The following is a 229,300-nucleotide window of genomic DNA, read 5'->3' on the forward strand; positions in this document are numbered from 1 at the left end:
CTGACCACCGATGAAAACATCGTCGACATCGACTTTCAGGTGGTCTGGAACATCAAGAACGCGCGCGATTTCAAATTCTCGCTGCGCGATCCCGAAGCCTCCGTGCGTGCGATTTCCGAATCCGCGATGCGCGAAGTTATCGCCCAGTCCGAACTCGCGCCGATCCTCAACCGGGACCGTGGTGCCGTTGCAGATCGGGTGAAAGAGTTGATCCAAACCACGCTTGATAACCGCAAGACCGGCATCAACGTGCTGCGTGTCAACGTGAACAAGGTCGACCCGCCCAGCCAGACCGTGCAGGTCACCGATGCCAATGGCAACACGACCACACAATCGGTCGTCGACGCTTTCCGCGACGTGCAAGCGGCCGAGCAGGAGCGTGACCGGGTAGAGCGTCAGGCCGATGCCTATGCCAACCGCCGCACCGCCGAAGCCCGCGGTGAATCCGCGCAGCTTTTGGAAGCCTCCGAAGGCTATCGCGCCCGTGTGGTGAACGACGCTGTGGGTGAAGCCAGCCGTTTTGAGGCCGTCTTGGAAGAATACCGCAACGCGCCCGACGTGACGCGCAAGCGTCTGTACCTTGAGACCATGGAAAAGGTGCTGGGCGACGTGGATAAAATCATCCTCGAAAACGGCAGCGGCCAAGGCGGGCAGGGCGTCGTTCCCTATCTGCCACTCAATGAATTGCGGCGCGGCGGAGGGTCGAACTGATGCGGAAAACAAGTCTTATCATTCCCATCTTGGTGATCGCCATCGTGGGTGTCCTTTCGGCTGTCTTCGTCGTGGACGAGCGCGAAAAAGCGCTGGTGCTGCGTTTTGGCCAGATCAAACAGGTTCGCAACGAGCCGGGCATCGGCTTCAAAGTGCCCTTCTTGGATGAGGTCGTGCGCTACGAAGACCGCATTCTGTCGCTGGAAACCCCGGTGATCGAAGTTACCCCCGCCGATGACCGTCGTCTGGAAATCGATGCCTTCGTGCTCTACCGGATCGACGACATGGTCCAGTACCGCCAAGCTTTGGGTGCGGGCGGTGAACGTCAGGCCGAAAGCGAAATGGGCGGCATCATGGAAAGCCAGATCCGTGCCGTTTTGGGTTCGCAAGGCGTGACCTCCAACACGATCCTGTCGCCCGAGCGGTCGGACCTGATGGAGCAAATTCGTGTCCGCGCAGATGCCCGTGCACAGGCGCTTGGCCTCAAGGTCGTTGATGTGCGTCTGCGTCAGACCAACCTGCCAGAGCAGAACTTTGATGCGACCCTGCAGCGGATGATCGCCGAACGTGAGCGTGAAGCCACCGATGAACGCGCCCGTGGCCGCGAGGCCGCGCAGCGTGTGATCGCCCTTGCTGACCGGACCTATGAAGAGATCTTGTCGGAGGCGCGTCGGGACGCACGGATCATCGAAGGTGAGGCGGACGCTCAGCGAAACAAAATCTTCGCGCAGTCTTATGGTCAGGATCAGGAGTTCTTTGAATTCTACCGGTCGTTGACCGCCTATGAGCAGGCCCTGCGGGGCGAGAACTCGACCATGGTGATGTCGCCGGACAGCGAGTTCTTCAACTACCTGCGCTCGGACCGCAATCCTTCGACCACTGTCGATGCGAACGCACCGCCGCAGACAGCGGCCGAGGCACAGGTCCAGACGCCAGCCGAGGCACCGCAAACCGATGCGCCGGCGGCGGAACCTGCGCCAGCGGACGATAGCGCTGCTGCCGACGACACGCAGGAGGAGGCCGCCCCTGCGGCCCCCGCCACGCCTGAGCCTGTAGCGCCTGCACCTGTCGCGCCGGACGCGGAGGCCGACCAGCCAGCCGCGCTCGACGAATGAGCCTTGTTCTACTGGCTCTAGGGTCGGTGCTGATATTCGAGGGGCTGGTGTACGCACTGGCCCCTTCGTTTTTGGAGCAGATGCTGGAAATGCTCCGCCGCATCCCTGAGGCGGCGCTGCGCCAACTCGGCGCACTGGTGGTGGTCGCCGGATTGATACTTGTCTGGCTGGCGTTTCAATTGGGCGTCTAAAGGCCGGATCAGGGGCCGAAGGACGTTCGGTTTCGCCGCCATTCTGCCAAGGCACAGAGGCCCGAGCCATAAATCAACAGCCGCGTGCCCGTTGAAATGCACGTGATCGGCCCCATCTTTGCTGTTGCAGCGCGTCCTTTCGGAATGCACTCTGCCCACGTTGGCAACAACAGGAACAATCAGGAGACGATGAATGCAGGCCAAGGCGGTTTCCCTGTCCAAAACAGCACAACACACCCAATGGATGCGAGCGATGGCAATGGGGGTGATGGCGCTGACCCTCTTGATCCTGCAAGCCAGCATGGCGCTGGCCAAACCTGAAAGCCTCGCCCCGCTCGCGGAAAAGATCAGCCCCTCGGTGGTGAATATCACCACATCGACCACGGTTGAGGGCCGCACCGGGCCGCAGGGCATCGTTCCCGAAGGCTCGCCTTTCGAAGACTTCTTTCGCGAGTTCCAGGACCGCAACAACGACGGCGAGGGCAACCGCCCGCGCCGTTCCTCGGCGCTTGGCTCGGGCTTTGTGATTTCCGAAGATGGCTATGTGGTGACCAACAACCACGTGATCGAAAGTGCCGATGAGATCACGATCGAATTTTTCTCGGGCGAGGAACTGGTCGCCAAGGTGATCGGCACCGACCCCAAGACCGACATTGCGCTGCTGAAGGTCGAAGCCAGCCAGCCGTTGCCCTTCGTCTCTTTCGGCGACAGCAATGCCGCGCGTGTCGGGGACTGGGTGATCGCCATGGGCAACCCGCTGGGGCAGGGCTTTTCGGTCTCTGCGGGTATCGTCTCGGCCCGCAACCGGGCGCTCTCGGGCACCTATGACGACTACATTCAGACTGATGCTGCGATCAACCGGGGCAACTCGGGCGGGCCGCTGTTCAATATGGATGGCGAGGTGATCGGCGTGAACACCGCGATCCTGTCGCCCAATGGCGGCTCCATCGGGATCGGCTTTTCGATGGCCTCGAATGTGGTCACCCGCGTGATCGACCAGTTGCAGGAATTCGGTGAGACCCGCCGCGGCTGGCTGGGTGTGCGCATTCAGGACGTGACCGACGATGTAGCCGACGCTATGGGCCTCAAGAAAGCCGTTGGGGCCTTGATCACAGACGTGCCGGAAGGCCCGGCGAGGAAGCAGGGCTCAAGACCGGTGACGTGATCAAATCGTTCGATGGCGTCGAAGTCGTCGATACCCGCGGTCTGGTGCGTCAGGTGGGCAACAGCCCCGTGGGCGCGACGGTCCGCGTGACCGTGCTGCGCGATGGCAAGACCCAGACCATCAAAGTTGTGCTGGGCCGCCGCGAAGATGCGGATGGCGCGGTTCCTGCGGCAATGGACGAAAACGCCGATGACGGCACCGAGGCAGAGCCGCAGTCGACCATGCTGATGGGCCTGACCCTGATGCCGTTGACCGACGATCTGCGCGCCGAACTGGGGGCCGATGACGATATGAGCGGTCTTGCCGTGACGGATGTGGATCAAACGTCGGAGGCCTTTGAGAAGGGCCTGCGCATGGGTGACATCATCACCGAAGCGGGGCAGGAACAGGTGACGAGCATCGCTGATCTGGAAGCGCGGATCACTGCAGCGAAAGAGGCTGGCCGCAAGTCTCTGCTGCTGCTGGTGCGCCGTGGCGGCGACCCGCGATTTGTCGCGCTGTCGCTGGCGGAGTGATCCGCTACCGTGGTTTGGAAAGGGCGCCTCCGGGCGCCCTTTTTCGTTGGGGGATCAGCCGCCCTGCCGGGGCACCGCGACAAGCCCAAGCGCACGGGCGGTGGTAAGCGACAGCACCTCGCTGTTCGGGCCCTGTTTGGCCTGATAGCGCCGCACGGCGAGCCGTGTCGCCCTGTCCATCTCACCGGTGATCGGCCCGGCGTAAAACCCGCGTGCCTGCAGCGCCCGTTGCAGGGTGCTGTTGAACTCTGGCGTCAGCACATCCGGGCAGGGGGTCTCGAACCAGTTGTCTATCCGTGCGCGCACGATCTCTTGGCGGGTCTCTGTCTTGTAGACGGGCGGTTTGGCGATGCTGCCATCGGCGTTCATTTTGGCCGGGGTGACTTCGACCTGTTCGGTCACCGTCTCGATTACCGCGGGGCTGACCGTGCGGCCCCAGCAACTTCCCTCCGGCGCGCCTGCGGGGCCGTTGCGGGTGGCTTCCAGCACCCCCGGCTCAGGGCGCGGGGTGGCCGGTGCCGCCGTCTCGCAGCCCGCGATACCGGCGACGAGCAGCAGCAAGGCCGCGCGCTGCAATTTGGACCGGAGGGGAGGGGGCTGTGTCATGCCGGAATCGCGGGGCTCGCCTGTTGTTTGCGCGCAGACTAGCGGGATGCGCGGACCTTGCCCACCGCAATGTCATCGGCGGGGGCATGCGTGGGCGAACTCATGAAAAGGGGGCTGGAACCGGCTGCCATAGCCCGCTAAACAAGGCCGAACTTTTAGGACGAAAGGGCATCATCATGGCCAAAATCACCTATGTCGAACATTCCGGCACCGAACATGTGGTCGAGGTGGCCAATGGTCTCACGGTCATGGAAGGCGCGCGGGACAATAACATTCCCGGCATCGAAGCCGACTGTGGCGGGGCCTGCGCTTGTTCCACCTGCCACGTCTATGTCGATCCGGCGTGGACAGAGAAACTGACCCCGATGGACGACATGGAAGAAGACATGCTCGACTTCGCCTTCGAGCCTGACCCCGCGCGGTCGCGTCTGACCTGCCAGATCAAGGTTACCGATGCGCTGGACGGTCTGCGCGTGCAGATGCCGGAAAAGCAAATCTGATGCGGGCGGTCGGCGCGGCATTGCTTGCGCTGATCGCAACCAGCGCCGCGGCGGAGACGATCACCGCCGCGCGCTATATCTCGCCCACCGGGCGCTACGCCCATGGCATTCTCGGCGACGCGCTGGAATGGGGCGGGCTACAGGTGTCTTTGGCGGACGGAAGCGCGCGGCGTTTCAATCTGCCCCGCGACCATGTTTTCGAAGATATCGCCCCGCGGCTGGTCGATGTAACGGGCGATGGCGCGCCCGAAGTGCTTGTGATTGAGACCGACGTGAACCGCGGTGCGGCGTTGGCGATCTACGGCCCCGAGGGCAAGATTGCTGAGACCCCGCATATCGGCCAAAGCAACCGCTGGCTTGCCCCCATAGGCGCCGCTGATCTCGACGGTGACGGCGCGGTTGAGATCGCCTATGTCGACCGCCCGCATCTGGCGCGGGTGCTGCGGGTCTGGCGTTTTGCGGATGGGGACCTGAGCGAGGTGGCTCAGATGCCGGGGCTGACCAACCATCGAATCGGAGAGTCCTTCATCTCGGGCGGTCTGCGCGATTGCGGTGCCGGGCCAGAGATGGTGCTGGCGGATGCCGATTGGCAGCGCGTGGTCGGGGTGACCCTGAAGGACGGGCAGCTTGCGCGTCGCGACATCGGCCCCTTCGCGGGGGCCGACAGCTTTGCCGCGGCACTTACCTGTGAGTGAGGGTGCTGGGGCGGCCTAAGCCGCCGCCTGTTAGCTCAGCGCGCGCCAGCCGATGTCGCGGCGGCAGAAGCCTTCTGGCCAATTGATCCCGTCGACCATCGCATAGGCACGCTCTTGCGCCTCGGCCAATGTATCCCCGCGCGCGGTGACGTTCAGCACGCGGCCGCCGTTTGCCAAGATCGCCCCGTCTTGCGCCACGGTGCCCGCGTGGAACACCATATTGGCGCTGTCTTCGGGCAGGTCTTTCAGCCCCTTGATCTCACTGCCCTTTTCATAGGCGCCGGGATAGCCATTCGCCGCCATCACCACGGTCAGCGCGTGGTCTTCGGCCCAGTTGACCTGCATCTCGGCCAAAGACCCCTTGGCCGTGGCCTGCATCAGATCAAAAGCCTGCGCACCAAGGCGCATCATCAGCACTTGGCATTCAGGATCGCCAAAGCGCACGTTGTATTCCACCAGACGCGGCTGGCCGTCTTTGATCATCAACCCGGCATAAAGCACGCCTTGATAGGGCATCCCGCGTTTCGCCATCTCGGCCATGCAGGGGCGGATGATTTCATTTAGCGCGCGTTCGGCGATCGCGTCGCTCAGAACCGGGGCGGGGAGTAGGCGCCCATGCCGCCAGTATTGGGGCCGGTGTCGCCGTCGCCGACGCGCTTGTGGTCTTGGGCCGTGCCGATGGGCAGCACGGTCTCCCCATCGCAGAGCACGAAGAAGGACGCCTCTTCGCCCTCCATGAACTCTTCGATCACGACTTCCGTGCCCGCGTCGCCAAAGGCACCGTCAAACATCTCATTTACGGCGGCGAGGGCTTCGGCATCCGTCATGGCAATGATGACACCCTTGCCCGCCGCCAGACCGTCAGCCTTGATGACGATCGGCGCGCCTTGCTTTTCCACATAGGCGCGGGCGCTGGCGGCGTCGGTGAAATGGCCATAGACCGCCGTGGGCGCATCGCAGGCGTCGCAGATTTCCTTGGTGAAGGCTTTGGAGGCTTCCAGCGCAGCCGCCGCTTTGGAGGGGCCGAACACATCAAAACCCGCCGTGCGCAGGTCATCGCCCACGCCTGCCGCCAAGGGCGCTTCGGGGCCGATGATGACGAAGTCGATGTTGTTGCCCTCGCAAAAGGCCACCACTGCCGCGCCGTCCATGATGTCCAGTTTTGCGCATTGCGCGATGGCCGCGATGCCCGCATTGCCCGGCGCCACGATCAGCTTGTCGCATTTGGGGTTCTGCATGACCGCCCAAGCAAGTGAATGTTCGCGGCCACCGCTGCCGAGGATCAGGATATTCATGCCGCGCACTCCCTTGGACTTCGTTGCTCCGCGTTCTAAGCTGGGGTGCCCACAGACACAAGGTGCCCAGATGGATCTGTTCGACGACCCCGCCCCCGGTGCAAACAGCCCCGAATTTACCGTCACCGAGCTTTCTGGTGCGATCAAGCGGGTGATTGAGGGTGAGTTTGCCCATATACGGATTCGGGGTGAGGTGGGCCGCGTGAGCCGCCCGCGTTCGGGGCATGTCTATCTTGACCTCAAGGACGACCGTTCGGTGATCTCCGGCGTGATCTGGAAAGGCGTCACCGCGCGGCTCGAGACCCAGCCCGAAGAGGGGATGGAGGTGATCGCCACCGGACGGATCACCACCTTTGGCGGCCAATCGAAATACCAGATCGTCATCGAGGATATCAAACCGGCGGGCATGGGCGCGCTGATGGCGCTCTTGGAGAAACGCAAAGCGGCGTTGGCGGCGGAGGGGCTTTTTGCCCCCGAACGCAAACGCCCGCTGCCCTACCTGCCTGAGATCATCGGCGTCGTGACCTCGCCCTCGGGGGCTGTGATCCGTGATATCCTACACCGGCTGCGCGACCGTTTCCCGCGCAAAGTGCTGGTCTGGCCCGTCGCCGTACAGGGCGCGAAATGCGCGCCCGAGGTGGTGCGCGCCATTGAAGGGTTCAACCGGCTGACCCCAGGTGGCGCATTGCCCCGGCCTGAGCTGCTGATTGTCGCGCGGGGCGGTGGCTCGGTCGAAGACCTTTGGGGCTTTAACGAGGAAAGCGTCGCGCGTGCGGCGGCAGCCTCGGAGATCCCGCTGATCTCTGCCGTGGGGCATGAGACAGACACGACGCTGATCGACTTCGTTTCTGACAAACGCGCGCCGACGCCGACCGCAGCGGCGGAATTGGCGGTGCCCGTGCGGCATGAACTGGCAGCATGGCTCGAAGGGCAGGGCGCAAGGATGCGTCAGGCGCTGAGCCAAGGGCTGACCCGGCGCGGCCAGCGGATGCGGGATCTGGCGCGGGCCTTGCCGCGTGCCGAGACTTTGACTGAAGGTGCGTGGCAGCGGTTCGACCGCGCAAGCGAAAAACTAGGACCCGCGCTGATCGCAGGCGTCCAAGGCCGCCGCGTGAAACTGGCCGATATGTCCGGTGCCCTGCGTCCCGGCACCCTGCGCCGCCAGTTGGAGGCTGATCGTCAGCGGCTGGCCCAGCTATCGGCAAGGCTCGACCCCGCATGGCAACGCAACTTGGCAGGGCAGCGTGAACGGCTCGGGACAAGGATCGACCGGTTTCACCCCGAGGTGTTGCAGCGGCAGATCCTGCGTCGTCGTGAACGGCTGCTCGACCGTACGCAGACTTTCCGCCCAGAGGTGCTGCTCCGCGACCTTTCCCGCCAAGACCAGCGATTGAATGAGGTGCTCGCCCGGTTGGCGCGCGCAGGCCGCGCGGATCAAGACCGCCGTCGCCGCCAGATCGACGCTTTGGGCCGCACCCTTGGCACGCTTGGCTACCGCGAAACGCTCGCCCGCGGTTTCGCCGTGGTGCGTGGCGATGGCGATGTGGTGACCAGCGCCGAGGCCGCAAAGAACGCCGCCCGGTTGGAGATCGAATTTGCGGATGGTCGGCTGGCTGTCAAAGGCGAAAGCTAAGGCCGGTCAGACCCCGACTTCGGGCCCGAGACAGAGTAGAGGGTCATTCTGCTCCTGCGCCTCGTAAAGCTCGGTCTGGGTTGGGTCATTCTCGAACCGGGCGACCAGCCCGGATGGGCTTTCGGTGAAGCTCCAGCATTGCGGGGTGGGGTCGTCTTCGTAGACGAAACAGATCAGCCCCTCGGCCTCATACCAGCGCCCCTCCTTGCAGCGGCCATCAAGAAAGGACCACTGCACGCGGCGATCCTCGTGATAGACCTCGGCCCCATAGGGCGCGCCGGACTGGCCGTAGTAGAGCGTTTTGCCCTGCGTATAAGCCTCGAACTCCGCCGCTGACATCTCGGCCAAGGCGGGCAGGGGCAGGAGGGCGCAGATCAGGGCGAGGGTATGTCTCATCCCAACAGCCTGCCAGAAGCCCACGCCCCGCGCCAGTGGGATCAGCCGCGGTGCCACCGCGCCACGCGGCGGTCCATCACCCGACGCCAGAGCGGTGGCACAAGGGCGATCACCGCCATGATGGGCAGGGAATAGGGCAGTTTCGGCATCTCTTCGGTCACTTCCAGCGCCGGAAAGGCGCGTGCGGGGCGCATGTGGTGGTCCGAATGGCGCGGCGCGTTCAGCATCATGGCCGCGGAATACCATTTCGGGGCGTTCCAGCTGTGTTGCGGGCCGATCGGCTCGAACCGGCCATCGGGGCGTTGCTGCCGCCGCAAGCCATAATGCTGCACATAGTCCGACAGCAGCAGTTGCATCTGTGCATAGGCGGCAAGGCCAAGATAGGCCAACAGCCCGGAAATGTCGCTCAAAAGTAGCGCGGTGAGCAGGGCCAGTGCTGCACCGCCGAGGTAGATTGCATAGGGGTGCAGCCCCTTCGCCCCCGTCTTGCGCGCCCGCTGCGCGTTGTCGGCCTGCCACCCGGCGCGAAACTCCCCCAGCTTGCGCTGAGAAGAAACCGCCAGAACCCCATGCCCTTGGGCGCGGAATTGGGATCGGCGGGGGTGGCGGCGGCGGGATGATGCACCCGCAGATGGGCCGAGACGTGATGCCCGTGCAGCAAAGAGATATAGACCGCCGTGCCGATCCGTCGGGGCAGGCGGCGGGATGCGTGGATCAACTCATGTGCGTTGGAATTGCTGATCTGACCCAGAAACAGACCGAGGGCGGCAAAGATCAGCGCACGGTCCAGCCCCTCAAGATGCGGCGCGCCGCCAATCGCCCAGACCCCGAGCGGCAGCAGCATGAAATGCACGGCAGCCAATGTCAGCGTCAGCCCCCGACCGGACCTGTCGGAAAGGGTCAGCGCACGGCCCAATCGGTCCATAAAGGAGACATGGACCGTGATCGACAAAAGCGCCAGCACAGGCCAGACCCCGCCCCAGAGGGCGGCGGCGGCGATCAGCACCGCTGGCGTCAAACTGGCGATCATATACCACAGCACGTGTTTTCCCTTACTCATGACCCGCCTTGCGGCGCATCCGCCCATTCTGCCTGCCGCACGGCCCGCGCACAACGCAAACACCCGCGCGATTGTCGCTTTTTGATCGCCGGGCTGCGCCTTGATTTGCTACGACTGCTGAAAGCAAGGCGGGGGAAGCGACATGGCGCTGGATGATCACGGTAAAGCGGCGGGGCAGGAACCGCAAAAGGGCGTCTGGAAATCCGGCAAGGGCAAGGGGCGGCATCACCCCAAGGGTCGGCAGGTGCAGGACGCGGCTTGGGAGGACGTTCGCGTGCTGTTGGGCGACCGCCCGCGCCGCCGCGATCTGCTGATCGAGTACCTGCATCTGATCCAAGACCGCTATGAACATCTCTCTGCCGCGCATCTGCGCGCCTTGGCCGAAGAGATGCGCCTGTCGATGGCCGAAGTCTATGAGGTCGCCAGTTTCTACGCGCATTTCGACGTGGTAAAAGAGGGCGAGACACCACCGCCCGCGCTGACCATCCGTGTCTGCGATTCGCTGTCTTGTGAACTTGCCGGGGCGCAGGCGTTGAAATCGGCGCTGGAAGTGGGGCTGGACCCTGCCGAGGTCCGCGTGCTGCGCGCGCCTTGCATGGGGCGCTGCGACACCGCGCCGGTGCTGGAGCTGGGGCACAATCATATTGACCACGCGACGCCCGAAAAGGTTCAGGCGGCGATTGCAACACAAGACACGCATGCCCAATTGCCGGACTATGAGCCTTATCAAAGCTACCAGAATACAGGTGGTTACGAGGCGCTGTTGAACCTGCGCGCGGGCGGTGATTGGGAAGCGGTTCAAGAACAACTGCTAGAAGCCGGACTGCGCGGGCTTGGCGGGGCTGGTTTCCCTTCGGGCAAGAAATGGGGATTCGTGCGGGCCAATCCGGGTCCGCGATATCTGGCGGTGAATGGTGACGAGGGCGAGCCGGGCACCTTTAAGGACCGCTGGTATCTTGAGCGTACACCACATCTTTTCCTCGAAGGTATGTTGATCGCCGCATGGGCGGTCGAGGCTGAAAAAGTCTTTCTCTACATGCGTGACGAATACCCGGCGGTGCTGGAAATTCTGCGGCGCGAGATTGCGGCGCTGGAGAATGCAGGCGTAATCGCCCCCGGTTTTGTGGATGTGCGTCGTGGCGCGGGCGCCTATATCTGTGGCGAAGAAAGCGCGATGATCGAAAGCATCGAAGGCAAGCGCGGCCTGCCGCGCCACCGCCCGCCTTACGTGGCGCAGGTGGGGGTCTTTGGCCGTCCGACATTGGTGCATAACGTGGAAACACTGCATTGGATCGCCCGCATCTGCCGCGAAGGGCCGCAGTTGCTGAACGCGACCGAAAAGAATGGTCGAAAGGGGCTGCGCAGCTACTCGGTCTCGGGGCGGGTGGCGGAGCCGGGGATGTATGTGCTGCCTGCGGGGTCGACCATCACCGATATCATCGCGGCGGCGGGGGGCATGGCCGAGGGGCATGTGCTGAAGGCGTACCAGCCGGGCGGGCCGTCCTCTGGCCTGTTGCCTGCTTCGATGGATGACGTGCCGCTCGATTTCGACACGCTGCAACCGCATGGGTCGTTTATTGGCTCGGCGGCGGTGGTTGTCCTCTCGGAACATGACAGCGCCCGCGCGGCCGCGCTCAACATGCTGCGGTTTTTCGAGGATGAAAGCTGTGGCCAATGCACGCCCTGCCGGGTGGGCTGCGAAAAGGCGGTCAAGCTGATGCAAGAAGACCGCTGGGATCAAGGGCTGCTGGAGGAGTTGTCGACCGCGATGGTTGATGCCTCAATCTGCGGGTTGGGGCAGGCGGCGCCGAACCCGATCCGGCTGGTGATGAAGCATTTTTCTGACGAAATCTAACCGCGGCCCCTCTCGGTTGCCTTGATCTGCCCTAGGCGCCCTTCCATCTGCGCGGGCAAGCCTATAGATCAAGACGAAACTGCATGGGAGACGCCGATGGCCTTCTTCACGAAGCTCAAGGACCGCTTGTTCAAATCCTCGTCCAAGATCGACGAGGGGCTAGAGGCGATAGTCAGCGATGGCGGCGAAACGGAGGCCGAAGCGGCCCCCGTGGATGCGGTGATGGACCAGCCCGGCGCGGCGTCGGATGTGATGCCCGATGGGCAGGACGACAGCGGCCCGATGTTGGCAGCTGAGCAGGAGGAGGAAACCCCCGAACCCGCTCCAATGCCAGAACCAACGCCCGAGCCGACGCCCGAGCCCGTCACCATTCCCGAGTCCACCCCTCAGCCCGCGCCAGCGGTGCCATCTGAGCCCGCAGACCCGGAGCCCACGCCCGAACCCGAGCAGGTGCCGCCAGCGGTCGATCCAGTCCCCGCTCCGGCCCCCGACCCCGCTCCGGCCCCCGACCCCGCTCCGGCCCCCGACGAAGTGCCGCCCGCCGTGGATCTGCGCCAAGCGATGACCCCGGTCGCGCCTGCGTTGGACGAAACCGAGGCCGCCCCGGCCAAGCCGGGCCTGTTGGGACGTCTGATGGGCCGCAGCGCAGCGCAGCCAGTTGTGCGCCGCGCGCTGGATGACGAGATGCTCGAACAGCTCGAAGAGTTGTTGATCAGCGCCGATATGGGCGTCGATACGGCCTTGCGGGTCACCGCCAACATGGCCGAAGGGCGCTTTGGCAAGAAACTGTCAGTGGCAGAGATCAAACAACTGCTCGCCAGCGAAGTCAGCCGCATCATGGAGCCTGTGGCGCGGCCCCTGCCGATCTACTCCAAGACCCCGCAGGTGGTGCTGGTGGTCGGCGTGAACGGCTCGGGCAAAACGACGACCATCGGCAAGTTGGCCTCGCAATTTCGTGCGGCGGGCAAGAAGGTCGTGATCGCCGCCGGTGACACTTTCCGCGCCGCCGCGGTGGAGCAATTGCAGGTCTGGGGTGAACGCGCAGGGGTGCCTGTGCTGACCGCAGCGCAGGGCAGCGACCCCGCCAGCCTTGCCTTCGACGCCATGGGCCGCGCGCAGGAGGAAGGCGCCGATTTGCTGCTGATCGACACCGCAGGCCGTTTGCAAAACCGGGGCGACCTGATGGAGGAATTGGCCAAGATCGTCCGCGTCATCCGCAAGAAGGATGAGACCGCGCCGCATAACACCCTATTGGTGCTGGACGCGACGACCGGGCAGAACGCACTGAACCAAGTGAAGGTTTTTCAAGAGATTTCCGACGTCAGCGGTCTGGTTATGACCAAACTCGACGGCACCGCAAAGGGGGCGTTCTGGTGGCGCTGGCGGATCGTTTCGGTCTGCCGATCCATGCGGTGGGTGTGGGCGAGCAGATTGACGATCTGTCCCCGTTTGATCCCGATGAATTTGCCGCCGCATTGGTTGGTACGGATGCCTAGCGACGCCTTGGTCGCCCTGCGCGGCGGCTCTGATTACTCGTGGGTGCCGAGCTTTCGCTCGATCCAGCGCAATACAGTCAGAACGCTGACCACAATCCCTGCCGTAAGACAGGCGAGCAAAATCTGCCCCGCGCCGCAAGCAAGACCAATGGCACCGGCCAACCACATCGACGCGCCGGTGGTGATGTTGCGCACTTCGCCGTTGGAGGTGAAAATGATCCCCGCGGCAAGGAAGGCGACGCCCGCCGTGACCGCTTCGATCAAACGCAGCGGATCAAAGCGCATCTGGTCGCCCTCTCCGAACTCCAGACTGCCCAGCTCTTGCCCGATGATGATGAACAGGCAGGCCGCGATGGCCACCATGATATGGGTGCGCAGCCCCGCGGGCTTGTCTCGGCGCTCGCGCTCAAACCCCACAACACCCGCCAGAAACGCTGCCATTAGCAGCCGCGCGGCAGCGACAGTGACGGGCACTTTGGAAAAACTGTTGGTCAGGTCGGCGAGCAGGCTTTCAAACATGGAATTTCCGTTGGTGATAAAGGTTTTGAGGAATAAACCTCTCGCCGCTGTGGTGGTTCCGCGATGACCGAATGGATCCTGTCGATCGAAGGCACGCCCGCGGGCCATACCGCGGCGCTTTGGTTGGCGCTTTCGGCGGCCTTTTTGCATGCGGTCTTTGGCGCGCTGCAAAAGGGGCGGCATGATCCGTGGCTCACGCGCGGGGCGATTGATGTCTCCTATGGTGTGATGGCCGCGCCCTTTGCGCTGTTCGTCGTGCCATGGCCCGAGCCGCATATGTGGCTGATCTTCCTCGGCGCCTTCGTGATCCATGTGATCTATAAACTGTTACAGGCTTGGGCCTATACCAAGGGTGCTTATACGGTGGTCTACCCGGTGGTGCGCGGCACGGGGCCGCTGTTTGCCGTGGTCGGCGCCTATCTGATCTTTGGCGAGCGCTTCAACGCGGTGCAGTGGCTCGGCGTGGCCGTGCTGCTGAGCGGTATCTTCGGGCTGGCGGTTTACAACCTGCGCAATCTGGTCGCGGCGCGCGATACGTTGCACGCGGCCTTGGGGCTTGCGGTGCTGACGGGCTTGTTCGTGGCGCTTTACACCACATATGACGCCTATGGCATTCGCGCCACGGCGGACCCGTTCACCTTTCTCGCGTGGTTTTTCATGATCGACGGGTTGGTGATGCCGGTGATTGCATGGCGGCGCTGGCACCGGATGGAGAACCCACCCGAGGTCGCGCCGCTGATGCTGCGCGGCGTGATCGGCGGGTTTATCGCTTTTGCGAGCTTTGGGTCGGTCATGCTGGCCACGCGGCTTGATAAGGTGGGCGAGGCGGCAGTGCTGCGCGAGACATCGACCGTCTTTGCCGCGCTGATCGGCGTGCTGGTGCTGAAAGAAACCGTCGGCCCGCGCCGCATTGCGCTGATGGCGTTGATCGCGGCCGGGGCGGTGATTGTTGAAATGGGCGGCTGAAGGAACAGGCATGTCAGAACCAAGAGAGATCAACCCAATGCTGCGTGCAGGCTTGGAATATGGGCCGGTGTTGGCCTTCCTCGTCGCCTATCTGTGGCTGAAGGATAATACCTATACCTTCGGCGGCACGGAGTACGATGGCTTCATCGTCGTCACCGCGATGTTCGTGCCTTTGCTGGTGCTGTCGACCGGCGCGCTCTGGGCGCTGACGGGCAAGCTGAGCCGGATGCAGGTCGCCACCGTGGTGCTGGTGGTGATCTTTGGCGGGCTGTCGGTCTGGCTGAACGACGACCGCTTTTTCAAGATGAAACCGACGTTGATCTATGTGCTCTTTGGCGGCCTTTTGGCGGTTGGCCTGCTGCGCGGGCAGTCCTATCTGAAATACGTCATGGAAGAGATGATGCCCCTGCGCGATGAGGGCTGGATGCTGCTGACCAAGCGGCTGATGTTTTTCTTCTTTGGCCTCGCGTTGGCGAATGAGCTGATCTGGCGGTTCTTTTCGACCGACACATGGGTCTATTTCAAAACCTTCGGCCTGACGGCGGCGATTTTCGTTTTCTTCATGGCGCAGGGCAAGCTGTTCGAAGCCTACGGCGAGAAGAAAGATCAAAGCTGACCCGAATTTAAACCATGCCCGCGCGAAACTGTTGACCTGCAGCGTCGCGCGGCGTAATCCACCCCGCGTGGCGATTTGTTACCGGATTGTGGGCCACGTTAAACATGCCGCTAAAAGGTCAGGATGAAAGACCCCCTTTCGCTTGGCCGCGTCTGGGGTTTTTTTATGCCCGCAAGGTCGGGCCGGAAGGATGAGATACATGAGCAACGACCGTCACGCGCGCACCCAAGCGATCCACGCAGGCACCCGCCGCAGCCAATATGGCGAGGTGAGCGAGGCGATCTACCTCACCCAAGGGTTCGTCTATGACAGTGCCGAACAGGCCGAGGCCCGGTTCGAGGAAACTGGCCCGGATGAGTTCATCTATGCCCGCTACGGCAACCCGACGGTCGCGATGTTCGAAGACCGTATCGCCACGCTGGAAGGGGCCGAAGACGCATTCGCCACGGCCAGCGGCATGGCGGCAGTTTCGGGTGCGCTGATCTCAATGCTGAAGGCGGGCGATCATGTGGTGTCGGCCCGGGCGCTTTTCGGCTCCTGTATCTATGTGCTCGAAGAAATCCTTGGCCGCTATGGCGTTGAGGTGACCTTTGTTGACGGCAGTGATCTGGGCGCATGGGAGGCGGCGATCCGCGAGGACACCCGCGCTGTGTTCTTTGAATCCGTCGCCAACCCCACGCTTGAAGTGATCGACATCGAAGCTGTCGCCAAACTCGCTCATGCCAAAGGCGCGCTGGTGGTGGTCGACAACGTTTTTGCCACGCCGGTCTTTTCCCGCGCGATCTCGCAGGGGGCGGATGTGGTAATCTATTCGGCGACCAAACATATCGACGGGCAGGGCCGCGCGCTTGGCGGTGTGGTGCTGGGCAGCCGCGATTTCATCCGCGGCACGCTTGAGCCCTATATGAAGCACACCGGCGGCTCGATGAGCCCCTTTACCGCGTGGATTATGCTCAAGGGGCTCGAGACCATTGACCTGCGGGTGCGGGCGCAAGCGGCCAGCGCACAGGAGTTGGCAGAGGCGCTCGAAGGTCACGCGGCATTGGCGCGGGTGCTTTACCCCGGCCTCTCCGCCCATCCGCAAAACGCGCTGGCGATGCAGCAGATGGGGGCAGGGGGCACGGTGCTGTCCATTGACCTCAAGGGCGGCAAGGCGGCGGCTTTCGCATTCCTGAATGCGTTGCAGGTTGGGGTGATCTCTAACAACCTCGGCGATGCAAAGACCATCGTGACCCATCCGGCCACCACGACGCACCAGCGTTTGCCGCAGGAAACCAAAGACCTTTTGGGCATTACGCCGGGCCTCGTCCGGGTCAGCGTGGGGCTGGAATATACCGGCGATCTCAAGGCCGATCTGTTGCAAGCCTTGGACGCGGCGGCGCAAGCCTGACCTGATGTGTCGCAGGCGCGGTGGCATTTTGGCCCCGCGCATCATACATTGAGGATGACAGACCGGAGGGCCGCGCAATGAACATCGTGACTGAGATGTCCGAAACACCGGATCGAAGCGCTGCGGAGGCTGCGCTCGCCACCCTGCGCGCTTGGGCCGAAACGGCCACCCCGGCAGAGATTGCAGCCCTTGACCCGGCGATGGCGCGGATGATCGCGCCCGCCGACTACCCGGAACTTAGCCGTGCCTACCCTGAAGATTTCACCGCAGGCGACAACTACCGCGCCAGCCTGCCGGATCTGCAAAATGGCCCCTCCAGCCTGATCCGCGGCGCGCAGCAGTTGATCCAGCATGTCGGCATCTCGAACTTTCGCCTGCCGATCCGCTATCGCAGCCGTGAGGGCGGGGATATGCGGCTGGAAACCTCTGTGACCGGTTCGGTGTCGCTTGATGCGGAAAAGAAGGGCATCAACATGTCCCGCATCATGCGCAGCTTTTACCGCCATGCAGAGGCGACCTTTAGCTTTGAGGTGATCGAAGCGGCGCTGGATGATTATAAGACCGATCTGGAAAGCTTGGATGCGCGGATTCAGATGCGATTCTCTTTCCCGATGAAGATCGCCAGCCTGCGCTCGGGGCTGACGGGCTATCAGTATTACGACATCGCGCTGGAGTTGGTTGAGCAGGACGGAGAGCGCAAAAAGATCGTGCATCTCGATTACGTCTATTCCAGCACCTGCCCCTGTTCGCTGGAACTCAGCGAACATGCGCGGGAAACGCGGGGGCAATTGGCCACGCCGCATTCGCAGCGCTCCGTGGCGCGCATTTCGGTCGAGACGCAGGACGAGGGCGATTGCCTGTGGTTCGAAGACCTCATCGAGATTTGCCGCCGCGCCGTGCCGACCGAGACGCAGGTCATGGTCAAGCGCGAGGACGAACAGGCGTTCGCCGAACTCAACGCCGCGAATCCGATCTTTGTTGAGGATGCCGCGCGGCTGTTTTGTGAACAGCTTTTGGCCGATGGACGGGTGGGGGATTTCCGCATCGTCGCCAGCCATCAAGAAAGCTTGCACAGCCATGATGCGATCAGCGTGCTGACCCAAGGCGAGACCTTCGCGGCGCAGAGCATCGACCCCAAGCTTTTCAACACGCTCTTTCACGTGGGCTGACCCGGCGCTGCGCGGCAATCGCGCGATGGTTGTCCGCGTCCCGCGCCGCGCCCCTTTGCGGGGCATTCCAGGTGTCTTAGCGCAGAAATAGCGAATGTCGCCCCGTCAGCCCTGCAAGTCCCGACCAGCGGCTATGCGAAAACGTCGGTTCTGCTGCGGCGCAGCATTGCCTATCTAGCGGTCATCGAAATACTGGAAATTGCAAAGGCAATCAGATGACCTACCAGAGCACTGCTCATCCCGCCCACTCCGTCTCTCCCTTTGAAGGGCTGCGGCGCGCCGGCGCCGGTCTGCGTCGCTTTTTTGCGGGGATCGGCCATGGCATCATGGTGGGCTCCACCGCCCACCGCCGTTTTGAGCAGGTCCAAGGCCTGCAAGCGAAAAGCGACGAAGAACTGGCCGCCATGGGCATCAAGCGTGACGACATCGTTCACCACGTTTTCAAAGACCTCTACTACATCTAAGACGACACGGACCGGGGCCAAATCGCGCCCCGGTCCCGTCTCGGCTTGACAGCGACGAGCGGCCAAGCCAACGCTGCGCCCATGTTGGATATACGACCTGTCGGATATGTCGTGGGCCTTTTGGTGGCCGTGCTTGGCCTTGCCATGATCATCCCGATCTTGGTGGATCTGGCCGAAGGCCGGGGCCATTGGTGGGTTTTCGTCGAGAGCGCGCTGATCACCACGCTGGGCGGCGGTATGATCGCCCTCGCCAGCGCCAATGGGGTCCGCGAAGGGCTTACCATCCAACAGACATTTATGCTCACCACCGGCGTCTGGCTGATGCTGCCGCTGTTCGGGGCCTTGCCCTTCGTGCTGGGCGCGACCGATGCCAGCGTCACCGACGCGATGTTCGAGGCGATGTCGGGGCTGACGACCACCGGGGCCACGGTGCTGACCGGGTTAGAAGACTTGCCCAAGGGGTTGCTGATCTGGCGCGGTATTCTGCAATGGCTGGGCGGCATCGGTATCGTCGTGGTCGCCATGGTGTTCCTGCCCGAGTTGCGGGTCGGTGGTATGCAGATTTTCAAATCTGAATCCTTTGACACCTTTGGAAAAATCCTGCCCCGCGCGGGGCAAATCGCGACTCAGATTTCGGTGATCTACCTTTGGCTGACGCTGGCTTGTATGCTGAGCTATCTTGCCCTCGGGATGAGCACCTTCGACGCGACGGTTCATGCACTGACCACGGTATCGACTGGGGGATTTTCCAACTACGATGCCTCGTTCAGCACCTTCTCTGGCCCCGCCGAGTATGTAGCGGCGATCTTTATGATCCTCGCGGCCTTGCCTTTCGTGCGCTATGTGCAGCTTATCAACGGCAACCCCGTGGCCCTGCACCGCGACCCGCAGGTGCGCGGCTTTTTCATGACCTTGACCTTTCTGGTGGTGATTGTCTTTTTCGTCCTGCGCAGCGGCACGACCTACGAGTCCGAGCGGATCTTGCGGGAAGCGATCTTTAATATCACCTCCATCATCTCGGGCACCGGCTATGCGTCGGCGGATTATATGAAATGGGGCAGCTTCGCCGTGGCGCTGTTCTTTTTCATCGGCTTGATCGGCGGCTGCGCGGGCTCGACCACCTGTTCGATCAAGATCTTCCGCTATCAACTGCTCTTTGCCTCGATCCGCGCGCAGTTGCGGCGGATCCGCTCGCCCCATGGCGTCTTTACCCCGCGCTATGATGGCCGCCCGGTGGGCGCGGACGTGCTGAGCTCGGTGATGTCGTTCTTCATGTTCTTCGTGGTGTCGCTGGGGCTGATCTCGGTCGCGCTGAGCCTGACGGGGTTGGATTTCGTTACCTCCGTCTCGGGCGCAGCGGCGGCGTTGGCGAACATCGGCCCAGGATTGGGAGAGATCATCGGCCCTGCGGGGAATTTCAGCAGCCTCAACGACACGGCGAAATGGATTTTGATCATCGCCATGTGGATCGGGCGGCTGGAATTGCTGGCGGTCTACGTCATGTTCACCGCGAAATTCTGGCGCGCCTGAAACGCGAAAGGGCGGCGCTGATGGCACCGCCCTTTGTCTTTGTCGCTTGGGGCTGAGCCCCCGCGTTATTCCCAGCAGCTGACCAAGACCGTCATGCCCTGCGCACGCAGGGTCAGATCGCGCGGCGCGATCGGGCCTGTGGCCCCCTGCGCCTGCTTGCTGTCCAGCCCTGCGTCCTGTGCCGCCTTGAGGATCACACTACCATCAAGGGCAAAGCTCACGTCTTTGGGCAGTTTGCGGTCCGCCTCGGTCTGGGGGAGCAACATGCCCACCACATGGCCATTCTCGTCAAAGACCGGCCCCCGGCATCACCGGGCTGGGCGTTGACCGACAGGCGTTTGAGGTTTTCATCCCCGTTCAGCCCTTTAAGGTCCGACAGCGCGCCAAAGGTCAGGGTCGCAGCACTCAGCACCCCTTCGTAGGAGTAGCCTGCGACAGAGATTTCCGATTGCAGACGTGGCGCACCGTTGCTGAATTCGGCCACGGCCAGCGGGGCGAGGCGGCTTTCAGGTTTGAGCAGGGCAAGCCCGCGTGCCTCATCGGTGGCGATAACAGTAGCATCGGTATCCGCGTCCAGCGTGACCCGGGAGCAGGAGGCGACAACCTCGTTCGTGGTGACAACCGCACCATTGCCGTCGATGAAAAAGCCGCTGCGGGCGATCTTGGGCTGGCGGATTTGCAGACCCGCGACCAGATCAATCGCCTGCGCGTCGCTGTTGCCTGCGGCGGCGTCCAACACGCCGGGCAGGCGGGTCAGGCTTTTGGACATCTCAGCCACCACGCGGCGGCGGCGGTCTTCGTCCCCGGCAGGCCAGATCAGGGTGAACCCTTTGATCTGACCGTTCTCCAGCGAGACCTGCGTCTGGCTGATGATGCTGCCGTTCTCCCCGATCAACTCAAAGGAGTTGCGCTTGCGTTCGCGGGGGCCATCCAAGGGGACGATCTCAAGCGTTTGCATGATGTCATAGAGACCGTAGAGCGTATCTTGGTTGCCGGGCTGGCTGATCAACAGCACCCGTGCGCCGATGTTGCCGCTGGTGTCGTAATGGGCGAAGGGCGGCTCGTAGCGGGCAAATTCGACCTCAGCCGTGGGCATCATAACCTCGATCCCGGCTTTCTCATCGCGCACCATTTGCAGGCCCAAACCATCAAGGACGGCATTATACTGTGCGATCAGCGCGGCACGCTGTCGGGTGGTCAGCACGCCAGTCTGGTCATATCCGTTCGCCGCCTGCCACGCCCCCATAGAGGCGCGGGTGCCCCGGCCAAAGGCACCATCAATCGCGGCGTCGTAAAAACCGGCCCATTGCAGCGCGATTTGCAGGTCTTTGCGCTCTTGCGCCGAGAGGGCGCGTTCCGAACGGCGCGCCTCTGCCGGGGTTTCATCCGGCTCTGGCGGGGTGGGGGCCGGAGCGGTTTCGGCCTCTGCCTCAGCGACTTCAATCTCGCCCTCAGTCTCGCCTTCAATCTCGCCTTCGGTCGTTGTCGCGTCGAGCGGGGTTGTGGTGACATCGGGGGTGGTGCTGCCCGCTGCGGCTTCCTCTGGCTCACCGCCATCCACACTCACGGGGGCATCGATCACGCCGGTTTCCAGAACATTGTCGCCCACGGGCCAGAACTGCTGCTGGAAGCGGCTGGACTGCTGGATGAAGCTGTCACGCGGCACCAGACCGTCGCGCACATAGCTGCGCAGCACCAGTTCCGCATCTTCGCGCCGGTAGGGGCCCACGGCGATACCGTACCAACCGCCGCCAAGGGAAAAGCCATTCACGTCATCCAACAGGGTCTCATAGGCGCGCGCGCGATCGGTGGCTTCGGCCAATGAGGGCTGCGCCTCGATCTGGACCCAAACGATATCCTCCGCCGATTGCGCCCGCGCAAGGCTGGCCCAAGACAGGCTCAGGGCCAAGAAGATCGCCACCGGGGCACGTAGAATTCGCTTCATCGTCACTCAACTCTCGCAAAACCAAATCCGAGCCAGATTACGCCGGAAAGCAGCGCAAATGCCATGGCAAAGGGGGCGAATTTCTCACAAAGCTGCGATTGACCCCCATGGATTGCAGACGTAGGAAAGGCGCGCATCATAAAGGGGCAATCACCATGTCTGACGCGGCGCAGAAACCACGCTCTTTTCAAGAGATCATCCTTGCATTGCAGAGCTATTGGGCGCGGCAGGGCTGCGCAATCTTGCAACCCTATGACATGGAAGTGGGCGCGGGCACCTTTCACCCGGCCACCACGCTGCGCAGCCTCGGCACGCAGCCATGGGCCGCGGCTTACGTTCAGCCCTCGCGCCGCCCCACCGATGGGCGCTATGGTGAGAACCCGAACCGCTTGCAGCATTATTACCAATACCAAGTGCTGATCAAACCCAGCCCGCCCAATTTGCAAGATCTGTACCTCGGTTCGCTCGAAGCCATTGGCATCGACATGGCGCTGCATGACATTCGCTTTGTCGAAGACGATTGGGAAAGCCCGACGCTGGGCGCTTGGGGTCTGGGCTGGGAGGTCTGGTGCGACGGCATGGAAGTCAGCCAGTTCACCTACTTCCAACAGGTTGGCGGCCATGACTGCCACCCCGTCTCGGGAGAGCTGACCTATGGGTTGGAGCGTTTGGCGATGTATGTGCTGGGCGTCGATCACGTGATGGACATGCCGTTTAACAGCCCCGAGGCACCAATTCCGCTGACCTATGGCGATGTGTTCAAGCAGACCGAAGAAGAATTCGCGCGCTGGAACTTTGACACCGCCAATACAGAGGTGCTGCTGGACCAGTTCAACGAGGCCGAAGCGCATTGCCAGTTCATCCTCGACCAGCCCGCCGAGGACCCCAAGACCGGGAAACGCATCGTCATGGCGCATCCGGCCTATGACCAATGCATCAAGGCGAGCCACATCTTCAACCTGCTCGACGCGCGCGGCGTGATCTCGGTGACCGAACGGCAGGCCTATATCGGGCGGGTGCGGGCCTTGGCGAAACAATGTGCCGATGCCTTCGTGCAGACCCGCGCGGGCGGCTGGACGCCTGAGGCGGATAGCGCGGCATGAGCGGCAAGATTGTCGGTATCGTGATCCTTGTATCCGCACTGATCGCCGGGGCTGCACTCTATTATTTGCAGATCTATGGGTTTTATCACGAGGTGCCTGAGGCCAAGGTCGAACTGGTATCGCTTACCTCGCAAGAGCCGGAAGAGATCGCGGCAGAGAACCTTCAGGCCATCGACGCCGACAGTTCTCCGATCCGGTTCCGTGCCTGCTTTGAGCATGACATCAGCCTCGCCATGGCGACCGAGACCTATGAGATGACCGACCCCACCGATCCGCGCAACGCGCCGGGCTGGTTCGATTGTTTCGACGCCCCCGCCATCGGGGCCGAGATTGAGGCCGGCACCGCGCTGACCTTCCTTGGCGGCAAGAACGTGCACTACGGCGTCGACCGGATCGTGGCGCTGACCGATGACGGGCGTGGCTACATCTGGCATGAGCTGAACGACTGCGGCGAGAAGTCCTATGACGGCACCGTGGTAGGAGAGGCTTGCCCCGAGCGTCCCGCCGACTGATCTTAAACGCAGGCGCCGCCTGTTTGCGCGGAACCTTTTGGCGCTGCCGAACGCTTGTCCCCACATAGAACGGGGGCGAAAATGTCGGAAAAAACACATGAGGGGCTGAAATGGGTGATGCGCGCGGGCTACGGCGCGCGCGGGGTGATCTATACGATCATCGGGGGTTGGCCCTATTGGCCGCCGTCAAAAGCACCCAAGCCTCGGGCACGAAAGACGCACTCGCGGCGCTGCGGGATGAGCCATACGGTATTCCGGCACTCATCGCGATTGGCATCGGGTTGCTTGCCTATCTGGTCTGGCGCGTGGCTGCGGGCGTGAAGGATGTCGAAGATCACGGGACCGACGCCAAGGGGCTGATCGCGCGGTTGGGGCAAGTCACGACCGGGCTAATCCACGGCGGTATCGGCGTTTCCGTTCTGGCCTTGGCAATGAGCGGCAAGAATTCCGGCGGCAGTTCCGCGCAGGACTGGACGCAAAAGCTGATGTCGATGCCCGCCGGGCGCTATATCGTAGCCGCTGGCGCGCTGATCCTATTGGGCGCAGGCATCTACTATGCCTACAAAGGCTGGAGCGGGAAATATAAGGGCCATCTGGCGCGCACCCAGTTCACCGAAAGCATCGACCCTATCGTGAAGGTTGGCCTGATTATCTATGGCGGCATTCTGGGGTTGGTTGCCTTTTCACTGGGCTATGCGGCGCTGACCGCGAACCCCGCACAGGCCGGCGGTCTGGGCGAGGCGCTGCAAAGCCTGCGCGGCATGGCCTTTGGGCGTTTCCTTTTGGGCGGTGCCGGGCTGGGGCTGATTGGCTTTGCGGTCTATAACTTTGTCGAAGCGGGCTACCGGGTGGTGCCGAAATTCTCCGACCCCGATATCCGCACCTTGTTGGATTAAACGCAGGGCGGGGGCTAGACCCTCCGCCTAGCACTCGTTATCCAAGCCCCCGATGAGACGCCGCCATCGCGGCAAGAATTGGGGGCCGCCCGTGCCAGATCTGCTGATTGAACTTTTCTCCGAAGAAATCCCTGCGCGGATGCAGAAACGCGCGGGCGAAGACCTGCAAAAGGTGGTGACCAACGGTCTGGTCGAAGCCGGTCTGACCTATGGCTCCGCCGCCGTTTTCACCACCCCGCGCCGTCTGACGCTGGCGCTTGGCGATATGCTTGCCGCCAGCCCGCGACAGGTGGAAGAGCGCAAAGGCCCGAAAGCCGACGCGCCTGAGAAAGCCATCGAAGGGTTTTTGCGCGGTGCTGGGGTGACCCGTGATCAATTGGAAGAACGCGACACGCCCAAGGGCAAAGTGTTCTTTGCCAAGATCGAAAAACCGGGCCGCCCTGCGGCTGAGATCGTGGCCGAGGTGCTGGAACGGACCATCCGCAATTTCCCATGGCCGAAGTCGATGCGGTGGGGCACGGGCAGCCTGAAATGGGTGCGCCCGCTGCATTCGATCCTTTGCGTCATCAGCGATGAAGCCGGGGCCGAGGTTGTGCCGCTGACCGTCGACGGGATCACAGCCGGGAACACCACGCGCGGACACCGGTTTCTTGCGCCCGATCAAATCGAAGTCTCTGGCTTTGAAGACTACCAGACCAAACTCGCCCGCGCGCATGTCGTGCTCGACCCCGCCGCGCGGGCCGATACGATTTGGCATGACGCCACCAACATGGCCTTCGCCGCCGGGCTTGAGGTTGTCGAAGACGCAGGGCTTTTGGCCGAGGTCGCCGGGCTGGTTGAATATCCCGTGGTGCTGATGGGCCGCATTGGCGACGATTTCCTAGGTCTGCCGCCCGAGGTGTTGCAGACATCGATGAAAGAACATCAAAAGTTCTTTTCCGTCCGCAATCCAAAGTCGGGTCAGATTGAACGCTTTGTCACCGTGGCCAACCGCACCACCGCCGACGATGGCGCGACGATCCTTGCAGGCAACGAGAAGGTGCTCGGCGCGCGGCTGTCGGATGCGAAATTCTTCTGGGACAATGACCTGCGCACCGTGACCTCGGGCGCGGGCATGGAAACTTGGGTGAAGGCGCTCGGAAACGTCACCTTTCACAACAAGCTGGGCACTCAAGCTGAGTTGATCGACCGCATGGCGACCTTGTCGCGTGAGCTTGCTCCGCTGGTCGGGGCTGATGCAGATGAGGCCGAGCAGGCCGCGCGGGTGGCCAAGGCTGATCTCAGCTCCGAGATGGTCTATGAGTTCCCCGAGTTGCAGGGCTTGATGGGCAGCTATTATGCGCGCAAGGCAGGGCTGTCGGACGCCGTGGCGGATGCGGCGAAGGATCACTACGCGCCGCTGGGGCCGTCCGATGATGTGCCGACAGCGCCGGTGTCGATTGCTGTGGCTTTGGCCGAGAAGATCGACAAGTTGACGGGGTTCTGGGCGATTGATGAGAAGCCGAGCGGGAGCAAGGATCCTTTTGCGCTGCGCCGTGCGGCTTTGGGGGTTATTCGGATTTTGGTTGAGAATGATGTCTCGTTGACGCTGAACGACGTGCTGAACAAAAGCGCCGAGATCGTCGGTGACCGCGATGCAGGTCGGGCCGATACCGGTGATATTCTCTCCTTCATCCACGACCGCCTCAAAGTCTACCTCCGCGATCAAGGCATCCGCCACGACATCATTGACGCCTGCATCGCCATGGACGGCAGCGACGATCTGACCCGCTTGGTCAAACGCGCCCGCGCCCTGTCGGAGACGCTCAAAACCGACGACGGCGAGAACCTGATCCAAGGCTTCAAGCGCGCCAACAACATCCTCAGCCAAGCCGAAGAGGCCGATGGCGTGGAATACTCCTTTGGCGCCGATCCGAAGTTTGCGGAAACCGAAGCCGAGAAAGACCTTTTCGCCGCGCTCGACAAGGCCGAGGCCAAGATCACCCCGGCGATGGCAGAGCAGGATTTCTCGACCGCGATGGCGGCGATGGCCGAATTGCGCGGACCGATTGATGCCTTTTTTGAGGCGGTGCAGGTCAATGCCGACAACCCCACCGTGCGGCGCAACCGGCTTAACCTCCTGAGCCGTATTCGCGCGATCTGTAGCGCCGTGGCGGACTTGACCAAACTGGATGGCTGACCGCCGAGGGGGCAAGATCCCTTGCCCCTTCTGCCTCAACCCCTATGCTGCACCGGAACGATTAAGGTGCCGCAGTGCAGAACGATCCCCATACCACGCTGGTGACCCCCACCGCGCCAATTGCCAATGACACCCACGGCGGGCGGGCGAAATGCTTGCAGCGCCTTGTGCGGCTTGAGTTGCCGGTGCCCTCTACCGTGGCGGTTTCTTTCAATGCGGTGCAACAGATCGCGCGCGGGCAGTTGCCTGATATCCAAGCGGTGGTCGATCAATTCCCCAAGGGCGCGCTGCTTTGTGTGCGCCCCTCTAGCCAAGACCCTGATTGGGGCGGGCCGGGGGCGGTGCTGAACATCGGCATCAACGACGCGCTGTTTGAACATTACGCCACGACCATCGGCGAAGGCCCGGCAGCGGCGCTTTATTCGCGGTTCGTGCAGTCCTATGCCGTCAATGTTGCACGGCTGGATCCGGATATGTTCGACGATGTGAACGGCGATGGCCGCGCGGCGCTGATGGAATCACTACGCGCCTATGAGGCCGAAACCGAAGAGCGTTTTCCCCAAGACCCGGCAACGCAACTGGCTGCCGTGTTGCGGTCAATGGCGCGGGCGTGGAACGGCACTTCGGCGCGGTTGCTCCGGCAGGCCAAAGGCGCGCCTGCGGATGCGGGGCTGGGGCTGATCGTGCAAGAGATGGCATTTGGTGTGGGGCAGGGGCAGTGCGGTTCGGGCGTGTTGCAACTGGTCGATAGCGATACTGGCCTGCCGCAAATCACCGGGCGTTACCTCAGCCAAAGCCAAGGCCGTGATGCGCTCGAAGGCGATGCGGCGGCGATGTATCTCACCCGCGATCCGCGTGGGCCGTCGTTGGAGGAACTGGTGCCCGATGCCTTTGCCGAGTTGAAAGACCACGCGGCGCTGATGCGCAAACGGCTCCGGGCCGAGATGCAGGTCGAGTTCGTGATCGACCAAGGCAAGCTGCATATTCTGGATGGTGTGAAGGTCGCACGGTCCTCCCGTGCGGCGGTGCGGATCGCCGTGGCGCTGGCAGACGAAGGGATCATCAGCCGCGAAGAAGCGCTCATGCGGGTGCAGCCCCGCACGCTGTCGGAACTGCTTCACCGTCAGGTTGACCCAAGCGCCAAACGCGACGTGATCGGGCGCGGCATCGCCGCCAGCCCCGGGGCGGCCACCGGGCGGATCGTCTTTTCCGCCAGCGACGCACAGGCCAGCGCCGCGCGGGGGAGCCTTGCATCCTCGTCCGGCGCGAGACGTCACCAGAGGATATTCGCGGCATGCATGCCGCCGCTGCCGTTTTGACCGAACGCGGCGGCATCACCAGCCATGCGGCGGTGATCGGGCGCGGCATGGGGCTTCCTTGCGTTGTCGGTGCGTCGAACATGCGCTTTATCGTGACCCAGCGGCAGATCATCGCCCCCGATGGGCGGGTTTTTGTCGAAGGGGATCAGGTCACCGTTGATGGCTCAACCGGGCAGGTCTTGGCCGGGGCGGCCAAGATGCAAGAGGCCGCGCTGGATGATACGTTCACCCGGCTGATGGGCTGGGCCGAGGATGTGGCCGACATTGGCATTCGCGCCAATGCCGACACGCCTGCCGATGCGCAGACCGCGCGCAATTTCAACGCCCATGGCATCGGGCTGTGCCGCACCGAACATATGTTTTTCGAGCCCGGTCGCCTGACCGTGATGCGCGAAATGATCTTTGCCGAAAGCGGCGAAGACCGCCGTGCCGTGCTGGAACGTCTGCTGCCCATGCAGCGCGAGGATTTTACCCAGTTGTTCCGCATCATGCAGGGGCAGCCAGTGTGCATCCGCTTGTTTGATCCGCCGCTGCATGAATTCTTGCCCTCAGACAAAGCCGGGCAGCGCGAATTGGCCGAGGCGCTTGGCCTTCAGATGTCTGACGTGACGCGGCGCGTGGCGGCGATGACGGAGTATAACCCGATGCTGGGCCTGCGCGGCGTGCGGCTCGGGGTGACGGTGCCCGAAATCTACGAAATGCAGGCCCGCGCGATCTTTGAGGCCACAATCGAAGCCAGCCGCGATGGCGAGCCGGTGGTGCCCGAGATCATGATCCCACTGGTCAGCGCCCGGCGCGAAGTGGAATTGGTCAAAGCCAGCGTCGATGCCGTGGCCGCCGCCGTGCGCAGCGAGCGCGACGCGAGCTTCACCTACCGTCTCGGCGTGATGGTCGAGACCCCGCGCGCCTGTCTGCGTGCTGATGATATCGCGCCGCATTGTGCCTTTCTCAGTTTCGGGACCAACGATCTGACGCAGATGACCTATGGCCTCTCGCGCGACGACGCGGGGCGCTTCATGTCGAATTACGTCCAACAAGGGGTCTATCCGGAGGATCCTTTCCACGTGCTCGACACCGATGGGGTCGGCGAATTGCTGCAGCTTGGGGCGGAAAGGGGGCGCAAAGCCCAGCCCGGAATCACCCTTTCCATCTGTGGGGAGCATGGCGGTAACCCCGAATCCATCGCTTTTTGCCGCGAATCGGGCTTTGATTATGTTTCTTGTTCGCCGTTTCGCGTACCGGTTGCACGTTTGGCAGCGGCCCAGCTCGCCATTGCCCACAAGATCGGGTAGGGGCAGCGGGCTCCAGCCCAACTTATACCATAATTCGGCAAGTTTCTGCACATAATGCCCGGTTGGGTTTACCGCCCGGAACCTTTTGGCTATCCGCCCCGCAGCCCTAACAATGATGCGAGGCGCATGATGCGTTTTATCCGGTCGATCTCTTTTGCTCTTTCCATGGCTCTGTGCAGCAGCCCGCTGGCTGTTCAAGCAAGCTCCGAAAGCGCGAGCGATCTTGCGCAGATTGAAATTCAAGGTCTGAAATCCGCCGGTGCGGCGCGGCTTCAGGAGATGGTCGCTCAGCCCGTGTCGGCCAGCGAGACAGATGTGAAATTCTCGACCGCTTGGGTCGACAGCCAGCCCAAAGCCGAAGGCAACGCCGAGTTGCAGTGCCTTGCCGAAGCGCTTTATTTCGAGGCGCGCGGTGAGACGGTCAAAGGCCAGTTTGCCGTGGCCGAAGTGATCATGAACCGTGTGAAATCGGCCCGCTTTCCCGGCACGCTTTGCGGCGTGATCAATCAGGGGACGGGGCGCAAGTATCAGTGCCAGTTTACCTATACCTGCGACGGCTACAAAGAAGTCATCAATGAGCCGCGCGCCTTTGCCCGTGTCTCTAAAGTGGCGCGTGCGATCATCGACGGCTCCGCGCCCAAGCTGACCAATGGCGCGACCCACTACCACACCACCGCCGTGAACCCCAACTGGGCGCGGGTCTATACCAAGACTGCGCGGATCGGTCAGCATCTCTTCTACCGCCACACGTGGAAAACCGCCTCGAACTAAGAGTTCGGGTTCGGATGTGCCTTCGGGTGCTGGCCTGCCGTCGGTGGGCCTGCTAAATGTGCATCGAAGCGCCCCCGACGGGGCCCGATACCCTGATCCGATAGGCGCTGCCGATGTCCGACGACGAAATTCGACTTGCCTTTGCCCACCCTTCTGAGCGGGCAGAGACGATGGCCGGCCCTGAGCCGCGCGACCGTATTTCCCTGCGCGATCATATCGTTGAGGTAGAGATCGGCGCCTTTCAGGCCGAGCGGGATGTCACGCAACGGGTCTGTTTCAACGTGGTGGTCGAGGTGGCGCCCCTGACGGGCGTGGTGGATGACGATGTGGATCGCATCCTGTCCTATGACCGCGTGACCGAGGCCATCGCCGCCGAGCTTGCTGCCGAGCGGCTCAACCTCTTGGAAACGCTGGCCGAACGGGTGGCGGACCGTATCTTGATCGAACCGCAGGCGATGCGGGTTTTCGTGCGGATCGAAAAGCTTGACCGTGGCCCCGGTGCGCTTGGGGTTGAGATCGTGCGGGCGCGGGAGGGCGCTGCCATAGCGCAGGACGCCGCCCAAGAGGCACCGCAGCCGCGCGTGATTTACCTGTCAAATGCCGCCATTGCCTCTGACCGCTTGACCGGATGGCTCGACCACTTGGAAGCCTCCGCCCAGCCCGTGATCCTTTGCGTTGGCCCCGCTGACATCGCGGCCCCACGGGCCGGAGATGAAAAAGCACAACGCCACATCGACCTGTTGGCGATCGAACAGAACGCTTGGGTGCTCTGGGCGCGCGATCCCCGCTGCGGGGTCGTTGGCAGCCGGACAGAGTTGGACTGGGCGATGAAAAACGGCCAGATCAGCATCTGGGCCCCTGCGCGGATCGTGCTCGATGCGGTGGACGGCCCCGCCGCCCCGCCAAGCGCGGCACCGGCCTTGGCCGCGTGGTTCGCAGAGACCTCTGCCGCCAGCGAGTTGGTGCTGATCGGCGCAGACCGGCCCGAGGGCGCGGCGCTGCCGGTGCGGGTGCTCGATGTCGACAGTGCGGAGATTGCCTGATGACAGATTATCACCGCCCCTTGGTTCAGATTGGTCCCGCGCGGCCCGAAGGCGCGCTGACCCTTGCGGGCGGCTGGGGCTGGTTTACCCATGTTGAGGTATTGGCGCGGGGGCAGGCGCCGCATGTGATCACGGCAGACGCGCTCCCCCTACGGCGCGGGCGGCGTTGACCGCGCCGCGCCCGGCCATCGCAGGGCTGACTTTCGACCGCCCCCGCGTGATGGGGATTCTCAATGCCACGCCCGACAGTTTCTCAGATGGCGGTCGCCATGCCGATCCGCAGATCGCGGTCGCTGCGGGGGCGGCAATGCGGGCGGCGGGGGTCGACATGCTGGATATCGGCGGCGAATCGACCCGTCCGGGGGCCGAAACGGTGCCTGAGGACGAAGAGATCGCGCGCGTTCGTCCCGTAATCGAAGGGCTGCGCGCTGCTGGACCCGGGGCGATCAGCATCGACACCCGCAAGGCCGCCGTGGCCGAAGCCGCGGTCGCGGCGGGGGCGGATTTGGTCAATGACGTGGCCGGGCTGACCTTTGACCCGGCGCTCGCGCCCTTTTGCGCGGCGCGGAACCTGCCGGTTTGTGTGATGCATGCCCAAGGCGACCCGGCCACGATGCAACGTGACCCGCAGTATGAAAACGTCCTGCTCGACGTCTATGACTATCTGGCCGGGCGGATCACCGGGTTGGAGGCCGAGGGCATCGCGCGGCACAACATCATCGCCGATCCGGGCATCGGCTTTGGCAAGACGCTTGAGCACAACCTCACACTGCTTGCAAATCTCAGCCTGTTCCACAGTCTCGGCGTGCCGATCTTGCTGGGCGCATCGCGCAAACGCTTCATCGGCACCATAGGGGGCGGCGCGGCTGGGGAAGATCGCGCACCGGGGTCCATCGCGGTCGCCCTGGCGGCGCTTAGCCACGGTGTCCAAGTCTTGCGGGTCCACGACGTGGCGCAAACCATCCAATCCATTTCAATTTACCGCGCGGCACTGACAGGAAAACAGCTATGACAAAACTCTTTGGTACTGATGGCGTGCGCGGCACCGCCAATATTCACCCCATGACCGCCGAAATGGCGCTGCGCATCGGTGCTGCCGTGGGGCGCTATTTCCGGCGTGAGAAAGACACCGTGCACCGCGTGGTCATCGGCAAGGACACACGGCTGTCGGGTTATATGTTTGAAAACGCGCTGACGGCGGGCCTCACCAGCACGGGGATGAACGTCCTGCTGTTGGGGCCGGTGCCGACGCCTGCGGTCGGGCTTCTGACGCGGTCGATGCGCGCCGATCTGGGGGTCATGATCTCGGCCAGTCACAATCCGGCCAGCGACAATGGTATCAAATTCTTTGGCCCGGATGGCTTCAAACTCTCCGATCAGGTCGAACAGGAAATCGAAGCGCTGGTCGCGGAAGGGGTCGCGCCTTCGGAGCCGGATCAGATCGGCCGGGCCAAGCGGATCGACGACAGCCGCTATCGCTATATCGAACGGGTCAAATCCTCATTCCCGCGGCAGATGCGTCTTGATGGGCTGAAAGTGGTGATCGATTGCGCCCATGGCGCGGCCTACCACGTGGCGCCCATGGCGCTGTGGGAATTGGGTGCGACGGTGATCCCCGTGGGCGTGGCCCCCAATGGGTTCAACATCAACGATGGCTGTGGTTCGACCCAGCCGCAATCCGCGGCAGAGGCCGTGGTGGCGAATGGCGCCGATGTGGGCATCTGCCTTGATGGCGATGCAGACCGGGTGATCTTGATCGATCAGAATGGCCGTATCGGGGACGGCGACCAGTTCATGGCGCTGATGGCCGCCCGTTGGGCCGAAGAAGAGCGGCTTGCGGGCAAGGCGCTTGTGGCCACGGTGATGAGCAACCTTGGGCTGGAGCGTTTCCTCGACGACCGCGGTCTGCGGTTGGAGCGCACGAGCGTGGGCGACCGCTATGTGGTGGAACGGATGCGCGAAGGGGGTTCAACCTCGGCGGGGAGCAGTCGGGTCATATCGTGATGACCGACCACGCGACCACGGGCGACGGACTTATGGCCGGGATGCAGTTTCTGGCTGAGATGGTCCGCTCGGGCAAACCTGCCTCGGAGCTGCTGTACCAATTCGACCCGGTGCCGCAACTGCTGAAAAACGTCCGGTTCTCCGCTGGGCAAACCCCGTTGGAAGAGGCGCAGGTCAAAGCCGCAATCGCGCAGGCCGAGGCCGATCTGGCGCAAGGCGGGCGGTTGTTGATCCGCAAATCGGGCACCGAGCCGCTGGTCCGTGTGATGGCCGAACATGAAGACGCGGCACTGATGGAACGTGCCGTGGACAGCGTGGTTGACGCGGTGAATGCGGCGGTGGGCGGCTAGGCTGTCCTATCCGCGCTGGAACAGCCGTTTCAGCGCGCCGTATTGGCTGAGCCCGACCCCCGCAAGGATCAGCGCCATCGCATAGAGCAGCGACATCGGCAGCGGCTCTGACAAGACCAGCGCCCCCAAGAGGACCGACCAGACCGGCACTTGGTAATTGACCAAGGACATAAAGACCGGCCCGGCGGTGCGCACCACATAGACCCGCAAAAAGGCCGCGCCTGCGGTGGGAATCAGACCCAGAAAGGCCAAGACGGCCACGATCTTGGGGCCGGGCAGGGGCGGCGGGCCTTCGCTGATAAAAGCGGCAGGCAACATGATGCCTGCACCGATCAGCATAAGGATCGTGGCCAGGCCGATCGGGTCTACCGACGGCAAGCGGCGCATGAGGATCGAGCTGATGGCATAGCACGATGCCGCGCCGACGCAGGCGATACGGCCCGCAGTCTCCATCGCGGCACCCGTGCTTTCAAATGCCTGCCCGCCGATCAATACCACCACGCCGATAAAGCCAATGACAAAACCGCCAACCTTGCGCGGGGTCATACGCTCTCCCGGCAGTAGGAAATGCGCCAAGGGCAGGACGATCAGCGCGACCGAGGCCATGGTCACCCCGGCAAAGCCAGAGGTCACATATTGCTGCCCCCATGCCAGAAGTGAAAACGGCAGGGCCGAGCTGATAATGCCGATGGTGGTCAGTGTCGCGATCACGCCCCGCGTCGGGCGGTCGGCGAATAGCGCGAAACCGCGCCAGGCCCATAGCGCCAGCATCACCACCGACGCAAACCCGATCCGAGAGGCGGCGAGCCAAAAGGGCGTAATGCCCGTCAGCGCAATTTCGATGGCCAGAAAGGTGCCGCCCCAGACAAAGCCCAGAATGGCGATCAGCAGCCAGCTGGTGCGGGTGATCTGAGGTGTGGTGTTCATCGGGGCTCCGGCGTAAAGGCAAAGACCCCGGCGCAAGGCCGGGGTCGATGTCGTCTTATCTTGAGAGGGAGATGGCTCAGTTCTTGGCCTTGTCCACCATCTTGCCTGCGGAAATCCACGGCATCATCTCACGCAGTTTCGCGCCGACCTGTTCGATGCGGTGCTCGTCGTTGATGCGACGTGTGGCTTTGAACGAAGGCTGGCCGACTGCGTTTTCCTGCATGAAGTCACGCACGAACTTGCCGTTCTGGATGTCCGTCAGCACGTCTTTCATGCGCTTCTTAGTCTCGTCGTAGGGCAGGATGCGCGGGCCGGAGACATATTCGCCGTATTCCGCCGTGTTCGAGATCGAGTAGTTCATGTTGGCGATGCCGCCTTCATAGATCAGGTCGACGATCAGCTTCACTTCGTGCAGGCATTCGAAATAGGCCATCTCGGGAGCATAGCCCGCTTCGACCAGCGTCTCAAAGCCCATGCGGATCAGTTCGACCAGACCACCGCAGAGCACGGCCTGTTCGCCAAAGAGGTCGGTTTCGCATTCTTCACGGAAGTTGGTCTCAATGATGCCCGAACGGCCGCCACCGATGGCAGAGCAATAGGACAGACCGATTTCCAGCGCCTTGCCGGAAGCGTCTTTGTCGACAGCCACAAGGCAGGGCACGCCGCCGCCTTTGGTGTATTCGCCGCGCACGGTGTGGCCCGGACCTTTGGGCGCCATCATGATCACGTCGATGCCTTCTTTGGGCTCGATCAGGCCGAAGTGGACATTCAGGCCGTGGGCGAATGCGATGGCGGCACCTTCGCGAATGTTGTCATGCACGTATTTTTTGTAGGTCTCGGCCTGAAGCTCATCGGGCATGGTGAACATGATCAGGTCGGCCCAAGCAGCCGCTTCGGCGATGCCCATGACTTTAAGGCCTTCGCCCTCGGCTTTGGCGGCAGAAGCGGAGCCTTCGCGCAGGGCGACGACGAGGTTCTTGGCACCTGAATCGCGCAGGTTCAGCGCGTGGGCGTGGCCTTGGGAACCGTAGCCGAGGATGGCTACTTTTTTGTCCTTGATGAGGTTCACGTCGCAATCGCGGTCGTAGTAAACGCGCATGATCTTGTCCTTTGGTTGATCTTTATCTGCGGTTCACCATAGCGATGTTGCGTCTAGTGGCCATTGTCATCGCAGAGGTATTTGTGAAAGAATGAAGATAGTTATTCGTGGTTTCACTGGAAAACGGAAAATTAATGCTTGATGATCTGGATCGCCGTATTCTGCGCTATTGGCAGGCGGAGCCGAGCCTCAGCCCCGGCGAGTTGGCGGAGCGGTGCAATATCACCTCTGGCAAGGCCGCGCGGCGGATTGCCCGGCTGCAGGATCAGGGGATCGTGCAGGGCAGCGGTGTGGTGATCGATTGGGCCGCACTGGGCTATGCGTTGGAGGTGTCTTTGCGGGTGACACTGGACAAGACGCAGGCCAATGCCTTCGACATCTTTATGGCAGAGGCGCGGCAGGTGCCTGAGGTGATCGAGCTTCAGACGTTTTTGGGCCGAGTCGATCTGCGGCTGTCGATCATCGCGCGGGATATGGGGCATTACCAGCAGATCTATCGCAGTCGTATCCTCACGCTACCGCATATCGCCGAGATCGAGGCGCTGATGCATGTGGCGCGGATCAAAACGCAGGAGGGGCTGCCGCTGTGATTGAGCTTGATGAGATTGACCGCGCCTTGCTGCGCGCTTTGGCGCGGGATGCCACACAGAGTGCGAGCGCATTGGGACGGCGGTTGGGCCTGTCGCAGCCTGCGACCTGGCGGCGGATCAGGCGGTTGGAAGAGGGCGGCGCGATTGCCGGGCGGCGGCTGCGGTTGAATGCCGAGGCTTTGGGTTTTGGTGTGACCGTTTTTCTGGGCATCAAGCTGGCCACGCGGGGCCGGGTGAGTTTGGAGGATTTTGAGCGGGCGGTGAGTGCGATTCCCGAGGTGCAGACGGTGGAGCATGTATTGGGGCTGTTCGACTATCGGTTAAGGGTCGTGGCGCGGGACCTGCCCGATTTCGAACGCGTGCTGAGGCGGCGGATCATGACATTGCCCGGCGCGGGGGAGGTGGAGGCCAATGTGCTTTTGAGCGAAGAGCGCCTGCCGGGGCCGCTTTAGCCGTGAATTGCCTTTTGTGGCGGCGGGACATATGCCTTTGATCGAAAGATGGAGGAAGAACGATGGCATTGCTCGACACGGTAGACCCCACGGGGCTTGATGAATTCAGCGTGGTCTTTACCGACCGTTCGCTCAACCACATGTCAGCGGAATTTCAGCAGGTCATGCGCGACCTCTCGGGCTGGCTGGGCGAAGTGTACAACGCCGACGCTGTGGCGCTGGTGCCCGGCGGCGGTACCTATGCGATGGAGGCCGTGGCCCGGCAATTCGCGCGCGGCCAAGACGTGTTGGTGGTACGCAACGGGTGGTTTTCCTACCGTTGGAGCCAGATCATTGAGAGCGCCGATCTTACCAAGAGTGCCGAGGTGATGAAGGCGCGGATGCAGGGCAACGCCAGCCCCGCGCCCTTTGCGCCCGCGCCGATTGAAGAGGTCACCGCAGCTATTCGCGACGGGAAACCGCAGGTCGTGTTTGCACCGCATGTGGAGACCAGCTCGGGCATGATCCTGCCGGATGACTACATCAAAGAAATGGCTGCGGCGGCGCATGAGGTCGGCGCGTTGATGGTGCTTGATTGCATCGCCTCGGGCTGTGTCTGGGTGGATATGAAGGCGCTTGGGGTCGATGTGTTGATCTCGGCCCCGCAAAAAGGGTGGAGCGCGTCGCCTTCCGCTGGGCTGGTGATGATGTCCGCGCGGGCAGAGGCGCGGTTGAATGAGACCACGTCGGACAGTTTCGCCATCGATCTGCGCAAGTGGCGCGACATCATGAAAGCCTATGAGGCGGGGGGCATGCCTATCATGCGACCATGCCGACGGATGCGCTGCGGCTGTTCCGTGATACAGTGAAAGAGACCCGCGATTATGGGTTCGACCGGTTGAAAGAAGCGCAGTGGCGTTTGGGGAAGCGGTGCGGCAGGCGCTGGCCGCACGGGGGTGACTTCGGTTGCTGCTGACGGGTTTGCCGCGCCGGGCGTGGTGGTCGGCTACACCGCCGATCCGGATGTGCAAAACGGCAAGGCCTTTGCCGCTCATGGCATGCAGATTGCAGCGGGCGTGCCGTTGCAGGTGGGAGAGCCGGATGATTTCCGCACCTTCCGTCTGGGGCTGTTCGGGCTGGATAAGCTTTATGACGTTGACGCCACCGTGGCACGGTTGACGGCTGTGCTCGACGAGGTTTTGTAAGACAGGCTGCGCCGCGCGTTAGCGGCGCAGGCCCAGCCCCATTTGCATCAGCATCTTGCGCACTTGGGGCAGGGCGTAGAGCGCATTAAGCGCTGCCGCCCGCGCATCGCGGGCCAGTGGGCTGCTGGCTTGGCTAGCCCGGTTCAGCAGGTCAATGCCCCGGACGCGCAGGCTGATGTCTGTGTGGCGGGCCTTGTGGTAGGCTTCTAGCATCTCGGCATCGCCGAGCTTTTCAGGCGATTTGCGGGCCAGATCCAACAACGTCGCCAGATCGGTTAGCGACATGTTCAGCCCCTGCGCGCCGATGGGGGGCAGCACATGGGCGGCCTCAGCCACCAATGCCACCCGTTCGGCGGAGAGGCGCTTGGCCTCTTGGCTGATGATCGGCCAAAGCGCGCGGGGGCTGGCGAGGGTCAGCGGCCCGAAAAGATTGGCTGAGCGCGCCGTCGCTTCGGCCTCAAAGGCAGCGGTATCCAGCGTGGCGCGGGCTTGGGTCGCGGGACCGTCGTCCATCCAAACCACGGCGGAGCAGGGCATGCCGTCGCGGTCGGGCAGGGGGACGAGGGTGAAGGGGCCGCCGGAGCGGTGTACTTCGGTCGAAACATTCTCATGCGGGATGGGGTGTGTCACGCAAAAGGCCAGCGCCTTTTGGCCGTAGCGGCGGGTGGTGACTTCGATCCCGGCGGCATCGCGCATTGGGCTGTTTCGCCCATCGGCGGCGATCACCAGTCGCGTTTTGATGCGGCTGCCGTCGCTGAGACCGACACGGGCCTCGGAGCTGCGGGTGAAGAGCGTGGTGGTGCCGGTGCCGGGGCGAAAATCGACATTGGGCAGCGCGTTCAGGCGGGCCAAAATCTCGCGGCGCAGCAGCCAATTTGGGAAGTTCCAGCCGAAGGGGGCATCTGAGATATCGGCGGCGTCGAACTCGCGGGTGACGCGGGGGCTCGGGTCATCGCCCCCGCATCGACGATCCGCATGATCTGCAAAGGGGCGGCATGTGGGGCGAGGCGGTCCCATAGTCCGGCGTCTTCCAAGAGCAGACGGGATGGTTGCAGCAGCGCGGTGGAGCGCATGTCGGCGCCCTCGGCTGCGCCGTCGGTGACGGGCGGTGTGGGATCGACGCAGATCACGTCGAAACCCGCCGCGCCAAAAGCGGCGGCGGCGGTCAGTCCGGCGATGCCGCCACCGGAAATCAGAATATCGCAATCAAAGGTCATCAGCCCGCCACCCGTGTCAGAAAATCGCAGAGGTCTTGCGTATGGTAGTGGATGTGATCGCCTTCGCCACGTGTGGGCGCCACATGCACCGTGCGCATCCCCAAGGCATGGGGGGCGGCAAGGTTGCGTGGATCATCCTCAAACATCGCGGCGGCTGCGGTTTGGAAACCGTCGATGGCAAAGACTTTATCGTAGGCGGCGGCTTCGGGTTTGGGCAGGAAATCAGCGTGTTCGACGCCGTAGACCGCATCGAATAGCCCCGAAAGGCCGCGTGCCTCAAGCACCCGTTCGGCGTAGGGCGCGCAGCCATTGGTGTAGACGATGCGGCGCCCCGGCAGAACGCGGATCGCTTGGGCGAGTAATGGGTCGGGGGTCAGCCGGTCCATCGGGATGTCATGCACATCCGTGAGGTAGGGGCCGGGATCGACGCCATGTTCGCGCATCAGCCCCGCCAGCGTGGTGCCATAGGTCTGCCAATAGTGCTGGCGCAGGTGGTTGGCCTCGGCCCGGTCGACATTGATGGCGCGCATCACCCAATCGACCATACGCGCTTCGATCAAATCGAAAAGCCGCGCCTCGGGGGGTAGAGCGTCTGATCAAGGTCGAAGACCCAAGTGGTGACATGAGAGAAAGCATCGCGCGGCATGGCGCAGAGGTAGGCCGAGATGGGCAGCCGCGCAAGCCCTCCCGGGTTGCGCATATGGTCGCGGTGAGTAAGGTGGCGCAACTTTCAAGGACAGATAGCTCATGCCCGACGCCAAAACCGGCCCGACCGACGCTTATTCGATGATTCTAGAGGCCATCGACATCGGCACCTATCGCCCCGGTGACCGGCTGGTAGAAAGCGAGTTGGCCGAGCGTTTCGGCGTGTCGCGCACCCCGATCCGTGAAGCTTTACAACGGCTTGAGACCCAATCGCTTTTGATGCGCGACGGGCGCAGCCTGATCGTGGCCTCGCTGGATCACAACCAGATGGCCGAGCTTTACGTCGTGCGGGGGAGTTGGAAGGGCTGGCCGCGCGTCTGGCCGCGCGCCATGCCACGGCTGAGGAAGTGCGCGTGCTGCGCGAGATGGTGGATGCCGACAACGCGCTGGCGGGCAATCCCAATGCGCTGGCGCGGGCGAATAAGCGGTTTCACAAGCAGATCCATCTGGCGTCGCACAACCGCTATCTGGTGCAACAGCTTGACCTTGTGCACCGCTCCATGGCCTTGATGGCGACCTCTTCGCTTGCGGTGGAGGGGCGTGGGGAGATCGCGCAGGCCGAACATAACCGCATCGTGGAAATGATCGAAGCGCGCGATGAGGATGGCGCGGATGAGGCGCTGCGCACGCATATTTCTGTTGCCTTCATGACCCGATTGAAGCAGGAAGCGGCCCGGCGCGAGGAAGATTTTTAGGCGTCTTCTTCTGCGGCCTTACGTAGTGGGGCAATGTATGCCCATGGGCGGTTTTGTCCCAAAAGTGGGGGCTGCGATAGAGCTCATAAAGTGCCTTGGCAGCGGCTACGGCCCCCAGGGCAAAATAGAGCGGGAATGTAATAACCCAAGGCAGCAGGTGGCGCTGCCCGCGGTTTGAGACCGCGATTACAGAGGCGCAGAGGTTCAGCAGTTCGGACAGGATGAACAGCGCAAAAATCGCCGTCATGAGCGGTGGGGCAAGCCAATCAGTGACCGGGTGGTACAGCCCAAAGACGCTTAGCCAGAGCGACCAGAGCAGCGGGGCGAGGGCGAATTGCGAGACCGTCGCGAGAAAGATCGCCTGCACGCCGATGAACCGCCGCAGCCCGAGGTCTTGCAGCAGTGCGCGCGGCCTCTGCATATGGACGGCCCATGTGATAAGATAGCCCTTCAGCCACCGCGATCGTTGCCGCACCCAAGGCCAAGGGCGGCAGTTGGCCTCCTCAAAAGTGGTGGTGGGTATTAGTTCGGTCACATAACCGCGCCGCGCCAGTCGAAGACCCAGATCGGCATCCTCTGTCACGTTATGAGCGTCCCAAGCGCCGAGCCGTTCAAGGATATCGCGCCGAAAAAACAGGGTTGTCCCACCCAAAGGGACAACCAGCCCCAGTCGGGCCACACCGGGTAGGATCACCCGCCACCACGTCGCATATTCGATGGCGAAACAGCGGGCCATCCAATTGCTGCGGCTGTTGTAAAAATCCAGAATCCCCTGCAAACAGGCGACATTCTCAGGCGCGTTTTGAAAGCGGGTTACGATCTGTTCGATTTGGTCCGGCTCTGGCGCATCCTCGGCGTCCCACACGCCGATGATACTGCCCCGGCAGAAGTCGAGCGCGTAGTTCAGCGCGCGGGGCTTGGTCTTGAGCGCCCCGGCGTCGGGTACTTCGATCACGCTGATCCACGGCGGTAAAGGCGTGCGGGCGATGGTCTTTCGGGTGAGGCTGTCGCTTGCTTCGAGGACCAAGACCACCTCCAGCAGTGATTTGGGGTAGGTCAGCCAAGACAGCCGCGCGATAAGCGCCTGCGCGATCTCTTCCTCATGCAGCAACGGCACGAGGACCGAGACGCGGGGCAGGCGGAAGCCCTTCATATCACTGGCCTCCGGCGGTGCCCGCGGTGGGGCGGTCCGGATGAGACACGCCCATAGCGCCGCCGCCTTGAGGCCACTGGTCAAAAGCAGCGTAAAGGCCCCCAGAGAAGCGCCACGGCGAGGACTGCCGAGGGAAAGAATACCAGCAGGGCAACGAGGGACAGCAGAATGCCCTGCAACGCAAACCGCCGTTTTCGGTTGCGCACCGCCCAGTTTCGACAGCTTTCGGCGTCCGCCACACGGGTGACGGCATGATGCGCGAGCTCTGTCGCGTAAAGACGGCCGATCTGAGTCTGCACCTGCTGGGGGTCGGCGATGACCAGCACCAAGGACTCCCCCTTTCGCCCAAGGCACTGCAAAGCTGGGAAAATTCGGCGGGACGGCTGCTGGCCACGAAAAGCCGGTCCCCCAGTTCAAGCCAAGGCACCGCGCCAAATTTCAGACAGAGGCGCGCGGGTATCCGAGCAGAGAGGCGCGGATCGGAGGGGCTGCGCGTAAGATCGACAGGCTGCGCACCGTACTGCCGGGCGAGCGCCCTGACGATGTCATCAGGCGCGACCAGCCCTTCGGTCGCAAGGACCTCGCCCAAGGGGGCGTCGATCCGGCGTTGTAGGTCGAGCCCGTGGAGAAGATCTCTTGGCCCGATGACCCCCGCCGCAATCAGATGCTGACCCAACCGCATCCGGCGGGCGGGCGCGGCGGCCATACGCGGCGCTGAGAGTTTAAGGCGAAGGTTGCTCATTCCGTGCCCCGTCGAGGTTCCGGAATGAGACTGGCAGGCGACCGTTAATTGAGAATTAACAGCCGCCTATGCAATCAATGCATGTGGCAAATTTTAGGCGTTACGCGCGGCCATGGCTTCGCTGAAACGCTCAAATAGGTAGTAGCTGTCCTGCGGGCCGGGGCTGGCTTCAGGATGGTGCTGCACCGACCAGACCGGGCGGCCATCGACGCGGATGCCGCAGTTCGACCCGTCAAAGAGCGACACATGCGTCTCGCGCACGCCTTCGGGCAGGGATTGGCCATCGACCGCGAAACCGTGGTTCATCGAGGTGATCTCGACCTTGCCGGTGTCATAGTCTTTGACCGGGTGGTTCGCCCCGTGGTGGCCGTGGCTCATCTTGACCGTGGTCGCACCAAGCGCCAACGCTAGCATCTGGTGGCCAAGGCAGATGCCAAAGACGGGCAGATCGGTTTTATCCAGCACGTCGCGGATCATCGGCACGGCATAGGCGCCGGTCGCTGCCGGATCGCCCGGACCGTTCGAGAGGAACACGCCGTCCGGTTTATGCGCCATGATATCGTCATAGGTCGCAGTGGCGGGCAACACGGTCACGTCGCAGCCCGCAGAGGCGAGGCAGCGCAGGATGTTGCGTTTCGCGCCATAGTCCACGGCCACGACCTTGTGTTTGGCCTCGGTCTGGGGCGCGTAGCCGTCGGGCCATGCCCACCGCATCTCGTTCCAACGGTAAGTCTGGGCGCAGGTGACGTCCTTGGCCAGATCCATGCCTTCGAGACCGGCAAAACTGCGGGCGGTGGCGACCAGCGCTTCGATGTCAAAGTTGCCGTCCGGGTCATGGGCGAGGGCGGCGTGCGGCGCGCCCTGCTGGCGGATCGCGCGGGTCAGGCGGCGGGTGTCGATACCACCGATGGCGATGCGACCGCGCGCGGCTAGCCAATCCGACAGCGGCTGGATGTTGCGCCAGCTGCTGGGCGTGGTGGGCATCCATTTTACGACCATCCCGGCGGCGACCGGATCGCCGGTCTCGTCATCTTCGGGGTTGGTGCCGACATTGCCGATATGCGGGAAGGTAAAGGTCACGATCTGGCCCGCATAGGAGGGGTCGGTCATGATCTCTTGGTAGCCGGTCATCGCGGTGTTGAAGCACAACTCCGCCACGGTCTGGCCAGTGGCGCCAAACCCCATGCCGTAGAAAATCGATCCATCCGCGAGGGCAAGGCAGGCGGTTGGGCGTGGGCGAGCGGGCGCGGACATGGGGCAGTCTCCGGGCAGAAATGGGCGGGTAAACGGGTGGCAACTTAATCCCGCGCGGGCGCGGGGTCAATAGCCGGAGATAAATGAGATATCGTTTTATATCAGTGACTTACCTAACGCGTCCCCCCATTGCTCCGCGCGAAGAGAGCAGGTAAGCTGCGACACTTGGATTTAGCGAAACACAGGAAACCACCATGTCATTGCGGATGCGCATCTCGGATGCTTTGAAACAGGCCATGAAAGACAAGGCGGCGGACCGGCTTTCGACGCTGCGGCTTATCAATGCCGCAATCAAGGATAAGGACATCGCCGCCCGGGCCAACGGCACGGATGAGGGCGTGTCGGATGCCGAGGTGCTGGGCATTCTCAGCAAGATGGCCAAGCAGCGTCAGGAATCGGCGCGCGCCTATGAAGAGGGCGGGCGTCTGGACCTTGCGGAGCGGGAGCGCGAAGAAGTCGAGGTGATCGAAGAGTTCCTGCCACGGCAGCTCAGCGTCACCGAAACCTCTGCCGCCGTGGATAAGGCCGTGGCCGATGTCGGCGCGACCTCAATCCGCGACATGGGCAAGGTCATGGGGCTGCTGAAAGAGCGCTATACTGGCCAGATGGATTTTGGCGCGGTGGGGCCGGTCATCAAAGACCGCCTGAGCTGAGCCGCGGTCAGGGTTTGAGATGAAGGGCTGGGCCGTCGGGTCCGGCCCTTTTTAGGTGTGCAGGTGACGTGACAGATCATCGTACAGCGCGATGCGCTCCTCTTCGCTGAGAAAGGCCCCGATCTCTACCTCGCGGCCCTCGCCGCGCAGGGTGACGTAATGTGGCACCGGGCCGTCATCGTCGTATTTCTTCACCCGGGTCCAATAACGGTTGCAGTTCCAATCCTTCACCTCGCCCTTGGCGGTGGTATGCACCAGCCGCGCCGTGGTCTCGTCGAGGGTCAGTACCTCTTCGATTTGCCGGGCGCGGTGATTGTGCTGCAAGGCCCAGTAAACCGCGCCCAAGGCCAAGAGTACGAAGGGCAGCAGGCCCCAGAGCAGGGCGGTGCCGAGCATGGCGAAAAGCGGGATCATCGCCAGCGTGAAAGTCGCCAGCATGAAAGCCGCAAAGCCGCGCGCGGGCAGGGATTGATGCGGCCAAAGGCGCATCTGCTGCGGATTTGCGCGGGGCGGGGTTGTCCATTCGTAGGGCATGGGATCGCTCAGGCTCACTCAACCGCCAAGATAGCGGCGCGGCGGGCGATGGCAATGCGGCGCGGGGACGCGGTCAGTCGCCCAGCAGATCCCAGCGGTTGCCGAAAGGATCGCGGAAGACGGCAACTTTGCCATAGGGCTCGTGCCGCGGTAATTCTTCAAATATGACGCCAGCAGCGGTCAGACGGTCGAATTCCGCCGTGAAATCATCTACTTTCAAGAACAGCCAAACGCGCCCCGCGCCCTGTTTGCCAATCGCGGCCTTTTGCTGGTCGTCATCGGCTCGGGCCAGAATGAACCCCGTCTGCGCGCCGGGCGGGGTGACCCGAACCCAGCGTTTGCGGCCCTGATCAACGTCTTCGGTCAGGTCGAACCCCATGACGCTACAGTAAAAATCGATTCCCGCGTCATAGTCAGGAACGATCAAGGTTATCGCAGAAAGATGCATCGTTTCGCTCCAGGTGGCGGGCGCGGAGAAGGCCGCGCCCGCAGGTGGTTTACTCTAGTTCGACAAGCAGGTCCTTGGCGTCGATCTGGCCGCCTGCTTGAACATGCACGGCCTTTACCACCGCATCACGCTCTGCATGCAGGCCCGTTTCCATCTTCATCGCCTCGATGGTCAAAATCAGGTCGCCCGCCTTGACCTGCTGCCCCTCCTTGACCCCGACCGAGGCCACGACCCCTGGCATCGGCGCACCGATGTGATTGGCGTTGCCGGCCTCGGCCTTGGGCCGCTGCACGGTGGCGTCCTTGACCAGACGGTTCGCCACACGGATCACCCGCGGCTGGCCGTTCAACTCAAAGAAGACCTTCACTTCGCCATCTTCACCGGCCTCGGATTCGGCCTGCAGGCGGATCTCCAACGTCTTGCCGGGGTCGATCTCGGCCGAGATCTCAGCGCCCGGCTCCATGCCATAGAAGAACGTATGCGTGGGCAGGGTGCGGACCGGACCATAGACGCGGTGGCGGCCCATGTAGTCGAGGAAAACCTTAGGATACATAAGGTAGCCGCAGAGGTCTTCATCATCGATCTGCATGCCGTCCAATTGCTCTGACAGTTCTTTGCGCAGGGCCTCAAGATCGACGGGCTCCAGATGTTTGCCGGGGCGTTCGGTGTTCGGCGTCTCACCTTTCAGCACTTTCTTGACGATGCCTGCCGGAAAACCGTTGGGCGGCTGGCCCAGATTGCCGCGCATCATGTCGATCACGCTGTCGGGGAAGGACACATCGACGTTCGGATCTTCGACCTGCGCGCGGGTCAGCCCTTGGGAAACCATCATCAACGCCATGTCGCCCACAACCTTGGACGAGGGCGTGACTTTGACGATATCGCCGAACATCTGGTTCACATCCGCGTAGGTCCGCGCCACCTCGGGCCAGCGGTCCTCCAACCCCATGGAGGCGGCCTGCGCCTTGAGGTTGGTGAACTGACCGCCGGGCATCTCATGCAAATAGACCTCGGAGGAGGGCGCCTGCATGCCGGTTTCGAATGCCGCGTAATGACCGCGGACTTCTTCCCAGTAATCAGAGATTTCGCGCACGGCCTTCATGTCGATTCCGGTGTCGCGGTCTGTGTGTTGAAGAGCCGAAACCACGGTGCCGAGCGTCGCCTGCGAGGTGTTGCCAGAAAGCGCATCCATCGCGCAATCGACAGCGTCTACCCCCGCCTCAGAGGCCGCGAGGATCGTGGCGGTGGCGCTGCCTGCGGTGTCATGGGTGTGGAAGTGGATCGGCAGACCAACCTCGGATTTCAGCGCTTTGACCAACGCGCGGGCTTGGGCGGGTTTCAGCAGACCGGCCATGTCTTTCAGCCCCAGCACATGCGCGCCGGCGGCTTTCAAATCCTTGCCCATGTTGACGTAATACTGAAGGTCGTATTTCGCGCGATCCGGATCGAAGATGTCGCCGGTGTAGCAGATCGTGCCTTCGCAGACCTTGCCGGAGGAGACCACCGCATCCATCGCCACGCGCATGTTCTCAACCCAGTTCAGACTGTCGAAAACGCGGAAGACATCGACGCCGGTATTCGCCGCTGTCGCGACGAATTTCTGCACAACGTTGTCGGGGTAGTTGGTATAGCCCACGCCGTTGGAGGCGCGCAGCAGCATTTGGGTCATCACATTGGGCAGGGCCGCGCGCAGATCCCGCAGGCGCTGCCACGGGCATTCCTGCAAAAAGCGGTAGGCCACATCAAAGGTCGCGCCGCCCCAGCATTCGACAGAGAAAAGCTGCGGCAGATTGGCGGCATAGGCGGGGGCCACCTTGATCATGTCGAGGCTGCGCATCCGGGTCGCCAGAAGCGACTGATGCGCGTCGCGCATGGTGGTATCGGTGATCAGCAACTGACGTTGTTGCCCCATCCAATCGGCCACGGCCTGTGGGCCCTTTTGCTCCAACAGGTTGCGCGTGCCCATCTGCGGCTCGCCATGCAACACGGGCGGTTTGGGATCGCGAACATGGGCAGCAGGCAGGGCGTGGCCCTTGGTCTCGGGATGGCCGTTGACGGTGATGTCGGCGATATAGGTCAGCACCTTGGTGGCGCGGTCGCGGCGCTGCTTGAAGTTGAAAAGCTCCGGCGTCTCGTCGATGAACTTGGTGGTGTATTCGTTGTTCAAAAACGTCGGGTGCTTCAGCAGGTTTTCGACGAAGGCGATGTTGGTCGACACGCCGCGCACGCGGAATTCGCGCAAGGCGCGGTCCATCCGCGCAATCGCCATCTCTGGCGTGGGCGCCTTGGCCGTGACCTTGGTCAGCAGACTGTCGTAGTAGCGCGTGATCACCCCGCCCGCATAGGCGGTGCCGCCATCCAGACGGATGCCCATGCCGGTGGCCGAACGGTAGGCGGTGATGCGGCCATAGTCGGGGATGAAGTTGTTCTGCGGGTCCTCAGTCGTGACGCGGGTCTGCAGCGCGTGACCGGTGAGAGAGATGTCTTCCTGACGCGCCTTGCCGGTGGCTTCGGCCAGTGGTTTGCCCTCGGCGATGAGGATTTGCGCGCGGACGATGTCGATGCCGGTGACCTCTTCGGTGACGGTATGTTCGACCTGCACGCGCGGGTTCACTTCGATGAAGTAGAATTTACCGTCGTCCATATCCATCAGGAATTCGACAGTGCCGGCGCATTCATAGTTCACATGGGCACAGATTTTGCGGCCAAGCTCGCAGATCTCGGCGCGTTGGTCCTCGGAAAGGTATGGCGCGGGGGCGCGCTCAACGACCTTTTGGTTGCGGCGCTGGACAGAGCAGTCGCGCTCATAGAGGTGGTAGATATCCCCCTGTTTGTCACCGAGAATTTGCACTTCGACATGGCGCGCGCGCAGGATCATCTTCTCCAGATAGCCCTCGCCATTGCCAAAGGCGGCTTCGGCCTCGCGACGGCCTTCGCGGACTTTTTCCTCGAGTTCCTTTTCCGACATGATCGGGCGCATGCCACGACCACCGCCGCCCCATGAGGCTTTGAGCATCAGCGGATAGCCGACTTCCTTCGCCTCGGCGCGGATTGCGTCCATGTCGTCACCCAGCACTTCGGTCGCAGGAATGACCGGCACGCCGGCTTCCATGGCAACGCGGCGGGCAGAGGCTTTGTCGCCCAAAGCGCGCATGGTTTCGGCGCGGGGGCCGATGAAGGTGATGCCGTTCTGCTCGCAGGCATCGACGAACTCGGGGTTCTCTGAAAGCAGACCGTAGCCGGGGTGGATCGCGTCAGCGCCGGCGGCCTTGGCCACGCGGATCATCTCGTCGATGCTAAGGTAGGCGGCGACGGGGCCGAGGCCCTCGCCAATGCGGTAGGCCTCATCCGCTTTGAAGCGATGCAGGCCCAGCTTGTCTTCTTCGGCGTAAACCGCGACCGTTTTCTTGCCCATCTCATTGGCGGCGCGCATGATGCGGATCGCAATCTCTCCGCGGTTGGCGATCAGGATCTTTTTGAAATCGGTCACTCGTTGGTCTCCCCTGCTGGATTTAACGGCAGCTTAGGGATGCTGCGGTGCAGCGCAAGGGGGCTGTGGCCGTCTTTGTCACATTTCTGCAAGCTTTCCGATCAGAGCGGCGAGAGATCGAAGGGGGCGGGCAGGTCGCGCAGGTTGCCTGCGCCCAACTGCCCCATATTGGCAGTAAGATCGCGCGCGAGCAGATCGATCAGGTGATCAACCCCGCGCGGTCCAAGCGCCGCGAGGGCAAAGTGGAAAGCCCGGCCAAGCATGACGAAATCCGCGCCGAGCGCGAAGGCGCGCAGAATGTCGAGACCCGATTCCACGCCGCTGTCGAAGATCACCGGCAATTTCGTGGCCGCGCGAATGGCGGGCAGCGCCTCGGCGCTGGCCGGGGCTGCGTCGAACTGGCGGCCGGCGTGGTTCGAGACCCAGATCGCATCCGCGCCGGCTTTCTCTAGGGCGGTCGCATCTTCTGGGCGCAAGACACCTTTGATCACCAGCGGGCCATCCCAATGGGCGCGCAGCCAGTGCAGATAGTCCCAATCGGGCGCGGTGCGCAGCAGATAGCCGACATGGGCGGTTGGCGGTAGGTTCGCGCTGGCCGTACCTTCGGTATATTTGTCGAGCATCTTCATATGGGGCAGACCACGCCGCGCCATGCCCATGGCCCAAGCGGGCCGCATCGCCACCTGTGCCATCAGGCGGGGGTAAGCTTGGGCGGGCTGGTCAAGCCAGATCGGGTCTGCCGCTCACGGCGCGAGGCAACCGGAACATCGACGGTAAGGACGAGTGTGGTAAAACCCGCGGCCTTGGCGCGGGCCAGCATGTCGGTGCGATCTCGGGGTCCCGCGGGGGTAGAGTTGGAACCAACCATGCGCGCCCAGATGGGGTGCAATATCTTCGGGGCTTGTGGCGGCAACGGTGGAAAGGCCAAAGGGAATGCCCGCCCGATCCGCCGCGCGGGCAAGGTGAGCTTCGGCATCGGGCCAGATCAGGCCGGACATGCCCAAGGGGGACATGCCGAAGGGCAGGGGCAGCTTTTGGCCCATCAGCTCAACGCTGAGATCAGGTGTGAATTCACCGTGCAACACCGATGGCATAAGCCCGACACGGTCCAAGGCCGCGCGGTTGCGGTGTTTGGTGGCCTCCGTCCCGGTTGCGGAATCAAGGTATTCCCAAACGAATTTAGGCAGGCGCGATTGCGCGCGACTGCGAAGGTCCGAAAGGGCGGGATAGGTTGCATGTAGGTCCATGGCGGCATTTGCGCCAAAGGGTTACGGATTGTCCAGATAGAGAGGAAGCGCGGAGATCGAGCCGGCGCCCCGCCGTCGGCGTAAGGGCGCTGCGCGTGCAGCGCTGTTTTCCGCCCGCCGGGTTACTGGCGGAAAGTTGACCGGGCAAGCGGTGCTGCTTCGCTGATCTTACGGTTCGGCGCGGTGGGTAGGTTGTCGGCCATATCCACAAGTGCTGCGATGGCCGCTTCGATTTCATCGCTGTCGCCGTTGGTCCCCCCATCCATATCGATCAAATGCACGGTCGGGGTCGCCTCGGCATCCAGACGTTCCTGCGCGATCGAGCGGAGCTCTTGCATTGTGCTGTCGATGGCGCGGCAAAGCCCGGCCAGCATTCCCGCCGATCCGGTGAGTTTCGCCGGGTCGATCAGCCCTTTTTCAGCGGCATCTAGGACCGTGGAAATTTGTTCGAGTTTGAACGAAGAGGTCGCCGCGAAATAGCGCACATCTTCAAAAGCGAGGGTGTCGCGGTTATCCCGTTGCACCCGTTCCACCACGATAGCGCTGCCCACAACCCGATCAAGACCGCGGTAGGACTGGACATGATGCAGCGTGGTGTCCCAGATCAGCGGCCCACGCGGCATATGCAGCATCTCACGGTAGCGGATTTGACCCGCGTTTGAGACGCAGCGCGCATAGCGTTCATTCACCGCCTCAGCCTCTTCATAGGGCATTAAACTGTGCAGGGGGCGGTTTATCACCTCATCCATCACCATGCCGCTGTGCGCCTCATGGGCGGTGTTGAGGGCAAGAAGTTCGAAGTGCCCGCTGTCGGCGTTCAATTCCGCAATGAACATCGGCAGCTTGAACCGGTCAATCTCTCGGCGCAGTACCGAAGTATCATCGTTTCTGAACATGAGCGGTTCCTCTCGTTTGTCGTTGTGCCATCACATTGCCGCCAAAGCATTATCAACGGGTAAAGATTTGCCCTGCATTTGAAATTCCCTGTCATTGCGCCCCCGCCCCATGGCGCCTAGTAGTCTTTCGAAAGAACATTTGTGGAACGTCTCTTTATCTCGTATCGCGGACGCGCTAGATTGTGGGCATGAGTGATTTTGACGAAATGGACGCCTTTGAGGGCGCTTCCCTGTCCGCCCGCGCCATGGCTGCGCGCCCGCAGCCTTATCTGGAGGGGTTGAACCCCGCCCAGCGTGCTGCGGTGGAGACATTGGATGGCCCTGTGTTGATGCTTGCCGGGGCGGGCACCGGTAAGACGCGGGCGCTGACGGCGCGAATCGTGCATCTGCTCAACACCGGGCGCGCGCGGCCGCATGAGGTGTTGGCGGTCACCTTCACCAACAAAGCCGCGCGGGAGATGAAGAACCGCGTGGGTCAGATGCTAGGCCAGCAAGTGGAGGGGATGCCGTGGCTGGGCACGTTCCACGCGATCTGCGTCAAGCTGCTGCGGCGCCATGCGGAATTGGTGGGGCTGAAAAGCAATTTCACGATCCTCGATACGGATGACCAGCTGCGCCTGCTCAAACAACTGGTCGCCGCAGAGGGGATCGACGACAAACGCTGGCCCGCGCGGATGCTGGCGGGGATCATCGACGGCTGGAAGAACCGCGCCCTGACCCCCGATAAGATCCCAAGCGCGGATGCCGGGGCCTATAACCACCGTGGGCCGGAGATATACGCGCAATATCAACGCCGTCTGGTTGAGCTGAACGCCACCGACTTCGGTGATCTGCTGTTGCATATGGTGACGATTTTTCAGGCACACCCGGATGTGCTGGCCCAGTATCAGCGCTGGTTCAAATACATCCTCGTCGACGAATATCAGGATACCAACGTGGCCCAATACCTCTGGCTGCGGCTGCTGGCGCAGGGGCACAAGAATATTTGTTGCGTCGGTGACGACGACCAGTCGATCTATGGCTGGCGCGGGGCCGAGGTGGGCAACATTCTGCGGTTCGAGACGGATTTCCCCGGCGCCCATGTGGTGAAGCTCGAGCAGAATTACCGCTCGACCCCGCATATTTTGGCCGCCGCGTCAGGCGTGATCGCGGGCAATGAGGGGCGGTTGGGCAAGACCCTCTGGACCGAAGAGACCGAAGGCGAGAAGGTACGTCTGATCGGCCATTGGGATGGTGAGGAAGAGGCGCGCTGGATCGGGGATGAGATCGAATCCGCGCAGCGTGGCTCACGAGGGCTCGACCCATTCTCGCTGGATGACATGGCGATTCTGGTTCGGGCAAGCCACCAGATGCGCGCCTTTGAAGACCGATTTCTGACCATCGGCCTGCCTTACAAGGTGATCGGTGGCCCCCGATTCTATGAGCGTTTGGAAATCCGCGATGCCATGGCCTATTTCCGCGTGGTCACCAGCCCCGACGATGATCTGGCCTTTGAGCGATCGTGAACACGCCAAAACGCGGTTTGGGTGAAAAGGCGCAGCAGAAAATCCAGCGCACCGGGCGCGAACATGGGGTGAACCTTGTCGAAGGGGCGCGATCCTCTTGGCACACGGGGGGATCAGCGGCAAAGGGGCAGCACAACTGCGGCTGTTGATCGACGGGATCGACCGTTGGGCGGCAATGCTGCGAGGCCCCCGGATCGAGATCAGCGAAGACGACGCGGTGCTTGATGATGGCGCGGCGCCGCTGCGGGTCGATTACGGCCCGCCCGAGGTCTCTCATGTTGAACTGGCTGAAATGATTCTCGACGAAAGCGGCTATACCGGCATGTGGCAGAATGACAAAACGCCCGAAGCGCCGGGGCGGTTGGAGAACCTCAAAGAGCTTGTGAAAGCGCTGGAAGGGTTCGAAAACCTGCAAGGCTTCCTCGAACATGTCAGCCTGATCATGGACAATGAACAGGAAGGCGACAGCGAGAAGGTCTCGATCATGACGCTTCATGCGGCCAAGGGGTTGGAATTCCCTATGGTTTTCCTGCCGGGTTGGGAGGACGGATTGTTCCCCTCGCAGCGTTCGATGGATGAAAGCGGGTTAAAAGGGCTCGAAGAAGAGCGACGGCTGGCCTATGTTGGCATCACCCGAGCCGAGCAGATTTGCACGATCTCTTTCGCTGCCAATCGCCGGGTCTTTGGTCAGTGGCAAAACGCGATGCCGTCCCGTTTTATTGATGAGCTGCCCGAAGAGCATGTGGATGTGCTGACCCCGCCGGGGCTTTACGGCGGTGGTTTCGGCGCCGCGATGCCGCAATCCGACCTGCATGACCGCGCGGCAAGCGCCAATGTCTATAACTCCCCGGGGTGGAAACGCCTGCAATCGCGCAGCGGGGCGCGGGGCACCAGCCAGCCGCGCGAAAGCCGCAATGTCACGATCGACATGCAGGCGGTCGCTGCCTTTGAAATGGGCGAGCGCGTTTTCCACGATAAATTCGGCTATGGCGAGGTAATCGGTATGGAGGGCGACAAGATGGAAGTCGCTTTTGAAAAGGCCGGGACCAAGAAGGTCGTGTCGCGTTTCCTGACCGGTGGTAACGACGTGCCGTTCTGACGCGCCATCGTACCGCTAAGGCGAGGCAGTCAAAAGCCCGCCTAAACAAGGCCTTAAAAACAAAAACGACGACACCTTGGGAGGAAGGTGCCGCCGTTTCTATGTCGGCCCGAAGCGTCGAGGGAGGGTCGGCTTCGGGTCTCCTTGCGGGGTCCGCCTCATTCAGGGAGGAGGAAGGTGACGCGCACCCCGACTTTCAGACGGCAGAACAGGGAGGGGTTCTGACGTCCGATCTCTATCTCTGCTTAGCCGCGGGAAGATTCCCATGCGACGCGGCGCAGTTCGGAACGGCTCAGGCCAAGGTCGGCCAGTTCGCGGTTGCTCAACGCGCTCAGACCGTCGAAAGTTTCACGGTACAGACGGTGCTGTTTGTAGCGGGTTGCCAGTGCTTCGAATGCGCCGCCGATACGGGCGAAGACGGAAGTTGTGTTTGCGGTTGTTGTGTTCATGTAAGCCATTTCGGCGCCTCTTTTTTCATCGGTTAATCATCTCGTTGCGTGCTATTTACGCTCTTTCTGCATTTGCACAACGGGCATAAAGTCAATGCCGCTATGCAGAAATCGCATAGGTTTGGATCTGCGCAACTTATTGATTAAAAACGGTTTTGATCCTGCGGCGAAACGGCGCAACGTCATAAAGCTGTCATATGGGGGTGGAGTGGGGAAAGGGGCGACGACATCTGGGAGGAGGTAGATGTCGCCGCCAATTACAGACACATCCGGGAGGAGGATGGAAGCGTCTGGTCTTTCCAAACTCAGCTGCATCCGGGAGGAGGAGGGATGCATCCAAGTCTTGGTCAAATCAGACACATTCGGGAGGAGGATGAATGTGTCTGGTCTTTCCGAAAGCGGGGCGCTTTGCCCTGCCTATGAACCTAAGTTAGCGCTAATTGCTGCGAGTGCACAATATTTCTTTTTGCAATGCTGCTATGCGGCGAAAACATGGTACCCCTGCGTAATCCTTGGGCATTCCGCCTCATCCCTATGCAAAAATGGCCGTCCCCTTGCGCTTGGCGCAGAACCTGCCATTTCAGAAGCCGTAATAGAGGAGAATTTGCGCATGTCTGTGACCAAAGCAGAAGTCGAAGCGGCGCTGGCGCGGGTGCAACTGCCCGACGGGAAAAGCCTGTTGTCCCATGATCTGGTCCGCGCGCTGGTCGTCGAAGGCGATAAAGTGCGATTCGTCATCGAAGCGCCCAACGCCGATGTCGCTCGGCAGATGGCCCCCTGCGTGACGCCGCAGAGCAGGTGGTGCGCGATTTGCCCGGGGTAGGTGATGTATCGGTTGCCCTGACCGCCCATGGCCCCGCCCCGAAAGCGCCCAGTCTCAAGATTGGTGGGCACCCCAAACCGCAAGAGGGGCCGATGAAGCCCAGTGGCGTGAAGCGCATCCTTGCCATCGGCTCGGGCAAGGGTGGGGTCGGGAAATCAACCGTCAGTTCCAACCTCGCGGTGGCGCTGGCGCGGGCGGGGCGCAAGGTGGGTCTGCTTGACGCAGATATATACGGTCCCAGCCAGCCGCGCATGATGGGGGTGAATAAACGCCCTGCCAGCCTCGACGGCAAAACGATCATTCCGCTGCAGGCCCATGGCGTGACCATGATGTCGATTGGTTTCATGTTGGAAGAGGGCAAGGCCGTGGTCTGGCGCGGGCCGATGCTGATGGGCGCGTTGCAGCAGATGCTGGGGCAGGTGGAATGGGGCGAGCTTGACGTGCTGCTTGTCGATCTGCCGCCCGGTACGGGTGACGTGCAGCTGACGCTCTGCACCAAGTCCGAGTTGTCGGGCGCGATCGTGGTCAGCACATCGCAGGATGTGGCCCTGATCGACGCGCGCAAGGCGCTGGACATGTTCGCGACGCTGAAGACCCCCGTGCTGGGCCTGATCGAGAATATGTCGACATTCGTCTGCCCCGATTGCGGTTCTCAGCATGAGATCTTTGGCCATGGCGGTGTGGCGGCAGAGGCCGACAAGATGGGGGTGCCGCTGCTGGGCAGCCTGCCGATTGATCTCGACACCCGTCTGGCGGGGGATATCGGCACGCCGATCGCTGCAGGCGAAGGGCCGATGGCCGACGCCTATGCGCGTCTTGCGCGGGGTCTGATCGACGGCGGTATGGCCTGAAACTTGGGGCGCGGGCGGTTACCCCAGTTCGCGCCCTTCGACCAGATGACCATAGAGTGTCGTCAGCATCGAGACGAAAACCAGCCCCTCTATAAGGTAGATCGCTGAATCCAGCATCAGCCGCAGGCCGGGGTCGGCGGGCGGCAACATGCTTGCGATCACGCCTAACAACGTGTTCACCACCGCCAGCAATACGGCCAGCGCCCAGAGCGTGCCTGCCAGCGGTTCCGTCGCGCGCCAGCTTTCGCGCACTGACATAACGTGCCCCAAGGCGGCGGCTGGCAATACCAGGCTGAGCCGCAGCGCCAGCCATAGGAAGGCCACGCCCGCCACCAGTCCGATCAAGAGCAGCGCCGCGGGGCTCGACCCGGTCAGCCCGCCCAAGAGCAACATGGCGAGGCCAATGGGAAGTGCCGCAAGAAACTGGACGAAGCCCAGAACGATGGCGCGCCAGACATAGGCCCCGAACAGACGCGCGCCGGGGCGCAGGTCGGCCCCATCATGGCCAAGCAATACGTAGCGGTGCCAGAGGATGGCCATCAGCGCATAGCCAAGGATGCCGGCCACACCGCAGGCGATCAGGATCAAGAGTTGATCCGTGGGCGGCGGCGCGGCGTTTTTGATCACCTGATCCATCGCCCCAAGCGCATCTCCGGCCAGCACACCCGCCACGGCGGCCGCGCCCATCACCCAAAGCACCGCGGGCAGGATCACCCGCAGCGTGGTGGAAGGCGCGTGAAACAGCATGTTCAGCGCGTGGGTGAATAGAGCCGTGGCTTGGATCATGATGAACTCCCTCATTTTGCGGCATTACATGGCGTGGGTGGGCCGAAAGGGCAAGATGCAGTCAGTTAAGGGAGGCGTAGGGCTGGGAAAGCATGGGCGGCTGGGACGTCATGGGAAAAGTCGCGGGAATGCATGGGAAGTCTGGGAAATTATGGGCACGCCTTGCGCTATTGGCGGGTTCTGCCGATTCGCGGGCAGGGGAGTTGACCTGCATTCCGAAGCCTCCATACAGTTTCCGCAGAACAGGCAACGAACACGCCCTGTGGATAACTATGTGAGCAAATTTTAGTGGGAAACTGTGGGAATTTGTGCAGCCCGCAATTCGTTAACAAGATATTGTGTTTGAGGCCTAAGGAAACTCAATTTAAGCTATTTTCCGCTCAAAAAGTTATACCAGATGTTGTTCACACAGCCTGTGCAAAACAAAATATTGGGCATATTTCCAAAAAATATGTAGACGCCCATCAATTCCCATGGCATCCCTAGTGCATCGGATGAGAACGGGACACGGGGCAGCAAACGACCCCAAAAATAATCAAAACCTAGCAGGTTTCATACAGGCACCTCGCTTTCATCAGACCAAAGAGATCCGGCGCGTGAGCGAGCAGACATCCCCCCAGGTGGCGCGCGCAGTCGGACTTCCCCGCCAAGCTGCGGGACGTGGGCGGCGGGTTGATCAGTGGCAGCAGATCAACCCGCCGTTTCCATTTCCGGAGCAGGGCAGAGAGACGAAAAAACGAATTAAGCGCAAAGGCGCAAGAGGCAGGGACAGAACGTGAGCCGCAGGTTCAGAGGCGAAAGCCACCACAAGGTCGATACGAAGGGGCGGGTGTCTATCCCAGCCTCTTTTCGGCGTGTGTTGGAGGCTGGCGACCCAAACTGGAAAAACGGCGACAATCCCGAATTGGTCATTGTTTATGGCGACCAGCGCCGCAACTACCTTGAATGCTATACAATGGAAGCCATCGAAGAAGTCGACGCCAAGATCGACCGCATGCCGCGTGGCTCCATGCAGCGTAAGGCGCTTCAGCGTCTGTTCCACGGCCAGTCTTTCCCGACCACGGTAGATGAGACAGGCCGCTTGGTGCTGCCCGCCAAGCTGCGCAACAAGATCGAACTCAACGGCGAGGCGTTTTTTATCGCTGCCGGTGACACCTTCCAGATTTGGAAGCCCGAAACCTACGAGACCGAGGAAGAATCCTGGCAACAAGAGCTGCCCGACGATGTCGACCCGCTCTCGTTCCTTGATGGTGACATGGAGGTCTGACGGAATGGTTGCTGCCTCTGACCCTTCCGCCCCTCACACACCCGTTCTGCTGCGTCCTATTCTAAACGCCGTGGCGCCCGTGGAAGGGGTCTGGCTTGACGGTACCTTTGGCGCGGGCGGCTACACCCGTGGCTTTCTAGAGGCCGGGGCCGCGCGTGTGATCGCGGTGGACCGTGACCCTCTGGCGTTCGAGATGGCAGCGGAATGGGCGGGCGACTATGGCGACCGCATCACCATGCAGCAGGGCGTCTTCTCGCGCATGGATGAATATGCCCAAGATCTTGATGGGGTGGTGCTGGATCTCGGCGTTTCTTCGATGCAGCTTGATCAGGCCGAGCGTGGGTTCTCCTTTATGAAGGACGGCCCGCTCGACATGCGGATGAGCCAAGACGGCCCCTCGGCGGCTGATCTGGTTAATGAGGCTGAAGAAGAGATCATCGCCAACATCCTGTTTCAATATGGTGAAGAACGCGCCTCCCGCCGGATCGCCAAGGCGATTGTCCGCGCCCGAGAAGACGCGCCGATCACCACCACATTGGAATTGGCCAAACTGGTCGAAGGCTGCCTGCCACGCTCCAAGCCCGGTCAGAGCCATCCCGCCACGCGCAGCTTCCAAGCGCTGCGCATCGCGGTGAACAATGAATATGGCGAGCTGTTCCAAGGGCTTATGGCCGCAGAGCGCGCGCTAAAGCCGGGCGGGAAACTGGCTGTGGTGACCTTTCATTCGGTCGAGGACCGCATGGTCAAACGCTTCCTCACCGCGCGGGCAGGGGCCGGGGGCAATGCTAACCGTTTTGCCCCGGCGCTTGAACAGGCGCCGCCGCAGTTTACACTCAAATCGCGTAAGGCTATCGGGCCTGACGCGCAGGAATTGGATGAAAACCCGCGCAGCCGTTCGGCCAAACTGCGGGTCGCCACGCGCACCGATGCGCCCAGTGGTGAGATTGATGCGAAATCCATCGGCATGCCGATGGTCAGGGGATCTGATAGATGCGCACGGTGATGTATATCCTCACCACCATTGCCGTGGTTGGACTGGCCTTCTGGGCGTACCGCGAGAATTACGCGACCCAACAGGCACTGAGCGACGCAGACCGCTTGCATGCCAATATCCGCGCCGCCCATGCCCGGCTTGCCGTGCTGCGCGCCGAATGGGCGTTCCAAAACCGCCCTGACCGGCTGCGCGATCTGGCCGATCTGAACTTTGACCGCCTCGGCCTGTTGCCACTGCATCCCGGCCAATTCGGCCAGGTCGATCAGGTGGCCTATCCGCAGCCGCCGTCCGAACTGCTGCCGATCACCGATCCTGTGGATGTCTCGACCATGAATTACGACGCGCTCACCGGCGCGGATGAGTCCGAGGAGGACTTTGAATGATCCGCACCCCGCTTCGCCCATTGGCCCGTATCCTCGACGCCCGCGAAAAGGGCGAAAACCCCGACGCGATCGAGCGTGAGAACAAGCGCATCCGCCATGAGCAAATGCGCGACAAGGCCCGGATGCGTGCTGAAGGGCGGCTGTTGGTCCTTGGCGTCTGTTTCCTCTGTGCCTTCACCGTGATCGGCGGGCGCATGGGTCTGCTGGCGATGTCAGAGCCGTCAGAACCGCGCGGCCACGCGCCGGGGGCCGTGATCTCGGCCTCGCGCGCGGATATCACCGACCGTAACGGCAACCTGCTGGCCACCAATTTCGAGACCCATGCGCTCTATGCGCAGCCGCGTCACATGATCGACCCTGAGATGGCCGCGAAGAAGCTGGTCAAAATCTTTCCCGACCTGAAAGAAGAGCGTCTGATCAAGGACTTCACAGGCAAGCGTAAGTTCCTGTGGATAAAAAAGAAAATCAGCCCAGAGCAGATGCAGGCCGTGCATGATATCGGCGATCCGGGGCTGCTGTTCGCACCGCGCGACATGCGCCTTTATCCAAACGGTTCGCTGGCCGCACATGTGCTCGGCGGGGCGAGTTACGGCAAAGAAGGCGTCCACGCCGCCGAGGTAATCGGCGTCGCGGGGGCCGAGAAATATTTCGACGACTACCTGCGCGATCCGGCCAATGGCGCGAAACCGTTGGAGCTGTCGCTCGACCTGACCGTGCAAGCGGCATCTGAGCGGGTGCTCTATGGCGGCATGAAGCTGATGAACGCCAAGGGTGCCACGAGCATTCTAATGGATGTGCACACTGGCGAGGTGATCTCGGTCGCGTCGCTGCCTGATTTCGACCCCAACAACCGCCCGCGTCCGCTGACCCAAGGGGATGCGTCTGACAGCCCGCTGTTCAACCGGTCGGTGCAGGGGGTTTACGAGCTCGGCTCGACCTTCAAAATCTTTGCGGCAGCTCAGGCGGTGGAGTTGGGCCTGTTCAACGCCGACACGATCATCGACACCTCTGGCCCGATGAAGGTTGGCGGTTTCCGCATCGGTGAATTCCGCAACAAGAACTACGGCAAGCTGAGCGTCGCCGATATCATCGTGCATTCCTCGAACCGGGGCACAGGCCGGATGGCGCTGGAAATCGGCATCGAGCGGCAGCAAGAGTTCCTCAAAAGCCTTGGTTTCTTTGAACCAACCCCTTTGAGATCGTCGAAGCCTCGGGCGGGAAGCCGCTGTTGCCGAGCCGCTGGACCGAATTGTCGAGCGTCACGATCTCCTATGGTCACGGCCTGTCGAGCACGCCGATGCACCTTGCCGCGGGCTATGCAGCCATCGCCAATGGCGGGCGCGTGGTGAAGCCCACGCTGCTGAAACAATCCGCCCCCCAGCTCGGCCCCCGCGTCATGTCGGAAGAGACTGCAGCACAGGCCCGCAATATGCTGCGCAAGGTCGTCACCGATGGCACGGCGAGCTTTGCCGAGGTGCCCGGCTATCAGATCGCGGGCAAGACTGGCACGGCGGACAAGCCCAAGCCAACTGGTGGCTATTATGAGGACAAGGTGATCAACACTTTCGCCAGCATCTTTCCGATTGATAATCCCAAATATGTGCTGATCGTCACGCTGGACGAACCGGTGGAAACCTCTGGGCCGAAACCACGCCGCACGGCGGGTTGGACAGCCGTGCCCGTGGCCGCCGAGATGGTCCGCCGCATCGCGCCTTTGCTGGGCCTGCGCCCCGCTGTTGAACCGGTGAACAACGCTGTGCTAACGCTGACCAGCAGTAACTGAAAAGACATCTCTATGACCGACCGGGCCGTACCCCTTTCCTCCCTCGGGCTGACAGCGCGGGCGGGGGCCAACCCCATGATCACCGGGATCGCCGTGGACAGCCGTGAGGTCCGCGAAGGCACGCTCTTCGCCGCCATGCCGGGCAGCCGCGTGCATGGGGCAGAGTTCATTCAATACGCCCTGCGGATGGGCGCGGCGGCGGTGCTGACCGACGCGGCAGGGGCGAAACTCGCCGCCGAGGAACTGGCGGGCTCTGACGCGGCGCTGGTGGTCTCCGACTCGCCGCGCGAAGCGCTGGCGCGGACGGCGGCTCTGTGGTTCGGCGGCCAGCCCGCCACGATGATTGCCGTGACTGGCACCAACGGAAAAACCTCGGTCTCGACCTTTGTGCGCCAGATTTGGGTTGAGATGGGATTGCCTGCCGTGAACCTTGGCACCACCGGGGTCGAGGGCGCATGGGCCGCACCGCTGGCGCATACCACGCCCGAGCCGATCACCCTGCACCGCACGCTGGCCGAGGCCGCACAGAACGGCATCACCCATGCGGCGATGGAGGCATCAAGCCACGGGCTTGACCAGCGCCGTTTGGACGGGGTGACGCTCAAGGCGGCGGGGTTCACTAACTTCACCCAAGACCACCTTGATTATCACGAAACATTCGAGGCCTATTTCGCCGCAAAGGCCGCGCTTTTCGCCCGCGCCTTGCCCGAAGACGGCACCGCAGTGGTCAATATTGACGACGAAAAAGGCGTCGACATCGCCGCCATCGCCCGTGCGCGCGGCTGTGAGGTCATCACCGTGGGCCGGGACGGGGGCGATCTGCATTTGCAGGGCCAGCGTTTCGACGCAACCGGGCAAGACTTGCGCTTTAGCTGGCGCGGCAAGACCTATCAAAAGCGGCTTAATCTGATCGGCGGTTTTCAGGGCGATAACGTGTTGCTGGCCGCCGGGCTGGTCATCGCCTGCGGGGCCGACCCGCAAGAGGTTTTTGACACACTGCCGCATCTCACCACCGTGCGGGGCCGGATGCAGCTTGCCGCCACCCGCGACAATGGCGCGGCGGTGTTTGTGGACTACGCCCATACGCCCGATGCCGTGGCCACCGCACTCGCCGCCATGCGCCCGCATGTCATGGGACGGCTCGTTGCCATCGTGGGCGCGGGCGGGGACCGAGACCGGGCCAAGCGCCCCTTGATGGGGCAGGCAGCGGCCGAGAATGCGGATATGGTGATTGTCACCGACGACAACCCGCGCAGCGAAGACCCGGCAAGCATCCGTGCCGCCGTGCTGGGCGGCGCACCCGAAGCGATGGAGGTTGGCGACCGGGCAGAAGCCATCCTGCGCGGCGTCGATGCTTTGGAGCCGGGCGACGCGCTGCTGATCGCGGGAAAGGGCCATGAAACCGGGCAGACCGTTGGCGATGACGTGCTGCCTTTTGACGATGTGGAACAGGCCAGCGTGGCCGTGGCGGCACTGGACGGGAGATTGGCATGAGCCTTTGGACAGCGACAGAAGCGGCGGAAGCCACGGGGGGCACGCGCAGGGCGATTGGGCCTGCAACGGTGTGTCGATTGACACGCGGACCTTGCAGCCCGGCGATTTCTTCGTGGCCCTCAAGGCCGCGCGGGACGGGCATGAGTTCGTGGCGCAAGCGCTTGATAATGGCGCGGCAGCGGCTTTGGTGACCCATATTCCCGAAGGCGTGGCGCAAGATGCGCCGCTTTTGATCGTCGATGATGTGCAAACAGCGCTCGAAGCGCTTGGCCGGGCAGGGCGCGCCCGGCTTGGTCCGCAGGCCAAGGTGGCGGCGGTGACCGGCAGCGTTGGCAAAACCTCGACCAAGGAAATGCTGCTGGCGATCTTTGGCGATCAGGGTCGCGCCCATGCCAGCGTCGACAGCTACAACAACCATTGGGGCGTACCGCTGACACTCGCGCGGATGCCACGCGATACCGATTATGCGGTGATTGAGATCGGCATGAACCACCCCGGAGAGATTGCACCGCTCGCCAAACAGGCGCGGCCCGACGGGGCGATGGTGACCAATGTTGCCGCCGTGCACCTCGAAGCCTTTAAGGATGTCGCTGCCATCGCGGTGGAAAAGGCCAGCATATTTGACGGCATGGAGCCGGGCGGCGTGGCGGTGATCAACGCCGACCACGCGCACAGCGATATCGTATTGTCCAAAGCCGTGGACCGGGGCCTGCGAGAGACGACCTTCGGCCAGAAGGGGCATCATTACAAGCTGGGCGAGGTCAAGGTGCAGGGCGATGCCACCGTGGCCCAAGCCGAGGTCGAAGGCGCACCGCTGCTATATAAAATCGCCACGCCGGGACGGCACTTTGCCATGAACGCGCTCGGCGCACTGGCACTGGCCGAGGCGCTTGGCGCGGATCGGGCGCTGGCGGTGCAATCGTTGGGCCGCTGGTCGCCCTATGCCGGACGCGGGGTGCGAGAGCGCATCCAACTGGACCCCGTGGATACCTATCTGGCGCTGGAGTTGATCGACGACAGCTATAACGCCAACCCGACCTCCATGGCCGCGGCGCTAGAGGTGCTGGCGGCCTCGGAAGTGACCCATGACATCGGGCGCGTCAGCAAGGGGCGGCGGATCGCTTTTGTCGGCGATATGAAAGAACTCGGCCCCGAGGCCGTGGCGCTGCACGCGGGGCTGGCCGATCTGGAGGCTACCCGCGCGCTTGACGTGGTGCATTGCGTCGGCCTGTTGATGAAAGCCTTCTACGACAACCTGCCCGAACACCAGCGTGGCGATTGGACGGAAACCGCCGAAGAGATGTTGCAAGGACTCCGCGCACGTCTCGATTCCGGCGATGTCGTGCTGATCAAAGGGTCGCTTTCGATGAAGCTGGGCGGTATTGTTGACGCCATCCGCAAAATGGGCCATCCGGTCCCGACCGCCTGATCGGCGATTCACCCCACATGATGAGTTAGGACGCGATATATGCTCTATTGGTTGACGCTGCTGTCGGATGGCGGCGATTTTTTTAACCTGTTTCGCTATATCACTTTCCGCGCGGGCGGGGCGTTTCTGACGGCATTGGTATTTGGCTTTATCTTTGGCAAACCGCTGATCGAAGTGCTGCGCAAACGGCAGGGCAAGGGCCAACCGATCCGCGATGACGGCCCCGAGGGGCACTTCGCCAAGGCGGGCACTCCCACCATGGGCGGGCTGCTGATCGTGGGGGCCTTGTTGACCTCGACCCTGCTTTGGGCGCGGCTCGACAATCCTTTCGTCTGGCTCGTGCTTTTCGTCACGATGAGCTTTGCCGCCATCGGCTATGCCGACGACCACGCCAAGGTCAGCAAGCAAAACACCGATGGGGTACCGGGTAAGGTGCGGCTTTTGCTGGGCTTTCTTATTGCGGGCATCGCCGGCTACTGGGCCGCGCAATACCATCCGACAGAGTTGCAGTACCAACTTGCCCTGCCGGTCTTCAAAGACACGCTGATCAACCTCGGCGTGCTGTTTGTGCCCTTCGCGATCATCGTCATCGTCGGCTCGGCCAATGCGGTGAACCTTACCGACGGGCTGGATGGCTTGGCCATCATGCCGGTGATGATTGCCGCAGGCGCGCTCGGCGTCATTGCCTATGCCGTGGGCCGGGTGGACTTCACCGATTATCTCGATGTGCATTACGTGCCGGGCACCGGGGAAATCCTGATCTTCACTGCAGGGCTCTTCGGCGGCGGCCTCGGGTTCTTGTGGTACAACGCGCCGCCCGCCGCCGTCTTCATGGGCGACACCGGCTCCTTGGCACTCGGCGGCGCTTTGGGCGCGATTGCCGTGGCCACGAAACACGAGCTGGTGCTGGCGATTGTCGGCGGGCTTTTCGTGGTCGAGGCGCTGTCGGTCATCGTGCAGGTGCTTTACTTCAAACGCACCGGCAAACGGGTTTTCCTGATGGCACCGATCCACCACCACTATGAGAAAAAGGGCTGGGCCGAGCCGCAGATCGTGATCCGCTTCTGGATCATCTCGCTGATCCTCGCCCTGCTGGGGCTGGCGACGCTCAAGGTGCGCTAAGCGCTTAGAAGATCGACCAATCCATGTGACGCGCCAAAAGGGCCAGTGCTTCGGTGCCCTTTTGGCTGTTGCCATAACGGTTCAACCCCGGTGACCAGACCGCGATGCTGGCCCGCCCCGGGACGATGGCCAGAATGCCGCCGCCCACGCCGGATTTGCCCGGCAGACCCACGCGGTAGGCAAAATCGCCCGACCCATCGTAATGTCCACAGGTCAGCATCAGCGCGTTCAGCCGCCGGATGCGGCTTGGCGCGACCAAGCGCGGCACGTCCGGCGCTTCGATCAGGAAGCGCCCCGCCATGGCAAGCTGCTGTACCGTCATCTCCATCGCGCAGTGGTGGAAATAGGTGCCAAGCGTCCGCTCCGGCGCGTTGATGAGGTTGCCGTAGGATTTTAGAAAATGCGCCAGCGCGAAATTGCGGTGGCCGAAATCGGTCTCTGATGCGGCGACGGTGTCGTTGATGTGGATGTCATCTGTGCCCGCAGCTTCCCGCACGAAGCGCATGATCTCGGCCAGTGCTTCGCGCGGCTCGCGGTTGCCCAAAACCTCGTCAGTGGTAACAATCGCGCCCGCGTTGATGAACGGATTGCGCGGGCGGCCCTGTTCCTGCTCAAGCTGTACGATGGAGTTGAACGCCCGCCCCGAAGGCTCGCGCCCCACACGGTGCCACAGTTGGTCGCCCGACCGGCCAAGGGCGATGGCGAGCGTGAAGACCTTGGTGATCGACTGCACCGAAAAGGGCACCTGCGTATCGCCCGCCACATGGCACTGGCCATCCGCCGTCACCACCGCGATGCCGAACTGTGCCGGGTCCACCGTAGCCAGTTGCGGAATATAGGCCGCCACGTCGCCCCAATGGTCGTCTTCGCGCATCATGTCATTGAGGCGCGGCAACACATCGCTTAGGTCGGGTTTCGCGGGGCTGGACATCTTTGGCGACCTCTGGCTTGTGATGAGCGCATCATGCCCCCATTCTGGGGTCAACGGGTATCAGGGGATTGCAGATGATTCCAGTACAGGGCTTGGAAGGCGCACGCGTGGCGGTGCTGGGATTGGGCCGCTCGGGCCTGAGTGCGGCACGCGCGTTGCAGGCGGGCGGGGCCAAGGTCAGCTGTTGGGACGATGACCCGGCAGCACGCGCACGGGCCGAGCGGGAGGGGTTCGCCTGTGTCGACCTCAACACCCCCGGCGCGCTTGATAAAATCACCCGGCTGATCGTCAGCCCCGGCATTCCGCACCTCTACCCCGCGCCGAACCCGGTGGTCGCCGCTGCCCTCGACGCAGGCGTGCCGGTGGACAATGACATCGGCCTGTTTTTCCAAAGTTTTGCGACACTGGCATGGGATCACTACGATGTCGCACCGCGCGTCGTGGCGGTGACCGGCTCGAACGGCAAATCCACCACTTCGGCGTTGATCCATCATATTCTTGAGCATGTCGGGCGGCCCTGCCAATTGGCGGGAAATATCGGGCGCGGGGTCTTGGACCTCGACCCTGCCGTGGATGGCGAGGTCGTGGTGTTGGAACTCAGCAGCTATCAGACCGAACTTGCCCGCGCGCTAACGCCTGATGTGGCGGTCTTTACCAATCTCAGCCCAGACCATTTGGACCGTCACGCGGGCATGGGCGGCTACTACGCCGCGAAACGTCGGCTGTTCTCCGAAGGCGGGCCAGACCGCGCGGTGATCGGTGTGGACGAGGCCGAGGGCCGTTTCCTCGCCGGGCAAATGAGCGAGGGACCAAGCGATGACCGGGTGATCCGCATCAGTGCGGAGACCAAACTCTCTGGCCCCGGCTGGCAGGTCTTTGCCAAAAAGGGGTTCTTGAGCGAATACCGCCGTGGCAAACAGGTCGGCTCGATCGATCTGCGCAGCATTCAGGGGCTGCCGGGTTCGCATAACCATCAAAACGCCTGTGCGGCCTATGCCGCCTGTCGCGCGCTTGGCCTCGCCCCGCGCGTGATTGAGGCGGCGTTCCACAGTTTCGGCGGCTTGCCCCATCGCAGCCAGACCGTGGCCGAGGCGAATGGCGTGCGCTTTGTCAACGACAGCAAAGCCACCAACGTCGACAGCGCGGCCAAGGCGCTGGCCGCTTTCCGCAACATCCGCTGGATCTGCGGCGGGTTGGAGAAAGAGGGCGGGCTGAAAGGGTTGGCAGAGGCCCAAGGCGCGGTACGCAAGGCCTATGTCATTGGCCGCGAGGCCGCGCATTTCGCCATGCAGTTGACGACCGAAGCCGAAGTCTGCGGCACGATGGAGAAAGCCGTGGCGCGGGCTGCGGCAGAGGCGGAGGAAGGCGATGTTGTCCTGCTCGCCCCGGCTGCGGCAAGTTTCGATCAATATGACAATTTCGAACGGCGTGGTGAGGATTTCGTGGCGCAGGTGCAAAAGGCACTCTCGGAGTAATCCGCGCGCCTAGCCGCTAATCGCCCGCGCCGCGGCCATGCCCGAGGACCAGGCCCACTGGAAGTTATACCCGCCGAGCCAGCCGGTCACGTCCACCGCTTCGCCGATGAAATAGAGACCGGGCACGTCCTTCGCCGCCATGGTTTTGGACGAGAGCGCATCGGTATCCACACCGCCCAAAGTGACCTCAGCCGTGCGATAGCCTTCGGTGCCGCCGGGGTGCAATTGCCAGTTCTGCAACGCCTCCACAAAGGCGATGAGCCGCGCGTCGGACCAATCCGCCAAGTTGCCTGAGAGGTCAAACTCTTGGCCTAAATAGTCCACCAACCGCGAGGGCAGGTGCTGCGCGAGGATGGTGGTAAAGTTCCGCCGCCCCGCAAGCTGCCTTTGATCGCGCAGGGCGTCCAACAGAGTGCCCTCGGGGGCAAGGTTCACCGTGATCGGCGCGCCCTCTTGCCAGTAAGACGACGCCTGCAAAACCGCGGGGCCAGAGAGGCCACGGTGGGTGAAGAGCAGCGCCTCGTCAAAGCCAGTGGCCCCGGCGGTGATACGGGCAGGGGTGGCCACACCGGCCAGCGGCGCAAAGCGGCCTTCGGCAAAGGTGAAAGGCACCAGCCCCGCGCGCGTGTCCGTCACTTTCAGGCCGAACTGGCGCGCGATGTCATAGGCGATGCCGGTCGCGCCCATCTTGGGGATCGATTTGCCGCCCGTCGCGATCACGAGGGTGCGCGCGGTGACTTTAATAGTCTTATCAGGAGTTTGCAGGTCGAAGGTGAATTGCCCGTCAACCTTCTCAAAATTGCGCGCGCTGCTTTGTAACTGCAGATCAACCCCGGCCTGCTGCATCAACCCGCGCAGCATGGCGATGATCTCTTTCGCGCTGGTATCGCAGAAGAGTTGGCCCAGCGTTTTCTCATGCCACGCGATGCCGTGGCGATCGACCAGTTCGATGAAATCCCACTGGGTATAGCGCGCCAGTGCGGATTTGGCGAAATGCGGGTTCTGGCTGAGAAACGCCTGCGGCTCGCAATACATATTGGTGAAATTGCACCGCCCGCCGCCCGAGATGCGAATTTTCTCGCCCGGCGCTTTGGCATGGTCCACCACCAACACGCGCCCGCCCGTGTGGGCCGCGCACATCATGCCAGCGGCTCCGGCTCCAATGATGGCTGTATCAACTTGCATGGGCGCGCTCTGCCCGAATGCGAAGGCCCGGTCAAGAAGACGTGAGAGTGGTTGTCCGTTCACGCTGGCGGCATAGCTGGAGGCAAGACGCAATTCGAACAGGAGCAGAGAATGACCAAATTGACCGCAGAACAGGATTTCCCGAAGATGGATGTGGCCAAACTCGGCGGCGGCACGCTGACCTTGGGCCAACCGCAAGAGGGGCGCGACTGGCAGTTGGTGGTGGTCTACCGCGGGCTGCACTGCCCGATCTGCAAAAAGTACCTCGCCCAGTTGGAAAAGCTGCAAAGCCAGTTTCATGAGATCGGTGTGGATGTGATCGCCGTTTCGGGCGACCCCGAGGAAAAGGCCAAATCCATGGCCGAAGAAGACGGCCTGACCCTGCCCATCGGCTATGATCTGAGCCTCGAACAGATGGCCGATCTTGGCCTCTACATCTCTGACCCGCGCAGCCCGCAGGAGACCGACCGGCCCTTCGCCGAACCAGCCACCTTTGTCATCAACGACGAAGGCAAGCTGCAGATCGTCGACATCTCTAACGCGCCCTTCGCGCGGCCCGAGTTGGAGGGGCTGTTGAACGGCCTCAAGTTCGTTCGCGACAAAGGCTACCCGGTGCGCGGCACCCACAAGGCCGCCTGATAGGGCGACCACAGGCGACGACCTGAAAGGGCGGCCAGACCGCCCGGCGGCGGGGCCTTGCACGGCCCCGCTTGCCCCGCCTGCCTTTGCGGGGTGAAATGCACTAGCTTCATATAACAATTCGGGCTATTCTTCCCGGATGAGACCCCGCAAAGGGGCCGTTGAGGCAGTTAAGGCAGATACCCATGACAGAGATGGTCTATGGCGCGGTCCCGGTACGGGATGGTGAACCGATCCTTCCAAAATGGTGGCGTACGGTCGACCGCTGGGCTTTGTCCTGCGTGTTGATCCTGTTTGCTGTCGGCATGCTTTTGGGGCTCGCCGCCTCACCGCCCTTGGCGGCGAAAAATGGCTTTGATGCCTTTCACTATGTGCAGCGGCAGGCGTTCTTTGGCGGATTGGCGCTGGTGGCGATGCTGCTGACCTCGATGATGTCGCCGACGCTGGTGCGGCGCTTGGCGGTGCTGGGGTTTGTTCTTTCATTCGTGGCGTTGGCGCTGCTGCCCTTTTTCGGCACCGACTTTGGCAAGGGGGCGACTCGCTGGTATTCGCTGGGGTTCGCCTCGTTCCAGCCATCGGAATTTCTGAAACCCGGTTTCATGGTGGCCGCCGCATGGATGATGGCCGCCGCGACCGAGATCAACGGCCCTCCGGGTAAGTCTTGGTCTTTTGCGCTGTGTATCTCCATCGTGCTCATGCTGGCGATGCAGCCCGACTTTGGGCAGGCCTGTCTTGTGCTCTTTGGCTGGGGCGTGATGTATTTCGTGGCCGGCGCGCCTATGGTGCTGCTGGTCGGCATGGCGGGGCTCGTCGTTCTGGCGGGCACCTTTGCCTACTCCAACTCCGAACACTTCGCGCGGCGTATCGACGGCTTTCTCAGCGTTGATGTCGATCCGACAACCCAGCTTGGCTATGCCACCAACGCCATCCGCGAGGGCGGGCTGTTTGGTGTGGGCGTCGGCGAGGGCGAGGTGAAATGGTCGCTGCCCGACGCGCATACCGATTTTATCATCGCCGTCGCCGCCGAAGAATATGGCCTTATCATGGTCGTCTGCATTATCGCTCTATATACTGTCGTGGTCGTCCGTTCGCTGCTGCGGTTGGTGCGCGAGCGTGACCCCTTCATCCGGCTGGCCGGAACCGGGCTGGCCTGCACATTCGGAGTACAGGCGATGATCAACATGGGTGTGGCAGTGCGGCTTTTGCCCGCCAAGGGCATGACCTTGCCCTTCGTGAGCTATGGTGGTTCTTCGGTGATCGCCAGCGGCATTGCCGTGGGCATGCTCCTCGCCTTTACCCGCTCGCGCCCGCAGGGTGAGATCAGCGACATTCTGGGCCGGGGCCGCCGCTGATGGCCGCCCCACTGTTGATCATCGCCGCCGGGGGGACCGGTGGGCATATGTTTCCCGCGCAGGCTTTGGCCGAGGTAATGCTGAAACGCGGTTGGCGGGTGAAGCTCAGCACCGATGCTCGCGGCGCGCGCTATACCGGTGGCTTTCCCGAAGCGGTTGAGATCAGCCAGATCAGCAGCGCCACTTTCGCCCGGGGCGGCGTGGTGGCCAAGGCGCTGGTGCCGTTCCGCATCGCGGCTGGTGTGGTCCGCTCGGGGTTGAATATGCTGCGCGACCGGCCTTCGGTCGTGGTGGGCTTTGGCGGCTATCCTTCGATCCCCGCACTTGGCGCTGCATGGGCGCTGCGGATGCCGCGAATGATCCATGAGCAAAATGGCATTCTGGGCCGGGTGAACGAAATCTTTGCCAAGCGGGTGCACGCCGTGGCCTGCGGCATCTGGCCCACGAAATTGCCCGAGGGCGTGCAGGGCTGGCATGTGGGCAACCCTGTGCGCGCCGCCGTGTTGGACCGTGCCGGGGCCGCCTATATCCCGCCGGGGGATTATCCGATGGAAGTTTTGGTGATGGGCGGCAGCCAAGGCGCGCGCATCCTGTCCGACGTGGTGCCGCCCGCGCTGGCCGCGCTGCCGATGAACATGATCCGCAACATCCGCGTCAGCCATCAGGCCCGCGACGAAGACGGCCAGCGGGTGGCAGACTACTATGCCGAGTCTGGCATCAGCGCCGATGTGCGCCCCTTCTTTGACGATGTGCCCCGCCGCATGTCCGAAGCGCAACTGGTGATCAGCCGCTCGGGTGCCTCCAGCGTGGCAGATCTGTCGGTGATCGGGCGTCCGTCGATCCTGATCCCCTTTGCCGCTGCGGCAGGTGACCACCAAAGCGCCAATGCCCGCGGTCTGGTTGATGCCGGGGCCGCGATCATGGTGCCCGAACGCAAGGCAAACCCCGAAATCATGACCGACCAAATCCTCGCGGTGCTTGAGATGCCCGATGGGGCGTTGCAGATGGCGCGGGCCGCGCTGTCGGTCGGCAAACCCGACGCGGCCGAGACATTGGCAGATATGGTCGAACAGCTTGCCGCCCAAGGCACGCTGGCCCCCGCAGAAGAGGAAAACCCCAATGAACGCCGCCGCCACCAAACTGCCGACCGATGTCGGCCCGATCCATTTCGTCGGCATCGGCGGCATCGGCATGTCTGGCATCGCCGAAGTTCTGCTGAACCACGGCTACAAGGTGCAGGGATCGGACCTGAAGACCACTAAGATCACCGTGCGGCTGGCCGAGCTAGGCGGGCGCATCTTCGAGGGGCAAGCGGCTGAGAATGTCGAAGGGGCGGCCGTGGTCGTGATCTCTTCGGCGATCAAACCGGGCAATGCAGAATTGGACGAGGCCCGCCGCCGTGGCCTGCCCGTCGTGCGCCGAGCCGAGATGCTGGCCGAGCTTATGCGGCTTAAGTCCAACATCGCCGTGGCGGGAACGCATGGCAAAACCACCACCACAACGCTGGTGGCCGAACTGCTGGTCGCGGGCGGCATCGACCCTACCGTCGTGAACGGCGGCATCATCCACGCCTATGGCTCCAACGCGCGGATGGGGCAGGGCGAATGGATGGTGGTCGAGGCCGATGAGAGCGACGGCACCTTCAACCGGCTGCCCGCAACCATCGCCATCGTCACCAACATCGACCCCGAGCATATGGAGCATTGGGGCGACTTCGACACGCTGCGGCAGGGGTTTTTAAACTTCGTCTCCAACATCCCCTTCTATGGGCTGGCGGTCTGTTGCACCGATCACCCTGAAGTGCAGTCGCTGGTGGGCAAGCTGACCGACCGCCGCGTCATGACCTATGGGTTCAACGCGCAGGCCGATGTGCGCGCGGTGGGGCTGCATTACAAAGACGGCGTGGCGCATTTCGATGTGCATCTACAATCCGAAGGCATGGTCATCGAAGACTGCGCCCTGCCAATGCCGGGCGATCACAACGTCTCGAACGCGCTGGCGGCGGTGACCGTGGCGCGGCACCTTGGGATGAAGCTGGAAGAGATCCGCGCAGCTTTGGGCAGTTTTGGCGGGGTGAATCGCCGCTTTACCCGCGTGGGCGAAGTGGACGGGGTCACCATCATCGACGACTATGGCCACCACCCGGTTGAGATTACCGCCGTCCTCAAAGCCGCGCGGCAGGCCAGCGAGGGCCGCGTGATCGCCGTGCACCAGCCGCACCGTTACTCCCGCCTGTCGCATCACTTCGACGAATTCTGCGCCTGTTTCAACGATGCCGATGTGGTGGGCATCGCCGATGTCTATGCCGCGGGCGAAGAGCCGATCCCCGGTGCCGACCGCGACGGGCTGGTCGCCGGGCTGATCCAGCACGGGCATCGCCACGCCTATGCGGTCGAGGATGCCGAGGCGCTGACGCAATTGGTCCGTCGCGAGGCGCGACCGGGCGATATGGTGGTCTGCCTTGGGGCGGGTACGATCAGCGGCTGGGCCAATGACCTGCCCGAGGCGCTGCGCGCGGCCAAGGAGGCCGCCGCGTGACCCTCGTGTGGCTGTCGATCCTTTGGGTCTTCGCCGCCGTGACAGTGGCCATGCTGCCGCTGCGCTCTCAATACCTGCCGGGGGTGATCTTGCTGATCGCCGCACCGGTGCTGATCGTCGCCATCGGTGTGACGCATTCATGGGCCTTTGCGCTCTTGGCTCTGCTGGCTTTCCTGTCGATGTTCCGCAATCCGCTGCGTTATCTCTGGGCGCGGCTGCGGGGCCAAAAACCAGAGCTGCCGAAATGAGCCTGTCTCTCATCCTCGCCTGTTTCTGGTTTGTGATCGCCAATATCCTCGCCATGACCCCCAGCAAAGATTTCCACTGGCGCAGCGCCTATCTGCTGATCGCCGTGGGCATCCCCATCGTTGGTTTCGTCACCGCGCAGCACGGCCCATGGCTGGGCATGCTGGTGTTGGCGGGGGCTGTTCGGTGCTGCGCTGGCCGGTGGTCTATTTCGTCCGTTGGCTGCGCCGAGGGGCAGGGCGGATCAAAGGCCCGGCGGAATGACCCTGACACCGACCCTTGCCGCGCTGCTGACCGTCTTTGCAATCTGGATGATCGCCTGTCTCTGGACCGGTTATCGCGGCCGTGTGCTGTGGTTCTTTATCGTGCTGGCGGTTGGCCTTGGGCTTAACGCATCGTGGATGGTCTTCGGGCTGGATGCGCGGGTGTTTGAGCCGCATGCGCTATTGGCGCAGCTTTCGGTGCTGTTCTATGCGGTGGGCGGTTTCGGTCTGGGCTGGCTGGCCGGGCGGGTGGCGAAACGCTGGCGTGAGAGCCGCGTCGATCCGCCGTCTTCTTGATGGTTTGCCCCGCCTGTTAAATGCGCTAAGTCCGGCGCCATGATGACGCTGAATATCCCCGACCTGCGCGGCAGGCTTACCCCAAATCGCGCCTTGAGCGACCTGACATGGCTCCGCGTTGGCGGCCCTGCGGATTATCTGTTCCAACCCGCCGATGTGGAGGACCTGTGCCTTTTCATGCGCCGCTTGCCGCAGGGCATCACGGTTTTCCCCATGGGCGTGGGCAGCAATCTGATTGTGCGCGACGGCGGACTGCGGGCTGTGGTAATCCGGTTGGGGCGCGGTTTCAACGGGATCGAGATTGCGGGTGATCGGGTGACCGCGGGGGCGGCGGCGCTGGATGCTCATGTGGCGCGCAAGGCGGCGGATGCGGGGCTTGATCTGACCTTTCTGCGCACCATTCCCGGCAGCATCGGCGGGGCTTTGCGCATGAACGCGGGCTGTTATGGCAGCTACACGGCGGATCATTTCGTCTCGGCCAAGGCTGTGACCCGCGCGGGCGAGGTGGTGACCCTTACGGCGGATGACCTCAATTTCCGTTACCGACAAAGCGATCTGTCGCCCGGTGCGGTGTTGATCGGGGCAACCTTTGCGCCGCCTAAAGGGGAGCCTGAGGAGTTGCACGCCCGGATGGAACAGCAGCTTGCCAAACGCGACGAAAGCCAGCCGACCAAGGACCGCAGCGCCGGGTCGACCTTTCGCAATCCGGCGGGGTTCTCTTCGACCGGGAAGGCAGACGATGTACACGACCTGAAGGCGTGGAAGGTGATCGACGACGCCGGGATGCGCGGGGCCACCGTGGGGGGCGCACAGATGAGCCCGAAACATTCCAATTTCCTCATCAACACCGGCAGTGCCACGGCCCATGATCTAGAGTCATTGGGCGAAGAGGTGCGAAAAAAGGTTTACGCTTCAAGCGGTATAAGGCTAGAATGGGAAATTAAGCGCGTCGGTGAAAAATTGGGTGATCCGGTGTCGCAAAGCTAAGCCGTCGGGCATCAGCTAAGTCACGGCAAAGCAAAGAAAACAATGATAGGGGCCGCAAACGGTCCGAGGCGAAGAGGCACTTTGGTGGGTAAGTCGAGCGGACAAACCCCGACAGTGGCGGTATTGATGGGTGGCCCCTCGGCCGAGCGTGAGGTGTCCCTGTCCAGTGGGCGTGCATGCGCCGCTGCCTTGCGGGAACATGGCGGATATAACGTGATCGAGGTCGAAGCCGACCGCGATCTTGCAGCTGTCCTGACTGATCTTCAGCCCTATGCCGTATTGAATTGCCTGCATGGCCGTTGGGGCGAAGATGGCTGTGTGCAGGGTCTGCTTGAGTGGCTCAAACTGCCTTACACGCATTCCGGCGTGCTCGCCTCGGCTCTCGCGATGGACAAGCAGCGCTCCAAGGATGTGTTCCGCCATGCGGGGCTGCCGGTCGTCGAAAGCGTTATCGCCCCCAAGGCCGATGTGATGGCAGCCCATGTGATGGCGCCGCCCTATGTGGTCAAACCCAACAACGAAGGCTCCTCGGTTGGGGTCTACCTCGTGGCCGAGGAAAATAACGGCCCGCCGCAGCTGTCCGAAGACATGCCCGCCGAGGTGATGGTCGAGACCTTTGCGCCGGGGCGTGAGCTGACCACCACCGTGATGGGCGACCGTGCGCTGGCCGTGACGGATATCATCACCACCGGCTGGTATGATTACGACGCGAAATACAAGCCCGGCGGCTCGCGCCACGTGGTGCCCGCCGATCTGCCGCAAGAGATTACCGATCTGTGTTTCGACTATGCCCGCCGCGCCCATGTGGCGCTTGGCTGCAAAGGCATCAGCCGCACCGATTTCCGCTGGGACGAGGCGCGGGGGCCTGCGGGGCTGATCCTGCTTGAGACCAACACCCAGCCCGGCATGACCGCCACCTCGCTGACGCCCGAACAGGCCGCGGCCTGCGGCATCTCGTTCCCTGAGCTTTGCGCTTGGATGGTGGAGGATGCCTCATGCGATCGCTGATCCGCCGCCGCCCGGAGGCTGGCAAAGCCGATCCCGCCCCCTCGCGGTGGTCGTGGCGCATGCAGCGGCTGATGCTGACGCCCGGCTTTCGCTTTGCCCTGCGCGTCGGGTTGCCTTTTACGTTAAGCCTGCTGGCAGGCACGATCTATATGGCCGACGAAGAGCGCCGCGGCACCGTGGTGCAGGCAATCGCCGATGTCCGCGCCAGCATTGAAGAGCGGCCGGAGTTCATGGTCAAGCTCATGGCCATCGACGGCGCAAGCGACCTGCTGTCGTCTGAAATTCGCACCGCGCTGCCGCTGGAATTCCCGCTGTCCTCCTTCGACCTCGACCTGCCGCAGATCCGCGAAAAGATCACCGATATCGATGGGGTCAGACAGGCCAATGTCCGCATCCGCCCTGGTGGCGTGCTGCAAATCGACGTCACCCCGCGCGTGCCTGTGGCCGTCTGGCGCAGTGAGACCGGGCTGGCGCTGGTGGACAACACTGGCGCGCATGTGGCACGGATCGGGGCACGGCGCGATCATGCGGATCTGCCCCTGATCGCCGGGGCAGGGGCCGCCAAAGCGGTGCCGGAAGCGCTCAAACTGATTGGGGCCGCCAATGTTTTGGGTGACCGGCTGCGCGGCTTGGTCCGTGTGGGTGGGCGCCGCTGGGACGTGGTGTTGGACCGCAATCAGACGATCATGTTGCCCGAAGAAAACGCGCTGCAAGCGCTGGAACGGGTGATCGCGCTGGAAGGCGCACAAGAAGTCCTCACGCGGGATGTGGCGCGTGTGGATATGCGGTTGGCGGCAAGACCAACCCTCAGAATGAACGAAGATGCCACCCGCGAATGGTGGCACATCAGGCAGCTTTCCGGCCAGTAAGATGGCCATTGGAATCGGGACAGTAACGAAATGATGGACCTATACGACAGTCAGCGTTCGATGCGGCACATGCGCAAATTGGCGATCCAGCGCGGGGTGGTGGCCATTTTGGACGTGGGCAGTTCCAAGATCGCCTGTCTGGTGCTGCGTTTTGACGGCATTACCCATGACGGAGAGAATGGCGACATCGGCTCGCTGGCCGGGCAGTCGGGGTTCCGGGTCATCGGGGCGGCGACCACCCGCTCGCGCGGTGTGCGCTTTGGTGAGATTTGCGCCATGGGCGAGACCGAGCGCGCGATCCGCACCGCACTTCAGGCCGCGCAGAAGATGGCTGGCATCCGGGTTGATCACGTTATCGCCTGTTTCTCGGGCGGGGAGCCGCGCAGCTATGGGCTCGACGCTTCGGTGGAGCTCGAGGGGCAGTCGGTCTCGGAGCAAGACGTGGCGCGCGTGCTGGCGGGCTGTGACGTGCCGGAATACGGCGAGGGCCGCGAAGTGCTGCATGCCCAGCCGGTGAACTTTGCGCTGGATCACCGCAGCGGTCTGGCCGATCCGCGCGGGCAGTTGGGCAACAGCCTGTCGGTGGATATGCACATGCTCACCGTCGATGCCGATACGGTCCAACACCTCGCGCATTGCATCAAACGCTGTGATCTGGAACTGGCCGGGATCGCGTCGTCCTCCTATGCATCGGGCATCTCGGCGCTGGTTGAGGACGAACAGGAACTCGGCGCGGCCTGTATCGACTTTGGCGGTGGTACCACTGGCGTGTCGATCTTCATCAAGAAACACATGATCTATGCCGATACCGTGCGTATGGGCGGCGATCACGTCACCTCGGACATCTCCATGGGCCTACAAGTGCCGATGGCCAACGCCGAGCGGATCAAGACCTTCTACGGCGGCGTGCATGCTACCGGCATGGACGACCGCGACATGATCGAGATCGGTGGCGAGACGGGCGATTATGAGCACGACCGCCGCACCGCCAGCCGGGCCGAATTGATCGGCATCATGCGCCCGCGCGTCGAAGAGATCCTCGAAGAGGTCCGCGTTCGGCTGGATGCTGCCGGTTTCGACCATCTGCCAAGCCAACAGATTGTACTTACCGGCGCAGGCAGCCAGATACCGGGGCTTGATGGGCTGGCCAGCAAGATCCTTGGCCAGCAGGTCCGTCTGGGCCGTCCGCTGCGCGTGCATGGGCTGCCGCAGGCCGCAACAGGGCCGGGCTTTGCCAGCTCGGTGGGCCTCGCGCTCTTTGCGGCGCATCCGCAGGACGAATGGTGGGATTTCGACATCCCCGCCGACCGCTATCCGTCCAGGTCGCTCAAACGCGCCGTCAAATGGTTTAGAGACAACTGGTGACCGCAATATCGGGTGAGACACCCGAGATAAGGCGGAAACTGGCAAGTTTCTGCCCATATTTAGCGTCAAATCGATGTTTTTTAGGTGACGATCCGGCCCTAGCCCGGTAGGGTCGGGTAAATTTGGTCGAAAAACTCCCGCAGAACGCGGATAACTGGACAGGCGGACAGCACATGACACTCAACCTTTCAATGCCAGGACAAGATGATCTGAAACCCCGTATCACCGTCTTTGGTGTTGGTGGGGCAGGCGGCAACGCGGTCAACAACATGATCGAGAAGCAGCTTGATGGTGTTGATTTCGTCGTGGCGAACACCGACGCTCAGGCGCTGCAGCAGGCACAGGCCGAAAACCGCGTCCAGCTGGGCATCAAGGTTACCGAAGGTCTGGGCGCGGGCGCCCGTGCCAGCGTTGGCGCCGCCGCTGCCGAAGAAAGCATTGAGCAGATCGTCGACCACCTTGCTGGCGCGCATATGTGTTTCATCACCGCAGGCATGGGCGGCGGCACCGGTACGGGTGCGGCACCGATCATCGCGCAGGCCGCGCGTGAGCTGGGCGTTCTGACCGTTGGCGTCGTGACCAAGCCCTTCCAGTTTGAGGGTGCCAAGCGCATGCGTCAGGCCGAAGACGGCGTTGAGACACTGCAAAAGGTCGTCGACACGCTGATCATCATTCCCAACCAGAACCTGTTCCGTCTGGCCAACGAAAAAACCACCTTCACCGAAGCCTTCTCGCTTGCCGATGACGTGCTCTACCAAGGTGTCAAGGGCGTGACTGACCTGATGGTTCGTCCGGGCTTGATCAACCTCGACTTTGCCGACGTGCGCGCCGTGATGGACGAGATGGGCAAAGCGATGATGGGCACAGGCGAGGCCGAGGGCGAAGATCGCGCCATCCAAGCCGCCGAGAAAGCCATCGCCAACCCGCTGCTGGACGAAATCAGCCTGCGCGGTGCCAAGGGCGTTCTCATCAACATCACCGGCGGTCACGACCTCACGCTGTTCGAACTCGACGAAGCGGCGAACCGCATCCGCGAAGAAGTTGACCCCGAAGCAAACATCATCGTCGGCTCCACGCTGGACGAAAGCCTTGGTGGCCTGATGCGCGTCAGCGTTGTCGCCACCGGCATCGACGCCACCGATGTGAACACCGAAATGCCGGTCCCGCGCCGCTCCATGAGCCAGCCGCTGCGCCAGAACGTGTCGGTTGACGATGTGGCGCCGGTCTCTGCCGCGCAAGCGCCTGCCGCCGCGCCGGTTGCTGCCGAAATGAAGCAGGAAGTTGAGCAAGCCGCACTGTTCCAAGACCTTCAGCCGGTCCAGGATCAGTATGAAGAAGAGAACGTTGTCGAAGATGACGACGGTCTGCCCGCTCCGGCCTATCAGCCCGAGGTGGCCGCATTCGAGCCGCGTCAGGAAGAAGCCATTGAGGCCGAGCCCGAAGCCTTCGTTGCACCGCGCGCCCCGACACCCGGCACGCCGTCCCCCGAAGCACTGGCCCGCCTGCGCGCCGCCGCCCAAAAAGCAGCGCCCGAACAGCACCGTCAGGCCCAGCAGCAGCAGGGTGAGCAGGGCGACAAAGGTCGCTTTGGCATCAACTCTCTAATCAACCGGATGACCGGCCACGCCGAAGGCGAAGCACAGGCCCGCCCTGCGCGCCAGCAGCCTCCGGTGCAGACTCGCGCTTCTGCAGCTGCTCCGCAGCCGCAAGAAAACAACGATCCCGATCAGGAGCGCATTGAAATCCCCGCGTTCCTGCGCCGTCAGGCCAACTGATCCGATCACGATAGATGACGAAAGGGTCGCCTTAGGGCGGCCCTTTTTCGTTTTATAACAAGGTTTTGTAATAAGGTCGGCACGCTAGCGCCCAAATGTTACGGGCATGTTTCAGACCGTTGCAAAGATTGAGTTGAGCAAAACGAACCAGCGCCTTAATCCAGAGTTCAACACACAAGAAGATGTTCGAAGCTTGAGGATGACCCGGTGCAGACAACGATCAAATCAGCAGTAAGTTTTTCTGGCACAGGCCTGCACTCCGGTCAGCCTGCGACGGTGACTCTGCGCCCGGCCTCCGCCCACCATGGCATCTGGTTCTCGCGCAGCGATGTGGCCGTGGGCGACCGACTGGTCCCCGCCCGCTGGGACGCGGTGAACCGCTCGCCGCTCTGCACCAAGTTGGAAAACCCCACTGGCCTGTCGATCTCTACCGTTGAGCATCTGATGGCGGCCATTGCTGGCTGTGGCATCCATAACCTTTTGATTGAGATCGACGGCCCCGAAGTGCCGATCCTCGACGGCTCCTCCCTGCCTTTCGTGCGCGGCATCATGCAGCGCGGTTTGCGTCAGCTTGCGGCCCCTGTGATGGCGTTTGAAGTGCTCAAAACCGTGAGCGTGCAAGACGGTGATGCGACGGCTACGATCTCTCCGGCGGACACGCTGCAGATCGACTTTGAGATTGATTTTGCCGATGCGGCCATCGGTCAACAGCACAAGTCGCTGATCATGAACAACGGCTCTTTTGCACGCGAACTTTGCGACAGCCGCACCTTCTGCCGTCAGGCCGATGTCGAAGCGATGCAGGCCAATGGTCTGGCGCTCGGCGGTGAAGCGGGCGAGAACGCGGTGGTTTTCGACGGCGATGCGGTCGTCAGCCCCGGTGGTCTGCGCCACGCGGATGAGCCTGTGCGCCACAAGATGCTTGACGCGCTTGGTGATCTGGCGCTGGCGGGTGCACCGCTGTTGGGCCATTACGAAGGCAAACGCGCGGGCCATTCGCTGACCAACACACTGCTGCGCGCGCTCTTCGCCACACCGGATGCCGTGCGTCTGGTGGCCTGTGACGCGGCGCAAACCGCACGGTTGCCGGGCTCCGGGTTGATCTGGGGCGAAATCCCGCAGGTTGCTTGATCTGGCAGCAGGTCAGAAACACCGTAAACCGCAGGGCGCTTAGGCGGCGAAGTGCCATTGAACGCCCTGCCAATGCCTTGTATTCACTAAGCCGAAGTGACATGCCTGACCCAGCGATGCGCCACCGCGTACCCGGCTGCGGGCGGGGGTGGAATGGGCGTTTTGCAACGCAGATTATTGTGCTAGTCACATGCGCAAGAGGGTCAAAGACCATGGGTTGGACGATGCAAGGGGTGCGGGCATGACGGTAGCAGGATCGCGCAAGCGGACGATCAGTGCGGTGCTTCTGGTCGCGACATTGGCAGCCTGCGGCGGTGGTGACGGACGATCGGACGGCAGCTTTTTCAACCCGCAGGAAATCCCGCTTGAGACCTATTCAGCCGAGCAAATCTTTGAGCGCGGCGAATATGAGCTGACCAACAACAACCCCGGTGAGGCGGCGTTTTATTTCGCCGAGATCGAGCGCCTTTATCCCTATTCCGAATGGGCGAAACGCGCGCTGATCATGCAGGCTTTCGCCTATCACAAAGATCAGGACTACCCCAACAGCCGCTCCGCCGCGCAGCGGTTCATTGATTTCTATCCGGCCGAAGATGATGCCGCCTATGCGCAGTATCTCTTGGCGCTGAGCTATTATGACCAGATCGATGAAGTGGGCCGCGATCAAGGACTGACCTTCCAAGCGCTGCAATCCCTGCGCGCCGTGATCGAAGGCTACCCCGACAGCGAATATGCCCGCTCTGCGATCCTGAAATTCGACCTCGCCTTTGACCATCTGGCGGGCAAGGAAATGGAGATTGGCCGCTACTATCTGCGCCGCGATCACTATACCGCCGCGATCAATCGCTTCCGCGTGGTGGTCGAGGATTTCCAAACCACGACCCATACCGCCGAAGCCCTCCACCGTTTGGTCGAAGCCTATCTGTCGCTGGGTCTGAACCATGAGGCGCAGACGGCGGGGGCCATCCTTGGCCACAACTACCGTGGCTCTGAGTGGTATGAGGACAGCTACAAACTGCTGACCGGGCGTGGCCTTGCGCCGGCCTTCTACAAGGACAACTGGCTGGGTGCAGCCTATCGCCAGACCATCAAGGGCGAGTGGCTTTAAGGGGGTGGGGTTGCCCATCCGACGGTTCTAGATGCTGCGCGGACTTGATATTTCGGACATGCTGATCATCGACCGGCTGGAGCTTGGCTTCCAGCCGGGGTTGAACGTGCTCACCGGTGAGACCGGCGCGGGCAAGTCTATCTTGTTGGATTCACTTGGGTTTGTTCTGGGATGGCGCGGTCGCGCCGATCTGGTGCGCCAAGGGGCAGCACAGGGGAAGTGACCGCTTGGTTCGACCTGCCGCCCGGCCACCCGGCCCATGCGGTGCTCGAAGACGCGGGTCTGCCTGCCGGGGACGAATTGATCCTGCGCCGCATCAACACCTCCGAAGGGCGCAAGACCGCTTGGGTAAATGACCGCCGCTGCTCGGGCGAGGTACTGCGGCGCCTGTCTGAAACATTGGTGGAACTGCACGGCCAGCACGACGATCGCGGCTTGCTGAACCCGCGCGGCCACCGCGCCATCCTTGACGATTACGCCGGGAATGACCGCGCGATTGCAGCGGTGCGGGAGGCTTGGACGGCCCTTGGTGCGGCGCGCAAAGCGGCCGCCGCTGCTGCCGCCGAACGCGAGGCCATCGCCGCCGAAGAAGAGTTCCTGCGCCATGCGGTGGCGGAACTGGACAAGCTCGCCCCCGAAGCGGGCGAGGAAGCCACCCTCGACACCCGCCGCCGCCAGATGCAGGGCGCCGAAAAAATCCGCCGCGATGTGGTCAACGCTTATGAGTTGTTGGGCCAAGGCGGGGCAGAAACCGCCATGGGCGACGCGCTGCGCTGGCTTGATGGCGTCGCCGACAAGGCCGAAGGCGCGTTGGAAGGTCCGCTTGCCGCGCTGAACCGCGCTATGGTCGAACTGGACGAAGCAATGTCCGGCGTGGCCGATGCGATCGACGGCATGTCGTTCGACCCCTATGAGTTGGAAGCCTGCGAAGAGCGGCTCTTTGCGATCCGCGGCTTGGCGCGCAAACATGACGTGCAGCCCGATGAATTGGCCGGTTTCGCCGACACGCTGCGCGCCAAACTCGATGCGCTTGATGCGGGTGAGGCCGCGCAGGAAAGGTTGGAGAAAGCCGTTCGCGACGCACAGGCGCTTTACGATGAGCGCGCCGAAGCACTGACGACGAAACGCCGTAAGGCGGCGGTCAAACTCGACAAGGCGGTGGCGGCGGAGCTTGCCCCGCTCAAGATGGAGCGCGCGGTGTTCCAGACCCAATTGACCGACGAGCCCGCAGGCCCCGAGGGGCGCGATGCAGTGTCCTTCACTGTGGCGACCAACCCCGGCGCGCCTGCCGGGCCTTTGGGCAAGATCGCCTCGGGCGGGGAACTCAGCCGGTTCCTCTTGGCGCTGAAAGTCTGCCTGACACAAAGCCAATCGGGCCTGACCCTGATCTTTGATGAGATCGACCGCGGGGTAGGGGGCGCCACCGCAGACGCCGTCGGCCGCCGCCTGAAGGCGCTGGCGGCTGAGGGGCAGGTGCTGGTCGTCACCCACTCGCCGCAGGTCGCGGCATTGGGCGCGCATCACTGGCGCGTGGCCAAATCGGTTGCCAAGGGCATGACCACCTCAACGGTCACGGCACTCGCCCCCGAAGAACGGGTGGACGAAGTCGCGCGGATGCTCGCGGGCGATACCATCACCGATGCCGCCCGCGCGGCAGCCGAGGCATTGCTTAACGGGCAACAGGGCGCGACGACTTCTTAAATGGCGGTTTTACCCAAGGTCAGCTTGCCCTAGACAGAAAGGGTCCAACTGGTCCAAGTCCCATGCCTCCGCAAGATAACGCATTCTTTTCCCAACAATTGCATCAGGCGCTCTGCGGCTGCAAGCAGGGCTGGAAGGTGCTGCGCACCCGGGGGCCGGGAAAGATCACCTTTTGGTTCATCGCGTTGTTGGTGGGCATTGCGGCGGGCTTCGCGGCCTTGTTCTTTCGCAAAGGGATCAACTGGTTACAGGCCACGCTTTACGGCACGGACGACGTGCAATTTCTGCACAGCTTTCTCGCCGGGTTGCCATGGTATTGGGTGGTGCTGATCCCCACGTTGGGCGGGCTACTTGTTGGGCTGATCCTGCACCGCTTTACCCGCGACGGGCGTGCCCGCAGCGTGGGCGATGTGATCCTCGGGGCCGCCCTGCACGACGGTCGGGTCGAAACTCGCGCCGGGGTGGCCTCGGCATTGGCCTCGCTTATCACTCTCTCGACGGGCGGCTCATCAGGCCGCGAAGGGCCGGTGGTGCATCTGGCCGCCGTGATCTCGACCAAGGTCAGCCGCTTTATCAAGGCCGATGGGATCACCGGGCGTGACCTTCTGGGCTGCGCGGTGGCGGCGGCGGTTTCCGCGAGCTTCAACGCCCCCATCGCGGGCGCGCTTTTCGCGCTCGAAGTCGTGCTGCGGCATTTCGCGGTCCATGCTTTCGCCCCTATCGTCATCGCTTCGGCTGCGGGCACGGTGATCAACCGGCTGGAGTTCGGCGGCTTGACCGAGTTCGTCTTGCCCAGCCTTGGGGATGTGCAATTTTACGTCGAACTGCCCGCCTTCCTGTTGCTGGGGCTGACCTGCGGTCTGGTCTCTGTCGTGCTGATGCGGTCAATCTTTTGGGCCGAGGATTTTGGCAACTACCTGCAAGCCCGGACCGGGCTGGCGCGTTGGCTGCGCCCGGCGGTGGCGGGGGCGATCCTTGGCATCATCGCTCTCTGGTTCCCGCATATCATCGGTGTCGGCTATGAGACGACCTCCCGCGCGCTGGTCGGCGAGCTGGTACTGCATGAGGTGATCATCTTCGCGGTTCTCAAAGTCGCCGCCGTCGCGATCACTCTGGGGGGCGGATGGGCGGCGGTGTCTTTTCGCCCTCGCTGATGGTGGGCGCGCTCACAGGGCTGGCCTTTGGTTTGATCGCCACCGGCGTTTTCCCTGAGATCTCCGGCTCTTCCTCGCTCTATGCGCTGGCGGGGATGGGCGCGGTGGCCGCCGCCGTGCTGGGCGCGCCGATCTCCACCACGCTGATCGTTTTCGAGATGACGGGCGACTGGCAAACCGGTCTGGCGGTGATGGTTGCCGTCAGCATGTCGACGGCGCTGGCCTCCCGTTTGGTCGACCGGTCGTTCTTCCTCACCCAGATGGAGCGGCGCGGCATTCATCTGGCCGCAGGCCCGCAGGCCTATCTGCTATCGATGTTCATGGTGGGCCGGATCATGCGCCGCCCCGATGACGAAGACGCGGCCTCGGAGGAGGCCTGTTGGGATTTGATCGACAAGGGCACCTATATCGACGGCAGCGCCACGCTAGAGGCCGCCTTGCCGTTGTTCGACCAGACCCATTCCAACTTCATCCCGGTGGTCACCCTCAGCGCCGATGCGCCGCCCGAACTGCTGGGCGCGCTGTTCCACGTCGATGCGCTGAAGGCCTATAATCGCGCCCTCGCCGCCACCGCGGCAGAGGAGCATTCCTGAGCCGCGCTCAGATACGTTCGATGGCGATTTCGTCCATCGGCGTGAAAGCCAGATACCCTTTGATCTCGGCTACATCCGCTTTCGGGTCTTCATAGGACCAGACGGCATCTTGCAAGGTACGGCTCTTGGTCACGACCGAGAAATAGCTGGCGTCGCCCTTGTAGGGGCAATGGCTGGTCTTGTCTGAGCCATCAAGGAAGGCCATCGCGATGTCGCCGCGCGGGAAATAGATGACCGGCGCGTGGTCCCCTTCGCGCAGCTCCAGCGCGTCTGTGGTCTCGCCCAGCACGGCCCCGCCAGCGCGAACAACCCATGTGCCTTGGGCCGGAGTAATCGTAATATGGTCGGACATGCCGTACCCCCTAGTTTACTGAAATCGGACGCTCATAGGGGCGCCGTTGCCGCATCCAACCACAGTTTTGTAACAGGTGATACCCGCGGCCCGATCTTTTCCGCAACGTCGCGGTGATAGGCGTTCAGCCAATCGCGCGCCTCGGGGCCAAGCGCCTCCACATCAATCAACCGCCGGTCAATCGGCACGAGCGTCAGGGTGCGCCAATCCAGCATCTTGCGATGCACGTCACCGCCGGGCAAGGCGGGGGCCTCCTGCACCACCAAAAGGTTCTCGATCCGAATGCCAAACGCCCCTTCGCGGTAATAACCCGGCTCATTGCTGAGGATCATACCCGGTAGCAGCGGCACATGGCTCATCCGGCTCAGCCGCTGCGGCCCCTCATGCACCGACAAGTAAGCGCCAACGCCATGCCCCAGACCATGATCAAAATCCTGCCCCGCCATCCAAAGCGGCAGACGCCCGAGCATCTCGATATCCCGCCCGGCCAGCCCGCGCGGCCACCGCAGACGGCTCATGGCGATCATGCCCGACAGCACCCGCGTAAAGGCGCTGCGGGCATCCTGATCGGGGCTGCCGATGGCAATGGTGCGGGTGATATCCGTGGTACCGTCAAGGTACTGACCGCCACTGTCGAGCACCAAGAGATGTCCCTCCTGCAGCAGGCTGTCGGTCTCCTCATTCACCCGGTAATGAATGATCGCCCCATTCGCCCCGCTGCCCGAGATCGTCTCGAAACTGATGTCGCGCAAGGACGGATCCCGGCGCCGCAGACCTTCCAACTGCCCCACCACCTGTGTTTCTGTGATCGTGCCGGGAGGCTGCGCATCCAGCCAGGCGAGCAGCTCCGCCATCGCCGCGCCATCGCGCAGGTGCGCCTCCGCCGCGCCTGCAATCTCAGCGTCATTCTTGCAGGCCTTGGGCAGGGCGCAGGGGTCTTCCCCGCCTGCGCGCGGTCCCCCAGCAGGTCCGCGAACAACACCGGCGCCGACTGCCGATCAAGCCGCACCGGCCCTTCCAACGCGCGCAGGGTATCAGGCAGGCCAGCGGGGTCATGCTGCACCACCTCCGGCCCCAAATGGTCCGCCACATCCGCCAATTTCTCGGCCGCCATAAACAGATCAACCCGCGCGTCGTCATGCAAAACGGCAAAGCCATGAGCCACGGGATTGCGCGGAATGTCCTGCCCGCGAATGTTCAACAACCAGTTGTGGCTGTCGGGAAGGGTGATCAACGCCGCCTTCTGCCCCGCCGCGCGCAGGTCTGCCGCCAAACGTTGCCGTTTGGCGGCATGGCTTTCCCCGGCAAAGCGCTCAGGGTGGGCCGCCACTTTGCCCATCGGTGCCGCAGGTTGGTTCTCCCAAACCCGGTCCACCATATTCTCGCTGCGTCGCAGCTCAATGCCAGAGCCCGCCAGCGCTTCCACCAAAAGGTCCATCTGTCCCGGCGTATGCAACATCGGGTCAAAACCAACCACACCGCCCTCAGGCAATTGGTCCTTCAACCAATCGGCCAAAGACAGCTCGGGCCAAGGCACAGGCGTAAAAACCTCCGCCACCTGCGCCTTGACCTGCGTGCGGTAACGCCCGTCGATAAAGACCCCCGCCACATCCCGCAGTGCCGCACAAAAGCCTGCCGATCCGGTAAATCCCGTCAGCCACGCCAAACGATCATCGCGCGGGGCGACATATTCCCCCTGATGCGCATCGGCGCGCGGCACCAAGAACCCATCCAAGCCTGCCCGCGCCAACTCCCTGCGCAGCGCTTCCAGCCGTGGCGGCCCCTGCTCAGGACGCGCGGTGACCTCGAAACTCTGGAACACACGCCCCTCCTTCATCCTTTTTCAAATACCGATCCCGCAGCTTCAGCCCACGCGACGCATGCCCATGACACGCGCCCGTTTCCGCGGGTCGCTGTCAAAGAGCGCGGCAAGCTGTTCGGTCATCGCCCCGGCCAACTGATCCACATCCGTAATCGTCACGGCGCGGTCGTAATAGCGCGTCACATCATGGCCGATGCCGATCGCCAAAAGCTCCACCGCGCGGCGCTTTTCAACCATCGCAATCACGTCGCGCAGATGTTTCTCAAGGTAATTGGCCGGGTTCACCGAAAGCGTGCTGTCATCCACCGGTGCCCCATCGGAAATCACCATAAGGATCTTGCGCGCCTCATGCCGTGCCAACATGCGCCGGTGCGCCCATTCTAGCGCTTCCCCGTCGATGTTCTCTTTCAACAGGCCTTCTTTCATCATCAAACCCAAGTGGTCGCGGGTCCGCCGCCATGGGGCATCAGCGGATTTGTAGATGATGTGGCGCAGGTCATTCAGGCGTCCCGGCTGGGCGGGGCGCCCGTCATTCAGCCATGCTTCGCGCGCCTGACCGCCCTTCCATGCGCGGGTGGTAAAGCCGAGGATCTCGACCTTGACGTTGCAGCGCTCCAGCGTGCGGGCCAGAACATCGGCGCAGATCGCGGCGATGGAGATGGGCCGCCCGCGCATAGAGCCGGAGTTGTCCAGCAGCAGCGTCACCACAGTGTCGCGGAACTCGGTGTCCTTCTCAACCTTGAAGCTGAGCGGCGTGGTGGGGTTGGCCACGACCCGCGCCAGACGGCCCGCGTCCAGCGTGCCTTCTTCTAGGTCGAACTCCCACGAACGGTTCTGCTGCGCTTGCAGTCGGCGTTGTAACTTGTTGGCCAAACGGCCCACAGCGCCTTTCAGCGGCTCAAGCTGCTGATCCAAATAGGCGCGCAGACGTTCCAGTTCGATCGGTTCGGCCAATTCCTCGGCCCCGATCACCTCGTCATGCTCGCCGAGATAGACGCGGTACTCAGGATCGGCATCAGAGACAGGGGCGGGGGCGGCGGGTCCATGGGCGCGTCGCCCTCGGGCATATCCGCCTCATCGCCCAACTCTTGATCTGCTTCGTCATCCATCGAGACCTGCGCCTGACTTTCGTCCTGCTGCTGCTCTTGAGAGTTTTCGGGCGTGCCTTCGGCCTCTTCCTCGTCCTGATCGTCTTGACCGGTGCTGTCGGGGTCTTGCTCCTCTTCGGAGCCCTCTTCGGCCTGATCCTCTTGCTCGTCGTCTTGGCTGTCGGGGTCGTCACCCAATTGGTCACCATAGCCAAGATCCGAGATCATCTTGCGCGCCAACCGCGCGAAATCGGCTTGATCGGCAAGGCTGCCGTCGATCCCCTCTAGGGTGCCGCCCGCCTGATCTTCGATAAAGCCGCGCCAGAGTTCCATGGCGTTCTCGGCCCCTGCGGGCAGGGGGCGACCCGTCGCCATATGACGCACCATATAGCCCGCCGCGACAGAGAGCGGCACGTCGCTGGCCTGTTTCGCCTGATCGTAGCCGCGGCGCAGGGCCTCGTGCTTGATCTTGACGTCGATATTGCCCGCGGTGCCGGGCATGTCGCGCGCGCCCATGGCCTCGCAACGGGCGGTTTCCATCGCCTCATAGAGTTCGCGCGCCATGTCGCCTTGCGGGGCATAGCGGGCGTGGGTGGCGGCATCATGATAGCGGCGGTTCAACGCCAGCGCATCGGCGGTGCCACGGGCCAGCAGAACCTCCTCTCGGGTCATCCGGCGGCTGACCTGAGGCAGGCGCATCGCGTCACCGGAAAGCCCTGACGGATCAACGGAGTAGCTGACGTTCAGCTCGGCGTCATCGGCCATCACTTTGGTGGCCTCTGCGAGGGCCTTTTTGAATGCGTCAGCGGGGTTGTCGGATTTCTTCATGAGCCCATGCCTCTGTCAGCTTCGACATGAGGTTTGGCAGGTTTTCGCGGAAGGGTCAAAGGGGCAGGGGCGCGCGGATCAATACGCCAGTTTCCGCCCATAGCACCCGCTGAGCGGGAACCCCCACCCGCAGATCGGCATTTCCCCAGCAGTCGACGCACCAGTGCCTCTCTGAACCCTGGCAGCAACGCGTCTCAGCAAGTAGGAGTAAGGAAATGACCAATTTTATGCAACATGCGAGCCGTCTGGCTATGATCGCAGTTTTGGGGGCCGCGCCTTTGGCCGCCACCGCACAGGATGCGACAAAACCCGCATCAGACGAAGCCACTGCCGAAGCGCCTCAGACCGATGAGGCGACACAGAGCAGCGAGGCCACGGCCAGCGATGATGCGGTAGAGGCCGACACCGAAACCGACACTGCCGAAGCGCCCGAAGGCGAAGCGGAATTGGAGGCCGACACGGCTGAAGCACCTGAAGCTGACGCCGATAAGGAGGCCGATACCGCAGGGGCACCTGACACGGACGCCGCGACTGACAGTGCCGAAGCACCGGCCACGACTGAGCCGATGACCGAAGACACGGCAGAGGCCCCGGCAACGGAGCCGTTGGGCGACACCGTTGCCCCCGCTGACACAACCGCCGAGGCGCCGTCAGAAGAGCCTGCAAAGCCGGTTGAAGGTCAGATCACCATGCAAAGCGAGAACACGATCCTCGCCGACGATCTGATTGGCAGCAATGTCTATTCCGACGCAGGTGAAAAGATCGGCGATGTAGATGACCTGATCGTCAATCTTGATGGCACCGTCGAAGGTGTCGTGATCGGTGTCGGTGGTTTCCTCGGCATGGGTGAAAAATGGGTTGCCGTGAAAATGGACAGCCTGTCGACCATGACTGACGAAAGCGGCACGCTGCGTCTGGTATCCTCGGCCACGAAGACCGACCTTGAAGCCGCAGAGGCCTTTAAAACCGCGCAGGATATGGAAGCCGAGCAGCAAGCGCTTGAAAACGCTGCCCCGCAAGACCCCAACGCGGTCACCACTGAGCCCGCACCTGTCAACTAAGTACGGGGCCACAGCCTGAACGATAAAGGGGCGCTGATATCAGCGCCCCTTTATTCTTGGTTGGTGGTGTAAACGGCTTAGCCCAAGCTGAGGCTGGCCGCGCTTTCGGGCAGTTCCTCGTCAAACAGACGCTGGTAGAACTCGGCCACGGTCTGGCGCTCCAACTCATCGCATTTGTTGAGGAAGGACAGCCGGAAAGCATAGCCGACATTGCGGAAAATTTCAGCGTTCTGGGCCCATGCGATCACGGTACGGGGCGACATCACGGTGGACAGTTCGCCGTTCATGAAGGCGGTCCGCGTGAGGTCCGCCACAGTCACCATCTGCTTGAGGGTCTTGCGGCCCTTCTCGGTATTGTAATGCGGGTTTTTGGCCAGCACGATGGCGGTCTCGGCGTCGATGCTGAGGTAGTTCAGCGTGGCCACGAGCGACCAACGGTCCATCTGCGCTTGGTTGATCTGCTGGGTGCCGTGATAAAGCCCGGTGGTATCGCCCAATCCCACGGTGTTGGCCGTGGCAAAGAGGCGGAAATAGGGGTGCGGAGTGATGATCTCGTTCTGGTCCATCAGCGTCAGCTTGCCGTCATGCTCAAGCACGCGCTGGATCACGAACATCACATCGGCGCGGCCCGCGTCATATTCGTCAAAGACGATGGCGGTCGGGTTGCGCAGCGCCCAAGGCAGGATGCCCTCGTGAAATTCGGTGACCTGCTTGCCGTCGCGCAGTTTGATCGCGTCCTTGCCGATCAGGTCGATCCGGCTGATGTGACTGTCGAGGTTGACGCGCACGGTGGGCCAGTTCAGCAGCGCGGCGACCTGTTCGATATGGGTCGATTTGCCAGTGCCGTGGTAGCCTTGGATCATGACGCGGCGGTTGTGTGTGAACCCTGCGAGGATCGCCAACGTGGTGTCAGGATCAAACTTATAGGTGCTGTCGATGTCCGGCACGCGGCTGGTGCGCTGCGGGAAGCCTTTGACGACCATATCGGTGTCGATGCCAAAGACATCGCGCACCGAGAGTTCTTCGGTGGGTTTCATGTCGTGTTCCAGTGCACCGTCGGCCATCGCTCGTCATCCTTTTCCTTAGGCGCGCGGTCGGGGCCGCGCGCGTATCTGGTGCAACATATCGTGCATATCCGCAAGGGGAAGGGGCAACTGGCATTATCCGCAACCGGCCGCTGGTCCGGTTGTGGGATCAGTCCTTGAAGTTGCGGCTGCCCTTGATTTGATCCCATGCCCAGACGACTAGCTGCAACTGCTCTTCCTGACTGCGGTCGCCGCCGTTCATATCGGGGTGCAGCACTTTGATCAGCGCTTTGTAGGCTTTGCGGACCTCGGGTTTGGTCCATGTGTCCTTGGCTTCGAGAATCTCGATCGCGCGGCGCTCGGTCGGGGGCAGGCGGCGGCCCGCTTGCTGGCCCTTGCCGGGGTTCTGGGTCGCGTTCTTGCCCAAAACCTGATGCGGGTCTTCGATGCCGAGGCGGGCCCATGCACGCTGCTCGGGGTCGCCGAGCGGCTTGGTGGCGCGTTCCCAGACCTTGTCCTTGGACATCTGAGCGTTCAACTCCGCCTCGGTGGTGCCGTCAAAGAAGCTCCACTTCGCGTTGTATTCGCGGACGTGTTGCTGGCAGAACCAGAAGTAATCATCCAGCACATCGGGGGCCTTGGGCGCGCGGAACTTGCCCGGCTCGTCGCAGCCCTCATGGTCGCAAATCCGGGTCGAGGTTTCCGACGCACCGGACATGCCGCGGCGGCCGCGGGGGTTTTTCTTTTTGGAGGACGACACGGACATGTCGAATCCGAAGGGATCAGCTTTTGGCATGTGGATAGACCTTTCCGACTCAGGCCGGTCACCATATACCCTGCGTCGCAGGATTGAAGGGGGCCGAGGTAAAAAACATGTCGACAACACAAGAGATTTCAGACCGGCTGGAAGCCGCTTTTGCGCCGCGAGAATTGGATGTGGTAGATGACAGCGAAAGCCATCGCGGTCATGCCGGGTTTCAAGAAGGGGGCGAAAGCCACTTTAACGTGCGCATCCGCTCAGAGCGTTTCAAGGGTCAGAACCGGCTGGCGCGGCACCGTGCGGTGCACAATGCCTTGGGGCCGGATCTGATGGGGCGCATTCATGCGCTGGCGCTTGATCTGGACGAATAAGGCCCGCGTTTAGCGCTTTGATTTGTCGTCGTTTTCGTCGGATTTATCCGGCGAAGAAACGTCCGGCGCTTGCTCTGTCGCGGTGCCGGAGAGGAACGCAGGTGGCGTTGCCAGCTTGGCGGGTTCCTCTTTGGCGGGCTCCACCTTTGTAGGGGCGTCGTCGTCGGGCGTGATAGTGGCGGGCGCATCGGCCTGAAGCGCCGTCTCGTCGCCCTCAATTGTGGCGGACAATGCAGGCGTTGCAGCGGCGGGGGGCAGCAGATCGCCGTCCTCTGGCTGGCTGCTCGCGCTGGCCAAGCGGCGGAACACCAGCACATTGCGCCACTCGGTGGTGGTCGAGGTCAGGCCAGAGCGTTCTTGCGAGGGCAATGTCTCGGCCCGCTGGTACTCCCAGCCCTCGGCGGCCTGTTCGTTCAGGCACTCTTCCAACGTATTGGCAAAGCGCGCTTCGGGGGCTTTCAGACCTTTGGCTTTCTGCCCTTTGGTGGGGGCGGGAAGGATCTTGTATTCGTAGCGCATAGGGGCCTCGGCTGGGTTGGCGACATGAGCCGCGTCAGGTGAGTTTCAGGCGGATTTGCGGCGGATGCCGATGCGGCGACCGGCCCGCGCCGGTGTGGGCAATTTGGCATGGCTGCGGCGCATCGCGTCAAGACGTGTCAGGATATGCTGCGGCATCGGGGCGACACGCGGGCCGGATTGGTCCACATGCAGCGTTAACCCTTCGGCGGTGGCGGCGAGCCAACCGTCGACGTGCCACAGCTCTTGAAAGCTGTGAAACCGTTTCTCGTCATGGTCGAGCAATTGGAAGGTGGTGTAGACGCGGTCACCCTCATGCAATTCGCGCAGGTAGCAGACGTGGAATTCGGCCACATAGGTGGTGCAGCCCGTGTGCTGGTATTCTGGCCCCAGACCGATTTCGCCATAGGCTTGGTCAACGCCCTGATCGAACAGGACGTTGTAATAGGCCATGTTCAAATGACCATTGAAATCAATCCATTCGGGGAGAACCTTCACCTCGCTCGAACGAAAGGGGGCCGGGGTCTCACTCATTGCTGGGCGAGCTTGCGCGACACGATTTCGTTGACGGCCTTGGGGTTGGCCTTGCCGCCCGTGGCTTTCATCACCTGACCGACGAACCAACCCGCGAGCTTCGGGTTCTGCTGCGCCTTGGCGACCTGATCGGGGTTGGCGGCAATGATTTCATCTACAGCGGTTTCAATCGCCCCGGTGTCTGTGACCTGCTTGAGGCCCTCAGTCTCCACGATCTCTGCCGGGTCGCGGCCAGTTGTGTAGGTGATTTCAAAGACTTCCTTGGCGATCTTGCCGGAAATCGCATCTGACGCGATTAGATCGACGATGCTGCCAAGCTGCGCCGGGGTGACCGGGCTTTCGGTGATGCCCTTGTCGTCTTTCTTGAGACGCCCGAAGAGTTCGTTGATCACCCAGTTCGCCGCCATCTTGCCATCGCGCCCCTGCGCCACGGCCTCAAAGTAGCCCGCGCTGTCGAGATCGGCGGTCAGCACGGAAGCGTCATAGTCGCTCAGGCCAAAGTCACCGATGAAACGCGCTTTCTTCTGGTCCGGCAGTTCCGGCAGGTTTGCGGCAATCTCGTCCACCCATGCCTGCTCAATCTCAAGCGGCAGCAGATCGGGGTCGGGGAAATAGCGGTAGTCATGCGCCTCTTCTTTGGAGCGCATGGAGCGGGTTTCTTGCTTGTCTGGGTCGAAAAGGCGCGTTTCCTGCACCACTTCGCCACCGGCTTCGACAATCGCGATCTGGCGTTTGGCTTCGACTTCGATGGCCTGCTGGATAAAGCGCATGGAGTTCATGTTCTTGATCTCGCAGCGGGTGCCCAGATGGCTGAAATCCTGTGTCTCTTGGTACTTCTCGTACTGGCCCACGCGGCAGATCGACACGTTCACGTCAGCACGCATCGCGCCGGACTGCATGTCGCCGTTGCAGGTGCCGAGATAGCGCAGGATTTGGCGCAGTTTGCCAAGGTAGGCGGCGGCCTCTTCGGGGCCGCGAATGTCGGGGCGCGAGACGATCTCCATCAGGCAGACGCCGGTACGGTTGAGATCGACGAAAGACATATTCGGGTCCATATCGTGGATCGACTTGCCCGCGTCCTGTTCCATGTGGATGCGCTCGATCCGCACGAGCCGCGCGGTGCCGTCGCCAATCTCGACCAGCACTTCGCCTTCGCCCACGATGGGCTCATAAAGCTGGCTGATCTGATATCCCTGCGGCAAGTCGGGGTAGAAGTAGTTCTTGCGGTCGAAGGCGGACTTCAGGTTGATCTCGGCCTTGAGGCCCAGCCCGGTGCGCACGGCCTGTTCGACGCAATATTCGTTGATCACCGGCAGCATGCCGGGCATCGCGGCATCGACGAAGGCCACATTGCTGTTGGGCTCCGCGCCGAATTTGGTCGAGGCGCCGGAGAAGAGTTTCGCGTTCGACGCGACCTGCGCGTGCACCTCCATCCCGATGACCAGTTCCCAGTCATGTTTGGCACCGGCAATCACGCGCGGTTTCGGGGTGTCGTAACTCAGATCAAGCATCGCGGCCGCCTTCGGTCAATTGGAACTTGGCCGGTCATACTGGAGCGCACCACGCGCTTCAAGAGGCAGGCTAGCCCGGCATGGCAATCTGGCGGCGGCCTTCGGTGAAAATGACCCGTTTGCCCGCTTCGATCTCGCCTTGGAACAGGCCGGTGATGATGCGCATCGCCTCATCCCGGCCCGAGGCGGCAAAGCGCCGGGCGGAGCGGACGCGCAGGTTGTTGTCGAAGCCGCGTGCAGCATGGGCCCATAGCAGCGGGTGCAGTTCCGTCATATGATCCCGGACGATCCAGCGGGCGCAATCGGCGATCTCGGCGCGCACGGCCCCTGCGGCATCTTCGGACGGGGTGGCCTGACCGATGGCGCTGGCACAATAGGCGGCCAATAGGTTGGCGGTGTGCGGATCGGGGCGACGCGCGAGGATATCGCGCAGCCCTTCGATGAAAAACGGCACATCAAGATTGGCACAGGCCCGCGCATCGCAGCTGATCGCGTCGAATTGCACCCATGTATAGCCGCCCGCGCCCCATGTCTCTTCGGTCCGCGCGGCAGTGCGACGGGCCTCGAGTTCCAATTGGTCATATGAGCCATGCCACCGCGGCAGAAGGTGGTTGCCCATGGCCCGCATGGGGCGCGGGTTTTCGGGGTTCAGGTCGATGAGCCGGGCGTAGCGGTCGGCCACGGCGCGGGCGTCACCGCCGGTTCCCCCAGTAGGGCACAGTGCGTCGCCGCGAGCAGGGGCGAGGCGGCTGTGTCCTTGTCGAATGGCGCGAGGATTTGCTCCGCGCGTTCAAAATGCGCCGCAAAGGCCGCGTGGTTGCGGGCGGGCACGTCGCTGTCCCAGCCCGTCCCGCGCCAAGCCCAGCCGATGTCCATATGCGCTTGGGCCACGATGGCCGCAATCACGGGGCTTTCGGCATGGTCGGCGAGCACATGTTCCAAGGCTTCGATCCCGGCCATCAGCGGGGCGTCGCTGGCCGGTTTGCCGTCATAGAGCGCATGTTCGGCAGCAAGAATCACATCCGCCCGCGCGCCAAAGGCCATCAGTTCGGCCACCGGCATGGCACCCGGTGTCATTTCGCGGCGCATATCGGCGTCATGCAGCAGGGTTGCCATCTCATCCCAGCGTTCTTGGCGCACCAGCCATTGCGCGCGGTATTGGTGGCGGTCGCGCTGCATCTCTTCGGCGGTGGGGTCGGGGCAGGAAATGCGCAGCAAGGCGTCGCGCGGCGCACGGCGGCGCAGCAGCGGCATTTCCAGCGGTTCAAGCTCGGGCGCTTGGGGCGCGGGTTTGCCAAAGAACCCCTGCAAGGCGGACGGGATCATATGCGAGAGTTTCTTCATCTGGGGCCGGTCCTGCCTGCTATTTATCGATGATTTAGGTTTGACCGGGCAATGGGGCGGAACCGTGTCCGGGGTGCGGAGCTTTCGGGAAAATTCTGCAGCGGGGGCGGGCATGAAAGCGTAACCACAGGCCACAATCTGGCATCTGGGCGGCGCGCTGTTTCCCGATCAGAGGAAATCTGCCGATCCTGCGGGGCCGTCATGCTTGCCAACCGCGCTTTGGGGCGGTCTTATGCGCGCCATGAGACCTGCCATGATTGCCCTGCTGCTCTGCACAAGCCCCACATTGCTTTGGGCCGAGCTTCCCAAACAGCCCGCCCCTGTGGTGGAGGTGGATAACGTGGTGCAGACCGCCGCGACCTCTTTGTCTTTCCCCGATGCGGTGGAGGCTGACGAGGAACCGCCCGCGCTTGAAACCGCGCCGTTCACCACAACGCTGCGCCCGCCTGCGCGCCCGGGCAATCTGCCGCGCACGCGCTGGCAACATATGCGGGGGCATTCGCTTTGGACGCGGGCCGCTATTTCGGCGCTCAAGTCGCATGGCAAGCCTTTGGTCGATATGGTGCCTGCCGATATCGAAAGCTGGTGCCCGGCCTATCCGAACGCATCCGAGAGCCAGCGGCGCGCCTTTTGGGTCGGCTTTATGTCGACGCTGGCGAAACATGAAAGCACCTATCGGTCTTGGGCCGTGGGTGGGGGCGGTCGGTGGTATGGGCTGTTGCAAATCCTGCCGGGCACGGCGCGCGGCTATAAGTGTAACGTCGGCAGCGGTGATGCGCTCAAGAACGGGGCGGCGATCTCAGCTGTGCCGTGCGGATCATGGCGACGACGGTGCCGCGGGACGGGGTGATTGCCGGAAACGGCAAGCGCGGTGTCGGGGCCGATTGGGGGCCGATGCGCAGTGCGTCCAAACGGGCGGATATGTCTCGCTGGCTTCGGCAGCAGTCCTATTGCAAACCGTTGAACGCGACACGGCCCCGCAGCCGTCCGTAAATCATTGGATCAGCGTGAAGTGGTGCCGCTCTGTGGTGATGCCGCGCGCATGTAGCGCGGTTTCCAGTGCGCGGTGCGGTGGGGTGGCCTCGAAGGGCAGTTTGATCTTGCGGCCCGTCTTTAGAATGACTGTGGCGCGGACCGACATATCAAGCCGAGTATCAAGCCGCACGCGGTCGATCTGCGCCAGTGCAATTTTCGCGTCACGCTTGCCGGTGACCCATGACAGATTGTCGGTGTCTAGCGTCAAGCCGCTGCTCGGATTGGTGAAAAGCTCCCAAAGCGCAGGCAGGGTGAAGAGCCCCAGCAGCCCCACAAGCCAGCCCGAAGCATCAAGCCAGAGCCACCCCGCGCCGAGGGCCGCCCAGATCGCGGGCAACACCAGCAGGGCCGTCCGGCTGCGGGCATGGCGGCGGTAGGTATAGGCCGCCATGCTTTCTGTCTGGGGTGCCGCGTCAGGCACCGCGAATGCGGCTAAGCATCTCTGACGTGTCCCGGCTGAGGTCGGGGCTGGCGAGGATGCGGTCCAGTTGCGTCTCGATCATCCCTTGCCGCGTCGCGTCGTAGCGCCGCCATGTCTGGAAGGCCGAACACATCCGCGCCGTGGTCTGCGGGTTCACCGGGTCGAGTTTGATCAGCCAGTCGGCCAGCAGCGCGTAGCCTTTGCCGCTTTCGTGGTGGAACCCGGCATGGTGCATTGCAAGGCTGCCAAAGACCGCGCGGAAGCGGTTGGGGTTCTTCCAATTGAAATCCGCGTGCTGGGTGAGTTTGCGCGCCACCTCGGCGGCCTCTTCCGGCGCGGCTTGGCTGACTTGCAGCCCGAACCATTTGTCCATCACCAAACGGTCATCGCGCCACTGGGCCTCGAAATCCTCCAACGCCTTGTCGCCATGGCCTGCGCGCAGCAATGCGGCCAGTGCGCTGAGTTGCTGGGTCATGTTGTTGGCCTGATCGTACTGCGCCTGCGCGCGCTCTGGCCCCTGCACGCGGGTCAGCAAGGCAAGGGCGGTATTTGTCAGAGCACGTTTGCCCGATTGCGCGGCATTGGGTTGGTAGGGGGCGTCGACCTTATGCCGATCGTAAAGCTCGCTCAGCAGCGGGGCAAAACGCTCGGCCATGGCATCGCGCGTGGCTTCCACCGCCTGATGGATCGCCGCCGGATCCGGGGTCTTGCCCGCGTCATGAAGGGTGCTGGCCAAATCGGCATGGCTGGGCAGGCCCAGCATCAGCGCGCGGTAGGCAGGCTCCAGCGCCTCATCCTCCAGCACCGCCCGCAATGCTGCGAGCCATTCGTCATCCGGCGCGCTGTCTTCGGTGATCGTGGCCAGCAAGGATTGCCGCGCCAAGATGCGCCCGGCCTCCCACCGGTTGAACGGATCGCTGTCATGGGCAAGCAGCAGCAGGCGCTCTTCTTTCGAGAGGTCTTGATCCAGCACCACCGGAGCGGAGAAGCCCCGCAGCACCGAGGCCACCGGGCGCGCATCCAGCCCGTCGAAGGCAAAGCTCTGCTCCGCTTCGGTCATTTCAAGCACGCGAGAGGGGGCCACTTCGGCCCCGTCCGCGCCGATCAAACCCACGGTGATGGGCAGAACCTGCGGCTTGGGCTCAGGCGTGGCGGCGCTGGGCGGGGTGTGCTGATTGAAGGTCAGCGTGAAGATGCCTTTGCCCGCGTCCCATGCCTCTGTCACCGACAGATGCGGCGTGCCCGCCTGCGCATACCAGCGTTTGAACTGGGTAAGGTCACGGCCCGTGGTGTCTTCGAACACCTTTAGCCAATCTTCGATCGTTGCCGCATCGCCGTCGTGACGCTCGAAATAGAGGTTCAGCGCTTTGGCATAGGCGTCATCGCCCACCAATGTTTTGAGCATGCCGATCACCTCGGCGCCTTTCTCATAAACGGTGGCGGTGTAAAAGTTGTTAATTTCCTGAAAGCTTTCGGGCCGTACCGGATGGGCCAGCGGGCCATGATCTTCGGCGAACTGGCGCCCGCGCAGGTCGATCACATCGCTGATGCGTTTCACCGCTGGGGACCGCATGTCGGAGGTGAACTGGCTGTCACGGTAGACGGTCAGTCCTTCCTTGAGGCAAAGCTGGAACCAATCGCGGCAGGTGATGCGGTTGCCGGTCCAATTGTGGAAATACTCATGGGCGATGATCGCTTCGATCCGCTCGAAATTGTCATCCGTAGAGGTCTCGGGTGAGGCAAGCACGGCGGCGGAGTTAAAAATGTTCAGCCCCTTGTTCTCCATCGCGCCCATGTTGAAGTCATCCACCGCGACGATGTTGAAAATATCGAGGTCATATTCGCGGCCATAGACATCTTCGTCCCATTTCATCGACGCCTTCAGCGCCTCCATCCCAAAGGCGCATTTGCCCTCATCACCGGGACGGACATAAAGATTCAGATCGACTTCGCGGCCCGACATGGTGGTGAAGCGATCGGAATGGGCGACCAAATCGCCCGCCACCAGCGCGAAAAGATACGCAGGTTTGGGCCATGGGTCGTGCCATTCGGCGTGGTTCTGCCCCTGCGCCACCGGGTTGCCGTTGGACAGCAAGACAGGATGCGGCCCGTTGATGGTGACGGTAAAGACACTCATCACATCGGGGCGGTCTGGATAATAGGTGATCTTGCGAAAGCCTTCGGCCTCGCATTGGGTGCAATACATGCCGCCCGACATATAAAGCCCTTCAAGGGCGGTGTTGCCCTTGGGATCAATCTCAACCTCGGCTTCCCAGATAAAGGGGCCGTCTGGCACATCACAGGTCAAACCCCGCTCCGTCACCTTCGGGGAGGCGGGCTTGCCGTCAATCTGCGCGGAAATCAGCGAGAGTTCTTCTCCGTGAAGGAAGAATTCCGCCGTCTGCGCCGCAGGATTTGGGCGAAAGGCGATGCGGCTTTTGACCCGCGTCTTGTGGGGATCAAGCTCAAAGGTCAGTGCCACCTCATCCACAAGGAAGCCGAACGGCTGATAGTCGCTGAGATAGATCGTTTGGGGGTGGCGTCGCGCATTGGGCCTCCAGTCGGGGGAACGTAATTGGTCTGGGAAAGGTTATGTCTCTAGAAGGCGGCCTGCAAGCCGAGCCGCCCCAACTTCGAGCAATGAGGTGTATCCATGTCCGCCCCCGACAACGATACCGAAACGCAGAAGAAACGTCATCGCCCCGCTTTGATCGGTATCAAAACCGCTATCATCGCGGGCGCGCTATTGATGATCGCTGGCATCGTTTACGCGGTGTTGCAGGCCACCGACCCCTCGCCAGAAGGAGAGGTGCAGCCCGTGGACGGCCCGGCGGACGCCGAGCCTGTGATCGCCACCCCAGAACCGACGGTAAAATAACGCCGTGCCTCGCCGTCCTTCACGCGCTTGCGCCGCTTTGCCTTTCTGCTAGACATTTCGCAAAGGTATTCAGCGCGGGAGAGGGCAGAGAATGACGGGTAGAATTGACAAAAACGGTTTGCAGGTAGGCCCCGAACTGGTTGAGTTCATTGAGGGATCGGCCCTGCCGGGCACCGATGTAGAAGCGGATGTTTTTTGGGCGGGCCTGTCGGACCTCGTGCATGATCTGGGGCCGAAGAACCGCGCGCTGCTCGAGAAACGTGCCGAGCTTCAGGCCAAAATCGACGACTGGCACCGCACCCGCGCGGGTCAGCCGCACGACGCGGAAAGCTATACCGCATTCCTGCGCGAGATTGGTTACCTCTTGCCCGAAGGGCCAGATTTTCAGATCGAAACGCAGAACGTCGACCCCGAGATCGCGCAGGTGCCCGGGCCGCAGCTTGTGGTGCCAATCACCAATGCTCGTTTCGCGCTCAACGCCGCCAATGCGCGCTGGGGGAGCCTTTATGATGCGTTCTACGGCACCGATGCGCTGGGTGATTTGCCGATGGGCAAGGGGTATGACGCCGACCGTGGTGCGCGGGTGGTGTCGCAGGCAAAAGCTTTCTTGGATGACGCGGTGCCGCTCTCTGCGGGCAGCCACGCAGATTTGGCGGGCTACCGCGTTGTGGACGGGCATCTCGAAGGTGTGATGTCTCAGGATGCGGCCCCCTGCGGTTTGGCCGATCCGGCGCAGTTTGCAGGCTACCGGGGCGCGGCAGAAGCGCCAGATGCGATCCTCTTGCGCAACAACGGGCTGCATATTGAGATCAAGATCGACCCGGACCATGCGATTGGCAAAGACGATCCCGCCAGCGTCGCCGATGTGGTCATCGAATCCGCGCTGTCGACCATCATGGACTGCGAAGACAGCGTCGCGGCGGTGGACGCCGAGGACAAGGTGCTGGCCTATGGCAACTGGCTGGGGCTGATGAAGGGCGATCTTGCAGAAACCTTTGAAAAGGGTGGCCAGACCGTCACCCGCCGCATGGCCGATGATCGGAGCTTTACCGCGCCGGATGGCGGTGAAGTGACGCTGAAGGGCCGCTCTTTGATGCTGGTTCGCAATGTCGGACATCTGATGACCAATCCCGCCGTGCTCGACCGCGCGGGGCATGAGATCGGCGAAGGGCTGATGGATGCCATGATCACCACATTGATCGCGATCCACGACCTTAAGCGCGAAGGCGGCAATTCGGTCACCGGCAGCGTCTATGTGGTGAAACCCAAGATGCATGGACCCGAGGAAGTGGCCTTTGCCGATGAGATTTTCACCCATGTGGAAAAGACGCTCGGCCTGCCGCAATATACCGTGAAGCTGGGCATCATGGACGAAGAGCGCCGCACTAGCGCGAACCTCGCGGAATGTATCCGGGCCGCGAAACATCGTGTGGCCTTTATCAACACCGGTTTTCTTGACCGCACAGGGGACGAAATCCACACCAGCATGGAAGCCGGGCCGATGGTGCCCAAGGGCGAGATGAAGAACAGCGCTTGGATCGCTGCCTACGAAGACCGCAACGTCGACATAGGCCTGGCCTGCGGATTGCAGGGGCGGGCGCAGATCGGCAAGGGCATGTGGGCCATGCCCGACCGCATGGCCGAGATGCTGGAGGCCAAGATCGGCCACCCCCAATCCGGTGCGAATTGCGCATGGGTGCCATCGCCCACGGCGGCCACGCTACATGCCACACATTACCACAAGGTTAACGTGTTGGCGCGGCAAGAAGAGATCAAAGCGGGCGGCGCGCGCGGCACGCTCGACGCGCTGTTGACCATCCCGGTGCTGGAAGGCCGCAACCTCAGCACCGAAGAAATCACCCGCGAGATTGAGAACAATGCGCAGGGTATTTTGGGGTATGTCGTCCGCTGGATTGATCAAGGGGTCGGCTGCTCCAAAGTGCCCGACATCAACGACGTGGGCCTGATGGAAGACCGCGCCACCTGCCGCATCTCGGCCCAAGCGCTGGCGAATTGGCTGCATCACGGCGTCATCAGCCGCGAAGAAGCCGAGGCTGCGCTTAAAAAAATGGCAGCCGTGGTGGACCGTCAAAACGAGGGCGATCCCAGCTATCGTCCCATGGCGCCCGGCTTTGACGGGGTGGCCTTTCAGGCCGCTTGCGATCTGGTGCTGAAGGGGCGCGAACAGCCCTCGGGCTATACCGAACCGGTGCTGCACGCGCGGCGTTTGGAGTTGAAGGCGCAGAGCCGAGGTTGAGGCCGCGGCGCGAAGCGCCTATGTTCGGGCCATGGTGAAAAAGAGGTAACTCATGGCCCGACCCGTCGTTGGTATCATTGGCAATTCCTACCTGCTGAACGATCAATACCCCGTCCACGCGGGCGGGCAGATGAACACCGAAGCGATTGCCGAGGTGTCGGGCTGCCTGCCGCTGATCGTGCCGAGCGATCCGCGCTTTGTCTCGGTCGAGGAATTGCTGGAGGTCTGCGACGGCTTTTTGCTGACCGGCGGGCGCCCCAATGTGCATCCCGAAGAATACGGTGAACCCGAGACAGAGGCCCATGGTGCTTTTGACCGCGCCCGCGATGCCGTGGCGCTGGCGCTGGTGCGCGCCTGTGTGGCGCGCGGCCAACCGTTCCTCGGGCTGTGCCGCGGCTTTCAAGAGGTGAACGTGGCGATGGGCGGGTCGCTCTACCCTGAGATCGCGAGCTGCCCGGGCGGATGAACCACCGGATGCCCCCGATGGCACCATGGAAGAGAAATTCGAGCTGCGCCATGATGTGAGCTTTACCGAAGGCGGTGTTTTCCATCACGTGATGGGGGCATCGAAGGTGCTGACCAACACGCTGCACGGGCAGGGGATCAAGGAACCCGGCCCGCGCGTGGTGATCGACGGCCACGCGGACGACGGCACGCCCGAGGCGATCTACATCAAAGACGCGCCGGGCTTTACCCTCGCGGTGCAATGGCATCCTGAGTGGAACGCGGCCAGTGACCCGGTCTCGCGCCCGTTGTTTGAACATTTCGGTGCCGCGGTGCGGGCTTGGGCCGCGGATGGCTCGGCCCTGCCGGTGATGACTGCCGCGCAATAGAACTGGGCGGCTGACCGCGCGGGTCTCACGGGGCGCGCGCGGCCCTCACTGAATGAGCGCGGGCCGCGCATATTGCGGGCGCTGTCGGGTTGATACCTCTCTTGCGGGGATGCCGCGCGCAGTGCCGCATGACGAGACGACCGCAACCCCCTGTCGAAAACGGGCCATGAAAGATGGGGCCACGATACCGGCTGCCACTGTGATCTGCCGCCAAGCAAGTCAACTGTGCAGGCGGTTCGGGGGCGCGGGTGTCATCATGTGACTGAGCGGCGTTACATCATCGTCCAAGACCGCCTCCTCCGCCGGATGGTCCGCCCTCCGATCCTGCGGCGGGACCTCACGAGAAAAGGCGCGGGAATAGGAACTGTAGGGCCACCCCTCTGGTCGCTGACAATATCCTGCATGCACCGGGCTGAGGTGCACCAGATCGCAGTGCCGCTCGAAATCCGCGTGATCGCGTATCCGATGCTCCCAAAAACGCCGCTGCCATATCCCCTTCTCCCTCCGTTTGATCTGCTGCAGGCTGCGATGTGGGGCTGGGGGAGGTGTCTGGAAAAGCGCCCCTTCCACATGCCGATGCGGTTGCCGTAGTCATTATCATTCGGGGGCAGGGTCCAAACCGTGTGGATCACATCCGGTAGGACCGCGATGGCATCAATCCGGAACGGCCTGCGCGCCAAAGTCTCGCGCATCGCTTGGCGCAGGGCCGTGATATGCCGCAACAGCGCATCATCGTCCCGCTTCGCCAGACGCAGGGTAAAGAAATAGCAATTCGGGCCATAGGGTGAAACGCGGTCTCTCATGGCCCCATGTTTGGCGCAGCTTGGTTAAACTCCCCTTAACGCTGCTACATCTGCCCGCCCGCAATCTCGATCGACTGGCCGTTGACGCTTTCCGAGCCTTCGCCAACCAGCCAAGCCGCTGCCGCCGCCACTTCAGACGGGGCGATCAGGCGTTTGTGGCGGTTGGCGTTGACCATGACATCACGTGCCTTTTCCTCGGACAGCCCGGCGCGGTTGGAGATCGCTTGAGTATTGCGCGCGATGATCTCGGTATCGACATAGCCGGGGCAGAGGGCGTTGAAGGTAAAGGGCTGGCCCATGTAATCCTCACTAAGCGAGCGGATCAGCCCGATCATCCCGTGTTTCGAGGCCGAGTAGCAGGCCGCCCCCGGCAGCCCGCGCAGCCCCGCCATGGAGGACACCGCGATCACCCGGCCCCAATCGGTCTGGCGCATGGATTTCAGGCTCTCGCGGATGGTGAGAAAGGCGCCATCGAGATTGGTCGCCATCATGTCGCGCCAGAAATCGAGGTCGGTTTTATGCAGCGATCGCCCCTCGGCCACGCCTGCGTTTGCCACGCAGATTTGCACCGGCCCGTTGGCCTCTACCGCGCGGGCGATCGTGTCGATGACCTGCGCCTCGTCGCGGACATCCATCGCCATGCCGGTGATGCCATTGCCCGACACTGCGTCAAGCACCTCCTGCCGCCGCCCGGTGATGGTGACCCGCGCCCCCTTGGCCGCCAGATCCTGCGCGATGGCGAGCCCGATGCCGGTGCCTCCGCCGGTGATGAATGCGTGTTTGTCTTGCAATGTCATAATGCCTCCCATTTGCGGGCAGGGTGGCGCGCTGGCGGCGGCAGGACAAGAGGCAGCTTCGGATGATGGGGCGTTATTTGAGGGGCAGCACAGGCGAGGGGCGCAGGGTAGTGGCGGCGCAGACACAATTATCTGGGGCGGGCACAGCCACCCTTGCAGCCGCGCGAACATTCCCTCACAGGTTGCAGCAGGTAACCTGATCACAGGGCCTTGTTTTGTATTGGAGCAGTATCATGAATTTTTCGCAAATTTCCTCACTGGCGCTGGCCGCGTCCTTTGCATTGGGCGCGACAACGGCAGGCGCCGTCGAAGTCACCGGCGGGTCGGTCGGGCTGTCTTATTCGGCCTTCGCCGAAGACACCGATTTTAACCACTGGGGTCTCGAAGGCGCGATGGAACTGGGGTTCAACCGCGATTTCAGCCTGCAAATCGATGCCGCCTATCATGATTTTGGCTTTACCGATATCGACAGCACGCTGCTGGGTCTGCACGGCATCTATCACCTGAACGACGCGACCTCTTTCGGCGCTTTCTACACCTTTGAAGACGTCGAAGGCGATGAGGCCGATATCTTTGGGATCGAGGCTGGCTATGAAGTCCGCGAATGGGAGTTCGAGGGCTATATCGCCAATGTCGCCACGGATCTGGGCGATGCCACGCTTGGCGGTATCAAAGCCCGCTATGAGATGCAGGAGGGCTTTGGCCTGACAGGCTCTTATGACATGGCCGACGATGACACCGGCGATCTGTCCCGGTTCGCAATCCGTCTTGACCGCGACGTATCGGTTAACACCAACCTGTTCCTTGAGGTCGGCTCGGCCAAGGCCGAAGCGGGCGGCGTGAACGTCTCTGAACCCTTCGTCGGTTTGGGCGGCGAGATCGCCTTTGGTGCAGATCGTGGGACCACCTTTGACCAGCGCGGGTTGGCCCGGCTGATCCCCGGTCTCTGATACCCACGCATTGGGTCGGCGATTTGGTATGGCCTTCGGGCCATGCCATTGGCGCGGTGTAGAACGGCTGTTCTATCTCCGCTCCGAAAACAGCAAACCGTTCTCTCGGTGTCGCAGCGCAGCAATTTTGCTCCGTTTCACGTAGCGGTTTGCTTGTACTATTGCTGCGCGCGCGCTATCGCTCTGACTAACAAAGTTGCGCCAAAGCGGCGTGACGGGCCAGCAAAGGGGGACTCTTGGTTTGAAGATCGGGACACCAAAGGAAATATTTGAGGGCGAGAACCGGGTCGCAATGACGCCGGACAGCGCGCTGCAACTGCAAAAGCTTGGGCATACATGCGTCATCGAAACCGGCGCCGGTGCGGCTGCGGGCTTTGACGATGCCGCATATGAGGGCGCAGGCGTCGAGGTGGTGAACACCGCCGCTGCTCTCTACAAGGCCGCCGATGTGGTTGCCAAGGTGCGCCCGCCGTCTGACGCCGAGGTTAAGCGCCTGCGCGCGGGCCAGACGCTCATTTCCATGTTCAACCCTGCGGGCAACAAAGATCTGATGGAGGCCGCCGCCGCCAAAGGCGCGACCGTCATGGCGATGGACATGGTGCCGCGCATCAGCCGTGCCCAGAAGATGGACGCGCTGTCTTCCATGGCCAATATCGCGGGCTACCGTGCAGTCATTGAGGCGGGCAACAACTTTGGCCGTTTCTTCACCGGTCAGATCACGGCGGCGGGCAAGGTGCCCCCGGCCAAGGTGCTGGTCGTCGGCGCGGGTGTTGCGGGTCTTGCCGCCATCGGCACATCGACCTCGCTGGGTGCCATCACGCTCGCTTTCGACGTGCGCCCCGAAGTGGCCGAACAGGTCGATCGATGGGCGCTGAGTTTGTCTATCTCGACTTTGAAGAAGAACAGGCCGATGGGTCGGCTTCGGGCGGTTATGCCTCTGTTTCCTCGCCCGAATTCCGCGAAGCGCAATTGGCCAAGTTCCGCGAATTGGCGCCTGATGTGGACATCGTCATCACCACGGCGCTGATCCCCAACCGCGAAGCACCCGAGCTTTGGACCGAGGACATGGTGCAGGCGATGAAGCCCGGCTCCGTGATCGTCGATCTCGCGGCAGAGAAGGGCGGCAACTGCAAGCTCACCAAGATGGACGAGAAGATCGTCACCGACAACGGTGTCACGATCATCGGTTATACCGATTTCCCCTCGCGCATGGCGACGCAGGCTTCGACACTTTACGCCACCAACATCCGCCACCTGATGACGGATCTGACGCCCGAGAAAGACGGTGTCATCAACCACGATATGGAAGATGACGTGATCCGGGGCGCGACCATCACCCACGAAAAAGAAGTGACCTTCCCACCGCCACCGCCCAAGGTCGCAGCCATCGCGGCCGCGCCGAAGAAGGAAAAGGTTAAAGAAAAGACCCCGGAAGAGAAACGGGCTGACGAATTGGCTGCTTTCAAAGCGCAGACCAAGAACCAAGTCACGCTCTTGGCCGTAGGCGCGGCGCTGCTGCTCGGTGTCGGCCTCGTCGCACCCGCCAGCTTCATGCAGCACTTCATCGTCTTCGTTCTGGCGGTCTTTGTCGGTTTCCAAGTCATCTGGGGCGTGGCGCACAGCCTGCACACGCCACTGATGGCGGTGACCAACGCGATCTCCTCGATCATCATTCTGGGCGCGCTGATGCAGATCGGCTCTGGCTCGTGGCTGGTGATCCTTCTTGCTGCCTTGTCGGTCTTCATGTGTGGGATCAACATTTTCGGCGGCTTCCTCGTGACACGGCGCATGCTCGCCATGTTCCAGAAATCCTGAAGGAGCGAGCATCATGGAATACGGATTTACGACAGCGGCCTATGTGGTCGCAGCGGTTCTCTTCATCCTGTCGCTCGGCGGTCTGTCGGGGCAGGAAAGCGCGAAACGCGCGGTATGGTACGGTATCGCCGGCATGGCGCTGGCGGTTGTCGCCACGCTGATCGGGCCGGGGGCGGGGTTCTGGCTCCTCTCGCTGATCCTGATCGCCGCCGGTGGCGCGATCGGCTACCAATTGGCCACCCGCGTGCAGATGACGCAGATGCCGGAACTGGTCGCGGCGATGCACAGCCTTGTGGGCCTCGCGGCGGTCTTCGTGGGCTATAACGCCCATATCGAACTGGGCAACGTAATGGCGATGGACGAGGTGGCGCGCGCCTCCACCGAAGGTTTCGCGGCGCTGCTGGCCAAGAAGGACAGTGTCGAGATCGCGATCCTGCGGGTCGAACTGGTGCTCGGCATCTTCATTGGTGCCGTGACCTTTACCGGCTCTGTCATCGCCTATGGCAAACTGGCGGGCCGCGTCAGCTCGGCAGCGACGAAACTGCCGGGTGGTCACATGCTCAACGCCGGTGCGGCAGCGCTCTCGCTGATCTGCCTGATCTGGTACTTCAACACCGGGGGCTTCTTGCCGCTGTTCATCATGACGCTGGCGGCGCTCTTTATCGGGTATCACCTGATCATGGGCATCGGTGGTGCTGACATGCCGGTGGTTGTGTCGATGCTGAACAGCTACTCCGGCTGGGCCGCGGCGGCGATTGGCTTCTCGCTTGGCAACGATCTGTTGATCGTGGTTGGCGCCTTGGTCGGTTCTTCGGGTGCGATCCTGAGCTACATCATGTGTAAAGCGATGAACCGTTCGTTCGTCAGCGTGATATTGGGCGGCTTTGGCGGGACATCTGGGCCGGCGATGGAGGTCGAAGGCGAGCAGGTGGCGATTGAGGCCGACGGTGTCGCACAGGCGCTCAACGAGGCCGACAGCGTCATCATCATCCCCGGCTACGGCATGGCGGTGGCTCAAGCTCAAGGCGCGGTCAGCGATCTGGTTAAGAAGCTGCGCGCCCGTGGCAAGAACGTCCGCTTTGCCATCCACCCGGTGGCGGGCCGTCTGCCCGGTCACATGAACGTGCTGCTGGCCGAGGCCAAAGTGCCCTATGACATTGTGATGGAGATGGACGAGATCAACGACGATTTCCCCGAGACCGACGTCGCGATCGTCATTGGCTCCAACGACATCGTGAACCCCGCGGCGCAAGACGACCCCAACAGCCCCATCGCTGGCATGCCGGTGCTGGAATGCTGGAAGGCGAAAACCGTCTTCGTCTCCAAGCGCGGGCAGGGCACCGGGTATTCGGGCATCGAGAACCCGCTGTTCTTCAAAGAGAACACGCGCATGTTCTACGGTGACGCGAAGGCCAGCCTCGACAAGCTGCTGCCGCTGATCGACTAATCGTTTTCTTTAAAAGAGAACGACCGGGAATTTTTAAAAATTCCCGACCTATACATCTTAAACGCCCCGCCGGAAACGGTGGGGCGTTTGCCGTTTCTAGGGGCGGTATACGTCGGTATGCAGTAAGTATCTGAAAAGGCGTATTTTTCTTCTGTTCATCGGCGGCGATAGCGCTATTCTTGGAGGAAGAAACTCTCTCCAGCAGCGGAACCCCTCATGGCCCCGATCAAAGACCACCCGCAGCGCCTTGCCCTCACCGGCGAAATGCACGCACGCCCGTTTCCGCAGCTCGCCGCGCCCTCGCGGGTCGCCTTTCTTGCGGTGAAACCGTCGCCGGATGCCGCACCGCAGGCTGAGTTGAACGCGCTGCTGGCCCATTACGGCGCGCCGCGCGCCGATGCTTCGGCCACGCACTACTATGGGGAAATGGGCCGCTTCACGCTGAAATGGGAGCAGCATACCGAATTCGTTACCTATACGGTGATCGCCCCCACTGGCCGAAGCCTGCCTTTCGCCGCTGCGGATTTCGCCGCCTTTCCCGATGATTGGCTGGCCGACATAGAAGGGGAGCGGATCACCTCGGCCTTGCTTGCGGTCCTGCCGAAGCCAGATGAGGACGAAGAGATCGCGGGTCACCTGCAAGACTGGTTCGTGCCCGAGAGCCTCGCCGTGGCAGAGGTGCTCGACGGGGCAGCGGTGGTTGCCAGCGATTTTCGGATTGATCCCGCTGGCCATCTGCGGCTGGCACTCTTTACCGACGCGGCGACCGGGCAGCGGCGGATTGGGCGGATCGTTCAGCGGCTGTGCGAGATTGAGACCTATAAGGCGATGTCGATGCTGGGCTTCATGCAGGCGCGCGACATGGCGGCGGCCTTGAATGATCTGGATGGTCAGTTGTCGACCCTCATGGGGGCGATGCGCAGCGGGGCGGGCACGGCGGCAGAAGAGACGCTGCATGCGCTGCTGGATGTTTCGGTCGCGCTAGAGGCGCTGACGGCGGAGACCGCCTATCGCTTCGCCGCCACGGGCGCCTATGAGGCCATCGTCTATGAACGTATCTCGGCCCTGCGCGAGGCGCGTTTCATGGGGCGGCAGGGGTTTGGGGAATTCATGATGCGCCGCTATGCGCCCGCTATGCGCACGGTCAAATCTACCGAGACGCGGCTGCAGACCATCGCAGCCCGCGCGCTGAGGGCCGCGGACCTTCTGCGCACGCGGGTGGATGTGGAACGCTCGGCCCAGAACCAAGCGATCCTTGCCAGCATGGACCGCCGCGCCGACCTGCAATTGCGGCTACAGCATACGGTCGAGGGGCTGTCTGTGGTGGCGATCAGCTACTACGCGGTTTCACTGGTCAGCTATCTGCTCTACCCGCTGGCAGAGCCGCTGGCGGTCAGCAAGGGGCTGCTGACCGCCGTGGTCACCGTGCCGGTTGTGCTTGGCGTGTGGTGGACGCTGCGCCACCTGCGGCGGAAGATCGGCTGAGCAACGCCTGCATGGCAAGCGCGCCCAGTGCGATCATCACGATGGCCTCGATGGCCGCGACGGAAAGCGTGGGGACACCCGAAAGGCCCGCGCCCAAGGTGCAGCCCCCGGCCAGCACACCGCCCACGCCCATCATGGCCGCCCCGGTCAGGTAGCGTCCGGTTTGGCGCGGGGCGTCAAAGCTCTGCCACTGAAACTCTCGTGCGATCAGGCTGGCGACCAGCGCGCCGACAAACACGCCGCCCAAAAGCCCGGTGCCAAAGCCCGCGGGGATCGAACTGCTGGCGATGGTCCAGAACAGAGTATCGGCAGAGGGCGAGGTGAAGCTAAGGCTCTCCATCGCGATCGGGTCGAATTCATCCAGCAGGATATACCCGGTGCCGACCCATGCGGCAGGCACCAAAAGCCCGATCAAACCGGCCATTACCAGTTGCCCCGGACGGTTGCCCGAGCGCAGCGCATAGGCAAGCGCCGCCACGGCGATCAGACCGCCCCAAACCAGCGCACCGCCGGGCAGGGCAGCAAGGCTCACGCTGTCGCCCATGTCGACGGTCACGGACCCAAGCGCCACGCGCAGCGGGGCCAGAACCCCTTTGAGTGTGGCATGGGCCACCACGGCAAAGACCAGCACCACCAGCGCCCCGCGCAGGTTGCCGCCGCCTGTCAGCACCGTGAGGCGTGAGATGCAGCCGCGCGTAAGCACCATGCCCGCGCCGAACAGCAGCCCGCCGATGCCAATCGCCAGAAACGGCACGTCACTGGTCATAAAGCGATGCGCGTCGAAACTGATCCAACCCGCGGCCACGGCGGCCTGCGTGCCGATCACCGCCAGCGCCAGCGCGGTGAGCCAGACCCCGAGCGCTTGACGCCGGTCTTCGCCCACGAGGCTGCGGCGAAAGCAAAAGCGCGTGCGCTGTGCCAAGACGCCAAACGCCAGCCCGATGAGCGCCGCCAGCAGAACGGACGCCTCTTTTGCTGTCGTCTCTTCAAAGCCGAAAGACTCAAACATCGCGAAAACCCTCGAAAACGGAATTATTTCCCATTTGGAGGGGCTGGGGGTCACAATCAAGCGAAAGCTGACGTGGGGGCCTCCGGCGTCAGCGAAATTATTTCTGTTTTGATGGAGAAATGGGCGACGCTGTTCACCCTGCGTCAGGGGCCGCGAAACAACCGGCCCCCGTCGCGATGGGCGGGGGCCGGTCGGTCCTTATTTGGCTCAGCGTCCGCGAATGCGCGGATCAAGCGCGTCGCGCAGACCATCGCCAAGGTAGTTCACCGCCAGCACGGTCAGCGAGATGGCGATGCCGGGCAGCATCACGCGCTCGGGAAACTCCTGCATGCGGTCCACTGCGTCGGCCAGTTGCTTGCCCCATGTGGGGAAGTCCGACGGAAAGCCGACGCCCAGAAAGCTCAGCGCGCTTTCGGTGATGATCGCCGTGGCAAGGCCAAGGGTGGCCGAGACCATGATGGGCGAGATCACGTTAGGCAGCAGGTGACGGCGGATGATCTTGCCCGGCGTGGTGCCGATAGAGCGGGCGGCAAGGATGAACTCACGTTCCTTCAGCGCCAGAATATCGCCCCGCACGATCCGCGCCGTCTGCATCCAAGAGGTCAGGCTGATGACCGAGACGATGAGGATGAACATGCCCCCTCAGGCCCAAACTGCGAGCGCAGCGGTTGCCCGAAGAGTGTCACCGCCAGAAGCACCAGCGGCAGGATCGGCAGGCTGAGGATCAGATCGGTGAAACGCATGAGCCAGAAGTCCATCCGCTTGAAAAAGCCCGAAAGCACGCCGACGGCCGTGCCGATGATCAGCGCCAGCGCCATGGCCATCCAGCCCACGGCCATCGAGACGCGCCCGCCAAAAAGCATCTGCGCAAGGATGTCGCGGCCCAATTGATCGGTGCCGAAGGGATGGCTCCACCCCGCCTTGGCATCGCCGTCCCACAGCAGCGTATAGATCGGCCGCCAATTCTTGTTGCGAATGTCGAGCTTCTTGGCGTCGATGTCCCACAGATAGGGGCCAAAGATCACCGCGAGCGTGATGAAGATCAGGAAACCGCCGCCGAAAAGCGCGCCCTTGTGCTTGCGGAACTGGTCCCAGACATCGCGCCATTGGCTGCGCGGGGGCTTCTGCGGGCCCTTGTCTTGCAGGGCTTTCATGAATTCGAGGTCGGCTTCGACCGGGCTGGCGGGAATGGGTTGCTCAGTCATAACGGATCCTTGGGTCAAGCAGGCCGTAGAGGATATCTGCGATCAGGTTGAACAGCACGATCAACACCGCAAAGATAAAGGTCAGGGTCATCACCATGGGCAAATCGTTGGCGCGCAGCGCGGTCAACAGAAGCTGGCCGATGCCATTCACCTTAAATACGTTCTCGGTGATGATGGCGCCGCCAAAGATGGCGGGCATGCCAAGCGCGATGATGGTGACCACCGGGATCATCGAGTTGCGCAGCACATGGACCATGACGACGACGCTTTCCTTCAGCCCCTTGGCGCGAGCGGTGCGCACGTAGTCTTGGTTGAGGTTGTCGAGCATGGCACCGCGCATGTAGCGGCTGATCTGCGCCGTGGTTTGCAGCGCCAGCACCATGACGGGCATGATCATCTGCATGAACTGCACTTTGAAGCTGGCCCAGTCATTCACGACATGCGTCGTGTCATAGATCGACGGCAGCCACCCCAGCGAGACCGAGAAGATCACGATCAGCAGAGGCCCGGTAAAGAAGGGCGGGATCGAGAAGCCGATCATGGTGATGAACGTCCCGGCCTGATCGAAGACCGAATAGTGACGGTAGGCCGAATAGATGCCGATGGGAATGGCGATGACGATGCCCAGGATATAGGCCAGACCGACAACCCAGAGGGTCTGCGGCATGCGCTGGATCACGATGTCCATCACAGGCGAACGGGTCTGCCAAGAGATCACGCGCAGCTTGCCGTCCGAAAGGTTGGTGTCGGGCAGCCAGCTAAACAGGGCAGAACGGTTGGTGAGATAGTCGATGAAAACCTGCGGCTCGATCCAAAAGACCTGCACGAGCCACTTCCAATATTGGATATAGATCGGCTGGCCGAGGCCGAGCGCCTCGCGCATTTTCTCTTTCACCTCGGGCGGGACCGTCAGCGGCACTTGGGCCATCGGGTCGCCGGGGGCGAGTTGCAGCAGCAGGAAAATCACCAGGCTGATAAACAAAAGCGTCGGGATCGACAAAAGAAGTCGTCGGATGGTGAAGGTCAACATGGGCGTCGCCTTTGTAGGTCAGTCTGTGAGGGGGTGGGGGCGAGAGGGGGCGTGCGGATGGCGCACACCCCCAAAGGTCGGTGAAGGGAGGCGCAGCATGCCGCGCCTCCGTCCTAGATCACTCTTCCATGCGGTACCAATCGGCGGCATTCCACAGCTCGGAGTCCCATGTGTTCAGAACAACGCCACCAAGGGTGTTGGCTGCAGCAGAAACGCGACCACGGTCAACCAGCGGCAGGATCGAGTAGCTGTCTTTGGTTAGCATGTCGTTCAGCTTTTTGGCCAGTTCGCCACGCTTTTCCATTTCGCCGGTACGGCCCAGCTCGGCCACCATCGCGTCATACTCTTCTTCGCAGAAACGGTTGATGTTCTCACCCTGCCACTGCGATTCCGGGCTTGGGAATTTGGCGCAGGTCCGCTGAGCCAGATAGCTTTGCGGGTCGGTGCCATCGAAGTTGTTGGCGTACATTTCAACGTCTGCATAGAAACGCTGGAACGTGTCGGTCGAACCGGGGTCGCCCCCAAAGAAGACCGAAGCGTCGATGTTGCGCAATTCGGTTTCAACACCGATCTGGCTCCACCAATCCTTGATCAGCGCTTGGAAGTCCTGACGCACGGCGTTGGTCGAGGTCTGGTAAAGGATTTCCAGCTTCACGCCGTCTTTTTCGCGGATGCCGTCGCCATCGCTGTCAACCCAGCCCGCTTCGTCCAAGAGCGCCTTGGCGCCTTCGATGTCTTGGGTCAGGCAGTCGGTGTTGTCGGAGGCGTAAAGCTCTGGCGCGGGCACCATGTTACAGGTGGCGCGGCCCGCTTGGCCGTAGCCGACTTCGACCAGCAGTTCGCGGTCAATCGCCATCGACAGTGCCCGGCGGACGCTCTCATCGGTGAGGAACGGATGCGGGTGCTTGGCTGTGGCCCGCTCACCTTCCGGCAGGTCCGGGGAGGGGTCTGTCATGTTCAGTTCCAGACGCTCAACCAGCGTGCCGAAAGCCGACATCGGCTTGCCCTTGCCGCCTTCGGCCATCTTGGCGATGACATCGGGGGCCAATTGCAGGTTCCAAGCGTAGTCGAATTCGCCGGTTTCCATCACGGCACGGCCCGCAGCTGTCGCGTCGCCGCCACCTTTGAAGGTCAGCGAGGCAAAGGCGGGCTTGCTCGGGTCGCGGTAGTTTTCGTTCGCGGCCATGGTGATCACGTCGTTCGGGCGGAACTCAGTGACGGTGAAGGGGCCGGTGCCGATGGGGTTAAAGTTCGCTTCGGTACACTCGGGCGCCTTGGCGCCAGTACAATCGGCAAACTGCGCTGCCTGAATGATCGGGGACTGGCCGCCCATGAAGGGGCCGTAGGGGTTCGGCATCGGCTCGGAGAAGGTAACCTTGACCGTCTGGTCGTCGACCACATCGACCGAAGAGACACCTTCGAATTTGGCCAACTGTGCGCAGCCGCCTTCGGGGTTCATGCAGTAATCGGCGGTGAATTTGACGTCATTGGCGGTGACGGGGGTGCCGTCGGACCACATCAGCCCATCTTTCAGCTTCCATGTGATGGTCTTGAGGTCTTCGCTCACGCCGCCGTTTTCCAGCGTCGGAATTTCGTTCGCCAGATAGGGGACCAGCGCGCCGGTTTCGTCATAGCGACCAAGGGGTTCGAGGATCAGCGAGGACGCTTCGACGTCCTTCGTGCCGCTCGACAGATAGGGGTTCAGGATCGAAGGCGCCTGCCAATAAATGATTTTGACTTCGCCGTCGCGGCCACGCTCGCCCTCATGGGCTTCTGCAAAGGCCATAGGGGCAAACGCAGTCGATGCGACAGCCCCCATCAATAGGGTCTTCAATTTCATATCTTACTCCATGTTGGACACGTGGGCGTGCCGCTTTTTGTCGACGGGATTGCCCCCGCCTTGTTGTTGTCGCCCCAGAAAGAACATGAGCTTCACCAGCTAAACATAACAAAAAAAGCAATATTCAACCTGTGATCGAAGCGTTCTTTCCAAACCGCATGGGCCATATCGAAACAGGTTTCCCAAAAATTGCAAGGGCGGACATGGCGCAAATATGACAAAGCGCGAACTGCCCGCGTCAGGTTTGACAGTCTCATGACATTCGCCGTAGCGTCGGGCAAAATCTGCGCCAATAAAAACAACAGGGAAACAGATGCTGGATCACGCAAACGGGGCGCCAATCGCCCAAATTCAGGGCCTGCGCGTCGAATTTCAAACCAAAGATGGCCCCGTTGTCGGCGTCGAAGATGTCAGTTTCGACATCAACCCCGGTGAGACGGTTTGCGTTGTCGGGGAATCGGGATCGGGCAAATCGGTGTCTTCGCTGTCGCTGATGCGGCTGGTCGAATACGGCGGCGGTGAAATTGCAGGCGGGCGCCTTCTTTTTGAGCGTGGTGAAAAGGGGCAGGTCGATCTGGCGGCCAGCAGCGGCAGCCTCATGCGCAAGATTCGCGGCAATGAAATCGGCATGATCTTCCAAGAGCCGATGACCGCGCTGAACCCCGTTTTTACCATCGGCAAGCAGATGACCGAGGGCCTGCGCCTGCATCTGAACATGTCCCGGCAAGAGGCCGAGGAACGTGCGTTGGAATTGATGGAGCAGGTCCGCATCCCTGAGCCTGAGCGCCGGTTGAAGCAGTACCCGCATGAGCTTTCGGGCGGTATGCGCCAGCGCGTGGTGATCGCCATGGCACTGGCCTGCGAGCCGCGCCTGCTGATCGCGGATGAGCCCACCACCGCGCTCGACGTGACGATTCAGGCCGAAATCCTCGCCCTGATGGACCGGCTCAAGCGCGAAACGGGCACGGCGGTGATGTTCATCACCCATGACATGGCCGTGGTGGCGCAGATGGCTGACCGGGTCGTCGTCATGTTCCGCGGCAAGAAGGTCGAGGAAGGCACCGTCGAGGAGATCTTTGAGAACCCGCAGCACCCCTATACCAAAGCGCTCTTGGCCGCCGTGCCGAAACTGGGCGAGATGACGGGCAAGCCATACCCCGAGCCGATGAAGCTTTTGGGCAGTGAGGACAAGGAAATCGTTCCGATCAAGGGCCGCGAAGAGGTGCTCTTGTCGGTCAGGAACCTGACCACGCGCTTCCCAGTGCAGGGCGGTTTCCTGCGCCGCACTGTGGCCAATGTGCATGCGGTCGAAGACCTGTCCTTTACGCTCAACAAAGGTCAGACGCTGAGCCTCGTTGGCGATCGGGCTGTGGCAAATCCACCGCCGGACGGTCGATCCTGCGGCTGGTGGAGCCGATGTCGGGAGAGGTGAACCTTGACGGTGTCGATATCATGTCGCTCGACCAATCAGCTTTGCGCACCGCGCGGCTCGACATGCAGATGATCTTTCAGGATCCCTTCGCCTCGCTCAACCCGCAGATGCAACTCGCGGATCAGGTGGCCGAGCCGATCCACAATTTTGCGACCCTCAAGGGGGCCGAAATTACCAAGCGGATCGAGATGCTCTTCGACCGGGTGGAACTGCCGCGCAGCTTCATGCGCCGCTTCCCGCATGAGCTGTCAGGCGGCCAGCGCCAACGGGTCGCCATCGCCCGCGCGCTTGCGCTGAACCCCAAGCTGATCATCGCGGATGAAGCGGTCTCGGCCCTTGATGTGTCTGTGCAGGCGCAGGTGCTCAACCTGATGATGGAGCTTCAGGCCGAGATGGAACTGTCCTTCCTCTTCATCAGCCACGACATGGCGGTGGTGGAGCGGGTAAGCCACTACGTCGGCGTCATGTATCTGGGGCGCATCGTCGAGATGGGCTCGCGCCAGCGGGTGTTTGAGAACCCGCAGCACCCATATACCCAAGCGTTGATGAAGGCCGTGCCAATTGCCGATCCGCGCCGGCGCAAGTCCGAGAAGGACCTGAACTTCAAACCGATTCCCTCGCCGATCCACTCTGTCAGCTATCGGGCCGAGCCTTCGGTCTACCGCGAGGTGGAGCCGGGGCACCATGTGCTGACCACCGACAGTGGCTATTGAAAGAATACCAATGAACGAACGCCTGACCCCGCTCGAGTTGATGACCAAACTCATTAGCTTTCCCACCGTGTCGCGGGACACCAACATCCCGCTGATCGACTGGGTGGCCGAGTACCTCGCCTCCCACGGGATCGAGAGCCACCGCTACGTCGATCCTGATCAGCCCAAACATGCGCTTTTCGCCCATGCGGGCCCGTGGGAGGAGGGGGCCGTGGTGCTTTCGGGCCATACCGATGTGGTGCCGGTCGACGGGCAGGCATGGGACACCGACCCTTTCACCGTGACCGAGAAAGACGGCCGCTATTACGGACGCGGCACCTGCGACATGAAGGGCTTTGACGCGCTGGCGCTCTGGGCTTTGGTCGAGGCGCATTATGCAGACGTCAAACGCCCCCTACAGATCGCGCTCAGCTTTGACGAAGAGATCGGCTGCGCCGGTGCCCCGCCGATGATCCAAGCGATGCAGGGCGTGGTGCCCAAGGGCTCGGCGGTGATCGTGGGCGAGCCTTCGACCATGCAGGCGGTGACTGGCCACAAGGGCGGCATTGGCTTTAACACGCACCTCGTGGGCTTTGAGGTGCATTCCTCGCTGCTGCACACCGGGGTCAACGCGATCATGGCGGGCGCCAAGCTCATCGAATGGGCCAATGACGTAAACAGCGACAACATGGCCGCCAAACCGACCGAGACGGCGGCGATGTTCGACCCGCCCTTCACCACCGCCCATGTCGGTGTGATCGAAGGCGGCACGGCCCACAACATCACCGCCAAGGACTGCAAATTCGCCATGGATTTCCGCGTGGTGCCGGGTGAAGACAAAGACAAATGGGGCACCGCCTACCTCAAGAAGGTCCGTGAGGTCGAAAAGCAGATGCAGGACGTGGTGCCCGAAACCTATATCGAGACCTCGACCCGTTTCGACGTGCCCGCGCTGCAGCCCGAAAAGAACGGCGAGGCCGAGCAGATCGTGCGCCAGATCACCGGCGACAATGCCAGCCACAAAGTGAGCTACGGCACCGAAGCCGGGCAGTTCCAAGAGGCAGGGTATTCCGCCGTGATCTGTGGGCCGGGCGACATCGCGCAGGCGCACCAGCCCAATGAATTCATCGACGTGGCGCAATTCGAGGCCGGTCACGACTTCATGCGCCGGCTGCTGACCCGCTTGCAGGGCTGAGCCATCCCTGACAGACCTAGGGCAGGCCCCCCGCAGGGGCCTGTCCTTTCCACGGCCGCCCGGTGCAGCCGCGCGGTCCCAGCCTCCGGGGTTCGCATGTCCGTTTTTCCTATCACCCTTGCCACCCCTGCCAGCTACCCCCGCACCCCGCCGCGTGACAGCGAGGTGGTGGTCATCGGCGGTGGCGTGATCGGCGTCTGCACCGCCCTGTTTCTGGCGCGGGCGGGCAAACAGGTGACGCTGCTGGAAAAGGGCCGCATTGCCGCCGAACAATCCAGCCGCAACTGGGGCTGGATCCGCCAACAAGGGCGCGACCCGGATGAGTTGCCAATCATGGTCGAAGCCGCGCGTTTTTGGCGCGAACTGGCCCCAGAGCTTGACCGCGACATCGGGCTGAAACAGACCGGCGTGACCTATCTGGCAAACTCTGACGCCAAGATGCAGAGCTACGCAGACTGGCTGCCCCACGCCAAGGCGAATGGGATCGACAGCCGGTTGATGGACGCAGGCGAGGTGGCGGCGGCTTTTCCGGGGCTGAGCAAAGGCTACTCCGGGGCGTTGATCACCCCCTCCGACATGCGGGCCGAACCTTGGGTCGCGGTGCCAGCGCTGGCCGCCTTGGCCGTCAAAGAGGGCGTGCGCATCATCGAGAACTGCGCGGTGCGCAAGCTTGACCTCGCCGCGGGCCGCGTGGCGGGGGTGAGCACCGAAGCGGGGGCGATCCGCACGACATCGGTGGTGCTGGCGGGCGGGGCATGGTCGGCGCTTTTCCTGCGCGCGCATGGCGTCACCCTGCCGCAGCTATCCGTACGCGAAAGCGTGGTGGCGACCAATGTGCTGCCCGAGGTGCACGCCGGTGCCGTGGCCGAAGCCGGGCTGGCCTTTCGCCGCCGCGCCGATGGGGGGTATACGCTGGCTCCGGGGGCGGCGCCCGACCTCTATGTCGGGCCAGATGCCTTCCGCGCCCTGCGTCACTACCTCCCACAGTTGCGAGCCACCCCCTTTGGCCAGCGGCTGCGGATGTCTGCACCTAAGGGCTTTCCTGATGCATGGCGCACCCCGCGCCAATGGGCCGCGGACAGCGTCAGCCCCTTTGAAGCGATGCGCATCCTTGATCCTGCCCCCGATCACCGCCGGTTGCGCCGCACGGTCAAGCAGTTCGCAGCGCTTTATCCCGAACTGCCACCCATCACGGCGCGCAATTCATGGGCGGGCATGATCGACACAATGCCCGATATCGTACCCGTGGTGGACAGTTGCGCCCAAATTCCGGGCCTCGTCATTGGCACTGGCATGTCGGGCCACGGCTTTGGCATCGGGCCGGGGATGGGGCGGGTGCTGGCCGCTCTGGTCATGGGCGATGCGCCGGGGCATGATCTGAGCAGATTTCGCGCCGACCGGTTCAGTGATGGCACGCCCATCCGCCCCGGTCCGGCGCTTTAACCTCATTGTTTCAAAGGACAAAGCCCATGCCGATCAAGAACCGTTTCGCCGAGACCCACGCCGAGATCACCGCATGGCGCCGCCACCTGCATCAGCACCCTGAACTGATGTTCGACCTGCCCGAAACCTCGAAATTCGTCGAAGACAAGCTGCGCAGCTTTGGCATCACCGACATCACCACCGGCATCGCGCAGACCGGCGTGGTCGCGGTGATCGAGGGGCAGAGCAATCGCTCAAACCGCACCATCGGGCTGCGCGCCGATATGGATGCGCTGCCGATCATGGAAGCGACGGGGCTGCCCTATGCCTCCAAGACCCCCGGCAAAATGCATGCCTGCGGCCATGATGGGCATACGGCGATGCTCTTGGGTGCTGCACAATACCTTGCGGAGACGCGCAATTTCGATGGCCGCGTCGTGCTGATCTTCCAACCCGCCGAGGAAGGCGGCGGCGGTGGCAATGTCATGGTGCAAGAGGGGCTGATGGACCGTTGGGATATCGATGAGGTTTACGGCATGCACAATATGCCCGGCCACCCCACCGGGCATTTCGCAATCCGCGAGGGCGCGCTGCTGGCTGCGGCGGATGAGTTCAACATCACGCTGACCGGGCAGGGCGGCCATGCCGCGGCCCCGCATGAGGCCATCGACACCAACCTCGCTGCCGCCCATGTGTTGATCGCGCTGCAATCCATCGCCAGCCGCAACACCGATCCGCTGAAACAGGTCGTCGTCTCGGTCTGCACCCTGCGCAGCGATACCGACAGCCACAACGTCCTGCCGCATCAGGTGCTTCTGCGCGGCACGGTGCGCACTTTGGACCCCGTGGTGCAGGATTTGGCCGAGCAGCGCTTGCACGACCTCACCCGCCTGACTGCCGAAGCGCATCAGTGCAAGGCAGAGATCGACTATCAGCGCGGCTATCCCGTCACGCGCAACCACAGCGACCACACCCGCTATGCCGCCGAGGCTGCCGACAAGATCACCCCCGGCACCGACCGCGACACCCCGCCCATCATGGCAGGCGAAGATTTTTCCTATATGCTCAACGCGCGACCGGGCGCCTATATCATGATCGGCAACGGCGACGGGGTGACGGTGCACCACCCGGCATATGACTTTGACGATGCCGCAATCCCGGCGGGCTGTTCATGGTTCGCGCAGGTGGTTGAGGACCGGCTGGCAAGGGCGTAAGCATGTGGCAGATAAATGCGACTGCATGAAAATCAGCGCCAACCCAACTCCGGAGGATACTTCCCAAATGGCCGTTAAGAACCGATTTGCCGAGCTGCATGACGACATCACCGCATGGCGCCGCGATCTGCATGAAAACCCCGAAATCCTCTTTGAGACGCACCGCACCTCGGCCACCGTGGCCGAGAAACTGCGCAGCTTCGGCTGCGACGAGGTCGTCGAGGGCATTGGCCGCACCGGCGTCGTCGGCGTGATCAAGGGCAAGGAAACCGGATCGGGCAAGGTCATCGGGCTGCGCGCCGACATGGACGCGCTGCCGATCCACGAACAGACCGGGCTTGAGTATGCCTCTAAGACCGACGGCGCGATGCATGCCTGCGGTCATGACGGCCACACCGCGATGCTGCTGGGGGCGGCGCAATATCTAGCCGAGACCCGCAATTTCGACGGTACCGTCGTGGTGATCTTCCAGCCCGCCGAAGAGGGCGGCGGCGGTGGCCGTGAGATGTGCGAGGACGGTATGATGGACCGTTTTGGCATCCAAGAAGTCTATGGGATGCACAACTGGCCGGGCATGCCCACGGGCTCTTTCGGCATCCGCCCGGGGTCTTTCTTTGCTGCGACGGATCAGTTCGACATCACCTTTGAGGGCCGCGGCGGCCATGCCGCCAAGCCGCATGAGACCGTCGACACAACCGTGATGGCCGCGCAGGCCGTGCTCGCGCTGCAAACCATCACATCGCGCAATGCCGACCCGGTGGAGCAGATCGTCGTCTCGGTCACCGCCTTTGAGACATCTTCCAAAGCCTTCAACGTGATCCCGCAGCGGGTGCAGATGAAAGGCACCGTGCGCACGATGTCGGCGGATATGCGCAGCCTTGCCGAAAAGCGGATCAACGAGATTTGCAACGGCATCGCGGGCACCTTTGGCGGCACAGCGGATGTGACCTACCACCGCGGCTATCCGGTCATGGTGAACCACGAAGAGCAGACCGAGTTTGCCGCCGATGTGGCACGCTCAATCTCGGGCGATTGCGTCGAGGCGCCGCTGGTCATGGGGGAAGACTTCGCCTTCATGCTCGAAGAACGCCCCGGTGCCTATATCCTCGTCGGCAACGGCGACACGGCGGCGGTGCACCATCCGGAGTATAACTTCAACGATGAGGCGATCCCGGCAGGCTGTAGCTGGTGGGCGGGTATCGTCGAGCAGCGGATGCCAGCGGCCTGATCCCGCAATCAGAAACGATCCTAGCGCGCCTCCTTCGGGGGCGCGTTTTTCTTTCGCGGGCCTAGCCGCGTTCCCACAGCGCGTTATAGACGGCTTCGATCCCATCGGCCTCGGCCCGCGCGCTAAAGCGGTGTTCGGCCCAGTGGCGCGCAGCTTCTGACAGAGCGGCTTGGTCCTCTCGCTCAAGCAGGGACCGCGCGGCTTGGGCCGCAGCCTCCGCCGCGCCAAGGGGGACCACCTTGCCCACACGGCCACCGTTCGAAAAAGCGCCGTAATACCCTGCATCGCTGCCCACGAAGGGCACGCCCGAGGCCAGCGCTTCGAGCGGGACCATGCCATAGCCCTCGTAGCGCGGCAGTTGCACCACCAGCGACAGCGCGCGCATCAGTTTGGGCAGGTCGGCGGCAGGGTATTCGCCCACGAAAAGCAGCCGCTCCGCGAGGCCCGCCGCCTCGACCTGCGCCTTGAGCTTGGTCAGAAACGCCTCATGTTTGCCGCCCGCGCGGCCAATCACCAGCGCCACCGCGCCGGGGCGTTCGGGCAGCAAGCGCAGCATCGCCTCCACGAAAAGGTCGGTGCCTTTCTCGGGCCGAATGCGCCCCACGGTGGCGATGCCATGAGTGCCACCAAAGCCCAATTGCTCCCAAGCGGCGCCCCGGTTGGTGGCGGGAGAGAAGACATCGGTATCCACCCCATGCGGCACCACGGCGCGGACATGGGGCACGAACTCCGCCGCGCGTTCGGTCGTGGCGATGACCGCGTCCATTTGCCGGATCAGCCAGCGTGGATAGGCTGAATGCAGGCGCTGCGCGGCAGAGGTGAAGACGATCCGGATATTCGCCCCGCGCACATCGCGCAGCCAAAGCGCGCTGCGCATCTCGGGGTTGCGGCGGACGTGCCAGATGGCGAAGGGGCGGTCTTGGGGGGATGTTTTCGGGTGATCCGCCCCGCGGCGGCACGGGTCAGCGGCACCGGGCAGCCGGGCAGGGGTTGGCCCACTAACACCAACTCGTGCCGATTGACCTGTTGGCGCACCACATTGGCCGCCGTGGCCGAGACGCCGGTGAAATTGCGGTTGTAGTTGGTGACGAAAAGCTCAGGCATCGGCGCTGTCCTCTCGCAGGCGCAGGGCCGTGATCAGCCGCTCGGCAATACTGTCGAGTTTGTCGATTTGCCCCGCGGCATAAGTTTTCGACGCGGCCACACCGCTGGCGCGGGCAATATCGTTGCGCAAAAGATCCGCCACACGGTCCGCCAAATCCTGCGTGCCCGCCACCAGACGCGCGGCACCTGCGGCCTCCATCTCGGCAAAGGTCTCGGCGAAATTGGCGACATGGGTGCCCGAAAGCACCATCGCCCCGGCCTGCGCAACCTCATAGGGGTTATGCCCCCCGATTGGGTGTAGCGATCCGCCCAGAAAGACGATGTCGGACAGCGCGTACCAGGTGCCCAGCTCGCCCAATGTGTCGGCCAGATAGACCTGCTCGCGCGGCATGTCGCCCCGCGTCCGGCGGCCATGGGTCAGTCCGACGCTGGCGATGAGGCCGGCCACCTCGTCCCCGCGTTCCGGGTGGCGGGGAACAAGGATCAGACATAGGTCGGGGACCTGTTCAAGCAGTTGTCGATGCGCCTCTAATACCGCTTTCTCCTCGCCCGGATGGGTGGAGGAGGCGATCCAGACGGGGCGGTCGCCCAAGGCCGCACGGGCCTGCGCGATGGTGTCATCGTCCTGCGGCAGAGGGCCTGCCATAGACTTGAGGTTGATCCCCGGAGCGACCCGATCGGCGGGGGCGTTGATGGTGGTCATGGCCCGCGCCATCGCGTCATTCTGCGTCAGGATCAGGTCAAACACACTAAAGAGAAACCCCGCCAGCGCGGGCTGTTTCTGCCAGCGTTCGATAGAGCGTTGCGACAGGCGCGCGTTGATCAGCGCCATTGGCGTGCCACGCGCATGGGTCCGCCGCAGCATCTGCGGCCAAAGCTCGCTCTCGACGAAAAGCGCCGCGTCGGGCCGCCAATGGTTGAGGAACCGCTTTAGCGGGCCGGGGGCGTCGAGCGGGGCGAATTGGTGCCGGCTGCGCGGCGGCAGGCGTCGGTCCACCAGCCGGGCCGAGGTCGCGGTGCCGGAGGTGATGAGGAAATGCGCCTGCGGCAGCGCGCGGCCCATCCGATCAATCAGCGCCAAAACCGACAGGCTTTCCCCGACAGAGGCGGCGTGAAACCAGATCAGCGGCCCCTCGGGGCGCGGCTGGCTGGCGTGGCCAAGCTTTTCGCGCGCGCGTTTCGGCTCAGCTTCGGCCCGGCGCAGCTTGGCCATGGACTGCCGTCCTGCGATGGGCAGCATCACAGTGCTTGCCGCGACCCATGCCCGGTAGAGGAACGGCGTGGTCATCGGGCTCAGCCGCCCGTGTGGCTCATGTGGCGCGGCATCTGCCCGTCGACACGCTGGCGTGAATAGTCGAAATCATGCCCCTTGGGCTTGCGGTCGATCGCCGCGCGGATCGCCTCTTGCAGCGGGACATCCGTATCGGGGTGATCGCGCAGTGGGGCGCGCAGATCGGCCACGTCTTCTTGGCCCAGACACATGAAAATCTCACCGGTGCAGGTGACCCGCACGCGGTTGCAGCTTTCGCAGAAATTATGGCTCAGCGGGGTGATGAAGCCGATCTTCTGACCCGTCTCTTCGAGCCGCACATAGCGGGCGGGGCCGCCGGTCCGCTCGGCCAGATCGGTAACGGTATAATGTTCGGCATAGCGCGCGCGCACGTCCTTCAGGGACCAGAACTGACCAAATCGGTCTTCGTTGCCCAGATCGCCCATCGGCATGACTTCGATCCATGTCAGGTCAATCCCACGCTCGGCGCACCATTCGGTGATGCGCGGCAGTTCGGGTTCGTTAAAACCTTTGAGCGCCACGGCGTTGATCTTGATCTTCAGGCCCGCGCGCTGCGCCGCATCTATCCCGCGCAGCACCTGTGGCAGGCGGCCCCAGCGGGTGATATCCGCGAACTTCTGTTCATCCAACGTGTCGAGCGAGACGTTCACCCGGCGCACACCAGCGGCATAAAGATCATCGGCAAAGCGTTCCAACTGGCTGCCATTGGTGGTCAGCGTCAGCTCTTTCAGCTTTCCGCTGTCGAGGTGGCGTTTCATGCCGTCGAAGAAGGTCATGATGCCGCGCCGCACCAGAGGCTCACCGCCGGTGATGCGCAGCTTCTCGACACCGAGGTCGACGAAGTTGCTGCACAAACGGTCCAATTCCTCCAGCGTGAGCAATTCCTTCTTGGGAAGAAAGGTCATGTTCTCCGACATGCAGTAGACGCAGCGAAAATCGCAGCGGTCGGTGACGGAGACGCGCAGATAGGTGATTGCGCGCATGAAGGGGTCTATGAGGGGTGCTGTCATGCCTTATAGGTAATGCCCCGCCCACTGCGGGGCAAGCGGCATTTGGGCGATTGATAAGGGGACGGGGCGCGGATAGGCTGCGCGGATGACACGTATTATCTTACCGCTTTTCATTGTGGCCGCCACGGCGGGCTGCAGCACTCTGACCGAGAGCCTCGGGATGGATGCTTCCCAGTCCGAGCCTGCGGCCGCATCCGCCCCGACCGAAGCCCCGGCAGAGGCCGCGACCGCGCCGGCCGCTGCGACGCCGCCTGCCGCCTCTCCGATCGCGACCGGGGGCAGCAGTGCCGAGGCGCTTGATACAACCACCGCCGCAGAGCGCGAAGCAGCCAGCCGCGCGCCCGCCAGCACCGGTGCCGCCTTGGGGACGACAGTGGTCAGTCTGGGCAGCGCGACAGAGCCGGGCCTGTGGTTGAAAACACCTCTGGTCGACGCCGAACAGCCGGGCCGGGTGACCAACCCCGCAACAGGCAAATCGGCCGCCGTGACCCTGATCCCGCTGGAGGGGCCTGCAACCGCAGGCAGCCGCATGTCGCTGCCCGCTTTGCGTTTGATCGGCGCCTCCCTGACTGACCTCACCACGGTCGAAGTCTCGACCGAAGGGTAAGGCGCGGGGTCAGCCTGCGCCGTCTGACTTTTCCAGCAGGCGCAGCGCTTCTTTCACCGCGAAAGGTTTCATCGCCTCCCCATGGGTGGCGACAAAGGCGCGGGTGCGTTCGGGATCGTGTTTCGACAGGTCGCGCAACCACCAACCGATCGCCTTTTGGATGAACCAACGGTGATCCGGCACCATCGTCGCGGCCCAGCCAAGGATGCGGTCCCGCGCGGCAAGCTCTTCTGGTTTAGGGTTGTTCTGCTTGGTCCACGGCAGGGTCGAGACCAAAGCCGCCCGCCGCGTCCAGAGATGATCGGAGGCGACCCAGCCTTCCACTTCGTCCAGACGTGTCGGATCGGCCACCAGACGTTTCTGCGCGGCCATGCTGGCATGGTCGGCAATCGCCCAACTGTCGAAATCCGCGGTCCAGCTTGCGATCAACGCCCATGCGGTTTGATCGTCGGGGCGCAGTCGCGCTTGGGTCAGCAGCTTTGCTGCTGCGACGCGGGCCTCGAAAATATCCGACTGCCATAGGGCGTCGGCAAGGGCGACACGGCCCTCGACATCGAGCGCATCGCGCCAAGTCTGGGCAAACTCCGCAATCTGTGGGTTGGTCAAGCCGAGATAGCGCCGGTCGGCTTTGTGATAGGCGCGCATCTCTTCGGCGCGGGCCGGGTTGGCCTGCGCTTCGAGTTCCTCAAGGGCGGTTTCCAAATTCATTCCACCGTCACCGATTTCGCCAGATTGCGCGGCTGGTCCACATCCGTGCCTTTCGCCACGGCGGTGTGATAGGCCAGCAACTGCGCCGGAACCGCATAGAGGATCGGGGCCAGTGCATCCGGGACGGGGGCATTTCGATGCTGAACCAGACGCCTTCATTGGCTTCGGCCTGCCCTTTGGAGTCGGAGATCAGGATCACCTTGCCCTTGCGCGCCATGACCTCTTGCATGTTGCTGACGGTCTTGTCGAACAGCGCGTCGCGCGGCGCCATAACGACCACCGGCACATGCTCATCCACCAGTGCGATGGGGCCGTGCTTCAGTTCACCTGATGCATAAGCTTCGGCGTGTATGTAGCTGATTTCTTTGAGTTTCAAAGCGCCTTCGAGGGCGAGGGGGTACATCTGACCCCGGCCAAGGAACAGCACGTCACGGGCATGTGAGAGCTTCAGGGCGGCCTCTTGCATTGTGTCGTTCTGTTCAAGCGCCGTGCTGATGATCGCGGGCAGCCCCCGCAGGCTTGAGATGTGATCGGCGAATGTCTCGGCGCTGATCGCGTCGCGGTCCCGTGCGGCCTTGAGAACCAGCGCAAAGAGCACGACCAATTGGCAGGTGAAGGCTTTGGTTGAGGCGACGCCAACCTCGACACCGGCATGGATCGGCAAGGCCAGATCGCTTTCGCGGGCGATGGAGCTTTCGGGCACGTTGACGACCGAAAGGATGCGCGCGGCCTTGCCCTCGCAATAGCGCAGGGCGGCCAGCGTATCTGCGGTTTCCCCTGATTGGCTGACGAAAACCGCCAGCGTGCGCGGCGGGATCGGCGGCTCACGGTAGCGGAATTCCGAGGCGACATCGATCTCGACCGGCAGGCGCGCGATCTGTTCAAACCAGTATTTCGCGGTGAAACAGGCATAGGACGCAGTGCCGCAGGCCACCATGACGATCCGGTCAAACTGCGTGAAATCAATATCCTGCGCGCTGATGTTGATCTCACCTTCGGGGGTCAGGTAGTGGCCGATGGCCGCACCGATCACGCCGGGTTGCTCGGCGATCTCTTTGGCCATGAAGTGTTTGTGCCCTGCCTTGTCGATGCGGGTGCTGTCAATCTGCACGGATTTGATCGCGCGGTTGGCCAGCGCCCCGTTGCGGTCGGTGATCTCTACCGACGTGCGGGTGATGACGGCGCAATCCCCTTCTTCGAGATAGGCGATCTGGTTGGTCAGCGGGGCCAGCGCGATGGCGTCACTGCCCACATACATCTCACCCTCACCATAGCCGATGGCCAAGGGCGAGCCCTTGCGCGCGGCGATCAACAGGTCATCGTGACCGTCAAAAAGGAAGGCCAGCGCGAAGGCCCCTTCGAGACGGGCGAGGGTCTGTTTGGCGGCCTCCACTGGGCCGGCGCCCTGCGCCATATGATGTTGGGTCAGTAGGGCGACGGTTTCGGTATCGGTCTCGGTGACGAAATGCGCGCCATGTTCGGCCAGCTCAGCCCGCAGTTCGCGGAAGTTTTCGATGATCCCGTTGTGCACCACGGCCACCGGCCCGGCCTGATGCGGGTGGGCGTTGGTCACGCTCGGCGCGCCATGGGTGGCCCAGCGGGTGTGGCCGATGCCGGACTTGCCCGCCAGCGGCTCATGCACCAGCGCGTCGGAGAGGTTGACCAGTTTGCCCAAGGCGCGACGACGGTCGAGTTTGCCGTTGTTCAGCGTGGCAATGCCAGCGCTGTCATAGCCGCGATATTCCAGCCGTTTTAACGACTCTACAAGAATGGGAGCGACTTCATGGGTGCCAAGCACCCCTACAATTCCACACATGTTTAGCTGCCCCTCTGCATCTTTGCCTTCTTGGCCTTTAGAATTTCGAACATTTTGCGGGCCATGCCCGGTTTTTCGATTTGCGGCGCGCGCGACAGGGCCAGCGCCTCTGGCTCCACGTCCGAAGTGATGACCGAACCCGAGCCGGTCATCGCGCCCTCGCCGATTGTCACCGGGGCCACCAGCATGGTGTTCGACCCGATGAAAGCGCCCGCGCCGATGGTGGTGTGATGTTTCATCACGCCGTCATAATTGCAGGTGATCGTGCCCGCCCCGATGTTGCTCCGGGCGCCCACGGTGGCATCGCCGATATAGCTCAGGTGGTTGACCTTGGCCCCTTCGGCGATCTGCGCATTCTTCACCTCAACAAAATTGCCGATGCGCACATCTTCGGCCAATTCCGCGCCGGGACGCAGGCGGGCATAGGGGCCGACCACGCCGCCGCGTGAGACATGGCACCCTTCAAGATGCGAGAAGGCGCGGATGGTGCTGCCGGATTCCACGGTCACATTCGGGCCGAAGACGACGTTGGGTTCCACCACCGTGTCGCGGCCGATATAGGTGTCGCGGGATAGAAAGACCGTTTCGGGGGCGACCAAGGTCACGCCGTCTTCCATCAACAGCGCGCGGGCGCGGGATTGGAACGCGGCCTCGGCCCGGGCGAGGTCGCCGCGGGAGTTCACGCCCATCGTCTCGGCCTCGGTGCAGGTGACCACGGTGGCGCTGCGCCCGTCGGCGCGGGCAAGGCCGATGATGTCGGTGAGGTAGTATTCTTCGGAAGCGTTGTCATTGCCCACTTTATCGATCAGATCGAACAGAAGCTCGGATTTGCAAGCCACCACGCCGGAATTACACAGGGTAATGGCGCGTTCCTCGGGCGAGGCGTCTTTGAACTCAACGATACGCTTCAACGTGTCGCCCTGCATCACCAGACGGCCATAACGGGCGGGGTCGGCGGCTTCGAACCCCAGCACCACCACATCATGGGTGGCCAAAGCTTCTTGCATCTTTTCCAATGTCTCGGGCTGCACGAAGGGCGTGTCGCCGTAAAGCACCAGCGCCATACCGTCGAAACCTTCCAACGCCGGGCGGGCCTGTGCCACCGCATGGGCCGTGCCCAGCTGTTCGGTCTGTTCGACCACCTGTGCATCCTCGTCAAAGAGGGTTGCGGCCGCGCGTACCTGATCCGCCCCATGGCCCGCCACCACAACCGTATGGCGGGGGCCAAGCATGGCGCCTGCGGCCATGGCGTGTTCGAGCATGGGGGCGGAGGCGACGCGGTGCAGCACCTTTGGCAGGTCCGAGTTCATCCGTGTCCCCTTGCCCGCGGCAAGGATGATCAGTGCAGTTTCCATGTAAATCTCTTTGTCCTTCAGCTTGCATTCTCTTTACGCGCTTCGCACAAAGGCGCAAGGTTGTGGCCCATCAAACTAGATTGCGGTCTGCAACACGATGCCATTTTGCAAGGCGGGGTTCCGCCCAAGGAGTACCCAGTGAAGACAGTGGTTTTCGATCTCGACGGCACTTTGGCCGATACTTCGGGCGATTTGATCGCGGCCGCCAACGCCTGTTTCCGTGATATGGGCGAGGGCGATGTGCTGGTTCATGCCGAGGATGCGGGCACCGCGCTGCGCGGCGGGCGGGCCATGCTGACGCTGGGAATGCAAAAGCTGGGCCGTGCCGATGATGCCGCGATGATCGACCGCTACTATCCGATGTTGCTCGAAGCCTATGGCCGCGACATCGACACCCATACCATCATGTACCCCGGCGCGATGGAGGCGGTGGCCGCGCTCAAGGCCACAGGCTACCGCGTGGCGATCTGCACCAACAAGCCCAAGGCTTTGGCAGAGTTGCTGCTGACCCGTCTTGGCGTGCGGGATGCATTCGGCGCGATGCTGGGGGCCGATAGTCTGGACGTGCGCAAACCCGACCCCGAGCATTTGTTCGAAACCGCGCGGCGTGCCGGCGGCGATCCGGCGCAATGCGTGTTGATCGGTGACAGCGACACCGACCGCAAAACCGCCAAAGCCGCCGGGGTGCCCTGTGTGCTGGTAACTTTTGGCCCCTCGGGCGAAGACATGGCAGCGCTGGAGCCCGAAGCCCTGTTGGACGATTTTGCCGACCTGCCGGAGGTCATTGAGCGTTTGATCGGTAAAACCGCCTGACGGCAGAGCGTTTCGGCAGCTTCACGCAGCGGGAGCCGGTCCCTGACGGGGCGATTGAGGCGGCGGTGATCCGACACTGGCGGTTGCACCGGTACAGGACGACCCCCGCCGAGATCCCCTTACTGGAAAAGGAATTCGCTACGTCAATGGGAGCGAATTCCTGCCTCACCGTGGCCTCGGGCGGCTAGGCTCAGAAGCGGATCGTGCCGTGTTTGCCCATATCGGGTTTCTCGCCGGTCAGTTGGGCTTTGCCGATCTCATAGAGAAATTTGAACCCGCCATCGGTGGCCCAGACCTCGGCCTCGGTCAGGTCGAAGCGGATCAGTTGCACATCGGGGTCTTGCTTGCCGTCCTCGAACCAAGCGCCCGCGATGGCGTTCCAGATCTTGTCCAACTCAGTCGGGTTGGTCACGGCAGAGACATGGCCGTCGATCCGTGCCCAAAGGGATTCGTCCTTGCTGGCAATCAGATATTCCGCAGCGGCACGGCCTTCGGCAGATTTTGCCAAATCGGTGCCTTTGGCGGTGATAAACCAGAGCACGGCGGAACGGTCGTCTTCGTCGATGTAGTGGGTCATCGGGATCGCACGGGCGGTCTTGGTTGCCAGCATCCCGGCGCGGGTGTCATCCAGACGGTCCCAGAACTCTTTTTCAGATCATCGCTCATTTGCATCTCGCTTTGTTGTAGTGTTCGCTTGGTCGCAGGGCCAACCCGCCGCGGCGCAGCGCGGTTCCACATCGCGCCGCTTGACGCAAAGCGGGCGGGGCGGTAGGTAATGAACAAGCGTTCAATAAATCGGGGGAGAAGCCGTGTTCAACGCAAGTATGCAGTTTGATCTGGGAGAAGACGTCGCGGCCATGCGTGAGATGGTGCACCGCTGGGCGCAAGAGCGCGTCAAGCCGATGGCGGCCGAGATCGACACGAAGAACGAATTCCCGCCTGAACTTTGGACCGAGATGGGCGAACTGGGCCTGCTGGGCATGACCGTCGAAGAAGAGTTCGGCGGCTCTGGTCTTGGCTACGTCGCCCACACGGTCGCGGTCGAAGAGATCGCCCGCGCCTCGGCCTCGGTCTCGCTTTCCTACGGGGCGCATTCCAACCTCTGCGTGAACCAGATCAAGCTGAACGGCACGCCAGAGCAAAAGGCGCAGTTCTTGCCGAAACTCTGCTCGGGCGAGCATGTCGGCGCTTTGGCCATGTCCGAAGTGGGCGCGGGCAGTGACGTGGTCAGCATGAAGCTGAATGCCGAAAAGCGGAACGATCACTTCCGCCTGAATGGCAACAAATACTGGATCACCAATGGCCCCGATGCCGAGACGCTGGTGGTTTATGCCAAGACTGACCCCGAGGCGGGCTCGAAGGGGATCACCGCCTTCCTGATTGAAAAGTCGATGAAGGGCTTCACTACCTCGAACCATTTCGACAAGCTTGGCATGCGCGGCTCGAACACCGCCGAGTTGATCTTTGAAGACTGCGAAGTGCCCTTTGAAAATATCCTCGGCGAAGAGGGCAAGGGCGTGCGCGTTTTGATGTCGGGCCTTGATTACGAGCGCGTCGTGCTGGCCGGCATCGGCCTTGGCATCATGGCCGCCTGTCTGGATGAGATCATGCCCTATATGGCCGAGCGCAAGCAATTCGGTCAGCGGATCGGGGATTTCCAACTGATGCAGGGCAAGATGGCGGATATGTATACCGCGATGAACTCGGCCCGGGCCTATGTCTACAGCGTGGCGCAGGCCTGTGACCGGGGCGATGTGACCCGTCAGGACGCGGCGGCTTGCTGCCTCTATGCCTCGGAGCAGGCCATGGTGCAGGCGCATCAGGCGGTGCAGGCGATGGGCGGCGCGGGCTATCTCAGCGACAACCCCGTGGGCCGTATCTTCCGCGATGCCAAGCTGATGGAGATCGGCGCGGGCACCTCCGAAATCCGCCGCATGTTGGTGGGCCGTGAGATGATGGGGGCCATGTGATGCGCGCCGCGCTGCTGGCCTGTGCGCTTCTTGCGGGGCCAGTGGCCGCGCAAGAGATCACCTATTCCGACGCCGCCACCGCAGAATGTCTGGCCGGGGCGCAAGAGTTCACCGACCAGCGCGCCTGTATCGGGCTGTCATCAAACCTCTGCATGGAAGCGCCGGGCGGTTATTCGACCTATGGCATGGGCGGCTGTCTGGACGCGGAGTTGACCTTCTGGGACGGCTTGCTGAACGAGAACTACCGCGCGCGAATGGTGCAGTCCAAATCTGCCGATGAGGATGCCGCGCTCTACCAGCCGGAATTACCCTCTCAGGCCGAGGCCCTGCGTGACATGCAGCGCGCGTGGATTACCTTTCGCGATGCCGCCTGCGATTATGAACGCAGCCAATGGGGCGGTGGCACGGGCGGCGGGCCTGCAACCTTGGCCTGCCTGATGCAGATGACGGCCGAACAGGCTCTGCGTCTGGGGGCGGCCTATTAACCGCGTCACGAAGTGTCGGCCTGACAGGACGGAGGGATCAGGATGGAGAACCTGATAAAACTGGAGACAGAAGGCGGTGTGATGCACCATTTTCTGCCGTGGCTGATTGAGGGGTTTGAGATCCTCGCGGCGGTCATCGACATCGCGGCCATCATTCTGCTGCTGATCGGCGCGGCGCGTTTCCTGACCGGGGTGACGATTGCCGAGATCGCCAAAAAGGGCGCGGAGCGGGTGCGCCGCACCAACCGCGAGCGCATCGAACTGGGGCGCTACATCCTTGCGGGGTTGGAGCTTTTTATCGTGTCGGACGTGATCCACACCGCGATCAGCCTGCGGTTTGCGGACCTGCTCTTCCTGCTGATGCTGGTCATCATCCGCTCCATCACCTCTTTCTTCCTCGACCGGGAGTTGGAGCAACTGAAAAAGGAACTTGGCGATGACTGACTTTTCCGACCTCAAAGCGCTCTATGTGAACTGCTCGCTCAAAAAGACACCGGGCGACAGCCATACCCAACTTCTGATGAACGCCAGCGCGGGCATCATGGAGGCGCAGGGGGTGAGCGTCGAACACCTCTATCTGCTCGACCACCAAGTGCCGCCGGGCGTCTACCCGGACATGACCGAGCACGGCTGGGACCGGGATGATTGGCCCGCGCTCTGGGAGAAGGTGCTGGCCGCCGACATCCTGATCATCGGCACGCCGCTTTGGCTGGGTGAGGAAAGCAGCACCTGCCGGGTGCTGATTGAACGGCTCTACGCCATGAGCGGCAAGTTGAACGACAAGGGCCAATCGGTCTTTTACGGTAAGGTCGGCGGCACGGTAGTTACGGGCAACGAAGACGGCATCAAACACGTCGCCATGACCACCGGATTTGCGATGAACCACCTTGGCTATAGCATTCCGCCACAGGCCGATTGCGGCTGGATTGGCGAAGCGGGGCCGGGGCCGTCTTATGGCGATGATGTGGATGGCAAGCGCGCAGGGTTCGACAACGAATTCACGCAGCGCAACACCACGATCATGACTTGGAACACAATGCATTTGGCGCGCATGCTGAAAGCAGCAGGCGGCTATCCCCAAAAAGGCAATGACCGCAACGCTTGGGACGCGGGTGCGCGGTTCGATTTCGAAAACCCGGAGTATCGAAGCTGATATGACACAGGACGATTGGCCGATCTGGCAGGGCAATATGGCGGCGCAATGTTTGGCGCAGCCCGATGACGCCTTGGCGATCATTGATCTGACCGGCGCGGCCCGCCGCGACGTGAGCTATGGCGCGCTGCATGAGATGGTCGATGGGCTGGCCCGCGCGCTGAAGGCCGAAGTGGCCCCCGGTGACCGCGTGGGTGTCTTGCTTAGTCAATCGCCATGGTGCGCGGCGGCGCATCTGGCGATCTGGAAAATCGGCGCGATCTCTGTGCCGCTGTTCAAGCTTTTTAAACGTGACGCGCTGGCCAGCCGGATCGGCGATGCGGGCTGTGCGATTGTCTTGACCGATGCCGAGGGGGCCGACCTGCTGGGCGATCTGGCCACCCCGTGGTTGGCGGCTGATGTGGGCACGACAGGCGACCCGGTCGACTATGCCAATGTCGGCCCCGAAGACCCCGCCGTGCTGATCTACACCTCCGGCACCACCGGCACGCCCAAGGGCGCGCTGCACGGGCATCGGGTGCTCTCGGGCCATTTGCCGGGCGTTTCGGTCAGTCATGATCATCTGGGGAAAGACGGCGATTGCCTTTGGACGCCCGCGGATTGGGCATGGATCGGCGGGCTATTCGATGTGGCGATGCCGGCGCTGGCACTTGGCGTGCCGGTGGTGGCCGCACGGATGCCCAAGTTCACCGTCGAAGGCTGCGCCGATGTGATTTCACGCGGTGAGGTGCGCAACGTCTTTTTCCCGCCCACGGCGCTTCGCATGTTGAAAGCCGCGGATGTATCCTTGCCCGGCCTGCGTTCGGTCGCCAGTGGCGGCGAGCCTCTGGGCGCCGAGATGCTGGCATGGGGCCGCAAAGCCTTCGGGCTGGAGATCAATGAGTTCTACGGCCAAACCGAATGCAACATGGTGGCCTCAAGCTGCGGCGTGGATTTCCCCGCGCTGCCCGGTTGCATTGGCAAACCGGTGCCGGGGTTCGAGATCGCCGTGCTGGATGAGGGCGGCCACCCCACAGATGCCGAGGGCGATGTGGCCGTGCGCCGCGGCGCCCCTCGATGATGCTGCGCTACTGGAACCGGCCCGAGGAGACGGCGGCCAAATTCCACGGCGACTGGCTGCTGACCGGCGACCGGGGCATCTGGGAGGGCGAATACCTGCGCTTTGTGGGCCGCGAGGATGACGTGATCACCTCCGCCGGTTACCGCATCGGCCCGGCGGAGATTGAGGATTGCTTGCTCACCCATAGCGCTGTCGCGACCTGCGGCGTGGTCGGCAAGCCCGATGCGCTCAGGACCGAGATCGTTAAGGCCTATGTGGTGCTGAAACCCGGCGCTGAGGTGGGCGCGAAAGAGTTGCAAGATTGGGTCAAGGACCGGCTCGCAAGCTATTCCTACCCGCGCGAGATCGCATTCGTGGAGGACCTGCCGATGACCGTCACCGGCAAGGTAATCCGCAAAGAACTAAAGCGTCTGGCGGCGCGAGAGAATGAGGACGTAACATGAAACTGACATCCCAAGCCCTGCCATCCTCGGATGCCTATAAGGCCAATGAGATGGCGCATCTCAAGGCGCTGAGCGAAGTGCGTGACGCGGCGGAGGCTGCAGCCCTCGGCGGTGGCGAGAAATCCCGTGCACGGCACGAGAGCCGGGGCAAGATGCTCCCCAGAGAGCGGGTGGCGAACCTGCTCGACCCCGGCAGCCCGTTTCTGGAAATCGGCGCCACGGCAGCGCATGGGCTTTACGATGGCGCGGCCCCTGCCGCCGGTGTGATCGCGGGCATCGGTCGGGTGCAGGGCCATGAGGTCATGGTGGTCTGCAACGATGCCACCGTGAAGGGCGGCACCTATTACCCGATGACAGTGAAAAAACACCTCCGCGCGCAGGAGATTGCCGAGGCGAACCATCTGCCCTGCATCTATCTGGTGGACTCTGGCGGCGCCAACCTGCCGAACCAGGATGAAGTCTTTCCCGACCGCGACCATTTCGGCGCGATTTTCTACAATCAGGCGCGGATGAGCGCCAAGGGGATCGCCCAGATCGCCGTGGTAATGGGATCTTGCACCGCTGGCGGCGCCTACGTGCCCGCGATGTCGGATGTGACCATCATCGTCAAGGAACAGGGCACGATCTTCCTCGCTGGTCCGCCGCTGGTGAAGGCGGCGACGGGCGAGGTGGTCAGCGCCGAAGACCTCGGTGGTGGCGACGTGCACACGCGGTTGTCGGGCGTGGCAGACTATCTGGCCGAAGACGACGCGCATGCTTTGGCGCTGGCCCGCCGCGCGGTGGGCCAGCTTAACAAGACCAAGCCGACCACTGTCGACTGGGCCAGCCCCGAAGAGCCTGCCTACGACCCCGCCGAGATGCTGGGCGTCGTGCCAGCCGACCTGCGCACGCCCTATGACATCCGCGAGGTGATCATGCGGCTGGTCGACGGCAGCCGCTTTGACGAGTTCAAGTCGCGCTTTGGCGAGACGCTGGTCTGCGGCTTTGCCCATGTCAAAGGCTGCCCCATCGGCATCATCGCCAACAACGGCGTGCTGTTTTCCGAAGCCGCCCAGAAGGGCGCGCATTTCGTGGAGCTTTGCAGCCAGCGTAACATCCCGCTGGTCTTCCTGCAGAACATCACCGGCTTCATGGTCGGCCGCAAATACGAAAACGAGGGCATCGCGCGCCACGGCGCTAAGATGGTGACGGCGGTGGCCACCACCAATGTGCCCAAGATCACCATGCTGGTCGGCGGCTCCTTCGGGGCGGGCAACTACGGCATGTCGGGCCGGGCATACCGTCCGCGGTTCCTGTGGTCTTGGCCCAACAGCCGCATCTCGGTCATGGGGGGCGCTCAGGCGGCGGGCGTGTTGGCCACCGTCAAACGCGACGCGATTGAGCGGGCGGGCGACACCTGGACCGAGGAGGAAGAGACCGCCTTCAAACAGCCGACGATCGATATGTTCGAGAAACAGAGCCATCCGCTCTATGCCTCTGCAAGGCTGTGGGACGACGGGATCATCGATCCGCGCAAGAGCCGCGATGTGCTTTATCTGAGCCTTTCGGCCAGCCTGAACGCGCCGATTGAGCCGACGAAATTTGGTTTGTTCCGGATGTGATTGTGGCGCGAAGCGGGGGCACCCCTCCGCGATCCCACAACATATTCGGAGCCAGAAAGAGATGAAAAGGGTAGGGCATGTTTGACACGATCCTGATTGCGAACCGGGGTGAGATTGCTTGCCGGGTGATGGAAACCGCACAAGCCATGGGGGTGCGCTGCGTGGCGGTGTACTCGGACGCCGATGCGGGCGCGAAACACGTGGCGATGGCGGATGCCGCCGTGCATATCGGCGGCTCGGCCCCGGCTGAGAGTTATCTTAAGGGCGATGTGATCATTCAAGCCGCGCTGGATACCGGCGCGCAGGCGATCCATCCGGGCTACGGGTTTCTGAGCGAGAACCCCGATTTCGTGGAGGCGGTCGCGGCCGCGGGGCTCACCTTCATCGGCCCCTCGGCCAAGGCGATCCGGGCCATGGGCCTCAAAGACGCCGCCAAGGCGCTGATGGTCGAGGCGGGCGTGCCCGTCGTGCCGGGCTACCACGGGGCGGATCAGGACGATGCGCTTTTGGCTGAGGAAGCCGAGAAGATCGGCTATCCGGTGTTGATCAAGGCCGTCGCGGGCGGCGGTGGCAAAGGCATGCGACTGGTCGAGGAGCCCAAGGGCTTTCAGGCGGCGCTCGACTCGGCACGCTCGGAGGCCAAGACCGCCTTTGGCAACCCAGATGTGTTGGTCGAGAAGTTCGTCACCAAGCCGCGCCATATCGAGGTGCAGGTCTTTGGCGACGGCACCCATGCGGTGCATCTGTTCGAACGGGACTGTTCGCTGCAGCGCCGCCACCAAAAGGTGATCGAGGAGGCGCCCGCGCCGGGCATGACAGAAGATATGCGCGCGGCCATGGGCCAAGCGGCGGTGCGCGCAGCCGAAGCGATCGGCTATGCCGGGGCAGGGACGGTGGAATTCATCGTCGACGGGTCAGACGGCCTGTCGACCGACGGGTTCTTCTTTATGGAAATGAACACCCGCCTGCAGGTGGAACATCCCGTTACCGAACTGGTGACCGGCGTCGATCTAGTTGAATGGCAGCTGCGCGTGGCGGCCGGAGAGGCGCTGCCGAAGGCGCAGGAAGACCTCAACATCGACGGCCATGCCTTCGAGGCGCGGCTCTATGCCGAGGATGTGCCGAAGGGGTTTCTGCCCGCCACCGGCACGCTGACGCATCTGTCCTTCACGCCCCAGACCCGCGCGGACAGCGGCGTGCGGGCGGGCGACACGATCAGCCCCTTCTACGATCCGATGATCGCCAAGGTCATCGTGCATGGGCCTACACGCGACGTGGCGCTGTCGCGCCTGCGCGCGGCGCTCAAGGGCTGCGAGGTGGGCGGCACGGTCACCAACCTTGCTTTCCTCGGCGCACTGGCGGGGCATGAGGGCTTTGCCAAAGGCGATGTCGACACCGGGCTGATTGCGCGGGATATCGACGCGCTGACCGCGCAGCCAGAGGTGCCGGGGCGGCATTTCGCGCTGGCGGGGATGGCGGCGCTTGGGTTGGATCAGCCGCAGGCAGAGGCCGGGTTCAACCTCTGGCGACCCCTGCGGCGGCAGGTGATGCTGGGCCATGATGGCGAAGAGCATTTGCTGAAGGTGCGGGTGCTATCCGAGGACATGCAGCTTTGGACCGTGGCCGATCACGAGCTGCGCGCCGAGCGCATTGGCGGACGCTGGAAGATCGACGGGCATGTCGCGCCGGCGGTCTCGGTTGCTGGCGACGTGGTCACGGTTTTTGACGCCTATGGTATCGCCTTTGATGTGATCGATCCGCTGGCGCGGGCCGCCGCAGCCCACGGCGATGGCAACATCGTTGAGGCCCCGATGCCTGGTCTGGTCCGTGCCATCGACGCCGAGGTTGGCCAAAGCGTTGCCAAAGGCGACCGTCTGGCGGTGCTGGAGGCGATGAAGATGGAGCATTCGTTGCTCGCCGCCCGCGACGGCGTGGTGGCCGAGGTGCTGGCACAGTCCGGTGATCAGGTCGAAGCCGGTGCCGCGCTGGTGCGGCTGGAAGCCGAGGAAGACGCATGATTACGCTGCACCACTGCCCCCAGACCCGCTCGATGCGCACACTCTGGCTGCTGCACGAACTCGACGATGTGGAGTTTCAGGTCAAGGTTCATGCCTTCGACCGCAGTTTGCGCGACCCGGAATATCTAATCCTCTCGCCCGCGGGGCGGGTTCCGGCGCTGGAAATCGACGGCGAGCGCATGTTCGAGACTGGCGCGATCACGCAGTACCTCTGCGAACGCTACAGCCCCGACCGCATGGGCCGTTCTGTCGGCAGCCCTGACCGGATGGCTTGGCTGGTCTGGGTGCATTTTGCGGAAACCGTCAGCCAGCACACTGCGGCGCTAACCCAGCAGCACATCGCCCTGCGCGACGATTCCATGCGCAGCCCCATCGTGATGAAGCTCGAAGCCGCGCGGATCGGCAAATGCTATGATGCGCTGGAGGCGCGGCTCTCGACACCGCTGGAGAACCGCGACTACTTGTTGACCTCTGGCTTTTCGGCCGCCGATATCTCGGTGGGCCAAGCGGTCTATATGGCGCGGCATTTCGTGAAATTGGATGACCACCCCTCGGTCGCGGCGTGGTATGAACGGATCACGGAACGTGACAGCTTCGCACAGGCCTTGCCCGATGGGGCAAAGCTTTACGAGGAGGATTTCTACGCGCCATGGCCGATTGAGTGACCGTGGCCCATTCAGGGAAGGAGAGCGGCCAATGAGCCTTGGACCATGTGAGATTTTCGAGGTCGGCCCGCGGGACGGTCTGCAGAACGAAAAACGCGAGATTCCCGTGGCCGAAAAGGTCGCGCTGGTGGACAAGCTGAGCGCCGCAGGCTTTGCCCGCATCGAATGCGCCAGTTTTGTCAGCCCGAAATGGGTGCCGCAAATGGCCGGGTCGGGCGAGGTGCTGGCGGGAATCACACGGGCCGAGGGCGTGCGCTATGCCGCACTGACGCCGAACATGCGCGGCTATGAGGATGCGCTGGCCGCAAAGGCGGATGAGATCGCCATCTTCGCTTCGGCCTCGGAAGGCTTCAGCCAGAAGAACATCAACGCCAGCATCGAAGAGGCGTTTGAGCGGTTTGCCCCGATCCTTGAAGAGGCGCGGCATGTGGACATGCCGGTGCGGGGCTATGTCTCCTGCGTGGTGGAATGCCCCTATGACGGTAAGGTCGACCCCGGCGCGGTGGCGCGGGTGGCCGACAGGCTCTTTGCGATGGGCTGTTACGAGATTTCCTTGGGCGACACCATCGGCGCGGGCACGCCCGACAGCATCGCGCGGATGCTGCTTTCGGTGCGGGACGTGGTGCCGGCAGGGCGGCTGGCGGGGCACTACCATGACACGCACGGGCGGGCGATGGCCAATATCGACGCCTCGCTGTCGATGGGGCTGCGGGTCTTTGACGCGGCGGTGGGCGGCTTGGGCGGTTGCCCCTATGCGCCCGGCGCGGCGGGCAATGTCGCCACCGAGGCGGTGAACGAACATCTGACGGCGCTTGGCTATGACACCGGCGTCGATCAGGCGGTGGTGCTGGAAGCCGCCGAAATGGCGCGGGCAATGCGAGGCTGACATGTACGAGACTTTGACGATCGAAACCGACGCGCGCGGGGTGGCGACGCTGACCCTGAACCGTCCTGAAAAGCACAATGCGATGTCTGCGCAGATGCTGGCGGACCTGACGGATGCGGCGGGCAAACTGGCCGCCGACGATGCGGTGCGTGTGGTGGTGCTGACCGGGGCGGGCAAATCCTTTTGCGCGGGCGGCGATCTCGGCTGGATGCGCGATCAGGCGGATATGGATGCCGAGACACGCTCGGCTGAGGCGGGCAAACTGGCGACGATGCTGGGCGCGCTGAATGCGCTGCCGAAGCCGGTGATCGGGAAGTTGCAGGGCAATGCCTTTGGCGGCGGGGTCGGCATGGCTTCGGTCTGTGACGTGGCCGTGGGGGTCGATACGCTCAAGATGGGGTTCACCGAGGCCCGGCTGGGCATCATCCCGGCGACGATCGGGCCATACGTTTTGGCGCGGATGGGCGAGGGCGCGCGCGCCGCGTCTTCATGTCGGCGCGGCTTTTTGGCGCGGCGGAAGCGGTCGATCTGGGGCTGCTGGCCCGTGCCGTTTCGGCGGACGAACTCGACGCGGCGGTCGAGGCCGAAGTCGTGCCCTATCTCTCCTGCGCGCCGGGTGCCGTTGCGGCGGCAAAGAAGCTGGCGCAGGACTTGGGTGGAATCGCCACACCAGAGGCGGTGAAAATGTCCATCGACGCGCTCGCGGCACGTTGGGAAACCGATGAGGCCGCTGAAGGAATCGGTGCCTTCTTCGACAAGCGCAAAGCCCCTTGGGTGGTCTAGCTCAAGGCTTTGGCGAAATGGCTCTATTGGGGGCCCGTGGGCGGCATTAACCGGGCTTGGCCCGTTGACCCTACCCACGGGCAGAGTTAAACCCGTTCCAAGTTTGTCTGCGCGGGCTTTTGGCCTTTGCCTCATGCCGCGCACCGCGAAAGGAGCATCCCCTTGGACGACATGCTGCGGGAATACCTGCCCATCCTCGTTTTTCTGGCCGTGGCGATTGGCCTTGGCCTTGTGCTGATCCTCGCCGCTGTGGTCGTGGCCGTGCGCAATCCTGACCCGGAAAAGGTCTCGGCCTATGAATGTGGGTTCAACGCTTTTGATGACGCGCGGATGAAGTTTGACGTGCGTTTCTATCTGGTGTCGATCCTCTTCATCATCTTCGATCTCGAAATCGCCTTTCTCTTCCCTTGGGCCGTGGCCTTTAAAGAGGTGAGCATGGTGGGCTTTTGGTCGATGATGGTGTTCTTGGGCGTGCTGACGGCTGGCTTCGCCTATGAATGGAAGAAGGGAGCGCTGGAATGGCAGTAAATGATGACGGGCTGGTCACCCCGGTGATGGGCGATGGCCACCAAAGCCCTCGGATCAAATCTGGCGCTTCTGCACCTGAGGCCTATGGCCAGTACGGCGCAGGTGCAGACCGTGATGTGGCCACCCATAGCCTGAACGCCGAGCTGCAGGACAAAGGTTTCCTGCTGACCTCGACCGAAGATATTATCAATTGGGCGCGCACCGGCTCGCTGCACTGGATGACCTTCGGTCTGGCCTGCTGCGCGGTTGAGATGATGCACAGCTCCATGCCGCGTTATGACCTTGAGCGTTTCGGGACGGCCCCGCGCGCTTCTCCGCGCCAGTCGGACCTCATGATCGTCGCGGGCACGCTGACCAACAAGATGGCCCCGGCGCTGCGCAAGGTCTACGATCAGATGCCAGAGCCGCGCTATGTGATCTCTATGGGGTCCTGTGCCAATGGCGGCGGCTACTACCACTACAGCTATTCGGTCGTGCGCGGCTGTGACCGGATCGTACCGGTTGATGTCTATGTGCCCGGCTGCCCGCCGACGGCGGAAGCACTGCTTTATGGTATCCTCCAGTTGCAGCGTAAAATCCGCCGCACCGGGACAATTGTGCGCTAAGACAAGGGCCTGCGCCGGATCGGGGCAGGCAGAAGGACAACGCGCCAAAGGCGTGGGACAGTGAGATGGCGTTGATCGGCGCGTGGAAGGAAGATTTGCGATGAGCGAACAACTGCAGGAACTTGGGGCCTATATCGAAGCCAAGCGGCCCGATTGTGTGCTGGGATGGGATGTCACCAAGGGTGAGTTGAACATGTCCGTGGCGCTGGCGAATATCGCGGGCCTTGTTGAGTTCCTCAAGGGCGACCCGACCTGCCGTTTCTCGACCTTGGTCGACATCACGGCGGTGGATTATCCGGGCCGTGCGAAACGGTTCGACGTGGTGTATCACTTCCTGTCGATGTACCAAAACCACCGCATCCGCCTGCGCGCTACCGCGCGGGAAAAGGATATGGTGCCGTCAATCACAGGCGTACACCCCAGTGCCGATTGGTTTGAGCGTGAAGTCTTCGACATGTTCGGCATCCTGTTTTCCGGTCACCCGGACCTGCGCCGCATCCTGACCGATTATGGTTTCCGCGGCCACCCGCTGCGCAAGGATTTCCCGACGACGGGCTATACCGAAGTGCGCTATGACGAAGCCGCCAAGCGCGTGGTCTATGAACCGGTGAGCCTTGTGCAGGAATACCGCCAGTTCGATTTCATGTCTCCTTGGGAAGGGGCCGATTACATTCTGCCCGGCGATGACAAATCCGCGCCCGATGGCAATGTGAGCAAGGACGCGAAGTAATGGGCGGGCTGGGCTGGCTGATCCTCTCGGCGCTGACGGCCATTCCAATGGTCAAGCTGCTGCCGTTCTTTGGCATTAATAAATACTGGGCGGCGGCCTGTCTGATCCCGCTGGGCACGATCGCCTTGCTGTGGTGGATGGGCATGAAGCTGCAAGAACTGGAGAAACGGTAATGGACGGCGACATTCGCACAAAAGCCTTTGACGACGGGTCGACCGACTTTGAGTCCGGCGAACAGAAGATCCGCAACTTCAACATCAACTTCGGCCCGCAACACCCTGCCGCACACGGTGTTCTGCGTCTGGTGCTTGAGCTTGACGGCGAGGTTGTAGAGCGGTGCGATCCGCATATCGGTCTGCTGCACCGTGGCACCGAAAAGCTGATGGAGAGCCGCACCTATCTGCAAAACCTGCCGTATTTCGACCGGTTGGATTACGTGGCCCCGATGAACCAAGAGCACGCTTGGTGTCTGGCGATTGAAAAGCTGACCGGCACCGTGGTGCCGCGCCGTGCCTCGCTGATCCGGGTGCTGTTCTGCGAGATTGGCCGCATCCTGAACCACCTGCTCAACATCACGACGCAGGCGCTCGACGTGGGCGCGCTGACGCCGCCGCTCTGGGGTTTTGAAGAGCGCGAAAGCCTGATGATCTTTTACGAGCGGGCCTGTGGCGCGCGTTTGCACGCGGCCTACTTCCGTCCCGGTGGTGTCCACCAAGACCTGCCGCCAGCGCTGCTGGACGATATCGAAACATGGTGCGCGCAATTCCTGACCAAATTCATGGTCGATATCGACGAGTTGCTGACCGAAAACCGGATCTTCAAACAGCGGAACGTCGACATCGGCATCGTCTCCGAGCAAGAAATCCTCGACTACGGCTTCAGCGGCGTCATGGTGCGCGGCTCGGGGCTGGCGTGGGATCTGCGGCGTTCGCAACCCTATGAATGCTATGACGAATTCGACTTTCAAATCCCCGTGGGCAAGAACGGCGACTGCTTTGACCGTTACCTCTGCCGCATGGAAGAGATGCGCCAGTCGACCCACATCATCCAGCAGGCGATCGAAAAACTGCGCGCCCCCGAAGGGCAGGGCGATATCCTCGCCCGTGGCAAGATCACCCCGCCATCGCGCACCGCGATGAAGACCGACATGGAAAGCCTGATCCACCACTTCAAGCTCTACACCGAAGGTTTCCACGTGCCCGAGGGCGAGGTTTACTGCGCCGTCGAAGCGCCGAAGGGTGAATTTGGCGTCTACCTCGTGGCCGATGGCTCCAACAAACCCTACCGCTCTAAGATCCGCGCGCCGGGCTTCTTGCACTTGCAGGCGATGGACCATGTGGCCAGCGGCCACCAGCTGGCCGATGTGGCCGCGATCATCGGCACCATGGACGTCGTCTTTGGAGAGATCGACCGGTGATGCAGGCCGCATCGCTCCATTTTGAAGAAATTTACGCCGGAGGCGCTTTTGGCCTCCGCCTGACCATAGGTTCGAACTAATGCTCCGCCGTCTACACCCTGACCAGCCCGACAGTTTTGCCTTCACGCCCGCCAACCAAGAATGGGCCGAAGCGCAGATCACCAAATACCCCGAGGGCCGTCAGGCCAGCGCGATTATTCCACTGCTGTGGCGCGCGCAGGAGCAAGAGGGTTGGCTGACCCGTGCGGCGATTGAACATGTCTCGGAAATGCTGGGCATGGCCTATATCCGCGGGCTGGAAGTGGCGACATTCTACTTCATGTTTCAGCTGCAACCTGTTGGTTCCGTGGCACATATCCAAGTTTGCGGCACCACATCCTGCATGATCTGCGGGGCCGAGGATTTGGTCGCCGTCTGCAAAGAACGCATTGCCGCCAAACCGCATGAGTTGTCGGCGGATGGGCGTTTTTCGTGGGAAGAAGTCGAATGCCTTGGCGCGTGCTCCAACGCGCCGATGGCCCAGATTGGCAAAGACTATTACGAAGACCTGACCACCGCGCGGCTCAATGAAATCCTTGATGAGTTGAGCGATGGGCGCGTGCCGGTACCCGGCCCGCAGAACGGGCGCTATGCGTCAGAGCCTTTGGGCGGGTTGACCAGCCTCACGGACCACGAAAGCGGGCGCACGCAATACAATGCCAGCGCGCAGGCTGCGGTGGACATCGGTGATACCGTCAAACGCATCGACGGCACCGAAGTGCCGCTGCTGACCCCGTGGCAAAACCAGCCCGAGGCGCCGCAGCCTGAAACGGTGGAAGAGGTCGAAGCCGAAGAGCCGCGTCCCGCCGAGGGCGAGAGCACCGACAAAACCGGCGTCACCGAACAAGAAGCCGAAGCCACGTCAAAGAGCAAACCACGCTCCAAACGCGACCCCAAGGGCGAGAGTGCCGATGCGGCAAAGGCCGAAACCAGCGCCCCCGCGACGCCTGGCCAAAAGCCCGCCCAGTTGGACGCCCCGCGTGAGGGCGGTGCGGACGACCTGAAAAAGATCAAAGGCGTCGGCCCGAAGCTGGAGCAGATGCTGAACGGCATGGGCTTTTACCACTTTGACCAGATCGCCCAGTGGGGCCCAGAAGAGGTCGCTTGGGTTGATCAGAACCTCGAAGGGTTCAAAGGTCGCGTCAGCCGCGACAATTGGGCAGAGCAGGCCGCGGGCCTCGCCAAAGACTAAAGACGGAGATTTCACAACGGGCCAAGGACGGCACCATTACCACCCCGCAAAGCCATAAGCCGCATCGCCCGCATTAAGGGAGAGAAGGACAGTCATGACGGATATTTCGGAACGAGAAGCCTGCACCAAGCGCTGTTGGTGGCTGGGTGCCGGTGCCGGTTTGCTGGTGGCATTCCTATTGCTGGCCTTTGGCATCTGGGGGCTGTTGATGTCGATCGTGGCCGGTGTGCTGGTGGCGCTGATCGTGGGCTATCTGGCGCTGACCCTGCTGTGCAAAGACGTGCCCGCCGCGGCCCCCAAGACAGCACGCGCAGCGCGGCGGCTGCATCGGTCGCAGGGGCTTCAACGGCATCGGGAAGCGTTTCTTCTGCTGTGGGTTCAGTCCCCGCGGGGGACGCCGGGATCGGGGCGGCGCGCAAGGCAAGCGCGCCGGTTGAACCCGCTGAAGAAACACCGCCACAGGAGCCGACAGCGCCCGTGGCCGATACCGCTGCCGTTGAGGCGGCACCGGAACAGGTCGCCAAGGCGGAAGAAGCAGTTGCTGTAGTGACGCCCCCGAAGGAGGCCGTCGAAACCCCTTCCGCGCCTTCTAAGGAAACACCGCCTCAGGAGACGACAGCGCCCGTGGCCGATACCGCTGCCGTTGAAGCCGCACCAGAACAGGTCATCGAGGCCGAAGAAGCGCCCGCTGTTGTGAACACCCCGCAAGAGGTCGTCGAAGCGCCCGCCGAACCTGCGAAGGCCGAGCCTGCACCAGTGCCCGCGACCGATAGCCATTCTACCGATGGCAAACCCGCGCTGCTCGACGCGCCGCGTGCGGGCGGGGCAGATGACCTTAAGCGGATTGGCGGCATCGGGCCGAAGTTGGAACAGACCCTGAATGAACTGGGCATCTTCCATTTCGATCAGATCGCAGCCCTTCAGGGGGATGAGATCGACTGGGTCGACTCCCGCCTGCGGTTCAAGGGCCGCATCCGACGCGATGATTGGATCGGTCAAGCCAAAGCCTTTGCCAATGACGGCAAGGCGAAAGGTTGACGGGGTAAGAGAGAGACATGAGCGAAGCCGAAGACAGAGCGCTTGCCCGTAAGGGCCGCACCGCAGGGCTGGTCATTGCCGTGACCATGTGTTTGTGGCTGGCCATACAATGGGCGGGCCCGGCGCTTGGCCTGCCGGGGCGCTATGCGCTGCTCTTCGATTTTGCTGCACTGGCCGCGCTTTTCTGGGCGATGGTCGTGATATATCAAATGTGGCAGGCCCGCCGGGCCAGCCGTGAGAACCAAAGGTAGGCATCATGCTTCAGGACAAAGACCGCATTTTTACCAATATCTACGGCATGCATGACCGCACCCTAAAAGGCGCGCAGTCGCGCGGCCATTGGGATGGCACTGCCGGAATCATCCAGAAAGGCCGCGATTGGATCGTGGACCAGATGAAAGCCTCTGGCCTGCGGGGCCGGGGCGGGGCGGGCTTCCCAACGGGGCTGAAATGGTCCTTCATGCCCAAGGAAAGCGATGGCCGCCCGTCCTATCTGGTGGTCAATGCCGACGAATCCGAGCCGGGCACCTGCAAAGACCGCGAGATCATGCGGCACGACCCGCATACGCTGATCGAAGGCTGCCTGATCGCCTCTTTCGCGATGAATGCCCACGCCTGCTATATCTACCTGCGCGGCGAATATATCCGCGAACGCGAAGCGTTGCAGACTGCGATTGATGAAGCCTATGAGGCTGGTCTGGTGGGCAAGAACGCCTCCAAATCCGGCTGGGACTTCGATATCTATCTGCACCACGGTGCGGGTGCCTATATCTGCGGCGAAGAAACAGCTCTTCTGGAAAGCCTCGAAGGCAAGAAGGGCATGCCGCGCATGAAGCCGCCGTTCCCGGCGGGCGCGGGGCTTTACGGCTGCCCGACCACCGTGAACAACGTCGAATCCATCGCTGTGGTGCCGACCATCCTGCGCCGTGGGCCGGAGTGGTTCGCGGGCTTTGGCCGAGCCAACAACGCGGGCACCAAGCTCTTTGCAATCTCGGGCCACGTCAATAACCCTTGCGTTGTTGAAGAGGCGATGAGCATCGGTTTTGAAGAGCTGATCGAAAAACATTGCGGTGGCATTCGCGGCGGTTGGGACAACCTCAAGGCCGTTATCCCCGGCGGCTCTTCGGTGCCGCTGATCCCCGGCAAAGACATGCGCGACGCGATCATGGATTTTGACTATCTGCGCGAACAACGCTCCGGCCTCGGCACGGCGGCGGTGATCGTGATGGACAACTCGACCGACGTGATCAAAGCGATCTGGCGTTTGTCGAAGTTCTACAAACACGAAAGCTGCGGCCAGTGCACGCCCTGCCGCGAAGGCACCGGCTGGATGATGCGCGTGATGGACCGTCTGGTTTCCGGCGATGCGGAACCCGAAGAGATCGACATGCTGCTCGACGTGACCAAACAGGTCGAAGGCCACACGATCTGCGCGCTTGGCGATGCGGCGGCTTGGCCGATCCAAGGTCTGATCCGCCACTTCCGGGATGAGATCGAAGACCGGATCAAACACAAGCGCACGGGCCGTGTCAGCGCGGTCGCGGCAGAGTGAAACCCTGCGCGGCGGCAGGCCCGATGGCTTGACGCTTGGCGCAGGAGCGGCGATAGCGGGCGCGTGTCAGGCGCGCCCGTCCACAATAGGCGCGGGGGCGGTCGGCAAAGCCGGGCCCATGGCGCAGCGGAGTAGGTCTATGAAATATGCTTTGACGGTTTTGACGGTCAGCGCCCTGCTGGCAGGCTGTGCCAATGATGGTGAGCGTGTTGCCTTTGACGGGCAGTATTTCAGCACCAAACTGCGCAAGGTGGATGGCCAGCGCGACGTATTTCAGGTGACGGTCAAGGATGCTGGCAAATCCATCGACGGCGCCCGCGCAGCGGCGCGCTATGAGGCGGTGAAATACTGCGTCGGCAACTACGGCAGTTCAGACATCGACTGGACCATAGGCCCCGATGCGCCGACGGGCACGCTGCGGCTTGATGGCGGCGCGCTGACGTTTCAGGGGCGCTGCCCCCAGTGATCGCATCGGCGACATATCGCGGGGCTGCGGCCCAAAGGGGCGGTGATATTGAATATCATAGCCCCCAATCTCCATCTGTCAGACGGGCCGTTCCGGCCCGCTGCATGAAGGAGAATTGATATGCGCACCCTGATGATCGCCGTGATGGGCCTGAGCCTGACCGCCGCCACCGTGACACCGGCAGCCGCCAAACCGCCGCTGCGCGAAGTGGCCGCGATTGACGACGCGCTTTTGGACATGGGCGTGGCCGACATCATCCGGAAAAACTGCCCCGACATCAGCGCGCGGATGCTGCGCGCGGTCAAGATGGCATGGGACTTGAAGGGCAAGGCAGGCGATCTGGGCTACTCCGACGCCGAGATCGACGCCTATATTGATAGTGACGCTGAAAAAGCGCGCATGAGAGCGCGGGGCGCCGCGTTTTTCAAGGCCAAGGGGGTCGATACTTCGGACCCGCAAAGCTATTGTGCGCTTGGACGCGAAGAGATTCAAAAATCGAGCCGGATCGGTTCGTTACTGAAGGCAAAGTGAGCTTATGAGCGATATCCGCAAGATCATCATCGACGGTAAGGAAGTCGAAGTCGAAGGGGCGATGACGCTCATTCAGGCCTGCGAGCAGGTCGGCATCGAGGTGCCGCGCTTCTGTTACCACGAACGTCTGTCGATCGCCGGTAACTGCCGGATGTGTCTTGTGGAAGTCGTCGGCGGGCCGCCCAAGCCCGCCGCCTCCTGCGCCATGCAGGTGCGCGACCTGCGCCCCGGTCCCGAGGGCCAGCCGCCGGTCGTGAAAACCAACTCGCCCATGGTCAAAAAGGCCCGCGAAGGGGTGATGGAGTTCCTTCTCATCAACCACCCGCTGGATTGCCCGATCTGCGATCAGGGCGGCGAATGCGATCTTCAGGATCAGGCGATGGCCTACGGCGTCGATTTCTCGCGCTACCGCGAGCCGAAGCGGGCGACCGAAGACCTCGATCTCGGCCCGCTGGTCGAGACCCATATGACCCGCTGCATCTCCTGCACCCGCTGCGTGCGCTTCACCACCGAAGTCGCAGGCCAGCACGTCATGGGCCAGACGGGCCGGGGCGAGGATGCAGAGATCACGACCTATCTCGGCTCGTTGATCGACAGCAACCTGTCGGGCAATATCATTGACCTGTGCCCCGTCGGCGCGCTGGTCAGCAAGCCCTACGCCTTTACTGCCCGCCCGTGGGAATTGAGCAAGACCGAGAGCATCGATGTGATGGATGCGCTTGGCTCCAACATCCGCGTGGATACCAAGGGCCGCGAAGTCATGCGCTTTTTGCCGCGCAACCATGACGGTGTGAACGAAGAGTGGATTTCCGACAAGACGCGCTTTGTTTGGGACGGCCTGCGCCGTCAGCGTTTGGACACACCTTACATCCGCGAGAATGGCAAGCTGCGCAAAGCGAGCTGGCCCGAGGCGCTGAATGCCGCAGCCGCTGCGATGAAGGGCAAGAAGCTTGCCGGTCTCGTCGGTGATCTGTCATCGGTCGAAGCCGCCTTTGCGCTGAAAGAACTGATCGAAGGGCAGGGCGGTGTCGTCGAATGCCGCACCGATGGGGCGAAGCTGCCTGCGGACAACCGTTTCGGCTATGTCGGCAACGCGCGGATCGAAGACCTTGATAGCGCCAAGATGATCCAACTGATCGGCTGTAACCCAGCGGTTGAAGCGCCGGTGCTGAACGCGCGCATCCGCAAAGCGTGGAGCAATGGGGCAGAGGTTGGCCTGATCGGAGAAGCCGCTGATCTGACCTACCCGCATCACCATCTGGGCAATGACCGCGCGACCCTCGACAAGCTGATGGGCAGTGATTTCGACGAAGTGCTAGAGCAGCCTTCGGTGATCGTTGTCGGCCAAGGCGCGCTGCGCGAAGCCGATGGCGAAGCCGTGCTGGCGAAGGCGATGGAACTGGCCGAAAAGACCAAGAGCAAGCTGATGATCCTGCACACCGCCGCCGCGCGTGTGGGTGCGATGGATATTGGTGCCACAGCCGAAAACGGCATGGACGACGTGAACGCGGCAGAGGTGATCTATAACCTCGGCGCGGATGAAGTTGAAATCGGTGCTGGGCCCTTCGTGATCTATCAAGGCAGCCATGGCGACCGCGGCGCACACCGCGCCGACATCATCCTGCCGGGTGCGGCCTATACCGAAGAGCCGGGTCTGTTCGTCAACACCGAAGGCCGCCCGCAATTGGCGCAGCGTGCCGGGTTCGCGCCGGGTCAGGCCAAAGAAAACTGGGCGATTCTCCGGGCGCTCTCGGCTGAGTTGGGCGCGCAGTTGGGCTATGATTCCATCGCGCAGCTGCGCCGCAAGCTGACCGAGGCCGTGCCGCATCTGGCGAATGTCGATGAGGTGCCGGAAAACGAGTGGGCCGCGCTGCCTGCCGGTAAGCTGGGCGATGCCTCTTTCGCGCCTGCAGTGCGCGACTTCTATCTCTCCAACCCGATCGCGCGGGCCAGCCAGTTGATGGCGGAACTTTCGGCTCTGGCCGCCGCGCGCCGGGCCGAGCCGATGGCGGCGGAGTGAGAGCCATGATGCTGGCCCCCTTGATGCTGCTGGCCGCCTGCGAACCGCAGGTGCCGGTGGCCGAGGATTTCATCCCCGACTACAAGGGGTGGAGACCCAGCTTTTGGATGGCGATTTGGTGCAGTTCAACGTGGCGATGACCAAGGCGTTATCGAACCAAGACGTGTCGGATTACGCCGAATGTGCTGCAGCGCAGTATACGCTGATCCGGGGCTACGGTTTTGCGCGACATGTGCGGACAAATGTCACTGAAGAGGGTGGCATATGGCGGGCAGATGCTGTTTACACAATCTCGCCGAGCCTGCCGAAAGGCTTGAAGACAATTGATGCCGAAGTGACCGCGTTTCAATGCGCGGAACGCGGTATTCCGACGGTGTGAGGACTTATGGCTGATTTCTTTTACAACACCTATCTGGGCATCGGCCTGCTGACGGTTGGGCAGGTGTTGCTGCTGGTGGTGCCGTTGCTGCTGGCGCTGGCCTTCCTCATGTATGCCGACCGCAAGATCTGGGCCGCCGTGATGATGCGCCGCGGCCCCAACGTCGTGGGCGTCTTCGGCCTGCTCCAGAGTTTTGCCGACTTTCTTAAATATATCGTTAAAGAAGTGGTGGTCCCGGCGGGCGCTGACAAGGGGGTCTTCTTCCTTGCGCCGATGATTTCCTTTGTCATGGCGATGATCGCTTGGGCGGTGATCCCTTTTAACGAAGGCTGGATCCTGTCGGACATCAACGTGGCCATCCTCTATGTCTTCGCCGTCTCCTCGCTTGAGGTTTACGGCGTGATCATGGGCGGTTGGGCGTCGAACTCGAAATACCCCTTCCTTGGTTCGCTGCGTTCTGCCGCGCAGATGATTTCTTACGAAGTGTCGATCGGCCTGATCATCATCGGCGTGATCCTCTCGACCGGTTCGATGAACTTCACGTCCATCGTGGCGGCGCAGGACGGCGACTGGGGTCTGTTCAACTGGTACTTCCTGCCGCACTTCCCGATGTTGATCTTGTTCTTCATCTCGGCGCTGGCGGAAACCAACCGCCCGCCGTTCGATCTGCCGGAAGCGGAATCGGAACTGGTGGCGGGCTATCAGGTGGAATATTCCTCCACGCCCTTCCTGCTCTTTATGATCGGCGAATTGGTGGCCGTGGTGCTGATGTGCGCGCTGGTATCGCTGATGTTCTTCGGTGGCTGGTTGTCTCCGGTGCCGTTCCTGCCCGATGGCTTCTTCTGGATGTTCATCAAGATGCTGATGGTCTTCTTCATGTTCGCCATGGTGAAGGCAATTACGCCGCGCTACCGCTATGACCAGCTGATGCGGCTGGGTTGGAAAGTCTTCCTGCCGTTCTCGCTGTTCTGGGTGGTCTTCGTGGCATTCGCTGCAAAATTCGATTGGTTCTGGGGCATCTACGCCCGTTGGACCGTAGGGGGCTAAATGTCTGTTTATGATATCTCGAAAGTTCTCGGTACGCAGACAGACGAAGATTTAGCGATCTTTTCGGCTGATATTGGGGGAAGCTGGGCATTATTGGTCAGCTTCAGGAAGATGGCTCTAAACTCGATGTGTTCGATATCGTCGAAGCCGTTAAGAACTTCGTTCAAGATCGCGAAGGGGAAGGGTAAAATGGCGACGACTGACTACACCCGCGCCGCGAAGTATTTCCTGCTGGCAGACTACGCCAAGGCGTTCATGCTGGGGATGCGCTATTTCTTTGCGCCGAAAACGACGCTGAACTACCCGCATGAAAAGGGGCCTCTGTCGCCCCGTTTCCGCGGCGAACACGCGCTGCGCCGTTATCCCAATGGCGAAGAGCGTTGCATCGCGTGCAAACTCTGCGAGGCGATCTGCCCCGCGCAGGCGATCACCATCGACGCCGAAGCACGCGAGGACGGCAGCCGCCGCACCACGCGCTATGACATCGACATGACCAAATGCATCTACTGCGGTTTCTGCCAAGAAGCCTGCCCAGTGGACGCCATTGTCGAAGGCCCGAACTTCGAATTCTCGACCGAGACCCGCGAAGAGCTGTATTACGACAAGGCCAAGCTTTTGGACAACGGCGAACGCTGGGAAGCCGAGATTGCCCGCAACCTTGAGATGGACGCACCTTACCGATGAGTGATCCCAAGAACCCTTTTGATGCGATGATGAAGCAGGCGCAGGAAATGGCGAAAGCCTTTCCAGCGATGGATGCTTTTTCGCCCAAAGGGTTCGAGGCGATGATGGGCACGATGCCGAAGGACATGATGGACTTCTGGTTCGGCGACACTGTGAACAAGGGCGGGCTGGACGCGCGGACGCGGCTGCTGCTTACCCTCGCGGGGCTGACCATGCAGGGCGCGCAGAATGATATGGCCCTCCGCCAGACCGTGCGCCACGCACGTGAGGCGGGAGCCACCAAACAACATATCGTCGAGACGATTAGCCAGATGTCGGTCTTTGCCGGGCTGCCGGCGATGACCCGGGCGCTGGAACTGGCGCAGTCGGTTCTTGACGAAGAAAAAGATACCAAGAAGGAAGACGGCGCATGACGGTCTTTTCATTTTACCTCTTCGCGATCAGCGTCATCACCGGCGGACTGTTCACGGTGATCAGCCGCAATCCGGTGCATTCGGTGCTCTGGCTGATCCTGTCCTTCCTCTCGGCGGCGGGGCTTTTCGTGCTGCTGGGGGCGGAGTTCGTGGCGATGCTGCTGGTCATCGTTTACGTCGGCGCGGTGGCGGTGCTGTTCCTCTTCGTCGTGATGATGCTCGACGTGGACTTCGCTGAGCTGAAGGCCGAAATGGCGCGCTATATGCCGCTGGCGCTGCTGATCGCTTTGGTGATCTTGATGCAGTTCGTCATGGCCTTTGGCGCATGGGAGCAGAGTGCAGCGGCCGAGAGCCTGCGGGCCAATGCGATCGATCCGGCGCGGTTCAATACCGAAGCGCTTGGGCTACTGCTCTATGATCGCTACTTCCTGCTGTTCCAACTGGCGGGCCTGATCCTGCTGGTGGCGATGATCGGGGCAATTGTGCTGACTCTGCGGCACCGCAAGGACGTGAAACGCCAAGACGTGGTGGCGCAGATGATGCGCGACCCGGCCAAGGCGATGGAACTGCGCGACGTGAAGTCTGGGCAGGGCCTGTAAACACCGGAATTTTTAAAATTCCGTAGCCGTTTTCTTTGAATGAAAACGACTGAACCAAAGAGAAAAGGGACGTCGAAATGTCGAGAACAACAATCGTGGTACTGGTCGTGGTGTTGATCGTCGTGTTTTTCGGTGGCCGCAGCTTTATCGGCTAAAGCCTCGGCAATCCCGGTGGCAGCCGGGGCAAAGTGATACTAAAAGCCCCATCAAATGGGGCGCGACCAAAGCCCATCAAAGGGCGGGAACGTAAGGGACGACATGATCGGACTTGAGCATTACCTGACAGTGGCGGCGACGCTGTTTGTCATCGGCATCTTCGGGCTATTCCTGAACCGCAAGAACGTGATCATCTTGCTGATGAGCATCGAATTGATGCTGCTCGCGGTGAACATCAACCTCGTTGCCTTCTCCAGTTTCCTTGGTGATTTGACGGGGCAGGTGTTCACACTCTTCGTGCTCACCGTCGCTGCGGCGGAGGCTGCCATCGGCCTCGCCATTCTGGTCTGTTTCTTCCGCAACCGTGGCTCGATCGCGGTGGAAGATGTCAACGTGATGAAGGGCTGAGGCAATGGAAACCACGATCCTATTCGCCCCGCTTGTGGGTGCCATCCTCTGCGGTTTCGGCTGGAAGATCATTGGTGAGAAGGCCGCCCAGTGGACCGCCACGGGGCTGCTGTTCCTTGCCGCCTTCCTCTCTTGGGTGGTGTTCCTGACGCTGGACGGTCCGACCGAGCAAATCCAGATCCTGCGCTTTATCGAGAGCGGCACGCTGAGCACCGATTGGGCGATCCGCATGGACCGTTTGACCGCGCTGATGCTGATCGTCATCACCACGGTATCGAGCCTCGTTCACCTCTACTCCTTCGGCTACATGGCCCACGATGAGAACTTCCGCGATAACGAGAGCTATCGCCCCCGGTTCTTCGCCTATCTGTCGTTCTTTACCTTCGCGATGTTGATGCTGGTCACAGCCGACAACCTCGTGCAGATGTTCTTTGGTTGGGAGGGCGTCGGTGTCGCCTCCTACCTGCTGATCGGTTTCTACTTCCGCAAGCCGTCGGCCAATGCCGCCGCGATGAAAGCCTTTGTCGTCAACCGGGTGGGGGACTTTGCTTTCCTGCTGGGCATCTTCGGCCTCTATATGCTGACGGACTCGATCCGCTTTGATGATATCTTTGCCGCAGCGCCCGACTTGGCTGAGCAGACGGTGACTTTCCTATGGAACGATTGGAACGCGGCAAACCTGATCGCCTTCCTGCTGTTCCTCGGGGCGATGGGTAAATCGGCGCAACTGTTCCTGCACACATGGCTTCCCGACGCGATGGAAGGCCCGACCCCGGTGTCGGCGCTGATCCACGCGGCGACCATGGTGACCGCGGGTGTTTTCCTTGTCTGCCGCATGTCGCCGGTGATGGAATTCGCACCCGAAGCGATGGCCTTTGTCACGGTGATCGGCGCGACGACCGCCTTTGTCGCGGCGACCATCGGCCTTGTGCAAACCGACATCAAACGTGTGATTGCCTATTCGACCATGTCACAGCTTGGCTATATGTTCGTGGCGGCGGGCGTCGGCATGTATTCGGCGGCGATGTTCCACCTGTTCACCCACGCCTTCTTTAAGGCGATGCTGTTCTTGGGCGCGGGCTCGGTCATTCACGCGATGCACCATGAGCAAGACATGACCAACTACGGCGGTCTGCGTAAGAAAATCCCCTATACCTTCTGGGCGATGATGATCGGCACGTTGGCGATCACCGGTGTTGGCATCCCGCTGACGCATATCGGTTTCGCGGGCTTCCTGTCGAAAGACGCGATCATCGAAAGCGCTTGGGGCGGTGGGTCAATGTATGGCTTCTGGATGTTGGTGATCGCCGCGGCGATGACGAGCTTCTACAGCTGGCGCCTGATTTTCCTCACGTTCTTCGGAAAACCGCGTGGCAACAAGCACACGCATGAGCACGCCCACGAGAGCCCGATGGTCATGCTGATCCCGCTTGGCGTTCTGGCGCTCGGCTCGGTCTTTGCTGGGATGGTTTGGTACGGCAGCTTCTTTGGCCATGCAGATCAGGTTGGCAAATTCTACGGCATCCCGATGGCTGAAATGGCCGAAGGCGGCGACGCCCATGTCGAAGGGGCCGAGGATGACCACGGTGCCACCGGCCCGGTCGACGGCGATCACGGGGCCGATGCTTTGGTCGAAGGCCAGCAGGACGCGGGCGCGCATCACGAAGCCTTTGGCGGTGCACCGGGTGAGGGGGCGCTTTACTTTGCGCCCGACAACCACGTGCTGGATGACGCGCACGCCGCCCCGACTTGGGTTAAGGTCTCGCCCTTTATCGCGATGCTGGCCGGTCTGGTCATGGCCCTGTGGTTCTATATCTGGAGCCCGACCGTCCCGGGACGTTTGGCGGCAAACCAACGCCCGCTTTACCTGTTCCTGAAAAACAAATGGTACTTTGATGAGGTTTACGACGTGATTTTCGTGCGTCCCGCCAAAACGATCGGCCGGTTCCTGTGGAAACGCGGCGATGGCACTGTGATCGACGGCACGCTCAATGGCGTCGCCATGGGGATCATCCCCTTCTTCACCCGCCTCGCGGGTAAGGCACAGACGGGCTATATCTTCACCTATGCCTTCGCCATGGTGATCGGCATCGCCGTTCTGGTGACATGGATGACGATGAGCGGAGGAGCGAACTGATGGATACGCATCTGCTTTCAATCATCACATTCATTCCGGCCTTCGCTGCACTGATCCTCGCGGTCTTCCTGCGGGGCGACGATGCCGCTGCCGGGCGCAACGCGAAATGGCTGGCCTTCATCACCACGACGGTCACCTTCCTGATCTCGCTTTTTGTGCTCTTTGACTTTGACCCGTCCAACACCGACTTCCAATTCGTGGATGAGGCCGACTGGCTGCTGGGGCTGAAGTATCGCCTCGGCGTCGATGGTATCTCCATCCTCTTCGTGATGCTGACCACCTTCATGATGCCGCTGGTTATCGCGGCAAGCTGGAATGTTGAGCACCGCGTCAAGGAATACATGATCGCCTTCCTGCTCTTGGAAACGCTGATGCTCGGCGTGTTCATGGCGCTGGATCTGGTGCTCTTTTACCTCTTCTTTGAGGCGGGTCTGATCCCGATGTTCCTGATCATCGGCATCTGGGGCGGGAAAGAGCGTATCTACGCGAGCTTCAAGTTCTTCCTCTATACCTTCCTCGGCTCGGTGCTGATGCTGGTGGCGATGGTCGCGATGTTCACTGAGGCGGGCACGACCTGCATCGGCGGCTGCGAGATCAGCCTGCTGACCCACAACTTCGGCTCCGAGAGCTTTGAGCTGCTGGGGATTCAGATCGTCGGCGGCATGCAGACACTGATGTTCCTCGCCTTCTTTGCCAGCTTCGCGGTCAAGATGCCGATGTGGCCAGTGCACACATGGCTGCCCGACGCACACGTTCAGGCCCCGACGGCGGGTTCTGTGGTGCTGGCGGCGATCCTGCTGAAAATGGGCGGCTACGGCTTCCTGCGCTTCAGCTTGCCGATGTTCCCCGTCGGGTCCGAGGTGATGACGCCGCTGATCCTGTGGATGTCGGCCATTGCCATCGTCTATACCTCGCTAGTGGCGCTGGTGCAGCAGGACATGAAAAAGCTGATCGCCTATTCCTCGGTCGCACACATGGGTTTCGTGACCATGGGCATCTTTGCGGCGAACCAGCAGGGGATTGATGGCGCGATTTTCCAGATGATCAGCCACGGCTTCATCTCTGGCGCGCTCTTCCTCAGCGTTGGCGTGATCTATGACCGGATGCACACCCGTGACATTGACGCCTATGGCGGTCTGGTGAACCGGATGCCGGCCTATGCACTGGTCTTTATGTTCTTCACCATGGCGAACGTGGGCCTGCCGGGCACATCCGGTTTCGTGGGGGAATTCCTGACGCTGATGGCGACCTTCCAAGTGAACACTTGGGTGGCGGCAGTGGCGACCACGGGCGTGATCTTTTCGGCGGCCTACGCGCTGTGGCTCTATCGCCGCGTGGTGATGGGCGACCTGATCAAAGAAAGCCTCAAGGCGATCACCGACATGACCGCACGTGAGAAATGGATCATTGCGCCGCTGGTAGCGATGACCCTGATCCTGGGCGTCTATCCGGCGCTGGTGCTGGATATGATCGGGCCGTCGGTGGCTGCTCTCGTTGACAATTACGACATGGCGCTGGAGGCGGCTGATACCGCTGTGCAGACCGCCGATGCCTCGCATTAAGAAGGACTTGGCGCATGATATCCGCTGATCTGAACATCATTCTGCCCGAGATCGTCCTTGCGGGGTTTGCCCTGCTTGGCCTTCTTGGCGCGGTCTATACGTCGAAAGACAAGGCCGCCGGGGTGCTCGTCTGGGTGACCGCGGTGGTGATGGTGCTGCTGGCAGCTTGGGTGGCCATGTCCGGCGACGGCACCACCAACATCGCCTTCCATGGCATGTTCATCGACGACAGCTTTGCGCGCTTTGCCAAAGTGGCGATCCTGCTCTCGGCGGCGGCTGTCTTGGTCATGTCCGAAAGCTATATGAAACTGCGCGGGTTGCTGCGGTTTGAATATCCGATGCTGGTGGCCTTGGCTGTTGTCGGCATGATGATGATGGTCAGCGCAGGCGACCTGATGGCGCTCTACATGGGGTTGGAGCTGCAATCGCTAGCGCTCTATGTCGTGGCCTCGCTGCGCCGCGACTCGGTCAAATCCACAGAGGCGGGCCTCAAGTATTTCGTGCTCGGCGCGCTTAGCTCGGGGCTGCTCCTCTATGGTGCGTCGCTCGTCTATGGCTACGCCGGGACCACGCTTTTCGCGGGCATCATCACCACGGCGCAAACCGGCGGCACCTCGCTCGGGCTGCTCTTTGGTCTGGTTTTCCTGATCTCGGGCCTTGCCTTCAAAGTTTCCGCCGTGCCGTTCCACATGTGGACACCGGACGTATACGAAGGGGCGCCCACCCCGATCGCGGCTTTCTTTGCTACAGCGCCAAAAGTCGCCGCCATGGGCCTGTTCGCACGGGTCATGCATGACGCCTTTGGCCAGATCGTCAGCGATTGGAGCCAGATCGTGGCGCTGCTGTCGGTACTGTCCATGTTCTTTGGCTCTGTCGCCGCGATTGGTCAGACCAACATCAAGCGTCTGATGGCCTTTTCGTCGATTGCCCACATGGGCTATGCGCTGATGGGCTTGGCTGCGGGCACGGCCTTTGGCGTGCAGGCGATGCTGGTCTATATGGCGATCTATGTGACGATGAACCTCGGAACCTTCGCCTTTATTCTGCTGATGCAGAAAGACGGCGCGCCGGTGACCGATATCACCCTGCTCAATATGTATGCCAAGACCAATCCGGGCCGGGCGCTGGCGATGCTGGTGCTGCTGTTCAGCCTGGCGGGCGTGCCGCCGATGCTGGGTTTCTTCGGCAAGTTCTATGTGCTGCGCGCGGCGTATGAGGCCAATATGGCATGGCTCGCCGTGGCGGGCGTGATCGCTAGTGTGATCGGTGCGTACTACTACCTGCGGATCGTCTTTTACATGTACTTCGGCGAAGAGCGCTCTGACACGCTGGATCATCAGAACGGCGGCGTGCTGACCGTGGTGTTGATGGCCTCAGCTGTAATCATGATCGTCGGCATCGCGAATATGTTCGGTGTCGAGGGCATGGCCGCCTCGGCCGCGGCGTCGCTGGTGAACTGAGCGGTGCGGCGGACGATCGCCCGGACCAGCGCATGAGCCACTGGCCGGAAGGCTATGGCCGGCGCGTCTATGACACGCTCGATTCCACCCTTTCAGAGGCGGCGCGGTTACAGCAAGAGCTGACCGCGCCGACTTGGATTCTCGCACTGGAGCAAACCGCCGCCCGGGGCCGCCGGGGCCGCAGTTGGACCACGCCGCGCGGCAATTTCGCGGCCACACTGATGATGCCGCGCAAAGAGCCGCCCGGCGTCGCCGCGCTGCGGTCCTTCGTGACCTCGCTGGCACTTTACCGCTCTTTCGTCGGGGTGACCGGGCGCGAGGATGCCTTTGCCCTAAAATGGCCGAACGATGTGCTTTTGCGGGGCGGCAAGGTGGCGGGTATCCTGCTCGAAAGTGTGGGCGACCATCTGGCCATCGGCATCGGCGTGAACCTTGCCCATGGGCCCGAGGCCAGCACGCTGGAAGCCCGCGCCCTGCCAGCGGTGACACTGCGTGAGGCGGGGGGCAATGTGAGCGCCGAGGATTTTCTCGACGTGCTTGCGCGGGAATATGCCGGTCTCGAAGAGCAGTTCACGACCTATGGTTTCAGCACAATCCGCAGCGCATGGCTCGCCCATGCCGCGCGGCTCGGAGAGGTCATCACCGCCCGCACCATGCGCGATGAGATCACCGGCGTTTTCGAAGATGTAGACGGCGCAGGCAATCTGATCTTGGGCACCCGCGACGGCGCGGTGCCCATCACCGCAGCGGATGTGTTTTTCTAAAATCTGGGGGAGGGGAGGCACCATGCTTCTGGCAATCGACTGCGGCAATACCAATACCGTGTTCTCTATCTGGGACGGGGAAGAGTTTATCGCCACTTGGCGCACCTCGACCGAATGGAAACGCACGGCGGATCAATATTACGTCTGGCTTAACACGCTGATGCGGCTGCAAAATATTGACGCTGACATCACCGATATGATCATCAGCTCAACCGTGCCACGGGTGGTGTTCAACCTGCGCGTTCTGGCGGATCGCTACTTTCACACGCGCCCTTTCGTGGTGGGCAAACCCGGTTGCGCGCTGCCCATCGACGTGCGCGTGGACGCGGGCACGCAGGTCGGGCCCGACCGTTTGGTGAACACCGTGGCAGGCTATGACCTTTATGGCGGTGACCTGATCGTGGTGGACTTCGGCACTGCCACGACCTTTGACGTGGTGGCCGATGATGGGGCTTATATCGGCGGCGTGATCGCGCCGGGGGTGAATCTCAGCCTAGAGGCGCTGCATAGCGCCGCCGCGGCCTTGCCGCATGTCGATATTTCCAAACCGCCGCATGTCATCGGCACCAATACGGTGGCCTGCATGCAGTCTGGTGTCTTTTGGGGTTATGTCGGACTGGTTCGTGAGATATGTGAGCGCATAAGGGCGGAACGTGCAAGACCCATGCGCGTTATCGCCACGGGGGTCTGGCACCGCTGTTTCAGCAGGCAGTCGACCTGTTCGATGATTATCAAGATGAACTCACGATGCACGGCCTGACCGTGATCCACGATTATAATAAGGACAAAGCTGAATAATATGAGCAGCGAACGATTTATCTATCTGCCCCTCGGTGGGGCGGGTGAAATTGGCATGAACGCCTATGTCTACGGTTACGGCAAGCCCGGTAAAGAACGGCTGATCGTCGTCGACATCGGTGTGGCCTTTCCGGACATGGACAGCACGCCGGGCGTGGACCTGATCCTGCCCGACATCTCTTGGCTGAAGAAGCGTCGCGATCAGATCGAAGCGATCTTTATCACCCACGCCCACGAAGACCACATCGGCGCCATCGCGCATTCCTACGAGGTGCTGAAAGCGCCGATCTATGCGCGCGCCTTTACCGCCAATATCGCCCGTCGGAAGATGTCTGAACACGGCCACCCCGAAGATGCGGTCACCACGGTAAGCGCATGGCCAGAGCAGATCACCGCAGGCCCGTTCAAAGTGGGCTTCCTGCCGATCTCGCATTCGATTCCTGAATCCTCGGCCATGGTCATCGACACGCCCGAGGGGCGCACGATCCACTCCGGCGACTTCAAGATCGACCGCACGCCCGGCGTCGGCGAAGCCTTCGACGACGCACTCTGGGCAGAGGTCTGCAAGGACGGCGTGAATGCGCTGATCTGCGACAGCACCAATGTCTTCTCCGCTCATCCCGGCCGCTCGGAAGCGACCGTTGGGCCGGAGATCGAAAAGCTGGTGAGCAGTGCCGAGGGCATGGTCGTCGCCACGACCTTTGCCTCCAACGTGGCGCGGGTCAAAACGCTGGCAGAGGCGGGCGCACGGGCAGGGCGGTCGATCGTTCTGCTGGGTCGTGCGATGAACCGCATGGTCGAAGCCTCGATCCAGACCGGTGTGATGACAGACTTTCCGCCTGTCATCTCTCCCGAAAATGCCCGGGCGATTCCGCGCGAGAACCTGATGCTGCTGGTCACCGGCAGCCAAGGTGAACGCCGCGCGGCCTCTGCGCAACTGGCACGGGGGAAGTATCAGGGCATCGAGTTGAAAGAGGGCGATCTGTTCCTCTTTTCGTCGAAGACCATCCCGGGCAATGAGCGCGGCGTGATCGGCATCATCAACCAGTTCTCTGAAAAGGGTGTGGATGTGGTGGATGATTCCTCGGGCCTCTACCACGTGTCGGGCCACGCGAACCGCCCTGACCTTGAGACGCTGCATGCGATCGTCAAACCGCAGGTTCTGATCCCCATGCACGGCGAGCACCGTCACCTGCGCGAGCATGTGAAGATTGCCAATGCCAAGGGCATCACCGGCGTGTTGGCCGTGAACGGTATGATGATCGACCTGTCGGGCAACAAGCCCAAGGTGGTTGAACATGTCGACACGGGCCGCATGTATCTGGACGGGTCGGTTCAAGTCGGCGCGCTGGATGGTGTGATCCGCGACCGTATCCGCATGGCGCTGAACGGCCATGCCACCGTGACCATGATTTTGGATGCGGATGATGAGCCCTTGGGCGAGCCTTGGGTTGATCTGATGGGTCTGCCGGAGACAGGCCGGTCCAATGCACCGCTTGTGGATGTGCTGGAACAAGACCTCAGCCAGTGGCTGAACCGTCAGAAAGCCGCCACCCTGCGGGATGACGACAAGCTGAACGACGGTCTGAAAAAGGTCGCACGTCAGTCGTCTTACGACGAAATCGGCAAGAAACCCGAAGTCACCGTGGTGGTCAGCCGTCTGAGCTGACCTCCTCCCCACCGCTGCACATATAGACCGCGCCGCCCACTGCGACCACGCTTACCCCCGTGGCCGCAAGGGCGGCGGGGGTCGATAGCGCGGTGGCCAGCGTCGTGCCTGTAGTCGCCAGATTGGCGCTCAGTGCAGATGCCCCTCCCGTCAAAATGAAGGCCCCGGATTTATGCGCCACGGCGCGTAGGTTGTCCGGCTGGCTGATGGTGTCGACCGCGGATCGTGCGATGTTCTTGCTGATCTCGACGGTCTCTTCCTTGGTGGTGTTCACCCGTTCGCAAAAGGTCTTTTTGCAATAGCCGCGATAGTTCCGCGCGCCGGGGATCAGGAAATGCCCATCCTCGGGCGTGGCGGTCAGGCAGTAGCCGTCGATCTGGTCGAGCGGCACAGTGGTGGCAAGGTAGTCGAACAGCACCCCGCTGTCACAGGCGGGTGGGGCGCCCCAAAGGCTGCTCCATTTCCGCGCGGGCCAATTTATCAGCCGTTCGCGGGCGCCGACTTCCTCGGCGAAATTGGCGAAATTCTCGGCCTCTACGACAACTTCGGCGCCGTTGACCTCGGCCCGGCAGCGTTCGGCGCTGGCGGGGGCAGAGATAAGGGCGGTCAGGGCAAGGGTGAGGGCGAAGAGAGCAGGGCGCAGCATGATGGTCCTATCTGAGAGGTTTCCCCTCACATAGCACAGACGAAAAAGCCGCCAATCCCGGCAGGGATCAGCGGCGAATTCATGCCCGCGTGGGGCTGGTTTCAGATGCGCTCGCGGAAGCTTAGGCCGATGAAGTCAGGCGTATGATCGCCCAGCCCGACGACGCGGTTGTCATTGCCACCGCGTTTGTCATTCCGGCCCCGACCACGCGAAGGTTTGTCATTGTTGCCGCCGCGCTGAGATTTGCGCCCGCCCTGCGCGCTTTCGGCTTCGCGCTCTGGGGCCACATCGGCTTTGGCATCTTTCGGTGCCTCGGCCTGCGGTTGCTTGGCCTCATTGGAGGTCTCAACGGGTTTGTCCGTCTGAGGCTTATCCATCTGGGGCTTATCCGTTTGGCGCCTATCCGATTGGCGCTCGTCGGCCTGCGGTTGCTCAGCCTGTGGCTTGTCTGCCTGTGGTTTGTCCGACTTACGGCTGCGCGACCGGGTGCGCTTGGGCTTGTCATCGGTCTTGGCCGGGGCGTCAGACGCTTCTTCTGCTGGTTTGGCGTTGCCAAGCGGGTTCTCGATGCGCGGAATTTCCTTTTGCACCAGACGCTCGACGTCTTCAAAGTTCTTGTCGTCGCGGGGCTGGCAGATCATGATCGCCTTGCCGTCGCGGCCCGCACGGCCGGTGCGGCCAATACGGTGAACGTAGTCCTCGGCGTGGCTGGGCACATCGAAGTTGAAGACATGGCTTACGCTTGGCACATCAAGCCCGCGCGCGGCAACGTCTGAGGCTACGAGGAAACGCAGCTCGCCATTACGGAAGCCTTCGAGCGTCTTGGTCCGCTGGCTTTGGTCAAGATCGCCGTGGATCGGGGCGGCGTCATAGCCGTATTTCTTCAATGACTTAGCAACGGTATCCACGTCCATCTTGCGGTTGCAGAAGATGATCGCATTGGTGCATTTCTCGCCTTCGGCGTCGATCAGCAGACGCAGCAGCTTGCGCTTCTCGGTGGCTTCACGGTCCTTGCGCGAGGCTTTGAACATGACAACGCCCTGTTCGATCGTCTCGCTCGTGGTGGCCTGACGTGCCACTTCGATCCGCTCAGGATTGCTGAGGAAAGTGTTGGTGATCCGCTCAATCTCGGGCGCCATGGTGGCCGAGAAGAACAGCGTCTGACGGGTGAAGGGCGTGAGGCCGAAGATCCGTTCGATATCGGGGATGAACCCCATGTCGAGCATCCGGTCGGCTTCGTCCACGACCATGACTTTCACGTCCGAGAGGATCAGCTTGCCCCGCTCGAAATGATCGAGCAGGCGGCCCGGTGTGGCGATCAGCACGTCGACGCCTTTGTCGATCAGCTTGTCTTGCTCCTTAAAGCTCACGCCGCCGATCAGCAGCGCTTTGGTGAGCTTGAGGTGCTTGGAATAGGTGTCAAAGTTCTCGGCCACCTGTGCGGCCAATTCCCGGGTGGGGCAAAGCACGAGGCTGCGCGGCATCCGCGCACGAGCGCGGCCCCGGGCGAGCAGCGACAGCATCGGCAGCGTGAAGCTGGCGGTCTTGCCGGTGCCGGTCTGGGCGATTCCCAAGACGTCGCGGCCTTCGAGAGCAGGGGGAATAGCGCCCGCCTGAATAGGTGTGGGCGATTCGTAGCCAGCCTCTACAACAGCTTTGAGGACCTTGGCATTCAGGTTTAGATCGGTAAATTTTGTCATGTGCGTCCGGGTTGAGCGGACACTGACTTGGCCCGCGGCAGCAATACAAGCCGGCCCGAATGGCCCAAGGGGCGGCATATGCCGCGGCATGTTGCGAAAGCGCATAGCAAGTTGCGGCCCAGCCGTCAAACACTTGACCTCTCAGGCGCTTAACTTGCGAAATGGCGCGACACCTTTGCATCAAGGTCGAGATCGGCAAGGCGCAGCAATCCCTCCGCCTTTAGGGTCGCGCGCAACTCGGGGGTGTCGGCGCAGACCTCATTGAAAAAGGCGCGCAATCCCGCCTCGCCCCCTTCGGCTTCGATCATGGAAAAAAGCTCATGCATCGACAGCCCACCGCGATCACGGGGCCGGTTGGGGGCGAGATCGGAACGGTAAGAGCCTTTTTCCAGCCGGTAGCGATAGGCGGCCAGCCAGTCGGGCCAGCTTTTCGCGTGCAGATGCGCCAGATCAATGCCGGGCTGCTGCTCTGGCCCCTCAATCATCGCGTCATTCTGAAAAGCGTTGTGTATTTGAAGGCGAACGTCGGCCATCCCGGTGCGGACAAAGACCTTTCCGGCCAAATGGCTCAAGAATCCCCCTTTGACGTATTCGCCATAGGTTGGATAAAGCTCCGACACGATCTGCGCCCTCTGCGGGCCGTTTGGAATGAAGGATTTGAAGGCTGTCGCATCGCCTGCCAAAGCCTCCATCGGGCGGATGCGGGCGATCTTTTGCGCCGCGGGCAGGGCGGCGAGCACCTCTCCCACAGGGCGCTCGGCAACAAGGAATTCGTCCACATCCATATGGATCAGCCAATCCACATCATCCGCGCGGTTATAGGCGCGGGTGGCGTTCTGGCTTTGGCGGACCTGATGCTTTTGCGGGCGTTTGCCACAGAGCTTTTGCCAATAGGCATCATCGCAGGTGACGACGCGGATCTTGGGGTGGGCTTTCAAACTGTCGAAAGCCTCTGGCTTCTCAGCGTCGAGAAATAGATAGAGCCGATGCGCACCTGCCTCAAGATGGTAGGCGGCAAAGCGTCTAATCTCGTCAGCGGGGGCCAAAATTGTGGCAACCAGCCCCCATTTCGTCGTCGTCGTCATCGCGTCTCCCCGGTTGGGTCCAGAATGCCATGATTGCGCGCGAAATCAAGGCTTACGACCCATAGCGGAGAGGCTAATTCAGACCATCATTTCCTTGGTCGCGGTAAGTTTCACGTCCGGGTAATCGCGCTCAACCCGGTCGATGTCCCATTGCAGGCGGGTTAGGTATACGATGTCGCCGTCGTGGTCATGAGCGATGTGCTGTTTGTTGCTTTCGGTAAACTTATCAACGGCTTGTTTCGTGCCATTCACCCAGCGAGCCGAGGTGAATTGCGACGGCTCGAACCGCACCGGCAGGCCGTATTCCAACTCGATCCGGCTGGCGAGCACTTCGAACTGCAACTGGCCCACAACGCCCACGACAAAACCCGAGCCGATGGAGGGTTTGAACACTTTCGCGGCACCTTCTTCGGCAAATTGCATCAGCGCTTTCTCAAGGTGTTTCGCTTTCAGCGGATCGCCCGCGCGGACCGATTGCAGCAATTCGGGCGCGAAGGAGGGGATACCGCTGACGCGCAGCGCTTCGCCTTGGGTCAGCGTGTCGCCGATGCGCAGCTGCCCGTGGTTGGGGATGCCGATGATGTCACCGGCCCAAGCCTCTTCGGCCAATTCGCGGTCTGAGGCCAAAAACATTACCGGGTTGGAAATCGTCATCGGCTTCTTGGTGCGGACATGGGTCATTTTCATGCCGCGCTCGAAATGCCCCGAGGCAAGGCGCACAAAGGCGACCCGGTCGCGGTGTTTGGGGTCCATGTTGGCCTGCACCTTAAAGACAAAGCCCGCGACCTTGGTTTCTTCGGGCAAAATCTGACGTGGCGTGGCGGCTTGGATTTGCGGCTCTGGCCCGTATTTGGCGATGCCTTCCATGAGTTCACGCACCCCGAAAGAGTTGATCGCAGAGCCGAACCAGATCGGCGTCAGCGTGCCTTCGTGCATCGCTTTGAGGTCCAAGGGCGGCAGCAATTCGCGCGCCATCTCAAGGTCTTCGCGCAGCTTTTCCAGCAGGGCGGCGGGGACGTGTTCGGCCAGCTTGGGGTCGTCCAACCCTTCGATTTTGATGCTGTCGGCCACGCGGTTCCGGTCGGCGCGGTCCATCAGTTCCAGACGGTCGCGCAGCATGTCATAGCAGCCCACGAAATCGCGGCCCACACCGATGGGCCAGCTTGCGGGCGTCACGTCGATGGCGAGGTTTTCTTGGATTTCGTCAATGATCTCAAAGGTGTCGCGGCTTTCGCGGTCCATTTTGTTACAGAAGGTCAGGATCGGCAGGTCGCGCATCCGGCAGACTTCGAACAGCTTCTGCGTCTGGCTTTCCACACCCTTGGCCCCATCGATCACCATCACGGCGGCATCCACCGCCGTCAGCGTACGGTAGGTATCCTCCGAAAAGTCCGAGTGGCCCGGCGTGTCGACGAGGTTGAAGCGGTAGTTGGTGTCACCGCTGTGGAAATCGAACGACATGGCCGAGGCCGAGACCGAAATGCCCCGGTCCTTTTCCATCGCCATGAAGTCCGACCGCGTGCGCCGCGCTTCGCCCTTGGCGCGCACTTGGCCAGCCATCTGAATGGCCCCACCGAACAGCAGGAACTTTTCAGTCAGCGTGGTCTTGCCCGCGTCAGGGTGGCTGATGATCGCAAAGGTGCGACGACGCGCGATCTCGGCGGGCAGGGCGGGGCGGTTTTGCGGCGTGTCCAACATCCGCCCCATATAGGCTGCGCCGTGGCCGGGCGCAATCTGGGCATTGCTGCGAATCGACCGTAGGCCTAACATGAGAACATAAGTGGTACATGGAGGAATTTGCGATGGAACTGAAAGAGATTGCACAAGAGTTGGTTAACGGCTGCCGTGCCGGTGCGGCCAAAGTACGCGAGAACCTTGATAAGCTATATGCCGAAGATGCCGTATCCGTAGAGGCCGCCGATATGGGCGGGCAGGGGCGTGAGACGCATGGGATCAAGGCGATCCACGGCAAACACGACTGGTGGGAAAACGCGATGGAGGAACACGCGAGTGAAGTCTCAGGCCCGTTCTATTTTGGTGATGAGCAGTTCAGCGCGGTCTTCAAGGTCGACGCCACCGACAAGCAGAGCGGCGATCGCTTTCAGATGGAAGAGATCGGCGTTTACCACGTGAAAGACGGCAAAATCGTCCGGGAAGAGTTTCACTATGCCGTTGAGGCACCTTAACGGGTAGAGGCTTTGCGCAGCAGCGCCGCCGCATCGGGGCGCTTGAGCAACGCCTCGGCCAGATCGAGCCCGGCATGGGGCAGGTCGGAATGGCCGGGGATCACCTCGCCCAAGGCCGCGGCCATTTCCGGCGGCAGCACCGACCGGGTGCGGCTGTCGACCAGCATGGATTCGGCTGCGATCCCTTCGGCGTAGATGATCTGATGCCCGTCAAAGAGCAGTTGGAAGTAGTCGACAAAGCCGCCGTCCTGCACGGTTACGCTTTCGCCGTTCACAAGATGCCGCGCTTTCACAAGCAGTTCCGAGCGGCCCGCGCCCATCTCATCACTGCGTTGATAGATGAAGAGCCGGTGATCGGGGCTGACGATCAGGTCATGTTCGTTGTTCAGCGTGCCTGCCTGAATGCGGATCGGGGCGAATTCGCCCACCGCGCGCAGGGTGCTTTGACCGATCCAGCGTAGGGTTTGAACGCCGTCGTCGCGGGGTAGGATACGGTCACCGACGCGAAGGTCTTCGATGGGGCGCAACTCTCCGGTGCTGAGCGAGATATGGGTGCCGCGTGTGAAGGACACGCAGGCGAGTTGGCCGAATTTCTGACGTGCGGTCTGGGTGTCGATGCCCACAATACGGTAGCCCGTTTGCGGTGTCAGCGGGCCTAGCGGCAAAAGGTACACCTCAGCCGCGTGGCCCTTGCCATCAACCTCGACCAGCAGCAGCGCCTCTTGGGTTTGCCCGTCGGGCGACATCAGCGTGAGCAGGCTGTCGAGATGCAACTCAGCACCGGGGCTGCCCACGCCGGTATCCTCGGCAAGCTGCAATTGATCCCCCGGCAGGGTCAGCAGGGACAGGCGCAAAGGCTCTGCCGCACGGTCCAGCTCATAGACGTCATCCAGCACCAATTCAGCGGCAAAACCCAGCGTATCGCCCATATTCGCCCCGTCGCTCGCGCAAAATTGCCCGGCGCGGTAGACGGCGATGTTCTGTGCGGGGGCGGTGCGGGTGCGGGACATGACGGGCCTTTGGCTTTAGGGCTTTCGCCAGCGGGATAAGGTAGAATTGTGGCCCGGATGGGTCAAGGCTCGGGTGATTTGCTGGCATTGGCCGCAGGGCGTGGTAGGCATATGCAAATGCATAGGAGGAATCGCAAAATGGATTTGGGAATCAAGGGGAAGAAGGCGCTGGTCTGTGCCTCATCCAAAGGGCTTGGCCTTGGCTGCGCCGAAGCTCTTGCGGCGGCAGGGGTCAACCTTGTGATGAACGCACGCGGCGCCGAGGCGCTTGAGGCGTCGGCAGAACGTATCCGTCAGGACTATGGCGTCGAAGTCGTCACCGTGGCGGCGGATGTGGCCACCGAAGAGGGTCAGGCGCTGGTCATCAAGGCCGCCGAGGGCTGTGACATTCTCGTCAACAACGCGGGTGGCCCGCCTCCGGGGATGTGGCATGACTGGGACCGCGAAGATTTCATCAAGGCGCTCGATGCCAATATGCTGGCCCCCATCGCGTTGATCAAAGCGCTGGTGCCCGGCATGATGGAGCGCGGCTGGGGTCGGGTCGTGAACATCACCAGCCAGTCGGTGCGCGCGCCGATTGCTGTCTTGGGGCTGAGTAACTCGGCACGGACCGGGCTTACGGGCTATGTCGCGGGCACCGCGCGTCAGGTCGCGGGCAAGGGGGTCACGATCAACAACCTGCTGCCGGGCATCCATGCCACCGACCGCGCGGATTCGCTGGATGCGGGTGTGGTCAAGGCCAAGGGCATCACGCTGGACGAGGCCCGCGCCGAGCGGCAGGCGGGCATTCCCGCAGGCCGCTATGGCACCCGTGATGAATTCGGCGCGACCTGTGCGTTCCTTTGTTCGCAGCACGCGGGCTTCATCGTGGGCCAGAACCTGCTGCTGGATGGCGGCGGCACCAATCTCACCATGTAAGCAGAGCTTGGCCGGGGCGAGCGTCCCGGCCATTGCGCTTCGCATCGGATCACATTCCTGACAGCAGCGGTTTCAGCGCTGGCGGGGATTGAGGGCGGCGGCTAACCCTTGAGGGTCAGCTTTTCGCAAAAGGTCCGTCCGCATGCAAACCACCGTTCTTGTCCTTCTTTTCGCGGCCATAATCCTTGCCAGCCTGCTGGTGGCCCCGCGTCGCGCAACGGTCGAAGGGTTCTTTGGCGGCGCCAATGCGGCGGGCCGTGCGCCGGGGCTTTGGGTGCTGGTGCTAAGCCAAGTCACCACATGGATCTTTGCCCGTAGCCTGATGAACGCCGCGATCTTGGGCTATTTCTACGGCATCGCGGGCACGCTGGCCTATGCGGCCTATTACGGGTCGTTCCTGACAGGCGGCTTTATCGTGGGGCAGTTGCGCCGGGGCGGCGCGCGGTCGGTGCAGGACTGGCTGGGCGGGCATTTCGGGCGTTCGGGCACGGCGGCCTATAACCTCGTGATCGGGCTGCGGCTGCTGTCCGAGGTCTTTGCCAATCTGCTGGTCGTTGCGCTGATTTTCGAGGCTGTCTGGCCGGGGTCCGGCACGCTGGCGGTGCTGATCGTCGCTGCGCTCGGCTTTGGCTATTCGGCATGGGGCGGGCTTTCCGCCGCGCTGCGCACGGATGTGGTGCAGATGCTGGTCTTTCTTGTTGTTTTCGGCCTTGCGCTTGGCGCGCTGCTGCTAAGCCCGGGGTTCGAGCTTGGCGCGGTGCTGAGTGCGCCGGGCGTCTCGGGGCCCTACAACGGTTGGGTGCTTTTGGCGGTCGCCCTGTTGCAGGTCTTTTCCTACCCCGCCCATGACCCGGTGATGATGGACCGCGGCTTTCTGGCGGATGAGGCAACCACGCGGGCCTCTTTCCTGCACGCCTTTTGGATTTCGACACTCTGCATCATCGGCTTTGGCTTTTTCGGCATCCAAGCCAGCCTGACCGGTGCGGCCTATGAAGGCGAATTGATCGGCACATGGGGGCAGATGTTTCCGGGCTGGATTTTCGTGGCGCTGATGCTGTCGCTGCTCGTCTCGGCGCTGTCGACGCTCGATTCCGCATTGGCCTCGGCCGCGCGGCTGATGGTCGAAGAATGGCGCATCGCGCCGCGCAGCCTGAGGGGCGGGCGGCTGGTGATGGCGGGGTTCATGGCGCTTGGTGCGCTGTTGACGCTCTGGGGCAACGCCACGCTTTTCGATGCTGTGGCGGTCAGCGGGACCGCGTCGATGTTCCTTACCCCGGTGCTGCTGGTGGGGCTGGTGGCGGGGCGCCGCATCGCGGTCTGGAGTTACCTCGCCGCCTTTGCCGCCGCGATGCTCGGGGCTGCGGCCTATTTCGCGCGGGGCTGGGCGCCGGTGGCGGCCCTTCTGCCCGAGGGGCATAAATACGAGCAATTGTTGGTAATTTGCGTGATCGTGCTACTGGCCGGGTTCGCAGCGGTGCTTGCGGGGGCGCGGCGAGGCTGATAGCTGGGTTTCCGAGTGATTTGATCGGATACCGCAGTTTCCATGAGTGACCCCACCCCCGTCTGGAAATCCGCAGTCTGCGCCGCGCCTATGGCGGGCGGCAGGTTGTCGATGACGTGTCTTTGCAGATCATGCCGGGGCAGGTGACCTGTCTGCTCGGCCCCTCGGGCTGCGGCAAATCCACCACGCTGCGCATGATCGCGGGCGTTGAGATGCAAGACAGCGGCACGATCCACGTCGATGGCAAGTTGATCTGCGACACCATGTTTCGCGTCCCGCCAGAGCGGCGCGAGATTGGGCTGATGTTTCAGGACTTTGCTCTGTTTCCGCATCTTAGCGTGGCCGATAACGTGGGCTTTGGCCTCAAGAAAGGCACCAAGGCCGAGAAGCGCAAGCGGATTGAGGAATTGCTCGAACGGGTGGACCTGCTGCGCTATATCGACGGCTATCCGCACCAGCTTTCGGGCGGGGAGCAGCAGCGCGTGGCGCTGGCCCGTGCGCTGGCGCCGCAGCCGCGCATCATGCTGATGGACGAGCCCTTTTCCGGCCTCGACAACCGTCTGCGCGACGGCATCCGCGATGAGACCCTGAGCATCCTGAAAGAAGAGGACACTGCCGTTCTGCTGGTCACCCATGAGCCGGATGAGGCGATGCGCATGGCCGATGAGATTGCGCTGATGCGCGACGGCAAGATCGTCCAGCAGGGCGCGCCCTATAACGTCTATACGCGGCCCGTCGATCGCGCCTCTGTCGCATTTTTCAGCGATGCCAATGTGCTTGAGGCCACGGTGACCGGGGCGCTGGCCGATACCGTCTTTGGCCAATTCCTTGCCCCGGGGGTACCCGATGGCACGCCGGTAAATATTGTCTTTCGCCCGCAACACCTGCGCATCGACTTTGACCGTGCAGGCAAAGGCCCACGCCCCACGGCGACCGATGGCACCCCGGCCCGCGCCGTGGTGGAACGCGCGCGCTTTATGGGGAACGAAAGCCTTGTTGAATTTGTGTTGGAAGAGGACGGATCGCGGCTCAAGGCCACGGTGCCAAATGTCTTTTTGCCGCAACCCGGCGCCGTCATGTGGCTGACCGTGCGCCGCGACCGCTGCTTTGTCTTTCCGGTGACGGCATGAAGCCCCTGATGGTAGAATTCGGCATGGGGTCGTCCCTGCGCCGCGCCGACTATACGCAGGCCGCGACCCGCGCGGTGCAGGATGCGCTGTGGCATAACTCGATCAATCTGGCAGAGCTTTTTGGTTTCGATAGGTCCGCCATGCGGATCATCCTCGACGTGGGCGTGCAACGGCCCGGTCTGGTCGACGCCGAAGCGCTGCGCGCGGTCTTTCCCTATGGCGAGGTGACGGTGAACCTGCATCACGGCGGGTTGGATGTGCCGCGCCCCGAAGGAGAGGGGAACCCGACCGTCATGGCGAATGTGGCCCTTTCCGTGGGCTTCGACATGGAGCCTGCCGATGACTGAGCAGCGGATCATCATCGAAATGGGCATGGGCAACGATCTGCACGGGATGGACTATACCAAAGCCGCCGCCCGCGCGATCGAGGATGCCCTGCGCCATTCCTCTCTGCCGCTTTTCGGCGCGCTTGACGTGACACCGGACCAGATGCGTGTGCAGGTCACCGTGGCGGTGCAAGAGCCTGAAAAGGTGGATGTCGACGCGCTGGTGGCCAATCTGCCGCGTGGCCGGGCCGAGGTACGTGCCGTGAAGGGCGGGCTGAACGTGCCGACGGGGCAGGATACCATCGTGATCGCGCAGGCGAGTGTCGAGGCGTTCTTGCCGCTGCAGACCGGTTGGCAACTGAAGGGCTGAGCCGGGGGCAGACCGTCCGGGCGGTCTGGGCCAGCCAAGCGGACCTGCGCCCGTGATTCAGGGCTAGGGGTGGTAGTCAGCCAGCGTTTTGCCCGGCTCGTCGACGAACAGCTCTGGCAAGGCCTCGGCGCTCTCGATCTGATCGATCGCGTAGGTAGCAAATCCCTTTTCATCTTGGCACCAGGCGGTCAGCATCCAAAACCGCCCCCAATTCTCAACCTTCATTGGCCGTAGCACGCGGGTCTCTTCCCCCGCGACCCCGATCCGCAGCTTCTGACGCGCCAGCACCGCGGCGCGCAGCACCGGCAGATGGGCAAAAACCCGTGTGGCCTTGCCCTGCGCCGTCAGCGCCTGCGACCAAGCGGCCCCCTCGGCGATGGTTTCGGTGGGCAAAACTGCGTCGAACTTGGCGGCCAATGTCTCTGCCGCGCCCTGCAAGGCGGGGTCTCCAACCTCTGCCGCGACAGCAAGGCCGAGGTTCAGCGCCTCCAATTCAGACGGGGTTAGTGTCAGCGGGGGCAGGGTGATCGCCGGGGTGATCCGATAACCTTCGCCCCGCGTTCCGACGATGGACAGGCCCGCCGCGCTAAGCTTGCCCATATCGCGGTAGATCGTGCGGGGAGACACCGAACAGCCGGGCCAAATCCTCGGCCCGGTGCAGCCGCCCATCCCGCAGCCTGTCGATCAACCGCACGAGCCGATCTTCGGTTTTCACTGACACCATGACGCCTCCTGACGCTCCTGACAAAAACATGTCACAAAGGGAATTGCACGCCCGAAAATCGGCAGTCCTTTGCCCGCAGCACCGCCCAACCGCCGCTTTGCCCCTTCATGGTCCTGCCGCCGCCCGCTATCACAGGCAGGACGGCGCTGCATGACTTGCGCCAAACATGATGGGAGAACAGACATGTTGAACAATATCGGACTGCCGGGCCTGCTGCTGATCGCGGTTGTCGTGCTGGTGCTTTTCGGCCGCGGCAAGATTTCCTCGCTTATGGGTGAAGTTGGCAAAGGCATCACTAGCTTCAAAAAGGGCATCAGCGAAGGCGAAGAAGAGACCAAGCGCACCGACGACATCAAACATGTCGACGAAGTGCACCATGCCGACCTGCCCGAGCATGCCGATCAGGGCACGCATCCCAAGACCGACCTGAAGGCCGACAAGGACCGGGTGTAACCCGATGTTCGATCTGGGTTGGACGGAACTTTTAGTCATCGGCGTGGTGGCCCTGATCGTGGTCGGCCCCAAGGACCTGCCCGTGCTGTTTCGGCGCGTTGGGCAATTCGTGGGCAAGGCCAAGGGCATGGCGCGTGAATTCAGTCAGGCCATGAACGACGCCGCCGACGAAAGCGGCATGCGCGAGATGTCGTCGTCGCTGAACAAGTCGCTAAAAACCGCGACCAACCCGCTGGGCAGCGCCATGGATGAGGTGAAGGACGCGACCCGCTCGCTGACCAACTTCGACCCCGAGAGCGAGACCGGCAAATTGGCGGCGCAAAAGGCCGAGGATGTGAAGAAGATCCAAGCCAGCACCGCCCGCGCCGCAGCCGAGCGCAAGCAACGCGAAGCGGCAGAAGCCATGTCTCAGGCTGAGGCGGCAGAGGCGAAGTTGTCTGACGCGACCCCGGCCCGGGACGAAGCTGCGAAAGCTGCACCGGCACGGCCCGTGATCGAGAAAGACGCGGCACCAGCCAAGGCGGCGCCTGCTAAAGCGGCCTCACCCAAAGCGGCGCCGGTCAAAGCAGCGGCCAAAGCAGCGCCGGCCAAAGCAGCGCCGAAAAAGCCTGCTGCCAAGAAACCCGCTGCGAAAAAGCCTGCTGTCAAAAAGCCAGCGGCAGCCAAACCCGCTGCGAAAAAAGAGTAAGTTAAATGAGCGCCTCCGACGACTATGAGATCGACGACAGCTCGGCCCCGTTGATCGAACATCTGGCCGAACTGCGCACGCGGCTCATCCATTCGGTCATCGCCTTTATCATCGGCATGGTGATCTGCTTTACCGTCTGGAACCCGATCTTCAACTTCCTGACCGAACCGCTGTGTTCGGCCATGGCGGAACGGGGCCAAGAGGATTGCGGGCTGATCCTGATCAAACTGCAAGAAGGTTTCTTCGTTGCGATCTCGATCTCGCTTTTGGGTGGTTTGGTGCTGGGCTTTCCCTTCATCAGCTACCAGCTTTGGCGCTTCGTGGCACCGGGGCTCTACAAGAACGAAAAGGGCGCTTTTCTGCCCTTTTTGATCTCCTCGCCGGTGATGTTTTTCCTTGGTGCGGCCTTTGCCTTTTACGTCGTCACGCCGCTGGCCTTCGATTTCTTCCTTGGGTTCCAGCAGGCGGGTACGCTCGTCGGTGAGGGGCCAGAGGGTGAGAACGGCATCGCGGCCATCGCATTCCAAGGCTCGGCGCAGGAATACCTCTCGCTTACGATCAAGTTCATCGTGGCCTTTGGCCTGTGCTTCCAGCTTCCCGTGCTGCTGACCCTGATGGGCAAGGCCGGGCTGGTCAGTTCCGAAGGTCTGGGCAATGTGCGCAAATATGCCGTGGTGGCGATCCTTGTGTTGGCTGCCCTTGTCACGCCGCCAGATGTGATCACGCAGGTGATCTTGTTTGTTGTTGTCTACGGCCTTTACGAAATCTCGATCTTCCTCGTGCGTCGGGTCGAGAAAAAGCGCGACGAGAAGCTGCGCGAAGAGGGCTACTTTGACGACGAAGACGAGGAAGACCTGCTGTGATCGACGATCCGATGGACCGTATCGCAGCGGCGCTGGAGCGTATGTCTCCGGCGCCGCTGTCCGCCCCGGACTTTGACGCCGCGACCGCATTCGTCTGGCACACCGACCCCGACCGTCTGGTACCGGTGCCGCAGGTCGCGCGATCGACCTGCCGCTGTTGATTGGCGTCGACCGGGCGCGGGATACCCTTCTGGCCAACACCCGCCAATTCGCGGCGGGTCTGCCTGCGAACAACGCGCTGCTCTGGGGTGCGCGTGGCATGGGAAAATCCAGTCTTGTCAAAGCGATACACGCAGATGTTCAGGCATCACATGAAGCGTTGCGCATCGTCGAATTGCAGCGCGAAGACCTGCCCTCGGTCGGGCGGATTCTGACACTGCTGCGCGGGGCGTCGCAGCGGTTTATCCTGTTTTGCGATGACCTTAGCTTTGGCCAAGATGATGCGCATTACAAGTCGCTGAAGGCGGTGCTGGATGGCGGCATCGAAGGGCGGCCCGAGAATGTGGTGCTCTACGCCACCTCGAACCGCCGTCATCTGATGCCGCGCGACATGATCGAAAATGAGCGGGGCAGTGCGATCAACCCTTCGGAGGCGGTCGAGGAAAAGGTCTCTCTCTCCGATCGTTTCGGGCTTTGGCTTGGGTTCCATCCCTGCGATCAAGACCAGTATTTGGCGATGATCCGCGGCTATTGCGATGCCTTCGGCGTAGAAATCGACGACGACACCCTGCGCGCAGAGGCTGTCGAATGGCAGGCCACACGCGGGGCGCGGTCGGGCCGTGTGGCATGGCAGTATTTCTTGGATTTGGCTGGCAGAAAGGGCGTTCCCGTCTCAGGAGGGTGACCGCGCCTGTCTGGTGCTTCAGCAAAGAGGCCCGCAAGTTCTGCGGGCCTTTTTTTGTTTGATTACTGGATGTAGGGCGTCGGATCGACGCTCTCAAAGCCCTTGCGGACCTCGAAATGCACATGCGATTCCGATCCGCCGCGCAGTTTGGCGATCTGCTGGCCCCGGCTGACGGTATCGCCCTTGGCGACATTCACGCCGTCCACATTGGCATAGACCGTGAGCAGGTTGTCCGGGTGGCGCACCACGACAATCGGAATGCCCTCGGCGCTTTTGGTGATCGCGGCCACGGTGCCCCCTTCGGCGGCCTTCACCGGCCCGCCGGGGTTGCCCTTGATGTTGATGCCCTCGTTCTTGCCCTTGGAATAGGCGCGGATGATGGAGCCTTGGACCGGCGGTGTCATCTTCGTCGTTTTTGCAGGGGCGGTGGGTTTGCCGACATCGGCCACAGGCTCTTTCGGCTCGACTTTGGGTGGCAATGGTTTCGCCGTCTCATCCTGCGGCAGCGGTTTGGCCGCCGAAGGAGGCGTCGGCGTGGGGCTGCCCGCGCCGGGTGCGCTGGTGACAGGTTGCACGGGGCGCGAGGCGGCGGCACTGGATGCGGTGTTGGTCGCCTGACGCGGGGGCGCTTGTTTCTCTACCGGGATCAGCAGGAATTGCCCCTCGCGGATCGCGAAATCGGGGCCTAGGCCGTTCCACTCCGCCAGCGCTTTGACCGGCACGTTATAGAGGCGCGCAACGGTATAGGCGGTCTCGCCACGCTCGACCCGGTGGCGCACCGGCTCTTTCGCCGATTGCGGCGCGGTAGGCTGAGGCGCTGTGGGCTGCGGCGCGGTGGTGCCGGTGCTTGCAGGGGGCAGGCTTTGCGTTTGCACGCTCGGCGTCGCCGGGGCGCGGTCGATGGCGCTGCCCGCAAGGGTGGTGATATCGACGGCGCCATTGGTGCCGGGGGCAGGTTCGGCGACCCGCCGGGGCAGGGCGATGATCTCTCCTTGGCGAAGCGGGACGCCCGGATCAATGCCATTGTAGCGTGCGAGTTCGCCGCTGTCGGCCCCGACACGCGCGGCCACGTCTTTCAGCGTATCGCCACGGCGGGCGACGGCGACTTGATAATTGGGGTAGGCGATCACGCCCCGTGCGTCGGGCTTGGGGCGGTCCGCCAACGGGCCGCGTGCCGCTTCGGCGGTGGAAAACCCATCGCCAAAGGTGCTGCGCATATCGTAATCCAGTGGCTGATTTTCGCAACCTGCCAGCAGTATCGCACTGGTCCCGGCCATTAGGGTCAGCCGCATGGGGCGGCGCAAGCGTGTTTGGCGCATCTGCAAGTCCTCATCTTCGCCCCAGACGGTAAGGGGCGTTGTCCGTGTCTCTCTAACCTATTAGCCGTCCTTGCCCAAGCCTTCCAGCAGGGGGACAAAGCGCACGGCGCGCAATTCGTCGTATTCCAGCCCATCAGCGGTCTTTCGCACGCGGATGAGGTGTTGGACGGTGTCGGATTGGCCGACGGGCAGCACCATGATGCCGCCTTCTTTGAGCTGGGCCAGCAGGGGGCCGGGCGGGTCTTCGGCGGCGGCGGTCACGATGATCCGGTCAAAGGGTGCCTGTTCGGCTAGGCCAAAGCTGCCATCGGCGGTGATCGCGGTGATGTTGTTAAGATCCATCGCCTCGAACACGCCGCGCGCCTCTTGCACCAAGCGCCGGTGCCGGTCGATCGTATAGACCCGCCGCGCGAGCTTGCTGAGGATCGCGGCCTGATAGCCCGAGCCGGTGCCGATTTCGAGCACCTTATCGCGCGACGACACCTGCAAGGCTTGACTCATCAAACCCACGACAGAGGGCTGGCTGATGGTCTGACCGCAGGCGATGGGCAGGGGCATATCCTCATAGGCGCGGCTGGCGAAGAGGCCGCGGATAAAGGGGCCGCGGTCGATCGCTTCCATCGCTGTCAGCACGCGCGCATCGGTCACTCCCTTGGAGCGCAGCGCATAGAGGAACTGCATCTTGCGTTCCGCCTCAGAGATCGGCTCTTCGTTCATCCGTTGATGCCCGACAATGTTTCAAGCGCCGCGTGGTCGGTCAGGTCACAGCGCATTGGGGTGACCGAGATATAGCCATCAAGGTTCACGCAGGCGTCACTGCCGGGCGCTGTCTGCACGCGCTGGTCGCCGCCTTTGATCCACAAAAAGCGGCGGCCCGAGGGCGACAGATGCGCCTCGGTGGAGAACCCGGTGGCGGGGCGGCGGCCTTGAGGGGCGAGCCGGATGCCGCGCACATCGGCGCCCGCGACGGGGGAAGTTTACGTTATAAAACAGGCCGTAGGCGGCATCTTCGCTGGGGCTATGCTCCAGAATGCGGCGACAGGTCTCGACGCCATGCTGGGCTGCGGCCTCAAACGGATCAGCCAGATCGCGGTTGGCGGGGCCGTAGTATTGCGACAGGGCGATGGCGGGCAGACCCTGCAAGGCCGCCTCGATCGCGCCGCCGAGCGTGCCGGAGTAGAGCGCGTTTTCAGCCGCGTTGTTGCCCCGGTTCACGCCCGAAAGCACCAGATCGGGGGCGCGGCGGTCATCGTGTCGTGGATCGCGGCAAGGACGCAGTCAGCGGGAGAGCCTTCGGTGGCAAAGACGCGGTCGTTCAATTGCGAAATCATCATCGGTTTGGTGTAGCTGATGCAATGGCCGACGCCGGATTGCTCAAACGCGGGTGCGACGGTCCAGACCTCGCCCTTGGGCCCGGCCAATTCCTCGGCAATGGCGCGCAGCACGGCCAGACCGGGCGCGTTGATGCCGTCATCGTTTGTAATCAAAATACGCATGAAAGGCCCCTTTTTGCCTTGATAGGCGAGGGGCGGACCGGCGGCAAGCGCAGCGCGCCGGTGCCGCGCGGTTCACAAGGCGGAGTTTTCCGACAGTTGCGCCAATACCGCAGCGGCCTGCGTGGCCGTGTCGCTGAGCGCCGCGCGGTCTTCACCGGGAAAGAAACGCGCGCGGGTGGCAGTGGGCATCGGGTCGGGGGTGAGGATATGCACGCGCGGGCCGATCTGCGCGGTTTCAACCTGCCAAGAGGTCGCCAGCGCGATCTGCGCGGCCTTGGTCGACCCGTAGCTGCCGAAGAATTTCGTGCCAGCACGCGGATCATCAAAGAAGACCGCCGTGCCCTCTGCCCCCAAAAGCGGGGAGACAAAGGTGATCAGCCGCGCCGTGGCGGTGACATTGCCCGCGATGGATTTCTCCATATCCTTGGCGTCAATGTGATCGGTGGGCGTTAGTGGGGCTGCGTGCACGGCGCAGTGCAGCCAGAGGTCAAGCCCGCCCCAACGGTCGTGGATGCCCCGGCAAAGCACCGCCATCGCATCGGCGTTGGTGATGTCCATCGGGGCCAGTGTGGCGCTGCCACCCTCGGCTTGGATACGGTCATCCAGCTCTTCCAACGCGCCGGTCGTGCGACCGACGGCGATGATGTGGTGGGTGGGGGCCAAAGCCTCTGCCAGAGCGGCCCCAAGGCCGCGCGACGCGCCGGTGATCAATGCTGTCTTGCTCATGCCCGCGATGTGCACTGCCCCGGGCGGCAGGTCAAGAGGCGCGGTGTCGCGCCTCCTTGAGCCGCTCAGCCCTGCGGCAGGCGCAGCACTTTGTTGCCGCGGCGGCTGGAAAGCACCAATGTGCCTTGCCCAATGGCCGCAACAACGCCGCCAGCGACTTGGTCGCCCACTTCAACGCGGGAGATTTTGCCGCCGCCTTCGCGGATCAGCGCGCCGGGCGTAGCGTCGCTGCCGAAAATACCAATCAGCGCTGTGCTGGACAGATCGGCCTTTTCAGTTGCCAGATCGGAGACTTTCTTTGGGGTCGGGGTCCCAGTGCTCGTCATGATGTGCCTTTCGCCTGTGGTTGCGTTTTGCGCGGCAGTCCCCCGCGCTCGCAAGGCGTCAGCTAACCCCTGCCGCAGTGCAGCGGAAGGGGGCGTTTTTGGGATGCGCAGGGTTCTGCCAGAGCGTCGGCAAAGCAGCGCCGACGACTCACTTGTAACGCTGCGACCTTTCGTAAGGCTTAACCTGGGTTAGCCCACAAAGGCCTTTTCCACGACGAAATGCTGGGGGTCGGAATTGGCGCCCTCGGTGAGGCCAAAGCCTTCGAGGATCTCCATGATATCCTTGTTGAAGCCCAAGCTGCCGCAGACCATGGCGCGGTCGTGGGCGGCGTTGATCTGAGGCACGCCGAGATCTTTGAACACCGTGCCATCCTGCAAAAGGTTCGTGATCCGGCCCATCTTGGGGCTCTCTTCGCGGGTGGTGGTCGGGTAATAGCGGATCTTGGCGAGGTTTTCGGGGCCGATCAGCTCTTGCATCAGTTCGTCGGCCTTCAGCCCTTCGATCAACTGGCGGCCATATTCCAGTTCCGCCACATCGCGGCAGGTGTGGGTGACGATGACCTCATCGAATTTCTCATAGGTCTCAGGCTCGCGCAGCAGGCTGGCAAAGGGGGCAAAGCCCGTACCGGTGGCGAACATCCACAACCGGTCGCCCGGCAGCAGCGCGTCATGCACCAGCGTGCCCACGGGCTTGGGCCGCAGGATGATCTGGTCGCCGGGCTGGATGTGCTGCAGTTTCGAGGTCAGCGGGCCATCCTGCACCTTGATCGAGTAGAACTCCAGCTCATCGTCCCACGCGGGGGAGGCGATGGAATAGGCGCGCAGCAGGGGTTTTTGTTTGCCCGTCTCGGGGTGCGGATCGCCCATCAGGCCGATCATGACAAACTCGCCCGAGCGGAAGCGCAAGGACGCGGGCCGCGATACCCGGAACGAGAAAAGCTGATCCGTCCAGTGGGTGACAGAGGTCACGGTCTGGGCGTCGGGCAACGTCGGGACGGGCTTGGCGGCGGTTTGGTTCACTGTGCTCTGCTCGGTCATCATGGTTTCCGCAAATCGGTTTGCGGCCTCTACTTATGGCAAGGAAGGGGGAGGGCAATGAAGCGGCCTATTTGGCCGCCGCTGCCTGTGGGAAGGCTCCGCGAAGGCGGGACTGATAGTCATGGGCCTGCCAATCGGCGCGGGCCAGCCATTGGTCCTCAGGTTGACGCGCGGCCAGATCATCGTCGATCTCAACCTCATCAAAACCCGCGCGGCGGGCCATGGCGTATTGGTCGGCCAGCACATGCCCGCGGGCGCGCAAACGGCCCGTGTAGCCCCGCAGGCGCAGGACACGTGCGATGGTAAAGCCGCGCCCATCCGCGAAAGAGGGGAAATTGACGCGGATCATCTCCAGCGCCGGGGCGAGGGAGAGGGCATGGGCATCGGCGTCAGAGGCCAGATCGACGGCGCGGCAATCATTCGCCGCACCATCCTCGCAATAGCCATGGGTCCAGTCGTCGGCGGTGAAACCTGTGTCGGTTACGAGTACGCTCATGATTTGTCTCCTGTTCGGACCACTTTGCCGTTCACAAAGTGGATGCCGCATTCTTCTTTGTTCTGATCGCGCCAGCGCCCGGCACGCGGGTCTTCGCCGGGTGCCACGGGCGAGGTGCAGGGTGCGCAGCCGATCGAGGGATAGCCCTTGGCCACCAGCGGATGCCGGGGCAGGCGGTTCTCGGTGATGTAATCGGCCACATCCGAGGTTGCCCAATAGGCCAGCGGGTTCACCTTGATGCGCGGGGCAGCGCCATCGTCGGGGATCTCGACTTCAAAGAACTCCAAGGCCGCGCGGCTGCCGGATTGAAAGCGTTTGCGTCCGGTGATCCAGCCGTCATAGCCCGCCAGCGCGTTCTGCAAGGGCCGCGTTTTGCGCAATGCGCAGCAGGCGTCGGTGTCATACTGGTGCAGCGTGCCATCGGGATCCTGTGCTGCGATCTCTTCGCTGCGCAGGGTGGTGACCTTGCGCAGGCCCAGCCGCTCGCTCAGCTCCTGCTGGTAGACGAGCGTTTCGGCAAAGAGCATCTCGGTGTCGATAAAGAGCACCGGGATATCCCGCGACACCATTGAGGCAAGGTGCAAGAGCGCCACCGATTCCGCGCCAAAGCTTGAGACGAGGGTGAGGTTCTCGATCTCGGCATAGGCGCGGCGGATGACATCCGTCGCCCCGTGGTGGCGCAGGTCCGCGTTGAGCCGTGCGACTTTTTCCTCGACCGCGCGCAGCCCCTCGGGGGCGGCGCATCGGTATTTGAGAAAGGATGAAGTTCAGGGGTGTCAAGCGGCATTGGCCCGGTCCTTATTGGCCGTCTCGGGGTAGAGCACCGCTTTGAAAGGCGCGAGGCCGAGGCGGCGGTAGGCTTGCAAGAAGGTCTCTGCAGGATCGTTGCGCAGGTCGAGGTAGCCCAGAACAAGGCGTTCGATGGCCGGAATGATCTCCTCGGCCGAGAAGCCGGGGCCGGTGCGGGTGCCAAGACTCGCATCCTCGGTGCCATCGCCGCCAAGGGTGATCTGGTAGTTCTCCACGCCCGCGCGGTCGAGGCCGAGGATCCCGATGTGGCCCACATGGTGGTGGCCGCAGGCGTTGATGCAGCCCGAGATCTTGATCTTGAGCGGGCCCACGTCATGCTCCAGCTTCAGCTCGTCAAAGCGGGTGGCGATTTCTTGGGCGATGGGGATCGAGCGGGCGGTGGCCAGCGCGCAATAGTCCATGCCGGGGCAAGCGATGATGTCCGAGATCAGGCCGATGTTGGCAGTAGCCAGCTTGGCCTCTTTCAGCGCGGCATGCAGTTCGGGCAGGTCGCTGCGGTGCACGTGGGGCAGGATCACGTTCTGCTCGTGGCTGATGCGCAGCTCGTCATGGCCGAAGCAGCGGGCGAGGTCGGCCATCACGCGCATTTGGTCGGCTGTGGCATCACCCGGTGTGGCGCCGTGGGCCTTGAGGCTGATCGACACGATGGCATAGCCCGGCGCGCGGTGTTCGGCGAGGTTGGTATCGGCCCATGCGCGGAAGACCGGATCGTTGGTATAAGCAGACTCGTAGGCCGCGAGGGAGGCGGTTTTGAACTGGGGTGCTGCGAAATCGGATTCAATGCGCGACAGCACTTGTTGATCCACGCCGGTGAATTGGCTGCGGATCAGGGCGTATTGCGCGTCAACGCGGGCGCGGATGTCTTCGATGCCGTTTTCATGCACGGTGATCTTGATCCGCGCTTTGTATTTGTTATCGCGGCGGCCCAGCACGTTGTAGACGCTGACGATGGCTTCGAGCGTGGGCAGGAGGTCGTCGGCACTGACGAAATCATAGAGCACCTTGCCGATCATCGGGGTGCGGCCAAGGCCGCCACCGACGATGACTTCGAAGCCCTGTTCGCCATCGCGTTCGACGATGCGCAGCCCGATGTCATGGGCTTTGATCACCGCACGGTCGGCGGCGGCACCGGTGACGGCCACCTTGAACTTGCGCGGCAGGAATTGGAATTCCGGGTGGTCGGTGGACCACTGGCGGATCAACTCGGCCACGGGGCGCGGGTCGGCGACCTCATCGGCGGCGGCACCGGCGAAATGGTCCGCCGTCACGTTGCGGATCGTGTTGCCGGAGGTCTGGATGGCGTGCAGGTTTACCTCGGCCAGCGCGTCGAGCATGTCGGGCACGTCGCGCAGCTCGGGCCAGTTGTACTGGATGTTCTGGCGCGTGGTGAAGTGGCCGTAGCCCTTGTCCCATTTCTCGGCGATGAAGGCGAGCTTGTCCATTTGCGCGCTGCTCAGCGTGCCATAGGGGATCGCCACACGCAGCATATAGGCGTGCAGTTGCAGGTAGAGCCCGTTCATCAGGCGCAGGGGTTTGAACTCATCCTCAGTGAGCGAGCCGTCGATGCGGCGCTCGACTTGGGCGCGGAACTGGGCGTTGCGCTCGGCGAGGAATTTGTCGTCGAATTCGGTATAGCTATACATCACAGGGTCTCCTGTTTGCCGTGGGCGTAGTTCGACGGGCCTTTGGCGCGGAACTCTTCGCGAAAGTGTGTGGGCTTGGGGCCGCTGGCCTCGGGGGCCACATCAGCGAGGTAGACGCCGACAACCAGATCCTGCTGGCTCAGCGCGTCGATCAGGCGCAGATCGGCGTCGGCCTCATCGGTCAGCACTTCGGCCTCGGAAAGGCTGCGGGTCCAGCCGGTGGCGGTTTGGTAGACAACGTCGCCTTCGAGCAGCGCATTGGCGGTGATGACCTTGGGGGTGAAAGGCTTGGGCATATCAGGCCAGCTCCTCTAGCGGGGTTTGGGTGGCAGCTTGGACGGCGGCGCGCGGGGCGAGGCCGTAGAAGGTGAGCGCGGGGCCGGTCATTTCGGCATCGGCCAGATCGCGCGGCAGATCGTTGAGCGTGGTGGACAGCACCCGCTGATCGGCGCGCGAGGCGTTTTCGATCACAGTCACGGGCGTGGCGCGGTCGGCGCCGTGCATCAGCAGGCGGCCTTGGACAAAGCGGGCGGATTTCTTGCCCATGTAGATCGCGGCGACTTCATTCGGGCGCGCAAGGGCGGCCCAGTCGTGATCGGCGAAACCTTTCATGTCGTGCCCGGTCAGGAAACGGACCGAGGCATTGCGGCCGCGTTTGGTCAGGCTTTGACCGATGCCCGCCACAGCGGCAGAGGCGGCGGTGATGCCGGGCACGATGTGCCAGCCGATGTCATGGGCGTCGACCGCGTCGATCTCTTCGTCGAGGCGGCCAAAGACCGTTGCATCGCCGGATTTCAGCCGCACGACCTGTGCGCCGCTTTGGGCGTGCTCGACCAGCAGGGCGTTGATGTGCTCTTGGGCCGTGGAGGGGCCAAAACCCTCTTTGCCCACGTCGATCATCAGCGCTTCGCGGCGGGCGAGTTCGAGGATTTCGGGGCTGATCAGGCGGTCGTAGATCACCACATCGGCTTCATCCAGCGCGCGGCGGGCTTTGAGGGTCAGCAGTTCCGGATCGCCGGGGCCGCCGCCAACGAAAGCCACATGGCCGTCGCGGGCTTCGCGGGCGAGGTGGGTCTGCAAGAGGTCTTTCAAAGCCGGGCGCACGGTGTCCTTGCCTTCGGCCATGGCGCGGGGGCCAGTGGCGAAGTAATACTCACGCCAGAAGTCGCGACGCGCGCGGCCCATGGGCAGGGCGTCGGCCAGCTTGCGAAAGCCTTTGCCGATCCGCGCGAGCGGGCCAAGTGTGACGGGCAGACGCTCTTCCAAGTCGGCTTTGATGGCGCGGGCCAGCACCGGGGCGGCGCCTTCGGTGCCGATGGCCACGGTCACCGGGTCACGGTCGACGATGGCGGGGGTGATGAACTGGCTATCATGCAGGTTGTCGACGATGTTCATCAATACGCCCGCCGCGCGGGCAAGGGCTGCATTCTCGGCATCCAGCGCGTCATCTTCATCGGCTGCGTAGAACAATAGTGCACCGGGCAGGTCGGTGGCAGTGAGGGCGCGGCGGTGCAGGGTCAGCTTGCCCGCCGCCTGCCATTCGACAAGCTCTGGCGCGGGGTCGGGCGCAAAGATATGCAGCGCGGCTTTGGTCTTCATCAGCAGGCGCAACTTGGCCAGCGCCGCTTCGCCGCCGCCGGAAAGGAGGATCTTTTGCTCGCTCGTGGCGAGGAAGATGGGAAAGTGATCCATGATGCGCCCTGTATTCTGTTTGACGTGACCTCTTATATAGGAAATATTCCCGATAATTGGCTAGTTGCTGGCGCAGATAAGAACATGTGTTCGCTATGGCCGTAGGTTGAGTATGAACGTCCTGCCGGGACGAGAGAGAAGAGAATGACTGTCCGAATTGATGAGACCGACCGGAAGATTTTGGCGCAGCTGCAACGGGATGCGAGCCAATCGCTGGACGATATCGCTCGCGAAGTAGGCTCTTCGAAGACGCCTGTGTGGAATCGGATCCGCAAATTGCGCGAGGCCGGGGTGATTGGCCAGCAGACGGTTGTGCTTGATTCAGAGGCACTTGGATTCGAGGCGTGCTTTTTCGTTCTGATCCGCACGTCAGAGCATGAGGCGGCGTGGCAGGCGGCGTTTTTGCAGGCATTGAAAGACCGGCCCGAGGTCCAGGAAGCGCACCGTTTGGCAGGGGATATCGACTATATTTTGAAGGTGCGGGTCAAGAACGCGCGGGCCTATGACGTGTTCTATCAGGCGCTGATCTCAGAGGTGAAGGTGCACAACGTTACGGCGCTTTTGTCGATGGAAGAGATCAAGTCGACGACGATGCTACCGCTTTAAGAACGCGGGGCGGGGCACCACTGCCCGCCCCGGTTGTTTTAGGACTGCGCGAGCGCTGCCACGATGGGCGCGAAGTCTTCGGCCTTGAGGCTGGCCCCACCCACAAGCGCGCCGTCGACGTTTTCCACCGCGAAAATCTCGACAGCATTCGCGGCCTTGACCGAGCCGCCGTAGAGCAGGGGAAGCGCATTGCCGATCTCTGCACCGAAACGATCGATCAAGCGCGTGCGGATGAAGTCATGTACTTCTTTGATCTGTGCGATGCTGGGCACTTTACCGGTGCCAATGGCCCAGATGGGCTCATAGGCGATCACGGTATTTTCCGCATCAACCGCATCGGGGAGGGAGCCGTCGAGTTGCCCGCCGATGACGTCGAGCGTTTGATCAGCGTCCCGCTCGGCTTCGCTTTCGCCAATGCAGACGATGGCGGTGAGACCCGCGGCCCAGGCGGCACAGGTCTTGGCCTGCACGTCGGCGTCGGTTTCCCGGTGGGCGTCGCGGCGCTCAGAATGGCCGAGGATCACATGGGTGGCGCCGCTGTCGGCGACCATCGTGGCGGAGATGTCACCGGTATAGGCACCTGCACCTTCGGTATGGCAATCCTGCGCGCCGATTTGAATCGGGCTGCCGTGGGTCGCATCGGTGGCGCGGAACAACAATGTGCTGGGTGGGCAGATCACGACCTGCGGCGGGTTTTCGGGCAGGCCGGTGGCAAGGCTGTGAAGCTCTGCCAAAGAGGCGGCGGTGCCGTTCATCTTCCAGTTGCCGGCGGCGATTTTGGGGCGCATCGGATCCGTCCTGATCTGTTGATATTGCTAGATCAGTTCGCAGGCCCGCAGCCTTTCGTCAAGGCCGTGGGCCTGACGGGCGCGCTTACTTCGCGCCCAAGCTTTCGTCGAACTTGATGGATTCGCCGCAGCCGCAGGCTTCGGTCACATTGGGATTGCGGAACTTGAAACCGGACTCGAGCAGCGTTGTCTCATAGTCGATTTCGGTGCCAAAGAGGAACATCTGCGCCATCGGGGCGATCATCACCCGCGCGCCGTCCTGTTCGACGACCTCATCGTTGGGGTCAGTCGCTTCGACGTAATCCATGGTGTATTCCATGCCCGCACAGCCGCCTTTCTTGACGCCAATGCGCAGCCCTGCGTGGCCCGCCGATTGCATCAGTTTTGCAATCTGGCCAGCGGCTTTGGGGGTCATGGTGACGGCTTGCTTGCCGGGAATGCCAAACATGTCAAATTCTCCTATGCGGCCAAGATAGGGATGCGGGGCGGTGATCTCAAGCCGTCAAAGGGAATTCATTGCCGCCAGCGTAGCAAAGGCCACGATGAGCGCCCAACCGAAAGAGGCCAGCGTCCCGATGATGACGTATTCGCTTATTTTCTGGTTTTTTTCACTGTGTCAAAGCGCAGGATCGACTTTGCCGCGATGAGAAATCCGATGCTCGTAGGCTCGTCGATCATGACCATCAGAAAGATAAGCGCGCGTTCCAGCAGACCAATGACCCTGCCTGCGTTCTCCAAGCCGTCGGGCTGAGCTTGCGCTTTGTGGGGCAACATCAAGCCGCCTACGGCAGGCCCGCCTGCAAGGGTGGCGGTGATCAGCCCCGCAAGGAAGAAGGCAGGCGGAATGAGCGTTGTGCTGTGAGCAGCCCAGAAACCAATGGCAAAAGCCTCTGGAGTATAAAGGGTGAAGACCGCGATGGTCGCAAGATGGGCCGCTTGATCGGTGAGGTAGGGCCAGAGCCGCTCGCGGTGCTGCTCTGGAACGGCGTAGGTTTTGATCGCATCAATCCCGACATGGGCGAGGGCGAGAAGGCCAACTGGGAGGAGGCTGCCCCCGAGGGCCAGCGCAGTCGCGGCAAAGACGATGACACCGTGCAGCAGAAGTATGTGGGGTTTGCGTTTGGCGGCGACCATCGCGTTGGTCTGAAACACGAAATCCGCCAACAAATGGGCGAGCAGGCAAGCGAGGGCGGTGGCGATGGCCTGTTCGGTCATAAGGGGTCCGGCTGTTGGGGGTGGTTGTTATTTGAAAAGCTGCAGCGGGCTGTGGCAAGGGTCTTTCCCAAGAATAAATACAGGCATATTTGGCTGTAATGCCTGATAACAGCGTTATTGGGTTGTTTTTTGTTCCTCTAGCACGTCGCAAACCTCTCGCAATTCATCTATCCCCGCCGCGTCTACGTGGCCCTGAACACTCTGCTGCGTCAGGCCAAACCGCTGCGCGAGCTCCGCTTGCACGGGCGGCTCAGGGGCCAGCATGTAATAGGCGACATCGGCTTGGCGCTTGGTCCAACCGGTTGCGATCCGGTCGGCGAGGGGGAGGGCTGCACGCAACGCGAGGGTGGCATCCGGGGCATGCATGCGCCGCGCGCGGGGCATGGCGTCGAGGGCGTGACCGGAACGAACCAGCGCCGCCCCATCGGCACGAGCGAGGTCGTCGCCTGCGAAATGCGCCTCGCCTATTCCGATGCCAAAACGGGTGTCTGCGGTCTTGCCGCAGCGGCGCACGGCGGCGCGTAGAACGAGGGCCGCGCGGAGGGTGAACTTTGGCGCTACAGCCATTTGCCAGCCGTCACCGCGAAAGCGGGTCATGCGGCTGGACTGGCCTTGCCATGTCGTCAGGGCCTCGGCGGCGTCTTCGAGACGTGCGAAAACAGCATCCAACTCCGCCCGGCCCATCGCGGAGGATTTCACGATATCTCCGGTAAAAATTGCCCAAGTTTCCATGGCTTGCCCCTTGTTTCCCGCAATGTCGCAGGAAGGCGAAATCCATGCAAGCCCGGCCAACGAAAAGGGCCGCCCGAGATGGGGCGGCCCTGAGGATGGTCCAACGCGCGGCGCGGATCAGAGGCCCATGCAGTTCGCGTAATAGGTCACGGTTGCGGGCCAATCGGAGAAGACACCGGCCACGCCCACGTCTTGGGCCAGCACATCCAGCGCCACCAGATAGTCGCTGTCGTCTTTCACAACATCGTTGACCGACTGGAAATACCAACCGCCACCGGAGGCCAGCGGGCCGGAACGCTCCAGCGTCCAAGCGATCAGGGTCAGGCCTGCTTCTTTCGCGGCCATGGCGTAATCTGAGCCAGCAATTTCGCCCTCTTTGTTGGTCAGCATCATGTTGAGCGATGGGGCGAGGTAGTTGACGCCCTTGGCTTTCAGATCGGCGAAATCCTCGGCCCATGTCTCGGCGTTTTGCTCATCGAAACCGTCGGACCATTGTACCAGATAAACTGCCTGTTTGCCGAATTCGGGCGTGTTCTCAACCCAGTAGAGCACATCGTCAAGGTTGAAGGACTGCGGCCAAACGTCAGAGGCCGGGATGCCCGCAGCGACATATTCATCAACCAGTTTCTGCGCATAGTCTTCCTGAGAGAAACCGTCATGGGGCATCTCGACAGAGGGGGATTTCAGCTCGGGCGTGAATTTGGCGCCCAAGGATTTGAACAGGTCGATCGATTCCGCATGGGTCATCAGATCGGCTTTGTCGCTGTAAAGTTCGGTGCGGAAGTTCGCGACGCCGCCCTGATAGTCTTCGGCGGTGGTGGCGGTCTTGTCGGCACTGTCCATCTTGGGCGTCAGGGTGCGGAACTCTGCCAGCGTGATGTCAGAGGTGCGGCATTCGGCGCTGGCTGGCGTGTCGCCCGACGCGGCGGTGAAGCCGGTGGTGCATTTCTCGGCCAGATCAGAGACGAGGATGTTCGTCGTGGTGTGCAGATCGTTCTGCGCGTGGCGGCAGACCAGTTCATGGTCGGCGGTAAAGGTCACGTCGCATTCCAGAATGCCCGCGCCCATCCGCGCGGCGGCGACATTGGATTGCACGGTGTGTTCGGGAAACATCAGCGGCGCGCCCCGGTGCCCGATGGAGAAATCGGACTTGGCGGCGTCTTGACCCATGCAAGAGGCCAGCTTGTCCTTCAGGTCGCCCTCGGGCAGCTTATCCACCAGATAGGCGGGGCGGGGGCCGTATTCGACCGGTGTCGCTGCAGAATGAGCTTCGGCCAGCGCCATGCCGGGCGCGAGGGCCAGAGCGGCGAGAGAAACAAGGGTTCGCATAATGTTATCCGTTCGTGAATGAAGTTCTGGGCGCTTCTATGGGGGCTGTGTAACGGTTTCACGACCGGATCATGTCAGTCGAATGAACAATCCGGCGCGCCCCCATTCGGCACGACGCGGCCAAAGAAAAACGCCGCCGATGACCTGCATCGACGGCGTTTATTGTTCGCTCTGCGAAACTGGGCTTACATGAAGCCCAGTTCAAGCCGGGCTTCATCAGACATCATGTCCATGCCCCAAGGCGGTTCCCAAACCAGCGCCACATCGACCTGCTTGACCCCCGCAATCGGTTCGACCGCATCGGCGACCCATCCGGGCATTTCACCCGCGACGGGGCAACCGGGCGCGGTCAGCGACATCTTGATGTCGACTTCGTTCTCGGCGTTGATGTCGATCGTGTAGATCAGCCCGAGTTCATAGATATTCACAGGGATCTCAGGGTCATAGACCGTGCGACACGCCTCAACGACCTGCTCGTAAAGCGGGTGGTCGGTGGAAGAGGGCGCAATCAGCGGTGTCCCTTCGAGCGGTTGGGTCTGTTCGGTCATCTCTTGCCTCGCATCATTCTCGACGTTTTATATAGGGATTGCGGGGCGGGGCGTAAAGTGGCCCGACGCCCTGAGGGCGAGGGGCCGCCCCGGTCAGCCCCTTTGCGACGCCGCGCAGGTTGCGGCTTCACACGGGCTTCGATCTCATCATAGACCTTACCGACGATGTCTTTCCTGGTGGCGTTTTCGATCCCTTCGAACCCGGGGGAGGAGTTGACCTCAAGCACCTTTGGGCCGCTTTCCGAACGCAGCAGGTCGACCCCGGCGATGCCAAGGCCAAAGGCCCGCGCGGCGCGCACGGCAGTGTCGCGTTCCTCTTTCGAGATCCGTACCACCTTGGCCGAACCGCCCCGGTGCAGGTTCGAGCGGAAGTCGCCCTCCGCCCCGGTACGTTTCATGGAGGCGACAACCTTGCCCGCCACCACGAGGCAGCGAATATCTTCGCCGGCGGCTTCCTTGACGAAATCCTGCACGAGAAAGTTGGCGCGCAGACCCCTGAAGGCGTCGATCACACTCTCGGCAGCCTTTTTGGTTTCGGCCAGTACGACGCCCTTGCCTTGGGTCGATTCCAGCAGCTTTACGATCAGCGGTGCGGTGCCCACCAAAGCCATCAGGTTTGAAGTGTCCTTGGGCGATGCAGCAAAAGCGGTGGTCGGCATGCCGATCTTTTTCGCCGCCAAAACCTGATGCGCGTGCAGTTTGTCGCGGCTGGCGGTGATCCCGGCAGAGCCGTTGACGCAATAGGTGCCAATCGTCTCAAACTGACGGATCACGGCGGTGCCATAGGGGGTGATTGACGCGCCGATGCGCGGGATCACGGCGTCATAGCGGGGCAGGCGCTTGCCGTCGTAATGCACCTCGGGGGCCAGCTGGTTGATCGCCATATAGCAGCGCGTGGTATCGATCACCTCAACCACATGGCCACGGGCTTCGCCGACCTCGACCAAACGGCGGGTCGAGTAATTGTCTTCGCGGCTGAGCACCGCGATGCGCAGGGCACGCTGTGGTGCTGTATGGCGCAGGCTGGCTGTGTGGTAAACGTCATAGTTCAGGTCCGGCTGCAAACGCCGCTCTGTCGCCGAGATGTTGATGTGCTCGGTCAGCGCCTGACGGCCCAGCAACATGCGGCTGGTCATGCTTGCCCGGTTGGTCAGGGTCACGTCGATGGGCCAGCTTTGGCCGTTCACTTCAATCGTGGTCGCGATCACGAAACGATGCTCGGATTCGCCGTTGGAGGAGGTGACTTCGCGCCGGTCAATGAGCGGCGCAGAGCAGGTGATGGAAATATCATCGCGCCCCGAGATCGGATGCACGTTAAAACGGACCTTGGGCTTGGAGGCGGGGCCGAAGACCTCAATATCGTGGGCATGCAGCGCCGAGGTGCGCGCGCCGGTGTCAACCTTGGCCTTGATCGCGGGAAGGCCAAGATCGGGCAGGGCCACCCATTCTTCCCAGCCGAATGTCAGTTTATCCATTGCCTGCTCCTTGGGTGATTGGTCTGCCTGCCTAACCTGCGGCAGGGATCGCTTCAAGCGATGCTGTGTTACGGTTTGCCCATATCCGCGGGGGCGGGGGCAACATGCGGACGTCGTCTTCTTTCTCCATCCGCGCCGCGGCGGCGAGGAGTTCTTCGCGCACCCGGCATTCGATGTCCCAAAAGGTCGCCGCATTGTCGGTGGGCAGTTCAAAGCGAACTTTGATGCCGAATGCGTCTTGCTCAAGCACATGGACCTTGGCCTTGTCCATCGGTTTGACGTCATTGGGGTCTTCTTGGGCCAAAAGATTAAAGAACACCCGGCGCAGCGCCGCCACATCGGCATTCTGCGACAGGGTCAGGATGATGGGGCGTACCATGGCGTGGTCCTCGATCGACCAATTCTCAAACGCATCAGAGACGAAATAGCTGACCGGAACGATCAGACGGGTACCGTTCCAGTTCAAAAGTTGCACGTAGGTGAAGTGGATCCGCTCTACCGTGCAAAAATGCCCCTCAAAGATCAGCTGGTCGCCAATCCGGGCGGAACGGTTCAGCGCGATCTGGATGGAGGCAAGGATATTGCCCAGAACTTCACGCGCAGCGAAACCCAGTACGATGGTCACCGCACCGGCAGAGGCCAGCAGCGACAGGCCAAGAGTGTTGTCCGCATTGCTTGAGACCAAGATCACGCCAGAGGCCACCAGCACCGCGATCACGATCACCCCTTTGCGGGCAGCGGCGATTGTGGTGGCAATGGACCGCATATGCGCGTTCATCGGGTCGGCAAGCTCATAGGCGTTGTTGGGGCTGATCCGGTCGAAAATCTCGTCAAAGGTAAAGACGATGGCGAGGGTGCCTGCGGTCACATAGGCGATCAGCAAGATCGGACTGAGCACCGCGTCGATGAAGCCGGATACCACCAGCACGCGGCTGGTGGCCGTGCCGATGATCGTGGCGCAAAGCACGATGGCGGCAGGCCAGCGGAAAGACCGCAACATAAAGCGCATCCAGCGCCGTTTGGCCACTTCGCCCAGACGGCGCATGATGCCAAAGGCGAACCAGCCAGCCATCAGCGCCCCCACCAAGAGCAGGGGCAAAAACAGCACTTCCCAAAGATACATGCCCCAAAAGGCGCGGATGCGCAGCCAGTCGGGCAGCATCGTCTCAAGCTCCGTCGGCCCGTATTGCGCGTGAAGATGGGGAATGTTGTCGATGCTCTGGCGCGAGAAGACCCAGACGGGCTCGGCGTCCTCTCCGGGTTTGATCCGGTTGAGCCGCAAAGGCACATCATGGCCGCCCAGCTCTAACCGGTCGATCAGCAGCGAGCGGCGCACGCGCCCGGTGTCGTTATCCTCGGCCGAGCCAGAGAGCCAACCGTCGGGCCGGTCCGCCAGTTTGCGCCATGGCACGACGACCTTGCGCTCCATCAAGACCGAAAGCTGAAAGGCGCGTTCAGTCCCGATGACGGCCTGATCGGCTTGGGGCAGGTCCGACAAGTCAAGGATATGCGCCGCGTCGGAGTAGTGGCCATTGTCCGTCAGGTAAATAAAGCTTTCCAGCGCGGCCATCGGCGTGCCCCGGTCCAGTGTCTCGGGCGGGGGCGGCAGGCCGGGGTTCAGCTCGGTCGTTTCAAACCATGCCTCTTGCGCCTGTCCGGAGGCGGCGACAGCGAGCATTGCCAGCGCCAGCACAAAGGCCCCCAGAAAACGAGGAATTACAGACGCGAAAGCGCGTGAGAGTAGGGCAAGCCGCTGCATGGATAGCGCAATGTAGCGGGGGTTCGGGCAATTCAAGGCTGCGCCACGCTTGTTCATGCCATTTGCGGGCGTTTAGTTTTCGTTGATGTCACGGGTGACGATCCGCGCGCCGCTGGACTGCCGTTTGAAAACCGCCCGCAGGACCAGCCAAGCGATGAGCGACAGAACCGCAAAGATCGCCAGCATCAAGGCCACATTGGCCGGTGCCCAAAACGCAACCACCACTGCCATGCCAAGCGCGCCGAGCGCAAAGCCAAGGAAGATCGAACCGGGCAGCAAAAGCTCAACCACGCCAAGGGCCAAGGCCGCGCAGACCCAGACCCACCAGAGTGCCAGCCAGGCCGCCATCAGCCTTTCCCTCTGAGCAGTTTGAACGCATCGCCAAAGGCCTCTAACGCCTGCGCGGGGACAAGGATGGTCTGACTGCCCGCGCCCTTGCCCATGGCATTCAGCGCATCGACCTGTTTCAGCGCGATTTGGTAATGCGCGGCGTCGAGCCCGTTTTCGTTGATCGCCGTGGCGACGACTTGGGTGGCATAGGCTTCGGCATCGGCCAGAATGCGCCGCGCCTTGGCGGTCTGCTCAGATGCGTAAAGCTCGGCCTCGGCGGCCAGTTCCACGGCGCGTTTTTTGCCCTCGGCCTCTGTCACCTGTGCGCGGCGGGCGCGTTCGGCGTTGAGCTGTTGCATCATGGCGGCGCGGGTGGCGGCATCTAGGTTCACGTCCAGAATTTCGGCTCGGGTCACTTCGATGCCCCAACTGTCCACGGCATCTTCGACGCTGGCCTTAATCGTGGTGATCAACTGGCTGCGGTTGGCTTGCACCTCGTCGAGGTCCATCTTGCCGATCTCGGCGCGGACGATCCCCGCCACGGTGGTTGAGATTGCGCTGTCCACGTTGCGGATGCGGTAAACGGTCTTTTCCGGCTCGGTGATGCGGTAAAACACCGAGGTATCGACCTGCACCAGCACGTTGTCGCGGGTGATGGCGTCTTGGCTGGCGGTAGGCAACTGCCGCTCTAGGATCGAGATTTTATGCGCCACATGATCGATAAACGGCACGATCATGTTGATCCCCGGGCCCAAGACCGCGCGCAGACGGCCAAAGCGTTCAATCACATGCTGTTCGGATTGCGGGACGATCTTGACCGATTTCAGGATCAGGATCACGACCAACAGGGCCAGCAAAAGCCAAGCGAGGTTATTCTCCAAAAGGCCGATCAGCATGTCTTCGAGGGGCAAGGCCGTAATCCTTTGAATGATATCATTTTTACGCAATCCTCGCTATTTTACCTTTATTGCATGTTTCTCGCCACTGGTTTATCGCGCCAGTCGCAGCCAGAGAGGGCCAGAGTATGACCAGCACCGGATTCACCAAACATGCGCAGGACGGCAAGGCACGCAGCGGCGTGATTCAGACCCCGCGCGGCGACATCCGCACGCCCGCCTTCATGCCCGTGGGCACGGCGGCGACGGTCAAGGCAATGATGCCCGAAAGCGTGGCATCGACGGGCGCTGATATCCTGCTGGGCAACACCTACCATCTGATGCTGCGCCCCACGGCGGAACGTGTGGCCGCCTTGGGCGGGCTGCATAAATTCATGAACTGGGACAGGCCGATCCTGACGGACAGTGGCGGCTTTCAAGTGATGAGCCTTGCCGGGCTGCGCAAGCTGACCGAGCGTGGCGTGACCTTCAAAAGCCATATCGACGGCTCGAAACATGAAATCACGCCGGAACGTTCGATGGAGATTCAGGAACTGCTTGGCTCCGACATCGTCATGTGTTTCGACGAATGCCCCGCGCTGCCCGCCGACTGCGACCGCATTGCCGAAAGCATGCGCCTGTCGATGCGTTGGGCCAAGCGCAGCCGGGAGGCATTTGGCGACCGGCCCGGTCACATGCTTTTCGGCATCCAGCAGGGCGGGCTTGAGCAAGACTTCCGCCAAGAGAGCGCCGAGGCGCTGCGCGAGATCGGTTTTGACGGCTATGCCGTCGGCGGTCTGGCCGTGGGCGAGGGGCAGCAGGCGATGTTCTCTACTCTTGATTTCGCCACCGACATGCTGCCCGAAGACAAACCGCGTTACCTGATGGGCGTGGGCAAGCCTGACGATATCGTGGGCGCCGTGGCGCGGGGCATTGATATGATGGACTGCGTGTTGCCCAGCCGGTCGGGCCGGACGGGGCAGGTGTTCACCCGGATGGGCGTGCTCAACATCAAGAACGCGCGGCACATGGACGATCCGCGCCCTCTCGATGAAAATTGCAGCTGTCCGGCCTGCCAAAACTACTCACGCGCCTATCTGCACCATGTTTTCCGCAGCCAAGAGATCATCTCGTCGATGCTGCTGACATGGCACAACCTGCAATACTACCAAGACATCATGGCGGGCATGCGCGAGGCCATCGCGGCCGGGCGATTTACCCAGTGGCAGGCCGACTTCCACGCAGGGCGCGAGCAGGGCGATATCGACCCGCTTTAAGGGCAGGGCGGCGGCGTATTCTCACGCGAAATTGTGCTGACGGTCCTTGCTGCATTGCGGCAGGGTCTTAGGTGCCCTTGCACAGTCTATTGCAAGGAAAGGCCCGAATATGACCGAGAAGCTATTTACCCCCTTCACCGCCGGTGAGATTGTGGCCGACAACCGTCTGGTGATGGCCCCGCTGACCCGCAACCGTGCAGATAACGAGACTGGCGAAGTCTCGGACATGCATGTCGAGTATTACCGCCAGCGCGCGGGAGCGGGCATCATCATCACCGAAGCCACCCAGATCAGCCCCGAGGGCAAAGGGTACTTCCAAACCCCCGGCATCCATACCGAAGGCCAGGTCGCCGCATGGCGCAAAGTGACCGATGCGGTGCATTCCGAAGGCGGGCGCATCGTGATCCAACTGTGGCACGTGGGCCGGATCAGCCATACCTCCCTGCAGCCTGAGGGCGGCAAGCCTGTCGCACCCTCGGCCATCGCGGCGGGGGTAAAAACCTTTACCGCCAACGGGTTTGAGGATACTTCAGAGCCGCGCGCGCTGGATTTGGATGAGATGCCGCGTCTGGTCGCGGACTACGCCCATGCCGCCGAAATGGCCAAAAAAGCCGGTTTCGACGGGGTCGAGGTGCATGGGGCCAATGGCTATCTGCTGGACCAATTCCTGAAAACCGGAAGCAACAAACGCGATGACGCCTATGGCGGCAGTGTGGAAAACCGCGCGCGGTTGCTGTTTGAAGTGCTGGATGCTGTGACAAAGGTCTGGGGCGGTGAACGTGTCGGCCTGCGGCTCTCGCCCTTCTCGCCCGCCAATGGGATCGAAGACGCCAACCCGCAGGAGACGTTTGAGTGTGTCGTCAAAGGGCTGAACCGCTACAACCTCTCGTATCTGCACCTCGTCGAAGGTGCGACGGGCGGCTCGCGTGAGCTTGACGAAGGCGAAAGCATCGCCGCCCTGCGCGCGCTCTTTGAGGGGCCCTATATGGCCAATAACGGCTATGACCGTGAGATGGCGATTGAGGCCGTGGGCAATGACAAGGCCGATCTGATCGCCGTGGGCCGCCCCTTCATCGCCAACCCCGATCTGCCGCGCCGTTGGCAGATGAACGGGCCGCTGAACGAGGGCGATACCGATACCTACTACGGGGGCGGGCGCGAAGGCTTTACCGATTATCCGACACTGGAACAGGCCGACGCCTGATCAATTACGGGGCGCCCATGCGGCGCCCCGTGCCACGGCGCGCGGAATTGGGTCGAAATCAACCCAACGCGCGCTTGCCTCCACCCCGCCGAAGCGCGATGATGGCGGCCTAATACCCCGCAAGGGATTGAAACAGGCGGATGGGATGCACACATATCCTGTCCAGAAAAGGGGATGTCAGAGGCCGCCTATGACAGGGGCCCGGATGTCTTGCTAAGATAAGGAATTGAGCATGTTAGAGCCACTGAACGCATCCTACCCGGTGCTTCCGCTGCGCGACATCGTCGTGTTTCCCCACATGATCGTGCCGCTTTTCGTTGGCCGCGAAAAATCCGTCCGCGCCCTTGAAGAGGTGATGGCAGACGACAAACAGATCCTGCTGTCGAGCCAGATCGACCCCGCCGAGGATGATCCCGACACCGCTGGCATCTACAAGGCCGGCGTGTTGGCCAATGTGCTGCAATTGCTGAAACTGCCCGATGGCACCGTCAAAGTGCTGGTCGAAGGTCAGGCGCGGGTGCGCATCACCGAATACCTTGAAAACGACAACTTCTTTGAGGCCCGCGCCGAGTATCTCACAGAGATGCCAGGCGATGCGGCCACCACACAGGCGCTGCTGCGCACTGTGGCGGATGAGTTTGAGCGCTACGCCAAGGTCAAGAAGAACGTCCCCGAAGAAGCGCTTGCCGCCGTTGGCGAAAGCGCCGAACCTGCACGTCTGGCCGACCTCGTGGCCGGTCACCTCGGTATCGAAGTCGAGCAAAAGCAAGACCTGCTGGAAACGCTGAGCATTTCTGAGCGGCTTGAGAAAGTTTACGGGCTGATGCAGGGCGAAATGTCCGTGCTGCAGGTCGAAAAAAGATCAAGACCCGCGTCAAATCCCAGATGGAGCGCACGCAGCGCGAGTACTATCTGAATGAGCAGATGAAGGCCATTCAGCAGGAACTCGGCGATGGCGAAGACGGCAAGAACGAAGTGGCCGAACTCGAAGCCCGCGTGGCCGAGACCAAGCTGAGCAAGGAAGCCCGCGAAAAGGCCGATGCCGAGATCAAAAAGCTCAAGAACATGAGCCCGATGTCTGCCGAAGCCACCGTTGTGCGCAACTACCTTGATTGGATGCTGTCGATCCCATGGGGCGTGAAATCGCGCGTCAAGAAAGATCTCAGCCGTGCGCAAAAGGTGCTGGATGACGATCACTATGGCCTGGATAAGGTCAAGGAACGCATCGTCGAATACCTTGCCGTGCAGCAGCGTTCGTCCAAGATGAAAGGCCCGATCATGTGCCTCGTCGGCCCTCCGGGCGTCGGCAAGACATCTTTGGGTAAGTCGGTCGCCAAGGCCACGGGGCGCGAATTCATTCGCATCTCGCTGGGTGGTGTGCGTGACGAGTCCGAGATCCGCGGCCACCGTCGGACCTACATCGGCTCCATGCCCGGCAAGATCATTCAGGCGCTGAAAAAAGCGAAAACCACGAACCCGCTCATCCTGCTCGATGAAATCGACAAGATGGGGCAGGACTTCCGTGGCGATCCGGCTTCCGCGATGCTCGAAGTGCTTGATCCGGAACAGAACGGCACCTTCGTAGACCACTACTTGGAGGTGGAATACGATCTGTCGAATGTGATGTTCCTGACCACATCGAACAGCTACAACATGCCCGGGCCGCTTCTGGACCGGATGGAGATCATCCCGCTCTCGGGCTACACCGAGGACGAAAAGCGCGAGATCGCCAAGCAGCATCTGGTGGCCAAACAGGTCAAGAACCACGGTCTGAAGAAGAAGGAGTTCGAAATTGAGGATTCCGCTCTGACCGGCATGATCCGCTACTACACCCGCGAGGCTGGCGTGCGGAACCTTGAGCGCGAGATCGCCAAGGTGGCACGTAAGTCATTGACCAAGATCGTGAAAAAGGAAGCTGAGAACGTCACCGTGACCGGCGACAACCTCGAAGACTTCCTTGGCGTGCGCAAGCATCGCTTCGGTCTGGCCGAAGAGAAAGACCAGATCGGCGTCGTCACCGGGCTGGCCTATACTTCCGTGGGCGGTGAGTTGTTGCAGATCGAAGCTCTGCGTTTGCCGGGCAAGGGCCGGATGAAGACCACCGGCAAGCTTGGCGATGTGATGAAGGAAAGCATCGACGCGGCAAGCTCTTACGTCCGTTCGATCTCTCCGCAGATCGGGATCAAGCCGCCGAAGTTCGACACGCTGGATATCCACGTGCACGTCCCCGACGGTGCCACGCCCAAAGACGGCCCCTCGGCCGGTCTGGCGATGGTGACTTCGATCGTGTCGGTGCTGACGCAGATCCCCGTGCGGCGCGACATCGCCATGACGGGCGAGGTTTCGCTGCGCGGTAACGCCATGCCGATCGGTGGTTTGAAAGAGAAACTTCTCGCGGCCCTGCGCGGCGGTATCACCACGGTGCTGATCCCGCAGGAGAATGAGAAAGACCTGCCGGACATCCCGGATAACGTCAAAGAAGGGCTGACCATCATCCCGGTAAACCACGTCTCTGAGGTGCTGGAGCATGCGCTGGTGAGCAAGCCAAAGGCGATCGACTGGGACGAAGCCGCCCAAGAGGCCGCCGAGGCTGCCGCGATCAAAGCCCGTGCCGCTGGCGTGGACGCGACCACCACGCATTAAGCCGGTTGGCCTATCAAAACGCCCCCAAACGCGCGCCTTTTGAGGCGCGCGTTTTTCGTTTTAGCAGGAGATAGGCCGTACCGCATTCCGCTACAGTTTTTGCGCCAAACCCTCTTGCAAGCATCGCCGCAATTGGCTACTTCGCCCCGCAAGGGTGATTAGCTCAGTGGTAGAGCGCTTCGTTCACATCGAAGATGTCAGGAGTTCAAATCTCTTATCACCCACCATTTTCCTACGTTTTGAATAAATTCAATCGGCAGTCCTGCGTGACGGCACTCTGGCTCATCTGCGCATGATCCCAGCCACCGGGCAGGCTTGCCTTCCCCGTCCTGCGGTGGTCCTTATCCAATCAATGGCCATACCACGGACAACACGGCGGAGAGAGCATGTCGGCACATCCCAAAATCTGGTTCCTGCGACACGGGCAGACCGAGTGGAACCGCGCGTTCCGATTGCAGGGCCATCTCGATTCACCGCTGACCGATCAGGGCATCGCCGAGGCCGCGCAGCAGGCGCAGGTGATGCCGGCGGTCCTTGCGCAAAAGCCCGATATTCTCGTCTCTCCGCTTGGCCGTGCGCAGCAGACTGCGCGGATTGCACTGGATGGGGCGTCTTTTCAAACGGATGCGCGTCTGGTGGAGATCCATGCAGGCGCGTGGCAGGGGCTCACCCGTGATGAGATTCTTGCCGCCAATCCCGATCTCGCCGCGCGCCATCCAGCGCCGCTGGACATCTACGCCGCCGCGCCGGGCGGGGAGGGGCTGCCGGCGTTTCGCGGGCGGATCCGCGCGCTGCTTGATAGCCTGATCGCGCCCACCGTGCTGGTTGCCCATGGGCTCTGGGGGCAGGTGCTCCGGGCGGAGGTGCGCGGCCTTGATCTGGCCGCAGCGGGGGCTGAGCAACAGGCAGGGCTGCGTCTATCTGCTGGAGAACGGGACAGAAAGCGTTCTGGAATGCCCTGCATGAGCCGCCACCCGACGCTCTATATCCTGCGTCATGGTGAGACGGAATGGAACCTCGCCAACCGACTGCAAGGGCATTTCGATTCTCCGCTGACCGACACGGGCCGTGCGCAGGCCGCCGCACAGAATGCGATTCTCAAGCGCTGCGATATGGCAGGATTCTCTGCGCTCAGCAGTCCGCAGGGGCGGGCTGTGGCCACGGCGGAACTTGCGCTGGCGGGGCTGGGAATGACGGTCGCGACGGACCCGCGACTGGGTGAGATCGGCATCGGCGCATGGGCAGGCAAGTCGCGCGATACATTGTTGCGGCAAACCCCAGACGCGCGTGATTCCTATGATCTTTACGAACATGCCCCCGATGGCGAGGGATCGCGGCGCTTTATGAGCGCTGCCGCAGCTTTCTCGACAGTCTGACCGGGCCTCATGTGCTGGTGACACATGGCATCACATCGCGCATGCTACGCCTTATTTTACTGGACCGCGCGCCAAGCGCGCTGCGGGACATGCAAGGCGGGCAGGGGGTGGTGTTCCGACTTGAGAAAGGTGAGCAAAAAAGGCTGACATTATAGGCTTGAAGCCCGCCCCCACCTTGCGCTATGAGGTCCAAGTCGGGTCGTTAGCTCAGTTGGTAGAGCGCTTCGTTTACACCGAAGATGTCGGGAGTTCGAGCCTCTCACGACCCACCACCTCCCCCACGTATTTGTTTGTTGTGATCGACTGCCGCAGTGGTAGGCCCGACCGACGCCCGTCCGCTCCGCGGTCAGTCTGGGTCGGGAGTTTGAGGCTTTTACGGCCCAACACTCCCCTCCCGTTAAGAGATGTCCTATCGGCCACTAAGAAGAACTGCCTGTGCAGCTTGTGCAGCGTCTTGGTGCAGCCCCCATGCACCATTCTTGTGGGTGTAATGTGGCTGGCTAAGAAAGCTATGCCATTCCGCTGCCCGACCCTCTGAACAGCAGCGACCAATCCGATCAAAGCGCCCCGAACCCTCGGCGAACATCGCGGGATCTGAAGCCGCGAAGCCGGCCCCCAAACGCCCCAAGAACAACTTGCGAAATTTTCATATTTTCGCACAAACCGCGCTTGACGGCAGAGCGCCCTCACCATAGAACACCCAAACGCTCCGGGGCGACCTGGAGAGTGCAGCGGGCGGTTGTAGCTCAGTTGGTTAGAGTACCGGCCTGTCACGCCGGGGGTCGCGGGTTCGAGCCCCGTCAACCGCGCCACCGCTGCCTGAAAAGGGGACCTCTTCGAGGTCCCTTTTTTCGTTTCCAGCCCCCACAAAATACCGCGCGAAACTTCTTTTCCCAAAGCGCATTTTCTCGGGCGAATGCGCTTGACGGCCCGCGCCCCTTGGCCTATTCCGCCCACATCGCGCGGTTGTAGCTCAGTTGGTTAGAGTACCGGCCTGTCACGCCGGGGGTCGCGGGTTCGAGCCCCGTCAACCGCGCCACTTTCTCCCCTTCGTTATAGTAGACATACACTGCGACCAAAGCGGTCGCACTGGTGGCGCGCGCCGTAGGTTTGCATCGCCCAAGGCGGCATATTGGCGACCGGGCAGGCCCGATCGCAAGTGGGGTGCAATTGGCGACCGGGCAGGCCCGATCGCCGGTGGGATCAGGTCAGCGCATCAAGGATGCGGGCCCAAGACCGGATGCCTTTGTGAAAGCTCTCCATGTCGTATTTCTCGTTCGGGGAGTGGATCTGGTCATCGTCCTTGCCGAAACCGATCAACATCGGCTCAGTGCCGAGAATCTTTTGGAAATGCCCCGCAATCGGGATCGAGCCGCCACAGCCGATATAGGCCGCAGGCACCTGCCACTCATCGCTGAGCGCTTGGCGGGCGGGTTCGAACATCGGATGGCCAATTTCTACACCTGATGCTTGGCTGGCGCCGTGGCCTGAGAAGTCGACGGTGCAATCCTCGGGCAGCATCTCGGCCACCATCTTGCGGAAGTTCTCGCGAATGGCGAGCGGGTCTTGCGTGCCGACAAGACGGAAGCTGATCTTGGCGTGCGCCTCGGACGGTAGGACCGTTTTGAATCCATCGCCAGTATAGCCGCCCCAGATGCCATTAACCTCACAAGTCGGGCGCGACCAGATCATCTCAAGCGGGGTGCGGTCCTGTTCGCCTGCGGGTTTGCTGAGACCTACGTCGCCGAGGAAGGCGGCATGGTCAAAGGCCAGCCCCTGCCACTGCGCTTCCAGATCCTCGGGCAGGTCCGGCACGCCGTCATAGAAGCCGGGGATGGTGATGCGGCCTTCGTCGTCATGCAGCGACGCGATCACTTTGCTGAGCGCACGGATCGGGTTCATCGAAATGCCGCCGTACATGCCCGAATGCAGGTCTTTGGAGGGGGCGGTGACGGTCAGCTCTTCGCCCAGAAGCCCACGCAGCATGGTGACGATGGCGGGGGTCTTGCTCTCAAACAGCCCGGTGTCGCAGATCATCGCCACATCGGCTTTCAACTCCTCGGCGTTTTCCTCCATGAAGGGGACAAGCGACGGCGAGCCGGATTCCTCTTCGCCTTCGAGGAAGAAGGTGATGCGACACGGCCAGTCGCCTTTCACTTCTTTCCATGCGCGCAAGGCCTCGATGATGGTCATCAACTGGCCCTTGTCGTCAGCGGCCCCACGGCCCCGGATCACGCGACCCTTGTCGGTGTCCTCTACCGCCGGATCGAAGGGGTCGCGGTCCCAAAGGTTCAGCGGGTCGACCGGCTGCACATCATAGTGGCCGTAGAACAGCAGATGCGGCTTGCCTTCGCCCACATGCCCCACAACCATCGGATGCCCCGGCGTGGCGCGTTTTTCGGCCTCTACCCCCATTGATTTAAGGTCCGCGACCAGCCAATCGGCGGCGCGGTCGCAATCGGCCTTATAGGCCGGATCGGTTGAGATCGACGGGATGCGCAGCAGTTCTAGCAGACGGTCAGTGGCGGTGGGCAGATCGTCGTCGATCCGGGCGAGAACATCGTCGAGGGACATGGCTTAAATTCCTTGCGCTTGTGAGTTTGGCGCGAAGGTATCAGGCGGGCAGGGCGTGTCCAGTGGCCGCGGGGCCAGTGTTCAGAACGTGAGCGAGAGGCGGCTGCCCTCGGGCGTGAGACGGTGATCCACCTGCGCATTCAACTGCGAGGCCGCCGCCGCCATCAAGGTTTGCCCGATGCTGTCGGCCCGCCGCTTGCCTTCGTTTTCCGCGCCGATGCCGTCATCTTTGCAAGACAGAATAAAACGCCCGTCGCGCAGGCTCAGGTCAATCTCGATGTTGCCGGGCGTGGCTTCGGGGAAGGCGTGTTTGATCGAATTGGCCGCGAACTCGCTTATGATCAGCGCCATGGAAGACGCCGCAGTCGAGCGCAGGACGACGGGGTCTGATCTGTAGTTGATCTTCACATGCCCCGGTGCGGTTTCGCGCAAAAGCCCAACCACCTTGTCGAGGTATTTCTGTGCATCGACCTCATCGCGCCCGCGCACGGATTGCAGTTCACCGTGCAGCGTTGCCATGGCGTTGACGCGGCGCTGGATGCCGTCAAGCACATCGACCGTGGTCTCGTCGTCCAAGTGGCGGCTGTGCAGCCGGACCATGGCCGAAAGAGTCTGGAGCGAGTTCTTCACCCGGTGGTCGGCCTCGCTCATCAGCACTTCTTGCTGGCGCAGGGCAATACGAAGATCTAGCTGTTTCATCACCTGACGGGACAGCACGGACATGGCCTTGCGTTGCAGCGCGGTCAGCTGTCGCGGTTTGTTATCAAGGATGCACAGCGTGCCAAGCGGCATCCCGTCCGACGCCACCAGCAGGGCGCCCGCGTAAAAGCGCAGCCCGTCACCCGCGGTGCACAGCGGGTTGTCCGCCATCCGCGGGTCTTTGAGCGTGTCGGGAATCTCAACGAAAGGGTCTTCGAGAATCGCATGAGAGCACAGCGAGGTCTCAAGCGGCGTCTCGCGCGCGTTCAGCCCAACCTCGGCTTTGAACCACTGGCGGTCCTTGTCGATCAGGTTGATCACCGAAATGGGCGCCTCACAGATCTCGGCTGCCAGCTCGACGATTTCGTCGAACTCCGCCTCGCGCGGGGTGTCGAGGATCTCATAATTATAGAGTGTCCGCAGGCGTTGGTCCTGCTGGGGGTGAGGATCGGCGCGCAAATTAAGGCCCCTTTCTGGGTTTCCTGTTGAAGACAGGAAAGCGCCCGAAAACACAAGCAGACAATCGAAACTGTGCCTAAATCCGCGCTCCTACCTGCGACAGTTCGTCCCGCAACGGGTTCTGGATAAGAGATTGAAGCTTCGGCCTTGGATCTGTAATCATTCTAAAAGCTGAATATGGAAGGGGCCCTTCCTGTTCGCGCCAAAAGATGGAGACGCGCAATGGACTATAACGAGAAGCTCGACGCGGCGATTGCGCGCCTGCATGACGAAGGCCGCTACCGGACCTTCATCGACATCGAGCGTCGCAACGGCCAGTTCCCCCATGCGGTCTGGACCAAGCCCGACGGATCGCAGCAAGATATCACCGTTTGGTGCGGCAACGACTACCTTGGCATGGGGCAAAACCCCGTTGTGATCGAAGCCATGGAAGAGGCCCTGCGCGCGACCGGGGCAGGCTCTGGCGGCACGCGCAATATCTCTGGCACAACGGTTTACCACAAACAGCTTGAGGCCGAACTGGCCGATCTGCATGGCAAGGAAGCGGCGCTGCTGTTCACCTCGGCCTATATCGCCAACGATGCCACGCTTTCCACGCTGCCCAAGCTGTTTCCGGGGCTGATCATCTATTCCGACGCGCTGAACCATGCCTCCATGATCGAAGGGGTGCGCCGCAATGGCGGGGCCAAGCGTATCTTCCGCCATAACGATCTGGACCATCTGCGCGAGTTGATGGAGGCCGATGACCCCGCCGCGCCCAAGCTTATTGCATTTGAATCGATCTATTCCATGGACGGTGATTTCGGCCCCATCGAAGAGATTTGCGATCTGGCTGATGAATTCGGCGCGCTGACCTATATCGACGAAGTGCACGCCGTGGGCATGTACGGCCCGCGCGGGGCAGGGGTGGCAGAGCGTGACCGCCTGATGCACCGGCTCGACATCATCAACGGCACGCTGGCCAAGGCTTACGGCGTCATGGGCGGCTATATCGCGGCCTCTGCCAAGATGTGCGACGCGATCCGCTCCTATGCGCCGGGTTTCATCTTTACCACTTCGCTGCCGCCCGCCGTGGCGGCGGGGGCGGCGGCTTCGGTTGCCTATCTCAAACGCGCGCCGGAACTGCGCGAAAAGCACCAGCAGCAGGCCAAGGCGCTGAAATTGCGGCTCAAGGGGTTGGGCCTGCCGATCATCGACCACGGCAGCCATATCGTGCCCGTCATGGTGGGCAACCCGGTCCATACCAAGCTGCTGTCGGACATGCTGCTCGAAGATCACGGCATCTATGTCCAGCCCATCAACTTCCCCACGGTGCCACGCGGTACAGAGCGGCTGCGCTTCACGCCGTCGCCGGTGCATGGGCCCAAGGAAATGGACGCGCTTGTTCGCGGGATGGACACGCTCTGGTCTCATTGTGCGCTGAATCGTGCCGAAGCTGCGGGCTAACGCAGCGCTATTCGTGTTTTGCGTTGTCTTGTGGTAGCCTTTTGTCAAGAAAAGGCTACATCCGAATCGTTGGGGCGTGTTTGGATCAAAGCTACAGGCTAACAGGGACAGGGCATATTGATGATCGGGCGATGGGCCTCCAGAACCGCTGAGGACGAAACAGTCGAACCCAAAGGGTTCGATGCATTCGAATTGCGGTTGGGGGATGTCATGCGCGGTGAACGCGCCACGCTCGGTAAATCCCTGCTCGACGTGCAGCGCGAATTGCGCATCAAAGCCTCCTATATCGCGGCGATTGAGAATTGCGACCCGGGTGCATTCGACACGCCCGGTTTCATCGCGGGCTACGTGCGCTCCTACGCACGCTACCTCAACATGGACCCCGATCAGGCCTTTGCCGCATTCTGCAAGGAATCCGGTTTCGCCGTGGCCCATGGCATGTCCGCCGAAGCCTCGGTGGTTAAAAAGCCCAGTTTCGAAGAACGCCGTAAGACCCCGAAAGAAGACGATCTTTTCGCCCGCCCCAATACGCCTTTCGTGCCCACGGGCGATGGGCTGCTCAGCCGGATTGAGCCCGGTGCTGTCGGCTCTTCGCTGGTGCTGATCGCGCTGATCTCTGCCATCGGCTTTGGCGGCTGGACCGTCCTGAAAGAGGTGCAGCGCGTGCAGGTGGCGCCGGTGGATCAGACCCCGATTGTGCTGTCCGACCTTGATCCGCTGGACGGGGCGCTGGCCCGCGCACCAGACGCGGAAGACGATTCCGCCGCGCCCCAAAGCGTGGAAAGCCCGCGCGCTGATGCGCTTGACCGGCTTTATCGCCCGCAGGCTTTGGATGTGCCGGTGTTGGTGGCGCGTGATGCGCCCATTGCCTCCATCGATCCGCGCTCCGTCAGCAATTTCCCGACCCCCGACCGCCCCGCCACGGCAGAGCCAAGCACCGCCGTGGCCGAGAATGGCACGATCGACGCTGCCATCGACGAAGCCCTGATGCTTGCCAATGCCGAGACCGATCTGCCCAAACCGCAGGTGGTTGAGCCTTTGGGAGACAAGGTGCGCATGGTCGCGGCCTATCCCTCATGGGTGCGGGTGCGCGCCGCCGATGGCACGGTGATTTTCGAAGGCGTGATGAATAAGGGCGACACATGGGATGTCCCCGTCACCGAAGAGCCGCCCTCCCTGCGGACGGGCGAATCCGGTGCGCTTTATTTCGCGATGGCAGACGGATGTTTCGGCCCTGTCGGGCCGCGTGGTGCTGTCACTTCGAATGTGCCGCTCCACGCGCAGGCGCTGGCCGAACTTTATCAGCCAGTTGACCCAAAGGCAGAGCAATCGCTGAGCCGGATGTTCGCCGATCTGGAAGGCTCGCTTGACCCTTCCGCGCTGGCGGCGATGCCCTGTCAGGGCAGCTAAGCGCGCGGGCCGTCGCTTCCCATTGCACATGATGCCCCGGCTGAATAGGTAGGGGCCATAGCCCCTGATCCCGCGAAAGGTGTCTTCATGTCGCTTCATTCCATTCGCCCTTGGCGCGATATTCCGCGTCGCAAGTCCCGGCAGATCATGGTGGGCAATGTGCCAGTGGGCGGTGATGCGCCGATCACCGTGCAGACCATGACGAATACGCTGACCACTGATGTGGCCGCCACCATCCAACAGGTGCAGACCGCCGCCGATGCGGGCGCGGATATCGTACGGGTTTCGGTCCCGGATGAGGCGTCTTCCAAAGCCCTGCGTGAGATCGTGCGCGAGGTGTCTGTGCCCATCGTGGCGGACATTCATTTCCATTACAAACGCGGGATCGAGGCCGCCGAGGCCGGTGCCGCCTGCTTGCGCATCAACCCCGGCAACATCGGCGACGAAAAGCGCGTGCGCGAAGTCATCAAGGCCGCGCGGGACCATAATTGCTCCATTCGGATCGGCGTGAATGCAGGCTCGCTGGAGCGGCATTTGCTGGAGAAATACGGCGAACCTTGCCCCGATGCGATGGTCGAAAGCGGTCTGGATCACATCAAGATCCTGCAAGATAACGATTTCCACGAGTTCAAGATTTCCTGCAAAGCGTCCGACGTCTTCATGGCCGCCGCCGCCTACCAACAGCTTGCCGATGCCACTGACGCGCCCATCCACCTTGGTATTACCGAGGCAGGCGGACTGATGTCGGGCACGATTAAGTCGGCCATCGGTTTGGGCAATCTGCTGTGGAGCGGGATTGGTGACACGATCCGTGTTTCTCTGTCGGCCGATCCGGTCGAAGAGGTGAAAGTTGGCTATGAGATCCTCAAATCTCTGGGCCTGCGGCATCGCGGTGTGAACATCATCTCTTGCCCCTCCTGCGCGCGGCAAGGATTTGACGTAATCAAGACTGTCGAGGCCTTGGAAAAACGGCTGGAGCATATCAAGACGCCCATGAGCCTCAGCATCATTGGCTGTGTGGTGAATGGCCCCGGTGAGGCGCTGATGACCGATGTGGGTTTCACCGGCGGTGGGGCCGGGTCTGGCATGGTCTATCTCGCGGGGAAACAGAGCCATAAGCTTGGGAATGAGGGCATGATCGAGCATATCGTCGAGCAGGTCGAAGAACGCGCGGCGCAGATTGAGGCTGAAGCGGTGAAAGCGGCGGAATAGGGTAGTGGCTGGGCCGCTGGCCGGGTGGCGGCGGACAGGGTGCGCTGCGGTATTTTTAAAAGGATGAAGATGATGGGGGGCGCGTGAACCGGGAGGGGCGCGTGCTTTTTGGCTGTTTGGAAGCTGTTCTTAATCAGCGGGTTGGTGGTGAAGGTTAATGTGGTTGGGGGTGAGGTATTTCTCTAGGACCACGGGCGGCATGTGGCCGTTGAGCACCATCTCAGGCAGTACGTAGAAGGGGGCGGCGTCGAGCCCTAGGGCGGCGGCCCAGCGGGCGGCTTGGGGCGTGGGCAGTTCGTGTTGGATGAATGTTTGCCCGTAGCGCTTTGTAATTTCATTTAGTTCTTTGACGGCGGTATTGCAGGTATCGCAGTCTGGCGCGGTGAAGAGCGCCACGGCGTGGCCTGCCAGAAGCTCGGGGGTGAGGCGTTCGAGCAGGGTTAGGTCGTCTTGGATATATTGCCGCATTTCGGATTGCGCGGGCTGTGGCGCTGCCAAGGCTTTGGCGATGACATCGCCATTTGCCAAAATTGCCGCGCGCAATTCAATGTCAAAGGCGGCACGCGCGGTGGGGTCAAGCGTTCGAAGATCACCGGCCCAGACAGGCAGGGCCAGGGCGAGAGCTGCCATGGCTGCCGGGGCGCGCATTTTTAGCCGCGTTTTTCGTCCACCAGTGCCATCATCTGATCGTAGGGCAGGTAGCCGCGCAGCATCTCATCCTGCATGACGAAGGTAGGGGTGCCGGTGATCTGCAGCTTTTGCGCCAGCGCGCGGGTCTGGGTAATTTCCTGTATGACTTCATCGCTGTCCATCTTGGCTTCGATCGCCGGGACATCCAGATCAAAGCTTTCGCCTAAACGGCGCAGCGCGGGCAGGGAGACCTCACCGTTGAAGGCCATCAGGGCATCGTTCAACTGCTTGTAGGCATCGCCGCCCGCGACCTGTTTGGTCGCCACGGCAAAGCGCGACGCCAGCATGGATTGATCGCCAAGGATCGGGAATTCTTTGACGATCAATTTGATATTACCGTCCGTTTCCAGCAGCTTGGCCACTTCGCCATGGGCGCGTTTGCAATAGCCGCAGCGGTAGTCGAGGAATTCGACCAGCGTGATGTCGCCATCCGGGTTGCCACCGACCCAGGAATAACCGTCGTCGAAAATTTCATCTGCGTTGGCGGTGACCAGATCAAAATCGGCCTGCATCTGCGCTTCGGCCTGACGGTTTTGCATCTGCTCAACGGCCTGCAGGATCACCTCGGGGTTTTCCATCAGATAGGCGCGGACTTCGGCGCGGAACTGCGCGCGCTCGGCGTCGGTTAGCTCGGTCAAGTCCATGGCCCCGGCGGGGCGGCAAGGGCCAGCGCGCTGGCAAAGGCGGGGGCGATGAGGCGGGTGAACATGGGCGGTCCTTTCGGTAAAGCTGCGAAATAGGGGCCAAGGGTTGACGCCCGGCATCAGGCGCGGTGAAAGCATATGCCGAGAGTAGGAGCAAGCCCATGCGCAATTCAACCAGGTCCGCCGTTGATCCCTTTATCGTGATGGACGTGATGCAGGCCGCCAGCGCCGCCGAAGAGGCGGGCCGTCACATCATTCATATGGAGGTCGGCCAGCCCGGCACAGGCGCGCCCAAAGGGGCGGCCGAGACGTTGACAAAAGCCATGGGAGAAGGCGCGCTTGGCTATACCGTGGCGCTTGGCTTGCCCGCGCTGCGCGCACGGATCGCGCGGATGTACGGGGAATGGTACAACGTGGATCTAGACCCGGCGCGGGTGGTGATCACGCCCGGATCCTCGGGCGGGTTTCTGCTGGCCTTTACCGCGCTGTTTGATTCCGGAGACAGGGTGGGCATCGGCGCGCCGGGCTATCCCAGCTACCGCCAGATCCTGCGCGCCTTGGGGATGCAGCCGGTCGATCTGCCCGCCGCACCGGAAAACCGCTACCAACCTGTGGCCTCTGATTTCGCGGGCGAAGACCTGTGCGGGTTGTTGGTGGCCTCGCCTGCCAACCCCTCGGGCACGATGCTGGACCGGCCTGCGCTTTCGGCGCTGACGGATGCCTGTGTGGCCAATGACATGTCCTTCATCTCGGATGAGATTTACCATGGCATCGAATACGACAAGAAGGCCGTGACCGCGCTGGAGGTCACCGACGACTGCTATGTCATCAACTCCTTCTCGAAATATTTCTCGATGACCGGCTGGCGCGTGGGTTGGATGGTGGTCCCCGAAGATCAGGTGCGCGTGGTTGAGCGGATCGCGCAAAACATGTTTATCTGCGCCCCCATGCCAGCCAGATCGCGGCGCTGGCGGCGATGGACTGCGATGATGAATTGCAGGCCAATCTGGCGGTCTATCGCCGCAACCGCGACCTGATGATCACCGGGTTGAAAGAGGCTGGGTTCACCGACATCGCGCCGCCCGATGGGGCGTTTTATGTCTATGCAGATGTCTCCCGCTTTACCGATGACAGCCGCGCCTTTGCCGCTGAAATTCTGGAAAAGGCAGGCGTCGCCGTGACCCCCGGTCTCGATTTCGACCCGGCGCGGGGGCATAAGACGCTGCGCTTTTCCTATGCGCGCAGCACGGCAGACATGGAAGAGGGGATTGCCCGGCTCAAAGCCTTTATGGCCGCACGCTGAGCGCTGGTTTGCACGCGCGGCAGGTGATAGAAGGGCGAAAACGGGCAGGGTGATCAATCATGCGGGCAATTCTTAAGGGACTGGCAGTGGCGCTGGTCTGTGCGGTGCCGGTGGCCGGGGCCGCGCAGGAGTTGACCGCGCTGGCGCGGGTCGATCCGGTGGAGAGCGCGGTGAAAGACGGTTGGTTTGGTAAAACCGACCTGACCGTGGCGCTTAGCCAAGGGGTGCCTTTTCGGGTTTTCCTGTTGGATGATCCTGCCCGTCTGATCGTCGATTTCCGTGAGGCCGATTGGTCAGAGGTGGCGCGCGGCGACCTGCTGAAGAAACCGGGCCGTATCTCTGCCCTGCGCTTTGGCGCGTTTCAGCCGGGGTGGTCGCGGTTGGTGGCGGATCTGGCCGAACCGATGATACCTGCGGAAATTGGCATGCCAGTGGATGCAAGCAGCGGTAAGGCGCGGCTTGAAATTACGTTGGAAACCGTCGCGGCGGAGGTCTTTGCCAAGGCCGCGGGCGTGCCCGTGGATCCCGATTGGACCACCGCGCTCACCGCCCCGCCAAAGCCAGCGGCGGTGGATAAGGACAGCTTTACCATCGTGTTGGACCCCGGTCACGGCGGCATCGATCCCGGCGCGCAGCGCGAGGGGCTGGACGAAAAAGATCTGATGCTGAACTTCGCCCGCGATCTGCGCGATGCGCTGCGGCGCAAGGGCGTGGATGTGTTGCTGACTCGTGACGATGATATCTTTGTGGCGCTGGAGTACCGGGTGGCCATCGCCCATCAGGCCGAGGCGGACCTTTTCATCTCCCTTCACGCCGACAGCCTGTCGCAGGGCGGGGCGAGCGGGGCCACAGTCTATACCCTTTCGGATGATGCCAGCGACGTGGCGACCGAACATCTTGCCGCGCGTCATGACCGGTCCGACATCATCGCGGGTGCGGATTTGACCGGCTCGGATGATCAGGTGGCGGGTATCTTGCTTGATCTTGCCCGCCAAGAGACCGAGCCGCGTTCGGATGCTTTGGCCGCGACTTTGGTCGAAGGCATGCGTGCGGCGGGCGGGCCGATGAACAGCCGACCGCTGCGGCGGGCCGGGTTTTCAGTCTTGAAATCTGCGGATATTCCATCGGTTCTGGTCGAAGTGGGGTTCCTCAGTTCGAAACGGGATCTGACCAATCTGCGCGATCCGGTGTGGCGCGCGTCGATGGTGAGCGCCATGGCGGATGCGATCGTTGCCTGGCGTGATCAGGATGCGGCGCTCAAGCCCTTGATCAGAAAGTAAATTAGAATGATATGGCCGGTTTGGCGATGGGCGAACATTCGCCCTCGCTGGCGGCCATGTGTTTTGACCCGAGCCAGTGCATCCTGTATAGGCTCGGAACTGTCCCTAGCCAATGGTGGTCCGCGCGCGTGTTTCGATTTGTTCTGTCCTTTTTCGGGGGATTTTTACCACCCTGACCCTGAGCGTCGGCATGGTGGCTTTGACCATCGGGGCAGTGTTCTGGATGTATGGCCGGGATTTGCCCAGCCATGAGTCGCTGGCGCAATATACGCCGCCGACGATCAGCCGGATTTACTCGGGCCAAGGCCGTTTGATCGATGAATTCGCCAAGGAGCGCCGTCTTTTTGCGCCCGCCAACACCATCCCGGATCTGGTGAAACAGGCGTTCATCTCGGCGGAAGACAAGAACTTTTACACCCACGAAGGCTATGACCTGCGCGGCATCGGTGCGGCGGCGGTGGATGCGGTCAAATCCCGTGGCCGCGATGTGCGCGGTGCCTCGACCATCACCCAACAGGTGATGAAGAACTTCCTGCTGTCGGGTGACCGCCGGGCCGAGCGCAAGATCAAAGAGATCATCCTAGCCACCCGCATCGAAGAGACGCTGAGCAAAGAGAAGATCCTTGAGCTTTACCTGAATGAGATTTTCCTCGGGCAGAACTCCTATGGCGTGGCCGCGGCCAGCCAGACCTATTTCAACAAAACGTTGAGCGAGTTGGCCCCGCATGAGGCCGCCTTCCTCGCGTCGCTGCCCAAGGCGCCGTCGGATTACCACCCGGTGCGCCGCAAGGACCGCTTGTTGGCCCGTCGGAACTTCGTGCTGCGCGAGATGAAGGAGAACGGCTATATTTCGGAAGCGGCTTATGAGACGGAAGTGGCGCTGCCGCTGCGCTCGGTCCAGAACGGTGATTTTGAAAGCTTCAAGGCCGAGCTGCCGCCGCGCGATTACTTCACCGATGAAATTCGCCGTCAGCTCAGCGAGAACTTCGGCGAGGGTGAGTTCTTTACCGGCGGTTTGACCGTGCGCGCGACCATCGACAACGAAATGCAGCCTATCGCCGCCAATGCGCTGCGCCGTCAGTTGGAGCAATATGACCGCGGGCAGGGCATCTGGCGCGGCACACGGTTCGAAATCCCCGCCGATCAGTTGACCAGCGAAGAGAAATGGCGCGCCGCCCTCGCGGACCTGCGGGTGCCGCGCGACATCGATCTGGAGAACCAGTGGTATCCTGCCGTGGTGCTGGAGGTCGGCAATAGCGATGCGCGGATCGGCATCGAAGGGGTCGATGAAGATCAAGATGGTCACTGGATTCCTGCCGATGATGTGCAATGGGCGCGCAAGCGCTTGGACGACGGCAAACTGGCCTCCAAGGCTCAGGTGGCGGGCGATCTGCTTGAGGTTGGCGAAGTGGTGTTGGTGCGCCGCATGACCTCCGATAGCGACGGTTCCTTCATCCGCTGGACGCTGCGGCAGGTGCCCGAAGTGCAGGGCGGTTTCGTCGCCATGGACGTGCACACGGGCCGGGTGATTGCGATGCAGGGCGGGTTCTCTTATCAGGCGAGCGTGTTCAACCGCGCGACCCAAGCCAAACGGCAGCCGGGGTCGAGCTTTAAGCCCTTCGTCTATGCCTCCGCGCTCGACAGTGGCTATAGCCCGGCGACCATCGTGGTCGACGCCCCGATTGAGATCAACACACCGCAGGGTGTCTGGCGGCCCCAGAACGCCTCGCATAAATTCTATGGCCCCGCGCCCCTGCGCACCGGGATCGAACAGTCGCGCAACCTGATGACCATCCGTCTGGCGCAAGAAGTCGGAATGGATGTGGTCGGCAGCTATGCCGAGCGTTTCGGCGTTTATGACGATCTGGCGCCGCTGCTGTCGAATGCACTCGGCAGTCAGGAAACCACGCTGTATCAAATGGTATCGGCCTATGCGATGTTCGCCAACGGCGGCGAACGGGTGCAGCCCACGTTGGTTGACCGGGTGCAAGACCGCTATGGCCGCACCGTCTACAAACATGACGAACGCAAGTGCTACGACTGTGAGCAGATCAACCTCGCGCCCGGCGCAGCGCCGCGGATCATTTCCAACCGCGAGCGGGTGATGGACCCGGTGACGGCTTATCAGCTGACATCGATGATGCGCGGCGTGGTCGAACGCGGCACGGCCCGCAATGCGGTCAACCTGCCGGTGCCGATCGCGGGCAAGACCGGCACCACCAACGATGAGAAAGACGCATGGTTCGTCGGCTTTTCGTCCAACGTGGTGGCAGGCTGCTACATCGGTTTCGACACGCCGCGCCCGATGGGTCGGGGCGCGGGCGGCGGGCGGCTTTGCGCGCCGGTCTTCCAGCGCTTCATGTCCGAAGCGATCAAGAAATACGGCGGCGGTGACTTTGCGGTCCCCGAACAGTGCCGCTTTATCAAGATCGACCGTTTCAGCGGCGCGCGGCTGAGCGATAACGCCTCGGGTGGAAATGTGGTGTCGGAATGTTTCCGCGATGGCGAAGAGCCGCTGTTTGGCATCTCCTTCGATGGCGGCTTTGCCATGGGGGCGGACCTGCCATTGGTCGAGGAACTGGGCGGCTCGGCTGCATCGTCTTCGCGTCAGGTCACCACATCGACGGGCAAAAAGGCCACCGTCGGCCCCAAGGCAAGCTTTGGCACGCTGAGCTCGGGCGGTCTCTACTAATCAGGTCGGCGGGGCGAAGGCGCGCTTTGCCTCCCCACTTGCCGCCGCTGGCGGGCTGGTCTATCTCTCGTGCGGCTCCGGTTTTCGGGGCCGCATTACTTATCAAAGGCAGGCACACATGCGCGCAGAGGCACAGAATACCGCGGACCAGATCAGCAAATCGCTGGAATTGCTGGCCCAGCGACTGGATGTGGAGACCGCGCCCTACCGGCTGGAAGAATTCAACGCCCGCGTCGAAGATCCGAACCTTTGGGACAACCCTGATGCCGCGCAAAAGCTGATGCGTGAGCGCCAGTCGCTGGTGGATGCCATCGACACCTATGAGGGCATCAAACAGGAACTGGCCGACAACGTCGAACTGATCGAGTTGGGCGAGATGGAAGAGGACGAGGAGGTCATCTCCGACGCCGAGGCCGCGCTGAAGGCGCTGGCGGAAAAGGCCGCCCAAAAGGAACTCGAAGCGCTGCTGAACGGTGAGGCCGACAGCAACGACACCTTCCTAGAGATCAACGCAGGCGCGGGCGGTACGGAAAGCTGCGACTGGGCCAGCATGCTGGCGCGGATGTATGTCCGTTGGGCCGAGAAGAAAGGCTATAAGGTCGATCTTCAGGCCGAAAGCGCGGGCGACGAGGCGGGCATCAAATCCGCGACCTATAAGATTGAAGGGCACAACGCCTACGGCTGGCTGAAGTCCGAAAGCGGCGTGCACCGTCTGGTGCGCATCTCGCCCTTCGACTCGGCGGCCAAGCGGCACACCTCTTTCACGTCCGTAAAAGTCTACCCCGTGGTCGACGACAACATCGAGATCGAAGTGAACCCTTCGGACATCCGCATCGACACCTACCGGTCGTCCGGCGCAGGCGGCCAGCACGTCAACACCACCGACTCGGCGGTGCGGATCACCCACCATCCCACGGGCATCGTCGTGACCTCTTCGGAAAAGTCGCAGCACCAGAACCGCGACATCGCCATGAAAGCGCTGAAATCGCGGCTTTATCAGATGGAGTTGGACAAGCGTTCAGCCCTCGTGAACGAGGCGCATGAGAACGCGGGCGACGCGGGCTGGGGCAACCAGATCCGGTCCTATGTCTTGCAGCCTTATCAAATGGTGAAAGACCTTCGCACCAATTACGAGACATCGGACACCAAGGGTGTGCTCGACGGTGATCTGGATGGGCTGATGGGGGCAACGCTGGCGCTGGCGGTCTCGGGCAAAAGCCGGGCCGAGGCGCAGGGCGACTAAGCCGGTGCCGTCCCCCTTCATGGAATAATATGTAGCAATAGGGGGACATGATGGATTTGCTAGATTGGGACGCTTCGGACCTGTCCGAGGCGCTGGCCGCGCGCAGGATTTCTGCGGTTGAACTGATGCAGGCGACACTTGCGCGGATCGAGGCGGTGAACGGCAAGGTGAATGCCGTCATCTCCCTCCGCGACCGTGACACATTGCTGGCCGAGGCAGAGGCGTCCGACGCCAGCCCGCGCAAGGGTTGGCTGCACGGTATCCCCATGGCGATCAAGGATTTGGCTGACGCAGAGGGGCTGCCAACGTCTCAAGGGTCACCGCTTTTCGGTGCCCAGCCGGCCGAGCGGGATCATCCCGCTGTTGCGCGGCTTCGCGCGGCAGGGGCGATCGTCATCGGCAAAACCAACACGCCGGAGTTTGGCCTCGGCAGTCATACGTTCAATCCGGTTCATGGCGCGACGTGCAACCCTTATGACCTAGGCCGCTCGGCTGGCGGTTCCTCGGGCGGGGCGGCGGCGGCACTGGCGGCGCGGATGGTTGCCGTTGCCGATGGGTCCGACATGATGGGATCCCTGCGCAATCCGGCGGGCTGGAACAACGTCTACGGGATGCGGCCGACATGGGGCAGGGTGCCGTCGGATGATGGCGGCGATCTGTTTCTGCACCAGCTTTCGACCTTGGGGCCGATGGCGCGCAGCCCCCGTGACCTCGCCGCCCTTCTTGATGTGATGAGCGGCGCCGACCCGCGCCAACCCCTGACCCGCTCCGGCCCGGATACGGCCCCGGATATCGATGCGGCCCTGCCCGCGCAGCGTGTGGGGTGGCTGGGCGATTGGGGCGGTGCCTTCCCCTGCGAGCCGGGGATCATTGACCTGAGCGAAGCCGCATTGAACCGTTTGGCCGGGCTGGGGCATGAGGTCATACCAATCGCCGCGCCTTTTGATGCAGATGCGATGTGGGAAAGCTGGATCACGTTGCGGTCCTTTGCCGTGGCGGCCTCATTGGGGGCGATCTACGACGATCCGGCGCGGCGGGACGGGTTGAAACCCGCTGCGCAATGGGAGGTCGCGCGCGGGCAGGGGTTCTCTGCCTCTGATATCCAGCGCGCCAGCGGCATCCGCTCCGATTGGTTCCGCGCCGCACATGCTCTGTTCGAAGAGGTCGACGTTCTGGTGCTGCCCTCCGCGCAGGTCTGGCCGTTCGATGTTGGGATGGTGCACCCGACCGAAATCAATGGCCAGCCGATGGACAGCTATCACCGCTGGATGCAGGTGGTGGTGCCCGCATGCCTGATCGGTCTGCCGGTGGTGAATATTCCTGCAGGTTTTGATAATCGCGGCCTGCCTTTGGGGCTGCAACTGATCGGCAAACGCGGCAGCGACGCGCGCTTGTTGCAACTGGCGCAGGGCTGGCATCGGGCGACAGGCTATCCGCAGGCGCAGCCCCCGGCTGTAGCAGGCCTCAATTGAACGGCGCGTCGGGCTGAAGCAGGCGGCGGTGATAGGGCATCAGGGCGTCGATGTCGATAAATCCCGCCTGCCGCGCCGCGGGCAGCACCGTTTTGGGATCTTTGCCAATGTATTCGTAGGTCAGCCGCGTCACCCGCGCGCCTGCGGCACTTTCGGGCGCGGTACGGGTGACATATCCCACCCAAAAGTTATTCTCGAACGAGGCGACACGGTTGAGGTAGTTGAACGACCCGGTCAGCGTGCGACGCCGCGATACGACGATGGAAACGCCATTCTCTTGCTGCGAGACGATGCCGCGATATTCGCGCGCAGTGGGGCTGGTGGGCAGCCCTTGCTGGCGTAGTGAATGCGCGCTCTCGTAGCCCCGCAGGAAGGTGCTGCTGCCGTCGCGCTTGATGTAGACGACCCCGGTCACAAACCTGTCTTGATCCAGAAACGACCGCCGTGCGAAGCGGTAAAAGCCGCTGGGAAAATCCGCCTCGGGCACGTTCTGAACCCCGGTCCCAAGGAAATCCCGCAGGAAACTGTTGTTGATCGGATCTTGGTTGAGCGAAATCTCGGTGACTGGCTCCAGCAACACCCGCGCATCGATTTCGAAGAAGCGGCAGATCCGGGCCAGCACGTCAGGCCGAGGGAAGCTTTCGCCCGAAAGGTAGCGGTTGAACTGCGTACGGTTGATCCCAAGTTGCCGGGCAAGATCGGAGATCGACGTATAATCCGCCGCCAACTGGCGCAGATTAGCACCAAACATGCTGCGAAGTTCAGAGGGGAGCGGTTGGAAGCGGACATGCAGCCTCGTTCTGATTTGCGACGCAGCCATAGGATACGGGCTGTTTTGGCCAGAGGATTAACCGACTGACGCGAAGGCGCGTCACAGGTGACGCTAATTTGAGGTTGACCCTACTGGAACCGACACAAAATGCAAGCGGGCGTTGCATTTTAACCTATGTTACACCTTTTTCGATTGTCGCAGAATGAAGGTCAATTATCAGAAGCGGGGGTACTATGATTGGTGTAGTTCTGTGGAGCGATAATACCGCTGGCAAAGCAGTGTTTTGGTGCGAAGATCAGGGCGATCTTGCCTATTACGAAGAGCCTGCGATCTGTATGGGGCACGGTTCGGGGTTCGACCCGGGCGACATGGTACAGTTCGGCATCACAGTGCATCGCAAACTACGCATCGCGGATAACCCAAGGGTGGTTCTGGAGGACGCGGCGTCATATCTGCCCGACGCCCTGCGCCATGATGGGCCCGCGGTGCAAGAGCCGCAGGCGGCAAAACCGCGCGGGGGCGCTCAGATCATACCCTTTACGACCAAGCCGGAACCGCGCCGATGCGGCGCGGCCCAGCTCAAAGCCTGACTCCCAACCCGATCAGACCCCGCGGGCGAGGGCGGCAACGCCCGTGCGGGCAACATCGGCCAGCCCCAGCGGGCGCATCAATTCGGCGAAAGCGTCAATTTTATCCGGCGCGCCGGTGATCTCGAAAACAAAGCTTTCCAGCGTGCTGTCGACCACATTGGCGCGGAAGATATCCGCAAGCCGCAGCGCTTCGACCCGGTGGTCGCCCTTGCCGACAACCTTGAAGATCGCCAATTCACGCTCAACGCTTGGGCCTTCGACGGTGAGGTCATGCACCTCGTGCACCGGCACGATCCGACCCACCTGCGCCTTGATCTGCTCGATCACCTGTGGCGTGCCGCTGGTGACGATGGTGATGCGCGACAGATGCCCGGTGTGGTCCACCTCGGCCACGGTCAGGCTGTCGATGTTATAGCCACGTCCCGAGAACAGGCCAATCACCCGCGCCAGCGCGCCGGGTTCGTTCTCGACCAGCACTGCAAGCGTGTGTTTTTCGACCACATCCGAGAAATTGGGCCGTAGGTTATAGGCGGAATGCGAGGTCGCACCTTTCTTGATTTTTAGGGCAGCCATGTCTTTGTCCTTTTATCTAGCCGCGGGAATTTTTTAAAAATTCCCGGTCGTTTTCTTTGAAAGAAAACGGGTCACACCAGCACTGAGCCTTTTGCGTCGATCACACCTTGGGTCTCATGATCCCCCGGCAGCAGCATTTCGTTATGCGCCTTGCCGCTTGGGATCATCGGGAAGCAGTTTTCGTGCTTCTCAACCAGACAGTCAAAGATCACAGGCCCGTCGTAGTTGATCATCTCCATGATCGCGTCATCCAGATCGTCGGGGTCGTGGCAGATGATCCCCTTGGCGCCAAAGGCTTCGGCCAGTTTGACGAAATCGGGCAGGGCTTCGGACCAGCTTTGCGAATAACGCTCGCCGTGCAGCAGTTCCTGCCACTGGCGGACCATGCCAAGGCGTTCGTTGTTGAGGATGAACTGTTTGACCGGCAGGCCGAATTGCATCGCTGTGCCCATCTCTTGCATGTTCATCAACCACGAGGCTTCGCCCGCCACATTGATCACGAGGGCGTCGGGATGCGCCATCTGCACCCCGATGGAGGCCGGGAAACCATAGCCCATGGTCCCGAGGCCACCGCTCGTCATCCAGCGGTTCGGCTCTTCAAAACCGAGGTATTGCGCGGCCCACATCTGGTGCTGGCCCACTTCGGTGGTGATATAACGGTCATGACCCTTGGTCAGCGCTTCGAGCCGCGACAGCGCGTGCTGGGGTTTGATGACCTTGCCGGATTGGGTGAACTTCAGACAATCCTTTGCGCGCCATTCCTCAATCTTGGACCACCATTTGGCGAGCCCCTCACTGTTGGTCTTGCGGCCGCGGGATTTCCAAACCTTCAGCAAGTCTTCGAGCACATGGCCCACGTCACCGACAATTGGAATGTCGATGCGGATCACCTTGTTGATCGACGACGGGTCGATGTCGATATGCGCCTTGGTGGATTTGGGGCTGAAACTGTCGATGACGCCGGTGATCCGGTCGTCGAACCGCGCGCCGATGTTGATCATCAGATCGCAGTCATGCATCGCCATATTGGCTTCATACAGCCCGTGCATCCCCAACATGCCCAGCCATTTGTCACCGGACGCAGGGTATGCGCCGAGACCCATCAACGTCGATGTGATCGGGAAACCCGTGGCATCGACCAATTCGCGCAGCAGCTGGCTGGCCGCCGGGCCGGAGTTGATGACGCCGCCGCCGGTGTAGAAGATCGGGCGCTTGGCCGTCTCCATCGCCGCCACCAGTTCGGTGATCTCGGCCATATCGCCCTTGACCTGCGGTTGATAGCGCGAGGTGGAGGGTTTGGGGGACTCGTAATGGCCCGTGGCAAATTGCACGTCTTTGGGAATGTCGATCAGTACCGGGCCGGGGCGGCCGTGGGTGGCGACATGGAAGGCTTCGTGCAGCGTGGCACCAAGGGTGTCGGTCTCTTTCACCAGCCAGTTGTGCTTGGTGCAGGGGCGGGTGATGCCCACGGTGTCGGCCTCCTGAAACGCATCAGAGCCGATCATAAAGGTCGGCACCTGACCGGTCAGCACCACCAGCGGAATGGAATCCAGCAGCGCATCCGTCAGGCCGGTGACCGCGTTGGTGGCACCGGGGCCGGAAGTCACCAGCACCACGCCGGGTTTGCCGGTCGAGCGGGCATAGCCTTCGGCGGCATGCACCGCGCCCTGCTCGTGGCGCACCAGAACGTGTTTGATCGAGTTCTGCTGAAAGACCTCGTCGTAAATCGGTAGCACCGCGCCACCGGGATATCCAAAGACGGTGTCCACACCCTGGTCAATCAGGGCTTGGACGATCATTTTCGCTCCGGTCATCTGGCGTTTCATCTTGGGTGCTCCGTAAGGCAGGTTATTGGCGTTTGGCATAAAAAAACCCCCGGTCTGACGGGGGCGCATGGGAAGGATTATGGTTAACCGTTACCGGCCCATGCGCGTGTGTCCTACAATAATGACTAGGTCGATCATCTCAGGGGTCCTCTTTGCGTGGCGTGAGATTATGAGGGGGAAAGGGGGGCGTCAACAGCGAAATGCCGAAAATCTTGTGCTTGGGTGGGGATTAATTGCTCTTTTATTTCGCCGAGGCGCCATTTTGGGTTCTTTTCGCAAAGAAATTTGCCCTCAGGCGAATTTTATTGAATTACGGGGTGTGTTTATACACGTGATTCAATGGGGCAGCCCAATGGTCCGCTCCGGTTGCGCGCAAAATCTGTAGGCTGGCTCAGCGCCTTAGCGCGGGCTGACATCCGGCAGGGTGATATTGGCCACCTGCTCGGCAATGGGATCATTGCTGAGCGGATGCTGGTCAGGCACGAAACCCTCAGGGTCGCGCATCTTTTGCCACTGCCCGCCCATATAAACCTCAAGTCCCGAGAACTTGGCCTTGTACCCCATCTTTTGACTGCCCGGCACCCAGTAGCCAAGGTAGACATAGGGCAAACCCGCTGCGCGGGCGATTTCGATGTGGTCGAGGATGATGTAATTCCCCAACCCGTTGCGGGGCCGGTCGGGGGTGTAGAAGGAATAGACCATGCTCACCCCGTCGCCCAAGACGTCCGTCAGGCAGACGCCGACCAGCGCGTTATCGGCCTCGGGGTCGGTATATTCGATGACCCGACTGCGGATCGGGGTTTCCTCGATCATTGCGGCGAATTCAAAGACATCCATATCCGCCATGCCGCCATCCGCATGGCGGCTGTCGAGGTAGCTGCGGAAGAGGTCATATTGCTCTTCCGTGGCCCAAGGAGAGGTGGCTCGCCGCTCAAGCCCCGCGTTGCGGTTCAGAATGCGACGCTGGCTTTTGCTGGGGCGAAAGGCCGCCACGTCGATCCGCGCCGACAGGCAGGCGGCGCAATCGGCGCAAGACGGGCGGTAAAGGACGTTCTGAGAGCGGCGGAACCCTTGGCTTGATAGGCTGTCATTCAGGCGTGCGGCATTGTCGCCCTGAAGGGCGGTGAACAGCTTGCGCTCCATCCGGCCCTCCAGATAGGGGCAGGGCTGCGGCGCTGTGACATAGAATTGCGGTGTCAAAGGCAGTGTATGTCGCATGGGTTTCCAGCATTTATCGGGGGATGCTATCAACCCCCCCGCTGCGCCAAGGGCAAATTTGCGTGATACCCTAGCGGCTGAGGCGGCGATTCACCGGCACCGTGCCAAGCGCCATATCCGTGAGGCTTTGACGGCGGGCCGTGGTGCAGATAAGAACGGCCGAGACGACCTGAATGATCGTGACCGTCATCGACAGCGAATAGCCGATGGTATGCAAAAGCGCGGTCATGAAATCAAAGGGCCGGTCGCGGTGGTCGCGCAGCTCCATCGCCATTAGGCGCATCCCCCATGTGGCCGACCCGCTGGTCAGCGTGGCCACCCGGTAGGCAAAGCCCACCACCAGCGTGAGAAAGGGGAAAAAGAACAGCCCGGTAAAGGCCGTGAAGGGCAGGATCAGCAGGCAAAAGACGATCACAAGGGTTACATCGACGATCCAAGCCAGCAGCCGTTTGCCAGCGATGCCGTCATAGAATTGCGGGTGCAGATCGGGGTCGGGTGTCTGGGTCATGTTTTGTCCTGCAAAAGGCCTCCCGGCGCGGGGCCGAGAGGCGGGGGTCAGGGTTGATTTAGGCGCTTGTAGCCGTGTCGTCACGTTTGGCACGGTCGTCCATGAACTGGTCGAACTCGGCCTTGTCTTTGGCCTCGCGCAGACGCTCAAGGAAGGCTTCGAAGTTGCCTTGCTCCTCTTCCAGACGGCGCAGCGTGTCGGCCTTATAGGCGTCGAAGGCGCGGTTGCCGGTGCTGCGTGACATCGTTACGCGGCTGGATTTGCGGGTGCAGGATTTCGAAGAGAACATGCGTTTGCTCCAGATCATATAAGCCAGAAGGGCAAGGCCGAGGGGCCAGAAGAAGATAAAGCCAAGCACCATGGCGGCGATCCAAGCGCTTTTGCCACGGGCGTCCATCCACGCTTCAGTCCGGGCAAGCCAGTTGCTGCTGCGGCCATAGGTCGGGTCGGTGGTCACTGTTGTCATTGTTGAGCCTTTCGGTCCTCATGGGCCTGTCGCCGGCCCGGGCGTTTCGGTTGATGTGAATGTCTTTCACATTGAATAGATCGGAACGCCGAACCTGTTTCGCAAGGGGCTATGTGAATGTTTTTTACATTACTCGGGAAGAATCAGTAAATTTAGCAACTTGTGCGCCGGAAAGCTGCGCCATTTTCTGTGGCTTAAGGCAGAATACGTGATGCGGCGTGCCCGCGGCGGCCCAGACCAGCGGGAATTCTAATAGGTTTCGGTCAAACCACGCACGGGGCGGCGTGATATGGCCCAACGGGGCGACACCGCCAATGGCAAAGCCGGTCTGCGCCCGGATCAGCGCGGCATCGGCCTTGCCCAAGGGTTCCCCAGCCAGCGCGGCTGCACGTGTCAGGTCAACTTGTTGCGCGCCTGCGGTGATGAACAAAAGTGCCGCCCCGCTGTTTTCGCCGCGCAGGACGATGCACTTGGCGATCTGGTCAACCTCGCAGCCAAGTGCGGTGGCCGCATCGACTGCGGTGCGCGCCAGTGCCGTCTCGCGAATTTCGGTCGTCACCCCGGCGGCCTCCAGCGTGGCGCGCACCCGTTTCAAACTCTTGCTCATCTTCTTCCCTTTACTGCCCGGCCCCGGTGGCGGGGCACAGGCCAAAGTCCTACCAAGGCCGCGCCGTGCCGCAACCCCCATTGACGCCGCTTGGATCAGCCCGCAAAGCTGGCCCCAT

General features: G+C 62.2%; 187 protein-coding genes, 4 tRNA genes, 35 pseudogenes and 1 riboswitch (2 of these 227 cut by a window edge). Of the genes and pseudogenes, 138 read left to right on the plus strand and 88 right to left on the minus strand.

Annotated elements, in window-relative coordinates; genetic code table 11:
* The 4 genes and pseudogenes from hflK to ACFQAU_RS13180 form a co-directional block, all read left to right on the plus strand.
* On the plus strand, positions 1-711 hold the 3' portion of the coding sequence (gene hflK, locus ACFQAU_RS13165; RefSeq protein WP_067624537.1) for an FtsH protease activity modulator HflK. It extends 372 nt beyond the left edge of the window; only the last 711 of its 1,083 coding nucleotides appear in the window; its start codon lies off the left edge, out of view; the stop codon is at positions 709-711.
* Entirely contained in the window at positions 711-1,826 is a 1,116-nt protein-coding gene (gene hflC / locus ACFQAU_RS13170; RefSeq protein WP_067916329.1) for a protease modulator HflC, read from the plus strand. Before hflK ends, hflC begins: the two co-directional genes overlap by 1 nt.
* Positions 1,823-2,017, plus strand: a complete 195-nt coding sequence (locus ACFQAU_RS13175) for a DUF2065 domain-containing protein (protein WP_120351421.1) — start codon at positions 1,823-1,825, stop codon at positions 2,015-2,017. Before hflC ends, ACFQAU_RS13175 begins: the two co-directional genes overlap by 4 nt.
* 253 nt (positions 2,018-2,270) lie before the next feature.
* Positions 2,271-3,697, plus strand: a pseudogene (locus ACFQAU_RS13180) (DegQ family serine endoprotease).
* Positions 3,698-3,751: 54 nt separating this feature from the next.
* On the opposite strand, the gene ACFQAU_RS13185 reads toward ACFQAU_RS13180, so the two are convergent.
* Positions 3,752-4,303: a peptidoglycan-binding domain-containing protein gene (locus ACFQAU_RS13185; RefSeq protein WP_132444444.1), complete on the minus strand. Its 552-nt coding sequence runs from the start codon at positions 4,301-4,303 to the stop codon at positions 3,752-3,754.
* 176 nt (positions 4,304-4,479) lie between these two features.
* Here ACFQAU_RS13185 and ACFQAU_RS13190 point away from each other — a divergent pair, with 176 nt between their 5' ends.
* Together ACFQAU_RS13190 and ACFQAU_RS13195 are read left to right on the plus strand one after the other, a co-directional pair.
* The gene (locus tag ACFQAU_RS13190; protein WP_067625538.1) at positions 4,480-4,803 is read left to right on the plus strand and encodes a 2Fe-2S iron-sulfur cluster-binding protein; all 324 of its coding nucleotides are present in this window, start codon (positions 4,480-4,482) and stop codon (positions 4,801-4,803) included.
* Positions 4,803-5,498, plus strand: coding sequence for an FG-GAP repeat domain-containing protein (locus tag ACFQAU_RS13195; protein ID WP_132444445.1), 696 nt, complete (start codon positions 4,803-4,805; stop codon positions 5,496-5,498). Before ACFQAU_RS13190 ends, ACFQAU_RS13195 begins: the two co-directional genes overlap by 1 nt.
* Positions 5,499-5,528: 30 nt before the next feature.
* Here ACFQAU_RS13195 and purD read toward each other — a convergent pair.
* Positions 5,529-6,793, minus strand: a pseudogene (purD, locus tag ACFQAU_RS13200) (phosphoribosylamine--glycine ligase).
* Between the two features lie 70 nt (positions 6,794-6,863).
* On the opposite strand from purD, the gene xseA reads away from it, so the two are divergent.
* Positions 6,864-8,426 carry an exodeoxyribonuclease VII large subunit gene (gene xseA / locus ACFQAU_RS13205; RefSeq protein WP_132444447.1) on the plus strand — a complete coding sequence of 521 codons (1,563 nt, stop codon included), beginning with the start codon at positions 6,864-6,866 and terminating at the stop codon, positions 8,424-8,426.
* A 6-nt stretch (positions 8,427-8,432) separates the two neighbouring features.
* Here xseA and ACFQAU_RS13210 read toward each other — a convergent pair whose 3' ends face one another.
* From ACFQAU_RS13210 to ACFQAU_RS13220, 3 genes are read right to left on the minus strand one after another with little or no spacing between them, the layout of a single operon-like run.
* Positions 8,433-8,822, minus strand: a complete 390-nt coding sequence (locus ACFQAU_RS13210; RefSeq protein WP_067625553.1) for a hypothetical protein — start codon at positions 8,820-8,822, stop codon at positions 8,433-8,435.
* Positions 8,823-8,863: 41 nt separating this feature from the next.
* On the minus strand, positions 8,864-9,292 hold the full coding sequence (locus ACFQAU_RS13215) for a fatty acid desaturase (protein ID WP_386283921.1): 429 nt from the start codon (positions 9,290-9,292) through the stop codon (positions 8,864-8,866).
* Complete coding sequence (locus ACFQAU_RS13220; protein ID WP_386282798.1) at positions 9,229-9,882, minus strand: fatty acid desaturase family protein; 654 nt, start codon at positions 9,880-9,882, stop codon at positions 9,229-9,231. The genes ACFQAU_RS13215 and ACFQAU_RS13220 overlap by 64 nt, the downstream gene beginning before the upstream one ends.
* Positions 9,883-10,024: 142 nt before the next feature.
* Between ACFQAU_RS13220 and ACFQAU_RS13225 the strand changes: the two genes are divergently transcribed.
* Entirely contained in the window at positions 10,025-11,737 is a 1,713-nt protein-coding gene (locus tag ACFQAU_RS13225; protein WP_132444448.1) for an NAD(P)H-dependent oxidoreductase subunit E, read from the plus strand.
* A 96-nt stretch (positions 11,738-11,833) separates the two neighbouring features.
* Positions 11,834-13,233, plus strand: a pseudogene (gene ftsY / locus ACFQAU_RS13230) (signal recognition particle-docking protein FtsY).
* A 33-nt stretch (positions 13,234-13,266) separates the two neighbouring features.
* Here ftsY and ACFQAU_RS13235 read toward each other — a convergent pair.
* Positions 13,267-13,752, minus strand: a complete 486-nt coding sequence (locus ACFQAU_RS13235) for an MgtC/SapB family protein (protein WP_067626987.1) — start codon at positions 13,750-13,752, stop codon at positions 13,267-13,269.
* 63 nt (positions 13,753-13,815) lie between these two features.
* Between ACFQAU_RS13235 and ACFQAU_RS13240 the strand changes: the two genes are divergently transcribed.
* The 6 genes from ACFQAU_RS13240 to ACFQAU_RS13265 all read left to right on the plus strand — a co-directional run bounded on the left by ACFQAU_RS13240 (position 13,816) and on the right by ACFQAU_RS13265 (position 19,887).
* The gene (locus ACFQAU_RS13240; protein ID WP_067626989.1) at positions 13,816-14,718 is read left to right on the plus strand and encodes a DMT family transporter; all 903 of its coding nucleotides are present in this window, start codon (positions 13,816-13,818) and stop codon (positions 14,716-14,718) included.
* Positions 14,719-14,728: 10 nt separating this feature from the next.
* Entirely contained in the window at positions 14,729-15,334 is a 606-nt protein-coding gene (locus ACFQAU_RS13245; RefSeq protein ID WP_120351411.1) for an inner membrane-spanning protein YciB, read from the plus strand.
* A gap of 57 nt (positions 15,335-15,391) precedes the next feature.
* Positions 15,392-15,468, plus strand: a riboswitch (SAM riboswitch).
* Positions 15,469-15,533: 65 nt separating this feature from the next.
* The gene (metZ, locus tag ACFQAU_RS13250; protein WP_132444450.1) at positions 15,534-16,724 is read left to right on the plus strand and encodes an O-succinylhomoserine sulfhydrylase; all 1,191 of its coding nucleotides are present in this window, start codon (positions 15,534-15,536) and stop codon (positions 16,722-16,724) included.
* Positions 16,725-16,801: 77 nt separating this feature from the next.
* Positions 16,802-17,893 (plus strand): GTP cyclohydrolase FolE2, encoded by a 1,092-nt coding sequence (folE2, locus tag ACFQAU_RS13255; RefSeq protein ID WP_132444451.1) that lies wholly within the window; start codon positions 16,802-16,804, stop codon positions 17,891-17,893.
* Between the two features lie 215 nt (positions 17,894-18,108).
* Positions 18,109-18,357: a hypothetical protein gene (locus tag ACFQAU_RS13260; RefSeq protein ID WP_132444452.1), complete on the plus strand. Its 249-nt coding sequence runs from the start codon at positions 18,109-18,111 to the stop codon at positions 18,355-18,357.
* A gap of 81 nt (positions 18,358-18,438) precedes the next feature.
* Positions 18,439-19,887 (plus strand): TrkH family potassium uptake protein, encoded by a 1,449-nt coding sequence (locus ACFQAU_RS13265; RefSeq protein WP_132444453.1) that lies wholly within the window; start codon positions 18,439-18,441, stop codon positions 19,885-19,887.
* 65 nt (positions 19,888-19,952) lie between these two features.
* Here ACFQAU_RS13265 and ACFQAU_RS13270 read toward each other — a convergent pair.
* Positions 19,953-21,832: pseudogene (locus ACFQAU_RS13270) on the minus strand (serine protease).
* Between the two features lie 155 nt (positions 21,833-21,987).
* Between ACFQAU_RS13270 and ACFQAU_RS13275 the strand changes: the two are divergent.
* The 9 genes and pseudogenes from ACFQAU_RS13275 to glmM all read left to right on the plus strand — a co-directional run bounded on the left by ACFQAU_RS13275 (position 21,988) and on the right by glmM (position 33,301).
* Positions 21,988-22,935 (plus strand): glycine--tRNA ligase subunit alpha, encoded by a 948-nt coding sequence (locus ACFQAU_RS13275; RefSeq protein ID WP_120351405.1) that lies wholly within the window; start codon positions 21,988-21,990, stop codon positions 22,933-22,935.
* Positions 22,932-23,447 (plus strand): DUF6446 family protein, encoded by a 516-nt coding sequence (locus ACFQAU_RS13280; protein ID WP_067627003.1) that lies wholly within the window; start codon positions 22,932-22,934, stop codon positions 23,445-23,447. Before ACFQAU_RS13275 ends, ACFQAU_RS13280 begins: the two co-directional genes overlap by 4 nt.
* A gap of 110 nt (positions 23,448-23,557) precedes the next feature.
* The gene (locus tag ACFQAU_RS13285; RefSeq protein WP_386282812.1) at positions 23,558-24,343 is read left to right on the plus strand and encodes a DUF1206 domain-containing protein; all 786 of its coding nucleotides are present in this window, start codon (positions 23,558-23,560) and stop codon (positions 24,341-24,343) included.
* Positions 24,344-24,434: 91 nt separating this feature from the next.
* Positions 24,435-26,522, plus strand: coding sequence for a glycine--tRNA ligase subunit beta (glyS, locus tag ACFQAU_RS13290; protein ID WP_132444455.1), 2,088 nt, complete (start codon positions 24,435-24,437; stop codon positions 26,520-26,522).
* A 74-nt stretch (positions 26,523-26,596) separates the two neighbouring features.
* Positions 26,597-29,133, plus strand: a pseudogene (locus ACFQAU_RS13295) (putative PEP-binding protein).
* A 126-nt stretch (positions 29,134-29,259) separates the two neighbouring features.
* On the plus strand, positions 29,260-29,904 hold the full coding sequence (locus ACFQAU_RS13300) for a cell wall hydrolase (protein WP_205570860.1): 645 nt from the start codon (positions 29,260-29,262) through the stop codon (positions 29,902-29,904).
* 113 nt (positions 29,905-30,017) lie between these two features.
* Positions 30,018-30,947, plus strand: coding sequence for a dihydroneopterin aldolase (locus tag ACFQAU_RS13305; RefSeq protein WP_132444457.1), 930 nt, complete (start codon positions 30,018-30,020; stop codon positions 30,945-30,947).
* A pseudogene (gene folP / locus ACFQAU_RS13310) lies at positions 30,947-31,959 on the plus strand (dihydropteroate synthase). The gene ACFQAU_RS13305 and the pseudogene folP overlap by 1 nt, the downstream one beginning before the upstream one ends.
* Positions 31,956-33,301: pseudogene (glmM, locus tag ACFQAU_RS13315) on the plus strand (phosphoglucosamine mutase). The pseudogenes folP and glmM overlap by 4 nt, the downstream one beginning before the upstream one ends.
* Positions 33,302-33,307: 6 nt before the next feature.
* On the opposite strand, the gene ACFQAU_RS13320 reads toward glmM, so the two are convergent.
* On the minus strand, positions 33,308-34,228 hold the full coding sequence (locus tag ACFQAU_RS13320; RefSeq protein WP_132444459.1) for a DMT family transporter: 921 nt from the start codon (positions 34,226-34,228) through the stop codon (positions 33,308-33,310).
* Positions 34,229-34,304: 76 nt separating this feature from the next.
* Positions 34,305-35,327, minus strand: coding sequence for a ketol-acid reductoisomerase (ilvC, locus tag ACFQAU_RS13325; protein ID WP_132444460.1), 1,023 nt, complete (start codon positions 35,325-35,327; stop codon positions 34,305-34,307).
* A gap of 134 nt (positions 35,328-35,461) precedes the next feature.
* Between ilvC and ACFQAU_RS13330 the strand changes: the two genes are divergently transcribed.
* The 4 genes from ACFQAU_RS13330 to ACFQAU_RS13345 all read left to right on the plus strand — a co-directional run bounded on the left by ACFQAU_RS13330 (position 35,462) and on the right by ACFQAU_RS13345 (position 37,553).
* Positions 35,462-35,917, plus strand: a complete 456-nt coding sequence (locus ACFQAU_RS13330; RefSeq protein WP_067935636.1) for an Lrp/AsnC family transcriptional regulator — start codon at positions 35,462-35,464, stop codon at positions 35,915-35,917.
* Positions 35,914-36,369: an Lrp/AsnC family transcriptional regulator gene (locus tag ACFQAU_RS13335; protein ID WP_132444461.1), complete on the plus strand. Its 456-nt coding sequence runs from the start codon at positions 35,914-35,916 to the stop codon at positions 36,367-36,369. The genes ACFQAU_RS13330 and ACFQAU_RS13335 overlap by 4 nt, the downstream gene beginning before the upstream one ends.
* A 62-nt stretch (positions 36,370-36,431) precedes the next feature.
* A complete protein-coding gene (locus ACFQAU_RS13340) occupies positions 36,432-37,217 on the plus strand; it encodes an aminotransferase class V-fold PLP-dependent enzyme (protein WP_386282822.1) in 786 nt (261 codons plus the stop codon).
* An 87-nt stretch (positions 37,218-37,304) separates the two neighbouring features.
* Positions 37,305-37,553, plus strand: coding sequence for a hypothetical protein (locus tag ACFQAU_RS13345; RefSeq protein WP_386282826.1), 249 nt, complete (start codon positions 37,305-37,307; stop codon positions 37,551-37,553).
* Positions 37,554-37,571: 18 nt separating this feature from the next.
* Here ACFQAU_RS13345 and ACFQAU_RS13350 read toward each other — a convergent pair.
* Positions 37,572-38,770 (minus strand): annotated as a pseudogene (locus ACFQAU_RS13350) (UbiH/UbiF family hydroxylase).
* Positions 38,770-39,416 (minus strand): annotated as a pseudogene (locus tag ACFQAU_RS13355) (pyrimidine 5'-nucleotidase). The pseudogenes ACFQAU_RS13350 and ACFQAU_RS13355 overlap by 1 nt, the downstream one beginning before the upstream one ends.
* A gap of 101 nt (positions 39,417-39,517) precedes the next feature.
* On the opposite strand from ACFQAU_RS13355, the pseudogene ACFQAU_RS13360 reads away from it, so the two are divergent.
* A pseudogene (locus tag ACFQAU_RS13360) lies at positions 39,518-40,170 on the plus strand (GntR family transcriptional regulator).
* On the opposite strand, the gene ACFQAU_RS13365 reads toward ACFQAU_RS13360, so the two are convergent.
* The 4 genes and pseudogenes from ACFQAU_RS13365 to carA all read right to left on the minus strand — a co-directional run bounded on the left by ACFQAU_RS13365 (position 40,121) and on the right by carA (position 43,319).
* Positions 40,121-41,323 (minus strand): glycosyltransferase family 2 protein, encoded by a 1,203-nt coding sequence (locus ACFQAU_RS13365; protein ID WP_386282831.1) that lies wholly within the window; start codon positions 41,321-41,323, stop codon positions 40,121-40,123. The pseudogene ACFQAU_RS13360 and the gene ACFQAU_RS13365 sit on opposite strands and share 50 nt — an antisense overlap.
* 80 nt (positions 41,324-41,403) lie before the next feature.
* Positions 41,404-41,652 (minus strand): hypothetical protein, encoded by a 249-nt coding sequence (locus ACFQAU_RS13370; RefSeq protein ID WP_386284009.1) that lies wholly within the window; start codon positions 41,650-41,652, stop codon positions 41,404-41,406.
* Positions 41,653-41,744: 92 nt separating this feature from the next.
* Positions 41,745-41,912, minus strand: a pseudogene (locus ACFQAU_RS13375) (hypothetical protein); the annotation flags it as partial.
* Between the two features lie 246 nt (positions 41,913-42,158).
* Entirely contained in the window at positions 42,159-43,319 is a 1,161-nt protein-coding gene (gene carA / locus ACFQAU_RS13380) for a glutamine-hydrolyzing carbamoyl-phosphate synthase small subunit (protein WP_132444464.1), read from the minus strand.
* Positions 43,320-43,513: 194 nt separating this feature from the next.
* On the opposite strand from carA, the gene ACFQAU_RS13385 reads away from it, so the two are divergent.
* Entirely contained in the window at positions 43,514-43,972 is a 459-nt protein-coding gene (locus ACFQAU_RS13385) for a GatB/YqeY domain-containing protein (protein ID WP_067622724.1), read from the plus strand.
* Between the two features lie 51 nt (positions 43,973-44,023).
* Here ACFQAU_RS13385 and ACFQAU_RS13390 read toward each other — a convergent pair whose 3' ends face one another.
* The 5 genes and pseudogenes from ACFQAU_RS13390 to ACFQAU_RS13410 form a co-directional block, all read right to left on the minus strand.
* Positions 44,024-44,506 (minus strand): DUF2244 domain-containing protein, encoded by a 483-nt coding sequence (locus ACFQAU_RS13390; protein ID WP_067940290.1) that lies wholly within the window; start codon positions 44,504-44,506, stop codon positions 44,024-44,026.
* Positions 44,507-44,579: 73 nt separating this feature from the next.
* Positions 44,580-44,954, minus strand: a complete 375-nt coding sequence (locus tag ACFQAU_RS13395; protein WP_132444465.1) for a VOC family protein — start codon at positions 44,952-44,954, stop codon at positions 44,580-44,582.
* A 49-nt stretch (positions 44,955-45,003) separates the two neighbouring features.
* On the minus strand, positions 45,004-48,444 hold the full coding sequence (locus ACFQAU_RS13400; RefSeq protein WP_132444466.1) for a pyruvate carboxylase: 3,441 nt from the start codon (positions 48,442-48,444) through the stop codon (positions 45,004-45,006).
* 101 nt (positions 48,445-48,545) lie between these two features.
* Positions 48,546-49,691 (minus strand): annotated as a pseudogene (locus ACFQAU_RS13405) (alpha-hydroxy acid oxidase).
* A gap of 122 nt (positions 49,692-49,813) precedes the next feature.
* Complete coding sequence (locus ACFQAU_RS13410; RefSeq protein WP_120351391.1) at positions 49,814-50,587, minus strand: hypothetical protein; 774 nt, start codon at positions 50,585-50,587, stop codon at positions 49,814-49,816.
* A gap of 188 nt (positions 50,588-50,775) precedes the next feature.
* On the opposite strand from ACFQAU_RS13410, the pseudogene ACFQAU_RS13415 reads away from it, so the two are divergent.
* A pseudogene (locus ACFQAU_RS13415) lies at positions 50,776-53,191 on the plus strand (ATP-dependent helicase).
* Positions 53,192-53,436: 245 nt separating this feature from the next.
* Here ACFQAU_RS13415 and ACFQAU_RS13420 read toward each other — a convergent pair.
* Complete coding sequence (locus ACFQAU_RS13420) at positions 53,437-53,640, minus strand: DUF1127 domain-containing protein (RefSeq protein ID WP_271693367.1); 204 nt, start codon at positions 53,638-53,640, stop codon at positions 53,437-53,439.
* Positions 53,641-54,250: 610 nt separating this feature from the next.
* Between ACFQAU_RS13420 and ACFQAU_RS13425 the strand changes: the two are divergent.
* Positions 54,251-55,314: pseudogene (locus ACFQAU_RS13425) on the plus strand (Mrp/NBP35 family ATP-binding protein).
* A gap of 18 nt (positions 55,315-55,332) precedes the next feature.
* Here ACFQAU_RS13425 and ACFQAU_RS13430 read toward each other — a convergent pair.
* Positions 55,333-56,100, minus strand: coding sequence for a hypothetical protein (locus tag ACFQAU_RS13430; RefSeq protein ID WP_132444469.1), 768 nt, complete (start codon positions 56,098-56,100; stop codon positions 55,333-55,335).
* 775 nt (positions 56,101-56,875) lie between these two features.
* On the opposite strand from ACFQAU_RS13430, the gene mraZ reads away from it, so the two are divergent.
* The 7 genes and pseudogenes from mraZ (at position 56,876) to mraY (ending at position 64,572) form a co-directional block, all read left to right on the plus strand.
* A complete protein-coding gene (gene mraZ, locus ACFQAU_RS13435) occupies positions 56,876-57,367 on the plus strand; it encodes a division/cell wall cluster transcriptional repressor MraZ (RefSeq protein ID WP_120351387.1) in 492 nt (163 codons plus the stop codon).
* A 4-nt stretch (positions 57,368-57,371) separates the two neighbouring features.
* Entirely contained in the window at positions 57,372-58,370 is a 999-nt protein-coding gene (gene rsmH / locus ACFQAU_RS13440; protein ID WP_386282845.1) for a 16S rRNA (cytosine(1402)-N(4))-methyltransferase RsmH, read from the plus strand.
* Positions 58,358-58,744 (plus strand): cell division protein FtsL, encoded by a 387-nt coding sequence (gene ftsL, locus ACFQAU_RS13445; protein WP_067935365.1) that lies wholly within the window; start codon positions 58,358-58,360, stop codon positions 58,742-58,744. The genes rsmH and ftsL overlap by 13 nt, the downstream gene beginning before the upstream one ends.
* A pseudogene (locus tag ACFQAU_RS13450) lies at positions 58,741-60,527 on the plus strand (peptidoglycan D,D-transpeptidase FtsI family protein). Before ftsL ends, ACFQAU_RS13450 begins: the two are co-directional and overlap by 4 nt.
* 12 nt (positions 60,528-60,539) lie before the next feature.
* Positions 60,540-62,021: a UDP-N-acetylmuramoyl-L-alanyl-D-glutamate--2,6-diaminopimelate ligase gene (locus ACFQAU_RS13455; RefSeq protein ID WP_132444471.1), complete on the plus strand. Its 1,482-nt coding sequence runs from the start codon at positions 60,540-60,542 to the stop codon at positions 62,019-62,021.
* Positions 62,018-63,450 (plus strand): annotated as a pseudogene (locus ACFQAU_RS13460) (UDP-N-acetylmuramoyl-tripeptide--D-alanyl-D-alanine ligase). The gene ACFQAU_RS13455 and the pseudogene ACFQAU_RS13460 overlap by 4 nt, the downstream one beginning before the upstream one ends.
* Before the next feature lie 39 nt (positions 63,451-63,489).
* Positions 63,490-64,572: a phospho-N-acetylmuramoyl-pentapeptide-transferase gene (gene mraY / locus ACFQAU_RS13465; protein ID WP_120351382.1), complete on the plus strand. Its 1,083-nt coding sequence runs from the start codon at positions 63,490-63,492 to the stop codon at positions 64,570-64,572.
* A gap of 4 nt (positions 64,573-64,576) precedes the next feature.
* Here the strand turns inward: mraY and ACFQAU_RS13470 are convergent, their stop codons facing one another.
* The gene (locus ACFQAU_RS13470; RefSeq protein WP_132444473.1) at positions 64,577-65,503 is read right to left on the minus strand and encodes a glutaminase; all 927 of its coding nucleotides are present in this window, start codon (positions 65,501-65,503) and stop codon (positions 64,577-64,579) included.
* Positions 65,504-65,577: 74 nt separating this feature from the next.
* On the opposite strand from ACFQAU_RS13470, the gene murD reads away from it, so the two are divergent.
* A complete protein-coding gene (gene murD, locus ACFQAU_RS13475; RefSeq protein WP_132444474.1) occupies positions 65,578-66,978 on the plus strand; it encodes a UDP-N-acetylmuramoyl-L-alanine--D-glutamate ligase in 1,401 nt (466 codons plus the stop codon).
* A gap of 9 nt (positions 66,979-66,987) precedes the next feature.
* Here the strand turns inward: murD and ACFQAU_RS13480 are convergent, their stop codons facing one another.
* A complete protein-coding gene (locus ACFQAU_RS13480) occupies positions 66,988-68,163 on the minus strand; it encodes a BaiN/RdsA family NAD(P)/FAD-dependent oxidoreductase (RefSeq protein ID WP_132444475.1) in 1,176 nt (391 codons plus the stop codon).
* A 111-nt stretch (positions 68,164-68,274) separates the two neighbouring features.
* Between ACFQAU_RS13480 and ACFQAU_RS13485 the strand changes: the two genes are divergently transcribed.
* The 16 genes and pseudogenes from ACFQAU_RS13485 (at position 68,275) to ACFQAU_RS13560 (ending at position 85,189) form a co-directional block, all read left to right on the plus strand.
* Positions 68,275-68,802 carry a peroxiredoxin-like family protein gene (locus tag ACFQAU_RS13485; protein ID WP_132444476.1) on the plus strand — a complete coding sequence of 176 codons (528 nt, stop codon included), beginning with the start codon at positions 68,275-68,277 and terminating at the stop codon, positions 68,800-68,802.
* A 185-nt stretch (positions 68,803-68,987) separates the two neighbouring features.
* On the plus strand, positions 68,988-70,154 hold the full coding sequence (gene ftsW, locus ACFQAU_RS13490; RefSeq protein ID WP_067626783.1) for a putative lipid II flippase FtsW: 1,167 nt from the start codon (positions 68,988-68,990) through the stop codon (positions 70,152-70,154).
* Positions 70,154-71,416 carry a UDP-N-acetylglucosamine--N-acetylmuramyl-(pentapeptide) pyrophosphoryl-undecaprenol N-acetylglucosamine transferase gene (locus tag ACFQAU_RS13495; RefSeq protein ID WP_386282858.1) on the plus strand — a complete coding sequence of 421 codons (1,263 nt, stop codon included), beginning with the start codon at positions 70,154-70,156 and terminating at the stop codon, positions 71,414-71,416. The genes ftsW and ACFQAU_RS13495 overlap by 1 nt, the downstream gene beginning before the upstream one ends.
* A complete protein-coding gene (gene murC / locus ACFQAU_RS13500) occupies positions 71,331-72,692 on the plus strand; it encodes a UDP-N-acetylmuramate--L-alanine ligase (protein WP_386283926.1) in 1,362 nt (453 codons plus the stop codon). Before ACFQAU_RS13495 ends, murC begins: the two co-directional genes overlap by 86 nt.
* The gene (locus tag ACFQAU_RS13505) at positions 72,689-72,940 is read left to right on the plus strand and encodes a DUF2484 family protein (RefSeq protein WP_120351375.1); all 252 of its coding nucleotides are present in this window, start codon (positions 72,689-72,691) and stop codon (positions 72,938-72,940) included. Before murC ends, ACFQAU_RS13505 begins: the two co-directional genes overlap by 4 nt.
* Positions 72,937-73,202: pseudogene (locus tag ACFQAU_RS13510) on the plus strand (DUF2484 family protein). Before ACFQAU_RS13505 ends, ACFQAU_RS13510 begins: the two are co-directional and overlap by 4 nt.
* Positions 73,199-73,498, plus strand: a complete 300-nt coding sequence (locus ACFQAU_RS13515) for a hypothetical protein (protein ID WP_067626773.1) — start codon at positions 73,199-73,201, stop codon at positions 73,496-73,498. The pseudogene ACFQAU_RS13510 and the gene ACFQAU_RS13515 overlap by 4 nt, the downstream one beginning before the upstream one ends.
* A 39-nt stretch (positions 73,499-73,537) precedes the next feature.
* A complete protein-coding gene (gene murB, locus ACFQAU_RS13520; protein ID WP_386282864.1) occupies positions 73,538-74,485 on the plus strand; it encodes a UDP-N-acetylmuramate dehydrogenase in 948 nt (315 codons plus the stop codon).
* Positions 74,486-74,611: 126 nt separating this feature from the next.
* Positions 74,612-75,493 (plus strand): D-alanine--D-alanine ligase, encoded by an 882-nt coding sequence (locus ACFQAU_RS13525; protein ID WP_240791584.1) that lies wholly within the window; start codon positions 74,612-74,614, stop codon positions 75,491-75,493.
* Complete coding sequence (locus ACFQAU_RS13530; RefSeq protein ID WP_132444478.1) at positions 75,481-76,362, plus strand: cell division protein FtsQ/DivIB; 882 nt, start codon at positions 75,481-75,483, stop codon at positions 76,360-76,362. The genes ACFQAU_RS13525 and ACFQAU_RS13530 overlap by 13 nt, the downstream gene beginning before the upstream one ends.
* A 30-nt stretch (positions 76,363-76,392) precedes the next feature.
* On the plus strand, positions 76,393-77,727 hold the full coding sequence (gene ftsA, locus ACFQAU_RS13535) for a cell division protein FtsA (RefSeq protein WP_067626767.1): 1,335 nt from the start codon (positions 76,393-76,395) through the stop codon (positions 77,725-77,727).
* Between the two features lie 173 nt (positions 77,728-77,900).
* On the plus strand, positions 77,901-79,502 hold the full coding sequence (gene ftsZ / locus ACFQAU_RS13540) for a cell division protein FtsZ (protein WP_120351371.1): 1,602 nt from the start codon (positions 77,901-77,903) through the stop codon (positions 79,500-79,502).
* A gap of 207 nt (positions 79,503-79,709) precedes the next feature.
* Positions 79,710-80,633, plus strand: coding sequence for a UDP-3-O-acyl-N-acetylglucosamine deacetylase (gene lpxC, locus ACFQAU_RS13545; RefSeq protein WP_067626763.1), 924 nt, complete (start codon positions 79,710-79,712; stop codon positions 80,631-80,633).
* Positions 80,634-80,874: 241 nt separating this feature from the next.
* Entirely contained in the window at positions 80,875-81,741 is an 867-nt protein-coding gene (locus ACFQAU_RS13550) for an outer membrane protein assembly factor BamD (protein ID WP_132444479.1), read from the plus strand.
* A gap of 31 nt (positions 81,742-81,772) precedes the next feature.
* Positions 81,773-83,442, plus strand: a pseudogene (recN, locus tag ACFQAU_RS13555) (DNA repair protein RecN).
* A gap of 62 nt (positions 83,443-83,504) precedes the next feature.
* Positions 83,505-85,189: pseudogene (locus tag ACFQAU_RS13560) on the plus strand (chloride channel protein).
* Between the two features lie 7 nt (positions 85,190-85,196).
* Here ACFQAU_RS13560 and ACFQAU_RS13565 read toward each other — a convergent pair.
* From ACFQAU_RS13565 to cobT, 3 genes and pseudogenes are all read right to left on the minus strand, one after another.
* A complete protein-coding gene (locus ACFQAU_RS13565) occupies positions 85,197-85,541 on the minus strand; it encodes a DUF427 domain-containing protein (protein ID WP_120351367.1) in 345 nt (114 codons plus the stop codon).
* A gap of 32 nt (positions 85,542-85,573) precedes the next feature.
* A pseudogene (locus tag ACFQAU_RS13570) lies at positions 85,574-87,363 on the minus strand (aminopeptidase P family protein).
* Between the two features lie 42 nt (positions 87,364-87,405).
* A pseudogene (cobT, locus tag ACFQAU_RS13575) lies at positions 87,406-89,279 on the minus strand (cobaltochelatase subunit CobT).
* A gap of 215 nt (positions 89,280-89,494) precedes the next feature.
* Between cobT and ACFQAU_RS13580 the strand changes: the two are divergent.
* Entirely contained in the window at positions 89,495-90,340 is an 846-nt protein-coding gene (locus ACFQAU_RS13580) for a PRC-barrel domain-containing protein (protein WP_132444482.1), read from the plus strand.
* 77 nt (positions 90,341-90,417) lie between these two features.
* Here ACFQAU_RS13580 and cobS read toward each other — a convergent pair whose 3' ends face one another.
* A complete protein-coding gene (cobS, locus tag ACFQAU_RS13585) occupies positions 90,418-91,404 on the minus strand; it encodes a cobaltochelatase subunit CobS (protein ID WP_067625494.1) in 987 nt (328 codons plus the stop codon).
* Between the two features lie 130 nt (positions 91,405-91,534).
* Complete coding sequence (locus tag ACFQAU_RS13590) at positions 91,535-92,161, minus strand: J domain-containing protein (RefSeq protein WP_067625492.1); 627 nt, start codon at positions 92,159-92,161, stop codon at positions 91,535-91,537.
* A 77-nt stretch (positions 92,162-92,238) separates the two neighbouring features.
* Between ACFQAU_RS13590 and ACFQAU_RS13595 the strand changes: the two genes are divergently transcribed.
* Positions 92,239-92,496, plus strand: a complete 258-nt coding sequence (locus ACFQAU_RS13595; protein WP_132444483.1) for a BolA family protein — start codon at positions 92,239-92,241, stop codon at positions 92,494-92,496.
* Positions 92,497-92,505: 9 nt separating this feature from the next.
* Here ACFQAU_RS13595 and ACFQAU_RS13600 read toward each other — a convergent pair whose 3' ends face one another.
* The 5 genes from ACFQAU_RS13600 to ACFQAU_RS13620 form a co-directional block, all read right to left on the minus strand.
* Positions 92,506-93,015 (minus strand): DUF4177 domain-containing protein, encoded by a 510-nt coding sequence (locus ACFQAU_RS13600; protein WP_132444484.1) that lies wholly within the window; start codon positions 93,013-93,015, stop codon positions 92,506-92,508.
* 45 nt (positions 93,016-93,060) lie between these two features.
* Entirely contained in the window at positions 93,061-93,546 is a 486-nt protein-coding gene (locus ACFQAU_RS13605; protein WP_132444485.1) for a thioesterase family protein, read from the minus strand.
* Entirely contained in the window at positions 93,543-95,057 is a 1,515-nt protein-coding gene (gene gatB, locus ACFQAU_RS13610) for an Asp-tRNA(Asn)/Glu-tRNA(Gln) amidotransferase subunit GatB (RefSeq protein ID WP_120351361.1), read from the minus strand. The genes ACFQAU_RS13605 and gatB overlap by 4 nt, the downstream gene beginning before the upstream one ends.
* A 70-nt stretch (positions 95,058-95,127) precedes the next feature.
* Positions 95,128-95,739, minus strand: a complete 612-nt coding sequence (locus ACFQAU_RS13615) for a hypothetical protein (RefSeq protein WP_386282885.1) — start codon at positions 95,737-95,739, stop codon at positions 95,128-95,130.
* The gene (locus ACFQAU_RS13620) at positions 95,706-96,401 is read right to left on the minus strand and encodes a hypothetical protein (protein WP_386282888.1); all 696 of its coding nucleotides are present in this window, start codon (positions 96,399-96,401) and stop codon (positions 95,706-95,708) included. The genes ACFQAU_RS13615 and ACFQAU_RS13620 overlap by 34 nt, the downstream gene beginning before the upstream one ends.
* Before the next feature lie 253 nt (positions 96,402-96,654).
* Here ACFQAU_RS13620 and ACFQAU_RS13625 point away from each other — a divergent pair, with 253 nt between their 5' ends.
* Positions 96,655-97,251, plus strand: coding sequence for a lysozyme family protein (locus ACFQAU_RS13625; protein ID WP_386282891.1), 597 nt, complete (start codon positions 96,655-96,657; stop codon positions 97,249-97,251).
* 144 nt (positions 97,252-97,395) lie between these two features.
* On the opposite strand, the gene ACFQAU_RS13630 is transcribed toward ACFQAU_RS13625, so the two are convergent.
* A complete protein-coding gene (locus ACFQAU_RS13630; protein ID WP_240791587.1) occupies positions 97,396-97,827 on the minus strand; it encodes a hypothetical protein in 432 nt (143 codons plus the stop codon).
* 22 nt (positions 97,828-97,849) lie between these two features.
* Positions 97,850-100,407, minus strand: a pseudogene (pepN, locus tag ACFQAU_RS13635) (aminopeptidase N).
* A 103-nt stretch (positions 100,408-100,510) separates the two neighbouring features.
* On the opposite strand from pepN, the gene ACFQAU_RS13640 reads away from it, so the two are divergent.
* From ACFQAU_RS13640 to ACFQAU_RS13650, 3 genes and pseudogenes are all read left to right on the plus strand, one after another.
* Positions 100,511-100,735, plus strand: a complete 225-nt coding sequence (locus tag ACFQAU_RS13640; RefSeq protein WP_067938439.1) for a hypothetical protein — start codon at positions 100,511-100,513, stop codon at positions 100,733-100,735.
* 91 nt (positions 100,736-100,826) lie between these two features.
* Complete coding sequence (locus tag ACFQAU_RS13645; protein ID WP_132444487.1) at positions 100,827-102,992, plus strand: malate synthase G; 2,166 nt, start codon at positions 100,827-100,829, stop codon at positions 102,990-102,992.
* A 52-nt stretch (positions 102,993-103,044) separates the two neighbouring features.
* Positions 103,045-103,825 (plus strand): annotated as a pseudogene (locus tag ACFQAU_RS13650) (gamma-glutamyl-gamma-aminobutyrate hydrolase family protein).
* Positions 103,826-104,097: 272 nt separating this feature from the next.
* Here ACFQAU_RS13650 and ACFQAU_RS13655 read toward each other — a convergent pair.
* Together ACFQAU_RS13655 and ACFQAU_RS13660 are read right to left on the minus strand one after the other, a co-directional pair.
* Complete coding sequence (locus ACFQAU_RS13655) at positions 104,098-104,628, minus strand: transposase (protein ID WP_386282896.1); 531 nt, start codon at positions 104,626-104,628, stop codon at positions 104,098-104,100.
* A gap of 44 nt (positions 104,629-104,672) precedes the next feature.
* Positions 104,673-105,425: an SDR family NAD(P)-dependent oxidoreductase gene (locus ACFQAU_RS13660; RefSeq protein ID WP_132444488.1), complete on the minus strand. Its 753-nt coding sequence runs from the start codon at positions 105,423-105,425 to the stop codon at positions 104,673-104,675.
* A gap of 233 nt (positions 105,426-105,658) precedes the next feature.
* On the opposite strand from ACFQAU_RS13660, the gene ACFQAU_RS13665 reads away from it, so the two are divergent.
* From ACFQAU_RS13665 to ACFQAU_RS13680, 4 genes and pseudogenes are all read left to right on the plus strand, one after another.
* Entirely contained in the window at positions 105,659-106,375 is a 717-nt protein-coding gene (locus ACFQAU_RS13665; protein ID WP_132444489.1) for a hypothetical protein, read from the plus strand.
* Between the two features lie 241 nt (positions 106,376-106,616).
* Positions 106,617-108,190 (plus strand): annotated as a pseudogene (locus ACFQAU_RS13670) (Re/Si-specific NAD(P)(+) transhydrogenase subunit alpha).
* Between the two features lie 13 nt (positions 108,191-108,203).
* Positions 108,204-109,637 (plus strand): NAD(P)(+) transhydrogenase (Re/Si-specific) subunit beta, encoded by a 1,434-nt coding sequence (locus tag ACFQAU_RS13675; protein WP_120351353.1) that lies wholly within the window; start codon positions 108,204-108,206, stop codon positions 109,635-109,637.
* Between the two features lie 216 nt (positions 109,638-109,853).
* Positions 109,854-111,122 (plus strand): DUF3422 family protein, encoded by a 1,269-nt coding sequence (locus ACFQAU_RS13680; protein WP_132444491.1) that lies wholly within the window; start codon positions 109,854-109,856, stop codon positions 111,120-111,122.
* Here the strand turns inward: ACFQAU_RS13680 and ACFQAU_RS13685 are convergent.
* From ACFQAU_RS13685 to ACFQAU_RS13700, 4 genes and pseudogenes are all read right to left on the minus strand, one after another.
* Entirely contained in the window at positions 111,058-112,131 is a 1,074-nt protein-coding gene (locus ACFQAU_RS13685; RefSeq protein ID WP_120351351.1) for a YeeE/YedE family protein, read from the minus strand. The two genes, ACFQAU_RS13680 and ACFQAU_RS13685, sit on opposite strands and share 65 nt — an antisense overlap.
* A gap of 207 nt (positions 112,132-112,338) precedes the next feature.
* Positions 112,339-113,336 (minus strand): annotated as a pseudogene (locus ACFQAU_RS13690) (ABC transporter permease).
* Positions 113,329-114,366, minus strand: coding sequence for an ABC transporter permease (locus ACFQAU_RS13695; RefSeq protein ID WP_132444492.1), 1,038 nt, complete (start codon positions 114,364-114,366; stop codon positions 113,329-113,331). Before ACFQAU_RS13695 ends, ACFQAU_RS13690 begins: the two are co-directional and overlap by 8 nt.
* Positions 114,367-114,484: 118 nt before the next feature.
* Complete coding sequence (locus ACFQAU_RS13700) at positions 114,485-116,206, minus strand: peptide ABC transporter substrate-binding protein (RefSeq protein WP_120351349.1); 1,722 nt, start codon at positions 116,204-116,206, stop codon at positions 114,485-114,487.
* A 313-nt stretch (positions 116,207-116,519) separates the two neighbouring features.
* On the opposite strand from ACFQAU_RS13700, the pseudogene ACFQAU_RS13705 reads away from it, so the two are divergent.
* The 5 genes and pseudogenes from ACFQAU_RS13705 (at position 116,520) to ACFQAU_RS13725 (ending at position 123,389) form a co-directional block, all read left to right on the plus strand.
* A pseudogene (locus ACFQAU_RS13705) lies at positions 116,520-118,351 on the plus strand (ABC transporter ATP-binding protein).
* 10 nt (positions 118,352-118,361) lie between these two features.
* Positions 118,362-119,525: an acetylornithine deacetylase gene (gene argE, locus ACFQAU_RS13710; protein ID WP_132444494.1), complete on the plus strand. Its 1,164-nt coding sequence runs from the start codon at positions 118,362-118,364 to the stop codon at positions 119,523-119,525.
* Positions 119,526-119,621: 96 nt separating this feature from the next.
* Entirely contained in the window at positions 119,622-120,968 is a 1,347-nt protein-coding gene (locus ACFQAU_RS13715) for an NAD(P)/FAD-dependent oxidoreductase (protein WP_132444495.1), read from the plus strand.
* Between the two features lie 26 nt (positions 120,969-120,994).
* A complete protein-coding gene (locus ACFQAU_RS13720; protein WP_132444496.1) occupies positions 120,995-122,161 on the plus strand; it encodes a M20 aminoacylase family protein in 1,167 nt (388 codons plus the stop codon).
* 67 nt (positions 122,162-122,228) lie between these two features.
* Complete coding sequence (locus ACFQAU_RS13725) at positions 122,229-123,389, plus strand: M20 aminoacylase family protein (RefSeq protein WP_386282910.1); 1,161 nt, start codon at positions 122,229-122,231, stop codon at positions 123,387-123,389.
* Between the two features lie 61 nt (positions 123,390-123,450).
* Here the strand turns inward: ACFQAU_RS13725 and ACFQAU_RS13730 are convergent, their stop codons facing one another.
* From ACFQAU_RS13730 to moaA, 4 genes are read right to left on the minus strand one after another with little or no spacing between them, the layout of a single operon-like run.
* Positions 123,451-124,266 carry a glycosyltransferase family 4 protein gene (locus tag ACFQAU_RS13730; RefSeq protein WP_386282913.1) on the minus strand — a complete coding sequence of 272 codons (816 nt, stop codon included), beginning with the start codon at positions 124,264-124,266 and terminating at the stop codon, positions 123,451-123,453.
* Positions 124,164-124,493, minus strand: a complete 330-nt coding sequence (locus ACFQAU_RS13735; RefSeq protein ID WP_386282916.1) for a hypothetical protein — start codon at positions 124,491-124,493, stop codon at positions 124,164-124,166. The genes ACFQAU_RS13730 and ACFQAU_RS13735 overlap by 103 nt, the downstream gene beginning before the upstream one ends.
* Positions 124,486-125,781: a 3-deoxy-D-manno-octulosonic acid transferase gene (locus ACFQAU_RS13740; protein ID WP_132444498.1), complete on the minus strand. Its 1,296-nt coding sequence runs from the start codon at positions 125,779-125,781 to the stop codon at positions 124,486-124,488. Before ACFQAU_RS13740 ends, ACFQAU_RS13735 begins: the two co-directional genes overlap by 8 nt.
* Before the next feature lie 5 nt (positions 125,782-125,786).
* On the minus strand, positions 125,787-126,794 hold the full coding sequence (moaA, locus tag ACFQAU_RS13745) for a GTP 3',8-cyclase MoaA (RefSeq protein WP_132444499.1): 1,008 nt from the start codon (positions 126,792-126,794) through the stop codon (positions 125,787-125,789).
* Between the two features lie 85 nt (positions 126,795-126,879).
* Between moaA and ACFQAU_RS13750 the strand changes: the two genes are divergently transcribed.
* Positions 126,880-127,401 (plus strand): hypothetical protein, encoded by a 522-nt coding sequence (locus ACFQAU_RS13750; protein ID WP_132444500.1) that lies wholly within the window; start codon positions 126,880-126,882, stop codon positions 127,399-127,401.
* Between the two features lie 9 nt (positions 127,402-127,410).
* Here ACFQAU_RS13750 and ACFQAU_RS13755 read toward each other — a convergent pair whose 3' ends face one another.
* The 3 genes and pseudogenes from ACFQAU_RS13755 to glmU form a co-directional block, all read right to left on the minus strand.
* A complete protein-coding gene (locus ACFQAU_RS13755; RefSeq protein ID WP_132444501.1) occupies positions 127,411-128,109 on the minus strand; it encodes a DNA alkylation repair protein in 699 nt (232 codons plus the stop codon).
* A pseudogene (gene glmS, locus ACFQAU_RS13760) lies at positions 128,106-129,925 on the minus strand (glutamine--fructose-6-phosphate transaminase (isomerizing)). Before glmS ends, ACFQAU_RS13755 begins: the two are co-directional and overlap by 4 nt.
* Positions 129,926-129,927: 2 nt before the next feature.
* Positions 129,928-131,280, minus strand: coding sequence for a bifunctional UDP-N-acetylglucosamine diphosphorylase/glucosamine-1-phosphate N-acetyltransferase GlmU (glmU, locus tag ACFQAU_RS13765; RefSeq protein WP_132444503.1), 1,353 nt, complete (start codon positions 131,278-131,280; stop codon positions 129,928-129,930).
* A gap of 138 nt (positions 131,281-131,418) precedes the next feature.
* Here glmU and ACFQAU_RS13770 point away from each other — a divergent pair, with 138 nt between their 5' ends.
* On the plus strand, positions 131,419-132,093 hold the full coding sequence (locus tag ACFQAU_RS13770) for an HAD-IIIA family hydrolase (RefSeq protein WP_132444504.1): 675 nt from the start codon (positions 131,419-131,421) through the stop codon (positions 132,091-132,093).
* A gap of 190 nt (positions 132,094-132,283) precedes the next feature.
* On the opposite strand, the gene ACFQAU_RS13775 is transcribed toward ACFQAU_RS13770, so the two are convergent.
* Positions 132,284-132,703 (minus strand): pyridoxamine 5'-phosphate oxidase family protein, encoded by a 420-nt coding sequence (locus tag ACFQAU_RS13775; protein WP_386282924.1) that lies wholly within the window; start codon positions 132,701-132,703, stop codon positions 132,284-132,286.
* A gap of 199 nt (positions 132,704-132,902) precedes the next feature.
* Here ACFQAU_RS13775 and ACFQAU_RS13780 point away from each other — a divergent pair, with 199 nt between their 5' ends.
* The 36 genes and pseudogenes from ACFQAU_RS13780 to ACFQAU_RS13955 all read left to right on the plus strand — a co-directional run bounded on the left by ACFQAU_RS13780 (position 132,903) and on the right by ACFQAU_RS13955 (position 165,351).
* Entirely contained in the window at positions 132,903-134,063 is a 1,161-nt protein-coding gene (locus ACFQAU_RS13780) for an isovaleryl-CoA dehydrogenase (protein ID WP_132444505.1), read from the plus strand.
* Positions 134,063-134,548, plus strand: coding sequence for a lysozyme inhibitor LprI family protein (locus tag ACFQAU_RS13785; protein WP_067625694.1), 486 nt, complete (start codon positions 134,063-134,065; stop codon positions 134,546-134,548). Before ACFQAU_RS13780 ends, ACFQAU_RS13785 begins: the two co-directional genes overlap by 1 nt.
* A gap of 42 nt (positions 134,549-134,590) precedes the next feature.
* Positions 134,591-134,992, plus strand: a complete 402-nt coding sequence (locus ACFQAU_RS13790) for a DUF1622 domain-containing protein (RefSeq protein ID WP_132444506.1) — start codon at positions 134,591-134,593, stop codon at positions 134,990-134,992.
* The gene (locus tag ACFQAU_RS13795) at positions 134,985-135,701 is read left to right on the plus strand and encodes a flavodoxin family protein (protein WP_132444507.1); all 717 of its coding nucleotides are present in this window, start codon (positions 134,985-134,987) and stop codon (positions 135,699-135,701) included. Before ACFQAU_RS13790 ends, ACFQAU_RS13795 begins: the two co-directional genes overlap by 8 nt.
* Before the next feature lies 1 nt (position 135,702).
* Positions 135,703-137,204, plus strand: a pseudogene (locus ACFQAU_RS13800) (AMP-binding protein).
* Positions 137,201-138,805, plus strand: coding sequence for a carboxyl transferase domain-containing protein (locus ACFQAU_RS13805; RefSeq protein WP_067625712.1), 1,605 nt, complete (start codon positions 137,201-137,203; stop codon positions 138,803-138,805). The pseudogene ACFQAU_RS13800 and the gene ACFQAU_RS13805 overlap by 4 nt, the downstream one beginning before the upstream one ends.
* Positions 138,806-138,882: 77 nt before the next feature.
* Positions 138,883-140,823 (plus strand): acetyl/propionyl/methylcrotonyl-CoA carboxylase subunit alpha, encoded by a 1,941-nt coding sequence (locus ACFQAU_RS13810; RefSeq protein WP_132444509.1) that lies wholly within the window; start codon positions 138,883-138,885, stop codon positions 140,821-140,823.
* Positions 140,820-141,488: a glutathione S-transferase family protein gene (locus ACFQAU_RS13815; RefSeq protein ID WP_132444510.1), complete on the plus strand. Its 669-nt coding sequence runs from the start codon at positions 140,820-140,822 to the stop codon at positions 141,486-141,488. Before ACFQAU_RS13810 ends, ACFQAU_RS13815 begins: the two co-directional genes overlap by 4 nt.
* 31 nt (positions 141,489-141,519) lie before the next feature.
* Complete coding sequence (locus ACFQAU_RS13820) at positions 141,520-142,374, plus strand: hydroxymethylglutaryl-CoA lyase (protein WP_120351329.1); 855 nt, start codon at positions 141,520-141,522, stop codon at positions 142,372-142,374.
* Position 142,375: 1 nt separating this feature from the next.
* Positions 142,376-143,157: pseudogene (locus ACFQAU_RS13825) on the plus strand (crotonase/enoyl-CoA hydratase family protein).
* Positions 143,158-143,319: 162 nt separating this feature from the next.
* Positions 143,320-143,685: an NADH-quinone oxidoreductase subunit A gene (locus ACFQAU_RS13830; RefSeq protein WP_067263411.1), complete on the plus strand. Its 366-nt coding sequence runs from the start codon at positions 143,320-143,322 to the stop codon at positions 143,683-143,685.
* 26 nt (positions 143,686-143,711) lie between these two features.
* Complete coding sequence (locus ACFQAU_RS13835; RefSeq protein ID WP_386283929.1) at positions 143,712-144,290, plus strand: NuoB/complex I 20 kDa subunit family protein; 579 nt, start codon at positions 143,712-143,714, stop codon at positions 144,288-144,290.
* Positions 144,291-144,390: 100 nt separating this feature from the next.
* Positions 144,391-145,020: an NADH-quinone oxidoreductase subunit C gene (locus ACFQAU_RS13840; RefSeq protein WP_132444512.1), complete on the plus strand. Its 630-nt coding sequence runs from the start codon at positions 144,391-144,393 to the stop codon at positions 145,018-145,020.
* A complete protein-coding gene (locus tag ACFQAU_RS13845; protein ID WP_162931847.1) occupies positions 145,020-145,193 on the plus strand; it encodes a hypothetical protein in 174 nt (57 codons plus the stop codon). The genes ACFQAU_RS13840 and ACFQAU_RS13845 overlap by 1 nt, the downstream gene beginning before the upstream one ends.
* A complete protein-coding gene (locus ACFQAU_RS13850) occupies positions 145,193-146,437 on the plus strand; it encodes an NADH-quinone oxidoreductase subunit D (RefSeq protein WP_067625730.1) in 1,245 nt (414 codons plus the stop codon). Before ACFQAU_RS13845 ends, ACFQAU_RS13850 begins: the two co-directional genes overlap by 1 nt.
* Positions 146,438-146,516: 79 nt before the next feature.
* Positions 146,517-147,668 carry an NADH-quinone oxidoreductase subunit E gene (locus ACFQAU_RS13855; RefSeq protein ID WP_132444513.1) on the plus strand — a complete coding sequence of 384 codons (1,152 nt, stop codon included), beginning with the start codon at positions 146,517-146,519 and terminating at the stop codon, positions 147,666-147,668.
* A 94-nt stretch (positions 147,669-147,762) separates the two neighbouring features.
* Positions 147,763-148,215, plus strand: coding sequence for a hypothetical protein (locus ACFQAU_RS13860; protein WP_386282939.1), 453 nt, complete (start codon positions 147,763-147,765; stop codon positions 148,213-148,215).
* Positions 148,146-148,706, plus strand: a complete 561-nt coding sequence (locus ACFQAU_RS13865) for an NADH:quinone oxidoreductase (RefSeq protein WP_386282942.1) — start codon at positions 148,146-148,148, stop codon at positions 148,704-148,706. Before ACFQAU_RS13860 ends, ACFQAU_RS13865 begins: the two co-directional genes overlap by 70 nt.
* Before the next feature lie 17 nt (positions 148,707-148,723).
* Complete coding sequence (locus tag ACFQAU_RS13870; protein ID WP_120351324.1) at positions 148,724-148,957, plus strand: DUF5337 domain-containing protein; 234 nt, start codon at positions 148,724-148,726, stop codon at positions 148,955-148,957.
* Between the two features lie 5 nt (positions 148,958-148,962).
* Positions 148,963-150,258: an NADH-quinone oxidoreductase subunit NuoF gene (gene nuoF, locus ACFQAU_RS13875; protein WP_067630653.1), complete on the plus strand. Its 1,296-nt coding sequence runs from the start codon at positions 148,963-148,965 to the stop codon at positions 150,256-150,258.
* 139 nt (positions 150,259-150,397) lie between these two features.
* On the plus strand, positions 150,398-150,724 hold the full coding sequence (locus ACFQAU_RS13880) for a hypothetical protein (protein ID WP_120351323.1): 327 nt from the start codon (positions 150,398-150,400) through the stop codon (positions 150,722-150,724).
* Positions 150,725-150,844: 120 nt separating this feature from the next.
* Positions 150,845-151,255 carry a DUF5333 domain-containing protein gene (locus ACFQAU_RS13885; RefSeq protein ID WP_067630648.1) on the plus strand — a complete coding sequence of 137 codons (411 nt, stop codon included), beginning with the start codon at positions 150,845-150,847 and terminating at the stop codon, positions 151,253-151,255.
* Between the two features lie 4 nt (positions 151,256-151,259).
* Positions 151,260-153,275, plus strand: a complete 2,016-nt coding sequence (gene nuoG / locus ACFQAU_RS13890) for an NADH-quinone oxidoreductase subunit NuoG (protein WP_132444514.1) — start codon at positions 151,260-151,262, stop codon at positions 153,273-153,275.
* Between the two features lie 5 nt (positions 153,276-153,280).
* A complete protein-coding gene (locus tag ACFQAU_RS13895) occupies positions 153,281-153,415 on the plus strand; it encodes a hypothetical protein (protein ID WP_386282950.1) in 135 nt (44 codons plus the stop codon).
* Positions 153,391-153,654, plus strand: coding sequence for a hypothetical protein (locus ACFQAU_RS13900; RefSeq protein ID WP_386282953.1), 264 nt, complete (start codon positions 153,391-153,393; stop codon positions 153,652-153,654). The genes ACFQAU_RS13895 and ACFQAU_RS13900 overlap by 25 nt, the downstream gene beginning before the upstream one ends.
* A 6-nt stretch (positions 153,655-153,660) precedes the next feature.
* Positions 153,661-154,701, plus strand: coding sequence for an NADH-quinone oxidoreductase subunit NuoH (gene nuoH / locus ACFQAU_RS13905; protein ID WP_132444515.1), 1,041 nt, complete (start codon positions 153,661-153,663; stop codon positions 154,699-154,701).
* 189 nt (positions 154,702-154,890) lie between these two features.
* Positions 154,891-155,385: an NADH-quinone oxidoreductase subunit NuoI gene (gene nuoI, locus ACFQAU_RS13910; RefSeq protein WP_067630640.1), complete on the plus strand. Its 495-nt coding sequence runs from the start codon at positions 154,891-154,893 to the stop codon at positions 155,383-155,385.
* Positions 155,382-155,798: a carboxymuconolactone decarboxylase family protein gene (locus tag ACFQAU_RS13915; RefSeq protein WP_067630637.1), complete on the plus strand. Its 417-nt coding sequence runs from the start codon at positions 155,382-155,384 to the stop codon at positions 155,796-155,798. Before nuoI ends, ACFQAU_RS13915 begins: the two co-directional genes overlap by 4 nt.
* Positions 155,795-156,397, plus strand: a complete 603-nt coding sequence (locus tag ACFQAU_RS13920; protein ID WP_067630634.1) for an NADH-quinone oxidoreductase subunit J — start codon at positions 155,795-155,797, stop codon at positions 156,395-156,397. Before ACFQAU_RS13915 ends, ACFQAU_RS13920 begins: the two co-directional genes overlap by 4 nt.
* 258 nt (positions 156,398-156,655) lie before the next feature.
* A complete protein-coding gene (nuoK, locus tag ACFQAU_RS13925) occupies positions 156,656-156,961 on the plus strand; it encodes an NADH-quinone oxidoreductase subunit NuoK (protein WP_007119508.1) in 306 nt (101 codons plus the stop codon).
* A gap of 4 nt (positions 156,962-156,965) precedes the next feature.
* Complete coding sequence (gene nuoL / locus ACFQAU_RS13930; protein WP_132444517.1) at positions 156,966-159,098, plus strand: NADH-quinone oxidoreductase subunit L; 2,133 nt, start codon at positions 156,966-156,968, stop codon at positions 159,096-159,098.
* On the plus strand, positions 159,098-160,660 hold the full coding sequence (locus ACFQAU_RS13935) for an NADH-quinone oxidoreductase subunit M (RefSeq protein WP_132444518.1): 1,563 nt from the start codon (positions 159,098-159,100) through the stop codon (positions 160,658-160,660). The genes nuoL and ACFQAU_RS13935 overlap by 1 nt, the downstream gene beginning before the upstream one ends.
* 14 nt (positions 160,661-160,674) lie before the next feature.
* Entirely contained in the window at positions 160,675-162,120 is a 1,446-nt protein-coding gene (nuoN, locus tag ACFQAU_RS13940) for an NADH-quinone oxidoreductase subunit NuoN (RefSeq protein WP_132444519.1), read from the plus strand.
* Between the two features lie 32 nt (positions 162,121-162,152).
* On the plus strand, positions 162,153-162,884 hold the full coding sequence (locus ACFQAU_RS13945) for a biotin--[acetyl-CoA-carboxylase] ligase (RefSeq protein ID WP_132444520.1): 732 nt from the start codon (positions 162,153-162,155) through the stop codon (positions 162,882-162,884).
* Positions 162,885-162,906: 22 nt separating this feature from the next.
* A pseudogene (locus ACFQAU_RS13950) lies at positions 162,907-163,682 on the plus strand (type III pantothenate kinase).
* Between the two features lies 1 nt (position 163,683).
* Positions 163,684-165,351, plus strand: coding sequence for a ribonuclease J (locus ACFQAU_RS13955; RefSeq protein ID WP_067626618.1), 1,668 nt, complete (start codon positions 163,684-163,686; stop codon positions 165,349-165,351).
* On the opposite strand, the gene ACFQAU_RS13960 is transcribed toward ACFQAU_RS13955, so the two are convergent.
* The 4 genes from ACFQAU_RS13960 to ACFQAU_RS13975 all read right to left on the minus strand — a co-directional run bounded on the left by ACFQAU_RS13960 (position 165,335) and on the right by ACFQAU_RS13975 (position 170,480).
* On the minus strand, positions 165,335-165,997 hold the full coding sequence (locus ACFQAU_RS13960; protein WP_120351315.1) for a hypothetical protein: 663 nt from the start codon (positions 165,995-165,997) through the stop codon (positions 165,335-165,337). The genes ACFQAU_RS13955 and ACFQAU_RS13960 overlap by 17 nt on opposite strands.
* Positions 165,998-166,098: 101 nt before the next feature.
* The gene (locus ACFQAU_RS13965) at positions 166,099-167,697 is read right to left on the minus strand and encodes a DEAD/DEAH box helicase (RefSeq protein WP_132444521.1); all 1,599 of its coding nucleotides are present in this window, start codon (positions 167,695-167,697) and stop codon (positions 166,099-166,101) included.
* Positions 167,698-167,846: 149 nt separating this feature from the next.
* Positions 167,847-168,782: a glycosyltransferase family 2 protein gene (locus tag ACFQAU_RS13970; protein ID WP_132444522.1), complete on the minus strand. Its 936-nt coding sequence runs from the start codon at positions 168,780-168,782 to the stop codon at positions 167,847-167,849.
* A 78-nt stretch (positions 168,783-168,860) separates the two neighbouring features.
* Positions 168,861-170,480, minus strand: a complete 1,620-nt coding sequence (locus ACFQAU_RS13975) for a peptide chain release factor 3 (protein WP_132444569.1) — start codon at positions 170,478-170,480, stop codon at positions 168,861-168,863.
* A 104-nt stretch (positions 170,481-170,584) separates the two neighbouring features.
* On the opposite strand from ACFQAU_RS13975, the gene ACFQAU_RS13980 reads away from it, so the two are divergent.
* Positions 170,585-170,968, plus strand: a complete 384-nt coding sequence (locus ACFQAU_RS13980; protein WP_120352229.1) for a nuclear transport factor 2 family protein — start codon at positions 170,585-170,587, stop codon at positions 170,966-170,968.
* Here ACFQAU_RS13980 and ACFQAU_RS13985 read toward each other — a convergent pair.
* Complete coding sequence (locus tag ACFQAU_RS13985; protein ID WP_132444523.1) at positions 170,965-171,978, minus strand: Hint domain-containing protein; 1,014 nt, start codon at positions 171,976-171,978, stop codon at positions 170,965-170,967. The two genes, ACFQAU_RS13980 and ACFQAU_RS13985, sit on opposite strands and share 4 nt — an antisense overlap.
* Positions 171,979-172,116: 138 nt before the next feature.
* On the opposite strand from ACFQAU_RS13985, the gene ACFQAU_RS13990 reads away from it, so the two are divergent.
* The 5 genes from ACFQAU_RS13990 (at position 172,117) to ACFQAU_RS14010 (ending at position 176,223) form a co-directional block, all read left to right on the plus strand.
* On the plus strand, positions 172,117-172,896 hold the full coding sequence (locus ACFQAU_RS13990; RefSeq protein ID WP_067941767.1) for an SDR family oxidoreductase: 780 nt from the start codon (positions 172,117-172,119) through the stop codon (positions 172,894-172,896).
* A 142-nt stretch (positions 172,897-173,038) separates the two neighbouring features.
* Positions 173,039-174,397 carry an SLC5/6 family protein gene (locus ACFQAU_RS13995; protein WP_132444524.1) on the plus strand — a complete coding sequence of 453 codons (1,359 nt, stop codon included), beginning with the start codon at positions 173,039-173,041 and terminating at the stop codon, positions 174,395-174,397.
* Positions 174,398-174,459: 62 nt separating this feature from the next.
* Positions 174,460-175,527: an ABC transporter ATP-binding protein gene (locus ACFQAU_RS14000; protein ID WP_386283933.1), complete on the plus strand. Its 1,068-nt coding sequence runs from the start codon at positions 174,460-174,462 to the stop codon at positions 175,525-175,527.
* A complete protein-coding gene (locus tag ACFQAU_RS14005; protein ID WP_132444526.1) occupies positions 175,524-175,874 on the plus strand; it encodes a Lin0512 family protein in 351 nt (116 codons plus the stop codon). Before ACFQAU_RS14000 ends, ACFQAU_RS14005 begins: the two co-directional genes overlap by 4 nt.
* Entirely contained in the window at positions 175,867-176,223 is a 357-nt protein-coding gene (locus ACFQAU_RS14010) for a Lin0512 family protein (RefSeq protein ID WP_120351309.1), read from the plus strand. Before ACFQAU_RS14005 ends, ACFQAU_RS14010 begins: the two co-directional genes overlap by 8 nt.
* A 63-nt stretch (positions 176,224-176,286) precedes the next feature.
* Here ACFQAU_RS14010 and ACFQAU_RS14015 read toward each other — a convergent pair whose 3' ends face one another.
* Positions 176,287-176,892, minus strand: a complete 606-nt coding sequence (locus ACFQAU_RS14015) for a helix-turn-helix transcriptional regulator (RefSeq protein ID WP_386282976.1) — start codon at positions 176,890-176,892, stop codon at positions 176,287-176,289.
* A 238-nt stretch (positions 176,893-177,130) separates the two neighbouring features.
* On the opposite strand from ACFQAU_RS14015, the gene ACFQAU_RS14020 reads away from it, so the two are divergent.
* The 4 genes and pseudogenes from ACFQAU_RS14020 to ACFQAU_RS14035 all read left to right on the plus strand — a co-directional run bounded on the left by ACFQAU_RS14020 (position 177,131) and on the right by ACFQAU_RS14035 (position 179,795).
* The gene (locus ACFQAU_RS14020; RefSeq protein ID WP_093926540.1) at positions 177,131-177,400 is read left to right on the plus strand and encodes a twin-arginine translocase TatA/TatE family subunit; all 270 of its coding nucleotides are present in this window, start codon (positions 177,131-177,133) and stop codon (positions 177,398-177,400) included.
* Between the two features lie 4 nt (positions 177,401-177,404).
* Entirely contained in the window at positions 177,405-178,088 is a 684-nt protein-coding gene (gene tatB, locus ACFQAU_RS14025; RefSeq protein ID WP_132444527.1) for a Sec-independent protein translocase protein TatB, read from the plus strand.
* 5 nt (positions 178,089-178,093) lie between these two features.
* Entirely contained in the window at positions 178,094-178,951 is an 858-nt protein-coding gene (gene tatC / locus ACFQAU_RS14030; RefSeq protein WP_067626153.1) for a twin-arginine translocase subunit TatC, read from the plus strand.
* A gap of 41 nt (positions 178,952-178,992) precedes the next feature.
* Positions 178,993-179,795: pseudogene (locus tag ACFQAU_RS14035) on the plus strand (ATP-binding protein).
* Between the two features lie 62 nt (positions 179,796-179,857).
* On the opposite strand, the gene ACFQAU_RS14040 reads toward ACFQAU_RS14035, so the two are convergent.
* From ACFQAU_RS14040 to cysG, 11 genes and pseudogenes are all read right to left on the minus strand, one after another.
* Entirely contained in the window at positions 179,858-181,114 is a 1,257-nt protein-coding gene (locus ACFQAU_RS14040) for a M23 family metallopeptidase (protein ID WP_162931846.1), read from the minus strand.
* Between the two features lie 60 nt (positions 181,115-181,174).
* Entirely contained in the window at positions 181,175-181,831 is a 657-nt protein-coding gene (locus tag ACFQAU_RS14045) for a protein-L-isoaspartate(D-aspartate) O-methyltransferase (protein WP_007120302.1), read from the minus strand.
* Positions 181,828-182,610, minus strand: a pseudogene (surE, locus tag ACFQAU_RS14050) (5'/3'-nucleotidase SurE). Before surE ends, ACFQAU_RS14045 begins: the two are co-directional and overlap by 4 nt.
* Positions 182,611-182,682: 72 nt before the next feature.
* On the minus strand, positions 182,683-183,336 hold the full coding sequence (locus ACFQAU_RS14055; RefSeq protein WP_120351303.1) for an SDR family NAD(P)-dependent oxidoreductase: 654 nt from the start codon (positions 183,334-183,336) through the stop codon (positions 182,683-182,685).
* 65 nt (positions 183,337-183,401) lie between these two features.
* On the minus strand, positions 183,402-183,662 hold the full coding sequence (locus tag ACFQAU_RS14060; RefSeq protein ID WP_067626161.1) for a pilus assembly protein PilZ: 261 nt from the start codon (positions 183,660-183,662) through the stop codon (positions 183,402-183,404).
* A gap of 189 nt (positions 183,663-183,851) precedes the next feature.
* Entirely contained in the window at positions 183,852-184,700 is an 849-nt protein-coding gene (locus tag ACFQAU_RS14065) for a ferredoxin--NADP reductase (protein WP_067626163.1), read from the minus strand.
* Positions 184,701-184,767: 67 nt separating this feature from the next.
* Positions 184,768-185,196 carry a DUF934 domain-containing protein gene (locus ACFQAU_RS14070; RefSeq protein ID WP_132444530.1) on the minus strand — a complete coding sequence of 143 codons (429 nt, stop codon included), beginning with the start codon at positions 185,194-185,196 and terminating at the stop codon, positions 184,768-184,770.
* Complete coding sequence (locus ACFQAU_RS14075; RefSeq protein WP_120352227.1) at positions 185,193-185,921, minus strand: phosphoadenylyl-sulfate reductase; 729 nt, start codon at positions 185,919-185,921, stop codon at positions 185,193-185,195. The genes ACFQAU_RS14070 and ACFQAU_RS14075 overlap by 4 nt, the downstream gene beginning before the upstream one ends.
* A 51-nt stretch (positions 185,922-185,972) precedes the next feature.
* Positions 185,973-187,649, minus strand: coding sequence for a nitrite/sulfite reductase (locus tag ACFQAU_RS14080; RefSeq protein ID WP_132444531.1), 1,677 nt, complete (start codon positions 187,647-187,649; stop codon positions 185,973-185,975).
* Entirely contained in the window at positions 187,649-187,945 is a 297-nt protein-coding gene (locus ACFQAU_RS14085; protein ID WP_120351300.1) for a DUF2849 domain-containing protein, read from the minus strand. The genes ACFQAU_RS14080 and ACFQAU_RS14085 overlap by 1 nt, the downstream gene beginning before the upstream one ends.
* 1 nt (position 187,946) lies before the next feature.
* Entirely contained in the window at positions 187,947-189,341 is a 1,395-nt protein-coding gene (gene cysG, locus ACFQAU_RS14090) for a siroheme synthase CysG (RefSeq protein ID WP_132444532.1), read from the minus strand.
* Positions 189,342-189,485: 144 nt separating this feature from the next.
* Between cysG and ACFQAU_RS14095 the strand changes: the two genes are divergently transcribed.
* Entirely contained in the window at positions 189,486-189,947 is a 462-nt protein-coding gene (locus tag ACFQAU_RS14095; protein WP_067265010.1) for an Lrp/AsnC family transcriptional regulator, read from the plus strand.
* A gap of 38 nt (positions 189,948-189,985) precedes the next feature.
* On the opposite strand, the gene tpiA is transcribed toward ACFQAU_RS14095, so the two are convergent.
* From tpiA to ACFQAU_RS14145, 10 genes are all read right to left on the minus strand, one after another.
* Positions 189,986-190,735 carry a triose-phosphate isomerase gene (gene tpiA, locus ACFQAU_RS14100; RefSeq protein WP_132444533.1) on the minus strand — a complete coding sequence of 250 codons (750 nt, stop codon included), beginning with the start codon at positions 190,733-190,735 and terminating at the stop codon, positions 189,986-189,988.
* 85 nt (positions 190,736-190,820) lie between these two features.
* Positions 190,821-191,183, minus strand: a complete 363-nt coding sequence (locus tag ACFQAU_RS14105; protein WP_120351297.1) for a HesB/IscA family protein — start codon at positions 191,181-191,183, stop codon at positions 190,821-190,823.
* 143 nt (positions 191,184-191,326) lie between these two features.
* Complete coding sequence (locus ACFQAU_RS14110) at positions 191,327-191,950, minus strand: DUF3307 domain-containing protein (protein ID WP_386282994.1); 624 nt, start codon at positions 191,948-191,950, stop codon at positions 191,327-191,329.
* A gap of 114 nt (positions 191,951-192,064) precedes the next feature.
* Entirely contained in the window at positions 192,065-192,682 is a 618-nt protein-coding gene (locus tag ACFQAU_RS14115) for a hypothetical protein (protein ID WP_132444535.1), read from the minus strand.
* 117 nt (positions 192,683-192,799) lie between these two features.
* Positions 192,800-194,011: a glycerophosphodiester phosphodiesterase family protein gene (locus ACFQAU_RS14120; protein ID WP_132444536.1), complete on the minus strand. Its 1,212-nt coding sequence runs from the start codon at positions 194,009-194,011 to the stop codon at positions 192,800-192,802.
* Positions 194,012-194,196: 185 nt separating this feature from the next.
* Complete coding sequence (locus ACFQAU_RS14125; protein ID WP_067626181.1) at positions 194,197-194,559, minus strand: SUF system Fe-S cluster assembly protein; 363 nt, start codon at positions 194,557-194,559, stop codon at positions 194,197-194,199.
* Positions 194,556-196,034, minus strand: a complete 1,479-nt coding sequence (gene rimK / locus ACFQAU_RS14130) for a 30S ribosomal protein S6--L-glutamate ligase (protein ID WP_386283001.1) — start codon at positions 196,032-196,034, stop codon at positions 194,556-194,558. The genes ACFQAU_RS14125 and rimK overlap by 4 nt, the downstream gene beginning before the upstream one ends.
* 31 nt (positions 196,035-196,065) lie before the next feature.
* Complete coding sequence (locus tag ACFQAU_RS14135) at positions 196,066-197,793, minus strand: mechanosensitive ion channel family protein (RefSeq protein WP_386283004.1); 1,728 nt, start codon at positions 197,791-197,793, stop codon at positions 196,066-196,068.
* 72 nt (positions 197,794-197,865) lie between these two features.
* The gene (locus ACFQAU_RS14140) at positions 197,866-198,141 is read right to left on the minus strand and encodes an NfeD family protein (protein ID WP_067941997.1); all 276 of its coding nucleotides are present in this window, start codon (positions 198,139-198,141) and stop codon (positions 197,866-197,868) included.
* Positions 198,141-199,019 carry an SPFH domain-containing protein gene (locus ACFQAU_RS14145; protein ID WP_132444573.1) on the minus strand — a complete coding sequence of 293 codons (879 nt, stop codon included), beginning with the start codon at positions 199,017-199,019 and terminating at the stop codon, positions 198,141-198,143. Before ACFQAU_RS14145 ends, ACFQAU_RS14140 begins: the two co-directional genes overlap by 1 nt.
* Before the next feature lie 128 nt (positions 199,020-199,147).
* On the opposite strand from ACFQAU_RS14145, the gene tgt reads away from it, so the two are divergent.
* The 8 genes and pseudogenes from tgt to ACFQAU_RS14185 all read left to right on the plus strand — a co-directional run bounded on the left by tgt (position 199,148) and on the right by ACFQAU_RS14185 (position 206,537).
* Positions 199,148-200,275, plus strand: a complete 1,128-nt coding sequence (tgt, locus tag ACFQAU_RS14150) for a tRNA guanosine(34) transglycosylase Tgt (protein ID WP_132444539.1) — start codon at positions 199,148-199,150, stop codon at positions 200,273-200,275.
* A 109-nt stretch (positions 200,276-200,384) separates the two neighbouring features.
* Positions 200,385-201,479, plus strand: a complete 1,095-nt coding sequence (locus ACFQAU_RS14155; protein WP_132444540.1) for an alkene reductase — start codon at positions 200,385-200,387, stop codon at positions 201,477-201,479.
* Between the two features lie 232 nt (positions 201,480-201,711).
* Positions 201,712-204,122: pseudogene (lon, locus tag ACFQAU_RS14160) on the plus strand (endopeptidase La).
* Positions 204,123-204,274: 152 nt separating this feature from the next.
* Positions 204,275-204,349 (plus strand) — tRNA-Val (locus ACFQAU_RS14165).
* A gap of 159 nt (positions 204,350-204,508) precedes the next feature.
* Positions 204,509-205,498: a histidine phosphatase family protein gene (locus ACFQAU_RS14170; protein ID WP_386283010.1), complete on the plus strand. Its 990-nt coding sequence runs from the start codon at positions 204,509-204,511 to the stop codon at positions 205,496-205,498.
* A gap of 196 nt (positions 205,499-205,694) precedes the next feature.
* A tRNA-Val gene (locus tag ACFQAU_RS14175) sits at positions 205,695-205,770 on the plus strand.
* 463 nt (positions 205,771-206,233) lie between these two features.
* Positions 206,234-206,310: transfer RNA gene (locus ACFQAU_RS14180), tRNA-Asp, on the plus strand.
* A 150-nt stretch (positions 206,311-206,460) separates the two neighbouring features.
* A tRNA-Asp gene (locus tag ACFQAU_RS14185) sits at positions 206,461-206,537 on the plus strand.
* 164 nt (positions 206,538-206,701) lie between these two features.
* On the opposite strand, the gene ACFQAU_RS14190 is transcribed toward ACFQAU_RS14185, so the two are convergent.
* Both ACFQAU_RS14190 and ACFQAU_RS14195 read right to left on the minus strand, forming a co-directional pair.
* A complete protein-coding gene (locus ACFQAU_RS14190) occupies positions 206,702-208,072 on the minus strand; it encodes a M20/M25/M40 family metallo-hydrolase (protein ID WP_132444541.1) in 1,371 nt (456 codons plus the stop codon).
* Positions 208,073-208,153: 81 nt separating this feature from the next.
* Positions 208,154-209,230 (minus strand): sensor histidine kinase, encoded by a 1,077-nt coding sequence (locus ACFQAU_RS14195; RefSeq protein WP_132444542.1) that lies wholly within the window; start codon positions 209,228-209,230, stop codon positions 208,154-208,156.
* 222 nt (positions 209,231-209,452) lie between these two features.
* On the opposite strand from ACFQAU_RS14195, the gene hemA reads away from it, so the two are divergent.
* From hemA to ispG, 3 genes are all read left to right on the plus strand, one after another.
* A complete protein-coding gene (gene hemA / locus ACFQAU_RS14200; RefSeq protein ID WP_120351283.1) occupies positions 209,453-210,676 on the plus strand; it encodes a 5-aminolevulinate synthase in 1,224 nt (407 codons plus the stop codon).
* A 120-nt stretch (positions 210,677-210,796) separates the two neighbouring features.
* On the plus strand, positions 210,797-212,086 hold the full coding sequence (locus ACFQAU_RS14205) for a helix-turn-helix domain-containing protein (RefSeq protein WP_067626198.1): 1,290 nt from the start codon (positions 210,797-210,799) through the stop codon (positions 212,084-212,086).
* An 87-nt stretch (positions 212,087-212,173) separates the two neighbouring features.
* Complete coding sequence (gene ispG, locus ACFQAU_RS14210; RefSeq protein WP_067626200.1) at positions 212,174-213,298, plus strand: flavodoxin-dependent (E)-4-hydroxy-3-methylbut-2-enyl-diphosphate synthase; 1,125 nt, start codon at positions 212,174-212,176, stop codon at positions 213,296-213,298.
* A gap of 129 nt (positions 213,299-213,427) precedes the next feature.
* On the opposite strand, the gene ACFQAU_RS14215 is transcribed toward ispG, so the two are convergent.
* Together ACFQAU_RS14215 and ACFQAU_RS14220 are read right to left on the minus strand one after the other, a co-directional pair.
* Complete coding sequence (locus tag ACFQAU_RS14215; RefSeq protein WP_132444543.1) at positions 213,428-213,928, minus strand: disulfide bond formation protein DsbA; 501 nt, start codon at positions 213,926-213,928, stop codon at positions 213,428-213,430.
* Between the two features lie 20 nt (positions 213,929-213,948).
* Positions 213,949-214,632: a DsbA family protein gene (locus ACFQAU_RS14220; protein ID WP_386283019.1), complete on the minus strand. Its 684-nt coding sequence runs from the start codon at positions 214,630-214,632 to the stop codon at positions 213,949-213,951.
* Positions 214,633-214,793: 161 nt separating this feature from the next.
* On the opposite strand from ACFQAU_RS14220, the pseudogene ACFQAU_RS14225 reads away from it, so the two are divergent.
* The 5 genes and pseudogenes from ACFQAU_RS14225 to ACFQAU_RS14245 all read left to right on the plus strand — a co-directional run bounded on the left by ACFQAU_RS14225 (position 214,794) and on the right by ACFQAU_RS14245 (position 222,622).
* A pseudogene (locus ACFQAU_RS14225) lies at positions 214,794-215,935 on the plus strand (pyridoxal phosphate-dependent aminotransferase).
* A 59-nt stretch (positions 215,936-215,994) separates the two neighbouring features.
* On the plus strand, positions 215,995-217,215 hold the full coding sequence (locus ACFQAU_RS14230) for an N-acetylmuramoyl-L-alanine amidase (protein ID WP_132444545.1): 1,221 nt from the start codon (positions 215,995-215,997) through the stop codon (positions 217,213-217,215).
* A 190-nt stretch (positions 217,216-217,405) separates the two neighbouring features.
* Positions 217,406-219,907, plus strand: a complete 2,502-nt coding sequence (locus ACFQAU_RS14235; protein ID WP_386283024.1) for a penicillin-binding protein 1A — start codon at positions 217,406-217,408, stop codon at positions 219,905-219,907.
* Between the two features lie 118 nt (positions 219,908-220,025).
* Positions 220,026-221,150, plus strand: a complete 1,125-nt coding sequence (gene prfB / locus ACFQAU_RS14240) for a peptide chain release factor 2 (protein WP_120351278.1) — start codon at positions 220,026-220,028, stop codon at positions 221,148-221,150.
* A 50-nt stretch (positions 221,151-221,200) separates the two neighbouring features.
* Entirely contained in the window at positions 221,201-222,622 is a 1,422-nt protein-coding gene (locus ACFQAU_RS14245; RefSeq protein WP_386283939.1) for an amidase, read from the plus strand.
* On the opposite strand, the gene ACFQAU_RS14250 is transcribed toward ACFQAU_RS14245, so the two are convergent.
* Positions 222,615-223,373 (minus strand): helix-turn-helix domain-containing protein, encoded by a 759-nt coding sequence (locus ACFQAU_RS14250; protein WP_132444575.1) that lies wholly within the window; start codon positions 223,371-223,373, stop codon positions 222,615-222,617. The two genes, ACFQAU_RS14245 and ACFQAU_RS14250, sit on opposite strands and share 8 nt — an antisense overlap.
* Positions 223,374-223,627: 254 nt before the next feature.
* On the opposite strand from ACFQAU_RS14250, the gene ACFQAU_RS14255 reads away from it, so the two are divergent.
* Positions 223,628-223,984 (plus strand): hypothetical protein, encoded by a 357-nt coding sequence (locus ACFQAU_RS14255; protein ID WP_132444548.1) that lies wholly within the window; start codon positions 223,628-223,630, stop codon positions 223,982-223,984.
* A 12-nt stretch (positions 223,985-223,996) separates the two neighbouring features.
* Here ACFQAU_RS14255 and ilvN read toward each other — a convergent pair whose 3' ends face one another.
* From ilvN to ACFQAU_RS14285, 6 genes are all read right to left on the minus strand, one after another.
* Positions 223,997-224,557 (minus strand): acetolactate synthase small subunit, encoded by a 561-nt coding sequence (gene ilvN / locus ACFQAU_RS14260; RefSeq protein ID WP_067626213.1) that lies wholly within the window; start codon positions 224,555-224,557, stop codon positions 223,997-223,999.
* Between the two features lie 71 nt (positions 224,558-224,628).
* Positions 224,629-226,383, minus strand: coding sequence for an acetolactate synthase 3 large subunit (locus ACFQAU_RS14265; protein WP_120352223.1), 1,755 nt, complete (start codon positions 226,381-226,383; stop codon positions 224,629-224,631).
* Positions 226,384-226,782: 399 nt separating this feature from the next.
* Positions 226,783-227,601 carry an arginyltransferase gene (locus ACFQAU_RS14270; RefSeq protein ID WP_067626217.1) on the minus strand — a complete coding sequence of 273 codons (819 nt, stop codon included), beginning with the start codon at positions 227,599-227,601 and terminating at the stop codon, positions 226,783-226,785.
* 70 nt (positions 227,602-227,671) lie between these two features.
* Entirely contained in the window at positions 227,672-228,109 is a 438-nt protein-coding gene (locus tag ACFQAU_RS14275; protein ID WP_132444549.1) for an RDD family protein, read from the minus strand.
* Positions 228,110-228,167: 58 nt separating this feature from the next.
* A complete protein-coding gene (locus ACFQAU_RS14280; RefSeq protein ID WP_132444550.1) occupies positions 228,168-228,575 on the minus strand; it encodes a DUF2852 domain-containing protein in 408 nt (135 codons plus the stop codon).
* A 124-nt stretch (positions 228,576-228,699) separates the two neighbouring features.
* On the minus strand, positions 228,700-229,182 hold the full coding sequence (locus ACFQAU_RS14285; RefSeq protein WP_132444551.1) for a YbaK/EbsC family protein: 483 nt from the start codon (positions 229,180-229,182) through the stop codon (positions 228,700-228,702).
* 116 nt (positions 229,183-229,298) lie between these two features.
* On the opposite strand from ACFQAU_RS14285, the pseudogene ACFQAU_RS14290 reads away from it, so the two are divergent.
* Positions 229,299-229,300: pseudogene (locus tag ACFQAU_RS14290) on the plus strand ([protein-PII] uridylyltransferase family protein) (it continues 2,797 nt past the right edge of the window).

Source organism: Sulfitobacter profundi, from assembly GCF_042661425.1.
Taxonomy (GTDB): Bacteria; Pseudomonadota; Alphaproteobacteria; order Rhodobacterales; family Rhodobacteraceae; genus Sulfitobacter; species Sulfitobacter profundi.

Excerpts from the sequence above, each read along its gene's own strand:
- hflC (WP_067916329.1), top strand. The coding sequence starts at position 711 with ATGCGGAAAACAAGTCTTATCATTCCCATCTTGGTGATCGCCATCGTG.
- ACFQAU_RS13175 (WP_120351421.1), top strand. The coding sequence starts at position 1,823 with ATGAGCCTTGTTCTACTGGCTCTAGGGTCGGTGCTGATATTCGAGGGG.
- ACFQAU_RS13185 (WP_132444444.1), bottom strand. The coding sequence starts at position 4,303 with ATGACACAGCCCCCTCCCCTCCGGTCCAAATTGCAGCGCGCGGCCTTG.
- ACFQAU_RS13190 (WP_067625538.1), top strand. The coding sequence starts at position 4,480 with ATGGCCAAAATCACCTATGTCGAACATTCCGGCACCGAACATGTGGTC.
- ACFQAU_RS13195 (WP_132444445.1), top strand. The coding sequence starts at position 4,803 with ATGCGGGCGGTCGGCGCGGCATTGCTTGCGCTGATCGCAACCAGCGCC.
- xseA (WP_132444447.1), top strand. The coding sequence starts at position 6,864 with ATGGATCTGTTCGACGACCCCGCCCCCGGTGCAAACAGCCCCGAATTT.
- ACFQAU_RS13210 (WP_067625553.1), bottom strand. The coding sequence starts at position 8,822 with ATGAGACATACCCTCGCCCTGATCTGCGCCCTCCTGCCCCTGCCCGCC.
- ACFQAU_RS13220 (WP_386282798.1), bottom strand. The coding sequence starts at position 9,882 with ATGAGTAAGGGAAAACACGTGCTGTGGTATATGATCGCCAGTTTGACG.
- ACFQAU_RS13225 (WP_132444448.1), top strand. The coding sequence starts at position 10,025 with ATGGCGCTGGATGATCACGGTAAAGCGGCGGGGCAGGAACCGCAAAAG.
- ACFQAU_RS13235 (WP_067626987.1), bottom strand. The coding sequence starts at position 13,752 with ATGTTTGAAAGCCTGCTCGCCGACCTGACCAACAGTTTTTCCAAAGTG.
- ACFQAU_RS13240 (WP_067626989.1), top strand. The coding sequence starts at position 13,816 with ATGACCGAATGGATCCTGTCGATCGAAGGCACGCCCGCGGGCCATACC.
- ACFQAU_RS13245 (WP_120351411.1), top strand. The coding sequence starts at position 14,729 with ATGTCAGAACCAAGAGAGATCAACCCAATGCTGCGTGCAGGCTTGGAA.
- metZ (WP_132444450.1), top strand. The coding sequence starts at position 15,534 with ATGAGCAACGACCGTCACGCGCGCACCCAAGCGATCCACGCAGGCACC.
- folE2 (WP_132444451.1), top strand. The coding sequence starts at position 16,802 with ATGAACATCGTGACTGAGATGTCCGAAACACCGGATCGAAGCGCTGCG.
- ACFQAU_RS13260 (WP_132444452.1), top strand. The coding sequence starts at position 18,109 with ATGACCTACCAGAGCACTGCTCATCCCGCCCACTCCGTCTCTCCCTTT.
- ACFQAU_RS13265 (WP_132444453.1), top strand. The coding sequence starts at position 18,439 with ATGTTGGATATACGACCTGTCGGATATGTCGTGGGCCTTTTGGTGGCC.
- ACFQAU_RS13275 (WP_120351405.1), top strand. The coding sequence starts at position 21,988 with ATGTCTGACGCGGCGCAGAAACCACGCTCTTTTCAAGAGATCATCCTT.
- ACFQAU_RS13280 (WP_067627003.1), top strand. The coding sequence starts at position 22,932 with ATGAGCGGCAAGATTGTCGGTATCGTGATCCTTGTATCCGCACTGATC.
- ACFQAU_RS13285 (WP_386282812.1), top strand. The coding sequence starts at position 23,558 with ATGGGTGATGCGCGCGGGCTACGGCGCGCGCGGGGTGATCTATACGAT.
- ACFQAU_RS13300 (WP_205570860.1), top strand. The coding sequence starts at position 29,260 with ATGATGCGTTTTATCCGGTCGATCTCTTTTGCTCTTTCCATGGCTCTG.
- ACFQAU_RS13305 (WP_132444457.1), top strand. The coding sequence starts at position 30,018 with ATGTCCGACGACGAAATTCGACTTGCCTTTGCCCACCCTTCTGAGCGG.
- ACFQAU_RS13320 (WP_132444459.1), bottom strand. The coding sequence starts at position 34,228 with ATGAACACCACACCTCAGATCACCCGCACCAGCTGGCTGCTGATCGCC.
- ilvC (WP_132444460.1), bottom strand. The coding sequence starts at position 35,327 with ATGCGCGTTTACTACGACCGCGATTGCGACGTGAACCTCATCAAGGAC.
- ACFQAU_RS13330 (WP_067935636.1), top strand. The coding sequence starts at position 35,462 with ATGCTTGATGATCTGGATCGCCGTATTCTGCGCTATTGGCAGGCGGAG.
- ACFQAU_RS13340 (WP_386282822.1), top strand. The coding sequence starts at position 36,432 with ATGGCATTGCTCGACACGGTAGACCCCACGGGGCTTGATGAATTCAGC.
- ACFQAU_RS13365 (WP_386282831.1), bottom strand. The coding sequence starts at position 41,323 with ATGAAGGGCTTCCGCCTGCCCCGCGTCTCGGTCCTCGTGCCGTTGCTG.
- carA (WP_132444464.1), bottom strand. The coding sequence starts at position 43,319 with ATGTCCGCGCCCGCTCGCCCACGCCCAACCGCCTGCCTTGCCCTCGCG.
- ACFQAU_RS13385 (WP_067622724.1), top strand. The coding sequence starts at position 43,514 with ATGTCATTGCGGATGCGCATCTCGGATGCTTTGAAACAGGCCATGAAA.
- ACFQAU_RS13390 (WP_067940290.1), bottom strand. The coding sequence starts at position 44,506 with ATGCCCTACGAATGGACAACCCCGCCCCGCGCAAATCCGCAGCAGATG.
- ACFQAU_RS13395 (WP_132444465.1), bottom strand. The coding sequence starts at position 44,954 with ATGCATCTTTCTGCGATAACCTTGATCGTTCCTGACTATGACGCGGGA.
- ACFQAU_RS13410 (WP_120351391.1), bottom strand. The coding sequence starts at position 50,587 with ATGTTCAGAAACGATGATACTTCGGTACTGCGCCGAGAGATTGACCGG.
- ACFQAU_RS13420 (WP_271693367.1), bottom strand. The coding sequence starts at position 53,640 with ATGAACACAACAACCGCAAACACAACTTCCGTCTTCGCCCGTATCGGC.
- ACFQAU_RS13430 (WP_132444469.1), bottom strand. The coding sequence starts at position 56,100 with ATGATCCAAGCCACGGCTCTATTCACCCACGCGCTGAACATGCTGTTT.
- rsmH (WP_386282845.1), top strand. The coding sequence starts at position 57,372 with ATGGTTGCTGCCTCTGACCCTTCCGCCCCTCACACACCCGTTCTGCTG.
- ftsL (WP_067935365.1), top strand. The coding sequence starts at position 58,358 with ATGCGCACGGTGATGTATATCCTCACCACCATTGCCGTGGTTGGACTG.
- ACFQAU_RS13455 (WP_132444471.1), top strand. The coding sequence starts at position 60,540 with ATGACCGACCGGGCCGTACCCCTTTCCTCCCTCGGGCTGACAGCGCGG.
- mraY (WP_120351382.1), top strand. The coding sequence starts at position 63,490 with ATGCTCTATTGGTTGACGCTGCTGTCGGATGGCGGCGATTTTTTTAAC.
- ACFQAU_RS13470 (WP_132444473.1), bottom strand. The coding sequence starts at position 65,503 with ATGTCCAGCCCCGCGAAACCCGACCTAAGCGATGTGTTGCCGCGCCTC.
- murD (WP_132444474.1), top strand. The coding sequence starts at position 65,578 with ATGATTCCAGTACAGGGCTTGGAAGGCGCACGCGTGGCGGTGCTGGGA.
- ACFQAU_RS13480 (WP_132444475.1), bottom strand. The coding sequence starts at position 68,163 with ATGCAAGTTGATACAGCCATCATTGGAGCCGGAGCCGCTGGCATGATG.
- ACFQAU_RS13485 (WP_132444476.1), top strand. The coding sequence starts at position 68,275 with ATGACCAAATTGACCGCAGAACAGGATTTCCCGAAGATGGATGTGGCC.
- ftsW (WP_067626783.1), top strand. The coding sequence starts at position 68,988 with ATGACAGAGATGGTCTATGGCGCGGTCCCGGTACGGGATGGTGAACCG.
- ACFQAU_RS13495 (WP_386282858.1), top strand. The coding sequence starts at position 70,154 with ATGGCCGCCCCACTGTTGATCATCGCCGCCGGGGGGACCGGTGGGCAT.
- ACFQAU_RS13515 (WP_067626773.1), top strand. The coding sequence starts at position 73,199 with ATGACCCTGACACCGACCCTTGCCGCGCTGCTGACCGTCTTTGCAATC.
- murB (WP_386282864.1), top strand. The coding sequence starts at position 73,538 with ATGATGACGCTGAATATCCCCGACCTGCGCGGCAGGCTTACCCCAAAT.
- ACFQAU_RS13525 (WP_240791584.1), top strand. The coding sequence starts at position 74,612 with ATGGGTGGCCCCTCGGCCGAGCGTGAGGTGTCCCTGTCCAGTGGGCGT.
- ACFQAU_RS13530 (WP_132444478.1), top strand. The coding sequence starts at position 75,481 with ATGCGATCGCTGATCCGCCGCCGCCCGGAGGCTGGCAAAGCCGATCCC.
- ftsA (WP_067626767.1), top strand. The coding sequence starts at position 76,393 with ATGATGGACCTATACGACAGTCAGCGTTCGATGCGGCACATGCGCAAA.
- ftsZ (WP_120351371.1), top strand. The coding sequence starts at position 77,901 with ATGACACTCAACCTTTCAATGCCAGGACAAGATGATCTGAAACCCCGT.
- ACFQAU_RS13550 (WP_132444479.1), top strand. The coding sequence starts at position 80,875 with ATGACGGTAGCAGGATCGCGCAAGCGGACGATCAGTGCGGTGCTTCTG.
- ACFQAU_RS13565 (WP_120351367.1), bottom strand. The coding sequence starts at position 85,541 with ATGTCCGACCATATTACGATTACTCCGGCCCAAGGCACATGGGTTGTT.
- ACFQAU_RS13580 (WP_132444482.1), top strand. The coding sequence starts at position 89,495 with ATGACCAATTTTATGCAACATGCGAGCCGTCTGGCTATGATCGCAGTT.
- cobS (WP_067625494.1), bottom strand. The coding sequence starts at position 91,404 with ATGGCCGACGGTGCACTGGAACACGACATGAAACCCACCGAAGAACTC.
- ACFQAU_RS13590 (WP_067625492.1), bottom strand. The coding sequence starts at position 92,161 with ATGCCAAAAGCTGATCCCTTCGGATTCGACATGTCCGTGTCGTCCTCC.
- ACFQAU_RS13595 (WP_132444483.1), top strand. The coding sequence starts at position 92,239 with ATGTCGACAACACAAGAGATTTCAGACCGGCTGGAAGCCGCTTTTGCG.
- ACFQAU_RS13600 (WP_132444484.1), bottom strand. The coding sequence starts at position 93,015 with ATGCGCTACGAATACAAGATCCTTCCCGCCCCCACCAAAGGGCAGAAA.
- ACFQAU_RS13605 (WP_132444485.1), bottom strand. The coding sequence starts at position 93,546 with ATGAGTGAGACCCCGGCCCCCTTTCGTTCGAGCGAGGTGAAGGTTCTC.
- gatB (WP_120351361.1), bottom strand. The coding sequence starts at position 95,057 with ATGCTTGATCTGAGTTACGACACCCCGAAACCGCGCGTGATTGCCGGT.
- ACFQAU_RS13620 (WP_386282888.1), bottom strand. The coding sequence starts at position 96,401 with ATGAAGAAACTCTCGCATATGATCCCGTCCGCCTTGCAGGGGTTCTTT.
- ACFQAU_RS13625 (WP_386282891.1), top strand. The coding sequence starts at position 96,655 with ATGATTGCCCTGCTGCTCTGCACAAGCCCCACATTGCTTTGGGCCGAG.
- ACFQAU_RS13630 (WP_240791587.1), bottom strand. The coding sequence starts at position 97,827 with ATGGCGGCCTATACCTACCGCCGCCATGCCCGCAGCCGGACGGCCCTG.
- ACFQAU_RS13640 (WP_067938439.1), top strand. The coding sequence starts at position 100,511 with ATGTCCGCCCCCGACAACGATACCGAAACGCAGAAGAAACGTCATCGC.
- ACFQAU_RS13645 (WP_132444487.1), top strand. The coding sequence starts at position 100,827 with ATGACGGGTAGAATTGACAAAAACGGTTTGCAGGTAGGCCCCGAACTG.
- ACFQAU_RS13655 (WP_386282896.1), bottom strand. The coding sequence starts at position 104,628 with ATGAGAGACCGCGTTTCACCCTATGGCCCGAATTGCTATTTCTTTACC.
- ACFQAU_RS13660 (WP_132444488.1), bottom strand. The coding sequence starts at position 105,425 with ATGACATTGCAAGACAAACACGCATTCATCACCGGCGGAGGCACCGGC.
- ACFQAU_RS13665 (WP_132444489.1), top strand. The coding sequence starts at position 105,659 with ATGAATTTTTCGCAAATTTCCTCACTGGCGCTGGCCGCGTCCTTTGCA.
- ACFQAU_RS13675 (WP_120351353.1), top strand. The coding sequence starts at position 108,204 with ATGGAATACGGATTTACGACAGCGGCCTATGTGGTCGCAGCGGTTCTC.
- ACFQAU_RS13680 (WP_132444491.1), top strand. The coding sequence starts at position 109,854 with ATGGCCCCGATCAAAGACCACCCGCAGCGCCTTGCCCTCACCGGCGAA.
- ACFQAU_RS13685 (WP_120351351.1), bottom strand. The coding sequence starts at position 112,131 with ATGTTTGAGTCTTTCGGCTTTGAAGAGACGACAGCAAAAGAGGCGTCC.
- ACFQAU_RS13695 (WP_132444492.1), bottom strand. The coding sequence starts at position 114,366 with ATGTTGACCTTCACCATCCGACGACTTCTTTTGTCGATCCCGACGCTT.
- ACFQAU_RS13700 (WP_120351349.1), bottom strand. The coding sequence starts at position 116,206 with ATGAAATTGAAGACCCTATTGATGGGGGCTGTCGCATCGACTGCGTTT.
- argE (WP_132444494.1), top strand. The coding sequence starts at position 118,362 with ATGAACGAACGCCTGACCCCGCTCGAGTTGATGACCAAACTCATTAGC.
- ACFQAU_RS13715 (WP_132444495.1), top strand. The coding sequence starts at position 119,622 with ATGTCCGTTTTTCCTATCACCCTTGCCACCCCTGCCAGCTACCCCCGC.
- ACFQAU_RS13720 (WP_132444496.1), top strand. The coding sequence starts at position 120,995 with ATGCCGATCAAGAACCGTTTCGCCGAGACCCACGCCGAGATCACCGCA.
- ACFQAU_RS13725 (WP_386282910.1), top strand. The coding sequence starts at position 122,229 with ATGGCCGTTAAGAACCGATTTGCCGAGCTGCATGACGACATCACCGCA.
- ACFQAU_RS13730 (WP_386282913.1), bottom strand. The coding sequence starts at position 124,266 with ATGCGCAGCGCGCTTTGGCTGCGCGATGTGCGCGGGGCGAATATCCGG.
- ACFQAU_RS13735 (WP_386282916.1), bottom strand. The coding sequence starts at position 124,493 with ATGCCTGAGCTTTTCGTCACCAACTACAACCGCAATTTCACCGGCGTC.
- ACFQAU_RS13740 (WP_132444498.1), bottom strand. The coding sequence starts at position 125,781 with ATGACCACGCCGTTCCTCTACCGGGCATGGGTCGCGGCAAGCACTGTG.
- moaA (WP_132444499.1), bottom strand. The coding sequence starts at position 126,794 with ATGACAGCACCCCTCATAGACCCCTTCATGCGCGCAATCACCTATCTG.
- ACFQAU_RS13750 (WP_132444500.1), top strand. The coding sequence starts at position 126,880 with ATGACACGTATTATCTTACCGCTTTTCATTGTGGCCGCCACGGCGGGC.
- ACFQAU_RS13755 (WP_132444501.1), bottom strand. The coding sequence starts at position 128,109 with ATGAATTTGGAAACCGCCCTTGAGGAACTCGAAGCGCAGGCCAACCCG.
- glmU (WP_132444503.1), bottom strand. The coding sequence starts at position 131,280 with ATGGAAACTGCACTGATCATCCTTGCCGCGGGCAAGGGGACACGGATG.
- ACFQAU_RS13775 (WP_386282924.1), bottom strand. The coding sequence starts at position 132,703 with ATGCTGGCAACCAAGACCGCCCGTGCGATCCCGATGACCCACTACATC.
- ACFQAU_RS13785 (WP_067625694.1), top strand. The coding sequence starts at position 134,063 with ATGCGCGCCGCGCTGCTGGCCTGTGCGCTTCTTGCGGGGCCAGTGGCC.
- ACFQAU_RS13790 (WP_132444506.1), top strand. The coding sequence starts at position 134,591 with ATGGAGAACCTGATAAAACTGGAGACAGAAGGCGGTGTGATGCACCAT.
- ACFQAU_RS13795 (WP_132444507.1), top strand. The coding sequence starts at position 134,985 with ATGACTGACTTTTCCGACCTCAAAGCGCTCTATGTGAACTGCTCGCTC.
- ACFQAU_RS13805 (WP_067625712.1), top strand. The coding sequence starts at position 137,201 with ATGAAACTGACATCCCAAGCCCTGCCATCCTCGGATGCCTATAAGGCC.
- ACFQAU_RS13810 (WP_132444509.1), top strand. The coding sequence starts at position 138,883 with ATGTTTGACACGATCCTGATTGCGAACCGGGGTGAGATTGCTTGCCGG.
- ACFQAU_RS13815 (WP_132444510.1), top strand. The coding sequence starts at position 140,820 with ATGATTACGCTGCACCACTGCCCCCAGACCCGCTCGATGCGCACACTC.
- ACFQAU_RS13820 (WP_120351329.1), top strand. The coding sequence starts at position 141,520 with ATGAGCCTTGGACCATGTGAGATTTTCGAGGTCGGCCCGCGGGACGGT.
- ACFQAU_RS13835 (WP_386283929.1), top strand. The coding sequence starts at position 143,712 with ATGGGCGATGGCCACCAAAGCCCTCGGATCAAATCTGGCGCTTCTGCA.
- ACFQAU_RS13840 (WP_132444512.1), top strand. The coding sequence starts at position 144,391 with ATGAGCGAACAACTGCAGGAACTTGGGGCCTATATCGAAGCCAAGCGG.
- ACFQAU_RS13845 (WP_162931847.1), top strand. The coding sequence starts at position 145,020 with ATGGGCGGGCTGGGCTGGCTGATCCTCTCGGCGCTGACGGCCATTCCA.
- ACFQAU_RS13850 (WP_067625730.1), top strand. The coding sequence starts at position 145,193 with ATGGACGGCGACATTCGCACAAAAGCCTTTGACGACGGGTCGACCGAC.
- ACFQAU_RS13855 (WP_132444513.1), top strand. The coding sequence starts at position 146,517 with ATGCTCCGCCGTCTACACCCTGACCAGCCCGACAGTTTTGCCTTCACG.
- ACFQAU_RS13860 (WP_386282939.1), top strand. The coding sequence starts at position 147,763 with ATGACGGATATTTCGGAACGAGAAGCCTGCACCAAGCGCTGTTGGTGG.
- ACFQAU_RS13870 (WP_120351324.1), top strand. The coding sequence starts at position 148,724 with ATGAGCGAAGCCGAAGACAGAGCGCTTGCCCGTAAGGGCCGCACCGCA.
- nuoF (WP_067630653.1), top strand. The coding sequence starts at position 148,963 with ATGCTTCAGGACAAAGACCGCATTTTTACCAATATCTACGGCATGCAT.
- ACFQAU_RS13880 (WP_120351323.1), top strand. The coding sequence starts at position 150,398 with ATGAAATATGCTTTGACGGTTTTGACGGTCAGCGCCCTGCTGGCAGGC.
- ACFQAU_RS13885 (WP_067630648.1), top strand. The coding sequence starts at position 150,845 with ATGCGCACCCTGATGATCGCCGTGATGGGCCTGAGCCTGACCGCCGCC.
- nuoG (WP_132444514.1), top strand. The coding sequence starts at position 151,260 with ATGAGCGATATCCGCAAGATCATCATCGACGGTAAGGAAGTCGAAGTC.
- ACFQAU_RS13895 (WP_386282950.1), top strand. The coding sequence starts at position 153,281 with ATGATGCTGGCCCCCTTGATGCTGCTGGCCGCCTGCGAACCGCAGGTG.
- nuoH (WP_132444515.1), top strand. The coding sequence starts at position 153,661 with ATGGCTGATTTCTTTTACAACACCTATCTGGGCATCGGCCTGCTGACG.
- nuoI (WP_067630640.1), top strand. The coding sequence starts at position 154,891 with ATGGCGACGACTGACTACACCCGCGCCGCGAAGTATTTCCTGCTGGCA.
- ACFQAU_RS13915 (WP_067630637.1), top strand. The coding sequence starts at position 155,382 with ATGAGTGATCCCAAGAACCCTTTTGATGCGATGATGAAGCAGGCGCAG.
- ACFQAU_RS13920 (WP_067630634.1), top strand. The coding sequence starts at position 155,795 with ATGACGGTCTTTTCATTTTACCTCTTCGCGATCAGCGTCATCACCGGC.
- nuoK (WP_007119508.1), top strand. The coding sequence starts at position 156,656 with ATGATCGGACTTGAGCATTACCTGACAGTGGCGGCGACGCTGTTTGTC.
- nuoL (WP_132444517.1), top strand. The coding sequence starts at position 156,966 with ATGGAAACCACGATCCTATTCGCCCCGCTTGTGGGTGCCATCCTCTGC.
- ACFQAU_RS13935 (WP_132444518.1), top strand. The coding sequence starts at position 159,098 with ATGGATACGCATCTGCTTTCAATCATCACATTCATTCCGGCCTTCGCT.
- nuoN (WP_132444519.1), top strand. The coding sequence starts at position 160,675 with ATGATATCCGCTGATCTGAACATCATTCTGCCCGAGATCGTCCTTGCG.
- ACFQAU_RS13945 (WP_132444520.1), top strand. The coding sequence starts at position 162,153 with ATGAGCCACTGGCCGGAAGGCTATGGCCGGCGCGTCTATGACACGCTC.
- ACFQAU_RS13955 (WP_067626618.1), top strand. The coding sequence starts at position 163,684 with ATGAGCAGCGAACGATTTATCTATCTGCCCCTCGGTGGGGCGGGTGAA.
- ACFQAU_RS13960 (WP_120351315.1), bottom strand. The coding sequence starts at position 165,997 with ATGCTGCGCCCTGCTCTCTTCGCCCTCACCCTTGCCCTGACCGCCCTT.
- ACFQAU_RS13965 (WP_132444521.1), bottom strand. The coding sequence starts at position 167,697 with ATGACAAAATTTACCGATCTAAACCTGAATGCCAAGGTCCTCAAAGCT.
- ACFQAU_RS13970 (WP_132444522.1), bottom strand. The coding sequence starts at position 168,782 with ATGACGACGACGACGAAATGGGGGCTGGTTGCCACAATTTTGGCCCCC.
- ACFQAU_RS13975 (WP_132444569.1), bottom strand. The coding sequence starts at position 170,480 with ATGTTGGACACGCCGCAAAACCGCCCCGCCCTGCCCGCCGAGATCGCG.
- ACFQAU_RS13980 (WP_120352229.1), top strand. The coding sequence starts at position 170,585 with ATGGAACTGAAAGAGATTGCACAAGAGTTGGTTAACGGCTGCCGTGCC.
- ACFQAU_RS13985 (WP_132444523.1), bottom strand. The coding sequence starts at position 171,978 with ATGTCCCGCACCCGCACCGCCCCCGCACAGAACATCGCCGTCTACCGC.
- ACFQAU_RS13990 (WP_067941767.1), top strand. The coding sequence starts at position 172,117 with ATGGATTTGGGAATCAAGGGGAAGAAGGCGCTGGTCTGTGCCTCATCC.
- ACFQAU_RS13995 (WP_132444524.1), top strand. The coding sequence starts at position 173,039 with ATGCAAACCACCGTTCTTGTCCTTCTTTTCGCGGCCATAATCCTTGCC.
- ACFQAU_RS14005 (WP_132444526.1), top strand. The coding sequence starts at position 175,524 with ATGAAGCCCCTGATGGTAGAATTCGGCATGGGGTCGTCCCTGCGCCGC.
- ACFQAU_RS14010 (WP_120351309.1), top strand. The coding sequence starts at position 175,867 with ATGACTGAGCAGCGGATCATCATCGAAATGGGCATGGGCAACGATCTG.
- ACFQAU_RS14015 (WP_386282976.1), bottom strand. The coding sequence starts at position 176,892 with ATGGGCGGCTGCACCGGGCCGAGGATTTGGCCCGGCTGTTCGGTGTCT.
- ACFQAU_RS14020 (WP_093926540.1), top strand. The coding sequence starts at position 177,131 with ATGTTGAACAATATCGGACTGCCGGGCCTGCTGCTGATCGCGGTTGTC.
- tatB (WP_132444527.1), top strand. The coding sequence starts at position 177,405 with ATGTTCGATCTGGGTTGGACGGAACTTTTAGTCATCGGCGTGGTGGCC.
- tatC (WP_067626153.1), top strand. The coding sequence starts at position 178,094 with ATGAGCGCCTCCGACGACTATGAGATCGACGACAGCTCGGCCCCGTTG.
- ACFQAU_RS14040 (WP_162931846.1), bottom strand. The coding sequence starts at position 181,114 with ATGCGCCAAACACGCTTGCGCCGCCCCATGCGGCTGACCCTAATGGCC.
- ACFQAU_RS14045 (WP_007120302.1), bottom strand. The coding sequence starts at position 181,831 with ATGAACGAAGAGCCGATCTCTGAGGCGGAACGCAAGATGCAGTTCCTC.
- ACFQAU_RS14055 (WP_120351303.1), bottom strand. The coding sequence starts at position 183,336 with ATGAGCAAGACAGCATTGATCACCGGCGCGTCGCGCGGCCTTGGGGCC.
- ACFQAU_RS14060 (WP_067626161.1), bottom strand. The coding sequence starts at position 183,662 with ATGACGAGCACTGGGACCCCGACCCCAAAGAAAGTCTCCGATCTGGCA.
- ACFQAU_RS14065 (WP_067626163.1), bottom strand. The coding sequence starts at position 184,700 with ATGACCGAGCAGAGCACAGTGAACCAAACCGCCGCCAAGCCCGTCCCG.
- ACFQAU_RS14070 (WP_132444530.1), bottom strand. The coding sequence starts at position 185,196 with ATGAGCGTACTCGTAACCGACACAGGTTTCACCGCCGACGACTGGACC.
- ACFQAU_RS14080 (WP_132444531.1), bottom strand. The coding sequence starts at position 187,649 with ATGTATAGCTATACCGAATTCGACGACAAATTCCTCGCCGAGCGCAAC.
- ACFQAU_RS14085 (WP_120351300.1), bottom strand. The coding sequence starts at position 187,945 with ATGCCCAAGCCTTTCACCCCCAAGGTCATCACCGCCAATGCGCTGCTC.
- cysG (WP_132444532.1), bottom strand. The coding sequence starts at position 189,341 with ATGGATCACTTTCCCATCTTCCTCGCCACGAGCGAGCAAAAGATCCTC.
- ACFQAU_RS14095 (WP_067265010.1), top strand. The coding sequence starts at position 189,486 with ATGACTGTCCGAATTGATGAGACCGACCGGAAGATTTTGGCGCAGCTG.
- tpiA (WP_132444533.1), bottom strand. The coding sequence starts at position 190,735 with ATGCGCCCCAAAATCGCCGCCGGCAACTGGAAGATGAACGGCACCGCC.
- ACFQAU_RS14105 (WP_120351297.1), bottom strand. The coding sequence starts at position 191,183 with ATGTTTGGCATTCCCGGCAAGCAAGCCGTCACCATGACCCCCAAAGCC.
- ACFQAU_RS14110 (WP_386282994.1), bottom strand. The coding sequence starts at position 191,950 with ATGACCGAACAGGCCATCGCCACCGCCCTCGCTTGCCTGCTCGCCCAT.
- ACFQAU_RS14115 (WP_132444535.1), bottom strand. The coding sequence starts at position 192,682 with ATGGAAACTTGGGCAATTTTTACCGGAGATATCGTGAAATCCTCCGCG.
- ACFQAU_RS14120 (WP_132444536.1), bottom strand. The coding sequence starts at position 194,011 with ATGCGAACCCTTGTTTCTCTCGCCGCTCTGGCCCTCGCGCCCGGCATG.
- ACFQAU_RS14125 (WP_067626181.1), bottom strand. The coding sequence starts at position 194,559 with ATGACCGAACAGACCCAACCGCTCGAAGGGACACCGCTGATTGCGCCC.
- rimK (WP_386283001.1), bottom strand. The coding sequence starts at position 196,034 with ATGGATAAACTGACATTCGGCTGGGAAGAATGGGTGGCCCTGCCCGAT.
- ACFQAU_RS14135 (WP_386283004.1), bottom strand. The coding sequence starts at position 197,793 with ATGCAGCGGCTTGCCCTACTCTCACGCGCTTTCGCGTCTGTAATTCCT.
- ACFQAU_RS14140 (WP_067941997.1), bottom strand. The coding sequence starts at position 198,141 with ATGGCGGCCTGGCTGGCACTCTGGTGGGTCTGGGTCTGCGCGGCCTTG.
- ACFQAU_RS14145 (WP_132444573.1), bottom strand. The coding sequence starts at position 199,019 with ATGCTGATCGGCCTTTTGGAGAATAACCTCGCTTGGCTTTTGCTGGCC.
- tgt (WP_132444539.1), top strand. The coding sequence starts at position 199,148 with ATGACCAGCACCGGATTCACCAAACATGCGCAGGACGGCAAGGCACGC.
- ACFQAU_RS14155 (WP_132444540.1), top strand. The coding sequence starts at position 200,385 with ATGACCGAGAAGCTATTTACCCCCTTCACCGCCGGTGAGATTGTGGCC.
- ACFQAU_RS14170 (WP_386283010.1), top strand. The coding sequence starts at position 204,509 with ATGTCGGCACATCCCAAAATCTGGTTCCTGCGACACGGGCAGACCGAG.
- ACFQAU_RS14190 (WP_132444541.1), bottom strand. The coding sequence starts at position 208,072 with ATGTCCCTCGACGATGTTCTCGCCCGGATCGACGACGATCTGCCCACC.
- hemA (WP_120351283.1), top strand. The coding sequence starts at position 209,453 with ATGGACTATAACGAGAAGCTCGACGCGGCGATTGCGCGCCTGCATGAC.
- ACFQAU_RS14205 (WP_067626198.1), top strand. The coding sequence starts at position 210,797 with ATGATCGGGCGATGGGCCTCCAGAACCGCTGAGGACGAAACAGTCGAA.
- ispG (WP_067626200.1), top strand. The coding sequence starts at position 212,174 with ATGTCGCTTCATTCCATTCGCCCTTGGCGCGATATTCCGCGTCGCAAG.
- ACFQAU_RS14215 (WP_132444543.1), bottom strand. The coding sequence starts at position 213,928 with ATGGCAGCTCTCGCCCTGGCCCTGCCTGTCTGGGCCGGTGATCTTCGA.
- ACFQAU_RS14220 (WP_386283019.1), bottom strand. The coding sequence starts at position 214,632 with ATGGACTTGACCGAGCTAACCGACGCCGAGCGCGCGCAGTTCCGCGCC.
- ACFQAU_RS14230 (WP_132444545.1), top strand. The coding sequence starts at position 215,995 with ATGCGGGCAATTCTTAAGGGACTGGCAGTGGCGCTGGTCTGTGCGGTG.
- ACFQAU_RS14235 (WP_386283024.1), top strand. The coding sequence starts at position 217,406 with ATGGTGGCTTTGACCATCGGGGCAGTGTTCTGGATGTATGGCCGGGAT.
- prfB (WP_120351278.1), top strand. The coding sequence starts at position 220,026 with ATGCGCGCAGAGGCACAGAATACCGCGGACCAGATCAGCAAATCGCTG.
- ACFQAU_RS14245 (WP_386283939.1), top strand. The coding sequence starts at position 221,201 with ATGGATTTGCTAGATTGGGACGCTTCGGACCTGTCCGAGGCGCTGGCC.
- ACFQAU_RS14250 (WP_132444575.1), bottom strand. The coding sequence starts at position 223,373 with ATGTTTGGTGCTAATCTGCGCCAGTTGGCGGCGGATTATACGTCGATC.
- ACFQAU_RS14255 (WP_132444548.1), top strand. The coding sequence starts at position 223,628 with ATGATTGGTGTAGTTCTGTGGAGCGATAATACCGCTGGCAAAGCAGTG.
- ilvN (WP_067626213.1), bottom strand. The coding sequence starts at position 224,557 with ATGGCTGCCCTAAAAATCAAGAAAGGTGCGACCTCGCATTCCGCCTAT.
- ACFQAU_RS14265 (WP_120352223.1), bottom strand. The coding sequence starts at position 226,383 with ATGAAACGCCAGATGACCGGAGCGAAAATGATCGTCCAAGCCCTGATT.
- ACFQAU_RS14270 (WP_067626217.1), bottom strand. The coding sequence starts at position 227,601 with ATGCGACATACACTGCCTTTGACACCGCAATTCTATGTCACAGCGCCG.
- ACFQAU_RS14275 (WP_132444549.1), bottom strand. The coding sequence starts at position 228,109 with ATGACCCAGACACCCGACCCCGATCTGCACCCGCAATTCTATGACGGC.
- ACFQAU_RS14280 (WP_132444550.1), bottom strand. The coding sequence starts at position 228,575 with ATGACAACAGTGACCACCGACCCGACCTATGGCCGCAGCAGCAACTGG.
- ACFQAU_RS14285 (WP_132444551.1), bottom strand. The coding sequence starts at position 229,182 with ATGAGCAAGAGTTTGAAACGGGTGCGCGCCACGCTGGAGGCCGCCGGG.